At 66.3% G+C, this 230,214-nt stretch carries 185 protein-coding genes, 6 rRNA genes and 21 pseudogenes (2 of these 212 cut by a window edge); 122 read left to right on the top strand and 90 right to left on the bottom strand.

The genetic code is table 11. The annotated features are described in order from the left end of the window. A protein-coding gene (locus ACX5I6_RS04415) for a hypothetical protein (RefSeq protein WP_461839611.1) crosses the window boundary here: on the top strand, positions 1 to 351 show its 3' portion. Its footprint begins 3 nt before the window's first position; 351 of the gene's 354 nt are visible here — the last part of the coding sequence; its start codon lies off the left edge, out of view; it ends in the stop codon at positions 349 to 351. 19 nt (positions 352 to 370) lie between these two features. Here ACX5I6_RS04415 and ACX5I6_RS04410 read toward each other — a convergent pair whose 3' ends face one another. Beyond that, the gene (locus ACX5I6_RS04410; RefSeq protein WP_461839610.1) at positions 371 to 916 is read right to left on the bottom strand and encodes a CGNR zinc finger domain-containing protein; all 546 of its coding nucleotides are present in this window, start codon (positions 914 to 916) and stop codon (positions 371 to 373) included. Positions 917 to 987: 71 nt separating this feature from the next. Between ACX5I6_RS04410 and ACX5I6_RS04405 the strand changes: the two genes are divergently transcribed. Beyond that, a complete protein-coding gene (locus ACX5I6_RS04405) occupies positions 988 to 2,028 on the top strand; it encodes an EamA family transporter (protein ID WP_461839609.1) in 1,041 nt (346 codons plus the stop codon). 95 nt (positions 2,029 to 2,123) lie between these two features. Here the strand turns inward: ACX5I6_RS04405 and ACX5I6_RS04400 are convergent, their stop codons facing one another. Then, on the bottom strand, positions 2,124 to 2,390 hold the full coding sequence (locus tag ACX5I6_RS04400; RefSeq protein WP_285246465.1) for a WXG100 family type VII secretion target: 267 nt from the start codon (positions 2,388 to 2,390) through the stop codon (positions 2,124 to 2,126). A 212-nt stretch (positions 2,391 to 2,602) separates the two neighbouring features. Here ACX5I6_RS04400 and ACX5I6_RS04395 point away from each other — a divergent pair, with 212 nt between their 5' ends. Then, entirely contained in the window at positions 2,603 to 2,875 is a 273-nt protein-coding gene (locus tag ACX5I6_RS04395) for a DUF2277 domain-containing protein (protein WP_285246464.1), read from the top strand. A 12-nt stretch (positions 2,876 to 2,887) separates the two neighbouring features. Here ACX5I6_RS04395 and ACX5I6_RS04390 read toward each other — a convergent pair whose 3' ends face one another. The 6 genes from ACX5I6_RS04390 to ACX5I6_RS04365 form a co-directional block, all read right to left on the bottom strand. Next, positions 2,888 to 5,146: a heavy metal translocating P-type ATPase gene (locus ACX5I6_RS04390; RefSeq protein WP_461839608.1), complete on the bottom strand. Its 2,259-nt coding sequence runs from the start codon at positions 5,144 to 5,146 to the stop codon at positions 2,888 to 2,890. Positions 5,147 to 5,172: 26 nt separating this feature from the next. Next, a complete protein-coding gene (locus ACX5I6_RS04385; RefSeq protein ID WP_461839607.1) occupies positions 5,173 to 5,412 on the bottom strand; it encodes a heavy-metal-associated domain-containing protein in 240 nt (79 codons plus the stop codon). A 49-nt stretch (positions 5,413 to 5,461) separates the two neighbouring features. Continuing rightward, entirely contained in the window at positions 5,462 to 5,821 is a 360-nt protein-coding gene (locus tag ACX5I6_RS04380; protein ID WP_461839606.1) for a metal-sensitive transcriptional regulator, read from the bottom strand. A 299-nt stretch (positions 5,822 to 6,120) separates the two neighbouring features. Then, positions 6,121 to 6,633 carry a universal stress protein gene (locus tag ACX5I6_RS04375; RefSeq protein WP_461839605.1) on the bottom strand — a complete coding sequence of 171 codons (513 nt, stop codon included), beginning with the start codon at positions 6,631 to 6,633 and terminating at the stop codon, positions 6,121 to 6,123. A gap of 94 nt (positions 6,634 to 6,727) precedes the next feature. Beyond that, a complete protein-coding gene (locus ACX5I6_RS04370) occupies positions 6,728 to 7,492 on the bottom strand; it encodes a class F sortase (protein ID WP_461839604.1) in 765 nt (254 codons plus the stop codon). Positions 7,493 to 7,595: 103 nt separating this feature from the next. Beyond that, positions 7,596 to 8,333 carry a hypothetical protein gene (locus ACX5I6_RS04365; protein WP_461839603.1) on the bottom strand — a complete coding sequence of 246 codons (738 nt, stop codon included), beginning with the start codon at positions 8,331 to 8,333 and terminating at the stop codon, positions 7,596 to 7,598. 276 nt (positions 8,334 to 8,609) lie between these two features. Here ACX5I6_RS04365 and ACX5I6_RS04360 point away from each other — a divergent pair, with 276 nt between their 5' ends. From ACX5I6_RS04360 to ACX5I6_RS04350, 3 genes and pseudogenes are all read left to right on the top strand, one after another. Beyond that, positions 8,610 to 8,810, top strand: coding sequence for a hypothetical protein (locus tag ACX5I6_RS04360; protein ID WP_461839602.1), 201 nt, complete (start codon positions 8,610 to 8,612; stop codon positions 8,808 to 8,810). Positions 8,811 to 8,861: 51 nt separating this feature from the next. Further along, positions 8,862 to 9,967, top strand: a pseudogene (locus ACX5I6_RS04355) (WD40/YVTN/BNR-like repeat-containing protein). Then, complete coding sequence (locus ACX5I6_RS04350; RefSeq protein WP_461839601.1) at positions 9,927 to 10,247, top strand: MoaD/ThiS family protein; 321 nt, start codon at positions 9,927 to 9,929, stop codon at positions 10,245 to 10,247. Before ACX5I6_RS04355 ends, ACX5I6_RS04350 begins: the two are co-directional and overlap by 41 nt. 70 nt (positions 10,248 to 10,317) lie before the next feature. Here ACX5I6_RS04350 and ACX5I6_RS04345 read toward each other — a convergent pair whose 3' ends face one another. After that, on the bottom strand, positions 10,318 to 10,554 hold the full coding sequence (locus ACX5I6_RS04345; protein WP_018762891.1) for a hypothetical protein: 237 nt from the start codon (positions 10,552 to 10,554) through the stop codon (positions 10,318 to 10,320). A gap of 123 nt (positions 10,555 to 10,677) precedes the next feature. Next, a complete protein-coding gene (locus tag ACX5I6_RS04340; protein ID WP_461839600.1) occupies positions 10,678 to 11,904 on the bottom strand; it encodes a pyridoxal phosphate-dependent aminotransferase in 1,227 nt (408 codons plus the stop codon). Positions 11,905 to 12,059: 155 nt separating this feature from the next. Here ACX5I6_RS04340 and ACX5I6_RS04335 point away from each other — a divergent pair, with 155 nt between their 5' ends. From ACX5I6_RS04335 to ACX5I6_RS04305, 7 genes are all read left to right on the top strand, one after another. Then, entirely contained in the window at positions 12,060 to 12,983 is a 924-nt protein-coding gene (locus ACX5I6_RS04335; RefSeq protein WP_018762893.1) for an AEC family transporter, read from the top strand. A 50-nt stretch (positions 12,984 to 13,033) separates the two neighbouring features. Continuing rightward, positions 13,034 to 14,119: an ATP-dependent DNA ligase gene (locus ACX5I6_RS04330; RefSeq protein WP_461839599.1), complete on the top strand. Its 1,086-nt coding sequence runs from the start codon at positions 13,034 to 13,036 to the stop codon at positions 14,117 to 14,119. Between the two features lie 237 nt (positions 14,120 to 14,356). After that, positions 14,357 to 14,884, top strand: a complete 528-nt coding sequence (locus ACX5I6_RS04325) for a glycerol-3-phosphate responsive antiterminator (protein ID WP_461839598.1) — start codon at positions 14,357 to 14,359, stop codon at positions 14,882 to 14,884. 234 nt (positions 14,885 to 15,118) lie between these two features. Then, entirely contained in the window at positions 15,119 to 16,561 is a 1,443-nt protein-coding gene (locus ACX5I6_RS04320; protein ID WP_461839597.1) for an FAD-binding oxidoreductase, read from the top strand. Positions 16,562 to 16,597: 36 nt separating this feature from the next. Then, the gene (locus ACX5I6_RS04315) at positions 16,598 to 17,386 is read left to right on the top strand and encodes an SDR family oxidoreductase (protein WP_461839596.1); all 789 of its coding nucleotides are present in this window, start codon (positions 16,598 to 16,600) and stop codon (positions 17,384 to 17,386) included. 28 nt (positions 17,387 to 17,414) lie between these two features. After that, positions 17,415 to 18,851 (top strand): FGGY-family carbohydrate kinase, encoded by a 1,437-nt coding sequence (locus ACX5I6_RS04310; RefSeq protein WP_461839595.1) that lies wholly within the window; start codon positions 17,415 to 17,417, stop codon positions 18,849 to 18,851. An 11-nt stretch (positions 18,852 to 18,862) separates the two neighbouring features. Beyond that, the gene (locus ACX5I6_RS04305) at positions 18,863 to 20,170 is read left to right on the top strand and encodes an MFS transporter (RefSeq protein ID WP_461839594.1); all 1,308 of its coding nucleotides are present in this window, start codon (positions 18,863 to 18,865) and stop codon (positions 20,168 to 20,170) included. Positions 20,171 to 20,273: 103 nt separating this feature from the next. Here ACX5I6_RS04305 and ACX5I6_RS04300 read toward each other — a convergent pair whose 3' ends face one another. Next, entirely contained in the window at positions 20,274 to 21,593 is a 1,320-nt protein-coding gene (locus ACX5I6_RS04300; protein WP_461839593.1) for an MFS transporter, read from the bottom strand. A gap of 230 nt (positions 21,594 to 21,823) precedes the next feature. On the opposite strand from ACX5I6_RS04300, the pseudogene ACX5I6_RS04295 reads away from it, so the two are divergent. The 16 genes and pseudogenes from ACX5I6_RS04295 (at position 21,824) to ACX5I6_RS04220 (ending at position 37,321) form a co-directional block, all read left to right on the top strand. Next, positions 21,824 to 22,698, top strand: a pseudogene (locus ACX5I6_RS04295) (IclR family transcriptional regulator). A gap of 165 nt (positions 22,699 to 22,863) precedes the next feature. After that, entirely contained in the window at positions 22,864 to 23,745 is an 882-nt protein-coding gene (locus tag ACX5I6_RS04290) for a shikimate dehydrogenase (RefSeq protein WP_461839592.1), read from the top strand. Beyond that, positions 23,745 to 25,613: a bifunctional sugar phosphate isomerase/epimerase/4-hydroxyphenylpyruvate dioxygenase family protein gene (locus ACX5I6_RS04285; RefSeq protein ID WP_461839591.1), complete on the top strand. Its 1,869-nt coding sequence runs from the start codon at positions 23,745 to 23,747 to the stop codon at positions 25,611 to 25,613. Before ACX5I6_RS04290 ends, ACX5I6_RS04285 begins: the two co-directional genes overlap by 1 nt. Before the next feature lie 53 nt (positions 25,614 to 25,666). Continuing rightward, a complete protein-coding gene (pcaH, locus tag ACX5I6_RS04280) occupies positions 25,667 to 26,539 on the top strand; it encodes a protocatechuate 3,4-dioxygenase subunit beta (protein WP_461839590.1) in 873 nt (290 codons plus the stop codon). A 4-nt stretch (positions 26,540 to 26,543) separates the two neighbouring features. Next, positions 26,544 to 27,101, top strand: coding sequence for a protocatechuate 3,4-dioxygenase subunit alpha (gene pcaG / locus ACX5I6_RS04275; RefSeq protein WP_461839589.1), 558 nt, complete (start codon positions 26,544 to 26,546; stop codon positions 27,099 to 27,101). Next, positions 27,098 to 28,573 (top strand): lyase family protein, encoded by a 1,476-nt coding sequence (locus ACX5I6_RS04270; RefSeq protein ID WP_461839588.1) that lies wholly within the window; start codon positions 27,098 to 27,100, stop codon positions 28,571 to 28,573. Before pcaG ends, ACX5I6_RS04270 begins: the two co-directional genes overlap by 4 nt. Further along, positions 28,566 to 29,384, top strand: a complete 819-nt coding sequence (locus tag ACX5I6_RS04265; RefSeq protein ID WP_461839587.1) for an alpha/beta fold hydrolase — start codon at positions 28,566 to 28,568, stop codon at positions 29,382 to 29,384. Before ACX5I6_RS04270 ends, ACX5I6_RS04265 begins: the two co-directional genes overlap by 8 nt. Continuing rightward, positions 29,381 to 29,821, top strand: coding sequence for a 4-carboxymuconolactone decarboxylase (pcaC, locus tag ACX5I6_RS04260; RefSeq protein WP_461839586.1), 441 nt, complete (start codon positions 29,381 to 29,383; stop codon positions 29,819 to 29,821). Before ACX5I6_RS04265 ends, pcaC begins: the two co-directional genes overlap by 4 nt. Next, positions 29,818 to 31,032: a thiolase family protein gene (locus tag ACX5I6_RS04255; protein ID WP_461839585.1), complete on the top strand. Its 1,215-nt coding sequence runs from the start codon at positions 29,818 to 29,820 to the stop codon at positions 31,030 to 31,032. Before pcaC ends, ACX5I6_RS04255 begins: the two co-directional genes overlap by 4 nt. Positions 31,033 to 31,036: 4 nt before the next feature. Further along, positions 31,037 to 31,726: a 3-oxoacid CoA-transferase subunit A gene (locus ACX5I6_RS04250; RefSeq protein ID WP_461839584.1), complete on the top strand. Its 690-nt coding sequence runs from the start codon at positions 31,037 to 31,039 to the stop codon at positions 31,724 to 31,726. A 1-nt stretch (position 31,727) separates the two neighbouring features. After that, positions 31,728 to 32,408 carry a 3-oxoacid CoA-transferase subunit B gene (locus tag ACX5I6_RS04245; RefSeq protein WP_461839583.1) on the top strand — a complete coding sequence of 227 codons (681 nt, stop codon included), beginning with the start codon at positions 31,728 to 31,730 and terminating at the stop codon, positions 32,406 to 32,408. 71 nt (positions 32,409 to 32,479) lie between these two features. Next, positions 32,480 to 33,292, top strand: a complete 813-nt coding sequence (locus ACX5I6_RS04240; protein WP_461839582.1) for an IclR family transcriptional regulator domain-containing protein — start codon at positions 32,480 to 32,482, stop codon at positions 33,290 to 33,292. A gap of 109 nt (positions 33,293 to 33,401) precedes the next feature. Then, positions 33,402 to 34,934: an efflux RND transporter periplasmic adaptor subunit gene (locus tag ACX5I6_RS04235; protein WP_461839581.1), complete on the top strand. Its 1,533-nt coding sequence runs from the start codon at positions 33,402 to 33,404 to the stop codon at positions 34,932 to 34,934. Next, a complete protein-coding gene (locus ACX5I6_RS04230) occupies positions 34,931 to 35,656 on the top strand; it encodes an ABC transporter ATP-binding protein (RefSeq protein ID WP_461839580.1) in 726 nt (241 codons plus the stop codon). The genes ACX5I6_RS04235 and ACX5I6_RS04230 overlap by 4 nt, the downstream gene beginning before the upstream one ends. Further along, positions 35,653 to 36,894 (top strand): ABC transporter permease, encoded by a 1,242-nt coding sequence (locus ACX5I6_RS04225; protein ID WP_461839579.1) that lies wholly within the window; start codon positions 35,653 to 35,655, stop codon positions 36,892 to 36,894. Before ACX5I6_RS04230 ends, ACX5I6_RS04225 begins: the two co-directional genes overlap by 4 nt. Positions 36,895 to 36,901: 7 nt before the next feature. Next, positions 36,902 to 37,321 carry a hypothetical protein gene (locus ACX5I6_RS04220; protein ID WP_461839578.1) on the top strand — a complete coding sequence of 140 codons (420 nt, stop codon included), beginning with the start codon at positions 36,902 to 36,904 and terminating at the stop codon, positions 37,319 to 37,321. 90 nt (positions 37,322 to 37,411) lie between these two features. Here the strand turns inward: ACX5I6_RS04220 and ACX5I6_RS04215 are convergent, their stop codons facing one another. Beyond that, positions 37,412 to 38,749, bottom strand: coding sequence for an MFS transporter (locus ACX5I6_RS04215; RefSeq protein WP_461839577.1), 1,338 nt, complete (start codon positions 38,747 to 38,749; stop codon positions 37,412 to 37,414). A 136-nt stretch (positions 38,750 to 38,885) separates the two neighbouring features. Here ACX5I6_RS04215 and ACX5I6_RS04210 point away from each other — a divergent pair, with 136 nt between their 5' ends. The 6 genes from ACX5I6_RS04210 (at position 38,886) to ACX5I6_RS04185 (ending at position 44,569) form a co-directional block, all read left to right on the top strand. Beyond that, complete coding sequence (locus tag ACX5I6_RS04210) at positions 38,886 to 39,725, top strand: shikimate dehydrogenase family protein (RefSeq protein WP_461839576.1); 840 nt, start codon at positions 38,886 to 38,888, stop codon at positions 39,723 to 39,725. A 90-nt stretch (positions 39,726 to 39,815) separates the two neighbouring features. Next, positions 39,816 to 40,598 (top strand): IclR family transcriptional regulator domain-containing protein, encoded by a 783-nt coding sequence (locus ACX5I6_RS04205; RefSeq protein ID WP_461839575.1) that lies wholly within the window; start codon positions 39,816 to 39,818, stop codon positions 40,596 to 40,598. 116 nt (positions 40,599 to 40,714) lie between these two features. Then, positions 40,715 to 41,896, top strand: a complete 1,182-nt coding sequence (locus ACX5I6_RS04200) for a Re/Si-specific NAD(P)(+) transhydrogenase subunit alpha (RefSeq protein ID WP_461839574.1) — start codon at positions 40,715 to 40,717, stop codon at positions 41,894 to 41,896. Continuing rightward, on the top strand, positions 41,896 to 42,204 hold the full coding sequence (locus ACX5I6_RS04195; RefSeq protein ID WP_018762915.1) for an NAD(P) transhydrogenase subunit alpha part 2: 309 nt from the start codon (positions 41,896 to 41,898) through the stop codon (positions 42,202 to 42,204). Before ACX5I6_RS04200 ends, ACX5I6_RS04195 begins: the two co-directional genes overlap by 1 nt. Continuing rightward, complete coding sequence (locus tag ACX5I6_RS04190; RefSeq protein ID WP_461839573.1) at positions 42,201 to 43,574, top strand: NAD(P)(+) transhydrogenase (Re/Si-specific) subunit beta; 1,374 nt, start codon at positions 42,201 to 42,203, stop codon at positions 43,572 to 43,574. Before ACX5I6_RS04195 ends, ACX5I6_RS04190 begins: the two co-directional genes overlap by 4 nt. Before the next feature lie 74 nt (positions 43,575 to 43,648). Then, on the top strand, positions 43,649 to 44,569 hold the full coding sequence (locus ACX5I6_RS04185) for a diacylglycerol/lipid kinase family protein (RefSeq protein ID WP_461839572.1): 921 nt from the start codon (positions 43,649 to 43,651) through the stop codon (positions 44,567 to 44,569). A gap of 21 nt (positions 44,570 to 44,590) precedes the next feature. Here ACX5I6_RS04185 and ACX5I6_RS04180 read toward each other — a convergent pair whose 3' ends face one another. The 6 genes from ACX5I6_RS04180 to ACX5I6_RS04155 form a co-directional block, all read right to left on the bottom strand. Then, on the bottom strand, positions 44,591 to 45,316 hold the full coding sequence (locus ACX5I6_RS04180) for a maleate cis-trans isomerase family protein (RefSeq protein WP_461839571.1): 726 nt from the start codon (positions 45,314 to 45,316) through the stop codon (positions 44,591 to 44,593). A gap of 8 nt (positions 45,317 to 45,324) precedes the next feature. Further along, positions 45,325 to 46,749, bottom strand: a complete 1,425-nt coding sequence (locus ACX5I6_RS04175) for an amidohydrolase family protein (protein WP_461839570.1) — start codon at positions 46,747 to 46,749, stop codon at positions 45,325 to 45,327. Between the two features lie 42 nt (positions 46,750 to 46,791). Continuing rightward, a complete protein-coding gene (locus tag ACX5I6_RS04170) occupies positions 46,792 to 48,261 on the bottom strand; it encodes an aspartate/glutamate racemase family protein (protein ID WP_461839569.1) in 1,470 nt (489 codons plus the stop codon). 81 nt (positions 48,262 to 48,342) lie between these two features. Further along, positions 48,343 to 49,482 carry an MFS transporter gene (locus ACX5I6_RS04165; RefSeq protein WP_461839568.1) on the bottom strand — a complete coding sequence of 380 codons (1,140 nt, stop codon included), beginning with the start codon at positions 49,480 to 49,482 and terminating at the stop codon, positions 48,343 to 48,345. After that, positions 49,440 to 49,697: a hypothetical protein gene (locus ACX5I6_RS04160; RefSeq protein ID WP_461839567.1), complete on the bottom strand. Its 258-nt coding sequence runs from the start codon at positions 49,695 to 49,697 to the stop codon at positions 49,440 to 49,442. The genes ACX5I6_RS04165 and ACX5I6_RS04160 overlap by 43 nt, the downstream gene beginning before the upstream one ends. Positions 49,698 to 49,873: 176 nt before the next feature. After that, the gene (locus tag ACX5I6_RS04155; protein ID WP_461839566.1) at positions 49,874 to 50,707 is read right to left on the bottom strand and encodes an ACT domain-containing protein; all 834 of its coding nucleotides are present in this window, start codon (positions 50,705 to 50,707) and stop codon (positions 49,874 to 49,876) included. A gap of 157 nt (positions 50,708 to 50,864) precedes the next feature. Between ACX5I6_RS04155 and ACX5I6_RS04150 the strand changes: the two genes are divergently transcribed. From ACX5I6_RS04150 to ACX5I6_RS04140, 3 genes are all read left to right on the top strand, one after another. Then, positions 50,865 to 51,929 carry an FUSC family protein gene (locus ACX5I6_RS04150; RefSeq protein WP_285246424.1) on the top strand — a complete coding sequence of 355 codons (1,065 nt, stop codon included), beginning with the start codon at positions 50,865 to 50,867 and terminating at the stop codon, positions 51,927 to 51,929. Between the two features lie 68 nt (positions 51,930 to 51,997). Further along, on the top strand, positions 51,998 to 52,741 hold the full coding sequence (locus ACX5I6_RS04145) for an IclR family transcriptional regulator (protein ID WP_285246423.1): 744 nt from the start codon (positions 51,998 to 52,000) through the stop codon (positions 52,739 to 52,741). Positions 52,742 to 52,863: 122 nt separating this feature from the next. Continuing rightward, positions 52,864 to 54,051 carry a 4-hydroxybenzoate 3-monooxygenase gene (locus ACX5I6_RS04140; protein ID WP_461839565.1) on the top strand — a complete coding sequence of 396 codons (1,188 nt, stop codon included), beginning with the start codon at positions 52,864 to 52,866 and terminating at the stop codon, positions 54,049 to 54,051. Between the two features lie 37 nt (positions 54,052 to 54,088). Here ACX5I6_RS04140 and ACX5I6_RS04135 read toward each other — a convergent pair whose 3' ends face one another. Further along, the gene (locus ACX5I6_RS04135) at positions 54,089 to 54,628 is read right to left on the bottom strand and encodes a TetR/AcrR family transcriptional regulator (protein WP_461839564.1); all 540 of its coding nucleotides are present in this window, start codon (positions 54,626 to 54,628) and stop codon (positions 54,089 to 54,091) included. Positions 54,629 to 54,683: 55 nt separating this feature from the next. Between ACX5I6_RS04135 and ACX5I6_RS04130 the strand changes: the two genes are divergently transcribed. Beyond that, positions 54,684 to 55,739 (top strand): FAD-dependent monooxygenase, encoded by a 1,056-nt coding sequence (locus tag ACX5I6_RS04130; protein ID WP_461839563.1) that lies wholly within the window; start codon positions 54,684 to 54,686, stop codon positions 55,737 to 55,739. Here the strand turns inward: ACX5I6_RS04130 and ACX5I6_RS04125 are convergent. The 5 genes and pseudogenes from ACX5I6_RS04125 to ACX5I6_RS04105 all read right to left on the bottom strand — a co-directional run bounded on the left by ACX5I6_RS04125 (position 55,740) and on the right by ACX5I6_RS04105 (position 60,917). Beyond that, positions 55,740 to 57,558, bottom strand: a pseudogene (locus ACX5I6_RS04125) (ABC transporter permease). It abuts the gene before it with no gap. After that, positions 57,555 to 58,619 (bottom strand): ABC transporter ATP-binding protein, encoded by a 1,065-nt coding sequence (locus ACX5I6_RS04120; protein ID WP_461839562.1) that lies wholly within the window; start codon positions 58,617 to 58,619, stop codon positions 57,555 to 57,557. Before ACX5I6_RS04120 ends, ACX5I6_RS04125 begins: the two are co-directional and overlap by 4 nt. 49 nt (positions 58,620 to 58,668) lie before the next feature. Beyond that, positions 58,669 to 59,744, bottom strand: a pseudogene (locus ACX5I6_RS04115) (extracellular solute-binding protein). A 168-nt stretch (positions 59,745 to 59,912) separates the two neighbouring features. Beyond that, positions 59,913 to 60,347: an acyl-CoA thioesterase gene (locus tag ACX5I6_RS04110; RefSeq protein ID WP_461839561.1), complete on the bottom strand. Its 435-nt coding sequence runs from the start codon at positions 60,345 to 60,347 to the stop codon at positions 59,913 to 59,915. A gap of 66 nt (positions 60,348 to 60,413) precedes the next feature. Continuing rightward, entirely contained in the window at positions 60,414 to 60,917 is a 504-nt protein-coding gene (locus tag ACX5I6_RS04105; protein WP_461839560.1) for a GNAT family N-acetyltransferase, read from the bottom strand. A gap of 155 nt (positions 60,918 to 61,072) precedes the next feature. Here ACX5I6_RS04105 and ACX5I6_RS04100 point away from each other — a divergent pair, with 155 nt between their 5' ends. The 3 genes from ACX5I6_RS04100 to ACX5I6_RS04090 all read left to right on the top strand — a co-directional run bounded on the left by ACX5I6_RS04100 (position 61,073) and on the right by ACX5I6_RS04090 (position 62,936). Then, the gene (locus ACX5I6_RS04100) at positions 61,073 to 61,588 is read left to right on the top strand and encodes a MarR family winged helix-turn-helix transcriptional regulator (RefSeq protein WP_461839559.1); all 516 of its coding nucleotides are present in this window, start codon (positions 61,073 to 61,075) and stop codon (positions 61,586 to 61,588) included. A 71-nt stretch (positions 61,589 to 61,659) separates the two neighbouring features. Further along, positions 61,660 to 62,007, top strand: a complete 348-nt coding sequence (locus ACX5I6_RS04095) for a hypothetical protein (RefSeq protein WP_461839558.1) — start codon at positions 61,660 to 61,662, stop codon at positions 62,005 to 62,007. After that, entirely contained in the window at positions 62,004 to 62,936 is a 933-nt protein-coding gene (locus ACX5I6_RS04090; protein ID WP_461839557.1) for a serine/threonine-protein kinase, read from the top strand. Before ACX5I6_RS04095 ends, ACX5I6_RS04090 begins: the two co-directional genes overlap by 4 nt. Here the strand turns inward: ACX5I6_RS04090 and ACX5I6_RS04085 are convergent. Together ACX5I6_RS04085 and purB are read right to left on the bottom strand one after the other, a co-directional pair. Beyond that, positions 62,933 to 63,610, bottom strand: coding sequence for a histidine phosphatase family protein (locus tag ACX5I6_RS04085; RefSeq protein WP_461839556.1), 678 nt, complete (start codon positions 63,608 to 63,610; stop codon positions 62,933 to 62,935). The genes ACX5I6_RS04090 and ACX5I6_RS04085 overlap by 4 nt on opposite strands. Positions 63,611 to 63,752: 142 nt before the next feature. Further along, positions 63,753 to 65,195 (bottom strand): adenylosuccinate lyase, encoded by a 1,443-nt coding sequence (gene purB, locus ACX5I6_RS04080; protein WP_461839555.1) that lies wholly within the window; start codon positions 65,193 to 65,195, stop codon positions 63,753 to 63,755. A gap of 167 nt (positions 65,196 to 65,362) precedes the next feature. Here purB and ACX5I6_RS04075 point away from each other — a divergent pair, with 167 nt between their 5' ends. Then, positions 65,363 to 65,668 (top strand): hypothetical protein, encoded by a 306-nt coding sequence (locus ACX5I6_RS04075; protein ID WP_461839554.1) that lies wholly within the window; start codon positions 65,363 to 65,365, stop codon positions 65,666 to 65,668. Next, positions 65,665 to 67,038, top strand: a complete 1,374-nt coding sequence (locus tag ACX5I6_RS04070; protein ID WP_461839553.1) for a hypothetical protein — start codon at positions 65,665 to 65,667, stop codon at positions 67,036 to 67,038. The genes ACX5I6_RS04075 and ACX5I6_RS04070 overlap by 4 nt, the downstream gene beginning before the upstream one ends. A 1-nt stretch (position 67,039) precedes the next feature. On the opposite strand, the gene ACX5I6_RS04065 is transcribed toward ACX5I6_RS04070, so the two are convergent. Both ACX5I6_RS04065 and ACX5I6_RS04060 read right to left on the bottom strand, forming a co-directional pair. Next, on the bottom strand, positions 67,040 to 67,945 hold the full coding sequence (locus ACX5I6_RS04065; RefSeq protein WP_461839552.1) for a hypothetical protein: 906 nt from the start codon (positions 67,943 to 67,945) through the stop codon (positions 67,040 to 67,042). Positions 67,946 to 68,140: 195 nt separating this feature from the next. Continuing rightward, a complete protein-coding gene (locus ACX5I6_RS04060; protein WP_461839551.1) occupies positions 68,141 to 68,566 on the bottom strand; it encodes a phage holin family protein in 426 nt (141 codons plus the stop codon). Positions 68,567 to 68,670: 104 nt separating this feature from the next. Here ACX5I6_RS04060 and ACX5I6_RS04055 point away from each other — a divergent pair. From ACX5I6_RS04055 to ACX5I6_RS04035, 5 genes and pseudogenes are all read left to right on the top strand, one after another. Continuing rightward, a pseudogene (locus ACX5I6_RS04055) lies at positions 68,671 to 69,788 on the top strand (histidinol-phosphate transaminase). A gap of 150 nt (positions 69,789 to 69,938) precedes the next feature. Beyond that, a complete protein-coding gene (gene pdhA / locus ACX5I6_RS04050; protein WP_461839550.1) occupies positions 69,939 to 71,171 on the top strand; it encodes a pyruvate dehydrogenase (acetyl-transferring) E1 component subunit alpha in 1,233 nt (410 codons plus the stop codon). Continuing rightward, positions 71,171 to 72,151: an alpha-ketoacid dehydrogenase subunit beta gene (locus tag ACX5I6_RS04045; RefSeq protein ID WP_018763691.1), complete on the top strand. Its 981-nt coding sequence runs from the start codon at positions 71,171 to 71,173 to the stop codon at positions 72,149 to 72,151. The genes pdhA and ACX5I6_RS04045 overlap by 1 nt, the downstream gene beginning before the upstream one ends. Before the next feature lie 7 nt (positions 72,152 to 72,158). Then, positions 72,159 to 73,620: pseudogene (locus ACX5I6_RS04040) on the top strand (dihydrolipoamide acetyltransferase family protein). Positions 73,621 to 73,623: 3 nt separating this feature from the next. After that, positions 73,624 to 74,241, top strand: coding sequence for a phosphatase PAP2 family protein (locus ACX5I6_RS04035; protein WP_461839549.1), 618 nt, complete (start codon positions 73,624 to 73,626; stop codon positions 74,239 to 74,241). Positions 74,242 to 74,267: 26 nt separating this feature from the next. On the opposite strand, the gene ACX5I6_RS04030 is transcribed toward ACX5I6_RS04035, so the two are convergent. The 4 genes and pseudogenes from ACX5I6_RS04030 to ACX5I6_RS04015 form a co-directional block, all read right to left on the bottom strand. Then, entirely contained in the window at positions 74,268 to 74,600 is a 333-nt protein-coding gene (locus ACX5I6_RS04030; RefSeq protein ID WP_461839548.1) for a hypothetical protein, read from the bottom strand. 156 nt (positions 74,601 to 74,756) lie between these two features. Then, complete coding sequence (locus ACX5I6_RS04025) at positions 74,757 to 75,185, bottom strand: universal stress protein (RefSeq protein WP_461841671.1); 429 nt, start codon at positions 75,183 to 75,185, stop codon at positions 74,757 to 74,759. 44 nt (positions 75,186 to 75,229) lie between these two features. Beyond that, positions 75,230 to 76,519: pseudogene (locus ACX5I6_RS04020) on the bottom strand (aminotransferase-like domain-containing protein). Positions 76,520 to 76,661: 142 nt separating this feature from the next. Beyond that, positions 76,662 to 77,219: an NAD(P)H-dependent oxidoreductase gene (locus ACX5I6_RS04015; protein ID WP_461839547.1), complete on the bottom strand. Its 558-nt coding sequence runs from the start codon at positions 77,217 to 77,219 to the stop codon at positions 76,662 to 76,664. A gap of 120 nt (positions 77,220 to 77,339) precedes the next feature. On the opposite strand from ACX5I6_RS04015, the gene ACX5I6_RS04010 reads away from it, so the two are divergent. The 6 genes and pseudogenes from ACX5I6_RS04010 (at position 77,340) to ACX5I6_RS03985 (ending at position 85,437) form a co-directional block, all read left to right on the top strand. Then, the gene (locus ACX5I6_RS04010; RefSeq protein ID WP_461839546.1) at positions 77,340 to 77,951 is read left to right on the top strand and encodes a TetR/AcrR family transcriptional regulator; all 612 of its coding nucleotides are present in this window, start codon (positions 77,340 to 77,342) and stop codon (positions 77,949 to 77,951) included. A 356-nt stretch (positions 77,952 to 78,307) separates the two neighbouring features. Continuing rightward, positions 78,308 to 79,291, top strand: a complete 984-nt coding sequence (locus tag ACX5I6_RS04005) for an ABC transporter permease (protein ID WP_018763683.1) — start codon at positions 78,308 to 78,310, stop codon at positions 79,289 to 79,291. Positions 79,292 to 79,293: 2 nt separating this feature from the next. Next, entirely contained in the window at positions 79,294 to 80,283 is a 990-nt protein-coding gene (locus ACX5I6_RS04000; protein WP_018763682.1) for an ABC transporter permease, read from the top strand. Continuing rightward, a complete protein-coding gene (locus tag ACX5I6_RS03995) occupies positions 80,280 to 82,517 on the top strand; it encodes an ABC transporter ATP-binding protein (protein ID WP_461839545.1) in 2,238 nt (745 codons plus the stop codon). The genes ACX5I6_RS04000 and ACX5I6_RS03995 overlap by 4 nt, the downstream gene beginning before the upstream one ends. Positions 82,518 to 82,568: 51 nt before the next feature. Then, positions 82,569 to 84,283 (top strand): annotated as a pseudogene (locus ACX5I6_RS03990) (ABC transporter family substrate-binding protein). A 92-nt stretch (positions 84,284 to 84,375) separates the two neighbouring features. Next, positions 84,376 to 85,437, top strand: coding sequence for a Gfo/Idh/MocA family protein (locus ACX5I6_RS03985; RefSeq protein ID WP_461839544.1), 1,062 nt, complete (start codon positions 84,376 to 84,378; stop codon positions 85,435 to 85,437). A gap of 71 nt (positions 85,438 to 85,508) precedes the next feature. Here the strand turns inward: ACX5I6_RS03985 and ald are convergent, their stop codons facing one another. Then, positions 85,509 to 86,627: an alanine dehydrogenase gene (gene ald, locus ACX5I6_RS03980; protein WP_461841670.1), complete on the bottom strand. Its 1,119-nt coding sequence runs from the start codon at positions 86,625 to 86,627 to the stop codon at positions 85,509 to 85,511. Between the two features lie 234 nt (positions 86,628 to 86,861). Between ald and ACX5I6_RS03975 the strand changes: the two genes are divergently transcribed. Continuing rightward, complete coding sequence (locus tag ACX5I6_RS03975) at positions 86,862 to 88,082, top strand: PucR family transcriptional regulator (RefSeq protein ID WP_461839543.1); 1,221 nt, start codon at positions 86,862 to 86,864, stop codon at positions 88,080 to 88,082. Positions 88,083 to 88,097: 15 nt separating this feature from the next. Here ACX5I6_RS03975 and ACX5I6_RS03970 read toward each other — a convergent pair whose 3' ends face one another. From ACX5I6_RS03970 to ptsP, 3 genes are all read right to left on the bottom strand, one after another. Continuing rightward, complete coding sequence (locus tag ACX5I6_RS03970) at positions 88,098 to 88,832, bottom strand: alpha/beta fold hydrolase (RefSeq protein ID WP_461841669.1); 735 nt, start codon at positions 88,830 to 88,832, stop codon at positions 88,098 to 88,100. Positions 88,833 to 88,915: 83 nt separating this feature from the next. Further along, complete coding sequence (locus ACX5I6_RS03965; RefSeq protein ID WP_461839542.1) at positions 88,916 to 89,338, bottom strand: helix-turn-helix domain-containing protein; 423 nt, start codon at positions 89,336 to 89,338, stop codon at positions 88,916 to 88,918. Positions 89,339 to 89,392: 54 nt separating this feature from the next. Continuing rightward, positions 89,393 to 91,078, bottom strand: coding sequence for a phosphoenolpyruvate--protein phosphotransferase (ptsP, locus tag ACX5I6_RS03960; protein WP_133832350.1), 1,686 nt, complete (start codon positions 91,076 to 91,078; stop codon positions 89,393 to 89,395). Between the two features lie 244 nt (positions 91,079 to 91,322). On the opposite strand from ptsP, the gene ACX5I6_RS03955 reads away from it, so the two are divergent. From ACX5I6_RS03955 to ACX5I6_RS03930, 6 genes are all read left to right on the top strand, one after another. Next, entirely contained in the window at positions 91,323 to 91,967 is a 645-nt protein-coding gene (locus tag ACX5I6_RS03955; protein WP_461839541.1) for a TetR/AcrR family transcriptional regulator, read from the top strand. Between the two features lie 88 nt (positions 91,968 to 92,055). After that, positions 92,056 to 94,110 (top strand): PTS mannitol transporter subunit IICBA, encoded by a 2,055-nt coding sequence (locus ACX5I6_RS03950; RefSeq protein WP_461839540.1) that lies wholly within the window; start codon positions 92,056 to 92,058, stop codon positions 94,108 to 94,110. Further along, positions 94,110 to 95,273, top strand: coding sequence for a mannitol-1-phosphate 5-dehydrogenase (locus ACX5I6_RS03945; RefSeq protein ID WP_461839539.1), 1,164 nt, complete (start codon positions 94,110 to 94,112; stop codon positions 95,271 to 95,273). The genes ACX5I6_RS03950 and ACX5I6_RS03945 overlap by 1 nt, the downstream gene beginning before the upstream one ends. A 208-nt stretch (positions 95,274 to 95,481) precedes the next feature. Next, entirely contained in the window at positions 95,482 to 95,973 is a 492-nt protein-coding gene (locus tag ACX5I6_RS03940) for a GNAT family N-acetyltransferase (RefSeq protein ID WP_461841668.1), read from the top strand. Positions 95,974 to 96,014: 41 nt separating this feature from the next. Further along, a complete protein-coding gene (locus ACX5I6_RS03935; RefSeq protein ID WP_461839538.1) occupies positions 96,015 to 96,452 on the top strand; it encodes a MarR family winged helix-turn-helix transcriptional regulator in 438 nt (145 codons plus the stop codon). A 28-nt stretch (positions 96,453 to 96,480) separates the two neighbouring features. Then, on the top strand, positions 96,481 to 97,707 hold the full coding sequence (locus ACX5I6_RS03930; protein ID WP_461839537.1) for an MFS transporter: 1,227 nt from the start codon (positions 96,481 to 96,483) through the stop codon (positions 97,705 to 97,707). 77 nt (positions 97,708 to 97,784) lie between these two features. On the opposite strand, the gene ACX5I6_RS03925 is transcribed toward ACX5I6_RS03930, so the two are convergent. The 3 genes from ACX5I6_RS03925 to rraA all read right to left on the bottom strand — a co-directional run bounded on the left by ACX5I6_RS03925 (position 97,785) and on the right by rraA (position 101,724). Then, the gene (locus ACX5I6_RS03925) at positions 97,785 to 99,227 is read right to left on the bottom strand and encodes a sugar porter family MFS transporter (RefSeq protein WP_461839536.1); all 1,443 of its coding nucleotides are present in this window, start codon (positions 99,225 to 99,227) and stop codon (positions 97,785 to 97,787) included. Between the two features lie 211 nt (positions 99,228 to 99,438). After that, positions 99,439 to 101,103, bottom strand: a complete 1,665-nt coding sequence (locus ACX5I6_RS03920) for an MDR family MFS transporter (RefSeq protein ID WP_461839535.1) — start codon at positions 101,101 to 101,103, stop codon at positions 99,439 to 99,441. 126 nt (positions 101,104 to 101,229) lie between these two features. Next, positions 101,230 to 101,724 (bottom strand): ribonuclease E activity regulator RraA, encoded by a 495-nt coding sequence (gene rraA / locus ACX5I6_RS03915; RefSeq protein WP_461839534.1) that lies wholly within the window; start codon positions 101,722 to 101,724, stop codon positions 101,230 to 101,232. Positions 101,725 to 101,840: 116 nt separating this feature from the next. Between rraA and ACX5I6_RS03910 the strand changes: the two are divergent. From ACX5I6_RS03910 to ACX5I6_RS03890, 5 genes and pseudogenes are all read left to right on the top strand, one after another. After that, a pseudogene (locus ACX5I6_RS03910) lies at positions 101,841 to 103,123 on the top strand (MFS transporter). A 137-nt stretch (positions 103,124 to 103,260) separates the two neighbouring features. Then, positions 103,261 to 103,870: pseudogene (locus ACX5I6_RS03905) on the top strand (TetR/AcrR family transcriptional regulator). A gap of 287 nt (positions 103,871 to 104,157) precedes the next feature. After that, entirely contained in the window at positions 104,158 to 105,357 is a 1,200-nt protein-coding gene (locus ACX5I6_RS03900) for an NAD(P)-dependent malic enzyme (RefSeq protein WP_461839533.1), read from the top strand. 95 nt (positions 105,358 to 105,452) lie between these two features. Continuing rightward, positions 105,453 to 105,956, top strand: a complete 504-nt coding sequence (locus tag ACX5I6_RS03895) for a DUF456 domain-containing protein (protein WP_285246383.1) — start codon at positions 105,453 to 105,455, stop codon at positions 105,954 to 105,956. A 42-nt stretch (positions 105,957 to 105,998) separates the two neighbouring features. Continuing rightward, positions 105,999 to 106,976 carry a hypothetical protein gene (locus ACX5I6_RS03890; RefSeq protein WP_461839532.1) on the top strand — a complete coding sequence of 326 codons (978 nt, stop codon included), beginning with the start codon at positions 105,999 to 106,001 and terminating at the stop codon, positions 106,974 to 106,976. Here ACX5I6_RS03890 and ACX5I6_RS03885 read toward each other — a convergent pair. Further along, entirely contained in the window at positions 106,973 to 107,614 is a 642-nt protein-coding gene (locus tag ACX5I6_RS03885; RefSeq protein ID WP_461839531.1) for a LysE family translocator, read from the bottom strand. The two genes, ACX5I6_RS03890 and ACX5I6_RS03885, sit on opposite strands and share 4 nt — an antisense overlap. Before the next feature lie 106 nt (positions 107,615 to 107,720). On the opposite strand from ACX5I6_RS03885, the gene ACX5I6_RS03880 reads away from it, so the two are divergent. Further along, positions 107,721 to 108,176: an Lrp/AsnC family transcriptional regulator gene (locus ACX5I6_RS03880; protein WP_285245686.1), complete on the top strand. Its 456-nt coding sequence runs from the start codon at positions 107,721 to 107,723 to the stop codon at positions 108,174 to 108,176. Positions 108,177 to 108,183: 7 nt separating this feature from the next. On the opposite strand, the gene ACX5I6_RS03875 is transcribed toward ACX5I6_RS03880, so the two are convergent. From ACX5I6_RS03875 to ACX5I6_RS03865, 3 genes are all read right to left on the bottom strand, one after another. Beyond that, entirely contained in the window at positions 108,184 to 108,837 is a 654-nt protein-coding gene (locus ACX5I6_RS03875) for a hypothetical protein (protein WP_461839530.1), read from the bottom strand. Next, positions 108,834 to 110,327, bottom strand: a complete 1,494-nt coding sequence (locus ACX5I6_RS03870; protein WP_461839529.1) for a WXG100 family type VII secretion target — start codon at positions 110,325 to 110,327, stop codon at positions 108,834 to 108,836. Before ACX5I6_RS03870 ends, ACX5I6_RS03875 begins: the two co-directional genes overlap by 4 nt. Before the next feature lie 85 nt (positions 110,328 to 110,412). Then, positions 110,413 to 110,880 carry an Lrp/AsnC family transcriptional regulator gene (locus ACX5I6_RS03865; RefSeq protein ID WP_461841667.1) on the bottom strand — a complete coding sequence of 156 codons (468 nt, stop codon included), beginning with the start codon at positions 110,878 to 110,880 and terminating at the stop codon, positions 110,413 to 110,415. Between the two features lie 327 nt (positions 110,881 to 111,207). Here ACX5I6_RS03865 and gluQRS point away from each other — a divergent pair, with 327 nt between their 5' ends. Both gluQRS and ACX5I6_RS03855 read left to right on the top strand, forming a co-directional pair. After that, on the top strand, positions 111,208 to 112,104 hold the full coding sequence (gluQRS, locus tag ACX5I6_RS03860; RefSeq protein WP_461839528.1) for a tRNA glutamyl-Q(34) synthetase GluQRS: 897 nt from the start codon (positions 111,208 to 111,210) through the stop codon (positions 112,102 to 112,104). Between the two features lie 9 nt (positions 112,105 to 112,113). Continuing rightward, positions 112,114 to 112,731 (top strand): HD domain-containing protein, encoded by a 618-nt coding sequence (locus tag ACX5I6_RS03855; protein ID WP_461839527.1) that lies wholly within the window; start codon positions 112,114 to 112,116, stop codon positions 112,729 to 112,731. On the opposite strand, the gene ACX5I6_RS03850 is transcribed toward ACX5I6_RS03855, so the two are convergent. Beyond that, entirely contained in the window at positions 112,728 to 114,044 is a 1,317-nt protein-coding gene (locus ACX5I6_RS03850; protein WP_285246375.1) for an ATP-binding protein, read from the bottom strand. The two genes, ACX5I6_RS03855 and ACX5I6_RS03850, sit on opposite strands and share 4 nt — an antisense overlap. A gap of 125 nt (positions 114,045 to 114,169) precedes the next feature. After that, on the bottom strand, positions 114,170 to 115,120 hold the full coding sequence (locus ACX5I6_RS03845) for an L-lactate dehydrogenase (protein ID WP_461839526.1): 951 nt from the start codon (positions 115,118 to 115,120) through the stop codon (positions 114,170 to 114,172). Between the two features lie 87 nt (positions 115,121 to 115,207). Between ACX5I6_RS03845 and ggt the strand changes: the two genes are divergently transcribed. Then, positions 115,208 to 117,052, top strand: coding sequence for a gamma-glutamyltransferase (ggt, locus tag ACX5I6_RS03840; protein WP_461839525.1), 1,845 nt, complete (start codon positions 115,208 to 115,210; stop codon positions 117,050 to 117,052). Between the two features lie 90 nt (positions 117,053 to 117,142). On the opposite strand, the gene ACX5I6_RS03835 is transcribed toward ggt, so the two are convergent. The 5 genes from ACX5I6_RS03835 to ACX5I6_RS03815 form a co-directional block, all read right to left on the bottom strand. Continuing rightward, complete coding sequence (locus ACX5I6_RS03835) at positions 117,143 to 118,657, bottom strand: amino acid permease (protein WP_461839524.1); 1,515 nt, start codon at positions 118,655 to 118,657, stop codon at positions 117,143 to 117,145. 81 nt (positions 118,658 to 118,738) lie between these two features. Next, a complete protein-coding gene (locus tag ACX5I6_RS03830; RefSeq protein ID WP_461839523.1) occupies positions 118,739 to 120,154 on the bottom strand; it encodes an aspartate ammonia-lyase in 1,416 nt (471 codons plus the stop codon). 7 nt (positions 120,155 to 120,161) lie between these two features. Next, positions 120,162 to 121,238, bottom strand: coding sequence for an asparaginase (locus ACX5I6_RS03825; RefSeq protein ID WP_461839522.1), 1,077 nt, complete (start codon positions 121,236 to 121,238; stop codon positions 120,162 to 120,164). A 30-nt stretch (positions 121,239 to 121,268) separates the two neighbouring features. Then, positions 121,269 to 121,976 (bottom strand): FadR/GntR family transcriptional regulator, encoded by a 708-nt coding sequence (locus tag ACX5I6_RS03820; protein WP_461839521.1) that lies wholly within the window; start codon positions 121,974 to 121,976, stop codon positions 121,269 to 121,271. Positions 121,977 to 122,018: 42 nt separating this feature from the next. Beyond that, the gene (locus ACX5I6_RS03815) at positions 122,019 to 122,654 is read right to left on the bottom strand and encodes a DedA family protein (RefSeq protein ID WP_461839520.1); all 636 of its coding nucleotides are present in this window, start codon (positions 122,652 to 122,654) and stop codon (positions 122,019 to 122,021) included. Positions 122,655 to 122,962: 308 nt separating this feature from the next. On the opposite strand from ACX5I6_RS03815, the gene ACX5I6_RS03810 reads away from it, so the two are divergent. Together ACX5I6_RS03810 and ACX5I6_RS03805 are read left to right on the top strand one after the other, a co-directional pair. Beyond that, a complete protein-coding gene (locus ACX5I6_RS03810) occupies positions 122,963 to 123,232 on the top strand; it encodes a type II toxin-antitoxin system Y4mF family antitoxin (protein ID WP_461839519.1) in 270 nt (89 codons plus the stop codon). A gap of 8 nt (positions 123,233 to 123,240) precedes the next feature. Continuing rightward, complete coding sequence (locus tag ACX5I6_RS03805; RefSeq protein ID WP_461839518.1) at positions 123,241 to 124,476, top strand: type II toxin-antitoxin system HipA family toxin; 1,236 nt, start codon at positions 123,241 to 123,243, stop codon at positions 124,474 to 124,476. A gap of 21 nt (positions 124,477 to 124,497) precedes the next feature. Here the strand turns inward: ACX5I6_RS03805 and ACX5I6_RS03800 are convergent, their stop codons facing one another. Beyond that, on the bottom strand, positions 124,498 to 125,115 hold the full coding sequence (locus ACX5I6_RS03800; RefSeq protein ID WP_018763916.1) for a uracil-DNA glycosylase family protein: 618 nt from the start codon (positions 125,113 to 125,115) through the stop codon (positions 124,498 to 124,500). Between the two features lie 102 nt (positions 125,116 to 125,217). Continuing rightward, positions 125,218 to 126,099 (bottom strand): cytochrome c oxidase assembly protein, encoded by an 882-nt coding sequence (locus tag ACX5I6_RS03795; protein WP_461839517.1) that lies wholly within the window; start codon positions 126,097 to 126,099, stop codon positions 125,218 to 125,220. 88 nt (positions 126,100 to 126,187) lie between these two features. On the opposite strand from ACX5I6_RS03795, the gene ACX5I6_RS03790 reads away from it, so the two are divergent. Next, complete coding sequence (locus ACX5I6_RS03790; RefSeq protein WP_461839516.1) at positions 126,188 to 126,694, top strand: hypothetical protein; 507 nt, start codon at positions 126,188 to 126,190, stop codon at positions 126,692 to 126,694. Positions 126,695 to 126,710: 16 nt separating this feature from the next. On the opposite strand, the gene ACX5I6_RS03785 is transcribed toward ACX5I6_RS03790, so the two are convergent. From ACX5I6_RS03785 to ACX5I6_RS03765, 5 genes are all read right to left on the bottom strand, one after another. Then, positions 126,711 to 127,094, bottom strand: a complete 384-nt coding sequence (locus ACX5I6_RS03785; protein WP_285246363.1) for an RNA-binding S4 domain-containing protein — start codon at positions 127,092 to 127,094, stop codon at positions 126,711 to 126,713. A gap of 35 nt (positions 127,095 to 127,129) precedes the next feature. Continuing rightward, complete coding sequence (locus tag ACX5I6_RS03780; RefSeq protein WP_461839515.1) at positions 127,130 to 128,242, bottom strand: sulfite oxidase; 1,113 nt, start codon at positions 128,240 to 128,242, stop codon at positions 127,130 to 127,132. Positions 128,243 to 128,350: 108 nt separating this feature from the next. After that, positions 128,351 to 129,211 (bottom strand): SDR family oxidoreductase, encoded by an 861-nt coding sequence (locus ACX5I6_RS03775; RefSeq protein WP_461839514.1) that lies wholly within the window; start codon positions 129,209 to 129,211, stop codon positions 128,351 to 128,353. Further along, complete coding sequence (locus ACX5I6_RS03770) at positions 129,212 to 130,216, bottom strand: aldo/keto reductase family protein (protein WP_461839513.1); 1,005 nt, start codon at positions 130,214 to 130,216, stop codon at positions 129,212 to 129,214. A gap of 40 nt (positions 130,217 to 130,256) precedes the next feature. Next, positions 130,257 to 130,904, bottom strand: a complete 648-nt coding sequence (locus ACX5I6_RS03765; RefSeq protein WP_461839512.1) for a hypothetical protein — start codon at positions 130,902 to 130,904, stop codon at positions 130,257 to 130,259. Between the two features lie 162 nt (positions 130,905 to 131,066). On the opposite strand from ACX5I6_RS03765, the gene ACX5I6_RS03760 reads away from it, so the two are divergent. Continuing rightward, positions 131,067 to 131,468 (top strand): YchJ family protein, encoded by a 402-nt coding sequence (locus tag ACX5I6_RS03760; protein ID WP_461839511.1) that lies wholly within the window; start codon positions 131,067 to 131,069, stop codon positions 131,466 to 131,468. A 21-nt stretch (positions 131,469 to 131,489) separates the two neighbouring features. On the opposite strand, the gene ACX5I6_RS03755 is transcribed toward ACX5I6_RS03760, so the two are convergent. The 3 genes from ACX5I6_RS03755 to ACX5I6_RS03745 form a co-directional block, all read right to left on the bottom strand. Continuing rightward, the gene (locus tag ACX5I6_RS03755) at positions 131,490 to 132,338 is read right to left on the bottom strand and encodes a TIGR04086 family membrane protein (RefSeq protein WP_461839510.1); all 849 of its coding nucleotides are present in this window, start codon (positions 132,336 to 132,338) and stop codon (positions 131,490 to 131,492) included. A 64-nt stretch (positions 132,339 to 132,402) separates the two neighbouring features. Then, the gene (locus ACX5I6_RS03750) at positions 132,403 to 134,403 is read right to left on the bottom strand and encodes an acyl-CoA dehydrogenase family protein (RefSeq protein WP_461839509.1); all 2,001 of its coding nucleotides are present in this window, start codon (positions 134,401 to 134,403) and stop codon (positions 132,403 to 132,405) included. A gap of 62 nt (positions 134,404 to 134,465) precedes the next feature. Further along, on the bottom strand, positions 134,466 to 134,768 hold the full coding sequence (locus ACX5I6_RS03745) for a hypothetical protein (RefSeq protein WP_018763927.1): 303 nt from the start codon (positions 134,766 to 134,768) through the stop codon (positions 134,466 to 134,468). Between the two features lie 248 nt (positions 134,769 to 135,016). Here ACX5I6_RS03745 and ACX5I6_RS03740 point away from each other — a divergent pair, with 248 nt between their 5' ends. From ACX5I6_RS03740 to ACX5I6_RS03730, 3 genes and pseudogenes are all read left to right on the top strand, one after another. Continuing rightward, a complete protein-coding gene (locus tag ACX5I6_RS03740; RefSeq protein WP_461839508.1) occupies positions 135,017 to 136,474 on the top strand; it encodes a DUF3375 family protein in 1,458 nt (485 codons plus the stop codon). Then, positions 136,467 to 137,338 (top strand): annotated as a pseudogene (locus ACX5I6_RS03735) (DUF4194 domain-containing protein). The gene ACX5I6_RS03740 and the pseudogene ACX5I6_RS03735 overlap by 8 nt, the downstream one beginning before the upstream one ends. Then, positions 137,335 to 140,812: pseudogene (locus ACX5I6_RS03730) on the top strand (ATP-binding protein). Before ACX5I6_RS03735 ends, ACX5I6_RS03730 begins: the two co-directional pseudogenes overlap by 4 nt. A gap of 24 nt (positions 140,813 to 140,836) precedes the next feature. Here ACX5I6_RS03730 and ACX5I6_RS03725 read toward each other — a convergent pair. Continuing rightward, entirely contained in the window at positions 140,837 to 141,331 is a 495-nt protein-coding gene (locus ACX5I6_RS03725) for an FBP domain-containing protein (RefSeq protein ID WP_461839507.1), read from the bottom strand. 388 nt (positions 141,332 to 141,719) lie between these two features. On the opposite strand from ACX5I6_RS03725, the gene ACX5I6_RS03720 reads away from it, so the two are divergent. From ACX5I6_RS03720 to ACX5I6_RS03695, 6 genes and pseudogenes are all read left to right on the top strand, one after another. Beyond that, complete coding sequence (locus tag ACX5I6_RS03720) at positions 141,720 to 142,781, top strand: iron-siderophore ABC transporter substrate-binding protein (RefSeq protein ID WP_461841666.1); 1,062 nt, start codon at positions 141,720 to 141,722, stop codon at positions 142,779 to 142,781. Positions 142,782 to 142,791: 10 nt separating this feature from the next. Next, positions 142,792 to 143,874: a FecCD family ABC transporter permease gene (locus ACX5I6_RS03715; protein WP_461839506.1), complete on the top strand. Its 1,083-nt coding sequence runs from the start codon at positions 142,792 to 142,794 to the stop codon at positions 143,872 to 143,874. Between the two features lie 41 nt (positions 143,875 to 143,915). Further along, positions 143,916 to 144,890 (top strand): FecCD family ABC transporter permease, encoded by a 975-nt coding sequence (locus ACX5I6_RS03710; protein WP_461841665.1) that lies wholly within the window; start codon positions 143,916 to 143,918, stop codon positions 144,888 to 144,890. A 1-nt stretch (position 144,891) separates the two neighbouring features. Further along, the gene (locus ACX5I6_RS03705; protein ID WP_461839505.1) at positions 144,892 to 145,707 is read left to right on the top strand and encodes an ABC transporter ATP-binding protein; all 816 of its coding nucleotides are present in this window, start codon (positions 144,892 to 144,894) and stop codon (positions 145,705 to 145,707) included. Further along, a pseudogene (locus tag ACX5I6_RS03700) lies at positions 145,704 to 146,755 on the top strand (siderophore-interacting protein). Before ACX5I6_RS03705 ends, ACX5I6_RS03700 begins: the two are co-directional and overlap by 4 nt. Positions 146,756 to 146,960: 205 nt before the next feature. Beyond that, the gene (locus ACX5I6_RS03695; RefSeq protein WP_461839504.1) at positions 146,961 to 147,803 is read left to right on the top strand and encodes an SGNH/GDSL hydrolase family protein; all 843 of its coding nucleotides are present in this window, start codon (positions 146,961 to 146,963) and stop codon (positions 147,801 to 147,803) included. On the opposite strand, the gene ACX5I6_RS03690 is transcribed toward ACX5I6_RS03695, so the two are convergent. Continuing rightward, entirely contained in the window at positions 147,800 to 148,105 is a 306-nt protein-coding gene (locus ACX5I6_RS03690; RefSeq protein ID WP_461839503.1) for a YciI family protein, read from the bottom strand. The two genes, ACX5I6_RS03695 and ACX5I6_RS03690, sit on opposite strands and share 4 nt — an antisense overlap. A gap of 59 nt (positions 148,106 to 148,164) precedes the next feature. Between ACX5I6_RS03690 and ACX5I6_RS03685 the strand changes: the two genes are divergently transcribed. Both ACX5I6_RS03685 and ACX5I6_RS03680 read left to right on the top strand, forming a co-directional pair. After that, entirely contained in the window at positions 148,165 to 148,650 is a 486-nt protein-coding gene (locus ACX5I6_RS03685) for a MarR family winged helix-turn-helix transcriptional regulator (protein WP_285244374.1), read from the top strand. A 44-nt stretch (positions 148,651 to 148,694) separates the two neighbouring features. Further along, positions 148,695 to 149,456, top strand: coding sequence for an SGNH/GDSL hydrolase family protein (locus tag ACX5I6_RS03680; protein WP_461839502.1), 762 nt, complete (start codon positions 148,695 to 148,697; stop codon positions 149,454 to 149,456). Between the two features lie 25 nt (positions 149,457 to 149,481). Here the strand turns inward: ACX5I6_RS03680 and ACX5I6_RS03675 are convergent, their stop codons facing one another. From ACX5I6_RS03675 to ACX5I6_RS03665, 3 genes are read right to left on the bottom strand one after another with little or no spacing between them, the layout of a single operon-like run. Continuing rightward, on the bottom strand, positions 149,482 to 150,231 hold the full coding sequence (locus tag ACX5I6_RS03675) for an FAD:protein FMN transferase (protein ID WP_461841664.1): 750 nt from the start codon (positions 150,229 to 150,231) through the stop codon (positions 149,482 to 149,484). 55 nt (positions 150,232 to 150,286) lie between these two features. Beyond that, positions 150,287 to 150,829, bottom strand: coding sequence for an FMN-binding protein (locus ACX5I6_RS03670; protein WP_461839501.1), 543 nt, complete (start codon positions 150,827 to 150,829; stop codon positions 150,287 to 150,289). Further along, the gene (locus ACX5I6_RS03665; protein WP_461839500.1) at positions 150,826 to 152,178 is read right to left on the bottom strand and encodes a ferredoxin reductase family protein; all 1,353 of its coding nucleotides are present in this window, start codon (positions 152,176 to 152,178) and stop codon (positions 150,826 to 150,828) included. The genes ACX5I6_RS03670 and ACX5I6_RS03665 overlap by 4 nt, the downstream gene beginning before the upstream one ends. 436 nt (positions 152,179 to 152,614) lie before the next feature. Between ACX5I6_RS03665 and rpmB the strand changes: the two genes are divergently transcribed. From rpmB to rpsN, 3 genes are read left to right on the top strand one after another with little or no spacing between them, the layout of a single operon-like run. Beyond that, positions 152,615 to 152,851, top strand: coding sequence for a 50S ribosomal protein L28 (gene rpmB, locus ACX5I6_RS03660; RefSeq protein ID WP_018763944.1), 237 nt, complete (start codon positions 152,615 to 152,617; stop codon positions 152,849 to 152,851). Then, complete coding sequence (gene rpmG, locus ACX5I6_RS03655) at positions 152,851 to 153,018, top strand: 50S ribosomal protein L33 (RefSeq protein ID WP_013602737.1); 168 nt, start codon at positions 152,851 to 152,853, stop codon at positions 153,016 to 153,018. Before rpmB ends, rpmG begins: the two co-directional genes overlap by 1 nt. Positions 153,019 to 153,020: 2 nt before the next feature. Further along, on the top strand, positions 153,021 to 153,326 hold the full coding sequence (rpsN, locus tag ACX5I6_RS03650) for a 30S ribosomal protein S14 (RefSeq protein ID WP_015938870.1): 306 nt from the start codon (positions 153,021 to 153,023) through the stop codon (positions 153,324 to 153,326). A 282-nt stretch (positions 153,327 to 153,608) separates the two neighbouring features. On the opposite strand, the gene ACX5I6_RS03645 is transcribed toward rpsN, so the two are convergent. After that, positions 153,609 to 153,956, bottom strand: coding sequence for a hypothetical protein (locus tag ACX5I6_RS03645; protein ID WP_461839499.1), 348 nt, complete (start codon positions 153,954 to 153,956; stop codon positions 153,609 to 153,611). A gap of 24 nt (positions 153,957 to 153,980) precedes the next feature. Here ACX5I6_RS03645 and ACX5I6_RS03640 point away from each other — a divergent pair. The 12 genes and pseudogenes from ACX5I6_RS03640 to ACX5I6_RS03585 all read left to right on the top strand — a co-directional run bounded on the left by ACX5I6_RS03640 (position 153,981) and on the right by ACX5I6_RS03585 (position 175,597). After that, positions 153,981 to 155,505 (top strand): 16S ribosomal RNA (locus ACX5I6_RS03640). A gap of 534 nt (positions 155,506 to 156,039) precedes the next feature. Then, positions 156,040 to 159,166 (top strand): 23S ribosomal RNA (locus ACX5I6_RS03635). Between the two features lie 194 nt (positions 159,167 to 159,360). Beyond that, positions 159,361 to 159,477 (top strand): 5S ribosomal RNA (gene rrf / locus ACX5I6_RS03630). Together the 16S, 23S and 5S rRNA genes form the textbook arrangement of a ribosomal RNA operon. Before the next feature lie 73 nt (positions 159,478 to 159,550). After that, on the top strand, positions 159,551 to 160,558 hold the full coding sequence (locus ACX5I6_RS03625; protein ID WP_461839498.1) for a LacI family DNA-binding transcriptional regulator: 1,008 nt from the start codon (positions 159,551 to 159,553) through the stop codon (positions 160,556 to 160,558). Between the two features lie 95 nt (positions 160,559 to 160,653). Then, a complete protein-coding gene (locus tag ACX5I6_RS03620) occupies positions 160,654 to 163,686 on the top strand; it encodes a glycoside hydrolase family 2 TIM barrel-domain containing protein (protein WP_461839497.1) in 3,033 nt (1,010 codons plus the stop codon). A 564-nt stretch (positions 163,687 to 164,250) separates the two neighbouring features. Then, positions 164,251 to 165,775: ribosomal RNA gene (locus tag ACX5I6_RS03615) — 16S ribosomal RNA — on the top strand. 535 nt (positions 165,776 to 166,310) lie between these two features. Beyond that, positions 166,311 to 169,436: ribosomal RNA gene (locus ACX5I6_RS03610) — 23S ribosomal RNA — on the top strand. 192 nt (positions 169,437 to 169,628) lie between these two features. Next, positions 169,629 to 169,745, top strand: a 5S ribosomal RNA gene (gene rrf, locus ACX5I6_RS03605). 247 nt (positions 169,746 to 169,992) lie between these two features. Beyond that, positions 169,993 to 170,277: an HU family DNA-binding protein gene (locus ACX5I6_RS03600; RefSeq protein WP_011693739.1), complete on the top strand. Its 285-nt coding sequence runs from the start codon at positions 169,993 to 169,995 to the stop codon at positions 170,275 to 170,277. A 114-nt stretch (positions 170,278 to 170,391) separates the two neighbouring features. Then, positions 170,392 to 172,549: pseudogene (locus tag ACX5I6_RS03595) on the top strand (cytochrome c oxidase assembly protein). Then, positions 172,549 to 174,558 (top strand): NHL domain-containing thioredoxin family protein, encoded by a 2,010-nt coding sequence (locus tag ACX5I6_RS03590; protein ID WP_461839496.1) that lies wholly within the window; start codon positions 172,549 to 172,551, stop codon positions 174,556 to 174,558. The pseudogene ACX5I6_RS03595 and the gene ACX5I6_RS03590 overlap by 1 nt, the downstream one beginning before the upstream one ends. A 220-nt stretch (positions 174,559 to 174,778) precedes the next feature. After that, positions 174,779 to 175,597 (top strand): DUF559 domain-containing protein, encoded by an 819-nt coding sequence (locus ACX5I6_RS03585; protein WP_461839495.1) that lies wholly within the window; start codon positions 174,779 to 174,781, stop codon positions 175,595 to 175,597. 130 nt (positions 175,598 to 175,727) lie between these two features. Here ACX5I6_RS03585 and ACX5I6_RS03580 read toward each other — a convergent pair whose 3' ends face one another. The 4 genes from ACX5I6_RS03580 to ACX5I6_RS03565 form a co-directional block, all read right to left on the bottom strand. Continuing rightward, positions 175,728 to 176,720, bottom strand: coding sequence for a hypothetical protein (locus ACX5I6_RS03580; RefSeq protein ID WP_461839494.1), 993 nt, complete (start codon positions 176,718 to 176,720; stop codon positions 175,728 to 175,730). A gap of 193 nt (positions 176,721 to 176,913) precedes the next feature. Then, positions 176,914 to 178,623, bottom strand: coding sequence for a helicase HerA-like domain-containing protein (locus ACX5I6_RS03575; protein WP_461839493.1), 1,710 nt, complete (start codon positions 178,621 to 178,623; stop codon positions 176,914 to 176,916). Between the two features lie 49 nt (positions 178,624 to 178,672). Then, positions 178,673 to 179,212 (bottom strand): GNAT family N-acetyltransferase, encoded by a 540-nt coding sequence (locus ACX5I6_RS03570; RefSeq protein WP_461839492.1) that lies wholly within the window; start codon positions 179,210 to 179,212, stop codon positions 178,673 to 178,675. A 20-nt stretch (positions 179,213 to 179,232) separates the two neighbouring features. Next, complete coding sequence (locus tag ACX5I6_RS03565; protein ID WP_461839491.1) at positions 179,233 to 181,200, bottom strand: FAD/NAD(P)-binding protein; 1,968 nt, start codon at positions 181,198 to 181,200, stop codon at positions 179,233 to 179,235. A 283-nt stretch (positions 181,201 to 181,483) separates the two neighbouring features. On the opposite strand from ACX5I6_RS03565, the gene ACX5I6_RS03560 reads away from it, so the two are divergent. The 7 genes from ACX5I6_RS03560 to ACX5I6_RS03530 are packed head-to-tail and all read left to right on the top strand — an operon-like array spanning position 181,484 to position 187,836. Then, a complete protein-coding gene (locus ACX5I6_RS03560) occupies positions 181,484 to 182,527 on the top strand; it encodes an amino acid ABC transporter permease (protein ID WP_461839490.1) in 1,044 nt (347 codons plus the stop codon). Next, the gene (locus ACX5I6_RS03555; protein WP_018763852.1) at positions 182,527 to 183,336 is read left to right on the top strand and encodes an amino acid ABC transporter ATP-binding protein; all 810 of its coding nucleotides are present in this window, start codon (positions 182,527 to 182,529) and stop codon (positions 183,334 to 183,336) included. The genes ACX5I6_RS03560 and ACX5I6_RS03555 overlap by 1 nt, the downstream gene beginning before the upstream one ends. A 9-nt stretch (positions 183,337 to 183,345) precedes the next feature. After that, complete coding sequence (locus ACX5I6_RS03550) at positions 183,346 to 184,386, top strand: transporter substrate-binding domain-containing protein (protein ID WP_461839489.1); 1,041 nt, start codon at positions 183,346 to 183,348, stop codon at positions 184,384 to 184,386. Next, entirely contained in the window at positions 184,383 to 185,219 is an 837-nt protein-coding gene (locus ACX5I6_RS03545) for a DUF1684 domain-containing protein (protein WP_461839488.1), read from the top strand. Before ACX5I6_RS03550 ends, ACX5I6_RS03545 begins: the two co-directional genes overlap by 4 nt. Continuing rightward, positions 185,216 to 186,274, top strand: a complete 1,059-nt coding sequence (locus ACX5I6_RS03540; protein WP_461839487.1) for an LLM class flavin-dependent oxidoreductase — start codon at positions 185,216 to 185,218, stop codon at positions 186,272 to 186,274. The genes ACX5I6_RS03545 and ACX5I6_RS03540 overlap by 4 nt, the downstream gene beginning before the upstream one ends. Before the next feature lie 9 nt (positions 186,275 to 186,283). Then, on the top strand, positions 186,284 to 187,657 hold the full coding sequence (locus ACX5I6_RS03535) for an NtaA/DmoA family FMN-dependent monooxygenase (RefSeq protein ID WP_461839486.1): 1,374 nt from the start codon (positions 186,284 to 186,286) through the stop codon (positions 187,655 to 187,657). Beyond that, positions 187,657 to 187,836: a hypothetical protein gene (locus ACX5I6_RS03530; protein ID WP_461839485.1), complete on the top strand. Its 180-nt coding sequence runs from the start codon at positions 187,657 to 187,659 to the stop codon at positions 187,834 to 187,836. Before ACX5I6_RS03535 ends, ACX5I6_RS03530 begins: the two co-directional genes overlap by 1 nt. 226 nt (positions 187,837 to 188,062) lie before the next feature. Here ACX5I6_RS03530 and dctA read toward each other — a convergent pair whose 3' ends face one another. Together dctA and ACX5I6_RS03520 are read right to left on the bottom strand one after the other, a co-directional pair. Next, positions 188,063 to 189,373 (bottom strand): C4-dicarboxylate transporter DctA, encoded by a 1,311-nt coding sequence (gene dctA / locus ACX5I6_RS03525; protein WP_461839484.1) that lies wholly within the window; start codon positions 189,371 to 189,373, stop codon positions 188,063 to 188,065. A gap of 56 nt (positions 189,374 to 189,429) precedes the next feature. Next, entirely contained in the window at positions 189,430 to 190,572 is a 1,143-nt protein-coding gene (locus tag ACX5I6_RS03520; RefSeq protein ID WP_285248007.1) for a PrpF domain-containing protein, read from the bottom strand. Positions 190,573 to 190,700: 128 nt separating this feature from the next. On the opposite strand from ACX5I6_RS03520, the gene ACX5I6_RS03515 reads away from it, so the two are divergent. Next, complete coding sequence (locus tag ACX5I6_RS03515; protein WP_018772062.1) at positions 190,701 to 191,606, top strand: LysR family transcriptional regulator; 906 nt, start codon at positions 190,701 to 190,703, stop codon at positions 191,604 to 191,606. Positions 191,607 to 191,647: 41 nt separating this feature from the next. Here the strand turns inward: ACX5I6_RS03515 and ACX5I6_RS03510 are convergent, their stop codons facing one another. From ACX5I6_RS03510 to ACX5I6_RS03490, 5 genes are all read right to left on the bottom strand, one after another. Further along, positions 191,648 to 192,607, bottom strand: a complete 960-nt coding sequence (locus tag ACX5I6_RS03510) for a serine hydrolase domain-containing protein (RefSeq protein WP_461839483.1) — start codon at positions 192,605 to 192,607, stop codon at positions 191,648 to 191,650. A gap of 80 nt (positions 192,608 to 192,687) precedes the next feature. Next, positions 192,688 to 193,806, bottom strand: a complete 1,119-nt coding sequence (locus tag ACX5I6_RS03505; protein WP_461839482.1) for an ABC transporter substrate-binding protein — start codon at positions 193,804 to 193,806, stop codon at positions 192,688 to 192,690. 31 nt (positions 193,807 to 193,837) lie between these two features. After that, entirely contained in the window at positions 193,838 to 195,622 is a 1,785-nt protein-coding gene (locus tag ACX5I6_RS03500; protein WP_461839481.1) for an ABC transporter permease, read from the bottom strand. Next, entirely contained in the window at positions 195,619 to 196,716 is a 1,098-nt protein-coding gene (locus ACX5I6_RS03495; RefSeq protein WP_461839480.1) for an ABC transporter ATP-binding protein, read from the bottom strand. Before ACX5I6_RS03495 ends, ACX5I6_RS03500 begins: the two co-directional genes overlap by 4 nt. Positions 196,717 to 196,755: 39 nt before the next feature. After that, positions 196,756 to 197,847: a PrpF domain-containing protein gene (locus ACX5I6_RS03490; protein ID WP_461839479.1), complete on the bottom strand. Its 1,092-nt coding sequence runs from the start codon at positions 197,845 to 197,847 to the stop codon at positions 196,756 to 196,758. Positions 197,848 to 198,228: 381 nt separating this feature from the next. Between ACX5I6_RS03490 and ACX5I6_RS03485 the strand changes: the two are divergent. The 8 genes and pseudogenes from ACX5I6_RS03485 to ACX5I6_RS03450 form a co-directional block, all read left to right on the top strand. After that, a pseudogene (locus tag ACX5I6_RS03485) lies at positions 198,229 to 198,288 on the top strand (hypothetical protein); the annotation flags it as partial. 18 nt (positions 198,289 to 198,306) lie between these two features. Beyond that, on the top strand, positions 198,307 to 198,834 hold the full coding sequence (locus ACX5I6_RS03480; protein ID WP_461839478.1) for a GntR family transcriptional regulator: 528 nt from the start codon (positions 198,307 to 198,309) through the stop codon (positions 198,832 to 198,834). A 119-nt stretch (positions 198,835 to 198,953) separates the two neighbouring features. Next, positions 198,954 to 200,417, top strand: coding sequence for an FAD-dependent tricarballylate dehydrogenase TcuA (tcuA, locus tag ACX5I6_RS03475; protein ID WP_461839477.1), 1,464 nt, complete (start codon positions 198,954 to 198,956; stop codon positions 200,415 to 200,417). 41 nt (positions 200,418 to 200,458) lie between these two features. After that, positions 200,459 to 201,094 (top strand): GntR family transcriptional regulator, encoded by a 636-nt coding sequence (locus ACX5I6_RS03470; protein ID WP_461839476.1) that lies wholly within the window; start codon positions 200,459 to 200,461, stop codon positions 201,092 to 201,094. A 314-nt stretch (positions 201,095 to 201,408) separates the two neighbouring features. Further along, a pseudogene (locus ACX5I6_RS03465) lies at positions 201,409 to 202,352 on the top strand (intradiol ring-cleavage dioxygenase). A gap of 114 nt (positions 202,353 to 202,466) precedes the next feature. Next, complete coding sequence (locus ACX5I6_RS03460; RefSeq protein ID WP_461839475.1) at positions 202,467 to 203,933, top strand: polysaccharide deacetylase family protein; 1,467 nt, start codon at positions 202,467 to 202,469, stop codon at positions 203,931 to 203,933. A gap of 220 nt (positions 203,934 to 204,153) precedes the next feature. Continuing rightward, a pseudogene (locus ACX5I6_RS03455) lies at positions 204,154 to 205,608 on the top strand (alkaline phosphatase family protein); the annotation flags it as partial. 291 nt (positions 205,609 to 205,899) lie between these two features. Next, positions 205,900 to 206,475: an SRPBCC family protein gene (locus ACX5I6_RS03450; RefSeq protein ID WP_461841663.1), complete on the top strand. Its 576-nt coding sequence runs from the start codon at positions 205,900 to 205,902 to the stop codon at positions 206,473 to 206,475. Positions 206,476 to 206,477: 2 nt separating this feature from the next. Here ACX5I6_RS03450 and ACX5I6_RS03445 read toward each other — a convergent pair whose 3' ends face one another. Together ACX5I6_RS03445 and ACX5I6_RS03440 are read right to left on the bottom strand one after the other, a co-directional pair. After that, positions 206,478 to 206,744, bottom strand: coding sequence for a YciI family protein (locus tag ACX5I6_RS03445; protein WP_461839474.1), 267 nt, complete (start codon positions 206,742 to 206,744; stop codon positions 206,478 to 206,480). Between the two features lie 143 nt (positions 206,745 to 206,887). Next, entirely contained in the window at positions 206,888 to 207,853 is a 966-nt protein-coding gene (locus ACX5I6_RS03440) for an alpha/beta fold hydrolase (protein ID WP_461839473.1), read from the bottom strand. A 184-nt stretch (positions 207,854 to 208,037) separates the two neighbouring features. Here ACX5I6_RS03440 and ACX5I6_RS03435 point away from each other — a divergent pair, with 184 nt between their 5' ends. The 4 genes and pseudogenes from ACX5I6_RS03435 to metH all read left to right on the top strand — a co-directional run bounded on the left by ACX5I6_RS03435 (position 208,038) and on the right by metH (position 215,763). Next, positions 208,038 to 209,090 (top strand): LLM class flavin-dependent oxidoreductase, encoded by a 1,053-nt coding sequence (locus ACX5I6_RS03435; protein ID WP_461839472.1) that lies wholly within the window; start codon positions 208,038 to 208,040, stop codon positions 209,088 to 209,090. Between the two features lie 7 nt (positions 209,091 to 209,097). Further along, positions 209,098 to 210,059 (top strand): annotated as a pseudogene (locus ACX5I6_RS03430) (ABC transporter ATP-binding protein); the annotation flags it as partial. A gap of 279 nt (positions 210,060 to 210,338) precedes the next feature. After that, positions 210,339 to 211,895, top strand: a complete 1,557-nt coding sequence (locus ACX5I6_RS03425) for a P-loop ATPase, Sll1717 family (RefSeq protein WP_461839471.1) — start codon at positions 210,339 to 210,341, stop codon at positions 211,893 to 211,895. Positions 211,896 to 212,118: 223 nt separating this feature from the next. Further along, positions 212,119 to 215,763, top strand: coding sequence for a methionine synthase (metH, locus tag ACX5I6_RS03420; protein WP_461839470.1), 3,645 nt, complete (start codon positions 212,119 to 212,121; stop codon positions 215,761 to 215,763). A 45-nt stretch (positions 215,764 to 215,808) separates the two neighbouring features. On the opposite strand, the gene ACX5I6_RS03415 is transcribed toward metH, so the two are convergent. The 11 genes and pseudogenes from ACX5I6_RS03415 to ACX5I6_RS03365 all read right to left on the bottom strand — a co-directional run bounded on the left by ACX5I6_RS03415 (position 215,809) and on the right by ACX5I6_RS03365 (position 229,950). Further along, a complete protein-coding gene (locus tag ACX5I6_RS03415) occupies positions 215,809 to 216,519 on the bottom strand; it encodes an ATP-binding cassette domain-containing protein (RefSeq protein WP_461841662.1) in 711 nt (236 codons plus the stop codon). 399 nt (positions 216,520 to 216,918) lie between these two features. Further along, positions 216,919 to 217,428, bottom strand: a pseudogene (locus tag ACX5I6_RS03410) (ATP-binding cassette domain-containing protein); the annotation flags it as partial. 363 nt (positions 217,429 to 217,791) lie between these two features. Beyond that, a pseudogene (locus ACX5I6_RS03405) lies at positions 217,792 to 220,640 on the bottom strand (ATP-binding cassette domain-containing protein). Further along, positions 220,637 to 221,194 (bottom strand): hypothetical protein, encoded by a 558-nt coding sequence (locus ACX5I6_RS03400; RefSeq protein ID WP_285247989.1) that lies wholly within the window; start codon positions 221,192 to 221,194, stop codon positions 220,637 to 220,639. Before ACX5I6_RS03400 ends, ACX5I6_RS03405 begins: the two are co-directional and overlap by 4 nt. Positions 221,195 to 221,343: 149 nt before the next feature. Then, positions 221,344 to 222,918 carry an APC family permease gene (locus ACX5I6_RS03395; protein ID WP_285248036.1) on the bottom strand — a complete coding sequence of 525 codons (1,575 nt, stop codon included), beginning with the start codon at positions 222,916 to 222,918 and terminating at the stop codon, positions 221,344 to 221,346. A 145-nt stretch (positions 222,919 to 223,063) separates the two neighbouring features. Further along, positions 223,064 to 224,718, bottom strand: a pseudogene (locus tag ACX5I6_RS03390) (GMC family oxidoreductase). After that, positions 224,719 to 226,257 carry an aldehyde dehydrogenase family protein gene (locus ACX5I6_RS03385; protein WP_461839469.1) on the bottom strand — a complete coding sequence of 513 codons (1,539 nt, stop codon included), beginning with the start codon at positions 226,255 to 226,257 and terminating at the stop codon, positions 224,719 to 224,721. Positions 226,258 to 226,357: 100 nt separating this feature from the next. Then, positions 226,358 to 226,984, bottom strand: a complete 627-nt coding sequence (locus tag ACX5I6_RS03380) for a TetR/AcrR family transcriptional regulator (RefSeq protein ID WP_461839468.1) — start codon at positions 226,982 to 226,984, stop codon at positions 226,358 to 226,360. A 126-nt stretch (positions 226,985 to 227,110) separates the two neighbouring features. Next, positions 227,111 to 228,088, bottom strand: coding sequence for an ABC transporter substrate-binding protein (locus ACX5I6_RS03375; protein WP_461839467.1), 978 nt, complete (start codon positions 228,086 to 228,088; stop codon positions 227,111 to 227,113). A 266-nt stretch (positions 228,089 to 228,354) separates the two neighbouring features. Next, positions 228,355 to 229,053, bottom strand: a complete 699-nt coding sequence (locus ACX5I6_RS03370; protein ID WP_285247984.1) for a type 1 glutamine amidotransferase domain-containing protein — start codon at positions 229,051 to 229,053, stop codon at positions 228,355 to 228,357. 24 nt (positions 229,054 to 229,077) lie between these two features. Further along, positions 229,078 to 229,950: an aldo/keto reductase gene (locus tag ACX5I6_RS03365; RefSeq protein ID WP_285247983.1), complete on the bottom strand. Its 873-nt coding sequence runs from the start codon at positions 229,948 to 229,950 to the stop codon at positions 229,078 to 229,080. Between the two features lie 141 nt (positions 229,951 to 230,091). Here ACX5I6_RS03365 and ACX5I6_RS03360 point away from each other — a divergent pair, with 141 nt between their 5' ends. Further along, positions 230,092 to 230,214, top strand: the 5' end (the start) of a protein-coding gene (locus ACX5I6_RS03360) for an LLM class flavin-dependent oxidoreductase (protein WP_285247982.1). The gene runs 873 nt beyond the window's last position; 123 of the gene's 996 nt are visible here — the first part of the coding sequence; the start codon lies at positions 230,092 to 230,094; its stop codon lies beyond the right edge, outside the window.

Below are 230,214 nucleotides of genomic sequence, written 5' to 3'. Positions count from 1 at the left end.
GCTGACCAGCATCCAGGAAAACCGCGCAAGCTGCGGACCTCGGTGAAGGGGCCGCTGATGTTCTCGGCGTTCTGGGCCGTCGTCGCTTTCGTTGCCGTGCTGATCTTCGCCTCCGGCGGCAGCGCCCGCGCCCCCCGCTTCGATCTCGCCTTCACGGCAGCCGGGATCGCCTTCATCGTCACCCTGGTGGTGGCCGCCATGTTGTCCATGAGCTACAAGGAAAACGCCGAACACCTCGGCAAGGGATCCGGCGTGAACCTCAGCTCCGCGCCCAAGCCCGGCCATGGTTTCGGTGCTCCCACCACCCAGGACCCCGAGGGCGACACGGACGGCGCCCCGCGCCAGGGATAGTACTGCTGCGGCGGAACACCTAACCCGCCGCTGCCTGCCTGGCACGGTAGGCGGCAACGTGCGCCCGGTTGGCGCAGTTGCCGGTATCGCAGTACCGCTTGGAGCGGTTCCGGCTCAAGTCCAGTACGGCAGCATTGCAGTCTTCCGATTCACATGTCCGCAGGCGGTCCATCTCCTTGCTGCGGATCACATCTGCCAGGGCCATGGCCGCCTCGGTGCTCATCCTGTCCGCCAGCGGGGCCTCGGGAGCGGTGGCATGCAGGTGCCAGTCCCAGCCGTCATGCTTCATCAGCTGCGGGAGGGCGTTGGCGTCCCGCAAGAGCCGGTTGACCGTGTCCACGGCGGCGTCCTCGCCCGCTGTCCACACCCCTGCCAGTAAGCCCCGCAGCTGCAGGACGCTCTGCAATTCCGCGGCGTCCCGTGTCCTGGCCCCGGAAAAGCCCTCGGCCGCCAGGAAGCTGTCCAGGTCCCCGACCGAGGCCAAACCTTCCCTGCCGTTCGCGGCCGTATTGATGAGGTTCACCACCGTGCGGAGGGCCACCTCCGTGTCAGGGGCGAAAACCATGTTGACTCCTTACAGTGCAGAAGCGTACTGTCATGACCATTACCCCACTTTACTCCTGACAGGAGGCGACGGTGCCTGCCGCCACGAACCATACACACCCCCGAGCGCCCTTCAGGCGGCCCGGTTTCCTCGCCTCCGGGCTTGGCATCGCGCTTTTTTCCTCCGCGGTCTTCGGCCTGTCCGGGTCCTTTGCCAAAGCGCTCCTCGAAACCGGCTGGTCCCCCGGGGCGGCCGTCACCGCCCGCCTGACAGGCGCCGCACTGATCCTTGCCCTGCCGGCAGTCTCCGCGCTCAAGGGCCGCTGGCACCAGCTGCGGGACAACTGGCTCACCATCGGGCTGTTCGGGCTGATCGGCGTGGCGGCCTGCCAGCTGTTCTACTTCAACGCCGTGGCCCGGCTGTCCGTCGGGGTTGCACTGCTGCTCGAATACCTTGCTCCGGTGATCATCGTCCTGTGGCTCTGGGCCGCAAGCCGGCGGCGCCCCCGGGTGCTGACCGCCGGCGGGACGCTGCTGTCCCTGGCCGGGCTGGTGCTGGTCCTTGACCTCACCGGCGCCGTCAAGATCGACCTGGCAGGTGTCCTGTGGGGCATGGCCGCCGCCGTCTGCCTTGCCATCTACTTCTTCATTACCGCCAAGGAAAACGACACCCTGCCGCCCATCGTCCTGGCCTCGGGCGGACTCCTCGTGGGGGCGGCTGTGATGTGGCTGGCGGGTTCCGTGGGGGTCTTTCCCATGGTCTTCAGCACGGCGGACACCCGCCTGGGCCCCTGGACCATGCCATGGTGGGGGCCGCTGGCGGGGCTGGTGGTACTGGCCACCGTCCTGGCCTACACCTCAGGCATCATGGCGGCACGGGCCCTGGGCTCCAAGGTGGCATCCTTCGTGTCGCTGACCGAAGTGCTTTTCGCCGTCGTCTGGGCGTGGCTGCTGCTGGGCGAACTCCCGGGTGCCATCCAGCTGCTGGGCGGCGCTCTGATCGTCGGCGGCGTGATCCTGGTGCGGCTCGACGAGCTCCGCGCCGCGGCCGCGGTGCCGGTCGGGGCAGCGCCCGTAGCACCCGTGCCGGCGTCGCCCCTGGAGCACGCGAACGACGTCGAACCCGTGCCGTAGCCGCTGCCAGAGCGGAACCCGCGCCTTAACGAGAACGGCCCGGGCACCTTGCGGTGCCCGGGCCGTTTGGGCAGCACATCGTGCCGCCAAAGGCATTAGCCGTTCGAGGCCTGGCTCTGCTGCTCAGCGTTGCGCTTGGCCTGGCTGCCGGCGTCTTTCAGTGCCTCGGCAACCTTGGTCAGCATGGTGACGTGCTGGCCATCCCATTCGCCCTTGAACTTGTCCGCGTCCGGGCCCTTCCAGTCGGTCCCGTGCAGAAGTTTGGTAAGTGTGGATTTCTGCGTCTCGATCTCGGACGCCCCTGCCTGAAGCTTGCTGCCGAGCTGGCGAAGCTGCTCAACGTCTGCACCCCAAATAGCCATCAGTTTCTCCTTGTTAGAACGTGGATCCGAACCTGGTCGGCATCCCCAGCGGCCCCCCGGCTCATCCGGAAGATCCATTGCCTAAAACCTACCCCGGCCCCTAAAACGGTGTCGATGGGCAGCCCTGCCCATGCAGGCCTCCCCATGGCGCCGTGGCTGGATCCGGGAAAAAGGGGTCGATCCCAGGCGTTCGAAGAGCCTAGCATGGCGGTATGTGCCGGAATATCCGAACCCTTCACAACTTTGAACCGCATGCCACCTCTGAGGAAGTCCATGCTGCCGCGTTGCAGTATGTCCGCAAAATCAGTGGCAGCACCAAACCCTCGAAGGTCAACCAGGATGCCTTTGACGATGCGGTGCACGAGATTGCGCACATCACGCAGCACCTGCTCGACGCCCTGGTGACCCAGGCGCCGCCCAAGGACCGTGAGGCCGAAGCGGCCAAGGCCAGGGCGCGGGCGTCCGTGCGGTACGGCACCGCCTGAGGCTTACCGCCGCTATTTTCCGAAGCTGCGCAACCGCAGCGAGTTGGCAACCACCAGGACCGAGCTGGCAGCCATCGCGGCTCCGGCAATCATCGGGTTGAGCAGGCCGAAGGCCGCCACCGGGATGCCCACCGCGTTGTAGAAGAATGCCCAGAACAGGTTGGTCTTGATGGTGGCCAGGGTCTTCCGGGACAGCTCGATGGCCTGCGCCACCTGGCCCAGGTCGCTGCCCATGACGGTCAGGTCTGCGGCCTCGATGGCAACGTCGGTTCCGGACCCCATGGCAATCCCCAGATCCGCCTGGGCCAGTGCTGCGGCGTCATTCACGCCGTCGCCGGCCATGGCCACCGTGGCACCACCGGCCTGGAGCCTGCGCACCGCTTCGACCTTCCCTTCGGGCAGGACGCCGGCGTGGACATCGTCCGCGGCGATGCCGACGGCGGCGGCCACCCGGGCGGCGACCGCTGCATTGTCCCCGGTCAACAGGATGGGCCTCAGACCCAGCGCCTTCAACCGGGCGACGGCGGCCGCGGAACCTTCCTTGACGGTATCCCGGAGGCTGATGATTCCGGCCGGAGCGCCGTCCACCGCGACGCAAACAGCCGTGGCACCGCTTTCCTCGGCGGCCACCAGGTTGGCCTGGTGGGCGGCGTCCAGGATGACGCCGTTTTGCCCCAGCCAGCCGCTGCGTCCCGCCAACACAAACCTGCCCTGCACGGTTCCGGACACCCCGCCGCCCGGGGCGGAACTGAACCCTTGTACTGGCGGCAGGCCGCCGTCGTCGGTTGTGCCCGCAGGATCCGGGGCGGAAGCCGCGGCCGCAACGGCCCGGCCCACGGGGTGCTCGGAGGCGGCCTCGACGGCGCAGGCCAGCCGGAGGATCTCATGCCGGCTGAACCCGGGGAATGCCAGCACGGCGTCTACGGCCAAGGCGCCGGTGGTGACGGTGCCGGTCTTGTCCAGCAGGATGGTGTCCACGGTGCGGGTATCTTCCAGGACCTGCGGTCCCTTGATCAGCAGGCCCAGCTGCGCTCCGCGGCCGCTGCCCGTCAGCAGGCCGACCGGGGTGGCCAGGCCCAGGGCGCACGGGCAGGCAATCACCAGCACGGCGACAGCCGCCGTGAATGCCTGCCGAAGGTGGCCGCCGTCCGCGTCCGGACCGGCGAGCAGGAGCCACAACACGAACGTGAGTACGGCAACGGCCAGGACCACCGGAACGAACACCGCACTGATGCGGTCCGCGAGGCGGGCGATGGGTGCCTTGCCGGTCTGGGCCTGGGATACCAAGCGGGCCATCTGGGCCAGGGTGGTCTGTGCCCCCACCCTGGTTGCCCGGACCAGCAGGCGGCCGGAAGTGTTGATGGTGGCGCCGGTTACGCGGCTGCCCGGGGCCACTTCCACGGGAACGGATTCGCCCGTGACCAGCGAGGTGTCCACGGCGGAATCGCCGTCGATCACCACGCCGTCGGTGGCGATCTTCTCGCCCGGGCGGACCACCATGAGGTCGCCCAGCTGCAGGTGGTCCGCGGGGACCTGCTGTTCGCACCCGCCGCGCAGGACCGTGGCGTCCTTCGCGCCCAGGTTCAGCAGCGCCTGGAGTGCATCGCCGGCCTTATGTTTGGCATTGGCCTCCAGGTAGCGGCCAAGGAGCAGGAAGGTGGTGACCACGGAAGCCACCTCGAAGTACAGGCCGCCGGACATGGCTTCCATGCCCGGGTGCTCCGTCATGCCGGGGTCGGCCAACAGCTGCCAGGCCGAGAAAAGGTAGGCGGCGGCTACGCCGAGCGACACCAGGGTGTCCATGGTGGAGGCCAGGTGCCGGGCGTTGACTGCGGCCGCCCGGTGGAAGGGCCACGCCGCCCAGGTAACCACGGGAAGGGACAGCAGGGCCGCCACCCAGCCCCAGTTGGGGATCTGGAATGCGGGGACCATGCTCACCAGGAAGACCGGCACGGTCAGGACGGCGGCGAGGATCAGGCGCGGGCGAAGCTGTGCGGCGGCGTGTTCGGCGTCGGGTTCCGCCGTGCGCGGCACACGGACGCTCGCCGTGTACCCTGCGGCGTTGACCGTGTCCACCAGCTGCTCGTCAGTGATGCTGTCCGGGGCTGTCACATAGGCCTGTTCCAGGGGCAGGTTGACGGTGGCTGCCACGCCGTCGAGCTTGCCGAGTTTCTTCTCCACCCGGTTGACGCAGGAGGCGCAGGTCATCCCCTGGATGTCCAGTTCCACCACGCGGGTGCCCGGCGGGTGCAGCAGTTCTTGGTGGCTCATGTCCGCTTTCCGGTATGGGAGGGTGTTCAGGCCTCGTTGGCGACCATCAGGTAGCCGGCCTCAGCTACGGCCTCCCCGAGGTCCTGGGGCGAGAGGTCGCCGCTGGACGTGATGGTCACGGTGGAGATGCCGCCGGCGTTGAGGTCCACCTTCACGGCTTGGACCCCGTCCAGGGCTTCGATTTCTTCGCTGACCGCGGATACGCAGTGGCCGCAGGTCATGCCCGAGACACTGATGGTGGTGGTGGCGGGGGAGGTCGTGCTCATGGCGTGCTCCTTCTTTCTGGCCGGCGGTGGCCGGGATGGGGTTCTGTGGTCAGCGAAGCAGGCGGCCGATGGCGTCGGCGGCTTCCTTCACCTTGGCGTCGATCGCCTCGGCGCGTGCGGCGGGGTCCGGTTCGGAGGCTGCGCCCACCACGCAATGGCCGATGTGTTCCTCGACCAGGCCCAGGCTGACGGCATGCAGGGCCTTGGTGACGGCGGAAACCTGGGTCAGGATGTCGATGCAGTACTTGTCTTCATCCACCATGCGGGCGATGCCCCGGACCTGGCCTTCGATGCGCTTCAGGCGCCGAAGGTAGGCCTCCTTGTTCCCCGTGTACCCGTGTTGGGGTGCTGCACTGCCGGCCGGGCGGGCATGTTCCACCGCCGCGGCTGCTTCTTCGGTAGGGTTCATATACCCGAATCTATACCCCGTGGGGGTATAACGCAAGTACCCCATGGGGGTATCAGGCGCCGACGTGATTACTGCTTGGCCGGCTGCCAAAAAGAGCACAAAAAAGCTCCGGAGTGCGTTATTGGGGGATACGCACTCCGGAGCAGCATTTGGGCAGTTTGCCGTTTCCACTTCCGCGGAACCGTCCTGCTTGAACCAGCTTACTGGCTGGTAAGGCACCGCGCCAGCTACGCGAATAACTACTTTCGCTTTACTTTAGGCGGTCACCCGGCGGGCTGTTTTCCGGTGGAATCTGCGGGTCACGGAGCGTCTTCATGGGCCGGCATCCGGTAGGGGACCACCAGGACGGGGCGGCTCTGGTGGTGGCTGAGCCACGTGCCCGCCGAGCCGCTGAGGGCCTCCGAGAGGCGGTGTGAAAAGCCGCGTTCGGAGGTTCCGACGATGATCATCGGGGCGTCCAGTTCGGCGGCGAGCTGCCCCAGGGCGCGGGCCGGATCCCCGGCGAGCGTGCGGAGCGACCACTCCGGCGCGCCGCCACCGGAGGCCGCTTTGTCCACGGCAGCCTGGATCTGGGCCTTCAGTTCGGTTGCAAGGCCGCGGATGTCGGTGTAATCGTCCGGGTGCAGGGAAAGGCGGTGGGCGGATCGGGCAGGGTCCCACTCGACCAAGTAGCTGGCCTCATCCACGTAAGCGCACACCAGGGGCGCGGCCAGCCGGGCGGCAAGGTTTGCCGCGGTCTGGAGGACCTCGGGGTGCTGTTTGGGTGTAACCCCCACCAGCAGCGGTGCACCGTCAGCGTATTCCCACGTCATGCTGCCCATTGTCCGCCGACGGGGCGCGGCGTCAACAGGTACCTTCGGCCTGTCGCATGGAGTTGTTCGCCCTGTGCTGTTGCCGGTTTCGGAGCTAGGCCGCCGCCGGGTAGGCAGTGACCACAACATTCTTGCCCCACGGATCTTCCGTGTAGCAGCTGATCAGGACCAGCCGGTTGGGCACCATGTCCCAGACCGGGCTGTCCTTCAGGGTGGACTTCACGTAAGTGGTGACGCTGTCCACTTTGTAGGTGATGGTGCCGGCAGCGGTTTCCACCTCAAAGCGGTCGCCCGCGGCCGCCGCTGAACTGAGGTGGTTGAAAGGGGCGTCCGCACCCTCCCAGCTGTGGCCGATCACGTATGTGGTGTTGCCGGAGCCTTTGCCCGGGATCCCGAACGGTGTCAGCCAGTAGCCGTCCTTGGTGGCAGGCGGCTCGATGGTCCGGCTGGACTGGGCGGCGCCATCGAGGTCCAGGGGATGGATGGCCACATCGAAGCCAGCGGAGGGGTAGCGGATGTGGACGGGTTGCGCTGCAGCCGGAAGCTGGGGTCCTGCCGGGGCCGCCGAGGCCGGGATTGCGGCCGGGGACGCCTGGACGGGGGCGGGCGTGGCATCCGGCGTGCCTGTTACGGCCATCGGGGCGGCCGCACTTCCGGACGGCATGGCGCCTGGCGTCATGGGGGCGGTGACCGCGGAGCCGGTATGGGGCGCCGCGTGTCCCTGGGGGAACAGCGGACTGCCAAAGGTGAACGACAGGAAGGCCACCACGCCGCAGGAGAGGATGGCCAGGTCGCCCCGGTTCAAGCGCCGCCACGGCCGCCGGGTCCGGGCAGCGTGCCGGCTCCGTTGCTGTGCCATGGCACTCCTCCTGCGTTGGTTCGGGGTTGGAAGGAAGGCGTCCTGCCGGGCACTGGCAGGACGCCTTCCTTGTCGCGGGGCCGCTGCGAGCGGCCTGTACCGGCTAGCCTGCGGTGTTCACGGAGCGGGACCGGCGGCGTACTGCCACCGCAGCTCCTGCGGCAGCCAGCGCTCCCACGCCGGCAAGCCATGCCGGGCCGCCGTCCCTGGCGTCAACCGCCGTCTGGGCGTTGAAGCCCTGGTTGGTTCCCACACTGACGGGGGCTGCCACCGGAGCGGCCTGGGCTGCAGCTTGCGGGGCCGCGGCAACCTGCTGGGCGGGAGCGGGCTGGGCCGGCGCAGCCGCAGCCACGACGGGGGCCGGCGGGTTGGCCACCGGAGCCGCGGCCGGCGGTTGCACCACGGGCTGAGCGACGACGACGGGCGGATCCACGACGGTGGGCGGTGTGACCACCGGCGGGTCCACGACGACGGGCGGTGTCACGACCGGCGGGTCCACGACGACGGGCGGTGTCACGACCGGCGGGGTCACCACGGGGGGATCGACAACGACGGGCGGATCGATGACCTCGCCCGGGGGCAGCGGCGCGCAATTGGCGACATAGAGGATCTTTCCTGCGTTGGTCCAGTTCTTTCCCTGTGGAAGTTTGGGCGTCGGCGGGATGATGTCTTGTGCATGCTGGTCGTGGCCGCCAATCCCGTTGACGTTGAACGACAACGGCGTCAGGCCGCTGCCGTCCCAGTGGCAGACCACCACCTGGTCCGAGGCCGCCATGGCGGGGGCTGTGACGCTGAGCAGGCCCAGCCCCATCACCCCCAGTGTGGCTAAGGTGCGTTTCATGTTTTCTCCCCATATATATGTGTGAAACGGACCATGGTGAGGAAAGGCAGCGGTGGCGCCAATGGCCCCAGCAGCACGGTCAGCTTGCTTGAGTTTTCAGGCTAGGGTCGCCCCCGAAGGCAGTCGCGAGTAGCGGCTACTCGTCTTTTAGGCGGCCCGGACGGCCAGGTTACTTGCGGGTACCCTAAAAGCCGCACGGCCCACCTGCTTCCGCTGCCAAGCCTTGTCCGGCACCTGCCCCGCGCCTAACGTTTTAACTGACGCAGGGAGGTGAACATGGAAATCTTCATGTGGTGGCTGGATCTGGACCTTGCAAGCAAGGAGTGGCTCCGGGAAAACCTCTACGCGGAGGAGTTGCCGCTGCAGGTGCTCCAGGGCATTGCGGAGGCCGGCGGACCCCACCCCGGTAATCCGGCGGCCGTCCTTAACGCCGCCGACTGGGACTTCATCCAGACCCAATCGGAGTTTGTGGACTGAACGTCAGTGGGACCCTGGAAACCGTTGCGCGCTGATCCATCGGGTGGTTGCATGGTGCGCATGGCAACGGCGCAAACATACCTCCTGGCGATCGGCACCAAAAAGGGACTGTGGCTGGCCACAAGCGAGGACCGGCAGCAGTGGTCTTTCACCGGGCCCCATTTCCTGATGGCAGAAATCCCCAGCATCGGGATCGACACCAGGGCGGGCCGCACCAGGATCATGGTGGGAGTCAGCAGCCCGCACTGGGGTCCCACGGTGGCGCACTCCGATGATCTCGGCGCCACCTGGACCGAGCCGGAGCACGGGGCCATCAGGTTCCCGGAAGACACGGGCGCGGCCTTGGAGCGCGTCTGGCAGATCTATCCGGATGCGGAGTCACGCCCCGGTGTGGTGTGGGCAGGAGCCGAACCCATCTCGGTCTGGAAGTCCACGGACGGCGGCGAGCACTTCGAGCTGAACCGCGGTTTGTGGGACCACCCCCACCGCACCGAATGGGGAGCCGGCTACGGCGGGGCGGCGGCGCACTCGATCGTGGTCCACCCCGGAGGCGACACCGTCCACGTGGCCATGAGCACCGGCGGCGTTTACCGCTCGCTCGACGGCGGCACGTCCTGGGAAGCGCGCAACAAGGGAATCTCCGCGTACTTCATGCCGGATCCCAACCCCGAGTTTGGCCAGTGCGTGCACAAGATCGCGGCGGACGCAGTGGTGGACGGGCGCCTCTACGCCCAAAACCATCACGGGGTTTACCGGACGGACAACAATGCCGAGAGCTGGGACTCCATCGCCGAGGGCCTGCCGGCCGATTTCGGTTTCGTCATGCTGGCCCACCCGCGCAGGGAGGGGACGGCATGGGTGGTTCCGCTGAAGGCCGACGGCGAACGCATCCCGCCCGGGGCAAGCTCGCCGTGCACCGTACGGACGACGCCGGGAACACCTGGACCAGGCTGGATGCCGGCCTGCCGGACAAGGAATACAACAGCGTGCTCCGGGACGCAGCGTCGGTGGACACCGCCGAGCCGGCAGGGGTGTACTTCGGCACCCGGGGAGGGACCGTTTACGCGAGTGCGGATGAGGGCGCAACGTTCACGGAAGTGGCCACCCACCTGCCGGATGTCCTGTGCGTGCGGGCGGCAGTGGTGGCCGGTGCCTGACATCTCGTTGGTGCTGCCCGGCGTCCTGCAGCCCCTGGCCGGCGGGCAATCCGTCCTGACTGCACCCGCCGACGGGCCGGTGACGGTGGGAAAGCTCCTTGATGCGGTGGCGGCCGACTACGCCATCCTGGGCAGGCGGCTCCGCGACGAAACCGGCGCGCTGCGGCGGTTCGTCAACATCTACGTGGGTGGCGACGAGGTGCGGCGGCAGCAGGGCCTGGATACCGAAGTCGCGCCGGGCCAGGAGGTGCTGGTGATCCAGTCGGTGGCGGGCGGCTGAAAGGCAGTGTCCGTTCGGCCTGGCGGCGGGCAGTCCTGACTGACTGCGCCCGCCGCCAAACGTCCGGTGCCTAGGCCACGCGCCACACGCTGCATTCGTCCGTATTGATGGCTTTCCGGACCCCCGTGATCCGGTCCAGGATCCAGACCACGCCGATCCCGGGGGCGGTTTCCTGGACGCTGCCGCGGCGGATCACCACGTCGTCGTAGGAGGGCCCCACCGAGAGGCGGGCTTCGATTTCGTCACCGCGGTGGAGCTGGTCCAGTGCGCGGACTCTGGTTACATGCGTGGTCGCCTTCTTCAACATCGCGGGGCCTCCTGGCTGGAGCTGGTGCCGGCTCTTGCCTGCGTTAACCAGTGTGGGCGCGGATTGTTGCGTGCCGGTTTCCTCGCGGTTAGGGCGCGGTTAGTTCTTCGCGCCGCGGCGGTTTCATGCCGCTGTTCCGCCCCGGTAGGCGGCCAGGAAGCTGGAGATCCGCCGGACAGCTTCCTCGATGTCCAGCACCGAGGGGAGGATCACGAAGCGGAAGTGGTCCGGTGCGGGCCAGTTGAAGGCCGAGCCGTGGGAGACCAGGATTTTTTGGTCCCGGAGCAGGTCCAGGACGAACTGTTCGTCGCTCTTGATGGGGTAGAGCTCCGGATCCAGGCGGGGAAAGAGGTACATGGCGCCCGACGCCGGCACGCAGGTGACGCCGGGGATGGCCGTGAGCAGCTTGTGGGCGAGGTCGCGCTGTTCCCGCAGCCGGCCGCCGGGCTTCACCAGGGCCTCGATGCTCTGGTAGCCGCCCAGGCAGGTCTGGATGGCGTGCTGGGCGGGTACGTTGGCGCACAGGCGCAGCGACGCGAGCAGTTCGAGGGCTTCGCGGTAACCGGCGGTGGCGGCCAGCGGCCCGGTGACGGCCACCCAGCCGGCCCGGTAGCCGGGCATTCGGTAGGCCTTGGACAGCCCGCTGAACGTCAGGCAGCAGATGTCCTCGGCGACCGCCGCGGTATGGATGTGCTGGGCGTCCGCGTACAGCACTTTCTCGTAGATCTCGTCAGAGAACAGGACCAGGTTGTGCTTCCTGGCCAGTTCCGCGAACTGCTCCAGGATGTGGCGCGGGTAGACGGCACCGGTGGGGTTGTTCGGGTTGATGATCACGATGCCCTTGGTGCGGCGGGTGATCTTCGCTTCCACATCGGCCATGTCCGGCCACCAGTTCTCCGCTTCGTCGCAGAGGTAGTGAACCGGCTTGCCGCCGGTCAGGGTCACGGCGGCCGTCCAGAGGGGATAATCCGGTGCCGGGACCAGGATTTCGTCGCCGTTTTCCAGGAACGCCTGCAGGCACATGTTGATCAGTTCGCTGACGCCGTTGCCGATCACGATGTCCTCGACGCCGATATTCATCAGGCCCCGGGTCTGGTAGTACTGCGAGATGGCGGTCCGCGCCGTGAAGATGCCCTTGGAATCGCTGTAGCCCTGGGCACCGCGGAGGTGGTGGATCATGTCCACCACCACGGACTCCGGCGCTTCCAGCCCGAAAGGTGCGGTGTCCCCGAGGTTCATCTTGAGGATCCGGTGGCCCTCGGCCTCCATATTCTTGGCCGCCTGCAGGATCGGTCCCCGGAGTTCGTACCGGACGTTCTGGAGCTTGCTGGAATGTTGCATGGGGCGCATGGTTGATTTTTTCACACACGCCGGTCCGCGGCGTGTGGCAGCCCACGTCGTGGACGCCTGCCGACCGAAGGCCACTTGTTGGATAAGTTGGATACTTGTAGTCCCACTCGTCCCGAACCGGGCAGTTGGCGCGGGACCGGAAGGAAGTACATCCTATGGGCGGAGTGCTGATTGGCCTCGCCGTGATCGGCGTCGTCATCGCCGTGGGCTACCTTGCTGCACGCTGCGGTCTGGGCGACGAACCCACCATCATGGCACTGACCCGGACCGCCTTCTTCATCACCAACCCGGTGCTGCTCTTCACGGTGGTGCTGAAATCGGATCTGTCAGTGGTCTTCTCCGCCTACGTACCGCTGGCCGTGATCACGGCCGCCGCCACCGCGTTGCTGTATGTGGCAGCCAGCCGGATCTGGTTTCCGCGGCCGCTCGCGGAGACGGCCGTCGGCGCGATGGCGGGGTCCTATGTCAACGCCAACAACATAGGCATCCCCATTACGCTCTATGCGTTGGGGGACGCCACCCCCGTGGCCCCCGTGCTCCTGGTCCAGCTGCTCCTGTTCGCCCCGCTGGTCCTCACCCTGCTGGACCTGTCCGCCGCGGGGCGTTTCTCTCCGCGGCTGATGCTCACCCAGCCCTTCCGGAACCCCATGATCATCGCCTCCCTCCTGGGCGTGGTCCTGGCCGCGCTGCACGTGGAGCTTCCGGCCCCGGTGATGGCCCCGCTGACGCTCCTGGGCGGGGCGGCCGTCCCGGTGGTGCTGCTGGCGTTCGGGATGTCGCTGCGCGGAACCACCATGCTTCGAAGTGCCGGCCACACCCCTGAAATCCTTACTGCCACGGCACTGAAGTCCGCGGTGATGCCCGTGGTGGCGTTCGTCGTCGGACGCTTCCTGTTCAACCTCGACCATCACATGCTCCTGGGCGTGGTGCTCATGGCGGCGCTTCCCTCGGCGCAGAACGTGTTCCTGTTCGCCAGCAAGTACGGCCGCGGCGTAGCCGTGGCACGGGAAACCATACTGCTCTCCACTGCCGCCGCGGCACCGGTGCTGGTGCTGATCGTCTGGCTTTTGGCCGCCTGAAGCCGTGCCGCCCTACCGTCGAGGGGTGCGGCCGGGCAAGAATGGGCGCTATGGAACTTCCCGTGATGCCGCCCGTCCCGCCCATGCTCGCCAAGGCCGTCAGCGGCATCGATGGGATTCCAGGCGGCGGGGACCTCAGCTACGAGCCCAAATGGGACGGCTTCCGGTCCATCATCTTCAGGGACGGGGACGACCTGGAGATCGGCAGCCGCAATGAGAAACCCATGACCCGCTATTTCCCGGAACTGGTGGCCGCCTTGAAGGAGAACCTGCCGCCCCGCTGCGTGGTGGACGGCGAGATTATCCTGGTGGGCGCCTCCGGAGACCGGCTCGATTTCGATACCCTGCAGCAGCGCATCCACCCCGCCGCCAGCCGGGTGAAGCTTCTGGCCCAGCAGACACCCGCCTCCTTCGTGGCGTTCGACCTCCTGGCCCTGGGCGATGACGACTACACCGGCCGGCCGTTCTCGGAGCGGCGGGCAGCCCTGGAGAAGGCGCTCGCGGGCAGCAGCGCGCCCGTCCACCTGACGTCAGCCACCACGGACAAGGACACCGCCGCGCAGTGGTTTGAGCAGTTCGAGGGGGCGGGTCTGGACGGCATCGTGGCCAAGCGCCTGGCGGGCCGGTACGAAGCGGACAAGCGCGTGATGTTCAAGGTCAAGCACGAACGGACCGCTGACTGCGTGGTGGCCGGCTACCGGCTCCATAAGAGCGGGCCCGACGCCATCGGTTCCCTGCTGCTGGGCTTGTACAAGGACGACGGCGGCCTGGCCAGCGTGGGCGTGATCGGCGCTTTCCCGATGAAGCGGCGCAAGGAATTGTTCGACGAGCTCCAGCCGCTGGTGACAGACTTCGACCACCACCCATGGTCCTGGGCCAAGCAGGAGGAGGGCGAGCGGACGCCGCGGAACGCCGAGGGCAGCCGCTGGAGCGCCGGCAAGGACCTGTCCTTTATTCCCTTGCGGCCCGAGCTCGTGGTGGAAGTCCGCTACGACCACATGGAGGGCGAGAGATTCCGGCACACCGCGCAGTTCAACCGCTGGCGGCCGGACCGGGATCCGGAATCCTGCACCTACGCCCAGCTCGAGGAGCCGGTGAACTTCGACCTCGCTTCGGTGCTGGAGACCGGCAGGTAACCGCGGTGGGGCGGGTGGCCGCAAGGCGATCCGCCACGGTACGTATCCAACAGATACGGGGGCTGTGGGCCGGGGATACCATTGTTGAACCGTTCACGAAGATGGCGCCCGATTGGCTTCCGCGCAAGGGACGGATCATTACACCAGGAGATAAATGCTGTGGCAGAATCACCGGCCAAGAACCGCCCTGCGCGGAATGAATCTGCCAGGATAAACGCCCTGCTGTCGGACCACCCGGTGATCGCCAGCATCAAGGATGAGGATGGTTTGCGGGCGGTCCTGACGGCACCGTGCCCTGTTGTCTTTGTCCTCTTTGGATCCGTGATGTCGGTCAGGGGGATCGTGGAGACGCTCAAGTCTGCGGGCAAGACCGTCTTTGTCGATGTGGACCTCCTGGATGGCTTCGCCAGCAAGCCGGTGGTGATCGATTTTCTCAGAACGAACACCCGTGTGGACGGCATTCTCAGCGCAAAGGCTGCCATGGTCCGGGCGGCGAAGACGGCGGGATTCTTGTCGATCCACCGCCTCTTCCTGATCGATTCGTTCAGCTACAACAATCTGCCCAAACAGGTTTCCGTGTCAGGCGCAGACGCTATCGAGATCCTGCCGGGATGCATGCCCCGCGTGATCTCCTGGGTTTGCGAAGACATAGATCTTCCGCTGATTGCCGGCGGCCTGGTTTGTGACAAAGAGGACGTGATCGGGGCGCTGGGCGCGGGTGCCACAGCCGTGGCGTCGTCCAACCGGGACGTCTGGCTCATGTAGCAGGCATTCAAATTGCCCCCTAGGCAGACCTCCGGCCACATGCTAGAGTCCTTTTCAACTTAAAACTTCATACTTGTTCCGGGCTCTGCCCGTGACGGTGGCTAAAAACTAGAGAACAGCGACCCCCAATTCCAAGGGGATCGCTGTTCTCTTTTTTGTGCCTTTCCAGGACAAGGTGGAGGTTGAGTCAGCACGCAAAAGCGCGAATGCCTAACACGAACGGAAACAGACAAATTGACAACCCTCAAACGCGAAGAGATCGTAAGCGCCTACGTCGATATCCTCGGCAGCGACCGCGTCATCACGGATGAGCAGACGCTTCGGGAAAACAGCGTTGACCGCTATTACAAAGTCGAGAATGTCTTTGGTATTTATTCATTGCCCCTCCCGGCGGCAGTCGTCCGGCCCGGTACCCCGGAAGAAGTTTCGTCAGTACTAAAACTGGCGAACGAATACGGAATCAGCGTCGTACCCAAAACCGGAGGCTCAGCAACCGAGGGCGGCCTTGAAACAGTCGTCGAGAATTCTGTGGTTGTTGATGGTTCCCTAATGAACGAGATCATCAGCATCGACACCGAGAACATGCTGGCGACGGTCCAGTGCGGCGTCCGGCTGCAGGATCTTGAGGACGAGCTCCGAAAGATCGGCTACACCACCGGGCACTCCCCGCAGTCCAAGCCAATCGCGCAGTTCGGCGGCCTCGTTGCAACGCGGTCCATTGGACAGTTCTCGACTCTTTACGGTGGCATCGAGGACATGCTCGTCGGCGTGGAGACCGTGTTTGCCAATGGTGAGATTTGCCGGATCAAAAACGTCCCGCGCCGGGCGGCCGGCCCGGACATCCGCCACTTGGTGCTTGGAAACGAGGGCGCCCTCAACTTCATCACCGAGGTTAGTGTCAAGATCTTCCGCTACTTCCCGGAAAACAACCGGTTCTACGGTTACCTGCTGGACGACATGAAGACCGGCTTCGAAATCCTCCGGGAAGTAGTCACCCAGGGCTACAAGCCTTCTGTTGCCCGCCTTTACGACAAGGAGGACGGGCTGTACCACTTCGGGCATTTCTCCGAAGGCCGTTGCGTACTGATTTTCATGGCGGAGGGTCCAGAGCTCATCGCCGATGCCACCGGGAAAGCCATCGAGCAGATTGTCTCCTCCTTCACTACGGCAGAACGTGTCGCAGACTCGCTGATCGAGGACTGGTTCAACCACCTGAACTGGGACGTCTCCAAAATCGAAGAGGAAAGGGTGGAGATACGCGAGACGTTGAACAACGGCTTCACCACTGAAATCTCCGGAAACTGGAGTGTCATCAACGACATTTACAACAATGCCCTTGCACGAATCCGGAAGGAAGTGCCGGCACAATTCAGCCTCTTGGGCGGCCACTCCAGCCACAGCTATCTCAATGGAACGAATATGTATTTCGTCTATTACTACAAAATAGACGTGGACCCCACCGAGGAACGCACTGTCTACCACGACCCAATCCAGAACATCATTGTGGAGGAAACGCTCAAGCTCGGTGGTTCAATGTGCCATCACCACGGTGTGGGCAAGCACCGGACGCACTTTCTCGCAGAAGAATACGGTTCCTCGCTGTACATGCTGGAAGCTCTCAAGACTGCGTTCGACCCGAACGGAATCATGAACCCGGGGACAATCTTCCCTCTCTGATCCAGATCATTACCAATTAAGAACCAGGGAGTTTGTATGCCCGATTTTAACATTGCCGATTTTCAAATGAGCTTTTTCTCATTGAAAGGCAAGAATGCGATCGTCACCGGTGGAAATACCGGCCTCGGTCAAGCCTTCTCACTTGCGCTGGCCAAGGCGGGAGCCAACGTGTTGGCAGCCAGCATCATGCCTGACGATGGCAGCACGGCGACCATGGTTGAGGAAGCCGGCGCAAAATACGCCTACATCATGTCCGACATCACGGAAAAGGGAAACCCTAAAAAGGTTGTGGATGCCTGCATATCCGAGTTTGGAAGCGTTGACGTTCTCGTCAATTGTGCCGGACGCAGCATCAACGAACCCGACGTCCTCAACTACACCCGCGAACAGTGGGACCCCATGGTAGCTCTGAACCTAACGGCAGCCTTCGAAATGTCCCACGAGTGCGCCAAACACATGGTTCCGCAGGGCAGCGGCAAGATCATCAACATCTGCTCGGTCTTCACATTCCTCGGAGGACAATGGTCACCGGCGTATGCAGCCACCAAGCATGGCATTGCAGGATTCACCAAGGCCTACTGCGACGAGTTGGCCCAGTTCGGTGTGCAGGTCAACGGCATCGCGCCCGGTTACTACGCAACGGAACTAACCACTGCCACCAGATCTGACCCGGAGGCCAATCGCCGGGTCCTGGACCACATCCCGGCAAACCGCTGGGGGCAGACCCAGGACCTCATGGGCGCGACAGTATTCCTGGCCAGCCGGGCATCCGACTACGTCAATGGCCACATCCTGAGTGTCGACGGCGGCTATCTGGTGCGCTAGGCGCCGTCAAAGCAGATGAGGAAATGACATGACCACCAACTACATCATCGGACTTGATGGTGGATCCCAAAGCTCGAAGGTAGTCATCTTCGACACGAACGGCCACATCGTATGCGAGGCAAGTGAGCCGTTGGCTCCCATGCACACCCCCGGGGCGGGTATAGCGGAACACCCTGACGACGACCTTTACGACTCCATCGTTGCCGCAGCCTCCCGGGCGATGAAAGCCTTTCCCGGAGATCCCAAGGACATCATCGGCGTTGGATTGTGCACCATCCGGTGCTGTCGGGCCCTTGTTCGCGCGGACGGGACGCTCGCCGAGCCCGTCCAAAGCTGGATGGACCACCGTCTCTCCAGGGCGTATGAGCACAACAACGACGACGTCTCTTACGTCACCACCGCTTCGGGGTATCTAATGGGCAGGCTCACCGGTGAGCTCACGGACACCGCGGCCAACTACGTTGGCCCTTGGCCCATGGATGTCCGCACGTGGGACTGGTTTGACGACCAGGCAAAGTTCGAGTCGTTCAATGTACCGCGGGACATGTTGTACCGGTTGCAGATGCCGGGCGACGTGGGCGGTTTTGTGAGCGCCGGCTTTGCAGAGCACACCGGAATCCCCCAAGGGATACCTGTGGTCCACACCGCCAACGACAAGGCGGCTGAGGCACTGGGTTCCGGCCTCCGCGACGACGCAACCGGCCTTGTCTCGCTTGGCACGTACATTGCCGGCATGGTTGTTGGGAAGGAACTTGCGGCCGAACCGCAGACATACTTCTCGAACTTTGCGGCCGAGCCTTACCGCTACATATACGAATGCGGCGGTATTCGGCGGGGCATGTGGACTGTCTCCTGGCTGCGGGACCTGTTTGGTGCGGAGAACGCCCTTGCTGCGGCAGAAGACGGGATCAGTGCCGAGGAGCGCCTGAACAGGTTGGCTTCCGGCATTTCGGCCGGAAGCGATGGCCTGCTGTGCGTTCTCGACTGGCTCGCGCCGCCGGACAAGCCCTTTAAGAAGGGAATGTTCATCGGCTTTGACGAACGGCATGGTTACGCGCACATGTATCGCGCCGTCCTGGAAGGCATCGCCTTCACCATGAAGCGAAACATGGCTGCCATGACCGCCGAACGAGACGTGGATCTGCGGACGCTTGTTATCTCTGGTGGCGGCTCAAACAGCGATCTCATGATGCAGATCTTCGCCGACGTCTTCAACATTCCAGTGGTCCGGAATGTTGTCCGGAACGCCGCAGGACTCGGCGCCGCCATCTGCGTTGCCGTGGCCTGTGGAATCTACCCGGACTTCGACTCCGCATCTGCCCATATGGTGCGGCGCGAGGACCGCTTCGAACCCACACCACTGAACGCCGCCCTGTACGGGCATTTGTGCACGGTTGCGGCCGAAATACCGATGCACACTGATCCCATTCTGGAAAAAATCCACAAAATACTATCTGACAAATAAGGAGCCGTTTCATGCTCAAGCTCGGCAAATCAAAGAAGATTTTTCAGCTTGTTTTGCTCATTCTCGCGGCGGGCTCAATCTATCCGCTGGTGTACCTTCGACAGAACTTTGAATCCACGATCCTGACCGTGTTCCACCTCAGCAACTCAGAGTTGGCGGGCCTCTATTCCATGCTGGGGATCATCTTCGTGATCGGCTACATACCCAGCGGATGGTTGGCCGACAAGATCTCCGTGCGGTACCTCATTACGTTCTCGCTGGTGCTCACCGCTGTCACGGGCCTCTTCTACGCGCAGGTGCCGGATAAATCCACCTTGGTCTACGTGTACCTTGTTTGGGGATTTGCCACAGTCTTTACATTCTGGAGTGCAATTCTCAAAACTGTCAGCCTGCTGGCGGACAAGAATGAGGAAGGTACTTATTTTGGTGCGCTTGACGGTGGCCGGGGACTGGTGGAAGCAATTTTGGCAAGCTGCGCAGTCGGTCTTTTCGCCCTGTTTGCCGGGGACGGAACCTCCGACATCACGCAGACCCGGGCGGGTTTCCAAGCCGTGGTCTACATGTACTGTGCCGTACTCATCCTCATCGCCGTGCTGGTCTTCTTCGTACTTTCCGATACTCAGCAAAAGAGCCCAAGGTCCAACGGAGAACCGGTAGAGTCGACGTTCGCCGCGGTACGGAGGATCCTGAAGATCCGCGAGGTATGGGTAATGAGCCTGGTCCTCTTCTGTGGCTACACGCTGTTCTGGGGACATTACTACTTCTCCGGGTACCTCAACGTGAATCACGCCGTGACCCCGGTAAATGCGGGCGTAGTGACGGTGATCGTCCTGTGGATGCGTCCAATCGGCGGCTTTGGAGGAGGGTTCCTCGCAGACCGGCTCGGCAAGAGCCGGGTCTTGGCGGTCTCACTGGTTGTCGCAGCCCTGGGGTTCATCAGCCTGGGCTTCCTGCCAAGCGGTTCGACTGGCCTGGCCTACGTGCTAGTGGTGGTAGTTGGCCTCTTCCTGTACGCAATCCGTGGGATCTACTGGTCGCTGCTTGATGATTGCCGTGTCCCCGCCGCGGCGACCGGTATCGCCATCGGGATCATCTCATTCGTGGGTTACCTCCCCGACATCGTTATTCCGCAGATCAGCGGCGCGATTTACACTGCCTTCGGCGACGATGTGACGGGAGCAAACAACTTGTTCTTCCTTGTCACCGCGGGTTTCGGGCTGGTTGGGGCGGCTGCTGCCGCTTACTTCGCAGTCCTGATGAGGAAGCGCCGGAATTTTGAGACTGCCAGCGCCGTAGAGGCGTCGCCGAGCACGATCTAGCCGCTTTCCGGTGGTCCTTCCGCATGTCACGGCGAAGCCCGCCACCCCTGGCCATTCCTGGGGTGGCGGGCTTCGCCTGCTGTTAAGTCGGGTGAAACTGCTGTTACGTCATGCCCAGCAGCCTGGTGGGGGTCCGGAAAGACTCCTTGGCGGTCAGGGCCGAGACGGCGGCGATGGCGCAGATGATGCCGGTGAAGACGGAGATCTGTACCCAGCCGCCGGGCTGGATGCCGCCCATGGCCGCAACGATGGCGGGGGCGAAGCCTGCCATCAGGAAGCCGAGCTGCGTGCCGATGGCCAGGCCGGAGAAGCGGACCTTGGTGCTGAACATCTCGGCGTAGAAGGACGGCCAGACCGCGTTGGCTGCCGCGTAGCCGCCGGAGAAGTAGCCAATGGCGGCCAGGAACATCAAGGGGATGCTGCCGGACTCCAGGCTGAGCAGGAACACCGGGGTGAGGATTGCGCTGGCCACGGCGCCGTAGATGAAGACGGGCTTGCGGCCGATCTTGTCCGCCAGCATCCCGAAGAGTGGCTGCGTGCCCAGGGCCACCAGGTTTGCACCCACCACGAGCCACAGGGTGGTGGTGCCGTCCACGCCGGCCACGGTCTTCGCATAGCTGATGGCCAGGGTGCCGAACACGGTGGACACGGCGGCGATGAACGCGCAGCAGATGACGCGGAGGACGTCGCGCCAGTGGCCCTTGAGCAGATCCGCGACGGGCAGCTTGGCGATCTGGGCGGTCTTGCGGGCTTCTTCGAACGCGGGCGGTTCGTGCAGGGTGCGCCGGATCAGGAACGCCACCACCACCACAACGGCGCTGAGCCAGAATGGGATGCGCCAGCCGATGCCGAACTTGATCTCGTCCGGCAGGGCCAGGACGGGGATGAAGACGAGGGCGGCGAGGATCTGGCCGCCCTGGGTGCCGGTGAGGGTCCATGAGGTGAAGAAGGAGCGGCGGTTGTCCGGGGCGTGCTCGAGCGTCATGGAGGAGGCGCCGGCTTGCTCGCCTGCGGCCGAGAGGCCCTGGCAGAGGCGGGCCAGCACCAGCAGGACGGGAGCCCACCAGCCGACGGTCTTGAAGTCCGGCAGGCAGCCGATCACGAACGTGGAGGCGCCCATCAGCAACAACGTAAACATCAGCACCTTGCGGCGGCCCACCCGGTCACCGAAGTGGCCCAGGATGATGGCGCCCACCGGCCGGGCCACGTAGGCGAATCCGAACGTCGCAAAGGACATGATCGCGGCGTTGGTGTCGGCGTCGGGGAAGAAGACCTTGGGGAAGATCAGGGCGGCCGCGGAGCCGAAGATGAAGAAGTCGTAATACTCGACGGCGCTGCCGAGGAAGCTGGCAAGGGCTGCCTTCTTGGGCGTCCCGCCGGAGGTGAGGGCACCCGCCCCGGCGGACGGAAGTGTCTGGCTCATGGTGTTCCTTTGGTGTGACGACATTGTCGCGGATGGATCTGGTGGTCGCAGCCGCCGCTGCCTGGGTGCGGGCGGCGCGATGCGGCTGGAGTCCGGAAAGACCCGGCAATTTGTAGCCACATGGTGAGAGCTACTTTTGCGATACAGAAACTATGACTGTGAGGGCAGTCACTTGTCAAGAAAATACTCACGATCTAGAAATAGCTCTCACATTGTGGCAACATCGAGTTATGAGTGTGAACCAAACCACAGTGGCCGACGATGAATCCACTGGTCCCGGCCCGGCTGTCCCCGGCCAGACGCCCGTCAATGCCCTGCCTCCCGAACCCAAGGCCGCCACCAAGGCTGCCGAGCGCCCGGACATGGTGGGCAAGGCCCTCAGCCTGCTGGTCCTCCTGGGGGACGAACCCCGGGGGCAAGCGCCGCGGAAATCTCGCGGCGCGCGGAGCTGCCGTTCAGCACCACGTACAGGCTGCTGGGATCGCTGGCGCGCGACGGCTTCGTTGATTATGAGCCGGAGGGCCGCCGCTACCACCTGGGCCTGCGGATCTTCCAGCTCGGCCAGCGGGTCTCCAACCATCACGGCTTCGCCGGCACCTCCCTGCCCATCCTGCGGCGGGTGACCGAGCGGACGGGGGAGGCCACCATCCTCAGCGTCCGCGACGGCCTGCACCACCTCACGGTCAGCAAGGTGGACGGCCCGCAGATCTTCCGCGTCACCAGCGACCCCGGCCACCTGGGCTCACTTTCCACCACTGCCGTAGGCAAGGCCCTGGTGGCTTTCGCCGACGATGCGGAACGCGAGCGGCTGCTCTCGGAGCTTCCGCTGGAGGCCCTCACCGAACGGTCCATCACGGACCGCGACGCCTTCCGGCGGGAAATCGATGAAGTGCGCCGCCGCGGCTACGCGGTCATGGACGAGGAGAACGAGGCCGGTATGCGCGCCGTGGCCGTCCCGCTGCTCAACAGCCAAGGGCATGCCTTCGCCTCTTTGGCCACGGCAGTCCCCGTGTTTCGGCTCAGCCTTGAAGAGCTGGAGGCCCACGTTCCCGTCCTGCAGGAGGCGGCCGCAGAGCTGGCTGACCGCCTGCCGCAGCGCGGCTGACCGCCTCGAGTCGCGCCAACAAAGCCTGCGGTCCACCAACTATGTTCGTATCTCGAACTAGAGTGCGCACAGTGAACAAATGCTGTACTGTAATCCCTATCACCGGACAAGCCGCTCCCCGCGTGGACGCAGCTCTCCGGTGCCGTTACCAAAGGAGCTGCACGGATGAGTAATCGAACTGAGTCCTACCTCGTAGGACTGGTCGGAGACGGCGTCATGCCATCACTCACCCCTCCCATGCATGAACGCGAAGGGGATGTGCAGGGCCTGCGCTACCTCTACCGCCCCATTGACCTCCTTGACCTGGGACTGTCCGGCGAATCCGTCGGCACCATCCTGCAGAGTGCACGCACCCTGGGCTTCAACGGCCTGAACATCACCCACCCCTGCAAGCAGATCGTCCTGGAGCACCTGGATGAGATCTCCCCGGATGCCCGCCGCCTGGGTGCCGTCAACACCGTGGTCATCCGGGACGGCCGCTTCATCGGGCACAACACCGATTTCTCCGGCTTCGCCGCCGCCCTGGCATCCGGCCTCCCCGGAGCCCGCCTGGACCGCGTCGTGCAGCTGGGCGCCGGCGGCGCCGGATCCGCCGTCGCCTATGCCCTGCTCACGGCCGGCGTGCGGACCCTTGACCTCGTGGACATGGACCCGGCCCGGGCGGCTGCCCGGGCCGCCGAGCTGCAGGGCTTCTTCCCGGACAGCACCATCACGGCAGGCACGCCGGCGGACCTGCCGCGGCTGATGCCGCTGGCGGACGGGCTGGTGCACTGCACCCCCGTGGGGATGGCCGCCCACCCAGGCCTGCCGCTGGACCTGGACCTGCTGGAGCAACGCCACTGGGTCGCGGACATCGTCTACCGCCCCATCGAGACCGAACTGGTCCGCGGGGCCCGCGCCAAGGGCTGCGAGGTCCTGGACGGCGGCCGGATGGCCGTGGGCCAGGCAGCGGACGCCTTCCGGATCTTCACCGGCCAGGACGCAGACCCGGACCGGATGCGGGCACACTTCCTGGAGCTTGTGGCCGCCGAGGAGGTGGCAGCCTGATGCGTACGGGAATCGCCACCGTCTGCCTGTCCGGCACGCTGAAGGAAAAGATGCAGGCTTGCGCGATCGCCGGGTTCGACGGCATCGAGATTTTTGAGCAGGACCTGGTCACCTCGCCCCTCAGCCCCGAGGACGTGCGGAAAATGGCAGCCGACCTTGGCCTCGGCCTGGACCTCTACCAGCCGTTCCGGGACTTCGACGGCGTCACCCCGGACCTGCTCAAGGCCAACCTCCGGCGCGCAGAGGCGAAGTTCAAGCTCATGTCCCGCCTGGGCATGGACACCATCCTGGTGTGCTCCAACGTCGCCACGGCCACCATCGACGACGACGCCCTGCGCGCCGAACAGCTCGCCGGGCTGGCGCAGCTGGCCGGGGACCACGGCGTCAAGGTGGCGTACGAGGCACTCGCCTGGGGCAAGTACGTCAACGACTACGAACACGCCTACCGGCTGGTGGAGACCGTGGACCACCCCAACCTGGGGACCTGCCTGGACTCCTTCCACATCCTCTCCCGGGACTGGGACACGGCGCCGATCGAAACCATCAACCCGGACAAGATCTTCTTCGTCCAGGTTGCGGACGCCCCCAAACTCTCCATGGACGTGCTGTCCTGGAGCCGCCACTACCGGGTTTTCCCCGGCGAAGGCCAGTTCGAGCTGGCAAAGTTCATGGGCCACGTGGTCCGTGCCGGGTACACCGGCCCGGTTTCCCTGGAGGTCTTCAACGACGTCTTCCGGCAGTCCGACGTGGACCGCACGGCCGTCGATGCCATGCGGTCGCTCATCTGGCTGGAGGAACAGAGCGCCAACTGGCTCGCGGACGCCCCCGCCGCCGGCACCGTTCCCGGCGGCGTCGCGCCCCGCCGTCGTTATCCCATGGAACTGGCCACCCTGCCCAAGGTCAACGAACCGGCCGGGTTCAACTTCGCCGAGGTCAAGGCTGACGATACCGCGCAGCTGGAGAAGCTCCTGGGCCAGCTCGGCTTCGCGTTCGAGGGGCGGCACCGCACCAAGGACGTCCAGCTCTGGAGCATGGGCCAGGCCCGCGTGATCATCAACGAACAGGCGGCCTCGCACGCCGAACCCGCCATCGCCGCGCTGGGGTTCGACGTCGATTCCCCCGTGATTGCCTCGGCCCGGGCCCAGCAGCTCAAGGCCCCCGTGGTGGCCCGCAAGGTCCAGGCGGACGAGGAAGTCTTCCAGGGCATCGCCGCCCCGGACTCCACCGAAATCTTCCTCTGCCAGGGCAGCCCGGACGGCACCGCCGCCTGGACCCACGAGTTCGGCGAAGGCCTCGAACACCCCTCCGCGGGAGCCCGGGCCGTGATTGACCACGTCAACCTTGCCCAGCCGTGGCAGCACTTCGACGAAGCCGTCCTCTTCTACACCAGCGCCCTGGCCTTGGAGCCCCAGCCGTTCGCCGAGGTGCCCAGCCCCAGCGGCCTGGTGCGCTCGCAGGTCATGCAGACCTCCAACGGAGCTGTGCGGCTGGTGCTCAACCTCGCCCCGGTGCAGCAGGCGCACGGCCAGAAAACGTACCAGGAACACATCGCCTTCGCCGTGGACGACCTCGTGGCCACGGCCCGCGCCGCCCGCGACAAGGGCCTCGAGTTCCTGCAGATCCCCGCCAACTACTACGAAGACCTGGACGCACGGTTCGACCTCGAACCCGGATTCCTGGCCACGCTGCAGGAACTCAACCTGCTCTTCGACCGGGACGCGGACGGGGAATTCCTGCATTTCTACACCGCCACCGTTGGCAGCGTGTTCTTCGAAATGGTGGAACGCCGCGGCAGCTACGACGGTTACGGCGCACCCAACGCCCCGGTGCGCCACGCCGTGCAGTACGACTCACTGCACCGCAGCTGAGCCAACCCAAACCACAGACACTACAAACCCAACAGATGAGAAAGGAGCCAGCCATGCCGGAAGACATCACCGCGGAGCTGGAGTCGGAGGAACTCGTGCCCCCGGCCGAACCGAAGGCTGCCCACCAGCCACTGGACAAGGCCATCGAATCGCAGGCGGACCTCAGCGCAGAGATCAACGCCATTGGCGAGGCATACCAGCGGGCCCTCAAAGACGGCGGCCTGCCTGAGACCCAGCCGCGGCTGGACTACCCGCCCTACCGCAGCAGCATCCTGCGCCACCCCACCAAGAGCCTGCACCACGCCGACCCCGAAACCATTGAGCTCTACTCGCCGGCGTTCGGGCACCAGGACGTGCACGCCCTGGAGTCCGACCTGACCATCCAGCACAACGGCGAACCCCTGGGTGAGCGGATCATCGTCTCCGGCAAGGTCCTGGACGGCGAGGGCCGTCCGGTGGCGGGACAGCTGGTGGAGATCTGGCAGGCCAACTCCTCAGGCCGGTACATCCACAAGCGTGACCAGCACCCGGCCCCGATCGACCCCAACTTCACGGGCATCGGCCGCTGCATCACGGGCCCGGACGGCTCGTACCGGTTCGTCACCATCAAGCCCGGTGCCTACCCCTGGAAGAACCACCTGAACGCGTGGCGCCCGGCGCACATCCACTTCTCGCTGTTCGGCACCGAGTTCACCCAGCGCATCATCACCCAGATGTACTTCCCCGGCGACCAGCTCTTTCCGCTGGACCCGATCTACCAGACCATCGTGGACCAGGACGCCCGCGACCGGCTGGTGGCCACCTACGACCACAGCCTCACCGAGCCCGAATGGGCGCTGGGGTACAACTGGGACATCGTCCTGACCGGGCCCAAGCGGACCTGGACCGAAAACGAAGCGCTCGGCGCAGAAGGTGACGAGGAATAGGAAAATGAGCACCAAACTTGTTCCCACCCCGGGCCAGACCGTCGGCCCGTTCTATGGCTACGCGCTCCCGTTCGACAAGGACAACGAGCTCCTGGCACCCGGCTCGCCCGGCTCCATCCGCCTCCAGGGCACCGTTTACGACGGCGCCGGCCACACCATCCCGGACGCCATCCTTGAAATCTGGCAGCCCGACGCGCGCGGCAACGTCGTCCAGCGCACCGGTTCCCTGGTCCGTGACGGCTACACCTTCACCGGCTGGGGCCGCGGCGCCGTGGGCAACTCCGGCGTCTTTACGTTCACCACGGTGAACCCCGGTCCCACCAAGCCGGGCACGGCCCCGTTCATCTCCGTGGCGATCTTCGCCCGCGGCCTGACCAACCGCCTGTTCACCCGCATTTACCTGCCGGAAGACACCGAGGCGCTGGCCAACGACCCCCTGCTGAGCTCGCTGGATCCCGAACGCCGCAAGACGCTGATTGCCCGCCGCGATGAGGACGGCGGCCTCACCTGGGACATCCGCCTCCAGGGCGAGGGCGAGACGGTCTTCCTGGACTTCCAGTGACCAACGCCGCCCTGGGAGATCTGCGCGGCTTCGCGGAAGAGGCCGACGCCGGACTGCTCAGTCCCGTGTCAGCGTCACCACTGGTGGCAGCGCTGACGGGGGACCGGGCAGTGCTGGCGGCTATTCTCGCCGTCGAATCCGGCTGGGCCGCCGTGCTGGAAAGGGCCGGGCTGGCGCCTGCCGGTTCCGCCGCCGTCGTCGCCTCCGCTGCCGAGGCGGGCCGCTACGACCTCGCCGATATCGCGCTGCGCGCCCAGGGTGGCGGCAACCCGGTGATCCCGCTGCTGGCGGACCTCCGGAAGAACGTGGCGGCGCTCGATGCCGCCGGAGTCGGTGCCGCGAAGGCCGTGCACACCTCCCTGACCAGCCAGGACGTCCTGGACACGGCCCTGATGCTGCTGGCCCGCAATACCGTCCACGCGGTGCTGGCGGACCTGAAAGGCACCACGACGGCGCTGGCGCACCTTGCGGGGCAGCATGCGGACACGCTGTGCGTGGGCAGGAGCCTGACCCAGCACTCGCTTCCGTACACCTTCGGGCTCCGTGCTGGCCAGTGGTTCCAGGGAGTGGCGGCGGCGGGGCGGCAGCTGGCGGCCCTTGGGTTCCCGGTCCAGTTCGGCGGCGCGGCAGGAACGCTGGCCGCCGGAACCGTGCTGACCGGTGGCTCCGCTGCCACCCCGTTTACCCTGGCCGATGCCCTGGCAGCCCAGCTGGGACTGGCCCCCGCGCCGGCCCCCTGGCACACCAACCGGCTGGCCATCACGTCCCTGGGGCACGCCCTGGCTTCCGTCCTGGATGCCTTCGGCAAGATTGCCGCTGACGTCCTGTTCCTGAGCCGGCCCGAGGTGGCCGAGGTCGCAGAGCCGCGCGCCGCCGGCCGCGGCGTGTCCTCCGCCATGCCGCAAAAACAGAACCCCGTGCTGTCCGTTTTGGTTCGCAGCGCCGCACTCCAAGCCCCCGGCCTGGCTTCCCAGCTGCACCTGGCCGCCGCCACCTTCAACGACGAGCGCCCGGACGGGGCCTGGCACACCGAATGGCCCGCACTCCGCCAGCTCCTGTCCCTCACCCTCGGGGCCGCCGGCCACCTCCGCGAACTGGCGGAAGGACTGCAGGTGTTCCCGGACGCCATGCGCCGCAACCTGGACCTCGCCGGTCCGCTGCTGTTGGCGGAGGGCATCAGTGCCGCCATCGCGCCGCTGCTGGTGGAGAACGCCGGCCGCAGCGGCAAGCAACAGCTGCAGGACGTGGTGGACCGGACCCTGCAGGCACCGGCAGGGGAGCAGGCGGCAACCTACCGGAAACTGCTCCGGGAGGCAGTCCCCCCTGACGCCGTCCCGGACGCCCGGCTGGAGGAACTCCTGGATCCCGCCGGCTACCTGGGCCAATCGGCGGAGATTTCCCGCCGCATCCTGGCAGCCTTCCCCGAATTTGTCACCCGCACCCCCAACGCGAACGGAGCTTCCCGTGGCTAAACCGGCCGTCAAAGCAGCGCTGCTCTCACCCCAGCGACCCTTGGGCGACCACCCCCTGCTGGTGGTCGGTCCTTCCCTGGGCACATCGTCCATCCTTTGGAACCGGGCGGCGTCCCTGCTCGGCAACGACTACGACGTGGTGGCCTGGGACCTGCCCGGGCACGGCGTCTCACCCGCCGCAACGGAACCCTTCGATGTAGCGGCCCTGGCTGACGCCGTCGTGGACCTGGTGGATTCCATCGCCCCGGACGAAGCCTTCCACTACGCCGGCGTCTCCCTGGGCGGCGCCGTGGGGCTGCAGCTCGGGATCAAGCACGGTGGACGGCTCAAGAGCCTCTCCGTGCAGAACAGCGGCGCGAAGATCGGCACCCCCGAAGGCTGGCTGGAGCGCGCCGAAACGGTCCGCACCCAGGGCACGCCCGTGATGATCCAGGGCTCCGCCCAACGGTGGTTCGCCCCCGGCTTCATGGACCGCGAACCGGAGTTCAGCAGCCGGCTCCTGCATTCACTGCGCGATGCCGACCGCTTCAGCTACGCTTTCTGCTGCGAAGCGCTGGCAGCCTTCGACGTGCGCGGTGAACTCGGCGGCATTACCGTCCCCACCCAGGTCATTGCGGGCGCGCTGGACGCCGTGGCTACGCCGGACATGGCGGACGAAGTGGCCACCGGCATCACCGCCGGGGGCGGCACTGCCACCGCGGTGACGGTGGAAGGCATCTCGCACCTCGCTCCCGCCGAAGCCCCCGCCCACGTCGCGGACCTGATGCGCAGCCTTATCGGCTGGACCGAATCAAGGGAGGCCGCCAAATGAACGCCGCCGAGCACGCCGGCCCGGAGCGCCACGGCGTGGTCCAGCCCGGCGCCACCAGCCAGGAAATTTACGACGGCGGCATGGTGGTCCGGCGCGAAGTCCTCGGAGACGCGCACGTGGACCGGGCGAACGCCAACAAGGACGAATTCACCGAGGACTTCCAGGACATGATCACCCGCATTGCGTGGGGTGGCATCTGGACCCGGCCCGGACTCCCGCGCCGGATGCGCTCCGCGGTGACCATCACTGCCATGGTGGCCCACGGCCACTGGGAGGAGCTGCCCATGCACATCCGTGCGGCCATCACCAACGGCCTCAGCAGGGACGAGATCAAGGAGATCCTGCTGCAGACCGCCATCTACTGCGGCGTCCCGTCCGCCAATACCGCCTTCAAAACTGCCCAGCAGGTCTTCAAAGAAATGGATACCAACCCGTGAACCAGGCTTTTGTGTACGACGCTGTGCGCACCCCGTTTGGCAAGTTCGGTTCCGGTCTTGCCGGGGTGCGGCCGGATGACCTTGCCGCGCATGTGATCAGGGAGTCTGTGCAGCGGGCTCCCGGGCTTGATGTTGAGCGGATTGATGAGGTGGTGTTCGGGAACGCTAACGGTGCCGGTGAGGAGAACCGGAACATCGCCCGGATGGGGACCCTTTTGGCTGGTCTTCCGGTGTCGATCCCGGGGACTACGGTGAACCGGCTGTGCGGGTCGTCGCTGGACGCGGCGATCATCGCGTCCCGGCAGGTCAACGCCGGCGACGCCGATCTCATGCTCGTGGGCGGGGCGGAGTCGATGTCCCGTGCCCCGTGGGTGCTGCCGAAGACGGAGAAGCCCTACCCGGCCGGGGACATGACCCTGGCCTCCACCACCCTGGGGTGGCGGCTGGTGAACAAGGCCATGCCGAAGGAGTGGACCATCTCCCTGGGTGAGGCCACCGAGCGGCTGCGGGAGAAGTACAACGTGACGCGGGAGGCGCAGGACGAGTTTGCCGCCAACAGCCACAATCTGTCCGCCGCGGCCTGGGATGAGGGGTTTTATGACAACCTGGTCGCCCCGGTGCCCGGGACGGACCTGGTGCGGGATGAGGGCATCCGTGCGGGTTCGTCGGCGGAGAAGCTGGCCGGGTTGAAGACGGTGTTCCGGGCTGAGGACGGCACGGTCACTGCGGGGAACGCGTCGCCGTTGTCCGACGGCGCGTCCGCGGCGTGGATCGGGTCCGAGGCGGCCGCCGGGCTGCTGGGGCTGGATCCGCTGGCCCGGATCGCCGGGCGCGGCGCGCACGGGAATGATCCGCAGTATTTTGGCTACGCCCCGGTGGAGGCGGCGAACAAGGCCCTCGCGAAGGCGGGGATCGGCTGGGACGAGGTGGGCGCCGTCGAGCTTAACGAAGCCTTTGCTGCGCAGTCCCTGGCCTGCATCAATGCCTGGGGGATTGACCCCAAAATCGTGAACCGGCACGGTGGGGCGATCGCCATGGGCCACCCGCTGGGTGCTTCCGGCACCCGGATCCTGGGCACCCTGGCCCGGTCGCTGCAGGCCTCCGGGCAGCGCTGGGGCGTCGCCGCGATCTGTATTGGCGTGGGCCAGGGCCTGGCTGTGGTGCTCGAGAACGTCACCGCCGCCCTGCCGGCAAAACCAGTGAAGGGCTAGGAAAATGCTGACTTTTGTTGATTCGGTCCGGGAGGCCGTGGCCGGGATCAAGGACGGTTCCACGGTGATGATCGGCGGGTTCGGCAATGCCGGGCAGCCGTTCGAATTGATCGATGCGCTGCTGGAGTGCGGGGCCACGGACCTGACCGTGGTGAACAACAACGCCGGGCAGGGCGATCAGGGCCTGGCCCTGCTGATCAAGGAAGGCCGGGTGCGGAAGATGATTTGTTCGTTCCCGCGGCAGTCCGATTCGTGGCACTTCGATGCCAAGTACAAGGCCGGGGAGATTGAGCTGGAGCTGGTGCCGCAGGGCAACCTTGCCGAACGCATCCGCGCCGCCGGGGCCGGGATCGGCGGGTTCTTCACGCCCACCGGATACGGAACCATGCTGGCCGAGGGCAAGGAAACCCGCATCATCGACGGGCGCGGGCAGGTCTTCGAGACCCCCATCCACGCCGACGTCGCCCTCATCAAGGCCCTGAAAGCGGACGGCAAGGGCAACCTGGTGTACCGGAAGACGGCCCGGAACTTCGGCCCCATCATGGCCGCGGCGGCGAAGCACACCGTCGTCCAGGTCTCCGAGATCGTCCCGACCGGCGGGCTGGACCCGGAGAACGTGGTCACTCCCGGCATCTACGTCAACACCGTGGTTAAAGTTGCCCGCAGCGGCAGCGCAGCAGAAAAGGTGGCCTGAGATGAGCCTCACCGGAACCAGCATCAAGACCTCCGAGACGCCCCTGGGCCGGGACGACCTCGCCCGGCTCGTGGCACGGGACATCGCCCCGGGCTCGTTCGTGAACCTCGGGATCGGCCAGCCCACCCTGGTGTCCAACTACCTCACCGAGGAACAGAACATCACCCTCCACACCGAGAACGGGATGCTCGGCATGGGCCCGGAAGCCACGGGCGGGGAGATTGATGAGGACCTCATCAACGCCGGCAAGATCCCCGTCACCGAGCTGCCCGGCGCGTCCTACTTCCACCACGCCGATTCCTTCGCGATCATGCGCGGCGGGCACCTGGACATCTGCGTCCTGGGCGCCTTCCAGGTCTCGGCCACCGGTGACCTCGCGAACTGGCACACCGGGGCGCCCGGGGCGATTCCCGCCGTCGGCGGTGCCATGGACCTGGCCACCGGCGCCAAGGACGTCTTCGTCATGATGACCCTCCTGACCCGCGACGGCGCCTCCAAAATCGTCGAGGCCTGCACCTACCCCGTCACCGGCGTCGGCTGCGTCACCCGCGTCTACACCGACAAAGCCGTCTTCCTCACCGGCCCCCACGGCATCACCGTCCGCGAAACCTTCGGCACCACCCTCGAAGAACTCCAGGAACTCCTCCCCGTCCCCCTCAAAGCCGCAGCCGCCGCTGGTTGAGCCGGCGCCCACCACCGGCTCCGGCCGGTGGTGGGCCTGTCGAAATCCCAGCACCCCTAAAATTGGTGACCATGACCGACGCCGTCCGCACAGACACCCAGGCCGCACCGCAGGCCAGCGACCAGTACGTCCAGTCGCTGGCACGCGGCCTGGCGGTGATCCGCGCCTTCGATGCCGACCGGCCGGTGATGACCCTCACCGAGGTGGCGGGCCGGACCGGCCTGACGCGGGCCACCGCGCGCAGGTTCCTGCACACCCTGGTGGAGCTGGGCTACGTGCGGACCGACGGGAAGACGTTCGCGCTGACGGCCAAGGTGCTCCAGCTGGGATACGCATACCTTTCCGGACTGTCACTGCCGCAGCTGGCCCAGCCACACCTCGAGGAGCTCTCCCTGAAGCTGGGCGAGTCCACCTCCGCCGCCGTACTGGACGGTACGGACATTGCCTACATCGCCCGGGTCACCACCCGCCGCATCATGACCATCGGGATCACGGTGGGCACCCGCTTCCCGGCGTACGCCACGTCGATGGGCCGCGTCCTGCTGGCCCACCTGCCGGCGCCGGAGCTCAAGGCCTATTTGGCGGCGGCCGACGTCAAGCCGCTCACCCCCCGCGCCCTGGGCAGCGTCCCGGAGCTGCTGGCCGTGCTGGAGACCGTCCGGGCACAAGGCTGGTGCCTGCTGGACCAGGAGCTTGAGCTGGGCCTCATGTCCGTGGCTGCCCCCGTCTATGACGGTTCCAAGGTGGTCGCAGCGGTCAACGTGTCCCTGCAGGCCCAGTCGGTGGAAGCCAAACCGGACCGGGACGCCTACCTGGCTTCCGTGGCACGCGAAATCGTGGCGACCGCGAAATTCATTTCCGCCGACCTTACCGCCCGCGGTTAGGTCGATTCGCCGACGGGATGAACCGGGGGCGACGACACAAAAGGTCCCCTGCGCCCCGCTCCCATCATTTTCACGGCATTTCTTCAGGTGCCCCTTTTAAGGTCCAGCCATGACCTCAAAATCCCTTGTTATCAACCTGGGCCTGGGCGCCGTCATTCTTGCCCTCGGCGCAGGCACCTACCTCACGGCCACGGCGGCTGGCTCCACCACCCCGTCGGCGTCCGCGCGCACGGTAACGGTGGGCAAGGCGGCCATTTCTTCGGTGGCCACGGCCTCGGGCAATGTCGCCCCGCAAACCACTACGGTGGTCAGCGCCCAGAACTGCAGCGGCGTGATCCAATCGGTGGCAGCGACATTGGGCCAGCAGGTGACCGCCGGACAGTTGCTGGTGTCCATTGATCCCACCAACGCCCAGAACGCCCTGAACGCGGCCCAGGCCCAGCTGGATTCGGTGGCGGCACAGGCCAACCAGCAGCAGGTATCCGCCGCCGGGCAGGTGGCAACGGCGAACCAGACCCTGGTGAACGCACAGCAGTCCGCCGGCCTGGACTCCTCCCAGCAGTCCGCTGCGGTGGCCGCGGCCCAGAAAGCGGTTGATGCCGACAACGCTGCCGTGACCGCCGCCCAGGCCGTGGCCGCCCCCACCCCGAAGCCTGCCAACTGGACCGACCCGGTGGCGGCGGCCCAGAACCAGCTGGCCAAGGACCAGGCCGCGCTGACCCAGGCGCAGAACCAAGCCGCCTCCACACAGCTCAAGGACAAGCAGCAGGTTGCCTCCGCCACCACTGCCCTGGGCAATGCCCAAAACGCGGCGGCCTCGGCAGGGGGGACGAATGTCACCAGTGCCCAGCTCGCCGTCGAGACGGACAAAGCGAACCTCGCCGCGTGCAACCTGACCTCGCCGGTGACCGGAACCGTCACGTCGGTCACCGCAACGGCCGGTGCGCTGACGGGATCCTCCTCAGGGTCCCCGGCAGCGTCGTCAGGGTCCGCCGCCAGCGGGGGCACCGGAGCGGCCACGTCCGCGTCCTCCGGGGCAGCGTCCTCCGCCGGGTCAAGCTCCGGCAGCGGCCTGGTCACCATCAGCGACACCGGCCACCTGCAGGTGGTGGCCGGGTTCTCCGAGTCCGATGTCACCAGCATGAAGCCGGACCAGACGGCCCAGTTCACCTTCCCCGCCCTGGCCCAGGATCCTGCCGCCCCACCCGTCACCGGCAAGGTGGTTTCCATAGCCCAGACCTCAAGCACCACCAACGGCGTGGTCACCTATCCGGTGACGGTCTCCATCGCCAACCCGCCTGCCGGACTGCGCCTGGGCCAGAGCGCCAACATTTCGGTCACCACCGCCACGGCCGACGACGCCCTGGTGGTGCCCAGCCTCGCCATCACCACCACGGGGAACCGGCAAACGGTCAACGTCCTCAAGAACGGCACCCCGACGCCGGTGACGGTCACCACCGGGATCAGCGCCAACGGGCGCACCCAGGTCCTGACCGGGCTGGCTGACGGGGACCAGGTGGAGCTTCCGGCCATTTCCAGCACGCTTGACACCGGCAGCACGTCCACCGGCGGCGGATTCGGCGCCGGCGGACTGGGCGGCGCGGGCACCCGCGGCGGCGGCACCCGGAACGGCGGCCAGTGACCGTGGCAGCCGTCATCGACCTGTCCGGCGTCAGCAAGGTCTACGGCAAGGGTGAGGCAGAGGTGCGCGCGCTGGACGCCGTGGACATCGCGATCGAGCAGGGCGACTTTGTGGCCATTATCGGAGCCTCGGGGTCCGGGAAGTCCACGATGATGAACATCATCGGCTGCCTCGACGCGCCCAGCACCGGAAGCTACCACCTGGACGGCATCAATACCCGGGAACTGGACGAGTACCAGCAAGCGCAGATCCGCAACCGCAAGATCGGCTTCGTGTTCCAGAACTTCAACCTGATCTCCAGGACCCGGGCGGTGGACAATGTGGCCATGCCGCTCGCCTACGCCAAGGTGGGACGCCACGAGCGGCGCAGCCGCGCACTGGCCATGCTCGATACCGTGGGGTTGTCCAGCCGCGCCGGCCACAAGCCGTCACAGCTCTCCGGCGGCCAGCAGCAACGAGTGGCCATTGCGAGGGCCCTGGTGACCAACCCCGTCCTCCTGCTGGCCGATGAGCCCACGGGGGCGCTGGACTCGCGGTCCTCGGCCGAGATCCTGGACCTTTTCGGGAACCTGCACGCCAGCGGGCGGACCATCGTGATGATCACGCACGAAATGGATGTCGCCGAGCGGGCCGGCAGGGTGGTGCGTATGCAGGACGGCCGGATCGTCTCCGATGTCAGGCAGCAGCCGGTGCCCGCGGGAACCTTCGCGGTGGCGCCGTGAACCTCCTCGAATCGGCGCGTTTCGCCCTCTCCGGGGTGGCCGCCAACAAGTTGCGCTCCGTCCTCACCACGCTGGGGATCCTGATCGGCATCGCCGCCGTCATCATCCTGCTCGCGGTCGGTGCGGGGACAAGCAACAACATCAAAGCCCAGATCGGCAAGCTGGGCACCAACGTCCTCACCGTCAGCCGCTCCACCAGCGTGGGCGGCCGCAGCACCGGCGGCCAGGCCGGGGCAAGCCGTACCCGCAGCACCAACCTCACCCTTGAGGACGAGCACGCCCTCACGGATGCCGTCCTGGCCCCCGATGTGGCCCGCACGGCGCCGATCGTCCAGGCGCAGGGTGTCACGGCAACGTACACCAGCGCCACCCACTCCGTTGCCAGCTTCCTCGGGACCACGTCCTCGTACTTCGATATCACCAACAGCGCCATGGCGTCCGGGGCGTCCTTCACCGAAGCCGACCAGCAGGCAGGGAACCCGGTGGCCATCATCGGAAACACGGTGGCCAGTGATCTCTTCGGCGCCACCACAGGTTCCGCGGTCGGCCAGACCATCCAGCTGAACGGCCAGAACTTCACGGTGTCCGGCGTGCTCGCGGTCAAGGGCTCCACCGGCTTGAACGATCCCGACGACATCGTGGTGGTGCCGTTCTCCGCCGCGCAGAACAAGTTCACCGGCTATGCGCCCACACTCGCGTCCATTACGGTGCAGGCAGCCTCCGCGGACGTCATGAACCAGGCCCAAAACGAGATCCAGATGATCCTGGACGCCCGCCACCACGTCGACTCCACCAACCGGGATTACCAGGTCCGCAACCAGGCGCAGATCCTCACCACCGCCACCAACACCACCCAAACACTGACCATCCTGCTGGGCGCGGTGGCTGCCATCAGCCTCCTGGTCGGCGGCATCGGCGTCATGAACATCATGCTGGTCACTGTGACTGAACGGACCCGGGAGATCGGCATCAGGAAGGCCATCGGCGCGTCCCGGGGCAGCATCGTGACGCAGTTCCTGATCGAATCCCTGGTGATTTCGGTCATCGGCGGGGTGGCCGGGATTGCCGTCGGCTTCGCGGGCAGTGCGTTCCCCGTGCTCGGCGTCCAGCCCGAGGTGCAGGCCTGGACAGCCTGGCTGTCCCTGGCGGTTTCAGCCGTCATTGGACTGGTTTTTGGGGTCTACCCCGCCAACAAGGCCGCGAAGCTGCGGCCCATCGATGCCCTCCGCTATGAATAGGAAACCCGTGAACAGCTCCAGCCCATACACCCCGGACACCGACGCAGCCACCGAAGCGCTGCCCGTTCCCCTGACCGCCCCCGGCGAGGACCACGGGCCGTTCCGGGACCAGCCGGCCGAAGTCCAGGCCGACGACGAACCCTTCATTCCCAGGAAGCGGTACACGCCCGGCCGCACCACGAAAGTCCTGGTCTGCGTACTGCTGGTGGTGGCCGGATTCTTCGGCGGCTCGATGGTGCAGAAGCAGCTTGACCTCGGTGCCCGGGCCGGCCGGACAAACGTGGGCAACTTCCAGGGAACCAACGGCCGTGCCGGGGCCGGTGCCGGCGACGCCTCCGGCACCCAAACGCCCGGCCAGGGCCGCCGCAACGGCAACAACGGTGCTGCCGCGCCAACCGCCGCGCCCACCGGTGCTGCCGGCCAGTAGGGCGTCCGGCCCGCAAAGGTGAGGCCGACGGCGGGAGTTGCGTCCCGTCGTCGGCCTCGCTTTTTGCTGCGGGTCCGGGCAGTCCGGGGTCTACCTGACCGGGTTGCCGAGTTCACGCAGCGGGGTCTTGGCGGTTTCCCGGGCCCACAAGGCTCCGGTCACGGCCAGGATGGACGACGCCGCGACAATCCAGGCCGCAGGGCCCCAGTTGGCCTTCTCGGCACCCACGAGGGCGGTTCCCAGCAGCGGGGTGAAGCCGGCGCAGAGGATGCCGATCTGGAGGCCGATCGCCATGCCGGAGTAGCGGACCTTGACGTTGAAGAGCTCGGAGAACCACGCCGGGTAGATCGCGTTGGACATGGCGTACGTTCCGGCGGTAATCAGGGTGCTGGTCAGGAAGATCATCGGGATGTTGCCCGTGGAGATCACCGAGAAGTACACGAAGATCATGGCGCCGGAGCCGAGGACCCCGGCGATGAAGATGGGCCGGCGGCCATAGGTGTCGGACAGCCGGGCCATCAGCGGCTGGCTGGCCATGGCCAGGACGTTTCCGAGGATGCTCACCCACAGCATGGTGGACGCGGGCACGCCCACGGACACGGCGTAGGCCAGGCCGAACGATTGCATGAAGGTGTTGGTGACCGTCTCGAAGGACATCAGCGCCACCTGGAAGAACTGCGCGGGATGGGTCTGGAACATCTTGGCGAACGGCAGCTTCACCAGTTCGCCGTGGTCCTGCTTTTCCTCGAAGACCTCAGGTTCTTCCAGTGAGCGGCGGACCAGGTAGGCGACGATGAGCACCACGATGGACAGCCAGAAGGGGATTCGCCAGCCCCATGCGAGCCGGTCTGCCTCGCTCATGGCGGCCACGGGCAGGAACGCCAGGGAGGCGAGGACGATGCCGGCAGAGATGCCGCTCATCGAGAAGCTGGCGAAGAAGCCGCGGCGGCCCTCGGGGGCTTCCTCGGTGGACAGGGCCGAGGCGCCGGCGGTCTCCGCGCCGGCAGAGAGGCCCTGCATCAGGCGCAGCAGCACCAGCAGGGCGGGCGCCCAGTAGCCGGCGGCGTTGAAGTCGGGCAGGGCGCCGATCAGGAATGTGGCGCTGCCCATGAGCACCAGGGTGAGCACCAGCGTGTTCTTGCGTCCGATCTTGTCACCCAGGTGGCCGAAGACGACGGCGCCGAACGGCCTGGCGACGTAGGCCACCCCGAACGTTGCGAACGAGGCCAGCAGGGCGATGGTCGGATCGCCCGCCGGGAAGAAGATCTTCGAGAACACCAGGGAGGCGGCGGTGGCGTAGATGAAGAAGTCGTAGTACTCCAGGGCGCCGCCCAGGAAGGCAGCCAGCGCAGCCTTCCTGGCGCGCTTGAGGCGGCGTTGGGCGTCCGGCGTGTACTGGGCCTGGGAGCCTGCTGCGATGTCGGTCATGGGGGTGTCCTTCCGCGCTGAAGGTAAGCGTGAATTCCTATTTTGTGCGCATAACGAACAAGTGTGCGATATGCGTTTGAGTAGAGGATACTAGCCAGTGAGGCCAATCACAATGGCACTGCGCGAAAGGTGCGTCATGACGAATCCTTCTGTGGAGGCATCCCGCCTGGTCCTGATCGGGTCCGCTGCGTCCGCGGCCATGTCTCCCGATCTGTGGAACCCCGTCCTGCAGGAACTCGGCAACGGCTGGACTTATGAACCCTGGGACGTCCCTGCCGGCGGTGACCTGGCCCGGACCCGGCGCAGGCTCCTGGAACCGGACATCCTGGCGGCCAATGTCACCATGCCGCACAAGCACTGGGCCGCCGAGGCCGCGGACCGCGCCACCGGCCCGGTCCGGCTGAGCGGCGCCTGCAACCTCCTGGTCAGGGAGGGCGTGGAGCTGGTGGGGCACAACACCGACATCACGGCAGTGGAGGTGCTGCTGGGCGGAGTAACCCACCGGCATGCACTGCTCCTTGGGGCCGGCGGAGCGGCCAGGGCCGCGCTGATCGCCCTGCGCGGAAACGTGGATGCCGTGTCCATCACCGACCAGGACCCCCGCGCCGCCAATGAGTTGACGGACCTCGGCCTGGAACTTGGCATCGAATCCCGGCCCGTCTCATGGCGTGCGGCGCAGGATCTCGCCGCGGACGTATCACTGGTGGTTAACGCCACCCCCATCGGCAAGGGCAGTTCGGACGGTCCCGCGTGGGGCAGCGCGCCGCTCGCGCCGGACGCCGTCCTCTACGACTTCGTGTACGCCCGCCACGCCACCCCAAGCGTGGCCCGGGGCCGCCGCCTGGGGGTCCGCTGCATCGACGGATGGGACCACCTCCGCGAGCAGGCAGTGGCCATGGTCCCGCTGCTGGCCCTGGACGGCCGGGTCCGCGGGCTGCTGCAGGAAACGCTGGCGGATCTCCGGGCGAGGTCCTGACAGCCGCCACCGATATGATCGGACAGGCGCTGAAGCCCGGCAAACCTGAGCGGTGCGCCACCGACGTCCGGAGAGGAAACCGCAACGCCCATGGAGGAGCAGGCAGGCTACTTTGTGAAGTCCGTGGAGAAGGCCTTCGACGTCCTGCTCGCCTTCACCCCGGACCAGCCAAGGCTCACCGTTTCCCAAGTGGCGGCCGCAACGGACATGACGCGCGCCTCCGCACGCCGGTTCCTGCTGACGCTGGCCGATCTTGGCTATGTCCGGGCCGAAGGGTCCGCTTTCGAACTGACCGCCCGGTCCCTCGACGTCGGCCGCTCCTACCTGGCCGGCCTGACCCTGCCCAGGGTGGCGGAGCCGCACCTGAAGGAACTCGCGGAGCACCTGAACGAAACCACGGCCCTGTGCATCCTCGACGGCGGCGACGTGGTCTACGTGGCCTGCGTGCCCTCACCACGCCTGCTGAGCGTTTCCATCACCGTTGGCACCCGCTTCCCGGCCTGGGCCACCTCCATGGGCCGGGTCCTGCTCGCCGGCCTGCCCGCCGCGCGGCTGGAGGACTATCTCCAGTCGGTCCAGCTCCACCGCTTCACCGACCGCTCCCTCGGCAGCGTCGAGGACCTGAGGGCCGAGGTGGAGGCCACGCGCCGGAAAGGCTGGTCCATGGTCTCGCAGGAACTCGAAGAAGGCCTCCGCGGCGTCGCTGTCCCCGTGATGCGCGGACACGAGGTTGTAGCGGCGGCCAACGTTTCCTTGCAGACGCACCGAGCCGCAGCCCAGGACATCGAGGCGACAGTCCTCCCCGAGCTCCTGGAAGCCGCGCGGCGGATCGCCCTGGATTACGGCGGGTCGGCGCGCGCTGCCGCGAGGTAACTGTTTGCCATCCAAGCCGGCCACCCTACTCCCGCCGCGGCGTGCAGGGCTCTAGACTCAAGCCAACTGCGTGCAGCAGAGCCGCTGCCACGCCCTTCAGGAAGAGGAGGCAGCGGGTGAAACTGGGCATTCCGCGGGAACGCCGGGAGGGCGAGCGGCGCGTGGCCGCCACCCCCGACACCGTCAGGCAGTTGACCGGAATGGGCTTGGACGTCCTGCTCGAAACCGGGGCCGGGACGGCCGCGGGCCACTCCGACCATGACTACCGGCAGGCGGGCGCGGAGATCGTCCCGGAACTGGACCACGGCGCCCTCGACATCCTGGCCCACGTCCGCCCGCTGGACCCGGACACGGCTGCAGCGTTGAAACGGGAAGCGGTGGCTGTGGGGCTCGGGTCGCCGTCGTCCGAACTGCCCACGGTGCAGGCGCTCGCCGACAACGGCGTCACCTCCTTCGCCCTGGAGCTGGTGCCCCGCATTTCCCGGGCCCAGTCCATGGATGCGCTGACCTCGCAGGCGCTGGTGGCCGGCTACCGCTGCGTGCTCGAAGCGGCCATCCGGCTGCCACGGTTCTTCCCGCTGTACATGACCGCCGCCGGGACCATCCCGCCGGCCCGCGTCCTGGTCCTTGGGGCGGGCGTGGCGGGACTGCAGGCCATCGGGACGGCAAAGCGGCTGGGGGCGCGGGTGTTCGCCAACGATATCCGGCCCGCCTCCGCTGACGAGGTGGCCTCCATGGGCGGCACCTTCATCCGGCTGGACCTTGAAACCGCGGAAGCGGCGGGCGGCTACGCGCGGCAGCTGAGCTCCGATGCCGGCACCAGGCAGCGCCAGCTGCTGGCCCCGCACGTCGCCCAATCGGACGTTTTGATCACGACGGCGGCCGTCCCGGGCCGTCCCGCGCCCCTCCTGGTGACCCGTGAAATGGTGCAGGGCATGCGCCCCGGATCGGTCGTCGTTGACCTCGCCGCGGAGTCCGGCGGGAACGTGGAGGGATCCGTGCCCGGCCAGGACATCCCCATCCCCACCGCGGACGGGTCCGGGCAGATTACCCTGGTGGGCCTGAAGGACCCAGCCTCTGCGATGGCCTCCGACGCCTCCCGCCTGTACGCCAAGAACGTGGCCAACCTGCTGGCGCTGATGGTCCGGGACGGCGCGCTGGCCCTGGATTTCGATGACGAAGTGGTGGCCGGAGCCTGCCTGACCCACGACGGCGTGGTGCGGCACCAGCCCACGGCCGCACTGCTGGCCGCACGGACCGGCGCAGCCGCCACGGCACGGCAGGACGGAGCACTCTGATGGACGGGACAGCCCTGCTGACCATTACCGTACTGGCAGTGTTCGTCGGCTTCGAGGTGGTGTCCAAGGTCTCCAGCACCCTGCACACCCCGCTGATGTCCGGCGCGAATGCCATCCACGGGATCATCCTGGTGGGTGCCATCATCGTGGCCGGCCAGGCGGCAGACCCGTGGGTCCTGGCGGTGGCACTGCTCGCGGTGGTCCTCGCCACCGCCAACCTGGTGGGCGGGTTCGTGGTGACGGACCGGATGCTGCACATGTTCCATGCGAAAAAGGATGCCGGGCAAGCCAAGGGCGGCAGCAAATGAGCATCCTCGATCCCGTCTGGACCGCCCTGCTCTACCTGGCCGCAGCGATCTTCTTCATCCTGGCGCTGCGCGGACTCAGTTCGCCCCGCACCGCCCGCCGCGGAAACCTGGTGGGCGCCCTGGGTGCCGTGATCGCCGTCGTGACCGTCTTCCTGTCCGCCCGGCTCGAGAACGTCCCGTGGATCCTGGGCGCGATCGTGGTGGGCTCCGCCGTCGCCGCCCCCGTGGCGCGGCGGGTCAGGATGACGCAGATGCCGCAACTGGTGGCCCTGTTCAACGGGGTGGGAGGCGGCGCTGCTGCGCTGGTGGCCCTCCTCGAGCTGGGCCATGCGGGGGAACCGTGGGTCCGCGTGGCCATCGTTTTCACGCTCCTGGTGGGGGCCGTTTCGTTCGCCGGCTCGGGCATCACGTTCGCCAAGCTGCAGGAGCTGATGACCACCCGGCCCGTGGTGTTCCCGGGGCTGCCCGTGGTGATGTCGGTGGTACTGCTCGCGGCGGTGGCCTCCGGCGTCGCCGTCGTCGTTTCCGGGTCGCTGCCCCTTGCGGTCCTGCTGCTGGTCCTGGGCCTCGCCGCGGGCGTCCTGCTGGTCCTGCCCGTGGGCGGCGCCGACGTGCCCATCGTCATCTCGCTGCTCAACGCCTTCACCGGCCTGGCCGTCGCGGCGTCCGGCGTGGTGCTCGGCAACGTCCTGCTGGTGGTGGCCGGCACGCTGGTGGGCGCCTCGGGCACCATCCTCACCCGCGCCATGGCTGCGGCCATGGGCCGGAGCGTCGCGGGCATCCTGTTTGGCGCCTTCCGCGGAGGGTCGACGGCGGGGTCCACGGCAGTGAGCGAGCGTCCGGTCCGGTCCTCCTCGCCGGAGGACGTGGCGGTCCTGCTGGGCTACGCCCAGCGCGTGATTATTGTTCCCGGCTACGGCCTGGCCGTGGCGCAGGGGCAGCACACCGCCGCCGAACTGGCGCTGGCTTTGGAAGCCCGGGGCATCCAGGTGGACTTCGCCATCCACCCGGTGGCCGGCCGCATGCCCGGCCACATGAACGTGCTGCTGGCGGAAGCCAACGTGCCCTACGAATCGCTCAAGGAAATGGGCGAGATCAACCCGGAGTTCAAGACCGCCGATGTCGCCTTGGTGGTGGGTGCCAATGACGTCGTCAACCCGGCGGCCAAGACATCCTCAGGGTCGCCGATCTACGGGATGCCCATCTTGGAGGTGGCGGAAGCGCGGCAGGTGGTGTTCTTTAAGCGTTCCATGCGCCCTGGGTTTGCCGGCATCGAAAACGAACTCCTGTTCGAGCCGCAGACGTCCCTGCTGTTCGGCGACGCCAAGGAGTCCCTGGCCCAGGTGCTGGGTGCCGTCAAGGCGCTGTAGGCGCGGAACTGCAGCCGCTTCGGGTTACTCTTCTCTCAACAGCCTGCTTGCTTTCCACCCCACCAGAGGACGCCATGACTGACACCAGCTCCACTTCGCCCAAACGTGCCGCCATCATTGTCAATCCTGCCAAGCCGGTGGACTTCGACGTACGCGGCCTGGTGGCCAAGCACTGCGTCGAGAACGGCTGGGGCGAGCCCATCTGGCTGGAGACCACCAAGGAGGATCCCGGCGTCGGGCAGGCAAAGGAAGCCCTGGCTCAGGGGGCGGACCTCGTCATCGCGGCCGGCGGCGACGGTACCGTCCGGTGCGTCGCCGAGGTCCTGGCCGGCGGTGATACGCCCATGGGCCTGCTCCCCCTGGGCACCGGGAACCTGCTGGCACGCAACCTGGGCATGGACGTGACCGATTACGACGGCGCCATGGCCGGCGCCCTGACCGGCGCCGAACGGAAGATCGACGTGGTCCGCGCCAAGCGGAGCGATCCGGACCAGGACCAGCTCTTCCTGGTCATGGCGGGCCTGGGCTACGACGCCACCATCATGGGCGACACCAACGAGGACCTCAAGGACAAGGTTGGGTGGCTGGCCTACGTGGATGCCGGCATCCGGAACCTGCCCGGGAAGCCCGTGAAGGCCACCCTCGCAATTGACGGCAAGACCGTGATGCACCGCGGCGTGCGCAGCGTGATGGTGGGCAACTGCGGCAAGGTCCAGGGCGGCGTGGAGATCTTCCCTGACGCCAAGATCGACGACGGCCTGCTGGACATCGCGGTCCTGGCACCCCACCACGGCAAGCTCGGCTGGCTGTCCGTGCTGGCCGGCATCATCGGCAAGGGCCGGAACGGGGATACGGCGGTGGAGTATTTCCAGGGCAAGACGGTTGAGATCACCCTGGAGCACAAGGACGACTACCAACTGGACGGGGACCACGAGGGTGAGGGCAAGCACGTGCTGATGAGCATCGAGCCCGGAGCCCTGACCCTGCGGATGTAAGCGCCCGGCGGGGCACGCCGGCTAGGCCAGGAGCCTGCCCCAGCGCGGCTCCAACAGCGGAGCCCCCGCCAGTTTCAGGGCGTGCCAGAGGGTGACCGCCACGGAGTCAAGGACCGGAACGCCGGTGCTCTCCTCGATCTCGGCGGTGATGTTGGCGCCGTAGAGGTTGGTGCACAGGTACACCAGGGCGTCGGGCGCGGCGGCGGCGAGTTCCCGCGATCCCGGCAGCATCTCCGCGTCCGTGACCCTGGCGAACGACTCGTTGTCGCTGAGCCCGAGCGCCCGGTGGTCCACGGTTTTAATGCCTTCGCGCTCGTAGGAGGCGATGACCTGGTGGTTCACATCGCCTGTGTACGGCGTGAACAGGCCGATCCGTTCGGTGCCGAAGGCCCGGAACGCCTCAAGGTAGGCCAGCGTGGAGGTAGTGGCCGGGATGCCCGTGGCCTCAGTAATTTCCGCCGCCAGCTCCCGGTCGTGCGCCGAACCCAGCCACGACCCCGAGGTGCCGTTCCAGGCGATGACGTCCACGTCCGCCGTCGCCAGCAGCCGTGCGGCCTCCCGCATGACGGCGGGGTCGAACTGGCGGTTGGCGGAGTCGTCCAGGGCGATCCGGGTGACGGGAATGCGGGTGAAGTGGACCGTGACGTCGCTGCGGCCACCGAGGATCCGGTAGGTCTGCGGCTCCAGGCAGGTGTTGGAGGACGGCACGATCATGCCGATCCGGCGGGGGCGTGTGGTTGCAGGCATGGGAACTCCTAGAGGGCGGCGGCAGGCGCCGCGGCGGCGGAAAGGGACTGGTGCTCGCGGAAGCCGTTGCGGTTGATGAACCGGCCTGCGGGGCCGGGATCGTGGAAGCCGTCCGCGTCCAGCACCACCCGGCCGTTGGAAACCACGACGGCGGGCCAGCCGGTGAGTGCCTTCCCATGGAAGGGCGAGAAATCGGTCCCCATGTGCAGGGCGGCGCCATCCACGGTCCGTTCCTCGGTGGGGTCGAAAACCACCAGGTCGGCGTCGAACCCCTCGGCGATGCGGCCTTTGTCGGGGACCGCGTTGATGCGGGCGGGGCCGGCCGCGAAGGCCTCGACGAACTGCTCCACGGAGGCGCCGGCGGAAGTCATCGCGGTGAACGTCACCGGCATCCGGGTCTCCACGCCGGGCAGCCCGTGCGGCATGGCGCGCACGTCATCGGTGCGCTCGCGCTTCTGGGACAGGTCGTAGCAGGAGTGGTCCGAGGACATGGTGTGGATGGCCCCGGACGCCAGCCGCTCCTTGAGCGCGGCCACGGTTTCCGGGCTGCGCATGGGCGGGCAGCAGGCGAACCATTCGGGAAAGGCGGACGCGTAGACAGTGTCGTCCAAGGTGACGTAGTGCGGGCAGGTCTCGGAGTAGGCCTGGAGCCCGCGCCCGCGTGCCTCCGAGACGAGGTCCACGGCCCCTGGCGTGGACTGGTGGACGAAGTAGACCGGCGCCCCGGTGTATTCGGCCATGGCCAGGGTTTCCTTCACCGAGATCTCCTCGGCCAGCTCGGGGCGCGTCCGGTGCAGGTGTTCGATCCCAATCCGGCCGTCCTGGGCGTGCTGTTCGGTGCAGTCGGCGATGATGGGATCGTGTTCGGCATGGATGTACGCCAGGCCGTCCAGCCGGACCAGTTCCCGCATGACCTTCAGGATGGTGTCCCCGTCAGCCATGGTGGTGCCGCGGTTGGTGGTGTACATCTTTACGGAGCGGACGCCTTCGGCGGCAAGCTGCTCGAGCTGCCAGGGGATGGTTTCGTCCCAGGCGACCACCGCACCGTGGAGGGCGACGTCGCACCGGGATTCGGTGGCGAGTTCCTTCTTGTGCAGGGCGGCGGCGAGCGGGGTTTCCTGGGCGTCCCGGGGGATGCCGAAGTCGATGATGGTGGTGGTACCGCCCCAGAGTGCCGCGGTGGACGTGGTCCGGAAGTCGTCAAGGGTGCGGAAGCGTCCGGTGACCTGGGCGACGTGGCAGTGTCCGTCAACGCCGCCGGGGATGACGAGTTTGCCGGCGGCGTCGATGGTGCGGCCGGCGGCAGGGACCGGCTGGTCAACGTCGATGAGGGCGGCGATACAGCCGTCCTGCACCACGATGTGGGCGGCCTGGCGGCCATGGCTGTTGACGATTGTGGCGTTGGCAATGACGAGTTCTGGCTGGTGGGACATCGGTGTCCTCCTTGTGGGTGTGGTGGCGTCTGGCGTCTGGCTTTAGGCGGCAGGCTGGGGCGCGCCGGCGTGCTCCTGGCGGGCCGCAAGGGCTGCGTCCAGGCTGCCGGAGAGGCCTTTTCGGTCCTTCGCCGGGGGAGGGGCGAACGCGCCGGCGCGGTGCGGTCCGGACTGCAGTCCGGCCACCGCTTCGGCCATGCGGATGCCGGCGGAGATGCCGTCAACCACCGGCACGGGGATCTGTCCCTTGAGGTCGCGGGCGAGTCCTGCCAGCGGGGCGCCGGCGAGGATGACGACGTCGGCGCCGTCCTCCGCCACGGCCTGCCGGCTGAGTGCCAGCAGGGTTTCCCTGAAGTCCTGCTGGACCGAGCCGATGCTGGTGAGGGAGTCGTTGATGGAGCGGATGGAGGCCAGCCGGCCGGCAAGCCCGAAGTGTTCCACGCACTCGCGGTACCAGGGCTTGATCCGGTCCGAGATGGCGATGATGGAGAAGCGGTGGCCCTGCAGGGCCGCCGCGCAGAGTGCGGCCTCGGTGATGCCGATGACCGGGACGTCGGCCAATTCCTTCAAGGCGGGCATGCCGGGGTCGCCGAAGGCCGCCACCACGATGGCGTCAACCGGGTCCGCGCCGGGGCGGGTGTGCTCGGCGACGATTTCGGCGACGGCCCCGGCGGCGATGAGGGCTTCGAACCGGGTTTCGATGTATTCGACGCCGTGACCGGCGGTCCGCACCAGCAGGTCGGTGCCGGGGGCGGCGGAGCGGAGCGCCTCGGATTCGATCAGGGCCGTGACGTCGGCGCTGATGTTGGGGTTGATGACCAGGAGTTTCATTTTCTCTTCCGGTGGAATTCTGGTTCGGTTTTCTGGAAGTCCTCGGGGAACTGTTCCCGGTACTTTCCGATGTGGGAGGCGGATTGGGCGGCCGCCCGGTCGGGGTCGCCGCTGGCAATGGCGGCGTAGAGCTTCCCGGTGTTCGCGGATCAGTTCGGGCAGGTCGCTGACGTGCCGGAACAGCCAGTGCATCCGGCCCTGCAGGGGTTCCAGGGCCGATTTGAGGAAGTTGTTGTCCGCGATCCCGGTGATGGCGTCGTGGAACTCGCTGTTGGAGCGGTGCGCTTCCATCACCGCTCCCTTGGCAAGGAAAGCCTCTGCGTTGTCCAGCAGCCCCTTGAGGTAGGCCAGGTCCTCAGCGGTGGCGCGGCGGGCGGCGAGCCGGCAGGCCAGCACCTCGAGGGACTGGCGGACGTCGAAGAGGTCCTCCACATCCTTGGGGCTGAGGCTGCTTACTTCCGCCCCGCGGGCCCCGCGGTCGCTGATGAGGCCTTCCTGCCGGAGCATGCGGAGGGCTTCGCGGACCGGCAGGCGGGAGACGGAGAATTCGGCGGCGAGGTCGCGTTCCACCAGCCGCGTGCCGGGAGCGTAGTGCCCTTCGAAAATGCGGGTGCGGAGGGTGTCCCGGACGGTCTCGCGGAGGGGGCGGTCCTTGTCCTGGGTCTCTTCTGCGGTCAGCATGGTGCTCCATTTTCGATTTCTTGTATGGCACTGCTCCCGGCTGCGGGGGCGTGGTTTGCAAGTTTCCCTGCGAGGGCCAGCTTAGACAGGAAGCCGCTTGTTGTAGTTCAGGGTGAGGACCGATGCGCCCATGATCACCGCGGAACCGACAAAGTACAGCAGCGCCCAGGTGTAGGAGCCGGTGGCCCCGACGATCAGGCCGACGACGATGGGGGTCACGAAGCCGGAGATGTTGCCGCTGAGGTTCATGGCGCCGCCCAGGACCCCGGCGTTGGTGCGTCCGCCCAGGATGGACGGGATGCTCCAGAACAGGCCCACCCAGCGCAGGAAGAACAGGACAACGGAGAGCAGGACGACGGCGGTGGTGGCGTCGGGGACCACGGTGACGCCTACCAGGCCCGCTACGACGATGGCGCTGGAGACGCCCAGGAGGGTGCGCATCACGAGGTTGGCGGAGGCGCCGGAGGCCCGCCACTTGTCGGCGATGGTGCCGCCGATGATTTCTCCGACGAACCCGGCCCCGAAGATCACCAGGGTGGACCAGCCGATGGTCTTCAGGTCGAAGCCCTTGGCTTGGGCCAGGTAGAGCGGCCCCCAGGTCAGCAGGCCGTAGAACACTCCGTTGAATCCGAGCCAGCCCAGGCACATGGCCCAGAAGGAGCGGAACTTCAGGTAGGGAAGGAGGCCTCGTTTGCCTGTGCTGCCGTCCATGGTGGCTTCGGCGTCCTCGGCGGCGTGCGAGGCTTCGATGTAGGACGCTTCGGCTTCGTTGACGGCACGGTGTTCCCGGGGGTTGTCCCGGACGTACCACCAGACGGCGAGTCCCATGAGGACGGTGGCGGCGCCGGCGATCACGAAGGACCAGCGCCAGCTGCCGGTGGTGGCAATGAGGCCGGCGATGATGATGCCGCCAAGGCCGGCACCCAGGGGTGCGCCGGCGTCCAGGATGGTGGCGCCGCGGCCGCGTTCGGACCGGTGCATCCAGATGGCGTTGAGCTTGCCCCCGGCGGGCATCACCCCTGCTTCGGTCACGCCGATTCCAAGCCGGGCGATGAACATGCTCAGGAATCCGCCGGCCATGCCGGAGGCTGCCGTGGCGGCGCCCCAGCCCAGGCAGGACGCGGTCATTACCTTGCGGGGGCCGAACTTGTCGATCAGCCAGCCCACGGGAACCTGCATCAGGGCGTAGGTCCAGAAGAAGGCGGACAGCAGCAGGCCCACCAGCTGGGGGCGAGGTTGAATTCCTTTTGGATGATGGGCAACGCCACGGAGATGGAGCCGCGGTCGATGTAGTTGACGGACACGAGGACCAGGAGCAGCAGGAAGAGCCGCCACCGGACGGAACTGCGCCGTTGCAGTCCATCCTTGCGGGGCTGGGTGGTGTGGGATGCGGACTCGGCGGACGGTGCCGTTGTTTCAGTGTTTGGGACGGACACAGCTTCTCCTTCACGGGGAAGTTCACGAATGGGGAGGATTCGATTTTGGGATCCCAAGTTGGGATCCCAAAAACAAAGTTAGAAGTGACTCCCGCCACTGTCAAGGGTTTTTTGCCCGGCAGCGTTCCGCGGCTCCTCCGGACGGATTGTGACTGGCGCCAGCACGGCCTCGACCGCTAGGCGGACGAGCCGGTCCGGCGGTGGGACAGGGTTTCGGCCAGCTCGGCGAGGCGGTGGGCCCGTGCGGATTCGGCCGGAGTAAACGGCTCGCCCGGTCGGGAAAAGGTGATGGGTCCCTGCCAGGCCGTGGGGATCTTCAGCCGCGTCCCGTCGTCGGCCGGTGACCCGGCATCGTGTGGCGGCACGATCTGCGCATGCAGCAGCTCCGCCACCGCCAGGGGCAGTTCGTCCGGCGCGGCGGCGATCCGCGCCGCGAGGCTGAGCGCCTTCGTCTGCCCGTCCGCCATGGCCAGGGACGTGGTGGGCCATACGTGCGAACGGCTGCCGCCGCCGTCGTGCAGGGCCGCCAGCAGCTCGCGCTCGCCCACCTCGCCCGGGACCGCGAGGACGAATTCGTCCAGGACCCCGTCCGGGGCGGGGTGCACGTGCAGGCCCAGGATGTTGGCGTCGAGCCGGGCCAGTGTCCGGGTCATCCTCTGCAGCGAACCGGGCTGGTCCGCCAGCAGTGTCCGTGCCCGCCACAACGACGGGGCTGCCGCCAGCTGGCGGCGGTGCCGCAGTGCCGGCGCGTGGAGCCAGCTGCGCAGGATCCTTGCCGCCGACGGTTCGGCCACCCAAATCACCAGGACTGTGGCGGTGAACGTCAGGACCAGCACCTTGGCCACGTAGGGAAGGTGGGTCTCCACCACCAGGGCATGGACAAGGAGTTCGATGGGCAGCATGACGGCCACGTTGGCAACGGTGAGCCGCGCCTTGGGCGGCTCGGGCATCCGGCCGCAGACCTCGCAGCTCAGGTCGGCAGTGGGCGTGTTGTGCGGAGGACGCTTCATGACTCAAGCATCACCGGGTGCTGTTTCCGCCCCGTTGCTTCCTGATTCCATTCATGGGAACGTACCGGGCGTCCCCGGTGCCTCCCGCCGTAGGATCTAGCAGGAACGTCAGCGCGGCCGCCCGACATAACCCACCCCCAAGGAAGGCGCTGCCCACGTGAAGATGTTTGCCGAGATGTTCAGCATTGGTCCCGGCAACAAGGACCACCATCCGGCGCTGAGGTGCGCCGTCGGTGTGTTCGTGCCGCTGATCACCCTGGTGCTCCTGGGCCGGCTGGACCTGGCAATCTTCGCGTCCTTCGGGGCGTTCACGGGCATCTACGGCCGCGGCGAGCCGCACGCGGTCCGGTTCATGCTGCAGTTGCGGGCCGGACTGCTGATGCTGCTGGTGATCTTCCTGGCGGCGCTCGCGGCACGAATGGAATCCGCCTTCGGCCTTGACCGCTCCACCACCACCTGGCTCCTGGTCCTGGCCACCACCCTGGTTGCCGGGGCCTGCTCGGTGGCCATCTCCTGGTTGCGGCTTCGCCCAGCCGGGTCCCTCTTCCACATCTTCGCCTTTGCCGCCATCGCTTCCATTCCCAACCAGCCGCCGCTGTGGCAGGGGATGCTGGTGGCCGTCCTCACCACCGTGTTCGCCCTGCTCATCGGGTTCTCATCCCGGATCCTTCCCAGCCACCGGACACCCTGGATCCGGCCGGTCCCGATCCGCCGCACCCCCGCAGAGAAGCGCGCAGCCCGGCTTGAAGGCTTCGGCTACCTGGTGGCTGCCGGACTTGCCGGGTCACTGGCCACCTGGGCCGGCAGCCGCCTGGGATTCGGCCACAACTATTGGGCCATGGTGGCGGCGGTGGTGCCCCTGGTGGGCCACTCCACGCGGCACCGGGTGCGCCGGGGTATCCAAAGGATCATCGGCACCGTCCTGGGCCTCTTGGTGCTGGCCGCCGTCCTGCTGCTCGGCCTGCAACCCTGGCAGACCGTGCTCGTCATGGCGCTGTGCCAGTTCGGCGCCGAAATGTTCATCCTCCGCCAGTACTTGCTGGCCCAGGTGTTCGTTACGCCCCTGGCGCTGGTGTCAACGCTGCTGGTGGTCCCGGCGTCGCCAACCCTTTTGCTGCGCGACCGCATCATCGAAACCGTCATCGGTGCCGCCGTCGGCATTGCCGTGGTGCTGGCTCCCGGCGCGTGGCGCCGCCTCAGGCAGGGTTCGACGACGGCCTGACCGCCTTCCCGCGCGGGTTCCGCCCGGGCGCGGTACGCTGGACTTCCCGTTGAACGGAAGGACTGGCGGTGGCAAACTCGAGCTCGGGCGACTCCGTGGTGGACCGGATCGTGCGCCTGATCTCCGCGTTCCCCCAGGACGTGGGCGCCCTGCGGTTGTCTGAGCTCGCGGAGCGGGCAGGCCTTCCGCTGACCACCACGCACCGGCTGGTGGGGCAGCTGGCAGGGCACGGGCTGCTGGAAACCGCTCCGGGTGGAATGGTCCGGCCCGGGCTCCGGCTCTGGGAACTGGTCAACCGCGCCTCACCCGCGCTGGCGCTCCGGCAGGCCGCCATGCCGTTCATGGAGGACATCCAACAGGTGCTGAACCAGAACGTCAACCTGGCCGTGCTCGATGGCTGGGAGGCCCTCTTCGTGGAACGCCTGTCCCGCCGGGGCTCGGTGGCCAACCGGGCGCAGGTGGCGGGCAGGATGCCCATCCATATCTCGTCCGCCGGACTGGCACTGATGGCCCACCAGGACAAGGCCATGCAGGCCAGGTACCTCGCGGGGTTCGCCGACCCGGACGGCAAACTTACCGCGGATGGGGTCCGGGCGCTGCTGGCCGAAACCTCCCACCAGGGCTTCGCGCAGTTGAAGGGTGTGGTGGACCCGGACACCTGGGGAATCGCGGTTCCGGTCCTGGACCGCCGGAAGCGGGCGGTGGCATCGCTGGGCGTGGTGGTACCGCTGCAGGAGATGCGTCTCCAGGCCTTGGTTCCCGCGCTGCAGACGGCCGCCCGGGGCATCGCGCGAGGCCTGGCCGGAGCCTGACTCCCACCGCCTTTCTGTTGAACGGAATTGTTGTAACGCCAGTCACCCCTGCGGGGCCACACTGAATGCCAGGCAACCACTCCGGCCCCCACCCGGGCCCCGCAACGAAGCGAGACGCAGTCATGGCACGTAAGATCATCACCACGCAGGTGGCCATCATGGGCGGCGGCCCGGCCGGCCTCATGCTCTCCCACCTGCTGGCCACGGCCGGAATCGAGTCCACGGTGGTCGAGGTCCGCAGCCACGAGGAAATCTCCCACACCGTCCGGGCCGGCATCCTGGAGCACGGCACGGTAAACCTCCTCGTGGACAGTGGGGTCTCGGACCGGGTGCTGCGGGACGGGGACCGGCACGACGGCATCGAGCTGCGGTTCAACGGCGAGAGCCACCGCATCGATTTCAAGGACCTGGTGGGCGAGTCGGTGTGGCTCTACCCGCAGACGGACGTGTTCCTGGACCTGGCAGCGCGCAGGAAGGACGACGGCGGCGATGTCCGCTACAGCGTCAGCGACACATCGGTCCATGACCTGGAGGGCAAGCCGAAGGTCTGGTTCACCGATTCCGAGGGGGTTGAGTTCGAGATCCAGGCCGATTTCGTGGTGGGGGCGGACGGCTCGCGCAGCCACTGCCGCTTCCAGATCCCGGAGGCGCACCGCAAGTGGTACTTCCACGAATACCCCTTCGCCTGGTTCGGCATCCTGGCCGAAGCCCCGCGCAGTTCCGGCGAGCTGATCTATGCCAACTCCGCCAACGGTTTCGCCCTGATCAGCCAGCGCACCGAGACCGTCCAGCGGATGTACTTCCAGTGCGATCCCAAGGAAAACGTGGCGGAGTGGGATGACGAACGGATCTGGGCCGAATTCCGCGGCCGGGTCAACGGCAACGGGTTCGAGCTCAAGGAGGGCCCGGTCCTGGAGAAGATGGTGCTGCCGTTCCGCAGCTTCGTCCACACCCCCATGCGCCACGGCAACCTGTTCCTCGCCGGCGACGCCGCACACACGGTGCCGCCCACCGGCGCCAAGGGACTGAACCTGGCCATCAACGACGTCAAGGTCCTTTTCGAGGGGCTGGACAGCCACTACAACTCCGGATCGGGACATCTGCTGGACACCTACAGCGACCGCGCCCTGGACCGGGTGTGGAAGGCGCAGCAGTTCTCGTACTGGATGACCACCATGCTGCACACCCCCGCGGACGCAGACGACTTTTCCCGGGCCCGCCAGCTTGGCGAACTGAATTCCGTGGTTTCATCGCGGCACGGCATGGCCTACCTTGCCGAGGCGTACACAGGCTGGCCCGCCGCGTCCTAGCGGCCCGGGAGGACGACGACGGACTGCCGGGTCCGCTTTACGGGGCCAGCAGGCGGCGGATCGCCGCTGCGGTTGCGGCCGGGTCGGGCTGCTGGTCCCGGCGGACGGTGAGCAGATGCAGCAAGAGACCGTCGGCGTAGTCGGCGACGTCCCGCGCCCGCCCTGCCGCGCCCGCCACTCCCAAACCATCCAGGGCCTGCTCCAGCCCGCCCACCAGCAGGTAGTGGCCGGCGGTCACCGCCTCGGGCCGGTCCAGCGACAGGGCCAACCGCGCCCGCGTGAGGCCGGCGTGCTGCCGGGCCAGGGCGAGCACCATGGCGGCCAGCTGGTCGGCCAGTTCCGGAATGCCCGGCGGCGGTCCGGCGGGACCGGCCTCGCGCAGCAGTCCGGCATCAAGCTGCAGGAGGCGGTCCAGCGCGGCCTCCACGAGGGCTGCCCGGCTCCGGAAGTAATTGGACGTGGTGCCTTCCGGGAGGCCGGTGGCGGCGTCGACGGCGCGGTGGGTCAAGCCCTTCATTCCCTTGTCCGCCACCACCCTCAGGGCGGCGTCCATCAGTTCCGTGCGGCGGTTGGGCATGCGCCCAGTGTAAGTGCCTCTTCCATGCCACTACAAAAGTAGTAGAATCGCCTGCATGGAAGCGATCTCGATCGTGGGCGGCGGCATCGCGGGCTTGGCCCTGGCGGCCAGCCTGGACCCTTCACGCTACGACGTGTCCATCTTCGAGAAGCGCCCCGAACTGCCCACGGTGGGCACCGTGCTGGCCATGTGGCCCAATGCGCAGCGTGCGCTGGCGCGGGTGGGGGTCCTCGCCGGGGCGCGTGCGGCCAGCCCGGTGCTGGGAAACGGATCCATCCGCAATGCCGCAGGCTTGCCCTGGGTCACTGTCCGCGGCGGGGAGTTGTTCGGCATTTCCCGCGTGGACCTGTTGCGGCTGCTGGACGGAGCCGTGCCCGGAAGCGTCCGCAGGGTGGCTTCCCATGTGCGGCAATTGCCTCCGGTTGACGGGCTGCTGGTGGGTGCCGACGGGGTGCACAGCGTTGTCCGCCACGAGGTGTGGGGTGCTGCAACGGATGCCAGGCTGGCTTCCGCCCTTGCTGTCCGCGGCACCATTCCTTCCCCGGTAGAAGCCGGCGAGGTGGGGGAGTATTGGGGGCGGGGCGACCTGTTCGGCATTGCCGCCGCCCCGGGTGGAACCAACTGGTACGGGAGCTGGCGGTCAACGCTCGGCCCCACGGGAATCGACGTGGAAGAGGCGCTCACGCAGGCGAGGCGGCGCTTTGCGGACCACGCACCCGCCATCCGGCAGGTGCTGGCCGCCGCGAGTCCGGAGCTTTCGTTGGCCCAAAGGATCTGGACTGTGCCCCCATTGCGGTCCTATGTCAGCGGTGCGGCGGTGCTGGTGGGGGACGCGGCCCACGCCATGACGCCAAACCTCGGCCGGGGCGCCTGTGAATCGCTGGTGGATGCCGTGGTCCTGGCGGATCTGCTGAACAGCCTGCCGCGGGAAAAGGCGCTCGCCGCCTACGACCGGCAGCGCCGGCTGCGGACTCGCGCCCTCAGCCTCGGGTCCGCGGCGATGATGAAGGTGGCCTTGGCGGACGGTGCCCAACCCTTCCGGGACCGCCTGCTCAACCTCGCCCGACGGCGGAACGAACGGGCCGCCGTCGGCAGCGGTTCGGGGACGTAGTCAACGGATGGCAGCGGCCGGGCTGGTGGCGTCGTCCCTGCCCGGGGTCTGGTCGCCGGGAAGCCCCGCGCCCGGGACCTGTGGGCCGGCAGGGACCGCGGGTATCCGCCTCCGGGCCCGGCGCCGTCCGGACCTGCCGTAGACGAGGTACATCGTCACGCCCGTGATGATCATCAGGAGCACGGTGTAAACGAACGTATTCGCGATCCCCTCACTGCCCTCCGCCCCATCCGTGTTGGCCTTGATCACCAGGCCCAGCGGCTGCACCAGCGGGTGGGCCAGGAAGATGGCGGTGTCATAGTCGTCCAGCAGGCTGTTGAAGTTCAGGGCCGTGATCGCTGCCGCCGCCGGGAGTACCAGCGGCAGCAGGATGCGTCGGAAGACATACAGGGTCCTGGCGCCCATGATGGCAGCAGCTTCCTCCAGTGTCGAATTTACCGAGGCAAACGACGCTTTGAGCATTCGCAGGGTAAACGGGATCTTTACCGTCACAAAGGCGATGAGCAGGATCACCGTTGTTCCGGTGAGGACGGCCCCGCCCACCAGCGGGCTCGGGTGGTCGTAGCTGACGATCAGTCCCAATGCCAGCAGTGCCGAGGGCAGGATCCACGGGATGTGGAGCAGGTACTCGAATGCCGAGCTCACCCAGTTCCTGTATTTCTGCAGCAGGCGGGCAACAAAGAGGAGTCCGCCGACGGCGATGACGGCGGCCAAGGCGCTGTACACAACGCTCACGATGAACGGCCTGAGCCCGGACTCCTGGGTCAGCACGCGGACGTAGTTGTCCAGCGTCAGGTTGGCGAGCGAGCTGCCCCGTCTGGATGGCTGCGCCGTCGGCAAACGAATAGAGCAGGATCAGCAGCACTGGAAGCGTGTAGATGGCAAACAGGAGATAGGCGGCGGCGTGCACGGCCAGGTTGGCGGCGGGATTGGTGATGTCCTGCTTCTGCAGCGCGGAGGACACTTTGGAGACCGAAAAGTACGTACCGCCCTTCTCCAGGCGGGACATGATGGCCAGCATCAGCATGGTGGCCAGGCCCAGGATCACGGCCAGGAGGGCCGCAAGGTCCCGGGAGGTGGGGCTGTTGGTGAAGGTCAGGATCATCGGGGTGATGGTCTGGAAATCACGGCCGCCCAGCACCTGCGGGGCACTCAAAGCCCCCAGCCCGGTGAGGAAGGACAGGATGGTGACGGCGAACAAGGTGGGTTTGAGCATGGGCAGCACGATGCGCCGCAGGATGGTCCATGTGGAGGCGCCAAGATTCCGTGCGGCCTCGATGGTCTGGTAGTCGATGCCTTTGAGCGCGTTGGCGACAAAAAGCATGTGGTTGGTGGTGGTGGCGAAGGTCATGACCAGCAGGACGGCAAAAAACCCGGAAAACCACCCCGGATCCATTCCGGGAATCAGCCTGACCAGCAGGGCGGTGACGATCCCCTTCTCCCCATAAATGAACTTGTACCCCGCGGCCAGCACAATGCCGCCGTAGATGAACGTGGAGGCATATCCGAGGAACAGGACTTTCGAGCCGCGGATCCGGAAGTACTGCGTGACGAGGACGATGAAGACGCCCACCAGGTTGACTGTGACGGACAGGGCTACGGCCAGGAGGAAGCTGTTGCCCAACGCCTTCATGGCCCGCTGTGAAGAGAACAGCTTCTCGGCGGCGCGGCCGGAAAAGCTCCCGTCGGGAAAGAAGGTTGCCATCAGGATGTTGACGTTGGGCCACACCAGGAACGCGGCAATGAACCAAGTGAGGACGACTCCCACTACCACGACGAAGGGTGAACGGGCCATGGTGCGCACGGCGGTGGTGCTCATGGCAGCGCAACCGCTTGCTCCTGGGCCAGCGAGACGCCGGTTTTCGGATGGTACTGGAGGACGTGCTCCGGCTGGAGGTAGACGGTTGTGGTCGTGCCGGTCTCCGGATGAGCGCAGCCGTCTTCCCTGACCAGGAGACGGATGTCCGAGCCGTGGCTGCGGACCACGTAGCGGCTGTGCAGGCCATGATAGGTGCGTGAGACCACGGTGGCGGGGAGCCCGGCGGCGGTGCCTCCGTCCGCGGGCCTGTCCAGCGACGCTTTTTCCACCCGCAGGTAGGATCTGGCGTCAGTGCTGAGGCCGGCCGCCGAGAGCCGGTTCACCTCGGAGACGAATTCAGGGGAAAGCTCGGAACTGTCACCGATGAAGTTGCAAACGAACTCCGTAGCGGCATGATCGTAGATCTCCTGTGGCGTCCCAACCTGTTCGATCACGCCCTTGTTGAACACCGCTACGCGGTCGCTCATGGCAAGGGCCTCGTCCTGGTCGTGGGTGACGTACACGGTGGTGATGCCAAATTCGCTTTGCAGGTCTTTGAGCTGCTGGCGCAGCTGGTGCCGGAGCTTGGCATCGAGGTTGGACAGCGGCTCATCCAGCAGCAGGATCTTGGGCCGCAGCACCAGTGCCCGTGCCACCGCTACCCGTTGCTGCTGGCCACCGGACAGCTCGGCCACGTTCTTGGTCAGCTGCTCGTCGCTGAGCTCCACCCGCCGGGCTATGTCGCGCACCAGGCGGTCGCTGTCTGCGGCCTTCTCCTTCCGGACCCGGAGCCCGAAAGCGATGTTCTCCCACACGCTCATACTGGGGAACAGCGCATAGTTCTGGAACACCATGCCAACCTGCCGTTTATCGCTTGGAAGGCGGGTGACATCCTTCCCGTCCACCCGGACCGTACCCCCGGCCGGCTGGATGAAGCCAGCCAGGGTGCGCAGCGCCGTCGTCTTTCCGCAACCGGATGGCCCCAGCAGGGTGAAGAACTCGCCGGGGCGGACATGCAGGTCCAGATGCGGAATGGCGGTGAAATCGCCAAAGGTAACTTCGATGTTTTCCAAGCGGATCATGTCAAACCTGTCTGAGGGAACGCGCGGGAACGGTGGCTGGCACTGCGGGTTACGTCATGTATTCGAGTTCGATCTTTTCCACCCATGCGCCCATGCTCTTCTGGACGAAGTCCCAGTCGATGTCCTGCTGCTTAAGGCCGGCGAAGAAGTTCACGACCTCGGGATTGGCCTTTGCCTGGGCGCTCTTGTTGACCGGCATGGAGTTGAACTTCTGGGCGAACTCGCCCTGGACCTCGGCACTGCCGAACCAGTCGATGAGTTTCTGCGCCTGCTCCTTCTTCTTGGTTCCCTTCACCAGCGCTATCTGCTCCACGGCCAGCGGGACCCCCACGGAAGGCATGACCGTTTCCACGTTCACCTTGAAGGACTTTTCACGGTCGGCGATGATCGAGGACGGCATCTGGCCCATATCCACCTCGCCGGACGCGATGCGGGCAAACAGGTCGGTCTTGGCAACGGCGGGGCTGCCGTTCTTGAAGTACTGCTCAACCTGCTTCCATCCCTCATCGGAAATTCCCAGATCGCCGGAGTCGTCCCGGTAACGGGATAGGATCCCGGCGAAGACCAGCTGGGCCGTGGCGGTCCCCATCCCGGTGACCCGTTCGTAGCGGCGCTTGAAATCATCCTTGGTCCACAGGTCGGTCCAGTCCTTCGGCGCAGCGTCCTTGGCGATTTTGTCCGAGTTGTAGCCAAGGAGAATGGCCTGCTTCACCAGCGGCCAGTAGGTCTCTCCGTCGCCAAGGCCCTTGTCCACTTCGCCTGCCCACGAGGGTTGGTACGCTTCCAGCGCCCCTTCTTCTTGATCTGGGAAAAGTACATGTTGTTGAGGCCGAACGCGACGTCTGCGATGGGGTTGTTCTTCTCTGCAATCAGCTTGTTGGTGGCATCGGCGCCACCGGCCCCCACGATCTGAATCTTGAACCCGGCCTCCGCCGCCTTGGCGGCCAGCCATTCTCCCCTGCCTTCACCGTTCGAGTTCGTGTAAACAACCAGGGTGTCCCCGGACGCCCCTGCCGGAGTGCCGGAGGCGTCCCCTGACGACGTTGGTGGGGTTGAACCTCCACCGCATCCGGCGAGGAGGGTGGCGGCGACGGCGGCGGCAACCAAAGTCTGCAATTTACGCACGATCAGGACTCATTTCTGGACTGGAATCGGAGCATGTCCGCACAGCCTATAGCCGGGCATGACAAAAACCGGGCTGTTATAGCTATCGATTCGATAAACAGCCCGGCTGGTTACTTTGTCCCAGTCGGTGAAACGGTCAGGGCCCCTGGCGTGAACCGGAGGCGAACACTAATCCTGCTGCCGTGTCTCCGTGAGGTGGTGGGTGGGGATCCGGTCGCGGTCGTAGGTGATCTCCGTGTAACCGTGCGGTTCGGGTTTGCCGGCGGCGTTCAGGTTGACGAAGACGATCTCCTCGATGGTGAGGATGCTTTGCCTGGTGATCATGTTGCGGACTTCGGCCCGCATGGTCAGCGAGGTCCGGCCAAACCGGGTGGCCGTGAGGCCCATTTCGATGAGGTCTCCCTGCACCGCGGAGCTGACAAAGTTGATCTCGGAGATGTACTTGGTGACGGCGCGGCCGTTTCCCAGCTGCAGGATCGCGTAGATCGCGGCTTCTTCGTCGATCCACTTCAGCAGGCTCCCGCCAAACAGCGTCCCGTTGGCGTTGAGGTCCTCGGGCCTGACCCACTTGCGGGTGCGGAACGTGATGTCTGCTGTTTCCATAGGCTGAGGTTAGCGGAACGCACCGCGGGCGCTCCCACTGTGACGGGCCCGCGGTGCCGTCCGTTCCTAGGCCATGGCCGTGTGGGCGGCGCTGCGGGCGTTGATGCTTTTGGCGTAGCAGTAAGAGTGCTGCACCCCGATATAAGGACCAAAATTCGGGATCCCCTCAAAGCCGGAATTTTCGTAGAAGTTCCTGCCGTCGGGCTGGGCAGATCCGGCCTCCGCCTTGATGCGCGTAATGCCCTGTTTGAAGGCCTCTGCCTCAAGGGCTGCCAGGATGGAGCTGGCGACGCCCGAACCGCGCGTGTATGGCAGGACGTAGAGCCTTTTGATCTCCGCCGTCGAACCGTCCAGGAGCCGCAGCCCGCCGCAGCCCACGGGCTGACCCGAGCCCTTGTCATAGGCCACCAGGAAGACGGCGCAGTCGGCGCCCGACGGCGGTGGGCCGGGTTCGTGATCCGGCCGGCCAAAGCGGGCGTCGAGTTCGGCCTGCTGGGCGCGGCGAAGATCGGCGCCCACGGGGTTGGACCAGGGGACCTGCCTGATGTTCAGCCTGGGGTTTGTCTGCATATCTGCCTCGATTCGCCGGAGGGGTATGCCTGACAAGGCTAGGTGCCGGGGATTACGCGGGTGTTTCCTGGCGGTAAGCACCTGGATAACGCCGTTGCGCTGCGTATCGGTAAGTTGCTTGGCAGGCTAGTTATCAGGTGGTCTAAAATGATTTCATGGTTTCTACGGGCAATGAGGGCTCCGGCTACTGGTATGGACCTGACGGGCAGCTGGACTACAGCGCAGCAGTATTGAAGTCGCTCCGCGACTACCGGTCGGCGGAGACGGAAATCCGCCGTACCACCAGGGACTCCATGGGGATGGGCGAAACGGACATTCTCGCCCTGCGGTACCTGCTGCGGGTGCAGGCGTCCGGGAAGCAGGCAGTGCCCAAGGATCTGAGTCAGTTCCTCAATATTACGAGCGCTTCCACGACGTCGTTGATCGACCGGCTGGTCGCCAGCGGCCATGTCCGGCGTGAACCGCACCCCACCGACCGGCGCTCCGTGGTGGTCATCGCCACCGGGGAATCGGATAAGGAAGTCCGCGAAACGCTGGGGGCCATGCATCGCCGGATGATGTCCGTGGCGGAAAGTCTCTCGGCCGAGGAGGCGCGCATCGTGGTTGATTTCCTGCAGCGGATGACGGATGCCCTCGCTGCCCACGACGGAGAACAGAAAAAGATTAGCTAGGCGGACTAGCTAGATCAACTAGTTATATGTAAGCTTACGATTGTTCCCCGAAGCTGCTTCCCAACGGAGTCGTGAGTGAGTTGGTAACTTTCACCGAAATTTCACCGCCTGATCCCCGCGACGATGCGGCCGTGCTGACCAATACCCTCTTGTTGCGACCCTCCCTGGACGGCAATTCCGCGCCGCAGGGAAAGTCCGCGGTCCACTGCGGGACGGCAATGCAGCTGGTCACTCCCGCTGTGGGGGCCGAGGGCGCCAGCTACACGTTCGCGCCGGCCGGCGGCGACGGCATTGAACTTCCGCCCGTGTGGCGCTGCGGCTGTGGGTTCCAGCTCGATGCGTGGGCTGCGAGCGGTGACCGCAAACGATCTGCGGGTGCTTCCCGCCAGGGATCCTCCTCAGCTGTCCTTCCGGCATGACCGCCGTCGGGACGGTGATGCCCGCGGCAGTGCAGCAGCCCCCCAATCCCACCGCGGGCGTGGTGTTGGCCGGCCGGTACCGTCTTGGCGAGAGGCTGGGCCGCGGCTCCGCTGCCGAGGTCTTCCGGGCCGTTGACCTGGAAGGAGGCCCCGATGCCGCCGTAAAGATTGCCACAGCAGGTCACCGGAAGCACCAGCAGCGGATCCACAACGAGGCGGCAGTCTTGGCCGGGCTGGACCACCCGTCGATCGTGAGGTTCATTGCCGGAGGCGTCATTCCTGCCGGTGGCCCCTCCGCCGGGCATGCCTTCCTGATAGAAGAACTGGCCCTCGGGACAAGCCTCGCGGAGGCCATCCGAATGCAGAGCATGCGCCAGGCAGACATTGCCGTGTGGGCGCGTGGTCTCTTCGGTGCGCTCGCGCACCTTCATTCCAAGGGCCTGGTGCACCGCGACATCAAACCGGCCAACCTGATGCTGAGTGGCCTGCGGAGGAGTCCGGTCCGGATCATCGACTTCGGAATTGCCGCGCCTGCCGGGTCCGCCCCCGAACCGGGCATCTCCTCCGGGACTGTGCATTACATGAGTCCGGAGCAGGCTTCCGGCCACGTAGCGGACCCATCGTGGGATGTTTATGCCATGGGCCTGGTCCTCCTGGAACTCCTCACCGGGACCAAGGCGTTCCCCGGCACGGCGATAGAGTCCCTCGTGGCCCGGACCTTGAGGTCCCCGAAGGTCCCGGACCACCTGGGCGACTGGGGCGTCCTGTTGCGCGCCCTGACGGCGATGGACGCCACGCAGAGGCCGGCGGCTGCGGATGCAGCGGCCATGGCGGCCCAGCTTGTCCCCGCGGTTCCGCGGGGCAGCCAGGGCAATCCGTGCCGGACACGGCGGATCTTCCCCGGCCGGCGGCACCGGCAGCAGCTCTAGGGAGCCGTGGCGGCCCGGCCGGTCGGATCCCCTGCGGCCGGGTCGGCCAAGGCCAGGCCGCCTACGGGGCTGCCATCCCAGTGGATCAGGTCCCACCCGCCATCCAGGCTGCCTTCGACCGCCACGATTCCGGTGTTCGCCAGGATATGCCGGGCCGCAAACTCGTGGCCTGCACCGCGCGCCCGCAGGCCCGCCCACGTACGGATGGCGGCACCGTGGCTGACCACAGCCGCCGTGCCATGCCGGTCCCGCATCGCCCGCTCCACCACGTTCGCGATCGCAGCGTCGAAACGGTCGAAGAAGGCATGGCCGTCGGGCCCCGCCGGCATGCGCTGGTCCAGGTCCCCTGCGGCCCAGGAGATGACGGTCCCCATGTAGCGCTTGTGCGATTCGTGGTCCGTGAGCTTCTCCAGGGAGCCTGCCTCGATTTCATGCAGGCCGTCCAGGACCTCGATGTCCAGGGAGTGCCGCCGGGCCAGCGGCGCCGCGGTGATCTGCGTCCGGACCAGCGTGGAGGCGTAGAGCGCCCCGATCCGCTCGTTGGCCAGGGCCCGTGCCATGGCCTCGGCCTGGCGTTCACCCAGTTCGGTCAACCCGGGACCGGGGTGGTCGGTGTCCAGTTGGCCCAGGACGTTGCCGGGAGTCTCGCCGTGTCGGATCAGGAGCAGCCTCATGGTTCCAGTTTCCCACCCGATCGGACTCCGGCTCTCACCTGCGCTGCAGCGGCAGCCCGGCACGCGGGCCGGGATACACGGACGGCGCCGGACCCTCCGGGGCCCGGCGCCGTCGTCGTGCGTTGCTGCCCTGCTGCGGGCTTTACTTCAGGTGGTCCACCAGCTGGGCCGCAATGCCGGTGTACCTGCCGGGCGTGAGGGCCAGGAGCCGGGCCTCGGCCTCGGGGGACAGGCCCAGGCCCTGCACGAATTCCTGCATGCGGGCGGCGTCCACGCGGTGGCCGCGGGTGAGGTCCTTCAGCCGTTCGTACGGGTTCTCCATACCTTCGACGCCGGCGATCGCTTCGGCGCGCATGACCATCTGGATGGCCTCGCCCAGGACTTCCCAGTTGGTGTCCAGGTCCACTGCCAGCACGTCCTCGGCAACGTCCAGGCGCTCCAGGCCCTTGGCAACGTTCGAGATGGCGAGCAGGGAGTGGCCGAAAGCGACGCCGATGTTGCGCTGGCTGGAGGAGTCGGTGAGGTCGCGCTGCCAGCGGGAGGTGACCAGGGTGGAACCCAGGACGTCCAGCAGACCGGAGGAGATCTCCAGGTTGGCTTCGGCGTTTTCGAACCGGATGGGGTTGACCTTGTGCGGCATGGTGGACGAGCCAGTGGCACCGGCGACGGGGATCTGCGCGAAGTAGCCGATGGAGATGTAGCTCCAGATGTCGGTGCAGACGTTGTGCAGGATCCGGTTGAAGCGGGCCACGTCGGCGTACAGCTCGGCCTGCCAGTCGTGGCTTTCGATCTGGGTGGTCAAGGGGTTCCAGGTGAGGCCGAGCCCTTCGACGAAGGACTTGGACACCTGCTGCCAGTCAGCACCCGGGACGGAGGCCACGTGGGCGGCGTAGGTACCGGTGGCGCCGTTGATCTTGCCCAGGTATTCGGTCTTGGCGATCCGGTCCAGCTGGCGGGTCAGGCGGTGCGCGATGACGGCCAGTTCCTTGCCCAGGGTGGTGGGGGTGGCGGGCTGGCCGTGCGTGCGGGACAGCATGGGAACCGCACGGTTCTCCTCCGCCATCGTGCTGATTTGCGCCACGAGCTTGCGGGCAGCGGGGAGCCACACGTCCTCCACGGCCCCCTTCACGCCGAGGGCGTAGGACAGGTTGTTGATGTCCTCGGAGGTGCAGCCGAAGTGGACCATGGCGGTCAGGTTTTCGATGCCGATGGCGGGCAGGCGGCGCCCGATGTAGTACTCCACGGCCTTCACGTCGTGGACCGTGACGGCCTCGATTTCTGCGAGTTCGGCCACGGAGGCGGCGTCGAACTCCGTGACGACGGCGCGGAGCTGCTCCTGCTGTTCGGTGCTCAGCGGGCCGGCGCCTGGGAGGACGTTGTTGCTGGTCAGGTGGATGAGCCATTCCACTTCAACGGCCACGCGGTCCCGGTTGAGCGCTGCCTCGGACAAGTAATCGACCAGGGGCGCGACGGCGGGCTGGTAGCGGCCGTCGAGGGGTCCGAGCGCGATTTTTTCCGGCGACGCGGCGAGTGCCAGGCGTCCTGAGGGCGTACGGGTGTCAGCTGTGGCGGCAGTTTCAGGCATGTGTTGATTCTTTCACGAAGTCGGGCGGCGCCTTAAGCGCGCAGCGCACGTTACTTGTCCACATAGCCGACGGCGGCCCTTATGCGTCGCGGCCGGTGTTCCTAGCGTTGGGGTTGGCAGGTGGCGGGGCGGGGAGCGATGAGTCCGGAAGGCAGGCAGGAAAGGGCATGGGGAACGATTTGACGGAGGGGATCTGGGGCAGTGCGCAGCGCACCGGCGGCGAGCTCGAGCAACTGACGGGCCGGATCTCTGGCTGTGAGGGCCTGGTTGAACAGGTCCTGGCAGGCATCCGCGATACCCAGTTGCTCAACTGGGAGTCGCCGGCTGGCCGCGCCTACCGGGATGCGCTCTCAGTCCAGGCTGCCGCGTTGCACTCCGCAATCAGGTGGCTCGAGGATGCCAGGCATGCGGTGGGCCGCCGTGCGGGCGAGCAGGTTGCCCTCCTCCCCACCGGCTCGGGGTGGCCGGAATGACCACAGACTTCCCGCCCGGCGCCGAGGGCATCAGGCTGTCCCCCTCCTCGAGGGACGGGGACCTGACGGTGCGCGGCGGGGTCGGCGGTATCAACGTCCAGCTCGAGGAACTGACAATGGGCGCCCGGAAGATTGACGACCTTGCCGGAGATCTCCTCAGGGCGGAGGCGGAGATGGGTCGTGTCCTGGATAACCTCTGCCTGCTCGACCATCAGCCCCCGTGGTCAGATGCGCCGCACGTGGGGGCTGTCCGGGAAAGCCACTCCCGGCTTCGCACGGTGCGCAGCGGGATGCAGGAGATTGCCGCCCACGTTCGGGCCTGTGTACGTGGCTACGCTGACGCCGAGCATTGGGCCGCAGAGGGCCGGCGGATTGGCATCAACTGGTCCAGTGACGCCGGACCTTCCCTCGGACTCATGACCCAGGCCCGCGCCGTGGACCGTTCCGCGATGGAATCGATCATCGTGGGCCTGGGACTTGGGGCACCGGAAGTGCAGAGGCGAATCGAGGATGCACCCTATTCCAGGGACCTGGCCATGAAGCTCTTTGCCGGGAACGCGGTTCCACGGGCCATCTCTGTTCGGCAGGAGGAATCGGTGCAGGTGGACCTTGATACGTCACCTGCCGGTCTCCTGGAACAGATCCGCCTCATCGATGCACGCGGGGCCGGTTTTATCGAGGTCATCCAGGTCGAAAACGGCGGTCAAAAGACGTTCGTCGTCGTGATTCCGGGAACCCAGGCCGCCGGAAAGTACGCCGGCGGTTCAAACCCCTTCGATGAGGCCGGCATCGCCGAGGGAATGCTCTACGACTCCGAGCAGATCAACGCTGCCGTGCTCCAGGCACTGGCTGCCGCCGGGGCCGAACCCGGCGCACCCGTGGTGGCCGTGGGATACAGCCAGGGTGGCATCCACGCCATGAACTTTGCCTCCGACCCGCGGGCTGGGCAGGAATTCGACGTGAAGTATGTGCTGACGGCAGGGTCGCCGGTGGCAGGAATCAGCGTTGACGAAAAGGTCTCGGCCCTGCACCTGGAGCACCAGGCCGATTGGGTCCCGGGCGCGGACGGTGCGGCGAACCCCGAAACCCGCAATCGCGTTACCGTCTCTGTCGACACTCCGCTCCGTGAGGTGGAGGGCGAGGGCGCCCTCGGGCTGGGCCACGGGTTGACCGGCTACCAGGACGGGGCTCGGCTCGTCTCGGCAAGCAGTGATCCCTCACTCGTCCAGTCCACCGCTGCTTTGGGCAGTGTGTTGGGAGCGGGCGGGGTTGCCACCGCCACACGGTTTTCCTTGACCCGGGCAAAAGCGCCGTCATCCCTGGTTCCCCCTGATGCCCGCGCCAGGGAGCGCCACCTCGGCGGCCGCTAGGTCACGAGATCTGGGCGGCGTGCATCGCGGCGTAGGCATCCAGCGGGGCCGGGGCGGGGTCCTGCGGCTGGACCGGCGGCGGAGCCGCGGGGGCCGGGGCCGTGCCGGGGCACCGGTAGTTGTAGTCGAGGTCCCCGTCAGTGAATTGGGTGAGGGCGACCGTGCCGCCGGGCGTGAGGGGAGCGGCCCCGCACAGTTCCTGCGCCGTGGAAGTGGATTCCGCACCCGCCAGCCAGCTCTTGAGCCCGGAGAGGTTGCTTCCCGGTTTGATGGCGCCGACGATTTCACCGAATTGATACGCCGTGGAGTAGATCCCCACCTCCGCACCCGTGCTTTGCAGGTACGCCGTCATGCCTTCCAGTTCGGCCGCGTTGGCGGCCTCGTCCCAGAGCCAGCTGTTTCCGGTCTCGACATCCAGCCACCACATACGCCGCTCGCCGGCGCCCGCTTCCTTCAGGATCACCACATCATTGACGGCCATGGCATAGCCGTGGACGTAGGCGCAGGCCGGGGATGCTGAGCCGTCGCACATTCCGTAGGGGTTTCCCACATCCTTGCCCTGGTAGGTGTTGCCCGCCGGCCACCACAAGGGTTCCACCGGCCCGGTGGCGGCGGTGTTCACGTAAACGGCCGCCGGAGTTCCTCCGATGGCATCGGAGGTGCCCTCCGCCCAGGCCAGTTGGGCGGACAGGCAGGGATTGACAGTGTCCGGGCGCCCGCCGTTGACCCCCACGACCGCGAAGGCGGGCGGTCCGGGAAGGCCGCCGCCGCATTGGGGCCAGGAGATGTCGTTGCCGAGCGCGGCCCCGTCGGCAGGGGCGGGCCCTGCCGTGACTGCCCCTTGTGCCGGGCCCCCCTGCCAGGCGAACAGCAGGCAGGCGGCAACCAGGATCCTTATGGCCTTCACAGATGGCCCCCGTTCCAGTTACTGATAGCAACGGGCCGCACGGCGGCCCAACTGGCAGCAGCCTAGGAGGCCGGGTCCTGCGGGTCATGGGTGGCCGGTACTGCATTTCCACCGGGGTTCAGCGGAAGCGCACCTGCGGTGTACTTGGTTCGGGGTGTATTCCTACTTGGGCGGGAGGGCCCGGACGGCCGGGGATCAGCGCCGTCCGCCCGGCAGGATGCCCGCCACCATGGAGACCAGGGAGATGATGATGGCGGCAAGCACCGCTGTCCAGAAGAAGGAATCAATGGTGAGGTGAACGGGGGTGTAACTGCTGATCCAGGCGGTCAGGTAGAGCATGGCGGCGTTGATGACGATGGCGAACAGGCCAAGCGTCAGGATGGTGATGGGCAGGGCCAGGAGCCTTACCAATGGCCGCACGAAGGCGTTGACCACCCCGAAGATGAGGCCGATAAAGAGATAGGCCAGGACAATCCCGATGGTGCCGGTATCCTGCGATATCCCGGACCGTGCCACCGCATCGGACGTCGCGGTGCTTGAGATGTCCATTCCCGGCAGTATCCAACTGGCCACCCAGAGGGCTGCTGCGTTGACGCCGACGCGAAGGATGAAGGAACCCATGCCACCATGCTTCCACATGGCCGGGGCGGCGGCTTGAAGCAGGGGCGTGGATTTTCGGGTTTGCCTCCCGGGTTCCCCCGGCAGCCGCGAAGTAGGCTGGAACCATGACCTCATCTGAGACCAGGGAAGGCGGAATAGCGCCGCGCCCGGTGCTGGACCGGCTGCCCCGTTACGCCGCAGGAAAACCGCCCGCCGCCGTCAGTGGACTGACCAGTTACAAGCTGTCATCAAACGAGAACCCGCTGCCGCCGATCCCTGCGGTGCTGGAGGCCATCGCGCGGCAGGATGACTTCAACCGGTACCCGGATCCCCTGAGCAGCAAGCTGCGGGCAGTCTTGCCGGATTCCTAGGCGTACCGGCCGAGGACATCGTGACCGGCGCGGGAAGCCTGGGGGCCCTGGGCCAGATCCTTGCCGCCTTCGCCGGTCAGAATGAGGACGGGAAAGCCGACGAGGTCATCTATGCCTGGCGGTCCTTTGAGGCCTACCCCATCAGCGTCGGCCTTGCAGGTGCGGAAAGTGTACGCATCCCTGTGCTTCCGGACGGCCGGCACGACCTGGACGCCATGGCCGCTGCAGTCACCGCCCGCACCAGGGTCATCCTCCTCTGCACGCCCAACAATCCCACCGGGCCCGCCCTCACGGCAGCCGAGACTGAGGCCTTCATCCGGTCCGTTCCCGCGGACGTGGTGGTGGTGATCGACGAGGCCTACCAGGAGTTCGTCAGGGCGGCAGGTGCCGTGGACGGGATCGACTTCTACCGCAAATACCCCAATGTCGTCGTACTCCGCACGTTCTCCAAGGCCCACGGCCTGGCAGGACTCCGGGTCGGCTACAGCGTGTCCCATCCCCAACTGACCCAGTACCTTCGCATCGCAGCAACACCGTTTGCGGTGTCCCAAATCGCCGAGCGCGCGGCACTTGTTTCGCTCGAGAACAACGGCGAGGTTGTGGAAAGGGTACAAAAGCTCGTCGATGAGAGGGACCGTGTCACCGCCGGCCTGCGGGAGCTGGGCTGGGATATTCCCGATGCGCAGGGCAACTTCGTATGGCTGGCCCTCGGCGCCGAAAGTGCTGCGTTTGCGGAGCTGGCCGGCGCACGCGCCCTCTCCGTGCGGGCGTTTCCCGGCGAGGGTGTGCGGGTAAGTATCGGGGAGGTCGAAGCCAACACGCGTTTCCTCCAGTTGTGTGCCGACTATACAAAGGCGCCGGCCAGTTCCTAGCACTTAACAAGTAGCCCTTCCGCTACCTACCGAAGATAAAGTTAGGATCAGTAAGCCAATGTATATGCCGCAAGCGGAATGTATTCCTTCTGCGGCATATATCCCAGCGACATTTGCATTGCATCCGGATGCGGCAAGCAAGGAGACGGTATGGGCACTCATCTGCCTTCCACCGAGTTCGACGGAACAGCGGTAGACGACCAGCGCGAAGCTGATGCTGAGGCTGTCTTGGGCGAGCCCGCGGCCCCGATGGTTCAGCTGCTCGGCCCCGATGGAAAGCTGGGCGCCGATCCGGTGTTCAGCAGCTATGCGGACAAGCTCACCCCGGACGCGCTGCGCGGCCTGTACGCCGACATGGCCGCGATCCGCCGGTTCGACGTCGAAGCCACCGCCCTCCAGCGCCAGGGCCAGCTGGCATTGTGGGTGCCCCTCACGGGCCAGGAAGCTGCCCAGATCGGCTCGGGCCGCGCCAGCCAGCCGCAGGACTACATCTTCCCCACGTACCGTGAGCACGGCGTCGCCCTGACCCGAAACGTGGACCTTGCCGAGCTCCTGCGCCAGTTCCGCGGAGTCTCCAACGGCGGCTGGAACCCCAAGGACACCAACTTCCACCTGTACACGCTGGTCCTGGCCGCACAGACGCTCCATGCCGTTGGCTATGCGATGGGAATTCAGCGCGACCAGAAGCTCGCCGCCGCAACCGGCGGCTCAGGCAAGGAGCCGGACGCCGCCGTGATCGCCTACTTCGGCGACGGCGCCAGCTCCGAGGGCGACGTCCACGAATCAATGGTGTTCGCCTCCTCCTACAACGCCCCCGTGGTGTTCTTCTGCCAGAACAACCACTGGGCCATCTCCGTGCCCACCAACGTCCAGACCCGGGTCCCGCTCTCCAACCGGGCCAAGGGGTATGGCTTCCCGGGCATCCGGGTGGACGGCAACGACGTGATCGCCGTGCACGCGGTCACCGAATGGGCGCTGGAGCACGCCCGCCACGGCAACGGGCCGGTCCTGATCGAAGCCTTCACGTACCGGGTGGGAGCGCACACTACCGCCGACGATCCCACCAAGTACCGCCAGTCCGCCGAAGAGGACGCGTGGCGGGCCAAGGATCCGCTGATGCGGCTGGAGAAGTACCTGCGTGCCGAAGGCCTGGCGGATGACGACTTCTTCGCCAAGGTCAAGGCCGACGGCGACGAGCTCGCCTCCTACGTCCGGCGCACCGCCCACGACCTCCAGGACCCGGACATCCGGCAGGCTTTCGCCAACGTCTATGCCGAGGCCCACCCGCTGGTGGCCGAGGAACTGGCGTGGTTCGAGGAATACAGCGCAGGATTCGCCGGCGAGGACGAGTCCGCCGGGCAGGCAGCAAAGGCAGGCCACTGATGACCACCATGACCATCGCGAAGGCCATCAACGAAGGCCTCCGCGCCACGCTGGCGGCCAACCCCAAGTCGCTCCTGATGGGCGAGGACATCGGCCCCCTCGGCGGTGTCTACCGGGTAACGGACGGGCTGATCGGCGAATTCGGCCCCGACCGGGTCGTGGACACGCCGCTGGCCGAGTCCGGGATCATCGGCACCGCGATAGGCCTGGCCCTGCGCGGGTACAGCCCGGTGTGCGAGATCCAGTTCGACGGCTTCGTCTTCCCCGGCTTCAACCAGATCACCACCCAGCTGGCCAAGATCCATTCGCGCAGCAGCGGCAACCTCAGCGTGCCCGTCGTCATCCGGATCCCCTACGGCGGCGGCATTGGCTCCATCGAGCACCACTCCGAGTCTCCCGAGGCGCTGTTCGCGCACACGGCCGGCCTGCGCATCATCACCCCGTCCAACCCGCATGACGCCTACTGGATGATCCAGCAGGCCGTGGAGTGCAAGGACCCGGTGATCATCTTCGAACCCAAGCGGCGCTACTGGCTCAAGGGCGACGTTGACGTCCAGGCGCCCGGCCCCTCCGCAGACCCCTTCAAGGCCCACGTCCTCCGCGAGGGGACCGACGCCACCGTGGTGGCGTACGGCCCCTTGGTGCCCGTTGCCCTGGCGGCCGCGAATGCCGCGGAGGAGGACGGCAGGAGCCTCGAGGTCATCGACCTCCGGTCCATCTCCCCGATCGACTTCGATACCGTCACAGCGTCCGTCCTGAAGACCGGCCGGCTGATCGTCGCGCACGAGGCTCCCACGTTCGGCGGAGTGGGCGGCGAGATCGCCGCCAGGATCAGCGAGCGGGCGTTCCACTCCCTGGAGGCGCCGGTCATCCGCGTCGGCGGTTTCCACATGCCGTACCCCGTTGCCAAGGTGGAGGAAGACTACCTTCCGGACATCGACCGCATCCTGGAGGCGCTGGACCGCGCCCTCTCCTACTGAGGACACCATGACCCTTAACAAGTTCAACCTGCCGGACGTCGGCGAGGGCCTTACCGAGGCTGAAATCGTTTCCTGGAAGGTCAAGCCGGGCGACGCCGTCGCCATCAATGACGTGATCTGCGAGATCGAAACCGCAAAGTCGATCGTGGAACTGCCCTCCCCCTTTGCCGGGACCGTCAGTGAGCTGCTGGTGGCGGAGGGCGTGACCGTTGACGTCGGCACGGCCATCATCAGCGTCAGCGACGAAGTCTCCGGCGATCCCACTCCTGCCGATGTCCGCGCGCCGGAGGCCCCGGCGCAGCCGCTGTACGGCAAGCTCCCGGTGGACGCGGCGGAAGAGCCGACGGCGGCCGGCAGCGGGAAGCTCGCCCGCCAATGCTCCCTTGGTGGGTTCCGGACCCAAGGCCGACGCCGTCAAGCGGCGCCCCCGCAAGAACGCGCCCGCCGCCTCGGTGACGCATAACGCTCCTGAGGTGGAGCCGGTGCAGCCGCGGACGCCAGCGGAGGTGACCGGCAGCGAGACTGCCGCCGTGGACAACCGTCCCACCCTGGGCGGCACCATTACGGGCCTGGTCAACCGGGTCCTGGCCAAGCCTCCGGTCCGCAAGATTGCCCGCGACCTCGGCATCGACCTCGCGGATGTGGTGGCCACCGGTTCCCGCGGCGAGGTCACGCGCGAGGACCTGGTCAGCTACCAGGCGCAGCGCGATGCGGAACTGGACAAGGCTGACGGCTTCTGGGGCAAGGCCGGCAAGCCACAGGACCAGCGCATCGAGCGCATCCCGGTCAAGGGTGTCCGCAAGGCCACGGCCAAGGCGATGGTGGAGTCCGCTTTCGCGGCCCCGCACGTCAGCATCTTCGTGGACGTCGACGCCAGCCGCACCATGGAATTCGTCAAGCGGCTCAAGGCCTCCCGCGATTTTGAGGGCATCAGGGTATCCCCGCTCCTCATCCTGGCCAAGGCCGTTATCTGGGCCGCCGCCCGTAACCCCAGCGTGAACGCATCGTGGGTGGACAACGGCGACGGCAGCGCCGAGATCCAGGTCAAGCACTTCATGAACCTGGGCATTGCCGCCGCCACCCCGCGCGGTTTGATGGTGCCGAACATCAAGAACGCCCAGGACCTGTCGTTGAAGGAACTGGCCCTGGCGCTGAACAACCTGGCCACCACCGCCCGGGCAGGGAAGACCCAGCCCGCGGAAATGCAGGGCGGCACGCTCACGGTCACCAACATCGGCGCACTGGGCATCGACACGGGAACGCCCATCATCAACCCGGGCGAGGTGGCTATCGTCGCGTTCGGCACCATCAAGCAGAAGCCGTGGGTCCTGGACGGCGAGGTGATTCCGCGCTGGATCACCACGCTGGGCGGGTCCTTTGACCACCGCGTGGTGGACGGTGATTTGTCAGCCCGCTTCATGGCCGACGTCGCGGCCATCCTGGAAGAGCCCGCGCTCCTCCTGGACTAGGCCGTGCCTGTCAACACTGTGCCCTTGCGGGCGAAGAACCGCGCGGCCACGTGGATCACTGAGGTGTTCCAGCCGCCGGTGGTGGTGAGCATCCAGCTGCTGATCAGCCCGCTGGCCGAGCCGGGGTTTCCGGGAACCATCGGCTACGGCGCACTCGCGGCGTTGTTTGTCTGCGTGCTGCCGCTGGTCGTGCTGCTGGTCCTGGTCCGGCGGGGTAAGGTCACGGACCACCACGTGAGCGACCGCAAGCAGCGCGCACCCGTGCTCCTGATGGCGCTGGCATCCATCGCCGTCGGACTGCTGGTCCTCGCGGCCGCAGGTGCGCCGAACAGCGTGATTGCCATGGTACTGGCGGTGGTGGGCGGCGTGGCGGTGTTGGCCGCTGTCAGCCCGTTCTGGAAAATGAGCGGCCATGCCGCTGCCATGTCCTGCGCCGCGGTCGTATCGGTGTTGATGCTCGGTGCCGCCTGGGCTCCGTTGCTGGTGCTGGTTCCGGCGGTCTGCTGGTCACGCGTTGTGCTCCGGGCGCACACGCCGGCCCAAGTGGTGGCAGGTGCGCTCTTTGGCGGAGTGGTGATGGCCGGGATCTGGTGGCTGCTGCGCGGCTGGCTGGTGGGCTGAAAGCCCGTCCCGGGGGGGCGTGCGGCCTAGTAGGCGTAGGCCGTGAAGGCTTCGAGGACTGCCGGGTCGGCGCTGGTGCCGAGGAAGACGGCGGCGGCCGTCATCAGGCCTCCCAGCAGGGCGGCTGCACCTGCCCAGGCGCTGAGGAGTTTCCAGTCTTCGCGCAGGACGCTCCGCACGGTCTGCGGCAGCTGCAGTCCGGGGGCGATCAGGTTTGGCGCGCTGTCCAGGCTGCCGTCGTCGAGCAGTGCCACCACCCTGCCGTTGCTGCGGTCCACCCGCATGGAGGAGATGTGGTTCCCGTGGCGGGCCAGGAGGATGTCGTGGCCGACGAGCTGACGGCGCTGCAGAGTAATCAAGGGAGGCCTTTGCTGGAGGTGAATGGACGTGTCCACGCCTTTGGGGGCCTCTCCAATTTTATCGTTGCAGACCGTGCCTGGCCGCCGTTTCAGCGGTGAGAACGGACACCCCCCGCAGCGATGTCCGCCACCACGGGGAGTGTCCGCCGTTACGCCTCAGTCGGCGTCGTAGGTGTTGGCGATGTAGACGTCGCAGGGCGCGTTGTGCGCCACGCTGTTGGCCACGCTGCCCAGGACCCGACCGATTCCGTGCATCCGCCGGTTTCCCACCACGATCATGCGTGCGTCCACGCGCAGGGCTTCCTTGATGAGGGCGTCCGCCGGCCGCCCGCGCGCGGCCGAGTACGTCACCGTGATGTCCCGGCCCAGGGATTCCGCCACGGTGCGGGCGACCTGTTCGGCGGCATCGGCGTCGGACACGATCCAGCGGTCGCTGCCGCTGCCGAACACCTCAGTCTTGTCGCTGTCGAACGCGGACACCACGTGCAGCGAGCTGCCCAGCGCCGCAGCCAGGTCCTTTGCCGACTCGGCCGCTTTCTTTGCCGTTGCGCTGCCGTCGACCCCTACAACGATGATTCCACCCATATGCATGCTCCCTTGCTCGGTTTTCGGCACTCGTGAGCCTTACGCTACAGCGCCGCAATCGCTTCCTGAAGCACCGGCGCCAATCGGCGGACGCCCTCCGCGATGGCGTCCGGGGACGGCGCTGAAGGCGAGCCGCAGCTTGTTGGACGGCTCGTCCGACGGCGTGAAGGCGGCTCCGGGGATGAACACCACGCCGGCGTCGATCGCTTTGTGCAGCAGCGGGTAGGTGTCCACGCCCTGGGGCAGCGTCACCCAGACGAAGAAGCCGCCCTGCGGGCTGGTCCAGGTGGTTCCGGCCGGCATGTATTCCTCGAGGGCGGCCAGCATGGCCCGGCACCGTTCGGCGTAGAGGACCCGGTAGGTTTCGATCTGGCCCTTCCAGTCGTACTCGCGCAGGTACGCGGACACCAACATCTGGTTCAAGGCCGGCGGGCAGAGGGTGACGGACTCGGCGGCCAGGTAGTAGCGCCGCTGCAGGTGTTCCGGGACCAGTGCCCAGCCGATCCGCAGGCCCGGGGCGAAGATCTTGGAAAACGAGCCCAGGTAGATCACGTCGTCGGGATTGGCGGCGCGCAGGGGTGCCAGCGGTTCGCCCTCGAAGCGGAGGAGTCCGTAGGGATTGTCCTCGAGCACCAGGATATTCGCCCTGCGGCATATATCCACCACCTGCTGCCGGCGCTCCTTGGCCAGCGTGATGCCGGAGGGGTTGTTGAAGTTGGGAATTGTGTACAGGAACTTGATGCTTTTTCCGGCGAGCTGGAGGGCTGCAATCCGCGCCTCCAGCAAGCTCCGGGACCAGGCCGTACTGGTCCATCTCCACCGTTTCCACCTGGACCTGGTAGGCCTCGAACGTGTTGAGCGCCCCGACGTAGGTGGGGTCCTCCACCAGGACGACGTCGCCGGGATTGCAGAACAGCTTGGTGGCCACGTCCTGTGCCGACTGCGAGCCTGCCGTGATCACCACATTCCGCGGGTTTGCATCCAGGATGCCTTCCGCGGCCATGACCTCGCAGATCTGTTCCCGGAGCTCCTCGGTGCCCTGGCCCGCCCCGTACTGGAGCGCCGTCAACCCGTCGTTGGCGATGATTGCGGCCGCCGTTTCCGCCAGCCGGTCCAGCGGCAGAGACTGCAGGTAGGGACTGCCACCGGCCAGCGAGACCAGGCCCGGGCGCAGCGAGATGTCGAAGACATCCCGGACGGCTGACTGGCGGATGTTCGCCGCCCGTTCCGAGAAGCTCTTCGTGGCGGTGTGCCGAGGTGGCGGCACGCTCGATCGCATCGATGGCCTCCGCGGGCAGCGTGCCGGCGGACGCGTCAAGTGTTTCGTGGGTCACAGAGCCAGAATACAACCAGCTGTTGCTTGAAAGGCAACAGCTGTTGATTCCTTATTTACGATGACCGGGATGTGGAACGCCCCGGAGACGCCGGAGCCCGGCACGCGTGATGCGTACCGGGCACCGAAAGGGGCCGGGCGGCCTAGGCTGCCGGGGTGGGGGCGGCCAGCGAGTCGAAGATGCCCTTGATCTGTTCCACGATCTCTGCGTCGTCCTTGGGGTGGACTTCGGCGAAGCGGACCATGGAGCCCGGAACGGCAAGCTTGACGTCTTCCAGGACGCGGGCGCCGGCGATGCCGGCAGCCTTGCGTGCTTCGTCCTGGGCCCAGACGCCACCGTACTGGCCAAAGGCGGTTCCGACGACGGCGGTCGGCTTGCCTGCCAGCGCGCCGGCGCCGAAGGGGCGGGACAGCCAGTCGATGGCGTTCTTCAGTGTTGCGGGAACCGTGCCGTTGTATTCCGGCGTGACCAGCAGGACGGTGTCGGCCTCGGCGGCTGCGGCGCGCAGGGCTGCGGCCGCGGCCGGCACCTCGCCTTCGACGTCGATGTCCTCGTTGTAGAAGGGGATGTTGCCCAGGCTCTCGTGGATCACGACGTCCACCTGCTCCGGCGCGTTGAGCTGGATTGCTTCCGCCAGCTTCTGGTTGGTGGACTCGGCGCGGAGGCTGCCGACGAGGGTCAGTACGGTGCTCTTGGTCATGGGAACTCCTGGCTAGGGGCGCGGCGGGGGCCGCGATCGGTCAGAGGTCAGGCTCAGGGAGCCTTCACCAGACTAAACGGACCGCGGTCCGTTTATATTCCCCATGGCTACACTGTCTTTGTGAGTTCCATCCCAGTGCGGCCGGGAATGACACCGGTGACGGCCGCGGAACGCAGCGATGCTGCCCGCAACCGGGAGCGCCTCCTGCTCGCTGCCCGCGACCTGATCGAACAGGGAGGCGCCGCGGCGCTCACCATGGACCGCCTGGCCGAACACGCCGGAGTGGGCAAGGGGACGGTCTTCCGGCGTTTTGGGAGCCGCGCGGGACTCATGCTGACGCTGTTGAACGACTCCGAGGCCGCCTTCCAGGCCCGCTTCCTGTTTGGGCCGCCGCCCCTGGGGCCGGGCGCTGCGCCCATGGACCGGCTGATTGCTTTCGGTACCGAAAGGATCGCCTACGTCGTCGAGTACGGGGACTTGGTCCTGGCGGCTGGAAACGCCTCCCGGGGCAGGTTTGAAGTTCCGGCGGTGGCGCTCTGGAACCAGCATGTGGAAATGCTGCTGCGCGCTGGTGGTGTTGAGTCCCGGGAGCCGGGGCTGCTGGCCGGCTCCCTGACGGCGACCCTCGACCCGGAGCGGCTCCTGCACCTCATCCGCGAGCACGGCGTCACGAGCGGGCGACTGGCTGCATCGTGGTCCGAGCTTGTCACACGGGTGGCGGCGTCGGCGTAGATTACGCGGATGAGAGCGCTTTCGTCCAGTCAAGCCAACTTCACAGAACTATTCATAACGATCTGATACGGCCCGCGGTATTTCGGGGGATTACTGCGCTTTCCGGCTAATGGCTTGTGATAGTTTCCTCTGGAATGTGACCCGCAACATAGTCCACCAGGACGTGCCCTTGAGGCGGCGGGAGGCCAGCTATCCGCTGGCCGCAGGTCCCGGGGAGGCCGGCACAACCCGTGCTCGCCCGGGGAAGACGGAAGGATCCAGCAGTGATGGTTGATGTGGGCGGCATGGCATACCAGCGGACACCGGAGTGTTTTTCCATTCACCGCACGGCGGCGCCGCGGAAGAAATAGCGCCCCATGCTCAAATACCTCGCCAAGCGCGGCATTACCTACGTGGTGATGATCTTCCTCACCACGTCCGCCGGCTACTTCCTGGCTGTCAGCTCACTCAAGCCGGCACTCCTCGAGCAGGAACGCATCCCCCGGCCCACCCCCGAGCAGGTCGCCAACTCCATGCGGCTCAAGGGGCTGGATCCGGACCTCAGCCCGTGGGAGCGTTACGTCGACTGGCTCACCGGCATCATCACCCGCTGGGACTGGGGCCGGAGCCCCAACGGCGCCTACATCAACGCAGAGTTCGGGGACCGCGTCTGGATCTCCACCCGCCTCTTCCTGGCCTCGATCATCCTGACCCTGGTCATCGGCGTCGCCCTGGGCGTGTACTCGGCGGCGCGGCAGTACAAGTTCCAGGACCGGGTCATCACGTCCTACAGCTACCTCGCGTACATCGTGCCCGCACCCATCGCCTACTTCCTGGTGCAGCTGGGTGCCATCAACATCAACGAATCCGTCGGTGACCGGATCTTCTTCGTCACGGGCATCTCAACCCCGGGTGTTGCACCCGGCTGGCCCCAGTTCGCCGACCTGATGGCGCACTACGTGGTGCCCACCGTGGCCATCACCCTCGTGGGCTGGGGCGCCTACCAGATCGCCCAGCGGCAGTACCTGCTGGACAACGTCAACGCCGATTTCGTCCGCACCGCCCGGGCCAAGGGCCTGAGCCGGAACCAGGCCATCGCCCGGCACGCGCTCCGGGTTTCCTTCATCCCGGTGGCCCAGAGCATCGCCTTCACCATCCCGGCCATCTTCGCCGGCGGTTTCTTCGCCGAGAAGATCTTCGCGTGGCCCGGCGTGGGGTCCTGGAGCATCGACGCCATCTCGCTGCAGGACGTCAACGCCGCCACCGCCACGCTCGCTTACGGCTCAGTGATCTTCGCCCTGGGCGCCATCCTGGCGGACTTCGCCACCACGCTTGTCGACCCGAGAGTGCGGGTGCAGTAGCCATGACCAACCTGAACGCCGTTGACCCGGCAGCCGTGGCGCAGGACGCGCACCTGGAAAGCGCGGACGTCGTCATTGGCAAATCCACCATCATCATCCGCCGGTTCCTGCGCAACAAGACCGCCGTGACGGGCCTGGCCATCTTTGTTGCCCTGACCGTCTTCTCGTTCATCGGGGGATTCTTCACCCAGTGGGACAAGGAAACCATCGACCCCTTCAACATCGGGATGCCGCCCTCCGGCGAGCACTACCTGGGCACCTCGCAGGCGGGGATCGATCTGTATGCCATGACAGTCGAAGGAACCAGGATCTCCATCCTGATCGGCCTGGTGGTGGGCCTGGTGTCGGTGTTGATCGCCGCCGTCTACGGCTGCAGCATGGCCTACTTCGGCGGCAAGGTGGACAAGGTCATGCTGTTCATCCTGGAAGCATTGATCATGATGCCGGCGCTCCTGGTGGTGGCCGTTGCCACCAGCGGAGGCGGGGCGGGACTGAAGCGCGACCTGCCGTCCTGGCTGCTGCTGATCATCGTCCTGCTCGTGTTCAGCTGGATGGGAACCGCCAGGTTGATCCGGTCCATGTCCATGTCCCTCATGCAGCGCGACTTCGTCAAGGCGGCCCAGTACATGGGCGTCCCCCCGCGCCGGATCGTATGGCGGCACCTGGTGCCCAACATCGGCTCGCTGCTGATCCTGGACATCACCCGCGGCGTCACCGCAGCCATCCTGGCCGAGGTCGCCTTCTCCTTCATCGGCATCGGCATCAAAGTCCCCGACGTGAGCCTGGGCGTGCTGATCGGCCAGGCCACCTCCCAGGTCTCAACCTTCCCGTGGATGTTCTGGGTTCCGTTGACCGTGATGTTCCTGCTGACCGGTTCCCTCGCCATGATGAACGACGGCCTGCGCGACGCCTTTGACCCCAGCTCCACTTCCAGCGGCAAAGCCAAAAAAGCCAAAGCCCGGACTATCCGTGCGGAGAAGAAGACGCCATGAGCAGCGAAACCACCACCGGAGCCACGGACCCGTCCGAGTCGACCGTGGAGCGCCTGCACGTGGCAGGGCTGCACGCCCCCGGCGACGCCGTCCTGTCCGTCCGGGACCTGAACGTTCGCTTCAATACCGAAAACGGTGTTGTGCACGCCGTCCGGGGCATCGATTTCGACCTGCTGCCCGGCCGCACCCTGGGAATCGTGGGGGAATCGGGCTCCGGCAAATCGGTCACGTCCCTGGCCATCATGGGCTTGCTCGCGCCGACGGCGGAGGTCACCGGGTCTGTCCGGCTCAAGGGCCGCGAGTTGCTCGGGCTGAGCGATAAGGCCATGTGCGAATACCGCGGCAACGAGCTCGCGATGGTCTTCCAGGACCCGTTGTCTTCCCTCACCCCGGTGTTCACCGTGGGCACCCAGATCATCGAAGCGCTCACCATCCACAACCCCGCGATGAGCAAGAAGGCCAAGGAGGCCCGCGCCGTCGAACTCCTGGCCATGGTGGGTATACCCAGCCCCAAGGACCGGCTGAAGGCCTTCCCGCACGAATTCTCCGGCGGCATGCGCCAGCGAGTCATGATCGCGATCGCGATCGCCAACAACCCGCGCGTCCTGATCGCGGATGAGCCGACGACGGCACTGGACGTCACCATCCAGGCGCAGGTCCTCGAGGTGCTGCACAAGGCGCAGGAGGAGACCGGCGCCGCCGTCGTCATGATCACCCACGACCTGGGCGTGGTGGCCGGAATGGCCGACGACATCATGGTCATGTACGCGGGCAAGCCGGTGGAAACCGGGGCCGTGGACCACATCTACTACAACCCGCGGATGCCCTACACCATGGGCCTGCTCGGCGCCGTCCCGCGCGTGGACGTGGCCGAGAAATCCTCGCTCGTGCCCATCGAGGGGATGCCGCCGAACCTCCTGCACGCCCCCACCGGATGCTCGTTCGCGCCCCGCTGCCCGCTGGCGTCGGACGCCTGCCTGGACGGCGAACCCGCCTTGGCACCCGTGGCCGACGAGGGACTCCACCGCGCCGCCTGCATCAAGTCCGACTCCCTCGGCGGGACGGTGGACGTGCACGATGTCTTCGCCGCCCCGCCGGTACCCGTCTCCCGCTTTGACGCCATCCCGCGGGCGGACCGGGCCACCGTCCTGCAGCTCACGGACGTCCGCAAGCACTTCCCGCTGACCAGGGGCGCCCTGATCAAGCGCAGGATCGGCACCGTCAAGGCGGTGGACGGCCTGAGCTTCGACATCCGCGAGGGCGAATGCTTCTCCATCGTGGGCGAGTCCGGCTCGGGAAAGACCACCACCCTCCTGGAAATCATGGAATTCCACCCGGACCAGGATGGCGAGGTGGTGATCGGCGGCCTGAGCAACAAGCAGGCGGCCGATGCCAAGACCAAGGGCAAGATGCGCCGCGAACTCCAGATGGTCTTCCAGGACCCCACAGGTGCCCTGGACCCGCGTTTCACGGTCTATGAGGTCCTGGCCGAACCTTTGCAGAACGCGGGCATGGACCGGACGGCCATCAAGAAGCGGATCATGGAGCTGATGAAGCTCGTGGGCCTGCAGCCGGACCACGTCAACCGCTTCCCCAACCAGTTCTCCGGCGGCCAGCGGCAGCGGATCGGGATCGCACGGGCCCTGGCCGTGAACCCCAAACTGGTGGTCCTGGATGAACCCGTCTCCGCCCTGGACGTATCGGTCCAGGCCGGCGTCATCAACCTCCTGGACCAGCTCCGCGCGGAACTGGGCCTGAGCTACCTGCTGGTGGCCCACGACCTGTCGGTGGTGCGCCACATCTCCAACCGCGTGGCCGTGATGTACCTCGGAAAGATCGTGGAAATCGGGGCTGTGGACCGGGTGTTCGACAACCCCCGCCACCCCTACACCCGCGCCCTGCTGTCCGCCATCCCGGTCCCCGATCCGCAGCTGGAACGGACCCGCGAACGCATCATCCTCCAAGGCGACCTGCCGTCCCCGCTGCAGGCCCCTAAAGGCTGCAACTTCGCCACACGCTGCCCGGTCTTCGCCGCGTTGCCGCCGGCGAAGCAGGAAAAATGCCTCACCCTCGAACCGCTCCTGGAAGCCGCAGCACCCTCGGCGGCCGTGCAGGTCCTCCAGCAGGCTCCCGTGCCCGCGCCGGACCAGCAGTTCGCCTGCTTCTACCCGGACGGGGAAATTGATGAGGACATGCTGGTGGTCCACGAACCGGCGGACCACCTTGCACCCTAGGATTTTTTCGACCCACCCGCACCACCACTCGCACCAATCGAAGGGAAAACCATGAGGAAACTGAACAGGATCGGCGGGGCAGCAGCCATTGCTGCCGCCCTGACGCTGACGGCCTGCGGCGGTGGCGGTGCCAGCGGCCCCGAAACAGCCAAGGGGCAGGAGGCAGGCAGCGACCTGTCCAAGCTGATCAGCATCAACGAGAAGCCGGCAGCCGACCTCCAGCAGGGCGGCAAGGTCACCCTGCCGCTGGGCAACATCGGCCCGGACTTCAACGGCTTCTCCAACAACGGAAACAGCGCAGACAACTCTGCCCTGCAGATTCCCATGAACCCGGTGGCCATGAACAGCGGCGGCATTGGTGGCTGCTGGAAGGTGGACTTCAAGGGCAAGGTCACCCCGAACACCGACTTCTGCGAGTCGGTGAAGAGCGAGGTGAAGGACGGCAAGCAGACCATCACCATCGAGGTCAACCCCAAGGCCACCTACAACGACGGCACCCCGATTGACGTCAAGGCCTTCAAGAACACCTGGAACATCCTCAAGAGCCCGGACGCCGGCTACGACATCGTCAGCTCCGGAGCCTACGAATTCGTCGATTCCGTTGAGGCCGGCAGCAGCGACAAGGAAGTCATCGTCAAGACGTCCCGCCCGGTCTTCCCGGTCGATTCGCTGTTCTTCGGCCTGATCCACCCCGCCGTGAACACCCCGGAGATCTTCAACGAAGGCTTCAATGGCAACATGCACCCGGAGTGGATGGCGGGCCCGTTCAAGCTGGACCAGTACGACACCGCGGCCAAGACCGTGACCCTGGTTCCGAACGACAAGTGGTGGGGCCAGAAGCCGGTCTTGGCCAACGTGACCTTCCGCCAGTTGGAGACCAGCGCACAGATCGCCGCGTTCAAGAACGGTGAGATCGATGCCATGTCCGCCAACACCATCTCGCTGTACAAGCAGCTGGACGGCACCAAGGATTCAGACATCCGCCGCGGCCAGCGCCTCTTTGCCGGTGGCCTGAACCTCAACGCCCAGCGCATCACCGACGTCAACGTCCGCAAGGCCATCTTCGCCGCCGTGGACCGCGAAGCACTCCGCAAGGTCCGCTTCAACGGCCTGAACTGGAAGAGCCCAGCTCCGGTTCCATGATGCTGCTGCCGTTCTCCGAGTACTACCAGGACAACTACCCGGTCAAGGAAACCGGCCCCGACGCCGCCAAGAAGGTCCTCACGGACGCCGGCTACACCGCCAACGCCAGCGGCGTCATGGAGAAGGACGGCAAGCCCGCCTCCTTCAAGATCAGCAACTTCGGTGACGATCCCACCACCCTGGCCGTGGCGCAGACCCTGCAGAAGCAGCTCCAGGCCGGCGGCATGGATGTGGGCATCGACCAGCGCGCCTCCGCCGACTTCGGCAAGGTCCTGGGCAGCCGCGAGTTCGACCTGAGCATCTCCGGCTACACCGTGGGCCCGGATGCCACCGACGCCGTCAAGCAGTACTACGACTCCAAGGTCAACGAGAACAAGCTGGGCGACGCCGATCTGGACAAGAAGATCGCCGACCTCGCCTCCATCGAGGACAACGCAGCGCGCAACAAGGCTGCCATGGACGTGGAGAAGGAGCACATGGCGAAGTACTACTCCATGGGCGTGGTCTTCAACGGCCCGCAGATCTCCTTCGTCCGCACCGGCCTGGCCAACTACGGCCCGTCGCTCTTCCAGAGCACCTCGCAGGTCCCGGACTGGACCACCATCGGCTGGGTAAAGAAGTAACCCACCGCGGTCCAACCAAAAAGCCGGCACTCCTGGTTCACCAGGGGTGCCGGCCCGTTTAACGCTGCCCACCCCGCGATAGCGTAGTTTCCATGACTGGAGCTGAAGGCCACCCCCGCACCATCCGCACCGCCGTCGTCGGCTACGGGCTGGCAGGGAGCGTGTTCCACGCGCCGTTGCTGGCAGCCAACGGCCACTATTCGCTGGACGTCATTGCCACGTCCGACGCCGGGCGGCAGGCGGCTGCCGCATCCCGGCTGCCGGAGGCGGACGTGGTGCGCGACGGCGCCGCTGTCCTGGGGCGGGCAGCTGACCTTGACCTGGTGGTATTTGCCACGCCGCCGGACACGCACTATCCGCTGGCCCGGGCGGCCCTGGAGGCCGGACTGGACGTGGTGGTGGATAAACCGTTCACGGTGACCAGTGCACAGGGGCAGGAGCTGGTCGAGGCGGCCCGGCAGCTGGGCAGGGTATTGACGGTGTTCCACAACCGGAGGTGGGATGGTGATTTCCTGACCCTGCGGAAACTGCTGGCTGCCCGGTCCCTGGGCCAGGTGACACGCTTCGAGTCCCGGTTCGAACGCTGGCAGCCCACTATCGCCAAGCCATGGAAAGCACGGGCCACCGCCGCGGACGGGGGAGGGGCACTGTTCGACCTTGGCAGCCACCTGGTGGACCAGGCGCTGCAGCTGTTCGGTCCCGCCACGGTGGCCCACGCCGAGCTGGCGGCGCGCCGGTCCGATGAGCGGGCGGACGATGATGTCTTCCTGGTCCTGCGGCACGAATCGGGCGTCATAAGCCACCTGACCATGAACATGCTGTGCGCGCAGCAGGAGCCGCGCTTCCGGGTGCTCGGTTCGGTGGGCGGGTACACGAAAAACGGCGTGGACCCGCAGGAGCCCTACCTTGCCGCCGGCGGCAGCCCCCTGGACGCCGCGTACGGGCAGGAAGCGCCTGGATGGGCGGGGCTGCTGGGCCGCGACGGCCACCTGGACGCCCTGCCCACCGAACGGGGAGCCTACCCGGAGTTCTACCGGATCCTGGCGGAGAAGATCCTCCACGGCGGCGCAGCCTCGTCCCTGCCCCTCCCGGTAAATCCGGAGGATGCCGTGGAGGTCCTAAGAATCATTGAAAAGGCACGCGAACTGGCTTAAAACCGTCGATTGCTCCGTAGATGCCGTTTTGAGGGCTCAAAAGGACAAGTACGGAGCAATCGATGAAGGGCTTAGGCGGAGACCAGGTCGTGCCAGTCGGCGACGAGCGGCAGGTTGTGCGCCTCGGACACCGAGTGGTGTGCCACGTGGCCGGCGGCGATGTTGAGGCCGGCGGCCAGGGCGGGGTCGCGGTCGAACGCGGCCTTGACGCCCAGGTTGGCCAGGGACACGGCGTAGCGCAGGGTGACGTTGGTCAGTGCGTACGTGGAGGTGTTGGGCACGGCGCCGGGCATGTTGGCCACGCAGTAGAAGATGGTGTTGTGCACCTTGTAGGTGGGTTCCTGGTGCGTGGTGGGGTGCGTGTCCTCGAAGCAGCCGCCCTGGTCCACGGCGATGTCCACCAGGACTGAGCCGGGCTTCATCCGGGCCACGAGGTCGTTGGTGACCAGCTTGGGGGCCTTGGCGCCGGGGATCAGCACCGAGCCGATCACGAGGTCGGCGTCCACCACTGACTTTTCGATCTCGTACTTGTTGGAGGCAACCGTCTTCAGCCGGCCCTGGTACTGGGCGTCGAGTTCGCGGAGCCGGTTGATGTTGATGTCCAGGATGGTCACGTCGGCACCCAGGCCCAGGGCCATGGCGGCGGCGTTGGTTCCCGCCACGCCGGCGCCCAGGACAACCACCTTGGCGGGACGGACGCCCGGGACGCCGCCCAGCAGCACGCCCTTGCCGCCGGCCGGAGCCATCAGCGAGGTGGCGCCCACCTGGACGGACAGGCGGCCGGCCACCTCGGACATCGGGGCCAGCAGCGGCAGCGTCCGGCCTTCCTGCACGGTCTCGTAGGCGATTGCCGTGACGCCGGAGTTGATGAGCGCCTGGGTCAGTTCAGGCTCGGCGGCGAGGTGCAGGTAGGTGAAGAGGATCAGGCCCTTGCGGAAGCGGTGGTACTCGGACTTGATGGGCTCCTTGACCTTCATGACCATGTCGGCGCGGGACCAGACGTCGTCCGCCTCGTGCACGATCTCGGCGCCCGCGATCGCGTACTCCTCGTCGGTGATGCCCGAGCCCAGGCCGGCCCCGCGCTCCACCAGGACGGTGTGGCCGTGGGTGCGGAACTCATGGACGCCGGCAGCGGTGATGGCTACGCGGAATTCGTTGTTCTTGATCTCTTTGGGGACGCCGATGATCATCGTCTGCTCCAAGGTGTGGTCCCGGCAAGCCGGGAAAAGTGGAAGGATTTTCGTGTTTCAACGATAAATCCGGCTGTGAGCCAGGCGACAGGAAGCGGCTGGAAGCTGGAAAGCGGAGCCGCGTGATTCCGGGGTTTTTGCCGTGCCGTGCTCGACAACTGTCGGCTCCTGAAGCGTCAGGTGTCGCCTCGTGTTGGTTCGTGGGACCGGCTTCGCAGGCAGTAGTGTGAGCCCATGCAGCAGCAGGGTGTGGAACAACTCGTCGAACAGGTGGCACAGAAGCTTGGCCGCGGCCTATCCCTGGAGGACCTGGACGGCATCCTGCTTGCCTACAGCTCCAACCAGTCCCACGCAGACCGCGTCCGGGTGAACTTCCTGCTGAGCAAGAAGGTCCCGGCGGATGTCAGCGCCTGGCAGCTCTCCCACGGGATCGCCACCGCCGTCCGGCCGGTGGTGATTCCGGGGAACCCGGACCTGGGCATGCTGGGCCGGGTCTGCGTTCCGCTGATGGTCCGGGGCTTCCGCGTGGGCTATCTGTGGGTGCAGCAGGACTCGGCAGAGGAAAGCCCGACGGCGATCCTCACCCAATTGCCGGGCGTCAACCACGAGCTTGAGCTGCTTTCGGGGCTCCTGCTCGACTCGAACACGGCGGAATCTGAGTTCCGGCGGGGCCGTGAGCGTGAGTTCCTGGCAGCCTGTGCGGGGGAACCCAACGCGGTGGCGGCGGTGGCCGGCTGGAAGGAAGTTCAGGGCCGCGGCCCCTGGCAGATGGTCACCATCCTCGACGCGGACGGCTGGGCCAGCGGGCCGGACCCCATCGCTTCGGCCCTGATCCACCGCTCAACAGCGCTGCAGGCCACGGTGGGTGTGGACGCCGCCCTCTTCAGTGCCGGCACCGATACCCATTCGGTGGTGCTGTTCCGCGAATCGACGGGCCGGGCCAACCACGCCCAGGTGCTGGTGCACTACCAGCTGGAGCTGGCCAAGCGCTCCGGCCGGCCGGTCCACCGGATCATCCTGGGGATCAGCGAGGGGTTCGCCAGGACGCGCCAGCTCGCGGAGGCCTACCGGCAGTCCCGGCTGGCAGCCCAGGCGGCCGCCGTCGACCCGCAGCTGGGCGAGCTGGTGGACTGCCGCGCCACCGGCGTCTACCAGCTGCTCGCGTCGGCCGGCGGGGGAGTGGGTGCGTGGGCTGATTCCGGGTCCGTGTACTTCCGGATGCTCGAGGACCACGACCGCAACGGCGAGCTCATTCCCGTGCTGGAGCTGCTGTATGACAATGACGGCTCCGTCCAGGACGTGGCCACCCGGCTCCACCTGCACCGCAGCAGCATCTACAACCGGCTGGGGCGGATCCGTCAACTGCTGGGGGTGGACCCACTGAAGGGATTGCCGCGGCTGGAACTGCATGCCGCGCTCAAGATGCGGCGCTGGGCGGCAAGGCCCAGGATCTGACGCCGGGAATCCGGGTTAGCGGGAGGGTGCCCCGACGAAGGACCGGATGGCATCCGCAACCTGCCGCGGGCGCACATGCTGGACCACGTGGCCTGCCTGCGGTATTTCCACGAAACTTCCCTGCGGCACGGCCTGGGCGAGCCGGATGCACCACTGCGGCCCGGCCACCTGGTCATGGTTGCCGCGCAGGACCAGGACGGGCACATTGATGCCGGCCAGCCGCTGCTCCGTGGGGTAGCCCATCATCACCGGCACCTCGGTGAAGTACCAGCGCGGGCCGCAGCGGAAGTAGTCCGTGAGGACAATCCAGTTGGATGAGGGAGTTTCCCGGAGCAGCGCGTCCAGGGAGAGCGCCACGCCCTGCCGCAGGACGCTCCGGTGCCGGGAGTCCACCACGGGTCCCATCAGGACCAGCCGGCGCGCCCGTTCGGGGGCGTAGAGCGCGGCCTCGATGGTGAACTGCACGCCCATCGAGTGTCCAACCAGGATGTAGGAGTCGATGCCGCTTGCCTTCAATGCCTGGGCGATGAACGCGCCGTAGTCCGCCGCGGAGAGCTGCCTGCCGGGCCGGGGGGTGCCGGCGAACCCCGGCAGGTCAAGGGAGTAGGTAGGGGCGCCGGCCAGTTCCCCGTGCAGCCGTCGAAGGTAGCGGTGGGAGACGCCGATGCCGTGGATGAGCACAAAGGCCGGTCCGGCGGGGCTGCCTGCGGCGCCCTGTCCGGGTGCGGGCGTACCGTCAGCCCAGAACAACCTCCCCGTCAAACCATTGGCGGCCACCTCCGCAGAGCGCAGCCCGGCGTCCTTCCGGCGCAGCAGGCCACGGGGAAACCGCACTACTCCGCCTCGCCGGCGTGGCCGACGTCGGCCTTGTCCTGCTTGCGCTTCCGGTCCTCAAGCTTCTGTTGCTCCAGCCACGCAAGGATGTCGGCCTGCCGGATCCTGCGGTGCGAGCCGCGGTACTCCACCGGAATCTCGCCGCGGTCGGTCATGTTGCGCAGGTACGTGTGCGAGATCCCCGCCAGTTCCGCGGCCTGGGAAGTGGTCAGCATTTCTTCCACGCTGCTCACAGTCACCGTTTCGCCGCGGCCCAGCCGTGCCAGGAGATCCACGACGGCGTCCCGTGCCTGCGCGGGCAGGCGGTGGACGGTGCCGTCAACGAAGACGGTGATGTCGTTGCTGTCCTTCAGGGCGCGCGCAAGGCTGCCGGCCTCGCCTGCGGGCAGGCCGGCCGTAACGCGGGGGGCTATCAATGCCATGGACGTAGCCTATCCCGCGTCCGGGTGCCGGCAGGCGAGGCCGATTCCTCCGGATCAGAGCCCCAGTTCCTCCAGGACCGGCAGTTTCTCCCGTACCCATGCCCGGGCTTCCGTGGCGCTAGGCGCGGAGAGGGCAAGTTTTGCCAGTTCCTGGGCCTCGGAGAGGGTGACCGTCTTCAGCACGGCGGCCACCGCGGCGAGCGAGCGGGCCGTCATGGACAGGGTGGTCACGCCAAGCCCGGTGAGGACGACGGCGAGGGCGGGGTCCGCGGCAGCCTCACCGCAGACACCCACGGGCTTGTTGTGGCCTTCGGCCCTGGAACCTTCAACCGTGAGCCCGACGAGGCGCAGGACCGCGGGCTGCCACGGGGTGTTCAGGTTGGCCAGGGGGCCGAGCTGGCGGTCGGCGGCCATGGCGTACTGGGTGAGGTCGTTGGTGCCCAGGCTGGCGAAGCCCACTTCGCGGAGGATCGCTTCGGCGGTGAGGGCGGCGGAGGGGACCTCCACCATGACGCCGGGGGTCTTGATGCCGGCGTCCGCGCACATGGAGGCGAAGCGCGCGGCTTCCTCGGCGGTGGAGATCATGGGGGCCATGACCCAGACGTCGGCCTCGGACTGCTGCTGGGCCAGTGCGATGGCTTCCAGCTGCCGGTCCAGGACGCCGGGAGTGGTGAAGTCGGTGCGGTAGCCGCGGACACCCAGCGCCGGGTTGGGTTCCGTGGAGTCGGTCAGGAAGGGCAGGGGCTTGTCGGCGCCGGCGTCCAGCGTGCGCAGGACCACTTTCTTGCCGGGGAATGCGTCGAAGACGCTCTTGTAGGCAGCTGCCTGCTCTTCGACGCTGGGTTCGGTGTCGCGTTCCAGGAAGCAGAACTCGGTGCGGAACAGGCCCACGCCCTGGGCTCCGAGCTTCGCAGCGGCCTCGGCGTCCTTGCCGCCGCCCACGTTGGCGAGCAGCGGCACCTCGTGGCCGTCCGCCGTCGTGCCCGTGCCGTTGAATTCTGCCAGCAGCGACGCCGTGGCAGCCCAGGCCTCGGCTGTTGCCCGGAGGGTCTCGTCCGGTTCGGAAGTGATGTTGCCGGCAGCGCCGTCAACGTACACCTCGGTGCCGTCCGCGAGTTCGTCAACGCCGACGGCGGCAACGACTGCCGGGAGACCCAGGGACCGGGCGATGATGGCCGTGTGGGACTGCGGGCCACCCCCGGCAGTGACCAGCGCCAGGACCTTGTTGGGGTCCAGCGTGGCGGTGTCTGCCGGCGCCAGGTCCTCGGCCACCAGGACGAACGGGGTGTTGGAGGCGGGGATGCCGGGGGCGGGAACCCCGCGAAGCTCCGCGACGATCCGGGCCCGGACGTCCAGGACGTCGGTGGCGCGTTCGGCCATGTAGCCGCCCAGGTTGTGCAGCATCTCGGAAACCGAGGAACCGGATTCCCAGATGGCGCGTTCGGCGGAGGTCCCGCGGGCCACAAGCTTGGCCGCGCCCTTGATCAGCATGGTGTCCTTGGCCATCAGCGCGGTGGCTTCCAGGACTGCCTTGCCGTCACCCACGGCATGGGTTGCCCGGTCCTTCAGTTCGTCGTGCACGGCCTGGGCCGCGGCCTTCAATGCTGCAGTCGCTTCTTCGGCAGTGGTGCCGGCCGCCAGCTGCTCGCCGGCAGGCGGCTCGCTGATTGGTTTGGGCATCTGGCGGATGGTGCCGATGACGCGGCCTGGACTGACGCCTACTCCTGGGAAGTTCTGCACTGAAGGTCCTCATTCTCTGCCGGTAGACAGGCCCGCCAAGGTCTCCGGCGCCGTGCCGGGGCTGCCGGTGGACTGCTACGTCCAGGGCAGGAAACGCGCCTGAAAAAATTGTATGTGATTCAGTTCATATAGCAACGCTATAGGTGCTAGGGTAGCGGTTATGAGTTTGGATGGCCAGCTTCCCCCAAAATGCGGCTGCTCCGCGCAGCCGCGGAGCTTGCTGGCAAATTCCGCGGGAGCGCCGGTGTCCACCCGCCAGATCACCCAGCTGGCGGGCGTTTCGGCGCCCACGCTGTACCACCACTTCGGTGACAAGGAAGGACTGTTCGACGCCGTCGTCGCCGCAGGGTTTGAGGAATATGTCGCGGGCGAAAGGGATTTCGCCCCTTCCGGACAGCCGCTTGAGGACATCCGGAGAATGTGGGACAACCACGTCCAGTTCGGCCTGAACCAGCCCGAGCTGTACCTGGTGATGTTCGGCAACATCCGCCCGGAAAGCCGGCCTGCCATCGTGGCGGACGCCGAGTCGCTGATGGAGGAGATGCTGAACAAGGCAGCGGCGGCGGGCCAGCTGAACGTCCAGCCGAGGGAAGCGGCCAGGTCCATCCTGGCGGCCAACGTGGGCGTGACGTTGATGCTGATTGCGGAGTCCGTCGCCGAGAGGAACCTCGAATTGTCCACCATGACCCGGGACGCCATGATCTTCGCGGTGTCCGCCGAGCCCGCCAGCGGCCCGGCCGCGGGCAGCACCGGAAAGTCCTCGGTGGTGGTGGCAGCGATCGCCCTGAACGCCGCACTTCAGGCCTCGCACTCTGACCAGCTTTCCAGCTCGGAACTCAAGCTCTTTCTCGAATGGCTGCACCGGATCTCCACCAGCACCGCCGGTTAAGCCCCAATCAGCGCATCACCCAGCACTACGTCGTCGTAATCATTCGGACCATCCTGCGGAGCAGCAGGAATGACGGTTAGGAAATCACATGGCAACAGAGACAGTTGCAAAACCCCGCACCAGCGCGCGCGTGCACGTCCAAAAGTTCGGGACATTCCTGTCCGGCATGATCATGCCCAACATCGGTGCGTTCATCGCCTGGGGCATCATCACCGCCCTCTTCATTGAGAAGGGCTGGCTGCCGGTGCCTCAGCTGGGTGGTTTCGGCGAGACCGACGGGAAGCCCAACATCGGCCTCGTTGGCCCCATGATCACCTACCTGCTGCCCCTGCTGATCGGCTACACGGGCGGCAAGATGGTCTACGACGTCCGCGGCGGCGTGGTGGGTGCCATCGGCACCATGGGTGTGATCGTCGGTGCCGGCATCCCCATGTTCATCGGCGCCATGATCATGGGCCCGCTGGGCGGCTGGACCATGAAGAAGATCGACTCCATCTGGGACGGCAAGATCCGCCCCGGCTTCGAGATGCTGGTCAACAACTTCTCCGCCGGCATTTGGGGTGCCTTGCTGGCCCTGCTGGGCTTCTATGGCATATCGCCGCTGGTTACTGCGTTCAGTACGGCTGCAGGCAACTTCGTGCAGTTCCTGGTCCACAACGGACTCCTGCCGCTGACCAGCATCTTTATCGAGCCCGCCAAGGTCCTGTTCCTGAACAACGCCATCAACCACGGCGTGCTCACCCCGCTGGGCGTGCAACAGTCGCTGGAGCAGGGCAAATCCATCCTGTTCCTGCTGGAAGCCAATCCCGGCCCCGGCCTGGGCCTGCTCCTCGCGTATGCGTTCTTCGGCCGTGGTGCCGCCAAGGCTTCAGCCCCCGGCGCAGCCATCATCCAGTTCCTGGGCGGCATCCACGAGATCTACTTCCCGTATGTCCTGATGCGCCCGCTGCTGATCCTGGGCACCATCGCCGGCGGCATGACCGGCATCGCCACCCTCGCCGTCACCAACTCCGGCCTCGTGGCGCCGGCCGCCCCGGGCTCCATCTTCGCCGTGCTGGCGCAGACCTCCCGCGACAGCTACTTCGGCGTGATCCTGTCCGTGGTCCTCGCGGCGGCAGTTTCCTTCCTGGTGTCCTCGGTCATCCTGCGGACCACCAAGCACAGCGATGAGGCCGACCTCGGCGACGCCACCGCCCGGATGGAGGAGATGAAGGGCAAGAAGAGCTCGGTTGCCTCAACCCTCACCGGAGCCGGCATGGGAACTGCCGCCGGTGCGGCCGCCGGCCGCGGCGGGGTGGGCGTCCTGGCCGGCCCGGTCCGCAACGTGGTGTTCGCTTGCGACGCCGGCATGGGCTCCAGTGCCATGGGAGCCTCGGTGCTGCGGAACAAGATCAAGGCCGCCGGTTTCCCCGACGTCAAGGTCACCAACGCCTCGATTGCCAACCTCACCGACAGCTACGACGTCGTGGTGACCCACCAGGACCTCACCGAGCGTGCCAAGCCGGCGACGTCCAGCGCCGTGCACTACTCCGTGGACAACTTCATGAGCAGCCCGCGGTATGACGAGATTGTCGAGCTGGTCCGCGAAAGCAACACCGAGCGCGATGGCTCGGCCGACGCCGGCGCCACCCACGGTGCGCACGCCGCCGAGGCTCCGGTGGACGCTGCGCCTGCTGCCGCGGCAGGGACCGCAGCCCCCGCCGCCGGGACCTCCGAGATCCTGGCACGGGAGAGCGTGGTCCTGACGGGCTCGGCCACCACCCGCGACGCCGCCATCGACGAAGCCGGCAGGCTCCTGCTGGCCCGGGGCGCAGTGGATGAGGGCTACATCGCCGCCATGCACGAGCGCGAGGAATCGGTGTCCACCTACATGGGCAGCTTCCTGGCCATCCCGCACGGCACCAACGCCGCCAAGGACCACATCCGCAAGTCCGCGGTGTCCGTGATCCGCTACCCGGAAGGCATCGACTGGAATGGCAAGGAAGTGAAGTTCGTGGTGGGTGTCGCAGGCATCAACAACGAACACCTGCACATCCTGTCCTCCATCGCCAAGGTCTTCACGAACAAGGAGCAAGTGGCCCGGCTCGAGGCTGCCACGTCTGAGGATGAAGTCCTGGAGCTCTTCGGAAAGGTCAACGCATAGTGAAGGCTGTACATTTTGGCGCCGGCAACATCGGGCGCGGCTTCGTGGGCCTGCTCCTGCATGATGCCGGCTACGAGGTGGTGTTCGCGGACGTGGCCGAGGAACTGATCACCCGGCTGGCGGCTGCGGACAGCTACGCGGTCCACGAGGTGGGTGAGAACCCCGCCGTGCGGACGGTGGACAACTTCCGGGCGCTGAACTCCAACGCCCAGGAGGCTGAGCTGGTCGCGGAGATCGCGACCGCGGACATTGTCACCACGGCGGTAGGCCCGCACATCCTGAAGTTCGTGGCGCCCGTGATCGCCAAGGGCATCGCCGCCAGGGAGCCCGGCCGGGCTCCCCTGCAGGTGATGGCCTGCGAGAACGCCATCAACGCCACGGACATCCTGGCCAAGGAGGTGGCCGCCCAGCCGGGGGCCGCCGCCGGGGCCCTTGACGGGAAGGTGGTCTTCGCGAACACCGCCGTGGACAGGATCGTGCCCAACCAGGAGCCCGGCCAGGGCCTGGACGTCACCGTGGAAACCTTCTACGAATGGGTGATCGACAGGACAGCCTTCGGCGACTCCGCCCCCGTGATCCCCGGTGCCAGCTTCGTGGACGACCTCTCGCCGTACATCGAACGGAAGCTGTTCACCGTGAACACCGGGCACGCCTCCGCGGCCTACCTGGGGTTTGAGGCGGGGCTGGAAAAGATCTCCGACGCCATGGCGGACCAGGATGTGGCGGAGGATGTCCGGGCGGTGCTGGAGGAGACCAAGCAGCTCCTGGTGGCCAAGCACGGCTTCAGCAACGACGAGCAGGAGGCGTATGTCCAGAAAATCCTGGTCCGGTTCTCCAACCCGTACCTGCCGGATACCGTCAACCGGGTGGGCCGAGCCCCGCTGCGGAAGCTGAGCCGCCACGAGAGGTTCATGGGCCCGGCGGCGGAGCTGGCAGAACGCGGCGTGGTGCCGGAGGCCCTGCTGGGCGCCATCGCTGCCGCACTCCGCTTCAACGATCCCGCAGACGCGGAGGCCACCGAACTCGCGGGCATTCTCGGCTCCGCCAGCCCGGCTGACGCCACGGCCAGGATCACCGGACTCGAAGCCGACCACCCGCTGTTCAGTGCCGTCGCCACCCTTGTAGAGGAACGGCAGGCTGAACTGGCAGGCGCCCCCGCCTGACGCGCGCCATCCCGACGACGCCGGCACCCACTTCATCGCAGGAGTGGGTGCCGGCGTCGTCAGTCGTGCAGCGCCCCGGAAACCCCCGCTCACCTTTTGCGTGTTTTACCGCAACCCCCGCTCACCTTTTGCCGGGTTTCCCCAAACCCCCGCTCAGATCCTGTGCCAAGCTGGGCAGGTGACCGATATCCAAAGCGCCGTGACTCCTTTGCTGACCGCCGACGTCGACGGCGGCACGTTCCGCCTCCGCCACGCCACCCCTGCCGACCTCCCGGCCATGGTGCAGCTGCTCGCTGACGACGCCCTGGGCGCCGGCCGCGAGACCGCACAGGACATGGAGCCGTACCAGCGGGCCTTTGACGCGATCGACGCCGACCCCGCCCACCTCTTGATCGTCGGCGAGACCGTGCCGGCGGGGGACCAGGCCGGCCCCGTGGTGGCCACCTTCCAGCTCAGTTTCCTTCCCGGCATCTCCCGGCAGGGTGCGTGGCGTTCGCAGCTCGAGGGCGTCCGTGTTGCCGCGTCCCTTCGCGGGCAGGGCCTGGGGAAGCTCATGGTGGGCTGGGCCATCGCGGAGTCCCGGCGCCGGGGCTGCACCCTGATGCAGCTGACCACGCACCACAGCCGCTCCGCCGCGCACCGGTTCTACGGGCAGCTGGGCTTCGAGGCCAGCCACGTCGGGATGAAGTTGACTCTCTAAATCTTGACTGTTAGGTGCCCTAAATGTTAGGCTACCTAACGATGAACGACGATAACTCACTCCAGGAACTTGCCAGCGGATTCCGCGAGGCCCTCCGCCACAGCGTTTACCTGGTCCGGCGCCTCGACGCCGACGGTGAACTCAGCGCCGCCCAGCTCAGCACCCTCAAGATGCTGCTGGACGAGGGCCAGCGCGTCGGCGAGATCGCCCGCAATCTCGGGGTCCGCGTCCCCAGCGCCACCGAGCAGATCATCAAGCTCGAACGCGCCGGGCTGGCCCGCCGCGAACCGGATCCGAAAGACTCCCGCGCTGTCAGGGTGATCCTCACCCCCGAAGGCCGGGACGCCGTCGATTCGGCAAACCGGCGCCGCAACCAAGTGATGGCAGGCATCCTGAGCACCCTCAGCGACCAGGACCGCAAAGCCCTTTCGGACGCGCTGCCGGTCATCGACAAAATCAACGCTTACCTCCAGAACTGAACCAGTGACGAATTTAGGAGTACCCTCCATGGACGGCCAGCTCGCAGAAACCCTGCCGGCACCAGAAAACACCTTGCAGGCTGAAAAGGCCTCATTCCTCAAGCAGCCGAAGGCGGTGTGGGCCACCGCGCTCGCTGCAGTGTTCGCCTTCATGGGCATCGGCCTGGTGGACCCCATCCTCCCCGCCATTGCCACCAACCTGCAGGCGAGCCCCAGCCAGGTCTCGCTGCTGTTCACCAGCTACTTCCTGGTCACTGCCCTCGCCATGCTGATCACCGGGTTTGTCTCGTCCCGGATCGGCGGCAAACGGACCCTGCTGATCGGCCTGGCCGTCATCGTCGTCTTCTCCTCGCTCTCCGGCCTGTCCGCCAGCGTCAGTGAGCTGGTGGGCTTCCGGGCCGGCTGGGGCCTGGGCAATGCCCTGTTCGTGGCCACGGCCCTGGCCGTCATCGTCGGCGTCGCCAGCGGCGGCGCCGGGACCGCGATCATCCTCTACGAAGCTGCCCTGGGCCTGGGCATCTCGCTCGGCCCGCTTCTGGGCGCCCTCCTGGGCGGCTGGCAGTGGCGCGCACCGTTCTTCGGCACCGCCGTCCTCATGGCGGCCGCCTTCATCGCCTTGATTGCCCTGCTGCCCAAGACGCCGCTGCCCGAGCGCAAGGTCCGCCTGCGGGACCCCTTGCTGGCACTGGGCCACAAGGGACTGCGGACGACGGCGGCGAGTGGCCTGTTCTACAACTACGGCTTCTTCACCATCCTGGCTTTCACGCCGTTCATCCTGGGCATGAACGCCTACGGAATCGGCGGCGTCTTCTTCGGCTGGGGCGTGGCCGTGGCCGTCTTCTCCGTCTTCGTGGCACCGCCGCTGCAGGCCCGCTTCGGTGCCGTCAAGGTACTGACCGGCACGCTGTTCCTGCTCATGCTGGACCTGGCCGGGCTGGGCCTGGCGGCGGGGCACTCGGTGCCGGCCGTCGTCGTCCTCGTGATCGTTGCCGGCGCCCTGCTGGGCGTCAACAACACCATCTACACGGAACTGGCCATGGGTGTTTCCGATTCGCCCCGCCCGGTGGCGTCCTCCGGCTACAACTTCGTCCGCTGGATGGGCGGCGCCCTGGCCCCCTTCGCGGCGGCACAGCTCGGTGAGCACTTTGGCCCGCAGGTTCCGTTCTTTGCCGGTGCGGCGGCCATGGTGGTGGCCATCCTGATCGCCCTCGGCGGCCGGGCGTACCTTTCCTCACACGAACCACACGTGGTGTAAGCGGCCGGACAACAACAAACCCTCCATCACGCCAGGTGATGGAGGGTTTGTTGTTTCCAGCGAAAGCCGGGGCGCCGTTACGAGGCCTTCTTGGAACCCTTGGGAACGAACAGCGTCTCTGCCTGCTCCAGGGACATTCCGTTGGTCTCCGGCACCTTGAACATCACGAAGAAGAAGGACGCCGCCGCGAACAGCGCGTACATGGCGTACGTCAGGGGTAGCGAGCCGGCGGCCATCACCGGGAAGCTGAGCGTAATGGCGAAGTTGGCCACCCACTGCGCGGCAGCTGCCAGGCCCAAGGCCCGGGCACGGATCTTGGACGGGAAGATCTCGCCCAGGAGCACCCACACCAGCGGCCCCCAGGACGCGCCGAAGCTGATCACGAACACGTTGGCTGCCACCAGTGCCACCGGCCCCCAGGCGCCCGGCAGGGTGATGTCCTCGCCGCTGCCCGTTGCCGAGGAGAATGCGAGGGCCATGGCGGCCAGGGACACCGCCATCCCCACGGACCCGGTGAGGAGGATGGGGCGCCGGCCAATACGGTCCACCAGGGCGATGGCCACCAGGGTGACCAGGATGTTGGTCACGGCCGTCGCCACCGAAATGGCCAGCGAGTCCTTTTCCTGGAACCCGACGGCCTTCCACAGCGTGGTGGAGTAGTAGAAGATCACGTTGATGCCCACGAACTGCTGCAGCACGGACAGGATGATGCCCACCCACACCACCGCCTGCAGGCCAAACGCCTTGCCGCGCAGGGAACCCTTTTGGCCGGCCAGCTTGTCTTCCTCGATGGCTTCCCGGATGTCGCGGATGTGCCGGTCGGTGTCCTCGGCGGGCGCAATCGAATCGAAGACCTTCCGTGCCTGGTCTTCCTTGCCCTGGAACACCAGGAAGCGCGGGGATTCAGGCAGCGTGAAGGCCACCCAGCCGTACACGACGGCGGGAACGGCGGCGGCAAGGAACATCCACCGCCAGGCTTCGATACCGAGCCAGAACGACTGGTCTGCGCCACCGGCCGTCGTGGCCAGGAGCGCATCGGAGAGCAGGGCTGCGAAGATACCGGTGGTGATGGCCAGTTGCTGCAGGGAGGCCAGTCGTCCCCGGACCTTTCGCGGTGAAATCTCGGAAATGTAGGCGGGGGCGATCACGGACGCCAGGCCGATGCCCAGGCCGCCCACCAGGCGCCAGAAGATCAGGTCCCAGACGCCGAAGCAGAAGCCCGTGCCCACAGCGCTCACCAGGAAGAGCAACGCGCCCAGTTTCATGGCGGGAATGCGGCCGTAGCGGTCCGCCACCTTGCCGGCCAGGAAGGCCCCGGCGGCGCAGCCAAGCAGGGCGATGGCGACGGCGAAGCCGGTCACGGCCTCGGACAGGGCGAATTCTTCCTTCATGGCGTCCACGGCACCGTTGACCACGGACGAATCGAAGCCGAAGAGGAATCCGCCCACCGCCCCCGCGAGCGCCAGCCAGATCACCCGCCGCGGAATCCGGGTGGTTGTCTGCTCCTGTGCAGTGGGCATGGTTCTCCCTGGTGTTGGGGGTTTATGGATGCGGTGCGGACGTCGTCGGCTGCGGTACCGGCCCAACGGGCCGGCGCACACGCGCTAAACAGTGTGGCACGTCACCGCCGCAGGTTCCACTTGGCGCCCCTTGCCCCACATCTTGCCCCACAACGAAAAACGACGACGGCGGGCCGTGCCGCCGTCGTCGTTTGTCCGTGCTTTTCCGGGCCTAGTGGGCCGGAATCTGCATGTCGTCCTTGTCCTGCGGCGAGGCTTTTTGGTCCGTCAGCTTTTTCCGCGGCAACGCAAAGCTGATGAGGAACGCCAGGCCCGTCAGGGCGGCAGCGGTCAGCATCACGGTGTCGATCGAGGTGGCGAAGCCTTCGGTGATGGGCCTGGTCAGGGTGGAGTTGGCGCTGTGCAGCCAGCTGGTGTCGTTCAGCGAATCGTTGGAGGCGCCGTTCTTGAAGAAGTCATACAGCTTGGCGTTGGCAGGATCGGACGCGACCGCCGGGTCCTTCAGGACGGCGAGGTAGGCGGGGTCCGTGGTGGCGCTCTTCATGCCGTCGGCGATCCGGCTGGCGGCCAGGCTGAAGAGCATGGAGATGAACACGGCGGTCCCCACGGCGCCGCCCATGGAGCGGAAGAAGGCCGCGGAGGAGGTGCCTACACCCATGTCGCGCGGCGGAACGGAGGTCTGCATGGCAAGGGTGAGGGGCTGCATGCAGAAGCCCAGGCCGATGCCGAAGAACACGGCGATGAGGCCGGGAACCCACAGCCCTGTGTCCACGCCCAGGGAGAAGCCCATCACCAGCGCGGCAGCGGTCAGGATGCCGGTGCCCATGATGGGGAAGATGCGGAACGTTCCGGACGCGGAAATGGTGCGGCCGGCGGTGATGGAACCGAACAGGATGCCCACCGTGAAGGTGATCATCATCAGGCCCGCCTGCGTGGGGGTGAGGCCCTTCACCAGCTGCAGGTACATGGGAAGCATGGCGATGGCGCCGAACATGCCGATGCCGATGATGAAGTTCAGCAGCGAGGACAGCCCGAACGTGACGTTGTGGAAGAGCCGCAGCGGGATCAGGGCGTAGTCGCCGGCGCGCTTTTCGGCGAGCAGGAACCAGGCAATGCCCACGACGCCCAGGCCGTAGCAGAGGAAGGAGTTGACCGAGGCCCAGCCCCAGGAACGGCCTTGCTCGGCCACCAGCAGGAGCGGAACGATGGCCACCGTGATGGCCGCGGCGCCCCAGTAGTCGATCTTCTGCTTCAGGTGCTTCGCAGGCAGGTGCAGGAACAGGAACACCACCGTCAGGGCGGCAAAGCCGATGGGGATGTTGATGAAGAAGACCCAGCGCCAGCCGTCAAAGCCCAGGATGTTCGCTGATCCGGCGAATGCGCCGCCCACCACGGGACCGAGAACCGAGGAAATGCCGAACACGGACATGAAGTAGCCCTGGAACTTGGCACGGTCCTTGAGGGAGACGATGTCGCCGATGATGGTCAGCGCCAGGGCCAGCAGCCCGCCCGCGCCGAGGCCCTGTATGCCGCGGGCAATGGCCAGCTCGGTCATCGAGTGCACAGAGCCCGCGTAGAGCGAACCCACCAGGAAGATGGCGATGGCCGTCAGGTACAGCGGCCGGCGGCCGAAGATGTCGCTCAACTTGCCGTACAGCGGGGTGCTGACGGTGGACGTGATCAGGTACGCGGTGGTGGCCCACGCCTGCAGCGAGAGCCCGTCGAGATCGTTGGCGATGGTGTAAATGGACGTCGAAACGATGGTCTGGTCCAGGGATGCGAGGAACATACCCAGCATCAGGCCAACCATTACCGTGACGATCTGGCGTTGCGTCAGTGTTTCTCCGGCGCGCGGCGCGGCAGAGGCTTTAGACATGGGGGCTCCAGGGGAAGAAAAGGATATAAGCAGCGATAGTTGCTTTCAGTAACTATCTTACTCGCACTTTTTATTCCCTGCCCTGCCAACTTTTCTGCGGCGGCCGGTGCCGGGTGCGCTCCCTGCCTAGGCCTCCACGAGGATGCCGTCGGGGTCGCACCAGATGCCGGCCCCGGTACGGATGGTGACGCCGTCGATCACCACGTCCACGTCGACCTCCCCGGCGCCGGCCTTCAGGCTCTTCTTCGGGTTGCTGCCGAGCGCCTTGACCCCAAGGTCCAGCCGGGCAAGGGCCTCCCGGTCCCGGATGGCGCCATTGATCACGACGCCGGCCCAGCCGTTCGCCACGGCGCTTTCGGCGATCATGTCCCCCATCAGGGCCGTCCCCAGCGATCCGCCGCCGTCCACCACCAGGACGGCGCCGTTCCCCGGGGATGCCAGCGTCGACTTCACCAGGGCGTTGTCCTGGAAGCACCGGATGGTCCGGGCCGGGCCGCTGAAATGCGTCCGGCCGCCCAGGGACTGGAACTGCAGGGAGATCGATGCCAGTTCGGAGCCGCGCTCGTCATAGAGGTCTGCAGTGTTCACGGGTGCGTTTCCTGCGGGAGTGGGTGCGCTCATCTGTTGCTCCTTGGTCTTCAGTGACGGGGCGGCCGGGGCGGGGCCCAGCGGCCAGGTACGGCCCACGATAGTCTGATTCCCACCGCCAACCGGCCGCACCAGGGGGAGCCAAGCCAATGAGTCTGTCCAAGAAGCCTCTGCCGCCGGGCGGCTCTCCACCGGAAAGTGCGGCGGCGGCGCTCGCCGAGCCGGTGCAGAAGGTCACCGCGCGGTGGGTGACCGGCCTGGTATTGGTGAACGTCGGCATCAACGCGGCCTTCTTCGGCCCGATCAACGTGTTCATCGGCCAACAGGCCATCAGCATCGACGCGCCCAGCAAGGAAGCCATCCTTTCCCTGGTGACGGCCTGCGGCGCCGCCGTGTCCTTGGTGGCCAACCCGCTTTTCGGCGCCCTCTCGGACCGGACCACCTCAAGCTTTGGCCGCCGCGCCCCGTGGGTTTTGGCAGGGGCGGTCCTGGCGACGGCGGCCCTCCTGGCCATGTCGTTTTCAGGGGCCGTGGCGCTCATGGTGCTTTTCTGGTGCCTGGTGCAGCTGGGCGCGAACGCCGCCTACGCCGCCATCACCGCCGCTGTCCCGGACCGGGTGCCCGTCGCCCAGCGCGGCGGAGTGGGCGGACTCGCGGCGATGGGCCAGACCCTGGGCATCCTCACCGGCGCCGTCTTCGGGGCGGTGGTTGCAGGCAACTTCATGGTGGGCTACTGGCTGTGCGCCGCGGCCCTCCTGCTGTCCGTCCTGCCGTACCTCTTCCACCGGAACGATCCCGCCCTGCCGGCGTCGGAACTGGAAGCTTTCCGCCCCGCGCCTTTCTCAAGGGATTCTGGATCAGCCCGGTGCGGTATCCGGACTTCGCCTGGGCGTGGCTGGCGCGGTTCCTGGTGAACGTGGGCAACCAGCTGACCATCGTGTACCTGCTGTTCTTCCTGCGGGACGTGATCGGCTACCCGGACCCGGCCGCGGGGGTACTGGTCCTGACCGGCATCTATGCGGTGATGGTGATGATCACCGCCGTGCTGGCCGGTCCCTGGAGCGACAGGGTGGGCCGGCGGAAGCCGTTCGTCATCGGTTCGTCCGCCACGATCGCCATGGCCGGGGCCATCATGGCGTTCTTCCCGGTGTGGCCGGGCGCCCTCGCCGGGGCGGCGGTCCTGGGCATCGGCTTCGGAGCCTACCTTGCGGTGGACTTCGCCCTGCTGACCCAGGTCCTCCCGTTCGCCGTCAGCCGCGGCAAGGACATGGGCGTCATCAACGTGGCCAACTCCCTGCCCCAGGTGGTTGCCCCGGCCCTGGCGCTGGTGGCCGTGACGTATGCGGGCGGCTACCGGACCTTGTTCCTGACCGCCGCCGTCATTGGGCTTTTGGGCGCTGTTTTCGTCGTCAAGATCAAGGGCGTGGACTGACCCGAAGACGGCGGAAGGTAAGCCCGCTGACCAACCTGCTCGGTGCGGTTGCCGTATAGTTGAACCGGGCTGCAGGGTGGTACGGAAGTGGGGGCACTCCTGGCCGCAGTCCCCTAAAACACAACCCCGGAATGCTGATGCCCGAGACTTTTTCAGACCATCCGCCCATGGCCGCCCGGCCTTCCGCTCCCCGCCAGCGCCTCCGTTACGCGCGGATCCTCGATACCGCCGCAGGGTTTGCCCGCAAGGGGCTGGACGCCGTGGAGCTGTCCGAAGTCGCAGAAAAAGCCGACGTCCCGCTGGGGACGCTCTACCGGTATTTCCCGTCTCCCACCCACCTGATGCTCGCACTCTTCCGGCACCAGCTGGACGAGCTGCAGGCCGGTGCCCGTGGATCGTCGCCGCGTTTCCGCGGCCGTGCACTCTCCGGCCTGGTGATGGAGATCTTCCACATGCGCGTCATGCAGCCTGCCGTGGAGCAGTGCCTGAGCCGGAGTGTCTACCTGCCGGAGCGGGATACCACGGAGCTTCCTGCGCGAGATCGACGCGCTCAGTGAGAAGCTCGTTGCCGGCGCGTGCGGCGATGCGGTGGGCGCGCGGGTCCTCCTGCTGACTGTCACTGGTCTGGTCCAGTCCGTGCGGAACCGCCGGCTTTCCCTCTTCGAGGCCGAGGAAGACCTCAAAAAGGCCTGCGGGCGCTTGTCTCCGGACGCTGAATCCGGATTAACAGTGACCAAAACCGCGTAACTGGTCTAGACCAATAGGCAATTAAATCCGCCATAATGTCGTGATCTGGGTCACTAAATTGCGCGCTTAAACCTTTTGGCACTGCATGAGTGGCTCTTTGAGGTCCAGGCCGGCCGTTCGGGGGTGCCTACCATGGTCGCACCGGAGCGGCAGGGCGGAAACACCCCCGGCGTTCCCCCTGGACCCGCCACCCCTGGGTTTCCGGTCGCACTACTTTCCCCGCTGGGCCCGGCCGGGTTCCAGCTCCATGTGCCGTGCGCCCACGGCGAGCACCAGGAGACAACGACGTGTCCATTGACGCAGTTACCGCCACCGACAACTCAGCAGCGACGGCCCTGACCGAAGACGAGATCTTCGGCGCGCACCGGGGCGGCAAGCTGTCCGTGACCAGCACCGTTCCGCTCTCCAACAAGCGGGACCTGTCCATCGCCTACACCCCCGGTGTTGCCGAAGTCAGCCGCGCCATCCACGCCAGGCCGGAACTGGCCCGCACCCTCACCTGGGCCGAGCGCCTGGTGGTCGTGGTCAGCGACGGCACGGCCGTCCTGGGCCTGGGAAACATCGGCGCCAGCGCCTCCCTGCCCGTCATGGAAGGCAAATCGGCGCTCTTCAAGACCTTCGGCGACCTCGACTCCATCCCGCTGGTCCTGAACACCACCGACGTGGACGAGATCGTGGAGACCCTGGTCCGGCTGCGCCCCAGCTTCGGCGCCGTCAACCTCGAGGACATCTCCGCACCCCGCTGCTTCGAGCTCGAGGAAAAGCTGATCGAAGCGCTGGACTGCCCCGTCATGCACGACGACCAGCACGGGACCGCCGTCGTGGCCCTCGCAGCCCTCACCAACGCCGCCAAGGTGACAGGCCGGGGCCTTGAGGGCCTCAAGGTGGTGGTATCCGGTGCCGGCGCCGCCGGCATCGCCGTCGCCGAGATCCTCCTGGCCGCCGGCATCACCGACGTCGTCCTTCTGGACTCGCGCGGCATCATCAACAGCAGCCGCGCCGACCTTGCAGCCGACACCGCCGGCAAGAAGGCGGACATCGCAGCCCGCAGCAACCCCCGCGGCATCACCGGCGGCCCCGCCGAAGCACTGGCCGGCGCGGACGTGTTCATCGGCGTCTCCTCCTCCAAGCTGGCCGAGGAACACCTGGCATTGATGAACCAGGACGCCATTGTGTTCGCCCTGTCCAACCCGGACCCCGAAGTCCTGCCCGAGGTAGCCGTGAAGTACGCCGCGGTGGTGGCTACCGGCCGCAGCGACTTCCCGAACCAGATCAACAACGTCCTGGCCTTCCCGGGTATTTTCCGCGGCGCGCTGGACGCCGGCGCACGCCGAATCACGCCGGCCATGAAACTGGCCGCCGCCCGCGCCATCGCGGAGCTCGCCGCCGAGGACCTGTCGGCCGACTACATCGTGCCCAGCCCGCTGGACCCCCGCGTCGCCCCCGCGGTCACCGCCGCCGTCGCCGCGGCGGTGGACGCGGAGTAGGCCCGCGCCTGGGGACAGGCAACGACGGCGGTGCCTCCTTCGCGGAAGGAAGCACCGCCGTCGGGCGCTTCAGGAGCGCCCCTAGACTGGGGACCATGACCTCCGAAACCGTGGTGACCATCCTGTGCGGCCTGGGAATCCTGGTGGGCGTGGCCGGCACCATCATCCCCGTCCTTCCCGGCAGCGTCCTGGTAGGCATCAGCCTGCTGGCCTGGGCCATCTGGGGCGGCGCAGGCACCGTGGGATGGGTGGTATTCGCGGTGGCCATGATCTTTGTTGCCGCGGGCATGACCGCCGGCGCCGTGCTCACCGGCAGGAAGCTCAAGCAGCACGCCATCCCCAGTCGGAGCGTCGTGGTGGCGCTCGTGGCGGCCGTTGTGGGGATGTTCATCATCCCGGTGCTGGGACTCTTCATTGGTTTTGCCGCCGGCCTGCTGGTCAGCGAGTTCCTCCGCACCAGGGATTTTCCGACGGCGGCCAGGTCCAGTTGGGCTGCCCTGAAGGCCACCGGCCTGGGAATGCTCGCCGAGTTCGGGCTGGCCTGCCTGGCCGCCAGCACCTGGGTGGTCGGGGTATGGATTACGGCCGCCGGTCGCTGACCGCCCGGCGGGGCCCCACCCCTTCCCGGCTAGCATGGAACGATGAGCGCCGGGGACACCGCACCGATCTACTGGGACAGCCGTGACCTCACTCCGTTCGGGCACGCCCAGCTGCGGACGCCGGTCCACGACCTTGCCGGCGGCGTGGGCGGCCTGCTTACCGGCGTGCTGGGCGGACGGAACCCGGCGCTGCTGTCCATCGACGGCGAGGTTCCGAGGCTTAAACGGTTGCCGTCAAAGCCCGCCAGGGCAGTTCACGAGGCGGTCTTCTCCAGCCGCGAACCCGAGCGGCTGATCTACCTGGCGCGGACCTACCCCGGCTGGGCCGGGCTGTGCTACCTCATGGCAGGCCTCCTTGAGTACAAACATGGCGGCTACCTCCGTGCCTCCGAACTCCTGCAGCGCGGGCTCACCACCCGGAACGATGAGGAGGCCAACCGGTACTCCTCCACCTACCTCACCAGGATCGTCACCCGGGTCGAACTGGCTGAACGGGTGGAAATCCCGGTGCTGTTCAGCGAGGAGTCGGTGTTCCTGGCCCTGGCCCATGCGTTGCGCGAGACAGGCCGCACGGAAGCTGCCCTGGACGCCCTGGCGGGGTTGCCGCCGTCACTTCCCATGGCCTTGGCCCGCTGCTCGCTGGCCCTGGACCTGGGCCGGAGCCGAACCGTCATCGACTGGACGGAGGGCTTGCTGAATGCCGACGACCTCTCCGCGGCCCTGCTCCTGGTCCGTGCCCGGGCGCTGCGCCGGGAAGGGCGGCTGGATGCGGCGCACCAGGCCATCGCCGAGGTCCTGCGCCGCCGCAAGACCCATCTGGCACTCCGCAACGACGCCCTGACAGACCGTGCGCTGCTGGTGTTGGAGTCAAGCCGGCGGTCCCTGAACCCGCGCGACTGGGGACGCCGGCGCGCGGACCCGGAGCCGCAGCGCGAAATCGGGGCGCCCGTGCCCATCCGCAAGGATGAGGAAATGCGGCGGATGTGGGAGCAGGACTGGAAGGAACTCAGCGGGGACTAGGCGCGGCCGGCCAGCAAGGGCACCAGCTGCTCCCCGAGCAGGACGGTCCCCAAGGCAACCATGATGATGCCGCTGGCAAGGGTCACCACGCGCGCAGCACCGGGCCGGCTCTGCAAGAGCGTTCTCGAGAGCAGTGCCACCGCCGTGTAGACGAGCCCCGCCAGGGCCACGAACGTCATACCCAGCAGCCCCGACTGCACCGGCACCGGCAGGGAGGCGTCCGCGCTGACGAACTGCGGAATCAGCGCCACATAGAACAGCAGCCCCTTGGGGTTGATCCCGCTGGTTCCCATGCCCTGCAGGAAGGTACGCAGCTGCGTTCGGGAGCCGCCTGCCGCCGCGGCACCAAAGCTTGCACCCCGCCAGGACCGGAGGGTCCCAATGCCGAGCCAGAGAAGATAGGCCGCACCGGCCAGGGTGATCCAGCCCAGGAGGCCGGGCATTCCGGCCAACAGCGCCGCCAGGCCCGCCACCAGCAGGACCGTGTGGAGGACGTAGCCGCCGCAAAGCCCCGCCACCGCCGGCAAGAAACTGCGCTGCCGGAGGCCGGCGGCAATGGTGTAGGCCCAATCCACTCCCGGCGTGCAGGCCAAAGCGGCGGCCACCACGATGAAGGCCAGGAACAGCTGGGGATTCACGAGGTTCTCCTGTCGACGGTCTCTCAAGAGCAACCATAGGGAGAATCACGCCAAAAGTGCTGTCCGGTTTTCGCCCGCCCCGCGGTGCCGGCAGTATGTTTATTGCGTGATAGATCGCATTGACAGGAATATTTTGCGATACCTCCAGGAAGATGGCCGGATGACTGCCACGGCACTCGCTGCAAAGGTGGGCCTGACGGTGGCACCCTGCCACCGCCGGCTGCGTGACCTGGAGCAGTCAGGCGTGATCCGCGGCTACAAGGCGGACATCGACCCGGCGGCGGTCGGCCTGGGTTTCGAGGCGATCGTGTTCGTTACCCTGCGCCAGGTTGACCGTCCCACGATGGAGATCTTCGAGAACCGGGTGGCGGACAATCCCAATATCGTGGAGGCGCAGCGGTTGTTCGGTTCCCCCGACTACCTGCTGAAGATCATCGCCGCGGATCTGCCCGCCTACCAGCGCTTTTACGACACCGAACTGACATCGCTTCCCGGAGTCGAGCGGCTGACGTCGACCCTGGTGATGAAGAACCTGAAGTCCAACGCCGGCCCGCCGGTATAGCGGCTGCCTAGGGTTTGCCCGTGGCGGCGATACCGGCCTCGGCCTCCGGGGTGTAATACTTCCCGGCGAGCTGCACGGAGTAAATGAACGTGATCCGGCCGGTGTCGTGGTTGGAGAGGATCTCGGCTGAAAAGACGGTCCCGGTCTTGTTGCCCATTCCGGGATTCCACTGTTCCTTGCCGGAACCGTCCTTGAAGCCCGCCCCAATGGGTTCGGCGTCCTGCAGAATGACGAACCCCAGTTCATCCGCCGCCCGCCTGATTTCGGCATTGGCGTCCCGGGCATCAGGGTAGTTGATGAAGATGTCGATGTGGTCGACGATATTGTCCGCTCCGGGACGGATCCGGATGGTGTCCGTGCGCATCTCAACCACACCCTTCGGCGTGGTCATGCTGACGTCGATCAGCCTGCCGGAGTCAGCTGCCACCAGGGCTCCGTCTGATCCTGCCGGGAATCCGAGGGCGGACATGTCCATAGGCAGGCTGGTGAAGTCGAAGACCGCTTTCCCGCCGCTCTTGATGGCATCGATGCCTTCCGGGGTGAACTGGGAATTGCCGTTGGCCACGATCTCGTCCTTTTCGTTTGAATGTGCGTCGGGGAACGTGCCGCAGCCGCTCAACAGCGCCGCGAGCAAGGCGGTGAGGACAAATCGCAGCTTCACGGGGCACCCACAGCCTTGCGAACGTCCTTCGGCACCATCCGGTACTCCTCCACTCGGCCAGGCATGGGTTTCACCATCTCACCGTAAGGGTCCTTCTCTCTGTGCAGCCAGTTCTCGTAGGCGCCGAGGGTGTCCTGGTCGATGAGGCGCCACCGATCCTCCCGGACAGAGATGTTGCCGTGATGGACATCGATGCCGACCGGCGGGAACCTGCTGATGTCAACGTACGGGGTCGCCGCAGGGAACTGCTCGTAGTAGGACTTCGCCCCTTCGATACTCGGTTCACCCAGCACCGTCATGGCCTCGGTAAAGATCGTTCCGGTGGTGCGCCCGCGGATGTTGTCGTAGTCATCGGCGATGACGTAGTTCTGCTCCTGGTCCGCCATGTTGAGCGACGCCTGGTGCAGGACCGTCTTCTCGGCAGGCGAGAGGTGGTGGAAGCCCTCCGGGCCCGGATACGCCGGGACAGAGTCAATGCCGGCCCACGCGTCATTCATTCGACTGCTCACCAGGCCGGCCGCCTCCATGCGCCGGATCTCGGCCAGACCGCCTTGCTGGTAGGCAAAGTGCTGGGATCCGATGTCCGTGAAGATCTCCTTCTGCATGTCCAGGAAGGTGGTTTCGTAGTACTGCAGCTCAGAGGTGCTGAACTCCGCCAGCGCGGCCAGCGCTGCGCGCTTCACCGGATCTCCGCCTGACAACAGTGGAGTGATGTCCCGGCCGGCCTCCGCCATGTGGTGGAGGAAGGCGATGTCTTCAAAGCCGGCGATAAAGGTTGGCCCCACCTGGTTGGCCATGCCGATCCACTCCATACGGGGATCGCCCTTGTACAGCTCGGCGTAAAAGGCGTACACCTTGTAGATATCGGCGCGGTTGTAGTCAACACCCTTGGATGGGTCCCAGTGGGTGGGGTCGATCCCGGCCTGCCGCATGGCGGATTCCGCCCAATACTGCTGGAGGAACTGGCCGTAGGCGTTGACCCTTCCGCCCGGGCCGGTGGCCGGCAGGGCGCCGGAGGCAACCAGGCCGTCCAGGACGCCTTTCGCGGCATCGGCATTGGCCTGGTTCTGACGGACCCATTGCGCGAATTCCCCGGACTTCAGGTAGGCATCGCGTTCCGCAGGAGCCATTCCGTTGAGTTTGTCCGTCAGCTCCCGGGCGGCGTCGTCATGCGACGATGTGCCGCCACCGCCCGGCCTTCCGGATCCGCCGCCCGCCGGGCCGTTGCTGGCCCGGTCCTGCTCGTCGGCGTTCTGCAGCAGCGCTTTTGATGCGCTGCGGACGCCGGCTGCCGCCGCCTTCAGCGTCCGTGCGTGGGAGCCGTTCCAGTCGCCGCGGAAGCGCTCGCCGTCATTGCCCTTCCAGCCCGTGGAGGCAATGGAGCCGCCCAGTTGCTGCCCCAACTGCTCCAGCCGGCCGGCGCCGCTGGCCAGTTCCTGTGCCAGCCGGCGCAGCTGTGCGACGTCGGCGCCATAGAAGTTTCCCGCCATTTTTCCCCCAAGTAAATCTCTCGCTGCCAGCCTAGCCGCAGCAGCTGACCGGCGGCGATGGGGAAGCTGCCCCGTGGGCGCCAGGCTACTCCTGCCCGTCCTGCAGGAGCCCGGTGGTCCGGTACGGGATGACCTCGCGCAGGAACATGCTCGTTGAGGTGCGGACAATGCCAGGGCAGAGGCGGATCTCCTCGGATACCCGGTAGAGATCGTCGGGGCTCTTGGCCACCACGCGGATCAGCAGGTCGGTGTCTCCAGCAGGGGCATGGCACTCCAGGACTTCGGGGATCTTGCGCAGCGCGGCGATCGCCTCGTTAAGGTGGCTTTGGTCCAGTTCTGCGCTGACGGCGGCGGCCACGCCGCGGCCGAGCGCGGAGGGCAGGACCCGGCTGCTGTTGGGGCGGAGGGCGCCTGAGGCAGCCATCCGCTCCAGGCGCGACTGGACGGTGCCGCGGGCAAGGCCCAGTTTCTGCGCAAGCACCATGATGGGCACCCGTGGATCGTCATCAAGCGCGGCCAGGATGCGCCGGTCGGTCGAATCGAGTTCCTGCAATCTGACCACTTCCTGCTTTGTAATGCATCAACAATTAGTCAATCTGACTACTTTTGATCTCTCCGATTGCGCCTACTGTAGGTCATCTGCTGAAATCATGGCAATAGGGAAGCAGGCTACCGCCGCAGTCCCGCAGGCTACAGGATCCCCGGCACACCACCCGGTCCCTGGACCAGGCTTCCCGCAAGGACGCTGCCGCAGATTGACTCTTGTTCACACCAATGTCATTCCGCATCACACGGCAAGAGCCCCTGAGCTACCGACGTCGGCATTCCCGAAGTCATCGGTAGCTGAGGGGCTCTTGTGCTGTCCGCTTAGGGTGGATCCATGACCTCCGCCGGACGCTTCGCCCCCAGTCCCTCCGGTGACCTGCACGTCGGAAACCTGCGGACCGCCATCCTCGCCTGGCTCTTTGCCCGATCCACGGGGCGGGCCTTCCTCCTGCGGGTGGAGGACCTGGACCGCGCCCGCGCCGGATCAGAGGCGGGACAGCTGCGGGACCTCCAGGCCGTCGGCGTGAGCTGGGACGGCGACGTGGTGCGGCAGACGACGCGCGGCCACCTCTACGCCCGGGCCATTGCAGGGCTGGAGCAGGCGGGGCTGACCTACGAGTGCTTCTGCACCCGCCGGGAAATCCAGGAAGCCGCCTCCGCGCCGCACGCCCCCCAAGGCGCCTACCCGGGGACCTGCCGGAACCTGGACCGGGCAGAGCTGGAGTTCAAGCGCTCCACCCGGCCCGCGGCCCTCCGGCTGCGGGCGGACGTCACCGAATTCACGGTCCATGACACCCTGCACGGCGAGTTCACCGGGGTGGTGGACGACCTTGTCCTGCGCCGCAATGACGGTGTAACCGCCTACAACCTCGCGGTGATGGTGGACGATGCCGCGCAAGGCATAGACCAGGTGGTCCGGGGTGACGATCTCCTGCCGTCCACGCCACGCCAGGCCTACCTCGCGTCCCTGCTGAATATTCCTGTGCCGGAATATGCCCACGTGCCCCTCGTGGTCAACCGCGACGGCGCCCGGCTGGCGAAGCGCGACGGCGCGGTGACCCTGGCGGACCTGGCCACCGCCGGCGTGGACCCCGCCCGGGTCCGGGACACGCTCCTCGAGTCGCTGGGCCTCCCGCCCGGACCACTGGCCGGTGCCCTCGGGTCCTTTGACCCCCGCTCGCTCCCCATGGAGCCATGGACGTGGCCGGGTGTGCCCGGGGCGGGCGCGTAGGCTGGACCCATGCCAGAAACAGGAACCGCGGACGCGAGCCTCCAGGGCCCGCGATTCACGGTGGAGACTGCCAAGGTCCTCGCCGAAGTTGCCCACAACCGCCAAAAGGACAAACTCAAGCGGCCGTACCGCGAGCATGTCCTGGCCGTCGGCGACGCCCTGGCGGACTTCGACGACGACATCCGGATCGCCGGCTACCTCCATGACATCGCGGAAGACACCCCGATCACCCGCCAGGCGCTGCTGGACATGGGCGTCTCCGAGCGCGCCGTGCGGATCATCGAGCGCGTCACCAAACGGCTGCACGACAACCCGGACGACTACCAGGCCGGAATCCGCTTCATTGCCGAGGACCACGACGCGACCCTGGTCAAAATTGCCGACAACGCCCATAATTCGCTGCCCGAACGGGTGAAGGCCCTCGCGGAAAAGTGGCCGGACAAACCGCCCGTCACCCGCTACGACGACGCCCGCCCGGTGCTCTACGCCGCGGTTCCCGTGGAGGAAACCCGCAAGATCCTGGCCCGGATCAACCCCTGGCTGCTGGAGGAATTCGACGCCATGCTGGACGAGGACGACGACACCGACTACGAGAACCTCTCCTACGACGACGTTTCCGGGGATTAGACCCGGCCCAGCGAGCCGATGTCCTCCAGGAAATCCGCCTGCACTTCAGCGCTGACTGTGGTGCGCGTTTCACCGATCGCATCCAGGTAGTCCTGGGTGGACGGGCCTTTCCGCACCGCCTCGCGCACCGAAACGTCACCGCCGGAAGCCAGCCCGCCGTCGTCGTACACTGCCTTTTCCAAAGCCCGCTGCGAAGCGCTGCGGGCAGCGTATTCGATGTCCGCCGGCGAAAACCCTTCGGTGCGTTCCACCAGCAGCTCCACGTCCACCGCGTCCACCACGGCCGCGGGGATGAACCGCTGCCACATCGCCTCGCGTGCCTGCCGGTCCGGCAATCCGATGGGAATGACGTAGTCGAACCTGCCGTGGCGCAGGAAGGCGGAGTCCAGCGCCCGGATGAAATTGGTGGCGCACACCAGCAGCCGGCCGGGCTGCTCGCGGAATGCCGGAATGATCTTCAGCAGCTCATTGGTCACCCCCTGCAGCGGCGACGGCGGATCACCGGCCCGCTGGGATGCGATCTCCTCCACCTCGTCGATGAATACCACGGCGTGCTCCAGCTCCGCGATCTCCAGGAAGGTCTCCCGCAGCGCACCGGCCAGGCCCTGCGGGTCGCCGGCCAGCCGGGACGGGAACACCTCCACGAACGGCCACTCCAGCCGGGAGGCGATGGCCTTCGCGAAAGTGGTCTTGCCGGTGCCCGGCGGGCCGAAGAGGACGACGGCGCGCGGCGGCACCACGCCGAATTCATCCGCAAGGTCCGCCTCGGCCAGCGGGAGCACCAGGCGGCGTTCCAGCAGCTCCTTTTCCTTGCGCATGCCGGCCACGTTCTCCCACAGGTCCCGGGCGAGGACGCGGCCGCCCAGCTGGCCCAGGGCCCCCAGCTCCTGGCGCTGCACCGGAATGGTGCGCTCGAAGTACCGCAGGTTCTTCTTCAGCGCAAAGCCCCTGCCCAGGAAGGCCTCCACCCGGGTTTCGGACTCCGGCATCAGCGCTGAGAGTTTGTTCAGTCCGTGCGGGGCCATGCGGTTCTCGACGGCGGCCAGCAGCGAGGTGCCGATGCCGCGGCCCCGGTATTCGGGGAGCGTGGCCAGGAACACGATCCACCCTTGGTCGTGCGCGGCGCGTCCGACGGCGGCGCCCACCACCTGGTCGCCCTGCACCGCCACCACCGCGTGGTCCTTCTCGCAGGACGCGAGGACTTCGGAGAGCGCATACACAGGTTCGACGTTGTTCGCCTTCAGGGTCTCCCAAAGGTGCAGGATCCCGTCGAGGTCAGCTGAGTGGAAATCCCTGATCCGCCAGTTGGTCATGGGTTGCTCCTGTTGGTTCGTCGTTGAGCCAGTGTGGACATCTCAGGTGAGCATATGCGAACCGCGCGGCGGGCGGGGTTGCGGCGGCGTTGCATGACGCCGGCCGCCCGCGCCCCTGGCTTCGTTCAGATCCCCAGCCTGTCCATCGTGTTCCGCAAGGTGTCGGCGGAAAGCTGCAGGGCTGCCAGTTCGCCGCTGTCCATGGGTGTGTCCAGGACCCGGTGCACCCCGCCGCGGCCCACCACGCTGGGAAGTGACAGGGCCACTCCCGAGATTCCGTACTGCCCGGACAAAACCGTGGAGACGGGGAGGACGGCATTGTCATCCCGCAGCAGCGCCTCGACGATGCGGGCGCCGGAGAGGCCGATGGCGTAGTTGGTGGCCCCCTTGCCGGCGATGACCTTGTACGCGGCCTGCACCACGTCCCGGGCAGTGGCGGCCAGGTTGTCGGAGGTGAAGACCCGCCCGCCACCGTCCGTCCAGTCGCGGATCGGGACAGGCCCGATCGTGGCCCCGGACCACAGCGGAAATTCGGTGTCGCCGTGTTCGCCCACCATGCTGGCATGCACGCTGGTGACGGAGACACCTGCACGCCGGGCCAGCAGCCAGCGCAGCCGGGAGGTGTCCAGGACGGTGCCGGAAGAGAAGACCCGTTCCGGTGGCAGCCCGGAGATGCGCTGGGCCGCCACCGTCAGGACGTCGCACGGGTTGGTGACCAGGACATAGACCGCCTCCGGCGCCCGCTCCAGGAGCGGCGGCATCAGCTGTTCAAGGATCCGGACGTTGGTGCCGGCCAGGTCCAGGCGGCTCTGGCCCGGGTTCTGTTTGGCGCCCGCGGTAATCACCACGACGTCGGCGCCCTCCGTGACGGCGATGTCCCCGCCGCCGGCCACCGTGGCCGACGCCGCGGCGAACTGGCTGCCATGGGCAAGGTCCAGGGCCTCCGCCTCGGCCTTGGGCGCATTGACGTCGAACAGGGCGATGCTGCTTGCCGAGCCGCGGATCAGCGCGGCGTAGGCCAGCGACGTGCCTACGCTCCCGGCCCCCACTACGGCGAGTTTGGATCCACCAGGCATGGTGCCCTTCCTTTCGGAATCGTTGAGTGTGTCCTACCCGAAGAGTAGCGTGGCCACCATCACACGAACCCCCACTAAGGAGCCACCATGCCACATTTCGGACGCCGGCTCGCTGCTGTGACGGCGGCGCTGGCCATCGGCGTGACCACCGGGGCCATCAGTCCCGCTGCAGCGGACCCCCGGCAGACCGACAAGAATCCCACGGCCACCGGGTACGGCGGTGCGGTCAGTACGGTGGACCCGGAAGCGTCGGCAGCGGCCATCGAAGTCCTCCGGAAGGGCGGGAACGCCGTGGACGCCGCGGTTGCCGCCGCAGCCACGCTGGGCGTCACCGAACCCTACAGTGCCGGCATCGGCGGGGGCGGCTATTTTGTCTACTACGACGCCAAGTCCGGGAAGGTCAGCACCATTGACGGCCGCGAGACTGCGCCGGCCGGAATCAAGCCGGATGCCTTCATCAATCCCGCTACCGGCAAGCCCTACCCGTTCACCCCGGAACTGGTCACCAGCGGCGTCTCCGTGGGTGTGCCCGGCACCCCGGCCACCTGGGAACGTGCGCTGGAACGCTGGGGCAGCATCAGCCTGGGGGAGGCCCTGAAACCGGCCATCAAGGTAGCGGACCGAGGTTTCGTGGTGGACGAGACATTCCGCAACCAGACCCAGGACAACCAGAGACGGTTCGCGGCGTTCACCTCCACCAAGGACCTGTACCTCCAGGGCGGCAAGCTGCCGGAGGTGGGCTCGGTCTTCAAGAACCACGACCTCGCGGACACCTACCGGCTGCTGGCCCGCAACGGCATGGACGCGTTCTACAACGGCCCGCTCGCCGAAGAGATCGCCAACACCGTCCAAAACCCTCCGGTGGATCTGACCATTGACAGGAAGGACCGGCTCCCCGTTCCCGTTGGCTCCATGACGGCGGAGGACCTGGAACACTACAAGGCCGTGGACCAAGACCCCACCCACGTGAACTACCGCGGCTATGACGTCTACGGCATGGCCCCCTCCAGCAGCGGCGGCACCACCGTCGGGGAGTCCCTGAACATCCTGGACGTCTTCGACCTGCCGGCCTTGAAGGCAGACCAGCCGGCCGTCCTGCACCACTACCTCGAAGCCAGTGCCCTGGCGTTCGCCGACCGCGGGAAATACGTTGGCGATCCCGCCTTCGTGAAAGTCCCCACGAAAGCCCTGACGGACCCCGTCTTCGGCAAGGAACGCGCCTGCGAGCTGGACCCAACCCATGCCGCAACCAAGCCGGTCCTGCCCGGCGACGTGACCTCCTACGACGGCACCTGCCCGGCCGGCCCGGCTGCTGCCGCCGAGGAGAAGGACACCGAAAACATTTCCACCACCAACATGACCGTCTCGGACAAGTGGGGGAACGTGGTGGAGTACACGCTGACCATCGAGCAGACCGGCGGGTCCGGCATGGTGGTTCCCGGCCGCGGCTTCCTGTTGAACAACGAGCTCACGGACTTCTCCACGGTGTACAGCGCCACCGATCCCAACCGGATTGAGCCGGGCAAGCGGCCGCGGTCCTCGATGTCGCCCACCATCCTGCTGGAGGACGGCAAGCCGTTCCTGGCCCTGGGCTCCCCTGGTGGCTCCACCATCATCACCACGGTGCTGCAGACCCTGGTTAACAGGATCGACCTGGGTATGAGCATCCCGGACGCCATCGCCGCGCCGCGTGCGTCGCAACGGAACACGGCCAGCGTCACGGCCGAGCCCGCCTTCATCGACAAGTACGGGGCAGCACTGACGTCGCGCTTCGGCCACACCTTGACCCCATCGGGCGACTCGTTCTCCTCCGCCTCGGAGATCGGGGCGGCCACCGCCATCGAGTTCCTGGGGGACGGCCGGACACTAGCGGCAGCCGAGCCGGTCAGGCGCGGCGGCGGCTCAGCCATGGTGGTCAAACCGTCGCAGTAGGAGAACCACCGCATTAACGCCGACGGCGGCACCCGGGTTCGGGGATTCCAGAACCCAGGTGCCGCCGTCGGCGGTTAAGCCCGAAGGCTGTTACTTCTTGAAGGTATTCGCCGGCGCGTTGGCGATGACGGGGGAGGTGCCGGTGTAGCCGTCGCGGGTTTCGGCGATGTGGCGGATGCGGGTGCGGCAGGCGTACCAGCCGGCGATCATGAGGATGGAGGCGATGGCGGTGACGAGCATGGTCAGGGGTGAGTCGATGAAGACCATGATGAGGACGCCGATGAGGAAGAGGAGGGAGAGGTAGCCGGTGTAGGGGGCGCCGAACATGCGGAAGGTGGGGCGTTGGACCCAGCCTTTGTCGGCCCAGCGTTTGAGTTGGATTTGGCACAGGACGATGGTGGCCCAGGTCATGATGATGCCGACGGAGGCGATGTTGAGGACGATTTCGAAGGCGTCGGCGGGGACGAGGTAGTTCAGGGGGACGCCGAGGAGGGAGACGGTGGCGGTGATGGCGATGCCGCCGTAGGGGACGCCTGCTTTGTTCATGCGGGAGGCGAAGCGGGGGGCGGAGCCGTTGACGGACATGGAGCGCAGGATCCGGCCGGTGGAGTAGAGCCCGGCGTTCAGGGAGGACAGGGCGGCGGTGAGGACGACGAGGTTCATGATGACGTCTACGCCTTGGACGCCGATGGAGCCGAAGAACGTCACGAAGGGGCTGACGCCTTTTTGGTAGGTGGTGTAAGGCAGGAGGAGGGCGAGGAGGATCACGGAGCCGACGTAGAACACGGCGATGCGGAAGACCACGGAGTTGATGGCTTTGGGCATGATTTTTTCGGGGTTTTCGGTTTCGCCGGCGGCGGTGCCGACGAGTTCGATGGAGGCGTAGGCGAACAGGACCCCTTGCATGAGGATGATCATGGGGAGCAGGCCGGTGGGGAAGATCCCGCCGTGGTCGGAGAGGAGGCTGATGCCGACTTGTTGGCCGGTCACGGGGGTGCCGAAGATGACGAAGTAGGCGCCGATGATCAGGAACGCGACGAGGGCGGCGACTTTGATCAGGGCGAACCAGAATTCCATTTCGCCGAAGACTTTCACGGAGACGAGGTTCAGGGCGAGGACGACGACGAGGGCGGTCAGGGCCCAGGCCCACTGCGGGACATCGGCCATCCAGGGGATGTAGTTGCCGAAGAAGTGCATGTAGAGGGCGGCGGCGGTGATGTCCACGATGGTGGTGGTGGCCCAGTTGATCCAGTAGAACCAGCCGGAGACGAACGCGGCTTTTTCGCCGAAGAATTCGCGGGCGTAGGAGACGAAGGAGCCTGAGGAGGGCCGGTGCAGGACCAGTTCGCCCAGGGCGCGCAGGATCAGGAACGCGAAGAACCCGCAGACCGCGTAGGCGATGACCAGGGACGGGCCCGCGGCGTTGAGCCGGCCGCCGGCGCCCAGGAACAGGCCGGTACCGATCGCACCGCCGATCGCGATCATCTGGATCTGCCGCGGCTTGAGGTTCTTGTGGTAACCCTTGTCCTCCGCGTGCAGGGAAGTCTCGGACGCATGCGCGTGACCACCATCAATTACATGGTCTGGAAGGGGGGAATTTGTCATTGGAGTGTCCTTTGGGGGGTGGTGGGCCCACGCCTGCCGGGTGCCCTGGCCGAGCGTGCGAGGCGAGGGAGCAGGTGGGGACTACTTGCTGAGGTTTGCCAGGCGTTCGGGGCTGAGGAGGTCCTGGAGCTGGGCATCGGTGAGGAGCCCGTGTTCGAGGACCAGTTCAGCCACGCCCTTGCCGGTGGCAAGAGCTTCCTGCGCGATGGCGGTGGCGGTGGCGTAGCCGAGGTGGGGATTCAAAGCGGTGACCAGGCCGATGGACTGCTCCACGGTACGGCGCAGGTGTTCGGTGTTGGCGGTGATCCCATTGATGCAGCGGGCCGTGAGGGTGCGGCAGGCGGCTTCCAGGTGGGAGATGCTCTTGTGGAGGCTGTGGACGATGATCGGTTCGAAGGCGTTGAGCTGGAGCTGCCCGGCTTCGGCGGCCATGGTGATGGTGACGTCGTTGCCGATGACCTCATAGGCCACCTGCGAGACCACCTCGGGGATTACCGGGTTGATCTTGCCGGGCATGATCGAGGAGCCGGACTGGACGGCGGGAAGGTTGATCTCCCCGAATCCGGCCCGGGGTCCTGACGAGAGCAGGCGCAGGTCGTTGCAGATCTTGGACAGTTTGACCGCAACACGCTTGAGCACGCCGGAGAGGTGCACGAAGGCCCCCACGTCCTGGGTGGCTTCAATCAGGTCGACGGCGGTGACCAGCGGCAGGCCGGTGATCTCCGCCAGGTGCCGGCAGGCCGCTTCGGCGTAACCCGCCGGGGCGTTCAGGCCGGTGCCGATGGCGGTGGCGCCGAGGTTGATCTCGTGGATCAGCAATTCGGCCTCCGCCAGGCGGAGCCGGTCCTCGCCGATGGTGACGGCGTAGCTGCCGAACTCCTGGCCCAAGGTCATGGGGACTGCGTCCTGCAACTGGGTGCGGCCCATCTTGACCACGGTGCGGAACTCCATGGCCTTGGCGGCGCAGGCGTCCTCGAGTTCTTCGAGTGCGGCCAGCAGCTCGCGGGCGGCAAAGATGGTGCCCAGCTTCACGGCCGTGGGGTACACGTCGTTGGTGGACTGGCTGAGGTTGACGTGGTCGTTCGGGTGCAGCCTGGCGTAGTCGCCCTTGGGGTAGCCAAGGATTTCCAGGGCACGGTTGGCTATGACCTCGTTGGCGTTCATGTTCGACGACGTCCCGGCGCCGCCCTGGACCACGTCCACCACGAACTGGTCGGCCAGCCGGCCGGCCAGGACGTCCTGGCACGCCTGCTCGATGGCATCGGCGCGGTCGGCGTCCAGCAGGCCCAGCTCACGGTTGGTCCGGGCGGACGCGAGCTTGACGGCGGCCAGCCCGCGGACCAGGTGCATGTTGGAGGACAGTTTTTGGCCGGTGATGGGGAAATTTTCCACGGCCCGGAGCGTGTGCACGCCCCAGTAGGCGTTCGCCGGTACGTCGCGGTCGCCGAGCAGGTCGTGCTCGGAACGGACGTCGGCGGCAGTGTCAATGATGGTCATGGGGTCCTCACAGGGCTTCGTTGTCGGGCGTGGACGGGGTGGTATCCAGGAAATCGGTGGCCAGCAGTTGCCCCACTTGGTGGCCGCCGCCCAGGACGGGGGCGGTGGCGATACCGGCGAGCGGTTCGATGTCCACGCCCAGCGCCTCCAGCAGGCGGACGGTGGCGGGCATCCGGGCGCGGTCGCCGCCGTCGGAAATCTTGACGGCTGCGGCACTGCCGTCGGCCAGGCCCACCAGCTGGACGCCCTCGAAGCCGTCCTTGGCCACGGCGCCCGGGAGCAGCCGCATCAGGTCGGTGACGTCCCGGCCTTCACCGGCAACCATGCCAGGGTGCTGCTGCATGGCCAGCCCGACGGCGGCTTCTGCGCTTCCGGAACCGGGCCCGCCGTCGTCGTGCGTGGCTGCAAGGGAAGCCGCCCGGGCGATCCGGCCGAACGCGCGGGCCATGCCGCCCAGGGTGAGGGCGAACAGCGGGGTGCCGCAGCCGTCGGTGCTCAGTGCGGCAGGTGTCTCTCCGGTCAGCTCGGTGACGGTCCGCGCCACGAGCTGCTGCAGCGGGTGGGAGGGATCCAGGTAGCCCCGGACGGGCCAGCCGTTGATCACACAGGTCGCGGCCATGGCGGCGTGCTTTCCGGAGCAGTTCTGGGTGGTCTGCGTGGGCCCGCCGCCGGTGCGCAGCCAGTCCTCACGTTCGGCGGTGCCGTAGGGCAGGTCGGAGCTGTTCTCCAGGTCGGTGGCGGCCAGCCCGTGCAAATCGAGGATGCGCCGGGTGCCGTCGCGGTGCGCCGAGGAGCCCGAGTGGCTTGCGGCGGCGAGGGCCAGGAGGTCGGCTGGAAGGTCCAGGCCGGCCCGGACCATGGCGACGGCCTGGAGCGGCTTGAGCGCGGACCGCGGGTAGAAGGGGGCCTGGGGATCACCGGCGGCTGCCGCCAAGGACCCGTCAGCCGCGAGGGCGATTGCCGAGCCGTAGTGCACGCTCTCCACGAGGCCGTCACGGACGGCGGCCACCAGCGGGGTGTGGTGCGGCAGGGCCGCCCCATCCAGGGCAGCGGTGTGGGCAGCGGAAAACACGGGGGATGGCATGGCGTCCTTGGAAGGGTTGGTTGGATATGTCTAGTTGTTGAGGATGGAGTCCAGGGCGGCGCCCACAGCTTCCAGGTGGTGGGCCATGGCGGCGCGGGCGTTGTCCGCGGAGCCTGCCTCGATGGCGGCCAGGATCTGCTGGTGTTCCACGTCGGAGGCGTGCTGGCGGTCGGCCACCATGTTCAGCGTCTCGGACTGGTGTGCCAGTGCATCCCGGATGTCCGTCACCACGCTGGCGAAGACTTTGTTGCCGCTGGCGCGGGCGATGGCGGCATGGAAGGAGGAGTCCAGGGCCACCCAGGACTCGGGGTCGGTTTCCGTGGCCATGGCCGCCACGATGTCACGGAGGGTATCCAGTTCTTCAGCGGTACGCCGCTGTGCGGCCAGTCCGGCGGCCGGGACCTCGATGTGCGGGCGGGCCTCGGTCAGGTCACGCGCCGAGTACTGCCCCAGGGTGAGGTCGTTGGCTACCTTGCCGGCAATGACGAACGTGCCTTTGCCGGTCCGGGTAACCGTCAGGCCCAAGGCGGTGCAGGAGCGGAGCGCTTCCCGGATGACCGAGCGGCTGACCCCGTATTGCTGGGACAGGGTGGCCTCCGAGCTGAGCTTGCTGCCCACCGGCAGGGTGCCGGACTCGATGTCCGCGCGAAGGGTGTTGAACACTGCCTCGGCAGCACTCAGCCGGGCAAGGGGATGGTAAGCAGGCTGTCCTGCTGTCCGGCTGTCTGACAGGTTCACGCCTTAAATATGGCACCCGTCACAGTCGCTGTCAAGCCCTCCCTAGTCCCGCTGCCGCCCTGCGGCGCGGCGGTCCTGCCGCCGTCGCCGTGAGCGGAAGTGCCAGGCAACCAGCGCGACCACCGCCACCGCGGCGATGACGACGGCGATGTCCCGGCCGGCTGCCTGGGCCACGGCTTCATAGGAGTTGCCCGCCAAAAAGCCCAGGAGGACGAAGCCAATGCCCCACACCACGCCGCCCGCAGCGTTGTAGGCAAGGAAGCGGCCGTACGGCATCCGGGAGGTTCCGGCCAGGGCGGGCATGACCGCCCGGAAGAACGCGGTGAAACGCCCGAGGAAGACGGCAGAGCCGCCCCGCCGGCGCAACAGGTCCTGGGCGTTCTGCAGCTTTTCGGAGTGCCGGGCCAGCGCCCTGGTCTTCAGGATGCGGCTGCCCAGGTGCTTGCCTACCTCGTACCCCACGCTGTCGCCCACGATCGCGGCGGCGACCACCAGGGCCATCATCGCTCCCAGCTGGACTTCGCCCCGGCTGGCCACCACTCCGCCCAGGACGGCCGCGGTTTCTCCCGGGATGACGAAGCCGATGAACAATGCGTCCTCGGCAAAGACGAGGCAGAACACCGCGATGTACGCCACCAGGGGGCTGACGTTCATGAGGCCGTCGATGAACCCGGTCATGGCAGCAACCCCGGGCCCGCAACGCCGGGCTGAACACCACGCCGGCGAACGGGGGCCGCGGCAGGTGCCGCGGGCGCAGCGCCGATCGGGCGGGTGGGGGCGGACGTCACGGTGGAGCCTTCTTTGGCCGGCGGTCAGGTACGTACGAGTATGCGCCTTCGCGCCTGGAAATTCCCTGACAGTTTGGTCTCGCTTGGTTATTACGCTAGTCGGCACGAACGTACCGCCTGCCGGGCCCTGGGCCTTATCTTTTCACTCCCAGGGTGCTAACTTGGCCATAATCGGCACGATCGTGCCTGGGAGGTGTAGTGACTGATTCCCTGATGGGGCAGGTGGCCCTGGAGGTACGCGCGCGGCGCAAGGCCCTGCGGCTCAACCAGCGCGACCTGGCGGACATTGCCGGCGTCTCCGAGCGCTTCGTCCGGTTCGTGGAACAGGGCAAGCCCAGTGTCCAGGTGGACTCGCTGCTTGCCCTCTTGGATGCTTTGGGGCTCCAACTCGAGGTCGTGCCACGGGCCAGCCACGCCCCCCGGACGCTCGCACGGTCGGCGGCCGGGGACGGTGGAACCGGCGAATGAGGCACCGCGTGGCAGACGTGTACAAGGCCGGGGTCCTGGCCGCCCGGCTTGAGCGGCACCACGGCGGCACCCGCTTCAGCTACCTGCCCTCGTACCTGGCATCCGGCAGGCCCGCCGTCGCCAGTTCGCTCCCCCTTACGGACCAACCCGTGCTGTCCGCCGCCGGCGCCGCTCCGCCCTACTTCACGGGGCTGCTGCCCGAAGGACGCCGCCTCAACGCGCTCCGGCGGTCCATCAAGGCCAGCGCCGACGACGACCTCACCCTGCTCATCGCGGCCGGCGGAAATCCGGTGGGCGACGTCCAGGTGGTTGGCCATGGGGAGCCGCTGGACCCGGACGAACACGCCGTGCGCCTGGATCCAGGGCAGCCGGTGGATTTCGACCAGCTCATCGGAGACCCCGACCTGATCGATCCCGTAGCGCTCGCCGGGGTGCAGGACAAGCTGTCCGCAGGAATGATCTCGCTGCCGGTGGCTACTGCGGGGAAACGGTACATCCTTAAACTCAATGCACCCGAGTTCCCGCATGTGGTGGAGAACGAGTTCATCATGTTCCGCTACGCCGCGAAGCTCCGGATTCCGCTTAGCCGGGTCCGGATGATCCACGATGTCGCCGGACGCCCCGGGCTGTTGGTGGAACGCTTCGACCGGGTTCCGCTCGCTGGCGGCGGTCCGGACGACGTCCAGCGCCTTGCCGTTGAAGACGGGGCGCAGGTGCTCAAGCTCTACCCCGCGGACAAGTACAACGTGGGGTACGGGCAGGTCTGCCGCGCGCTGGCGGATCACTGCGCGGCGCCGCTGCCTGCCCTTCGGAACCTCGCCCTGCAGGCCGCCTTTGCATGGCTCACGGGCAACGGCGACTTGCACGCCAAGAACGTATCCATGGTCCAGGACCCGGGCGGGGAATGGGGAATTGCCCCGGTGTACGACATCCCCTCCACCGTGGTTTACGGGGACAAGACCCTGGCGCTCACCCTGGGCGGCAAGCGGATCGGCATCTCCCACCGGCATTTCCTGGCCTGGGCAACGGCATTGGGTTTGCCGGCGCGTGCGGCCGCCGCGGTGGTGGAGTTGGCGCTGAAGGCTGCCGGGCCGCTCCTGGCCGACCTTGAGGCAGGGACGGCCTTCGCCGTCGGGAACGCCTCCACGGCGGGCGGCGACGGCGGATCACCCTTTCCGGCGATGGTCACCCGGGCGTGGATCAAGGAGTTGAAGCACCGGCGTCGCCTGTTTGAGGCTTCGTAGCCCGACTTCGATGATCCAGCCCTAGAGGTGCTGGATGCCCGCCCGCTGCATGGCATCACGGTAGGTTTCCACGCTCTTGGCGAGCAGCTCTTCCTGCTTGGCCTCTGAAACAGCAAAGGCCCTGCCGCCGAGGGCGGAGGCCTTGTAGATTTTGATGCCGCTGTTCTTCAGCGACGAGTGGTAGGTCTTCTCAAAGAGAGTCAGGAACGTCGAGGCGTCCGTACCGTGCGCGATGACGGCTGAGACGCGGGAATTGATCTTGAGGAACTGGCGGAAGGGGCGCAGGCCGTCGGTTTTCTCCTGGACGCTCAGCGCCGACGGGCTGCCGCTGTCGCGGATCCAGGGGTAGGCGTTCCACGGCATGACGTACTGCGGATCCAGTTCGGCGAGTTCGTAGATCTGGGTGGCGCGGCGGGCTGCCTCGTCGTCGTTGTAGAGCGAGACGAACCCGGATTCGGTGCCCTTGCCGGGGCTGGCCTGGAGGCTGATGATTCTGCACTCGTCTTCGTCATGGACGGGGTCGATGTAGGGGACGGTGGAACCGGGCTTCTTTTCCATCAGTTCTTCGCAAAGTTGGGTTACCTTCGCGATGTTCGGTTCCTGTAGCAGGGCCTTTTTTTCGTCCCAATCAATTGTCACGATTTCTCCCTTTGCAGCGAGGCGTCCAGAATCAGGCGTCCTATGTCACTCTACGCTTCCGCGGCGAGCGGTGGGCACACTTGATTTTTGGCCCGGGCCAGCCTAGTGGCGGCCCCGCAGGTGCTGGTTGTGGAGCTCATCGAGCTGCTCGTCGGTCAGTTCGTCGAAAGCCACCGCTTCGCGCTTGTCGCTGCGCGAGAAGCGGATGAACATGAGGATGATCAGCGGCAGGTCCACCACCTCGCAGATGAACCAGAGCAGATTCCCTGCGAACTGCTGGTCCTGGAGGGCGTCCCGGAACCACCACTGGGGATCCGGGACGGTCAGTGCATGGTCGAGGACCTGGCCGTTGAGGCTGAGGAGGATGCCGGGGACGGCATCGATGAGCAGCTCAATGAACACGAACATGAATTCCAGGGTCAGGTAGGCGCTGGACCGTTGGAAGTTGGATTCTTCGATGATGGGCAGTGCCATGAGCATGCCCAGCAGGGGGACGCCGAGCGTGAGCAGAGCGTCGGCCGCAGGGTTGGTCCGCAGCGTGTAGAAGGCGGGGGTCAGGAAGGTGGAAAAGAGCGCCAGCCCCAGCAGGGGTGCGCCGAATGAATTGCTGACGAACCGCACCGGACGGCTGGAGAGCACGGCGTCAAAGACTCTAATGCCGTGGTCCGGCAACGCCGCACGCGCCAGCGTCAGCGGCTTGCCCAGGCCGATGAGCAGCGGGACCACAAAGAGCAGCAGGGAAATCTTGAGGGTGAAGGCCCACCGTTGCTGCGGGCCGTACACGCCGGTGAAACCGCAGGTCAGGATGACGAAAGTACCGAGGCCCAGGACGTAGAACGCCACCGCGCGCCAGGCCGGCCACCGGTGGCCTTTCCGTCCGGCTGAACGCATCCCCCACCCGTAGAGGGCTCCGGCGGCAACGACGAAAGCCGTGGCGGCCCAGTCCAGGCGCCAGGAGGAAACAAGGATCTCAAGGGGTGGCACGGGGCTATGGTAGCCAGTCTTCCTGAGAGGAGGATGGGCGTTTACCGGAAACCGGGGCTGCACTGCCGGGATGCTGTTCAATGTGAGGATGCAGTTCACCGGGAAGGGCCTGAAAGACGACGGCTTCTTGGGCTTCCGGCCCCTGAAGGACCTTGACGCCATGCGGGTCCCGCGGGGAACGGGTCTTTTCGCCGTAATGGCGCCGGACACGTTCCAGCCGGAATTCCTGACAAAGAGCACCGCCGGTGTCTTCAAAAAGAAAGATCCCTCCCTGCCGGTGCAGGACCTTCGAGCTTCCTGGCTGGACACCGCAGCCGTCCTGTACCTCGGCAAAGCCGGCCCGGGCAGCAAGGGCAACCGCGGGCTGAGACGGCAGGTCCAGGAGTTCCTGGACTTCGGACACGGAAAGCCGCCGGGCCACTGGGACGGCCGGCTCATCTGGCAACTCAGGGATGCGGGCACGCTGCTGGTTGCGTGGAAGGAAATAGCCGCCGAATCCCTCAACCAGGCCGAGGCGGATTACCACTCGGGCTTTGTCGAGGAATACGGGAAACTGCCGTATGCGAACCTCGTGCGGGCCCGGACCAAAAGCTGACCCAAGGGTGAACGGGTCAGGCCGGTCCCTTAAGGCGCTCCATCTCCCGGCGGTCCTTCTTGGTGGGCCGCCCGGCACCCCGGTCGCGCTGCGGGAGCCCCAGCGCCGGCAGGACGGGCCGCGGGGGAGTGTGGTCCGTAAAGCAGTGGGAGGCGGCCTCGGCTCCCACCCGCTTGGCGATCAGCCGCCGGACCTCAAGGATGCGCTCGTACCCGGACATGCGCACCGTCACCGTGTCTCCCGTGACCAGCGTCGCGGAAGCCTTGGCGGGACTGCCGTTGAGGCGGACGTGCCCGGCGCGGCAGGCTGCGGTGGCGGCCGACCGTGTCTTGTAGGCGCGGATGGCCCACAACCACGCATCGATTCGGACGCTGGCGGGAGAGGAAGGGAGGCTGGTCATGATTGGCACCGAGTATAGCCCCGGCCCCGCCGGCTTCACTCCACCGTGACCGTGACCCGCTGCACCACGTTGTTGCCCATCCCCTGGTAGTTCCAGTTCTGCTCCAGCGGCTGGGTGGCACCGGTGGTGTCGGTGGCGCGGCAGGCCAGGACATGCTCACCGGGTGCGGCCTCCCACGTCATGCTCCACCCCCGCCACGCATAGCCGCCCGCGGGCTTGTCCAAACGGGCGGGCAGCCACGTGCCATCGACGGCCACCTCGACGCCGGCCACGGCACCTTCCCCAGACCACGCCCGGCCCTGCAGGCTGACCGGGCCTGGGCGGACAAACCGCCGGCGGGTGAAGAAGTCAGGGATACCCGGCGGAACCATCAGCGAACGCACCCTGATCCTCGAGACCGGCCTGCCGGCGTCGTCCGCGGTGGCCTGGTACCTGTAGGCCGACTGCTGCTGGAACCCGGTGAACGGCTCCCTCGCCACTTCGATCGACTCCAGCCACTTGACGCTGGCCATCCCGTACCAGCCCGGAACCACCAGCCGCAGCGGGTAACCATGCTGCGGCGGCAGTTCGGTGCCGCTCATGGCGTAGGCAAGGACCACGTCGGGACGCAGGGCTTCGCGGACCGGAAGGCTGCGTGCGTAGTGGTGCGGGACGCCGCCTTGAACCCCCGCGTCCGCGCCGGTGAAGACCACTTCCAGGGCGCCGGGCTGTATTCCCGCCTTATCCAGGAGATAGGCCAGCGGAACACCGGTCCATTGCGCCGTGCCCACCGCTTCCAGCACCCACGGCTGGCTGAGGGGCCGCGGCTCCAGCAGCGACCTGCCGTTGCCCGCGCATTCAAGGGTGACCGGGACGGTGATGGCCGGGGCCCTGCGGAGGGCCGCCAGGTTCAGCTCCAGGGCCCGTTCCACCGCACCCCGGATCCGCAGGTGCCAGGAGGTGGCCTGGATGTCCGGGATATCGAAATGCGTGAGTACGTAGTGCAGCCCGGGAGGCGTGAGGTCGCGGCGGAGCGCTTCGAGCGGCATTGAATGGTTGCGGGCGGAGAGCTGCAGTTCCTCGGGAGTAAGGGAACCCTCCGACGGGCCCGCGGATACCGGAGGGGCTTCCGCGGCCGCTGGCTGGCTGTGTTCTCTGGTCTGTGTCATGGCGCCGGGATTCTGTGGGCCGTGCTCCGCCGGGATGGCGGCGCCTAGCCACTGGTCTACGCCGGGTTCCCCGGTCCGTCAACAGCCCACGGACCGGGGAACGGAACGCTACAGGACTGGCCGCGTCAGGAACTCGGCCAGGCTGATGGGGTCCTGGCCGGTCAAGCCGTGCACGTCAGGTGAAAGCCCTGCCATTTCGCCGGCCGCCATTGCCGTGTACGTGCTCACCCATGCGTCCAGCTGCCATTGCGGAGCGCCGTAGGACGCCCGGGAGGCGTAGGCTTCCTCCACGGTCTCCGGGTGGTAGCTGACCGTCCGTCCGGTTCCGTCGCTCAGCACCCGGGCGGCCTGCGCCATGGTCAGTTCTTCCGGTCCGGTCAGGTTGTAGGTCATTCCCTTGTGGATCGCCGGGTCCCGGAGCACTGCGTGGGCGGAGCGGGCCACATCCTCCCGTGCCACACCGGAAAACAGGCCGTCTCCGGCGGGGCCGCGGATCACGCCGTCCTCTCCGGTCATGAGCGGCAGGAAGTCCAGGTAGAAGTTGTCCCGCAGGAAGGTGAAGTCCATGCCGGAGGCCTTGATCCGCTCCTCCGTGGCGTAATGGTCCCGCGCCAGGGTGAACGTGGCATCCGGCGCGGCGCCGTAGAAGGACGTGTACACCACATGCTGGACTCCTGCGTCAGCGGCTGCGTCAACGAACGCGTAATGCTGCTGCAGCCGGTCTTCGGCCTCGGCAGCGGACACCATGAACAGGAGCTTCACGCCATCCAGGGCCTGCCGGGACGCCGCGCCGTCGCCGTAGGAACACACCATGGCGGAGGCGCCCGCCAGTTCCGGCGCCCGGGCGGGGTCGCGCACCAGTAGCCGCTGCGCGAATCCGGACCCGGCAAGTTGCCGCGCCAGCATGCCGCCCAGGCCTCCGGTGGATCCGGTGACCGCCAGCTCGGGGAGATCGGCCGGGGTGGCCATTCAGGCTTCCCGGGTGGCCGGCGACTTGGTCTGGGCCGGGTCGCGTTCGGCCAGGCCGCCGATGGCGTCGTCAATCTTCTTGAGGACCTCGGCATCCAGCCGCACCCCTGCCGCCGCAACGGTGTCCGCGATCTGTTCCGGTCGGGACGCACCCACGATGGCGGACGCCACGTTCGGGTTCTGGAGGACCCACGCAACGGCGAGCTGCGGCATGGTCAGGCCGGCTTCGGCGGCAATCGGCTTCAGGTCCTGCACGCCGGCCAGGACGTCGTCGCGCATCCACCGCTCGATCATCTTGGCGCCACCCTTTTCATCGGTGGCGCGGCTGCCTTCCGGGGCCGGCTGGCCGGGAAGGTACTTGCCGCTAAGGACGCCCTGGGCCATGGGCGACCAGACGATCTGGGACACCCCCAGCTCCTCCGACGCCGGGACCACTTCCGCTTCGATGACCCGCCACAGCATGGAGTACTGGGGCTGGTTGGAGATGAGCTGGAAGCCGAGTTCCCTGGACAACCGGTGGCCTTCGCGGAGCTGGTCGGCGGTCCACTCACTGACGCCGATGTAGAGCGCCTTGCCTTGCCGGACAATGTCCGCGAACGCCTGCATGGTCTCTTCCAGCGGCGTCTCGAAGTCGTAGCGGTGGGCCTGGTAGAGGTCCACGTAGTCCGTCTGCAGCCGGCGCAGGGACCCGTTGATGGATTCCATGATGTGCTTGCGGGAGAGCCCAAGATCGTTCTTGCCCTTGGGGCCGGTGGGGCCGAAGACCTTGGTGAAGATTTCCAGGGACTCGCGCCGTTCGTCCTTCAAGGCCTCGCCCAGGACGGTTTCCGCTGCGGTGTTCGCGTAGACATCCGCGGTGTCGAAGGTGCTGATGCCGGCGTCGAGGGCTGCCCGCACGCATTGGCCGGCAACGTCGTTTTCCACCTGCGAGCCGTGGGTCAGCCAGTTGCCGAACGTGATTTCCGAGACTTTGAAGCCACTGTTTCCGAGGTATCTGAATTCCATGGGTTTCACGCTAACCCAGTTGGTTGCTCAGGGTAAGGGCTTAGCCGTTCTCCGGCGCTTTGTCCTTGAGGACCTGCTTCGGGCCGGCGAGCGAAACGAGGGACCCGGTATCCAGCGGCGGTACCGGATGTGGCGGCACGGGCTTATTGAAGGACCTCGGCATTTCATGCGGCGGCCGGTGGTTGTGCAGGGCGGATTCCACCAGCGGGGCTACCTGGGCAACTTTGTCGGCGGGCGCCGCCGGGTCCGGAAGGTCCCGCACCGAGAGCTTGATTTCCGGCGCGGCGGCCCGCGCCCTGGCTTCGGCGCGTTTGTCGGCCTCGGCCACGGCTGAGGCCCAGTCTTCGGCCAGGACAGGCGGCTCGGGCCGGGCTGCGGCAAATTTGGGGTGGCGTACGACGACGGTGCGCAGCGACTCCCTGAGCCGCGCCGGCTTCAAGGCGGCGGCACGTTCCCGCCAGGATGGGCGGCCCCCCGGGCGGTCGCTCCGTGCCGCCATCAACAGCGCACGGCCCTTCCGGGGGCCCTTTCCGAACAGGGCCATCACCACGAGGCCCGTCAGCCGGCCCAGGCCGGCCAGCACCAGCGTAAGCACCCCAAGGAGGAAGAGGACCAGGAACATCAGGAGGGCCACGCCCATGGTGCCGAAGAAGGTCAGGTTGAGGACCAGAGTGTCCGGCTGCTCCACGTCATCACTCCTTTCCACCAACATCCCGGGCCCGCTGCCAGCGCACAGCGACGGGGCAAGCTCCTTCTCAACCATACGGATTTTTGGCGTGCCATGCCGCCGGGCGCGGTGGCGTGGACAGGGTTGTAGCGAAGCTGTTACCCGATGTGACACCATCACCGGATGACCGAATCGAATGAGTCCGCAAACTGCGTGTGCCTGTCCGGCGAACCGTACGTCGAGTGCTGCGGCAGGTTCCTTTCCGGCAAGGCCGAAGCTTCAACCGCGGAACAGCTGATGCGGTCCCGCTACAGTGCATTTGCCCGGCTGGATGAGGGCTACCTGTTGCGGACCCAGCACCCGTCAACGGTCCCGGCCGGCCTCGACCTGGATCCGGCCATGCAGTGGCGGCGCCTGGACATCGTCGCCACCAGCCAGGGCGGTCCCTTCGACACCGAGGGGACCGTCGAGTTCAAGGCCTATTACCGGCACGGCGCGGACCGCGGGGTTCTGCATGAAGCCAGCAGGTTTGTCCGCGAAGGCGGCCGGTGGCTCTATGTGGATGGCGACATCCTGTCCCCCTAGCAGCGGCGCGCCGCCTGCGGGCTACTCGCCGTCGTCGTAATACTCGCTGTCCGGGGTGAAGCCGGCACGGTCAACCCTGCGGTGGAACCGCATCCCCGCAAGGCCGCCGAGGACGGCGCCCACCAGGGCCACGGCCGCCACTACCACGGCTGCGATGATGCTGGTGGTGGTCAGTTGTCCCTCGTTGACGGGGATCCGGGGGAAGCTGTTGAGGTTGGCCAGGACGTTGAACTGCTGCCCCAGCACGAGGCCCAGGATGGCGACCACGACGGCCGCGATCAGGGCCCAGATCCACACCATGAGACCCTGCCTTGCGCCGTTGAAGCGCGCCATCCGCCCGGCGACGTAACCGCCGCAATAGTAGGAGAGGAACAGGATCACCAGCAGGACGATGATGCCCACCAGCCCCACGGTGCCGCTGTTCTGCGCGGCCTGGTTCACGGCCGCGTTGACGTCCGTGTTGTTGGCCAGCCCCACGGCGGTCCCGGCGGCAGCCACCAGTGCGGTCAGCAGCACGGCCATCCCGGTGGCGGTGAGCCAGCCGAAGAACGCTGAGCCGGCCTTGATGCCGCCGAACCGTTCCTTTTGGCGGGCGACCGCGGTCTCCCTGTCCGTGAGCGCCGGGTCCACCACGGGTGCCGCTGCAGTAGCGGGGGCGGCCCGGTACTCCCGCTCCGCGGACGGGGCGGCGACGTAGTCCCGGTCGCGTTCCCGGTCGCGTTCCCGCTCGCGCGGACGGGCCGGTGCCTGATCGATCGACCGCGTGGCGGGATCCTCCGCTGCGTCCGCGCGGGAGTTGCCGCGGCGGGAGGTCTCATCCTCCCGGGCATGGCGGGGAGGCAGGTTCTCTGGGTCCGTTGAGCTGCTCATGAACTAACTCAACCACCCGCCAGCACCGATAGCAAGCGTGCTTATTAGTTCGTGACCTGCGGTTTTACCGGTATTTGCGGTGCAGGTCTTCCTTCCGGGACGGCCCGGCAGAGGCGTCGGCGATCCACGGGCCGGTTCCCTCGGACTGGTCAAGCACGCCGGCTTCCAGCCAGGTGTAGTCACCGGCGAGGACTTTGCGGGTCAATGCGTGGTCGGCGTCGTCCGTGTTCCGCCACAGCTGGTCGAAGTACTCGTCCACCCGCACTTTTGCCTGCTCGCAGTAGGCATCCGCGAGTTCGTAGGCGCCCGCGGCCGTACCGGGGGACGTGCGAAGCAGCATCTCAGTGCGGGAACAGCAGGCCGTCATGGCGAAGAGTTCGGCGCCGATGTCCACGATGCGGCCAAGGAAGGCCTGCTTCTGCTCCAGCTTCGCCTGCCACCGGCCCATGCCGTAGAAGGTTTGCCGTGCCAGCCGGCGCGAGGAGCGTTCCACGAAGCGCAGGTGCTTCGCCAGCCTGCCGAAGTCGCTGTAGGAGCGCGGGTCCATGCCGGCGCCCGCCACCAGCTTGGGCAGCCATTTTGCGTAGAAACCGGAGGCGCCGACGGCGGCCTTGGCCTTATCCGCAAGGCTCGCATCGAGGGACGCGAGATCGCCCGCGGCCGCGAGATGCGCGTCCACGGCCTCCCGGGCAATCAGCAGCCGCATGATCTCGGAAGACCCCTCGAAGATCCGGTTGATCCGCATGTCGCGCAACTGCTGCTCGGCCGGTACCGCGCGTTCACCCCGGGCCGCCAGCGATTCGGCCGTTTCAAATCCGCGGCCGCCGCGGATCTGCACCACCTCGTCCGCGATCCGGCAGCTGATCTCCGTGGCCCAGAGTTTGGCGAGTGCGGCTTCGATGCGGACGTCCTTCTGCCCGGCGTCGGCCAGTTCGGCGGCAAGTTCAAAGACCGCGTCCAAGGCGAAGGCGGACGCCGCGATGAACGCGATCTTCTTGCCCACGGCCTCGTGTTCGCCCACGGGACGGCCCCACTGGGTGCGGGCGTTGGACCATTCGCGGGCAATCTTCAGGCTCCATCGCCCCGAGGCCACGCACAGCGCCGGCAGCGCCAGGCGGCCGGTGTTCAGGGTGGTCAAGGCGATCTTCAGGCCCTGGCCCTCGCGGCCCAGCCGGTTCGCGGCGGGAACCCGCACCTGGTGGAAACGGGTCACGCCGTTTTCGATGCCGCGCAGGCCCATGAACGCGTTCCGGTTTTCCACTGTGATGCCGGGCGAGTCCATCTCCACCACGAACGCGCTGATGCCGCCTTTGTGGGTGGTGCCTGCGGCGTCGGTGTGGGCGGGAACCAGGGCCATCACCACCACCAGTTCGGCGATCACGCCGTTGGTGGTCCACAGCTTCACGCCGTCCAGGAGGTAAGCCTCGCCGTCGGCCGTTGGCGTTGCCGTGCTGCCCATCCGGGCAGGATCGCTGCCGACGTCCGGTTCCGTGAGGAGGAACGCGGTGACGGCGCCGGCGGCGCAGCGGGGAAGGTATTCGCGTTTCTGCGCGGGCGTGCCGAAGACCTTGACCGGTTCCGGAACGCCAATGGACTGGTGGGCGGAGATGAGCGCTCCCAGACTGGGGTGGACGCTGCCGAGAAGGGCAAGTGCCCGGCCGTAGTACACCAGTGAGAGGCCCAGGCCGCCGTATTCCTCCGGGATCTTCATGCCGAAGACGCCCAGGCCGGCCAGATCCCTGATGTACTCGTCAGGAATCTTTGCGTCCCGTTCAATGACGCGCCCGGACATGGTCTTGGCGTATTCGGTCAGGCGGGCCATGAAGGCTTCGCCCTTTTCCACGGACGCAGGATCGGCAGCCGGCCAGGGGTGGACCAGGCCGAGGTCGAAGCTGCCCAGGTAGAGGCCTTTGGCGAAGCTGGGGCGGTCCCAGCCGGTTTCCCGGGCGGCCTCTGCGACGGCCCGGGCGTCCTCGGCGGTGGCACCGGCTCCGATGTTGCCGGCCGGAACGGAGATTTCCTCAGCCGGGGCGTCTTTGGCCTGGCTGTCAGTTGCGGAGCTCATGGGTTATCTCCTCGGGCCGGAATGGCCGGTGTAGCCATGGATCCGCCGGGTTGGAGAACCCTTCAGCTGTCACTCAAGATTACCCGCGGGTAGGTTCCCGTGCCAGGGGCCGTTTGCCCCTGGAAATCGCCGGACAGATCGACGGCGGCCGCGCGATGGACCAGCCTGTCCCACCCGGCGTTGATTCCGTGGACCACTGCCAGGAGCGTGGTGGACAGCACCGTCCACGTGAGCTTTCCGGCGCCCAGCACCACCAGGGCAACCAGCCCGGCGGCCAGGACGAATCCGGCCAGGACCGCGCCGAACACCAGCGTCCCGATGAAAACCAAGGTGGCTGTTTCCACTGTGCTCAGATCGAACTGCATGAATCCCCCTGCTGCGGCGTTGCGGTGGCGAAAGACTGCTGTGGTGAAGACCAGTAGCTGAAGCCTAGGGGGACAGCCTCGCCGCCAGCCAGAGGCGCGTGGGGCTGGAGGGGCTGTTGATACGGGATCGAAACACTACCCGGAGGTAGGTCACGGAGTGGTCGCGGCGGCCTGCGTTAACCTTGTAGTTGGCAGTTTTCCGGTCCGACCCGCTGCCGCCCCCCGCCACCCGAGCCCAAGGAGAGTGCGTGCCCCGCTCCGCCAGGTCATCCGCTGATGCCATCAGCGCCCGGCTTCGGGACCTCGAACTCCTCACCAAAGGACCCGCCTGGGCCTTGACGCGTTCGGCGCCGTGGGTGATCGCTGTGCTGCAGGCTTCCTTCACCCGCACCCGGCCACAGCTGCCGCTGGAAGAATTCCATGCCGACGTCGACTCCTTCCTTGAGGAGCTGCGGCGCCAGGAACCCGGGCTGGGCGGAGGGGCCAACGGAAAATCCTTCGGCGACGAGTGGACCCGGCGGCAGTTCCTGACCCGCCGCAACCAGTCGGGCCAGATCGTGTACGAGGTCACCGAACCGGCAGCGCGCGTGCTGGCCTTCCTGGACAGCCTCTCCAGCGAACGGTCCACTTTGAACGGTTCCCGGCTGGGCACCCTGCTGGGGGACGTGGAGAAGCTCGCCAACGAAACCAACCCGGACCAGAGTGCGCGCCTGGAGGCCCTGGAAGAGGAAATCGAGGAGCGGCAGCAGCTCATCGAGGACATCAGCACCGGCGAGTTCGATGGCCTCCTGGACGATGACGAGGCAGTGGAGGCCGCCGGGAACATCCTGGACCTGGCTGCCAGCCTGCCCGCGGATTACAAGAAGATGCGCGACAGGATCGAGGAACTGGTTGGCGGCCTGCGCAACCAGATCATTGAGGAGTCGCTGACCAAGGGCGCCACCATGGCGCAGGTGCTGGAGGCGGACAAACGGCTCCGCCAAAGCCCGGAGGGCCGGACGTTCCGGTCCTTCACCGCCTTCCTGGAGGACCCGCAGCAGCAGCTCCGGTTCCGGTCCGCCATCGGCGAAGTCCTGAGCCGCCAGTTCGCAGACGACCTCTCGCCCGAGGACCGGGAGACCCTGAAGAACCTGGTGGCGAAGCTCCGGCAGCAGCACAGCCAGATCCAGCGCATCTACGGCAAACTCAGCGAGAGCCTCAACACGTACGTCCAGAGTGACGATTTCCGCCAGTCGGTGCGGCTCCGGCAGGTGCTGCGGGAGGCGGAGCAGGCCATCCGGTCACTGCCGTACGAGCGTGAACGCCCGGGCCTGGTGCCTGGCCCGGTCCTGTACAACGCGGGCTTCGAGTCGCTGTCCATGGTGAAGCTGTTCGATCCCGACGAATTCGCGGCTCCGCCCCGTCTGGCCGATCCCATCGCCTTCACCGACTCGGACCGGGTGCGCTCGCCGAGGACCGGAAAAGCCAAGCCCGCCGTGGTCCGCGCGGCCATGGCGGGGGCCTCGACGCTGGCCGACGCCTGGCAGCAGCTGCCGCCCGAAGAGCAGCACATCAACACCATCCGCGCCCTCCTCTCCGAAGCCCTGCACCGGGGTGCCGACTTCAACCGCGGGGCCTGGGACGGCCTGGACTTCGAACAGATAGACGGTTCCACCCGCAGGGCCTACCTGCCCGTGGTCACGCTCGCAAAGGATTCAGATGACTGAGGAAATCACGACCCCCCTGGACGAGCCGGTGGTTGAGCCTGTCGAAACCCCGACGCCGCCGAGCCCCCTCACCGGAGTGGTCTCCCCCGTGACACCTTCGTGGACGGCGCAGCCCTGTTCCCCGGCGATACCGGCGTGCTGCCGATGAAGGTGCGGCAGGCGTTGGTCAAGCTCCTGAAGGGCCCGTACATCGATGGCGGCCGTGACGAGAAGCTGTGGACGGTCCTGCTGGACAACCAGTTGATCCTGCGGAGCCGCCTGTCCGAGCTGTTCCTCACCCTGCAGCTGGACCATGAGCGGAAGATCGCGGTCCTCCGTCCCGTTGACCCGGAGGTCATCGGCGGCAGCACCCGGTCCAGCATCCTGCGGCAACAGCGCGCGCTGAGCAGGGTTGAAACCATCGTGCTGCTCCGGCTCCGGCTGCTCCTGGACCGGCACGTCACCGCCCAGACGGACCCCACCATCACCCGGGAGGAAATCACGGACCTGGTGGCGCACTACCAGCCGGCGGGCCAGCAGGACGCCCTCCGCGATTCGGATGTGGTGACCCGTGCCATCACCAAGCTCCTGGCCCGCCAGCTCCTGCTCCCCACCGGGCTGGACGATGTCTACACCATCTCCAACGCCCTGCCCCTGGCGCTGCCGTTCGAAAACATCGGCGACATCCCGGCCCACATCGAAGCGCTGGTGGCGGCCTCGGCGGACCAGTCAGGAACTGAACCGCTCCTGGATCTTGACGGCGACGCTGAGGCAGGTGCCGAGGACGGCGCAGAAGACGACGATGCCGACGGTGACGAGGCCGCAAAGGCCGGAGCGGCGTCCGCCGACGAGGCGTCCGAACCCACGAATGAGGTGACCAAGTGACCATCGCAAGCATGCTCCCGCTGGGGGACGTGGCCAACCCGGGCCAGATGCGGCTTGCCTTGGTGCAGGTGGTCAACTGGGGGACGTTCCACGGCGCGCACACCATGCACGTGGACCGGAACGGCACCTTGCTGACGGGTAACTCCGGCGTGGGAAAGTCGACGCTGTTCGATGCCATGCTGCGGGTGTTCGATGCGCGGCCACGGTCCAACGAGGCGGCTGCGCAGCGTTCCGGCGGTGCGGTGGAGGACAAGCGCACCACGTTCACCTATATGCGCGGCAAGGTGGGGGACAAGGCCGTGGGGGACGGCTCGGCGAGCGCGTTCCAGCGCCCGGGCGCCACCTGGTCCGCCGTCGCGCTGACGTTCGACAACGCAGCCGGCACCCGGGTGACGGTCTCTGCGCTGTTCGACCTGCCCAAGAACGGGACCGAGTCCAGCGTGGGCCGGTTCTACCTGATTGATAACGTGCCGCTGGACCTGGAAGCCGTGGAAGGCATCGCGGACAAGCGCTTCACCAAGGGCGCCCTGGAAACGATCTTCCCGCACGCACAGGTGTTCGATGTCCACAAGGCATTCGCTGAACGTTTCCGCCGGCTGCTGGGGATCAGCTCGGACCAGGCGCTGCCCTTGCTGCGCGTGATCCAGGCCGGGAAGGGGCTGGGCGGCAGCGTCAACACGTTCTTCCGCGACCAGGTGCTCGATGCCCCTGCGACTTTGGCCGCCGCAGATGACGTGGTGGAGGAGTTCAGCAACCTGATGTCCATCCGCCAGCGGCTGGAGGACGTCCGGCAGCAGCGCGACCAGCTGGCCCCGGTGCCGGGACTGAACCGTGAATACGCGCAGTCCCTGCTGGACGCGAACCGGCTCAGGGAGCTTGTGGGGGAGGAATTCGAGGCCTACAAGCAGAAGCTGGCGGTCGAGGTCCACCAGAAAACCCTGGTCCGGTTCCGCGAGCTGGCACAGGCGAAGGCCAAGGAGCTCGGCGCCGAACGTGCGGTCCGTGACGGGCTGGCCAAGGACCTGCGGCAGCTCGAAACCGACTACAACAACCAGGGCGGCAACGCCATCTCGGCGATCGAGCAGTCCCTGGAGAACACCCGGGTGGGGCTGAAGCTTCGCCGCCAGGTGGAAGAGGCGGCCCAGCAGGCATTGTCCGACGCCGGGCTGCAGCTTGAGTGGAGCGCGGCTGGCTGGGAGCAGGCCCACGAACAGGCGGCGGCGAGGTCGGCCGAGCTGAAGGATGATTCACAGGCCCTGCAGGAGCTGCGCTTTGAGGCGTTCGACGCCCATGCCACCCGCAAACGGGAGCTTGCGGCCGCCGAGCAGGAACTGGTGTCACTGAAAACGCGCAAATCCCTGCTGCCGCCGTCGAGCATTGAAAACCGCGCCGCGATCGCCGCAGCCACGGGCATTCCCGAGGACCGGATGCCGTTCGCAGGCGAGCTCATGGACCTCGCCGACGGGGAGGAGCGGTGGCGCCCGGCGGCGGAGCGCGCGCTCCGGAGCCTGGCCACCACCCTGCTGGTGCCGGGGGAGCACTTCGGTGCCGTGACCCGCTACCTTAACGACCACAACGTCCGCGGGGCGTTGCGGGCGGTGGACGTCTCCAAGCCGCTGGCCGGCGGCGCGCTCGCCGTGGAGGACGTGCGCGACGGCGACCTGCTGGCCAAGCTGGACATCCTCGCCGCCGGTGCGGTGGCCGAGGCCGGCGAATGGGTCCGCGAGCGGATCGCACTGGACTTTGCCTACCCCTGCGTCGAGGATCCGGACGAACTCGCAGCCCTGGAGAAGGGCCTGAGCCTGGGCGGCGTGGTCAAGCGGAACCGGCACACGGTGGAGAAGGACGACCGCTTCACCAGCCGCCAGGACTACGTGCTCGGTTTCGACAACGCCGCCAAGCTCGAACTGGTTGCCGCCCAGGTGGAGGACCTCCGGCAGGAAGTGGCCAAGGCCGCAGAACTGGCCCAGAGCCGCGAGGACTCGCACCAGGGCATGAGCCGCCAACTCGATGCCCTGCGCCGCATCGCCGAGGACGACCGTCCGTGGGAACAAGTGTCCGCGGCTGTCGCGGCGGATGAGCTCGCCCGGATCGAGCAGCGGCTCAAGGATGCCCTAGCCGCCCAGGCGGACCTGGAGCCGCTCCGCGCCACCATCGAGGAGGTCCGGCAGAAACACCAGTCCAGCACCGAGTCGGCAGCCGTCCTACAAAGCGAATACAAGGCCCTGGACCGCCAGCTGACGGGCGCGGACGCGCTGCTGGAAGCCGCGCGCGTCCGTCTGGCCCAGGCACCGCCGTCGGACGCCACGGCCGCAGCGCTCGAACCGCACTTCGCGGAATTCGGCGACGTCATTGAAATGCATGAACTGGACAACCTTGCCAACCGGGTACGGACGGCCCTGCTGGGCGAACTGCACGCGGCCGAGTCGCGGGGACAGGCCACAGCCGAGCGACTCACCCGCATCTTCGAAGGTTTCGTCCGGGAGTGGGGCAGCGCCATCTCCGCCGACCACGGGACCAGCATTGGCGCCGCCAGTGAATTCGAGGCCCGCTACCACGCGATCGTGAACGACGGCCTGCCCGCGCAGGAGGCCGAATTCCGGCAGTTCTTCAACCAGCGCACGCACGAGTCCTTCAGCACCCTGCTTCACCTGCTGGACGAGGAACGGCGCTCCATCACCAGCCGCATCCTCCCGCTGAACGGCATCCTGTCCCAGGTGAACTTCCATGAGGGCAGCTACCTGGAACTGGACATCAAGCAGACACTGCCGCCCACTGCCAAGCAGTTCAAGGACGCCATCCAGAACGCACTGAAGGCGCGGCACACCCGGCCCGCGAAGGCGGAGTCAGGCCGCGCAGACGGTCACGGCCCGGACAGGGACGACGACGGCGAGCTCACCGCCCGCTACAAGTCCCTGGAGACGCTGGTCAAACGGCTGGGTTCGCAGGCGCCGGAGGACCGGCGCTGGCGCGCCGAGGTCCTGGACGTCCGCGGCCACTTGTTCATCCAGTGCAAGGAACACCGCGAAGTCGCCGCCCCCACCTCAGGGAAGAAGGGCGGCAGCAGGAAGACAGAGGTGTTCATGCATGCCGACACCGGGTCGATGTCCGGTGGCGAGCGGCAGCGGTTCACGGCGTTCATCATGGCCGCCGCCCTGAGCTACCAGCTGGGAATCGCCGAGCAGGGTTTCACCACCTACGGCACGGTGATGATGGACGAGGCCTTCGTGCTCGCATCCGAGGAGTTCGCAGGTGCCGGGATCAAGGCGCTGCACGAATTCGGGTTCCAGCTGCTGCTGGCTGCGCCCGAAAACGTGATCGACCTGTCCCGGCACCTGGGCTCCGTCACCGAAATCCTGCGTGACAAACGCACCAACCGTTCCGGTGTCCTGACTGCACCCGTCATCCGCCCCCGCCCGGGAAGAAGGCGCCTGGCGGTCCGAGGCGAACCCGGTGGATATCGTCCTGCGGTAACCGGCAGCACGTTGACTGCGCCGGCTACTTCGACTGCACCCTGGCCAGGAACTGCGCCGTGCGGTCCTGCAGCCCCTGGATTTGGCGCTGCACGACGACGGCGGGGTCCGGGTTGATCTCGTTGGCCGGCGGTTCCCTCCGGACGTTGCCGCAGCAGACGAAGTCGGCGCAGATCAGGGTGCCGACCGTGTTGCCGTCGCGCCCCGACTGGCCCGAGCGCTTGGCGACCCAGAGCAGGACGTCCTCCTTGGAGAAGACGTCCCGGCAGAGTTCGCACAACACGGAACGGTTCTTCCGGACGCCTCCCTCGGGGGCCCGGAGCATGATTCCGGTGAGGCCTTTCGGACCGGGGACCACCAGGTAACCGCGCAGCGGCATCTTTCCGTCCCGCCAGCCCAGGAACTCCAGGCTGTCCCAGTCGAGGGAATCGAAGTTTTTGGGCAGCGTCAGTTTCGCCGCTTCCGAGCGGCTGGCGTTGACGAAGGATGAGCGGATTTGCTGGGGCGTGACTGATTGCATGGCTGAACTTTCGTAGCAGTGGGCGGCCCGGACCCGGGCCAAGGTAACAGGGGAGTCAGTCAGTCTCCGCGGAGCAGGCCAAAGCGGCCACCCCGCTCTCCATGGCAGCGGCGGCCGTGTCAGCCCTCTGCATGCGCATTTCCTGTTGTCCTGTCCGATGTTCAGCGTTTGTTCAGCGTTCCGGGCGGCTTCGGCCGGCCCGGCAAGGCCATCCTGCCAAATTGGGCGCCAACTGTCCAAGGATTGGCATCTGGATGTGGCGTTGGTCACCGAATTCGGATTAGGTGACAAAAATGTTGCGTAATGATGATTTACATAGGTTAGCCTTACTTAAGTTTTCATCCGCCCCCTTGAAGGAGCCCCGTGACGTCCCCCTTTCCCTGGTCCCCTGCCCACCCGCCGGAGCCTCTTCTCGTCCGCCGGCAAAGCGGGAGCCGTCCTCGCCGCAGCTGCGCTCACGCTCTCTGGCTGCTCAACCGGCCCCGCCTCCTCCGTAGCCGACGCCACCAGCGCCGGCGGCAGCACGGCGTTCCCGGTCACCATCGAGCACGTGTTCGGCAGTACCACCATCGAGAAGCAGCCCACCCGGGTGGCGACCGTTTCCTGGGTGAACGACGACGTCGCCATCGCGCTGGGCGTGGTGCCTGTCGGCGTCCCCAAAAACGAATGGGGCGGCAACAGTAAGGGCTCCACCCCGTGGAAGGATGCCGCCCTGGAACAACTGGGCGCCGGATTCGGTTCGGCCAAGGCACCGGTCCAGTACTCCGAAGCCGACGGCATCAACTTCACCGAGATCGCCAAGCTCAGCCCTGACGTCATCCTCGCCGCCTACTCGGGCCTCACCGAGGAGGACTACAAGAAGCTCAGCGAGATCGCCCCCGTGGTGGCCCACCCCCAGGTGGCGTACGGGACCTCCTGGCAGGACTCAACCACCATCATCGGCAAAGCCCTCGGCAAGGAAGCGCAGGCAGCACAACTGGTGGCGGACACCGAAGCCACCGTCAAGGACAAGGTCGCCAAGTACCCGCAGATCTCCGGCAAGAGCTTCATCTACGGCAACCTCGAGCCCGCCAAGGGTGACGGCGTGAACGTCTACACGGCCAACGACAACCGCCCCCGGTTCCTCACCGAAATCGGCATGACCCTGGCACCGGTGGTGGCAGAGAACTCCAAGGGCTCCAAGGAGTTCTACATCCCGTGGTCCGCGGAAAAGGCCAACGAGCTGGCCTCTGACATCTTCGTCACCTGGGTCCCCGACGCGTCCACCAAGGACGCCATCAAGGCCGACCCCCTGCTGGGCCAGATCCCCGCCATCAAGAACGGCGCCCTGGTGGCCGATTCGGACAACACCCTGACCCTTTCCATCTCGGCATCCTCGCCGCTGAGCCTGCCGTGGTCGCTGGACACCTTCCTGCCGCAGCTCGCCGGCGCAGCGGATGCAGTGAAGTAGGTCCAGCGCCATGAGTACGACGACGGCACGTCCCGCAGCGGACACCGGCGCCCGGGTGCCGGCCCGGGCGGCGGCCGCTCCCCTCCGCGGCAACGCCCCGGAAAGGAAGCGGGCCGCCTGGCTGGCTGCCGTCGTCGTCGTGCTGGTGCTCATGGCCGGGGCGTCGCTGGCGGTGGGTGCCCGGGATGTTCCGCTCGAGACGGTGTGGCAGGCGCTCGCAGCGTTCGATCCCGCGAACGGGGACCATGCCGTGGTCCAGGCGCGGATTCCGCGGACTGTCCTTGGCCTGCTGGCCGGGGGCGCCCTGGGGCTGGCCGGCGCGGCCATGCAGGGAGTTGCCCGCAACCCGCTGGCCGATCCCGGCATCATCGGTGTCAACGCCGGTGCAGCCCTGGCGGTGGTGACCGGCATCTACGTCTTCGGCGTAACCGGCCTTTCCGGCTACATCTGGTTCGCCTTCATCGGTGCCGCAACCGCCGCCGTCGTGGTGTATCTCATCGCCTCGCTGGGCCGGGAAGGCGCCACGCCGGTCAAGCTCGCGCTTGCGGGGGCTGCCCTGAGCGCCGGGCTCTCCTCCCTCATGAACGTCATCCTGGTCTCCAGCCAGGACACCCTGGACAGGTTCCGGTTCTGGCAGGTCGGCGGCATCGCCGGCAGGGACTGGTCCGTGCTGCTTCCCGGCCTGCCTTTCTTGGCTGCGGGCGCACTTATTGTGCTGCTGAGCGGCAGGATCCTCAACAGCCTGGCCCTGGGCGACGACACCGCCCGCGGGCTTGGGCAGCGTGTTGGCGCCGCCCGTGCCGTGACCGCACTGGGAATTGTCCTGCTGTGCGGCACGGCCACGGCTTTGGCGGGACCCATCGGCTTCGTGGGCCTGGTGGTGCCGCACGCCGTCCGTTTCCTCACCGGTCCGGACTACCGCTGGATCCTTCCCTTCTCCCTGGTGGCCGCTCCGGCGCTGCTGCTCGCGGCGGACATCATCGGGCGCGTGGTGCTGCTCCCGGGTGAGGTCCCGGCCGGCATCATGACCGCCCTCGTCGGCGCGCCGGTCTTCGTCTGGCTGATCCGCCGCGGGAAGGGAGCCGGGCTGTGAGGGTCCACCGGACTGCCGTGCTGGCCTCCGCCGTAGTGGTGATGTTCTTCGTGTCCGTCCTGCTGGGCAGCTACACGGTCACCGTCCCCGACTTCTTCACCATCGTCGCCAACCATCTCACCGGCGGCCCGAAGATTCCGGGCGCCAGCTTCATCGTGATGGAGAACAAGCTTCCGCACGCCGTCATCGGAACCATGATCGGAGTTGCGTTCGGACTGGCCGGCGCCCTCTTCCAGACGATGCTCCGGAACCCGCTGGCCAGCCCCGATGTCATAGGCATCAGCTCCGGGGCCAGTGCGGCGGCCGTTGTTGCCATCGTCGTTTTCGGCGCGTCCGGTGCCACGGTGTCCGGGGCGGCGTTGGCCGGTGCGCTCGCCGTGGCCGTCCTGATCCATGCGATCTCCGGCGGCAGGAACCGCGGGCCCGGCCGGGGAAACGCAGCCGGGAACCGCCTGGTCCTGGCCGGGGTAGGCATCGCCGCCGCCCTGCAGGCAGTGGTGAGTTTCCTGATGACCCGCGCCGATATCCGGACCGCCGCTGACGCCCTGGTCTGGCTGAACGGCTCGCTGAACTCCGCCAACTGGGACCGGGCCGGCGTCCTGTTCCTGGGGCTCGCGGTGCTGGTCCCCGCCGTCGTGGTCCTTGCCGGGCCGCTGCGCATCCTGGAACTGGGCGACGACGCCGCCGGCGGACTGGGACTCCGCGTCGCCGGCACCCGCCTGGCCCTCGTGGTCGTTGCGGTATCGCTCGCGGCGGTGGCGACGGCGGCGGCCGGGCCGGTCGCGTTTGTCGCCTTCCTGGCCGGGCCCATCGCCCGCCGCTTCACCGGCAAACCCGGCCTGCCGGCGTCGGCCCTGGTGGGTGCCCTGATTGTCCTCGCGGCGGACTACTTCGCCGCCAACCTCGCCCCGCTGCTGCTGGACGGCACCGTCCTGCCTGTGGGAGTGGTCACCGGCGCGCTCGGCGCCCCGTTCCTGCTGTGGCTCCTGGTCACAGCCAACAGAAAGGACGCCTGACGTGCCCGTCCTGGAAGCACACGGCCTGACACTGCAATACGACCAACGCTGCGTGGTGGACCGGCTCAGCATCCGGATCCCCGAAGGCAGGGTCACCATGATCGTTGGTGCGAACGCCTGCGGAAAGTCCACCCTGCTGCGCGGCCTGTCCCGGCTCCTCAAACCAGCAGCCGGAGCCGTGACCCTGGATGGCAAGGACATCCACGCCCGCCCGGCCCGCGAACTGGCCCGCACCCTTGGCCTGCTTCCCCAGCATCCCGCCGCCCCGGACGGAATCACCGTCCGCGACCTGGTGGGCCGCGGCCGCTACCCGCACCAAGGCCTGTTCCGCAGCTGGAGTGGCAACGATGAGGCCGCCGTGCAGCGCGCACTGGAAGCCACCGGGACGCTGGACCTGGCCGGGCGCCAAGTGGACGAACTCTCCGGTGGCCAGCGCCAGCGCGCCTGGATTGCCATGGCGCTGGCGCAGGAAACGGAGGTGCTGCTGCTGGACGAACCCACCACGTACCTCGACCTGGCGCACCAGGTGGAAGTCCTTGACCTGGTCACGGACCTGAACCGTACAAGGGGCACCACCGTGGCCATTGTCCTGCACGACCTCAACCTCGCCGCACGCTACGCGGACCACATCATCGCCATGAAGGAGGGCGGCGTAACGGCCGCAGGCACCCCCGCCGGCGTGGTGACCGAACACCTGGTCCGCGAGGTCTTCGGCCTCGAAAGCCGCGTCATCCCCGACCCCGTCTCCGGGACCCCGCTCATCATCCCCATCGGCCGCCACCACGCCACCGCCAACGAACTGGAGCCCGTCGCATGAAGACCCGCGAAACCGCCGCCACCCAGCCGATGAGCCTTGCCTTCGAGGTCAGCGTCACCGCGGTCCGCGACCTCAGCCCCAACTTCCGCAGGATCACCTTCGGCGGGTACTCGCTGCGCGGCTTCGGCGTCCACGGCGACACCCTTGACCTCCGGATCAAACTGCTGATCCCCTCGCTCGCCGCCGACGGTACCCACCTGCCGCTCCCGGCCTTCAACACCAGCCGGCCGGGCTGGTACCGGGACTGGCTTGCCATGGACCCGGCCGTCCGCGGCGCCATGCGGACCTACACCGTCCGGGAGGCCAGGCTGGACGCGGTGTACCCGGAGATCGACGTTGATTTCGCCCTGCACGGCAGTCACCGCGGGCTGCCCATGGACACCTCCGGTCCGGCCGCGAACTGGGCCGTGAACGCCAAACCGGGCGATTCCCTGACCATCATCGGCCCCAACAACCGCGCAGCGCACTGCGTCACCGCGGAAACCTACTCCGGTATCGAATGGCGTCCCGGGCTGGCCCAGCGCATCCTGCTCGCCGGCGACGAGACCGCCGTTCCCGCGATCTCCGCGATCCTGGAAACCCTTCCCCCTACATGAGCGGGCACGCGTTCGTCGAGGTCCAGCAGCCCGCGGACTTCCTGGAACTCAGCTCCCCGGCGGACATCGAGATCACCTGGCTGGCCCGCGGTGCCGCCATCGGCAGGTCCAGGCCGCACGGCCAGTTGCTGCAGGAGGCAGTGCGCCAGGCCGTCCCCGTGCCGGGCTGGGTGGGTATCACCGCGGACGACGGCGGCGCGGGGCCGGAGCCCGAAGACGTCAACGTCGACGTGGACATCCTTTGGGAAACGCCTGCCCGGATGGAAGCCGCCGCCATCACCGCCTCCAGGAATCCGCAGCTGCCCGCCGGCGCCATGCCCTTCTACGCCTGGATCGCCGGCGAAGCGGCCGCCATCCGCGACCTGCGCCGGTACCTGGTCCGCGAGGTAGGCATCGACCGGAAGCAGGTGGCGTTCATGGGCTACTGGCGGCAGGGCAAAGCCGAGGGCTGAGTCTTCCTGCGCCTGGGTGCGCCGGCGACACTATTTCGCCGTCGCTTAGACACCTTCCTTCGCTCCATTCGGCCGCGGGCGGCCTCTCTCCGCTCCGGTCGGCGATGCGCTCCTACGCGAAACAGCGTCGCCGGCTTAGAGCCTCTCCGTCACCCAAGCTTTACCTTGGCTTTCCCTGCGCTTTCTTTGTTGCGGCTAGGTTGGCGTGGTGCCCGAATCCTTGCTTCCTGACTCGGGGCGGCGGGTGTTTGTTGCCTTGGGGGACTCTTTCACCGAAGGGGTGGGGGACCGGGATGAGCGGCTGCCCAACGGGGTGCGGGGCTGGGCCGACCGTGTGGCCGAGAAACTGGCCAAGGCGCAGCCCGGCTGGAAGTACGCCAACCTGGCCATCAGGAGCAAGCGGCTCCGGCACATTATTGACGAACAATTGGAACCCGCGCTGCGGATGCGGCCCACGCTGATCACGCTCTACGCCGGCGGCAACGACATCCTGGACCTGAAGACGGACATGGCGGCGCTGATGGCGGACTACGAGCAATTCGTCGCCGCACTCGCAGGGACCGGGGCTACCGTGGTGCTCTTCACCGGATTCGACGTCAAGGTATCGGCGCTGCTGGAGCCGCTGAAGAAGCGCAACGCCTACTACAACCAGCGGGTCCGGGAGATCGCCGCGAAGCACGGGGCCCTGCTGGTGGATTACTGGTGCCTGGACGCCTTCCATGACCCGAGGATGTGGGACTCGGACCGGCTCCACATGTCCAAGGCCGGGCACAAATACCTTGCCGGCCAGGTGCTGGACCAGTTGGGCGTACCGCACAAGATCAAACGCAAGGACTGGGAACCGGCCGCACGGCTCAGCGTGCGCGAATGGGAGCAGCAGCAGCGGCGCTGGGTCCACGACTGGGTCCTGCCGCTGTTCGGCCGCAAGCTCCGCGGCGTCACGCTGGGGGACACGCTCACCCCGCGCTGGCCGGAGCCGGTGAAAGTCCCGCGCAAAGGGTTGAAGAAGCTTGCGGCGGAAACGTCCGACGACGGCCCGGCGCCTTAGCCGGCTTGGGCGGGCGGGCTGTCCAGCAGGTTTTCATACCCCGGTGCCACCCGGCCGGCATGGAACTCCAGCACCTCGAAATCGGCCACGCCATTGGAGTAGAACGGGTCCTGCGCCAGGCTGGCGTCGAGGGTGGCGCGGTCCGCCTGCGACAGCAACAATCCTCCGGTCCGCGGAATCTTGCGGCCCGCGGCGATGAACACGCCGTCGTCGAAGGCCTTTTGGAGCCAGGCGATGTGGGCGTCGTTATGGAAGTCGACGATCTCCTGGGGCACACGGTAGGTGAGGGAGACAACATACATGCGCCAAGCCTACCGGCGCCGCAACAGGCTACTTGAAAGATCAATCGTAGAATGGGGTCATGACCGAACCCCGATGGCTCAACGCAGACGAACGCCGTGCCTGGCTGGCGCTGGTGAGCATCAACACGCTGCTGCCTGCGGCACTTGACACCAGGCTGCACAGCGCGGGGAAGTTGTCCCTTTTCGACTACACCGTCCTGGCCATGCTCTCCGAAGCCGAGGACCGGTTCCTGCCCATGAGTGAGCTGGCCGCCCGCAGCAGCGCTTCCCTGTCCCGCCTCTCCCATGTGGTGACGAAGCTCCAAAAACGGGGCTGGGTGGAGCGCCGGCCGCACCCCCACGATGCGCGGGTCACCACGGCGCACCTCACCGAGGAAGGCATGGCGACCATTGTGGGGCTGGCGCCCCGCCACGTGGAGGATGTCCGGGACCTGTTCCTCGATGCCCTGACCGAACAGGACGTCCTGGACCTGGCGCGGATCGGCGAAAAAGTTGTCGGGCGGCTGGACACCGACCACTGGATCCTGCGCGAAACCAAGGGCTGAGCCGCCGATTGGTTGCTTCCGGCAACGGATGGCAAACTTACCGCATGGATTTCACTTCCCGGTTCGTGGCCCTGGGCGATTCTTTTACCGAGGGCGTCGGCGACGACGACCCCGCCCGCCCCAACGGTGTCCGCGGCTGGGCCGACCGCCTGGCCGAGCAACTGTGCGCTGCCGATCCCGGCTTCGGCTACGCCAACCTGGCCATCCGCGGCAGGAAGCTCCGCCAGATCCTGGCCGAGCAGGTGGACGCCGCCGTCGAACTCAAGCCCACACTGGTGAGCATCTACGCAGGTGCCAATGACATCCTCCGCCCGCGCGTGGACATCGACGAACTGCTGGTGGAGTACAACGACGCCGTCGGCAGGCTGGCTGCAACCGGCGCCACCGTGGTGATGTTCACCGGCTTCGATGCCCGGGGGTCAAAGGTCTTCGGCACCATGCGCGGCCGGACGGCTATCTATAACGAGCTGGTCCGCGGCATCGCGGGGGACCACGGTGCGCTGTTGGTGGATTACTGGCGCTTCAGCGAGTACTACGACTGGGGCATGTGGGCCCACGACCGGATGCACATGTCCGCTGCGGGCCACGCCAACATGGCCAAGCGTGTGCTCGAAGTCCTCAAATATGACCACTCCATCGACATCCCGCCCATGACGCCGGTCCCCGAACTCAGCGGCAGGGAGGCGCTCCGCGCCAACGCCCAATGGTTCCGGGAATATGCGGCCCCGTGGGTGGTCCGCCGGGTCACCGGCAAGTCGTCCGGGGACGACCTCCGGCCCAAGTACGCCCAGCTCACGCGTCTCTGACCCCCGCAGTGTCCGGCCGCCGTCCTCAGGCGTGCCGGAACGCCGGAGTGGCCAGCATCGAGCCGTCGGCGCGGATCGCCAATACGGCAACATCCCAGGTGTCAGCGGCCAGGTTCAGCATGGGCGTACCGCCGGAAACGATTGCGGTGGCCAGCACATCGGCGGTGACGATGTCCGCCGCGGCCACGGTGACCTGGACGAATTCCGTCCCGCCGCCCAGCCGCCAGATGTGCTCGCCCCGCTCGGCGGAACCTGAGGTTGCAAGGGCTGCGTGCTGGCCGCCCGCCCCAAGCGCATACCCGGTGACCAGCGTGCGGCGGTCCGCCGGATCCACAATCCCGGCCTTCCAGGGCTCCGTGCTGCCGGGCCGGGGCGAGCCGCCCACCAGGACGTCGCCGCCGGCGTTGAGGCACCAGTCGCGCCGGCCCAGGGCCAGGAGCGAGGGCCCGGCCTCGCGGATTGCGTGGCCTTTGACGAGGCCGGACAGATCAAGGACGCCGTCGGGCCTCTCGGGGGTAAAAGCGCCTTCCGTGCGCAGCCGCCATTCGTGCGCTTCCGCGTACCGTTCCCGCATCTGCGCAGAGGCCGTCCGCAGCGTCAGTTCCCCGCGGGCCAGCCGGCTGGCTTCGGAGTCCGGGCGGTACAGGCTGAAGGTTTCGTCGAGTTCCCGGAAAAGGCGTTCGACGACGGCGGTGGCGGCGGCGAGCTCGTCAAGCCGAGGCTGCCCTTCCGCGGCCATTCCGACGGGCATGGTCAGGCTGATGACCGTACCCATGCACTCGAAGGTGCGGGCTTTCAGGGCCGGGGTGCCGGTTTGCGCCGGCAACGGGCTAGAGGTGCGCTGCATCGATCGCTGCCTGGAGTGAGGTGAGGTAGGCGTTGCTGGTGACGGTGGCGCCGCTGATGGTCTTGATGCCGGCCGACTGGGCAGCCAGCGCCTCGCTGCGGAGCAGGGGGGCTGCACGGTTGCTGATCTGGATTGACTTGCCGTCGGTGTTGGTCAGTTGGAGGGCCGTGACATCCGTGATCTTGCCGTTCGCCACCGTGATCTGGACCTGCACGGGGCCGAACCTGGTCTGCACAGTGGTGCCCTTGTAGGTGCCGGAGGCGGTAGAACCCGACGAACCGGACGAGCTTGAGGAGCCGGTCGTCCCCGACGTGCTGGACGAGCCTGTTGTGCCGGAGGAACCCGAAGCGGTGGAGGAACCCGTCCCGGATGCGCCGGTGCTGGTGCCGGTGGCACCCGTGGTGCCTGTCGCCGTCGTGCCTGTAGCGACTGTGCTGATGCCTGATACCTGCGTGCCGGCCTGCCAGCCCGCCAGGAGAATCCCTGCGGAGGCAAAGGCGGCAGCGGCGAGTCCGCGTATTTTCACCAGTCAAACCTTTCGTGATGGATCTGGTCCTCGCGGACGCCGGCCTTCGCGGCGTCCGCTATGACGTTGGCCGCCCAGGTGGCCGGTCCGCAGACGTAGACGTCTGCGTCCTTGATGTCCGGGACGTAGGAGGTGAGGCTGTAGCCGTTGCGCACGGCGTCCTCGGGGAGCCAGGTGGAGCGGCCGTGGGACCGCGGCCCGGTGAGGTGGAAGAGCCTGACCCCGCGTTCCTGGCAGAGCTCCAGGATTTCGCCGCTGAGGTAGAGCTCCTGCTCCGTGTGGCCGCGGAGTAGGACGCTCGCCTCCCCGGGGCCGAACGGCGTGGTTTCCAGCAGCGCGCGCAGCGGCGTGATGCCGATGCCGGCACCGATCATGACCACTTTGTTCTTGGTGCGGGCAGCGGTGCTGAGCAGGCCGTACGGTCCCTCCAGCGCTACTTTGGTTCCTTTCCGGAGCCGGAGGAGCCCGGCCGATCCGTCGCCGAGGTTGCGGACGGTGATCCGCATGGTTCCCTGGCCGTCGGGGCCAGTGAAGACGGGCTCGGCAGAGAGGCTGAACGGGTGCGGATGCCACCACATTCCCGGGGCCAGGAACCGCCAGATGAAGAAGCGTCCGCCGGTCCCCGCCAGCTGGTCCAGCTGCCGGCCGCGCATGACGATGTTCACGACGCCGGGCGCCACGGACTCGACCTTGGCCACAGTGAGCTGGTGCCGGAAGGTGGCCAGGACCGGTTCCAGGATGCGGAAGTACACCAGGGCCGTTCCGGTGGAGATGCAGATAGCCAGCCAATACCAGCGCTGCCAGGTCCCCGCGGCGAACAACCCGCCAACGCTGAACTGGTGAGGGATTGAGGTGGCGACGGCGGCATACGTCAGCAGGTGCGCCACGTACCAGAACTCGTACGGGAAGCGGCGCCGGACGGCTACCAGGGACGTCACCACCACGGCGATAAACAGGGCCATGGAAACGAACGCCAGCCACATATCGGGCACCTGCACCCAGAGGTTGATGGACTCGGTGACAGGGTCGAGTCCCTCCGCCATGCCGTACCCGATGGCGATCAGGATGCCGTGGGCCAGGAGCAGGTAGAGGGAGGGCTTGCCCAGCTTGCCGTGGAATTCCAGGGCGCGGTCGTGGCCGATGGTCCGGTCAATGAAGGGGATCCTTGCGGCCAGGAGCAGCATGAGCAGGACCAGGTCCATACCCGCCAGTCCGGCCACGATCCCGCCCGCGGTGAACAGCCCCGCGGGCGAGGTGATGTTCGAAGCCCCGCCGTCCGCCAGCCAGAGGGCAATTGCCGCGGCAACGGAGGCCCAGGCAATCACGGTCAGGAGGTCGGTGCGCAGCATGCGCTGCCTATGCTGGCGGGCGAACCGGCCGCGGCCGGGCCTTGGTGTGGACAGGGAAGGACGCTCCGGACGGCCGGAGCTTGCTTGCGGCCGGTGTTGTCGGCAGGACTGCGTGTTCATGCATCCAAGATTGCTTTGGGAAGCTATGTCCCTGCTGTGAAAACGGGGAACAAGCTGCTGTGACCTTTCGTCCCGCTGCCGCCCTTATACACCCGATTGGTCTTTAATTGCGTCAACTCGTAGACTTGGTAGGCGCTAAGTGCGCGGAGCGTGCGCAATTGCTCCGGTTGCCCGGTAATTTTCTCCAGGGCGGCCGGTAGTTAGGGGCTCAAGTTGCGTGACTAACCGTTGCCCTTCTTCACTTTTGGGTCGCCCTTAGCAGCATGGTCCAGCAGCAGATATGCGGATCATTACTTTCAATTCTTGAGGAGAAGTCATGGCAGCACACTGCCAAGTGACCGGAGCCGAGCCGGGCTTTGGGCACAGCATTTCGCACTCGCACCGCCGCAACAAGCGTCGGTTCGATCCGAACATTCAGAAGAAGCGCTACTGGGTTCCGTCCCTGCGCCGTAACGTCACGCTGCAGGTTTCTGCGCGTGGCATCAAGACCATCGACGTGCGCGGCATCGACGCAGTCGTCGCCGACATTCTGGCTCGTGGGGTGAAGCTCTAGTGGCTAAGGACAAGGACGTACGTCCGATCATCAAGCTCAAGTCGACTGCGGGCACGGGTTACACCTACGTAACCCGCAAGAACCGTCGTAACGATCCTGACCGCATGGTCCTGAAGAAGTACGACCCCAAGATCCGCCAGCACGTCGAATTCCGAGAGGAGCGCTAAACATGGCTAAGAAGTCCAAGATTGCTCGCAACGAGCAGCGCAAGGTCATCGTTGAGCGTTACGCTGCAAAGCGCCTCGAGCTGAAGAAGACCCTGGTTGACGAAAACGCAACCGACGAAGCACGCGAAGCAGCCCGCCTGGGCCTGCAGAAGCTGCCCCGCAACGCGTCCCCGATCCGTCTGCGTAACCGCGACATCATCGACGGCCGTCCCCGCGGTACCTTCCAGAAGTTCGGTATCTCCCGTGTCCGCTTCCGCGACATGGCACACCGCGGTGAGCTCCCGGGCATCACCAAGTCTTCCTGGTAATCCAGCACTGCTGACACCAGCTGCTTGAGAAGGGCCGGCAACCTCAGGGTTGCCGGCCCTTCTGGTTTAACCCGCTCGGCGGATGGTGGTTGGGCATGTCTCCGCCCTGTGCGGCAGCACACACAGCGGAAGTTACGACGGCGGGAGGCGGCCTGGGTGCCTGTTGGCCCGTTTCGCCGCGGAATCCCGGGGATGTTCTCCGCTGGGAAGGCCGGTTTGCGGTGGCGCCGCAGGGCGTGTATTGTTTTCTAAGTCGCCGCGGGGGAGACAGTGAAGAACTGATCACCGGGCGGCCAAAAACCCCAAATCAAAGCCAAAATCTGGTTGCCCTTCAGGGCGCTGGAAATCGGTGGGGGCGGTCTTCATTTCGATTCGGATCCTGGAAGTTGGATTTGTGTTGGGGTGGGGGATCGGGTAAGTTTGGAAAGTTGCTCCGGAGCGATCTGCGACTGTTTGTTTGGTTGTGGTGGTGCCGGGTGTGTCTGTTGTTTGAGAACTCAATAGTGTGCCAAGTTTGTTGATACCAATTGTTTTTTGATTGGTTGTTTTGGCTGTGCTGCCACCCCGTGGTGGCATGGTTTTTACAGCTGGTTTCAAATTTTGTGCAGCCGGGTGTGGTGTTATTTCCACCTGCTTGGTTGTGTCTGTTTGTTTTCAACGGAGAGTTTGATCCTGGCTCAGGATGAACGCTGGCGGCGTGCTTAACACATGCAAGTCGAACGATGATCCCTAGCTTGCTGGGGGGATTAGTGGCGAACGGGTGAGTAACACGTGAGTAACCTGCCCTTGACTCTGGGATAAGCCTGGGAAACTGGGTCTAATACCGGATATGACCTTCCATCGCATGGTGGTTGGTGGAAAGCTTTTGTGGTTTTGGATGGACTCGCGGCCTATCAGCTTGTTGGTGGGGTAATGGCCTACCAAGGCGACGACGGGTAGCCGGCCTGAGAGGGTGACCGGCCACACTGGGACTGAGACACGGCCCAGACTCCTACGGGAGGCAGCAGTGGGGAATATTGCACAATGGGCGGAAGCCTGATGCAGCGACGCCGCGTGAGGGATGACGGCCTTCGGGTTGTAAACCTCTTTCAGTAGGGAAGAAGCGAAAGTGACGGTACCTGCAGAAGAAGCGCCGGCTAACTACGTGCCAGCAGCCGCGGTAATACGTAGGGCGCAAGCGTTATCCGGAATTATTGGGCGTAAAGAGCTCGTAGGCGGTTTGTCGCGTCTGCCGTGAAAGTCCGGGGCTCAACTCCGGATCTGCGGTGGGTACGGGCAGACTAGAGTGATGTAGGGGAGACTGGAATTCCTGGTGTAGCGGTGAAATGCGCAGATATCAGGAGGAACACCGATGGCGAAGGCAGGTCTCTGGGCATTAACTGACGCTGAGGAGCGAAAGCATGGGGAGCGAACAGGATTAGATACCCTGGTAGTCCATGCCGTAAACGTTGGGCACTAGGTGTGGGGGACATTCCACGTTTTCCGCGCCGTAGCTAACGCATTAAGTGCCCCGCCTGGGGAGTACGGCCGCAAGGCTAAAACTCAAAGGAATTGACGGGGGCCCGCACAAGCGGCGGAGCATGCGGATTAATTCGATGCAACGCGAAGAACCTTACCAAGGCTTGACATGAACCGGATCGCCGCAGAAATGTGGTTTCCCCTTTGGGGCTGGTTTACAGGTGGTGCATGGTTGTCGTCAGCTCGTGTCGTGAGATGTTGGGTTAAGTCCCGCAACGAGCGCAACCCTCGTTCTATGTTGCCAGCACGTGATGGTGGGGACTCATAGGAGACTGCCGGGGTCAACTCGGAGGAAGGTGGGGACGACGTCAAATCATCATGCCCCTTATGTCTTGGGCTTCACGCATGCTACAATGGCCGGTACAAAGGGTTGCGATACTGTGAGGTGGAGCTAATCCCAAAAAGCCGGTCTCAGTTCGGATTGGGGTCTGCAACTCGACCCCATGAAGTCGGAGTCGCTAGTAATCGCAGATCAGCAACGCTGCGGTGAATACGTTCCCGGGCCTTGTACACACCGCCCGTCAAGTCACGAAAGTTGGTAACACCCGAAGCCGGTGGCCTAACCCCTTGTGGGAGGGAGCTGTCGAAGGTGGGACTGGCGATTGGGACTAAGTCGTAACAAGGTAGCCGTACCGGAAGGTGCGGCTGGATCACCTCCTTTCTAAGGAGCACCTACAGCAGTTGCTGTCCCGTGTATGCGGGGTGGTGGTGTTGTCAGGAGTAAAGGCCCGTTTCACGGACGAGTGTTTCGTGGCGGGTGCTCAAGGGTGGAATATCAGCAAATAGCGGTCGTGGTGTTTTTTGCTTGTCTTAGTACGAGCCAGTGATGGTTCTGGAACGGTGGGTGGGTGATGGCGCGGTTTAGTGTTTGGCACACTGTTGGGTCCTGAGGCAACAGGGCCATGGTCTGTTGGTTGTCCCTTTCGGGGGAGGGCTGGCGGGGTGTGGGTTTGTTTGTTTCTGGTTTCCTGGCTGCATCGATCATGCATGGGTGCGTCTGCTGTTGTGGGCGTGGTGTGTGGGGTGTGTGGTTTGGGGTTGTTGTTTGAGAACTACATAGTGGACGCGAGCATCTTGTATAAGAAGCAATTTCCAAGAATATGAACCTGGATCTGGCTGCGCTGTTGATGCCCTTCGTGGGTGTTGGGGTGTGGTTGGTTTCTGTGGTTCTCTCGAGAAATTTTTTTGATCTTTGTGGTCAAGTTTTAAGAGCACACGGTGGATGCCTTGGCATTAGGAGCCGAAGAAGGACGTAGGAATCTGCGATAAGCCTGGGGGAGTCGATAACCGGACTGTGATCCCAGGGTGTCCGAATGGGGAAACCCCGCCGAGCGCGCGAGTGACTTGGTGACCCGTACCTGAACACATAGGGTGCGTGGGGGAACGCGGGGAAGTGAAACATCTCAGTACCCGCAGGAAGAGAAAACAATAGTGATTCCGTTAGTAGTGGCGAGCGAACGCGGATCAGGCTAAACCGTTCCATGTGTGATAGCCGGCGGGCGTTGCATGGTCGGGGTTGTGGGACTTTCCATACCAGTTCTGCCGGGCTGGTGGGGTGTGATGTGCGCGCATAGGTGAACGGTTTTGAAAGGCCGGCCAGAGAGGGTGTTAGTCCCGTAACCGTAATGTGTTTGTGCCGCCTGTGAGAGTATCCCAAGTAGTACGGGGCCCGAGAAATCCCGTGCGAATCTGTCAGGACCACCTGATAAGCCTAAATACTCCCTAATGACCGATAGCGGACCAGTACCGTGAGGGAAAGGTGAAAAGTACCCCGGGAGGGGAGTGAAACAGTACCTGAAACCGTGTGCTTACAATCCGTCGGAGCAGCCTTGTAGTTGTGACGGCGTGCCTTTTGAAGAATGAGCCTGCGAGTTAGTGTTACGTCGCGAGGTTAACCCGTGTGGGGCAGCCGTAGCGAAAGCGAGTCTGAATAGGGCGTTGCAGTGGCGTGATCTAGACCCGAAGCGAAGTGATCTACCCATGGCCAGGTTGAAGCGACGGTAAGACGTCGTGGAGGACCGAACCCACTTCAGTTGAAAATGGAGGGGATGAGCTGTGGGTAGGGGTGAAAGGCCAATCAAACTTCGTGATAGCTGGTTCTCCCCGAAATGCATTTAGGTGCAGCGTTGCGTGTTTCTTGCTGGAGGTAGAGCTACTGGATGGCTAATGGGCCCTACAAGGTTACTGACGTCAGCCAAACTCCGAATGCCGGTAAGTGAGAGCGCAGCAGTGAGACTGTGGGGGATAAGCTTCATAGTCGAGAGGGAAACAGCCCAGACCACCAACTAAGGCCCCTAAGCGTGTGCTAAGTGGGAAAGGATGTGGAGTTGCCCAGACAACCAGGAGGTTGGCTTAGAAGCAGCCACCCTTAAAGAGTGCGTAATAGCTCACTGGTCAAGTGATTCCGCGCCGACAATGTAGCGGGGCTCAAGTACACCGCCGAAGTTGTGGCATTCAAGCATTGGCTAAGCCTTCGTGGTTCAGGTGTTTGGATGGGTAGGGGAGCGTCGTGTGGGCGGTGAAGTCGCGGTGTAAACCAGCGGTGGAGCCTACACGAGTGAGAATGCAGGCATGAGTAGCGAAAGACGGGTGAGAAACCCGTCCGCCGAATGATCAAGGGTTCCAGGGTCAAGCTAATCTGCCCTGGGTAAGTCGGGACCTAAGGCGAGGCCGACAGGCGTAGTCGATGGACAACGGGTTGATATTCCCGTACCGGCGAAAAACCGTCCATGTTGAACAGGGGATACTAACCGCCCGAGACCTGCCTGACACCCCTTGTGGGTGAAGGGTTTTGGTGGAGCGCGGGACCTGATCCTGGGAGGCAAGCGTATTAACAGGTGTGACGCAGGAAGGTAGCCGAGCCGGGCGATGGTTGTCCCGGTCTAAGGATGTAGGGCGAGTGGTAGGCAAATCCGCCACTCATGGTGCCTGAGATCTGATGGGACCCCCGTTTGGGGGGATTTGGTGATCCTATGCTGCCGAGAAAAGCATCGACGCGAGGTTTTAGCCGCCCGTACCCCAAACCGACACAGGTGATCAGGTAGAGAATACTAAGGCGATCGAGAGAATTATGGTTAAGGAACTCGGCAAAATGCCCCCGTAACTTCGGGAGAAGGGGGGCCCCAACCTTGATACACCTTCGCGGTGTGGAGGGGATCGGGGCCGCAGAGACCAGGGGGAAGCGACTGTTTACTAAAAACACAGGTCCGTGCGAAGTCGCAAGACGATGTATACGGACTGACTCCTGCCCGGTGCTGGAAGGTTAAGAGGACCGGTTAGCCTCACGGCGAAGCTGAGAATTTAAGCCCCAGTAAACGGCGGTGGTAACTATAACCATCCTAAGGTAGCGAAATTCCTTGTCGGGTAAGTTCCGACCTGCACGAATGGAGTAACGACTTCCCCGCTGTCTCAACCATAAACTCGGCGAAATTGCAGTACGAGTAAAGATGCTCGTTACGCGCAGCAGGACGGAAAGACCCCGAGACCTTTACTATAGTTTGGTATTGGTGTTCGGAGTGGCTTGTGTAGGATAGGTGGGAGACGTTGAAGCCCGGACGCCAGTTCGGGTGGAGTCATCGTTGAAATACCACTCTGGTCACTTTGGACATCTAACTTCGGCCCGTAATCCGGGTCAGGGACAGTGCCTGATGGGTAGTTTAACTGGGGCGGTTGCCTCCTAAAAAGTAACGGAGGCGCCCAAAGGTTCCCTCAGCCTGGTTGGCAATCAGGTGTCGAGTGTAAGTGCACAAGGGAGCTTGACTGTGAGAGAGACATCTCGAGCAGGGACGAAAGTCGGGACTAGTGATCCGGCGGTACATTGTGGAATGGCCGTCGCTCAACGGATAAAAGGTACCTCGGGGATAACAGGCTGATCTTGCCCAAGAGTCCATATCGACGGCATGGTTTGGCACCTCGATGTCGGCTCGTCGCATCCTGGGGCTGGAGTAGGTCCCAAGGGTTGGGCTGTTCGCCCATTAAAGCGGTACGCGAGCTGGGTTTAGAACGTCGTGAGACAGTTCGGTCCCTATCCGCTGCGCGCGCAGGAAATTTGAGAAGGGCTGTCCTTAGTACGAGAGGACCGGGACGGACGAACCTCTGGTGTGTCAGTTGTACTGCCAAGTGCACCGCTGATTAGCTACGTTCGGATGGGATAACCGCTGAAAGCATCTAAGCGGGAAGCTCGCTTCAAGATGAGATTTCCATACACATTTATGTGTGAGAGGCCCCCAGCCAGACCACTGGGTTGATAGGCCGGATGTGGAAGCGAGGACTAACGACTCGTGAAGCTGACCGGTACTAATAGGCCAACAACTTACACCACACAGATACATACAAATTCTGCTTGCGTCCACTATGTGGTTCCCAACCAACAACCCCCAACACCCGGGGTTTGATACGGCACGGAACCAACAACTGAATACAGCAACACCACAACCACCCCAACAAAAAGGGATGGTAGATGTTGTAACCACAAACTTCCCACCAACCCCCACAGGGTTGGGACGGGTAACAAGGTTACGGCGGTCATAGCGTGGGGGAAACGCCCGGTCCCATTCCGAACCCGGAAGCTAAGACCCACAGCGCCGATGGTACTGCACCCGGGAGGGTGTGGGAGAGTAGGACACCGCCGGACACACACCACTGGTCGAGGCCCCAACCACATGGTTGGGGCCTCCCACACTTAACACCACCTAGACTTACCGTCTATGACCCCCCGAAGCACAAGCCCCAAGGGCAAACGGGCCACCATCCTCGACGTTGCCGCTGCCTCCGGTGTCTCCCGGCAAACCGTCACCCGTGCCATGAACGACATGCCCGGTATCAGCCCCGAGACCCGTGAACGCGTCCAGAGGATCGCTTCGGAGCTGGGCTACAGCCCCAGCCGCTTCGCCAAGGGGTTGGTCCAGGGAGCGAAGGTATCGATTGGCCTCGCCATCCCGGACCTGACCAACCCATACTTCCCCGCGTTTGCGTCGAGCGTGGTGGAGGCAGCCACCGGGCGCGGCTGGAACGTCGTGGTTGATGACTACGGGCACGGAACCGGCAGTGCCGTCGACGCCGCGGCCAGGCTCGCGCCCCAGGTGGACGCCCTTATCGGCTACCTCGCGCCGCACGCGGACGAGGCGCAGGCGCTTATGGGCCGCCGGCCCGTCGTCGCCCTGGACTCACCGGACGCGGGAACCGCCGGCCGCATCTCGTTCGACTACCGCCACGCTGCGAGGTTGGCACTTGCCCGCCTTGCCGCCAGGGGTTGCACGAACGTCGCCTTCCTGGACTCGGACCAAGGCGGGCCTGCCGGCAGTCGGAGCGCGGCAGCCGCAGCCGTCGCCGAAGAAGCTGGAATGCAGCTCAGCCGCTTCCAGGCCGAGCCCTCCGCGGCCGCCGCCAAGGCAGCCGTGGCCCTCCTGGCTGACCGAGCAGACCCCGTTGACGGGATCCTTGCCTTCAACGACCTCATGGCCGCCGGTGCACTCAAAGCTTTGCAGGCCTCCGGCAAGGCCGTACCAGGCGACTGCGCAGTCATCGGAATGGACGGGATACCGCTCGGAGAACTGCTCACCCCTGAGCTGACCACCCTCGCACTGGACCTGCGAGCCGTAGGACGTGCCGCCGTCGGCCTCCTCGAAGGTCTCCTCTCGGGCTCGCTCGCGGAAGGCGGGACCGAGGCCCATCTGATCCTTCGGCACGAGCTGGTCCTCCGCCAGTCCGCCTAGACCCCTACTCAAAGGTGCACGCAGCGGATAGGCTTTAACCGCATCTGCGTGAACGTTCACGCTGCGCCCCAACAACACCTGCAGCAAGGAAGACCATGGCACTCCACACCCCCGCCGCTACTGATGGCGGCCAGGACGCCCGCGGCGCCACACACTCCAACCCCAACCTGGAGCTTGGCCAGGAAGGGGTCCGGGAGCTGGCCTCGCTGGAGCCGGGACGGGGAAGCCTGCCCGCACGCTCCTACCTGGCAACTGACGCGCCCAGGCTGTCCCTCAACGGGGACTGGCAGTTCAGGCTGAGCCCCGGAATCCGAACCGCGCCCAACGACGGGTGGCAGCACGGCACGGACCTGGCCGGCTTCGTCCCGCTGCCTGTCCCTTCCAACTGGAGCATGCACGGCCACGGAGCCCCGGCCTACACCAATGTCCAATTCCCCTTCGCGGTGGAACCGCCGTTCGTCCAGGAAGCCAACCCCATCGGTGACCACGTGGTGACCTTCCAGGCAGGCCCGGAGTTCTTCCCGCACGCGCTGGTGCGGTTCGACGGCATCGACAACGCCGGGACCGTATGGCTGAACGGTGTTGAACTCGGAACCACCCGCGGCAGCAGGCTGGCCCACGAATTCGACGTGTCCGGCATCCTGGTGGAAGGTGCCAACACCTTGGCGGTGCGGGTGGCCCAGTTCTCCGCCGCCAGCTACGTGGAGGACCAGGACATGTGGTGGCTGCCGGGGATCTTCCGGGATGTGTCCCTCCAGGCGCGGCCCGCTGACGGCCTCGACGATCTTTTCGTCCATGCGGACTACGACCACGCGACGGGTCATGGCAGGCTGAAGGTCGAGGTGACCCGGGCCGGCAAGGCGATTGACGCCGTCGTCCGCATCCCTGAACTTGGCCTGGAACTCCCCGCCGGGGCCCAGCACACCGTCCCGGACGTGGAGCCGTGGTCGGCGGAAAAGCCGCGCCTGTATGACGCCACCGTCAGCACCCCCGGTGAGACAGCATCCGTGCAAGTGGGATTCCGCAGCATCACCATCGAGGATGCCCAGTTCAAGGTCAACGGCCGGCGCATCCTGCTCCGCGGTGTAAACCGCCATGAACACCACCCCAAGTTGGGCCGCGTGGTGCCGCGGGACGTGGTGGAAGCCGAACTGCGGTTGATGAAGCAACACAACATCAACGCGATCCGCACCTCGCACTACCCGCCGCATCCGGAATTCCTCGCCCTGGCAGACCAGCTCGGGTTCTATGTCGTCCTCGAGTGCGACCTCGAGACGCATGGATTCGTGGGGGCCGGATGGGCGCAGAACCCCAGCGACGATCCGCAGTGGGAGGAAGCCCTGGTGGACCGGATGGAGCGGACCGTGGAACGCGACAAAAACCATCCGTCAGTGATCATGTGGTCGCTCGGCAACGAGGCTGGCACGGGCCGGAACCTTGCCGCCATGTCCCGTTGGGCCAAGGACCGCGATCCGTCGCGCCCCATCCACTACGAAGGCGACTGGTCTTCGCCCGACGTTGACGTCTACTCCCGGATGTATGCCAGCCAGGCCGAGACGGCGCTGATCGGCCAAGGAATCGAACCGCCCCTCGAGAACGCCGAACTGGACGCCAGGCGCCGTGCCATGCCGTTCGTGCTCTGCGAATACGTCCATGCCATGGGCAACGGACCCGGTGGCATGAGCGAATACCAGGAATTGTTCGACAAATACCCGCGGCTCATGGGCGGCTTCGTGTGGGAGTGGCTGGAGCACGGCATCACCGTGACGGACGCGGATGGCAGCGAACACTTCGCCTACGGCGGGGATTTTGGCGAAGAGATCCACGATGGAAACTTCGTCACTGACGGCTTGGTTGACGCCAACCGCAAGCCCCGGCCCGGGCTGCTGGACTTCAAGAAGGTCATCGAGCCGCTGCGCATAGAGGTCGGGCAGGATTGGGCCCGCTTCACCGTGCGGAACGGCCAGGACTTTGCGGACACGTCCGCCTTCAGCTTCCGGTACACAGTTGTGGCCGACGGCGGCACCCAGGTGGAGGGGTCCGTGGCCGTTGCGCCGATAGCGCCCCAGTCCGAGGCCGTCGTCGAGCTGCCGACGGAGATTGCCCGGTATGCTGCCGCGCCGGCATCCAGCCAGTCTGCCGTGCTGACGGTGAGCGCGGTGCTTGCTTCCGATACGGCCTGGGCAGGGGCCGGCCACGAGGTCGCCTGGGGCCAGGCGGCCCGTTTTGGGACACAGGATCCCCGGCTGCCCGCCGTGGACGGTGTCGAGGTCATGGACGACGAGCTGAAACTTGGCAACGCCCGGTTCAGCCGGGCCACCGGCATGCCCACGTCCATCGGCGGCCTTCCCGTCGACAAACTGGGGCTGGTCCTGTGGTGGGCACCCACTGACAACGACCTGGGCCGGGAATGGGGGAGCACCGACGAGCGGCCGCTTGCCACCCAGTGGAAGGACGCAGGCCTTGACCGCCTCCACACACGCCTGCTGGGCATCACGGCAGAACCCGCGGCAGGGGGCGGGGAACAACTTCGTGTCAGCACCCGCGTTGGCATTGCGGACAAGCAGTACGGAGTGCTGGTTGACTACCTGTGGACCAGCAACTCCGGAGCACTGGCACTGAACACCCGCGTCAGGCCGGCAGGAGACTGGGTCAACGCCGGCTTCGACATCGAATGGGCGCGAATCGGGCTGGAGCTCATCCTGGCAGCCGAGACAACCACGGTGAACTGGTTCGGGCAGGGACCGTACCAGAGTTACCCGGACACCGGCCAGGGGGCGCGGATGGGGTGGTTCGAGTTGCCGCTCGCCGGCTGGGAGGTTGACTATGTCCGGCCGCAGGAGTCCGGGGCGCGCGGCTCCGTACGGCACGCGGTCCTGGAAACCGGCGGCAAGCAGCTGCAACTCTCAGGAGAGCCCTTTGCGCTGACCGTCAGGCCCTACGGCATGGACGTCCTCGCGGCAGCGGCGCATCGTCCCGACCTCATTGCGGACGGACGCAGCTACGTCTACGTTGATCACGCCCGGCGGGGTGTGGGCACCGCGGCCTGTGGTCCCGGCGTCCTGGAGCCTTACCGGCTGAAGCCCCGCGAAGCTGAGTTTGAGGTCCGCCTCCAAGTCCACGGCTGAGGCCGCTCCGGAATGTGAGCCACCCGACATAGGCTCCAAACCCCCGAGAATACTGAGCGGGCACGGTGAGCGCTGCCGGAAACCGCGGAAATTCGCGGTTTCCGGCAGCGTGCGGAGCCCTTGGTCCCGGATTTGCGGTGGGGTTGGTGGGCGTGTATTGTTTTCTGAGTCGCCGCCGCTGATGCGGAAAGATAGCGGCGAAAACCCCCTTCTGAACGGCCTGGAAAATGGTTCGCTTTGTGGCGAGCCTGGCGGGTGGGGGCGGTCTTCATTTCGATTCGGATCCTGGAAGTTGGATTTGTGTTGGGGTGGGGGATCGGGTAAGTTTGGAAAGTTGCTCCGGAGCGATCTGCGACTGTTTGTTTGGTTGTGGTGGTGCCGGGTGTGTCTGTTGTTTGAGAACTCAATAGTGTGCCAAGTTTGTTGATACCAATTGTTTTATGGATTGGTTGAATTGACTGGATCCGCCACCCCGTGGTGTGGTCTGGTTTTTACAGCTGGTTTCAAATTTTGTGCAGCCGGGTGTGGTGTTATTTCCACCTGCTTGGTTGTGTCTGTTTTTCTTCAACGGAGAGTTTGATCCTGGCTCAGGATGAACGCTGGCGGCGTGCTTAACACATGCAAGTCGAACGATGATCCCTAGCTTGCTGGGGGGATTAGTGGCGAACGGGTGAGTAACACGTGAGTAACCTGCCCTTGACTCTGGGATAAGCCTGGGAAACTGGGTCTAATACCGGATATGACCTTCCATCGCATGGTGGTTGGTGGAAAGCTTTTGTGGTTTTGGATGGACTCGCGGCCTATCAGCTTGTTGGTGGGGTAATGGCCTACCAAGGCGACGACGGGTAGCCGGCCTGAGAGGGTGACCGGCCACACTGGGACTGAGACACGGCCCAGACTCCTACGGGAGGCAGCAGTGGGGAATATTGCACAATGGGCGGAAGCCTGATGCAGCGACGCCGCGTGAGGGATGACGGCCTTCGGGTTGTAAACCTCTTTCAGTAGGGAAGAAGCGAAAGTGACGGTACCTGCAGAAGAAGCGCCGGCTAACTACGTGCCAGCAGCCGCGGTAATACGTAGGGCGCAAGCGTTATCCGGAATTATTGGGCGTAAAGAGCTCGTAGGCGGTTTGTCGCGTCTGCCGTGAAAGTCCGGGGCTCAACTCCGGATCTGCGGTGGGTACGGGCAGACTAGAGTGATGTAGGGGAGACTGGAATTCCTGGTGTAGCGGTGAAATGCGCAGATATCAGGAGGAACACCGATGGCGAAGGCAGGTCTCTGGGCGTTAACTGACGCTGAGGAGCGAAAGCATGGGGAGCGAACAGGATTAGATACCCTGGTAGTCCATGCCGTAAACGTTGGGCACTAGGTGTGGGGGACATTCCACGTTTTCCGCGCCGTAGCTAACGCATTAAGTGCCCCGCCTGGGGAGTACGGCCGCAAGGCTAAAACTCAAAGGAATTGACGGGGGCCCGCACAAGCGGCGGAGCATGCGGATTAATTCGATGCAACGCGAAGAACCTTACCAAGGCTTGACATGAACCGGATCGCCGCAGAAATGTGGTTTCCCCTTTGGGGCTGGTTTACAGGTGGTGCATGGTTGTCGTCAGCTCGTGTCGTGAGATGTTGGGTTAAGTCCCGCAACGAGCGCAACCCTCGTTCTATGTTGCCAGCACGTGATGGTGGGGACTCATAGGAGACTGCCGGGGTCAACTCGGAGGAAGGTGGGGACGACGTCAAATCATCATGCCCCTTATGTCTTGGGCTTCACGCATGCTACAATGGCCGGTACAAAGGGTTGCGATACTGTGAGGTGGAGCTAATCCCAAAAAGCCGGTCTCAGTTCGGATTGGGGTCTGCAACTCGACCCCATGAAGTCGGAGTCGCTAGTAATCGCAGATCAGCAACGCTGCGGTGAATACGTTCCCGGGCCTTGTACACACCGCCCGTCAAGTCACGAAAGTTGGTAACACCCGAAGCCGGTGGCCTAACCCCTTGTGGGAGGGAGCTGTCGAAGGTGGGACTGGCGATTGGGACTAAGTCGTAACAAGGTAGCCGTACCGGAAGGTGCGGCTGGATCACCTCCTTTCTAAGGAGCACCTACAGCAGTTGCTGTCCCGTGTATGCGGGGTGGTGGTGTTGTCAGGAGTAAAGGCCCGTTTCACGGACGAGTGTTTCGTGGCGGGTGCTCAAGGGTGGAATATCAGCAAATAGCGGTCGTGGTGTTTTTTGCTTGTCTTAGTACGAGCCAGTGATGGTTCTGGAACGGTGGGTGGGTGATGGCGCGGTTTAGTGTTTGGCACACTGTTGGGTCCTGAGGCAACAGGGCCATGGTCTGTTGGTTGTCCCTTTCGGGGGAGGGCTGGCGGGGTGTGGGTTTGTTTGTTTCTGGTTTCCTGGCTGCATCGATCATGCATGGGTGCGTCTGCTGTTGTGGGCGTGGTGTGTGGGGTGTGTGGTTTGGGGTTGTTGTTTGAGAACTACATAGTGGACGCGAGCATCTTGTATAAGAAGCAATTTCCAAGAATATGAACCTGGATCTGGCTGCGCTGTTGATGCCCTTCGTGGGTGTTGGGGTGTGGTTGGTTTCTGTGGTTCTCTCGAGAAATTTTTTTGATCTTTGTGGTCAAGTTTTTAAGAGCACACGGTGGATGCCTTGGCATTAGGAGCCGAAGAAGGACGTAGGAATCTGCGATAAGCCTGGGGGAGTCGATAACCGGACTGTGATCCCAGGGTGTCCGAATGGGGAAACCCCGCCGAGCGCGCGAGTGACTTGGTGACCCGTACCTGAACACATAGGGTGCGTGGGGGGAACGCGGGGAAGTGAAACATCTCAGTACCCGCAGGAAGAGAAAACAATAGTGATTCCGTTAGTAGTGGCGAGCGAACGCGGATCAGGCTAAACCGTTCCATGTGTGATAGCCGGCGGGCGTTGCATGGTCGGGGTTGTGGGACTTTCCATACCAGTTCTGCCGGGCTGGTGGGGTGTGATGTGCGCGCATAGGTGAACGGTTTTGAAAGGCCGGCCAGAGAGGGTGTTAGTCCCGTAACCGTAATGTGTTTGTGCCGCCTGTGAGAGTATCCCAAGTAGTACGGGGCCCGAGAAATCCCGTGCGAATCTGTCAGGACCACCTGATAAGCCTAAATACTCCCTAATGACCGATAGCGGACCAGTACCGTGAGGGAAAGGTGAAAAGTACCCCGGGAGGGGAGTGAAACAGTACCTGAAACCGTGTGCTTACAATCCGTCGGAGCAGCCTTGTAGTTGTGACGGCGTGCCTTTTGAAGAATGAGCCTGCGAGTTAGTGTTACGTCGCGAGGTTAACCCGTGTGGGGCAGCCGTAGCGAAAGCGAGTCTGAATAGGGCGTTGCAGTGGCGTGATCTAGACCCGAAGCGAAGTGATCTACCCATGGCCAGGTTGAAGCGACGGTAAGACGTCGTGGAGGACCGAACCCACTTCAGTTGAAAATGGAGGGGATGAGCTGTGGGTAGGGGTGAAAGGCCAATCAAACTTCGTGATAGCTGGTTCTCCCCGAAATGCATTTAGGTGCAGCGTTGCGTGTTTCTTGCTGGAGGTAGAGCTACTGGATGGCTAATGGGCCCTACAAGGTTACTGACGTCAGCCAAACTCCGAATGCCGGTAAGTGAGAGCGCAGCAGTGAGACTGTGGGGGATAAGCTTCATAGTCGAGAGGGAAACAGCCCAGACCACCAACTAAGGCCCCTAAGCGTGTGCTAAGTGGGAAAGGATGTGGAGTTGCCCAGACAACCAGGAGGTTGGCTTAGAAGCAGCCACCCTTAAAGAGTGCGTAATAGCTCACTGGTCAAGTGATTCCGCGCCGACAATGTAGCGGGGCTCAAGTACACCGCCGAAGTTGTGGCATTCAAGCATTGGCTAAGCCTTCGTGGTTCAGGTGTTTGGATGGGTAGGGGAGCGTCGTGTGGGCGGTGAAGTCGCGGTGTAAACCAGCGGTGGAGCCTACACGAGTGAGAATGCAGGCATGAGTAGCGAAAGACGGGTGAGAAACCCGTCCGCCGAATGATCAAGGGTTCCAGGGTCAAGCTAATCTGCCCTGGGTAAGTCGGGACCTAAGGCGAGGCCGACAGGCGTAGTCGATGGACAACGGGTTGATATTCCCGTACCGGCGAAAAACCGTCCATGTTGAACAGGGGATACTAACCGCCCGAGACCTGCCTGACACCCCTTGTGGGTGAAGGGTTTTGGTGGAGCGCGGGACCTGATCCTGGGAGGCAAGCGTATTAACAGGTGTGACGCAGGAAGGTAGCCGAGCCGGGCGATGGTTGTCCCGGTCTAAGGATGTAGGGCGAGTGGTAGGCAAATCCGCCACTCATGGTGCCTGAGATCTGATGGGACCCCCGTTTGGGGGGATTTGGTGATCCTATGCTGCCGAGAAAAGCATCGACGCGAGGTTTTAGCCGCCCGTACCCCAAACCGACACAGGTGATCAGGTAGAGAATACTAAGGCGATCGAGAGAATTATGGTTAAGGAACTCGGCAAAATGCCCCCGTAACTTCGGGAGAAGGGGGGCCCCAACCTTGATACACCTTCGCGGTGTGGAGGGGATCGGGGCCGCAGAGACCAGGGGGAAGCGACTGTTTACTAAAAACACAGGTCCGTGCGAAGTCGCAAGACGATGTATACGGACTGACTCCTGCCCGGTGCTGGAAGGTTAAGAGGACCGGTTAGCCTCACGGCGAAGCTGAGAATTTAAGCCCCAGTAAACGGCGGTGGTAACTATAACCATCCTAAGGTAGCGAAATTCCTTGTCGGGTAAGTTCCGACCTGCACGAATGGAGTAACGACTTCCCCGCTGTCTCAACCATAAACTCGGCGAAATTGCAGTACGAGTAAAGATGCTCGTTACGCGCAGCAGGACGGAAAGACCCCGAGACCTTTACTATAGTTTGGTATTGGTGTTCGGAGTGGCTTGTGTAGGATAGGTGGGAGACGTTGAAGCCCGGACGCCAGTTCGGGTGGAGTCATCGTTGAAATACCACTCTGGTCACTTTGGACATCTAACTTCGGCCCGTAATCCGGGTCAGGGACAGTGCCTGATGGGTAGTTTAACTGGGGCGGTTGCCTCCTAAAAAGTAACGGAGGCGCCCAAAGGTTCCCTCAGCCTGGTTGGCAATCAGGTGTCGAGTGTAAGTGCACAAGGGAGCTTGACTGTGAGAGAGACATCTCGAGCAGGGACGAAAGTCGGGACTAGTGATCCGGCGGTACATTGTGGAATGGCCGTCGCTCAACGGATAAAAGGTACCTCGGGGATAACAGGCTGATCTTGCCCAAGAGTCCATATCGACGGCATGGTTTGGCACCTCGATGTCGGCTCGTCGCATCCTGGGGCTGGAGTAGGTCCCAAGGGTTGGGCTGTTCGCCCATTAAAGCGGTACGCGAGCTGGGTTTAGAACGTCGTGAGACAGTTCGGTCCCTATCCGCTGCGCGCGCAGGAAATTTGAGAAGGGCTGTCCTTAGTACGAGAGGACCGGGACGGACGAACCTCTGGTGTGTCAGTTGTACTGCCAAGTGCACCGCTGATTAGCTACGTTCGGATGGGATAACCGCTGAAAGCATCTAAGCGGGAAGCTCGCTTCAAGATGAGATTTCCATACACTTTATGTGTGAGAGGCCCCCAGCCAGACCACTGGGTTGATAGGCCGGATGTGGAAGCGAGGACTAACGACTCGTGAAGCTGACCGGTACTAATAGGCCAACAACTTACACCACACAGATACATACAAATTCTGCTTGCGTCCACTATGTGGTTCCCAACCAACAACCCCCAACACCCGGGGTTTGATACGGCACGGAACCAACAACTGAATACAGCAACACCACAACCACCCCAACAAAAAGGGATGGTAGATGTTGTAACCACAGACTTCCCACCCCGCAAAACGGAGGAACGGGTAACAAGGTTACGGCGGTCATAGCGTGGGGGAAACGCCCGGTCCCATTCCGAACCCGGAAGCTAAGACCCACAGCGCCGATGGTACTGCACCCGGGAGGGTGTGGGAGAGTAGGACACCGCCGGACACACACCACTGGTCGAGGCCCCAACCACCATGGTTGGGGCCTCCCACACTTAACACCACCACCACAACCCCACCACGCCCGGTGAGGGGTGGATATAGCCTCCGAATTCGGTGATTAACCTCAAAAAGTCGCGGAAACACGCGGAATTTGCGGATCGGAACGTCCCAAGCTGGTAAGTTTTCGAACAGTGGCTTGCGCGCATGCCGCGTGCAGGCTTCAGAATCAAGAACCGTCCAGGAGGACATAAATGGCTAAGAACCGTAGTGAACTTGTTGCAGAGGTAGCTGGCAAGGCCGGCACCAGCCAGGCTGCCGTCAACTCCGTCCTCGACGCTCTGTTCGAGGTTTTCGAGACTTCTGTTGCCGCCGGCGAGAAGATCACCATCCCGGGCTGGCTCGCCGTAGAGCGCACCGACCGTGCCGCTCGCACCGGCCGCAACCCGCAGACCGGCGAAACCATCCAGATCGCAGCAGGCCACAGCGTCAAGCTGACCGCCGGCTCCAAGCTGAAGGCTGCTGTCTCCAAGAAGTAGAGCATTCTCCCTGTCCGGCACGCAGCCGGCTGGAAAGGAGCGGCAACCCCATGGGTTGCCGCTCCTTGGCTTTAAGCCGGATTCGCCGCCCGGGCAGGCGTAGCGGACAATGGGATGGTGTCTTCTGCCGCAAAACCCCGTTCCACCGCGCCCCAGTCCGAACCTGGCAAGGGAGCTCCGGTCCGGGACACCGGGCTCCGTGGCATTCCGTTGCCCTGGCAACTGGCGGGACTGGCAGCCCTCATCCTGGGCCTCACGGTAGCACTGCTCTTCTCCGGCGCGGCAGCAGCCCGCAGCGTCGCGGATCCCGGCGCCTTGGTCCGGTGGGGCCTTCCCATCAGCAAGGCCATCCACAACGTGTCCCTGGCCACCGTCGTCGGCGGCCTGATTTTCGCCGTCGGCATCCTGCCCAAGAACCTCAACGCCCGCGGCCGCGACCGAGAAACATCCCGGGATGCAGGCCCCGAGCACCCAGCCTTCACCCGTGTCCTGGCCGTGGCAGCCGCAGCGGGCGCAGTGTGGACGCTGTCCGCCATTGCTGTCCTTGTCCTCACCTACGCCGATGTTGCGGGGCAGGGGCTCTCCGGGGACCCCGCGTTCACCCAAGCCTTGGTGTACTTCATGACGGACATCGAAACGGGCCGGGCGTGGCTCGCCGTCACCATCATCGCCGCCGTAGTGACAACCGCGCTCTTTGGCGTCAGGTCCACCGGCGGCCTGTTCCTCACCCTCATCCTGGCCCTCATCGGCCTGGTCCCGGCAGCCCTGATCGGGCACTCGTCAAGTTCCTCAGACCACGAAGGTGCCATCAACTCGCTGGGCCTGCACTTGGTGGGCGTGAGCGCCTGGGTGGGCGGCATCATTATCCTGGCAATGCTGTCCGGCATCCTCACCGGACCCAAGGCCGGCACGGCAGCCGATATCACCGAACCGACGCTCCGCCGCTTCTCCACGCTGGCAGGCTTCGCCTTCGTGCTGGTTTTCGCCTCCGGCATCATCAACGCCAGCATCCGCGTGACCAGCTGGGCGGACCTCTTAGGATCGGCGTACGGCCAGCTGATCCTGGCGAAGACGGCTGGGGCCGTGGTGCTGGGCGGCATTGGCTTCATGCACCGCCAGTGGGTTATCCCGCAGCTCGGCCGCAAGGGCGCCGCCATGTCCTCCCGGCGGGTGCTGTGGCAGCTGATCCTGGCCGAGCTGCTGGTTATGGGCGCCACCTCCGGCATCGCCGTGGCGTTGGGCCGGTCCGCCCCGCCGCAGCCCACCACGCTGGCGCCGGACGCTTCCCCGGCCTTCATCCTCAGCGGCTATGAGCTCCCCGGAACTTACGCCGGAACGCTGGCTGACCGAGTGGCGCCTGGACTGGCTCTGGGTTGCCGTGGCCCTCTTCGGCCTGGTGTCCTACTTCCTAGGCGTGGCAAAGGTCCGCCGCCGGGGCGACAGCTGGCAGTGGTTCCGTTCCGTGAACTGGGTCATCGGCCTGGTTGTGCTGACGTACATAACGTCCGGGCCGCCGTCGGTCTATGGCCGAGTCCTCTTTTCCGCACACATGGTGGACCATATGGCCCTGACCATGGTGGCACCGATCTTCCTGGTGCTCGGCGCGCCGGTGACACTTGCCTTGCGGGCCCTGCCCGCCCGCAGTGACGGCTCCCGGGGTGCGCGCGAGTGGCTGATGGTCTTCGTGCATTCGAAGTTCTCCCAATTGGTGACGCATCCGTTGTTCGCCGCCGCCAACTTTGCCGGCTCGATCGTGGTGTTCTACTACTCGGACCTGTTCGGGTACGCGATGCGCGAGCATGTGGGCCACGAACTGATGAACCTGCACTTCCTGCTCACCGGCTACATTTTCGTGCTGACCATGATCGGCACCGACCCCCTGCCGCGCAGGGCGCCCTACCCCATGCGCCTCCTCCTGCTCCTGGCGACCATGGGGTTCCATGCCTTCTTCGGCGTCTCCATCATGGGTGGCACCGGTCTGCTGGCGGCGGATTACTTTGGCAACCTCGGGCGCGCCTGGGGGCCCTCCGCCCTCGGTGACCAGCAAGCAGGCGGGGCTGTGGCCTGGGGCATCGGCGAGGTGCCCACACTCCTGGTGGCAATCGGCGTCGCCATCATGTGGTCAAGGTCGGACCAGCGCGAGACAAAACGCGTGGACCGGGCGGCGGACAGGAATAACGACGCCGATCTGGCTGCTTACAACGATATGTTTGCCAAATTGGCTGAACGCGACGCCAAGCTGGCTGACCGCAACAAGCTGGAAGGACGCTGATGAGCGAAACCGTACGCACGCACGCCCGGGTCCGGGCCTCCGAACTGGTGGGCCGCAACTGGTTGAACACCGGCGGCAAGAGCCTGGACCTCGAAGCCCTGCGCGGAAAGATCGTGCTGCTGGACTTCTGGACCTTCTGCTGCATCAACTGCCTGCACGTCCTGGATGAGCTGCGGCCGCTGGAAGAGCAGTACTCGGATGTCCTGGTCACCGTGGGGGTCCACTCGCCCAAGTTCGAGCATGAAGCGGATCCGGTGGCGCTGGCCGCCGCCGTTGAGCGGTACGAGATCCACCACCCCGTCCTGGACGATCCCGAGCTGGACACCTGGAAGGCCTACACCGCCCGTGCCTGGCCCACCCTGGTGGTCATCGACCCCGAGGGCTACATCGTGGCGCACCTGTCCGGCGAGGGCCATGCGGACGGGCTGGCGGTCCTGATCCCCGAGCTCATCGCCGAACACGAGGCCAAGGGCACCCTCCACCGGGGTTCCGGCCCGTACGTGGCGCCCGAGGCGACCTCCGGCACGCTGCGCTTCCCGGGCAAGGCGTTGTTCCTGCCGCCGGGCCGCGGCTCCGCGGCCGTGGCGGGAACACCCGACGGCGGCAGCTCCCCGGATGCCGCCGCCAAGGGTTCCTGGCTGGTCACCGACACCGGGCATCACCGCCTGGTGGAGCTCGGTACGGACTTCACGACTGTCCTGGCCACCTTCGGCTCCGGCACCAAGGGCCACGCCGACGGTCCGGCCGCCGGTGACGATGCCACCGCCCGGTTCAACGAGCCGCAGGGCCTGGTGCTCCTCCCGGAAGACGTGGCAGCCAAGGCCGGGTACGACGTCGTTATTGCAGACTCCGTGAACCACCGCCTCCGCGGACTGTCCCTCAGCTCCGGCAAAGCTTCCACGCTGGCCGGCAACGGCATCCAGCGCCTGCTGGAGACCGGGCCCGCGCGGGTGGACAAGGAGGCAGCCGGTTTCACCGGACGCCTGGGCGGGCACCCCCTTGAGGTCTCGCTGAGCTCACCGTGGGACGTTGTCTGGTCGCGCAAACTGAACGCGGTGGTGGTGGCGATGGCCGGAACACACCAGATCTTCAGCTTCGATCCCGTGACCGGTGCCGTGTCCATCGTGGCGGGCAATGGGCTGGAAGGACTGCTGGATGGTCCGGCCCACGAAGCCTGGTTCGCCCAGTCCTCCGGCCTGGCCGAGGACGCCGACGGCAACATCTGGGTTGCGGACTCCGAAACGTCCGCGATCCGCAAGCTGGTCGTTGGCGAGGAGGGTTCGGTGACGGTTGAATCCGCCGTCGGCAAGGGCCTGTTCGACTTCGGTTTCCGCGACGGTCCCGCCGCCGAGGCCCGGCTGCAGCACCCGCTGGGCGTGACCGTCCTGCCCGACGGTTCCGTGGCCATTGCGGATACCTACAACGGGGCCGTGCGCCGGTACGACCCCGCGTCCGGCACGGTGTCCACGCTGGCACGTGGCCTCGCTGAGCCCTCCGACGTGATCGTGGACCACACGCAGTCCGCCGGCTCGGAGCCGCTGCTGGTGGTGGTGGAGGCCAACAAGCACCAGCTGGTGTACGTTCCCATTCCCAAGGAAGCGCAGCAGGTGGATGAAGGCGCATCCCAGACCCAGCGGCCCAAGAGCCCCGTGGCCTCGGGCCCGCTGGAACTGACGGTCCGCTTCACGGCTCCCACCGGGCAGAAGCTCGATGACAGGTGGGGAGACCCCACCCAGCTGAAGATCTCCTCCACCCCGCCCGAGCTGTTGGTCTCCGGCGGCGGGACGTCCGTGGGGCTGCTGCGCACCCTTGAGTTGTCGCCCGACGTCCCGGAAGGCGTGCTGCACATTACCGCCCGTGCCGCGGCCTGCGACGGACCCGAGACCGAGGACGGCGAGATCCCCGACCACGCAGCCTGCCACCTCTACCAGCAGGACTGGGGTATCCCGGTGGTCCTGCAGGCCGACGGCGACACCGAGCTGGTCCTGGACCTCCGCGGAATGGACTGATACTGCCTCTGGTTTGCTGAAAGGCTGCTTCCTTGTGACTCCGCGTCACGGGAGGCAGCCTTTCGCGTTCCCGGCATGGTGGCCGTCCCGGAATTCCGGGCTTTTCGCAGACCGCCGGCCCTGAAAGCGTGCTCTGCGTGACGCTGGCCGGGTCCTCCGCTGTCCACATAGGGCGGCGCCGGGGTATGGGCGGCCCTCAGAAGCCGGGCACCATGGCCGGGTGGATGCCCTCAGAGCCTTGGAAGTCTGCGGCGGAGCCGCGCGAAGGCCCGCCCTGGCCAGACTGGGAGTGGATGACGCCGCCCTTCGGAGGGCAGTACGGGCGGGGGTCCTGCAACCGGACCGGGGTCTGTATGCGCTTCCGACGGCGCCTCCGGACTTGGTTGCCGTGCTGCGAAACCGGGAGTTGTTGACCTGTTCCAGTGCTGCGACGGCATATAGCCTGTGGTCACTGCCCTCGGACGGAAAACGCCACGTCTACCACCGCCGGCAGGAGGTGGTCAGTGGCGATGCAATCCATCATTCAGGGCTCCTCCTGCCACCCTCCCGGGTCCAGCCTGTGGCCGCCCTGGCTGATGTTCTGATCCACGCGCTTCGATGCCTGTCTTTCGCGGGATCGCTGGTCATGGTGGAGTGCGCCGTAACCCGCGGCGACATGACCGTTGATTTCCTGCGCCAGCGCTTGCCGGGAAAACGCAACGGAAAGGCCAGGGCGGTCCTGGACTGGGTGGATCGCGGGGCGGATTCCCTCCTCGAGACGCTGGCACGCACATACTTCCGGCAGGCGGGAATCCAGGTGCAGCCGCAGGTGTACCTGGAGCGGGTGGGGTATGTGGACCTGCTGCTGGACGGATGGCTGGTCGTTGAACTGGACGGGAGGCAGCACGCGGAGTGGAAACAGGTTCAAAGGGATCATCGCCGAAACAATGAGTCGGTCCTCCAGGGATATACAGCCCTTCGCTACTACTACGCCGACGTGGTGTACGGGCCGCAGGCGATGGTGGAGCAGGTGCTGACTGTGCTGCGGCGGCGGCGCTAACTTGCCGGTGGTGTCACGCGGAGCAGGTTTTTGCGTTCCCTGAGCGGACGCAGCCCCGCAAACCCAGGGGCTGCGTCATGTGCCACTGTTGAAAGCGTGCCTGGCGTGACGCGGCGGGTAGGGGAGGGGCCTAGAAGCTCAGCATCGGGATGACCTTGACGGTGTCACCGGCTACGTCCAGACGGGTGGTGAAGCTGAAGTCCACCTCCGCATCCAGGGGATACCAGGCCCCGGTAAAGGCATTCTGCTGGAGCGCCTCCACCTTGGCCTTGCCGTCCAGCGGTGCCACCACCCAGCGGCCGTCGAACGGTTCCACCGATACGCCCGGGTACTCGGTCACGGTCCACTTGATGCTGCCGTCCTGGACCCTGTTGTTGCTGGCGTAGTAGAAGGGGCAATCCGGCTGGAGCTTCTGTTCCTTGACCGCCTCTGCCGCGCAGCCGTCAAGGAATTCACGGACCTTGGCCGCAACATCGTTCTTCAGCTTGTCCGTGGCCTGGGTCAACAGGTTCAGCGGAGCCACCGGGGAGTCCTTGGAGGTGACGGTGGCGCGGGTGGCGGGCGCCGAGAAGTACTGCCCGTTCAGGGATGCCTCGTACTCGCCGGGATAGAAGACGGCAAAGGAGTTGCGGCCGCCCGGCATGTTCACCGGAACGCCGTTGACGGTGGCCTCGTTGCCGTTAACCACGGTCATGTCCACGGTTGGCAGCCGGGACGGGACAAAAGCCCAGGTGTTGAAGAAAAGCCACTCGGTGCCGGTCTTCTGCAGCAGGAACTCGGTGCGGAGCCGGCTGCCGTCGATCGTGTACTCCAGGGGCACCATCACCTGGTTGCCGGGGCGTTCCTCGGGATCGCCGACGTCGACGTTGGACAGCCGGGACGCGGCCGTCTGCAGCCCGCTGCCGTCAAGCATCGCGGCGTTGCCGGGCGGGACAGTGGCGCGCAGGATGCCCAGCGCCCGTCCGCCGTCACCGCTCCTGAGTGCGTCCAGGTACTCCCTGACCGGCTGCTGCGGACTGGCCACGGTGTTGTTGACGATATTGATGGCCACGACGGCTCCGGCGATGGCAAGCATGAGGCCCAGCAGCCATCCGGCCGCGATCCTCACCAACGCTTGACTCATCTGCACGTTTCTTACAGTAACGGCAGTGCGGACGCACTCTAAAGTTGGTGTCCCCCCTAATCCGGCGGGCGGGACACCGATAAGGCCCGACGGCGGGGGCCGGCAGGGTCAGCGGGTGGGGCCTGACGTCGGCGCGCAGCGCGTACCGGCGGCCAGGCGGCAGCAGAGCACCGGACTGAGCGGCGCAGCGGAGTCAGCGGCGGCGGCGCCGGGTGGAAGAGGTGCCGAACACGCCGCGGAGCAGTTCGCGTCCCAACTGGGTGCCCATGGACCGCGCCATGCTCTTCAGGCCGCCACCCAGGGCGCCGCCGAGCACACCGCCCAGGTCCCCCATCATGCCGCCGGGCTCGGGTTGAGGCTGGGGCTCGGCGGGCGGCCGGGGAGCGCGGGTTGCTGGGGCCGGGGTTGGCGCGGGCCGGCTGCTGGGCCGGCCCAGGATCTCCTCCTCGATCCGGCGGGCCTCGGCGTCAACGTCGTAGGCCGCCGGCGCGGACTGGCCCCCCGGCATCCCGGCGGACGGTTCCGGCGCGGCCGGGCCGGTGGGTGCCGCCCCTTTGCCGGTGAGCTTTTCGTAGGCGGACGGGTTGTCCACGGCCGTCCCGTACTTGCCCAGCAGCGCCGAGCCGGCCACCGTGCTCCGCACCAGCGCGTCCTCGGCAGGACCCATCACGGATTCCGGCGCGCGGAGCCGGGTGAGGGCAACGGGCGTGGGCGCCCCCTTCTCATTCATGACGGTGATAACGGCCTCGCCGATTCCGGCCGAGGTCAGGATTTCCTCAAGGTCGTAGTCGCTGACCGGGAAGGTGGACACCGTGGCCTTGAGCGCCTTGGCGTCCTCGGGGGTGAAGGCGCGCAGGGCATGCTGGACCCGGTTGGCCAGCTGGCCCAGGACGTCGGCGGGCACGTCCTTGGGGGTCTGGGTGACGAAGAAGATCCCCACGCCTTTGGACCGGATCAGCCGGACCGTGGTGGTGATGGCGTCCAGGAAAGCTTTGGAAGCGCCGTTGAAGAGCAGGTGGGCCTCGTCGAGGAAGAACACGAGCTTGGGTTTGTCCAGGTCGCCGGCCTCGGGCAGGTCCTCGAACAGGTCCGCCAGCAGCCACATGAGGAAGGTGGAGAACAGCATGGGCTTGGTCTGCAGGGTGGGCAGTTCCAGGCAGGTGACCACACCGCGACCGTCCGGAGCAGTGCGGAGGAGCTCGGCGGTATTGAATTCCGGCTCACCGAAGAACTTCTCCAGCCCCTGCGCCTCCAGGTTCACGAGTTCGCGCAGGATCACCCCGGCAGTGGCCTTGGACAGGCCACCGAGTTCCTCCAGCTTGTCCTTGCCCTCGTCCGAGGTGAGGAACTGGATGACGGCACGCAGGTCCTTCAGGTCGATGAGCTCCAGGCCGTTCTTGTCCGCGAAATAGAAGACCAGCTGCAGGCTGGATTCCTGGGTGTCGTTCAGCTCCATGATCCGGGCGAGCAGGACCGGACCGAAGGAGGTGACCGTGGCGCGGACCGGGACACCGTTGCCGTCCCCGCCGAGCGCCAGGAATTCCACCGGAAACGCCTTCCCCGCCCAGGGCTGGCCGATGCTTTGGGTGCGGGCGGTCAGTTTGTCGCTCCCGACGGCGGCTGTCGCCAACCCGGAGAGGTCGCCTTTGATGTCGGCCAGGAAGACGGGGACGCCGGCGGTGGACAGCTGTTCGGCCATCATGTGCAGCGTGACGGTCTTGCCCGTACCGGTGGCGCCGGCCACCAGTCCGTGCCTGTTCATCATGGCCAGCGGCAGCCGCACCGGCGCGTCCTTGTGGAGTTCGCCGTCGATGATGGCGGCCCCCAGCTCGATGGTGGCACCTTCCAGCGTGTAGCCCTGCTGGATGGTGGCAAGCTTCTCTGCTGTGGTTTTCGTGGCCATGGCGTTAGCTTAGCGGCGGGCTGCCCCGGATGGGACGGTACCCGCCCGGTCAGTTCAGCGGCCCTGCGGGCAGGTCCTTGGTGAACGCCAGGGGCCCGATGGTTTCCGGGTCCGCCGCAAGGTCGAACTGCGCCTGGTAACCGGTGTTCAGGTAGAGGTGCTTGGCCTCCGGCTGCCGTGGCCCGGTGGTGAGGTACAGCCTGGTGTAGCCTCGGGCGGCCGCCAGGGCCTCGAGTTCGGCGAGCACCACGCGGGCCAGCCCGCGACGGCGGTGGGCCGAGTGGGTCCAGATCCGTTTCAGTTCCGCCGTGGCGGGGTCGTACCGGCGGAACGCGCCGCCGGCGATCGACTCGCCATTTTCCTGGATCACCAGGAGGGCGCCATGGGGGCCCTCGAATTCGGCCGCCGGGTAGCGGTTCAGTTCCTCGGCCGCGGCGCCGCGGCCAAACAGGTCCCCGTAGCGGGTGTCATATTCGACGGCGAGCTCGTCCAGGAGCGGGCGGACACGGAGATCGTGCATGGGCAGGCTGAGGACAGTCAGGGCGTTGGGGTCCAGGGGCCTGGGACGGAGGCCGGGTTCTGCGGTCACTGGTCATTCCTTGTCACGGATCAGGTCTTTCCGACGGCGGCTGGCTGGGGAGTTGCTGGTACTGAAACTACCGGTTCTTCGGGAGCCGGGGCGGACGCGCCGGCCAGGTCCCGGGCAGCTGCGAGGACGGTCCGGGCCAAGGCGTCATTTTCCCGGAACGGTGCGGCGTTGGTGTGCGGGCGGGCGAAGGCGCCGGCGCCCCACCCGGAGGTTCCCGGGCCCACTGCGAAGAGGGTGGGCTGGGGTGCGCCGCCGGAATCCACCAGCTGGTGCCGGGCCGAGACCAGCAGTTTTCCGGTGGAGTGGATGCCGTCCGAGGTCAGCAGCTGCTGTTCGCTGCCCAAACCGGTTCGGTGCAGCGAGGTGAGCACCGGGTTGAGCGAGCGGGCCACGGATGTGGCCGGGAGCCGTGCCTCGATCAGTGCCGTGGCTGGCACCGTGACCCCGGACTGCCGCGATGTGGCGACGAAGGTCCCTGTGGTCTCGTCGGCGGTCACGTCCAGGCCCGGGCCCAGGAACTGCAGCAGGCCGGCCCGGTGCAGTGCGAGCATCTGGCGCAACCGGTGCGGCGGGGGTCCGGAATCGACGAAGCTGAAGAAGCCGTGCCACCAGCCGTGGACCACGTGCTGGGAGCGCGCGTTCAACCGCTCCGGCGGAACCACCCGGCCCACTTCCATATATACGTGCAGCAGGGCCAGGAACAGCGCGTGCGTCTCCGGATGGTCCGGGCTGTCACGCAGGGCCAGGTCGTGTTCGATGTAGCCGGCCACGGCGTCCTGCACGTCCTGGTGGCCCGTGAAGGCCCGGCCGTCGAAGGGCCGGTCCAGCCGCTCCAGGTCCAGATGCAGTTCTGGGTCGGGGACCGCGGCGGCAACCAGCGATTCGCGCCCGCCGCTGTACCAGTCCAGCTCCGCGTACCGGGCGGCGAACTCGCTCCACCCCATGGCGGCACGTTCGGGGCTGCCCGTCAGGAGCTCGCGGTAATAGCAGTAGCCGGCTTCCTTGGCGATGAGCGGCCACAGGTCCCGGCGGAAGTCCAGTTCCCCCTGGCGCACCAGCAAGGAGTCCACCGCGGCTTTCGTGAAGAAGTGCAGCGGCCCCGGCGCCTGTCCGCGAAGGGCTGCGGAAATCTTGGAGTGGTAGGGCACGCCCCGGCGGGAGCCGGCCCACAGCCGTGGTTCGCGCCCGGACGGAAGGTAGCGGAGCCCGCCGTCGGGCGTTTCCTGGAACCTGCCGCCGCGGCCCTCCATGAGCAGGACCAGCAGGTCCACGAAGGCCAGGCCCATCCCGGACACGATCACGTCCTGTCCAGGGGCGATGGGGGAGTAGTCGACGTCGGTGGTGTAGCTGGGTGCCGCGTGGTAGCCGCCGTGCCGGGCGGCGAAGTCCGAGAACTCCGCGGACACGGCGTCCGGGCGGGAATCCGTGTGGCCCAGCGCCGTCACCACGATATCCGCGTGCAGGGTGCGGCCGTTGCCCAGCTCGACGTCGTGCCCGCCGCCGGGCCGGGGCGTGATGCCAACGGCCGTGGTGCGGTGCACGGTGACGCTGCGGCCCAGCGATTTGGCGGCGCGGCGGAAGAACCATTCGAGGTACTGGCTCTGCAGCCGGCGGGTGGGAAACGTGGTGCCGGTGAGGGCCCGGAGCTGGTCCCACAGGGGCTGCGGAAAGTCCGGGACGTCGATGATGGAGGCATCCAGCACGCCCGCGGCCCATTCGGCCAGGCCAGGACCGGGTGCCGAGGGACCGGCGCAGTCCACGGAATCGTCGGTGAACATGGTGATGTCCGCGGCCATGGAGTTAAGCAGGAGGCCCGGGTCCTGGTCGTACCGCCAGATGCGGCCGGAACCCGGGATGTGCGGTTCCACCACATGGAGCTGCAGCGGGCCGGCGAAGACGTCCGGCCGGTTGGCCGCGATCCGTTCGAGCACGCCCGCCGTGCGCGGTCCGCCGCCAATGAAGACGATGGCCGGGATGGTGTCTGGCATGGGTACTCCTGACGGCCGGGGCTGGGTTGATTGCCCATGCTAGGCAGCCGTGACGACGCCGGTCGAGCGCCTGGTCACGGCCGTTAACGCCGCGTCACAGCGCGTTAAGGGACGCAAAAAACCGACGCATGACGCCGTGCGAAGTCCCGTGAAGTATTGCAACCTGCCGCCTTGCTGGCCCGTTCCGGCCGGTCCTAGATTTGCAGCCAGCACCGGCCGCCACGCCCCGTATCGACGGGCAGCGGCCCACAAGGAAAACCCAGCACGAGAAGCGAGGTGGCGCATGAGTTCAGCAACAGGGGTGGCGCAGTCCCAACAGTCGCAGCCGGTACCGGCGGCGGAAGCGCCGCCGGCAGGAACAGGCACATCCGGCGCCGGCGGCTCCGCCACGGAGGCGGCGCCCCGGGTGGCAAAGGACTACTCGTCCTATCGCGTGGTGGCCGCCAAGCATCCGTGGCGCTGGGTGGGGACTGCCGTCGTCGCGCTCGGTGTCCTGGCCGTGGCATGGTCGCTGGCCACCAACCCGCGCTGGGAATGGGGGGTTGTGGCCCAGTGGTTCACCGCCCAGTCCGTGGTCAACGGCCTGGTGGAAACACTAAAGCTGACGGCGATCTCAGGTGTCCTCGGGTTCGTGCTGGGCTTCATCCTGGCGCTGATGCGGCTCTCGGCCTCGCCCCTGCTGGTCTCGGTGTCCTGGACGTTCTCCTGGATCTTCCGGTCCACGCCGCTGCTGGTCCAGATGCTCCTCTGGTACAACCTGGGCTACCTGTACGAAAAGATCAGCTTAGGTGTCCCGTTCACCGATGTCCGGTTCTTCGAAGTGCAGACCACCACGCTGATCAGCCAGTTCGCCGCAGCCGTCCTGGGCCTGACCCTGAACCAGGCCGCCTACTCCGCGGAGATTATCCGCGGCGGCATCCTGTCCGTGGACCAGGGCCAGCTGGAGGCGGCGGCCGCACTGGGCATCCCCGCCTGGCGCCGCTCCACCCGGATCGTGCTGCCGCAGGCCATGCGCGCCATCCTGCCCACCGCCTTCAACGAGATCATCGGCCTGGTCAAGGGCACCTCGATCGTCTACGTCCTGGCCTACTCGGAGCTGTTCTACACGGTCCAGGTCATCTACAACCGCACCCAGCAGGTCCTGCCGCTGCTGCTGGTGGCCACGCTCTGGTACATCGTGATCACCTCCGTGCTGAGCGTCTTCCAGTACTACATCGAACGCCACTACTCCAAGGGCGCGGTGCGGAACCTGCCGCTGACGCCCCTGCAGAAGGCCCGCAAATTCTTCGCCACCCACGCGGCAGTGCCCAACCGGAGGAACCCCTGATGACTGACACCCTCACCGCCCCCACAGCCACCCGCGGCCTGGTGGAAATCACCGGCGTGCGCAAATCCTTCGGCCCCACGGAAGTCCTCAAAGGCGTCAGCCTCACCGTGGAACCGGGCGGGGTGGCCGTGATCGTGGGCCCCTCCGGCTCCGGCAAATCCACCCTGCTGCGCACCATCAACCACCTGGAAAAGGTGGACGGCGGCCACATCACCATCGACGGACAGCTGGTGGGCTACAAACTCCGTGGCGACCGGCTGCACGAGCTGCGCGAAAAGGAGATCCTGAAGCAGCGCACCGACATCGGCATGGTGTTCCAGAACTTCAACCTGTTCCCGCACCTCACTGCCCTGGAGAACGTGGCGGAAGCCCCGGTCGTGGCCCAGGGGCGGTCCAAGGAGGACGCCCGCCGCCGCGGCCTGGAACTCCTGGACCGGGTGGGGCTCAAGGACCGGGCCGGTGCCTATCCCCGCCAGCTCTCCGGTGGCCAGCAGCAGCGAGTCGCCATTGCCCGTGCCCTGGCCCTGGATCCCAAGATTCTGCTGTTCGACGAGCCCACCTCCGCACTGGACCCCGAGCTGGTCAACGAAGTGCTGGACGTCATCCGCGAACTCGCCACGTCCGGCACCACGCTGATCATCGTCACCCATGAGATGGGCTTCGCCCGCGACGTGGCGGACACCGTGGTGTTCATGGACCAGGGCCAGATCGTGGAACAGGGCACCCCCAAGGAAATTTTCAGCAACCCCCAGGAACCGCGCACCCGGAGCTTCTTCTCCAAGGTGCTGGAACCGGCCTTCAACATCTAAGGACCTCCCATGGCTTTCTCCACCCGCGGCCTCCGCCGCAGCCGCGCGCTCGCGGTGCTTCCCGCCGTCGTCCTCCTTGGCACCGCCGCGCTGGCAGGGTGCGCCGATCCCGGCGCCTCGGCCGCCGGCAACCCCAGCGGCGGCGCGCAGACGACGGCGGCCCGCAACGGCGTGGTCTACAACACGTCCCCGGACCAGCAACGGATCCGCGCGGAGAAGGACCCGGCGCTCGCCGCCAAGGTTCCCGCCCTGATCAGCAAGGACGGCAAGCTGACGGTGGCCACCACGGCCGGTTCCATCCCGCTGTCCTTCCACGCCACGAACGACAAGACGCCGATCGGCTCCGAGCTGGACATTGCCCAGCTGGTGGCGGACAAACTGGGCCTGGAGCTGGACGTGCAGGTCACGTCCTGGGAGAACTGGCCGCTGAAGACCCAGTCCGGCGACTTTGAGGCCGTCTTCTCCAACGTGGGCGTGAACAAGGACCGGGTGAAACTGTTCGACTTCGCCAGCTACCGCGCCGCGTACATGGGCTTCGAGGCCAAGAAGTCGGCCACCTATGACATCAAGGGCGCGGACGATATCTCCGGCCTGAAGGTCTCCGTGGGGTCCGGCACCAACCAGGAGAAGATCCTGCTGGCCTGGAACAAGGAACTGGAGGCCAAGGGCAAGGCCCCGGCCACGCTGCAGTACTACTCGTCCGACGCCGACACCATCCTGGCGCTCTCCTCCGGCCGGACGGACCTTAACATCGCCCCCTACCCGTCCACCGTGTACCGGGAAAACACCCGGGACGACCTGAAGGTGGTGGGCAAAGTGAACGCAGGCTGGCCGTCCGAAACCCTGGTGGCAGCCACCACCCTGCGCGGTAACGGCCTGGCGCCGGTCATCTCCGAGGCCCTCAACTCGGCCATCAAGGACGGCTCCTACGGCAAAGTGCTGGAGCGCTGGGGCCTGTCCGAGGAAGCCCTGCCCGAATCCAAGACCATCACCGATGAGAATTTCGCGGCCACCCAATCCGCTGCAACTCCTTCCGGGAAGGCCTCATGAACGCCGTACACACTGAAACCGCCCTCGAGTCCTTCGACACCGACTGGCAGGAATGGCACGCCGCCCACGAACAGCACCGCGCCCACCCGCACGGCTTCCTGGCGGTGACCCACCTGCACTGGCTGGGCAGCGAACCCGCCCGGCTGGAAGGCGCCCCGGGCACCTGGAGCGTGGCGGCCGACGTCGTCCGCGTCCTTTTGGAGCCGGGTGACAGCCTGCAGCAGGACGGCACGGAGCTGAACACCGAATCCGGCGCATCGCTGGAGTTCGGGCCTGTCGAAGAGCGCGGCGGCATCAACCTGGTCTCCGGCGAGACCGTCATTGAACTGGCCAAGCGGGGCGGCGAGTACATCGTGCGGCCGCGTCATCCCGAAAACCCGCTCTTGCAGGCCTACCAGGGCACACCCGCCTACTCCCCGGATGCCGCGTATGCCGTCCGCGGGACGTTCGTGCCGTTCGAGGCGCCGCGGCCCACCACCGTGGGTGCGGCCGTGGAAGGCATCCAGCATGTCTACGAGGCGCCCGGCGAGATCCGCTTCAAGCTGGCCGGCCAGGAGCTGGCGCTGACCGCGTTCAACGGCCACGCGCCCGGCTCCCTGTCCGTGCTGTTCACCGACCAGACCTCCGGCAAGACCACCTACGCGGCCAACCGCTCCCTCTCGGTGGTGCCCGCCGTGGACGGATCCGTGGTGCTGGACTTCAACCGGGCCGTGAACCTGCCGTGCGCCTACACGGACCTGGCCACCTGCCCGCTGCCGCCAGCCGAAAACCGCCTGCCCGTGGCCATCGAAGCCGGCGAAAAGATTCCCTACGAACGTCAGGATCAGCAGTGACTACCTTTGAAAAGCCGGGCTTCCTGGCGATTGAGCTCGACGGCGCCGGCTGGGACGGTGCGGACCTTGCCCGCGCCGTGCTGTCGGCAGAGTCGGCCGGCTTCCACGCTGCCACCTTCACCGACGCGCCGGTTCCCGGCCGGGCCAACGCCCTGCAGCGGGCAGCCTTCGCGGGGCCGGTGACGCACGCCATTGCGCTGGTCCCGGAGGTGGACACCGTCTACACCGAGCCCTTCCACGTCTCCACCCAGCTGGCCAGCCTGGACTACGTGTCCGGCGGCCGGGCCGGGTGGATCGCCACCGCCGCCGACGCACCTGGGGCGGCTGCCGCCGTCGGCCGTTCCGCCGTCACCGGCGAGGCGCTGGGGCAGGAAGCGGCCGCCTCCATCGAGGTGTCCCGCCGGCTGTGGGATTCATGGGAAGACGACGCCGTGATCCGCGATGTCGCCACCGGCCGGTACATCGATGTGGACAAGCTGCACTACGTCGATTTCCAGACGCCTGCCGATTTTGCCGGCGCCAACTATTCGGTCAAGGGGCCATCCATCATTCCGCGGCCGCTCCAGGGGCAGTTGCCGGTGCTGGTTCCCGCGTCCCTGCTCGGCGAAGTCCGGGCGGACGCGGTGGATGCCGTGCTGGTGTCCGCGCCCGCAGCGGAACTGCTGGCCGCCGAGGTCCGCGACGTCCGGGCCCGGGTGGGTGCCGGCGTTGCCGTGGTCGCCGAGCTCGACGTCGTCCTGGACGCCCGCGGCCAGGACGCGGCTGCGCGGGACGAATCGTTCGACGGCGGCCGGGCGGCTTTCGCAGGTTCTGCGGCCGGCCTCACCGACTTCCTCGCCGACCTTCTAAAGGAGGCCGACGGCGTGCGGCTGCACCCGGCGTCGCTCTTTGTTGACGTGGAGGAACTGGGCCGGCTGGTCCTTCCGGAACTGCGGCGCCGCGGAGCACTCCGCCCGGTGGCGCAGGGCGGAACCTTCCGCGACCTGCTCGGCCTGGAGCGCCCGGCCAGCCGCTATGCAACCGCCGCCGCTGCGCCTGCCGGCGCCGGAAAGTAAGGTAAAACCATGACACAGCACACCCGTGCTACATCCGACATCTTCACTCCGAGCGGCCAGATCCAGTTCGGGGTCTTCTTCCAGGGCGTCAACTCGGGCACCATCTGGAAGGCACCTGAATCGGGTTCGCAGACGGACTTCGAATCGTTCCGCCGCATCGCCCAGACCGCGGAGCGGGGCCTGTTCTCCGCATTCTTCCTGGGCGAGGGGCTGCGCCTGCGGGAGCACCTGGGCCGCCCGCACGCGCTGGACGTGGTGGGCAGGCCGGATGCGCAGACCATGCTCGCCTCCTTGGCGTCGGTGACCACGAACATCGGCCTGGTGGCCACCCAGAACACTACCTACAACGATCCCGCCGACCTGGCGCACCGGCTCGCCTCCCTGGACCTGATCTCGGGTGGCCGTGCGGCGTGGAACATCGTGACCACTGACAATGCCTGGACCGGAGCGAACTTCCGCCGCGGCGGCTACCTGGACCACGCCGACCGGTACAAGCACGCCGAAGCATTCGTGGAGACGGCCAAACGGATCTGGGACTCGTGGGAGACGCCGGACGGCCCATCCCGCCGGGTGCTGCATCAGGGGCAGCACTACACGGTGGACGTCACACCCCGGCTGCCGCGCAGCGCCCAGTACCGGCCGGTGCTGTTCCAGGCCGGCGATTCGCCGGAGGGCCGCAACTTCGCAGCCCGGCAGGCGGACGTGATCTTCTCCGCCCACCCCAAGTTCGACGACGCCGTGGAGTTCCGGAAGGACCTGGTGGAGCGGTCCGTGGCCGCCGGCCGTGGCGCCAACGCCGTGCAGATCATGCCGGCCAGCGAGTTCATCCTGGCGCCCACTGCCGCCGAAGCCGCGGAGAAGAAGGAATGGGTGCGCAGCCTACAGATCGGCCCGCAACAGGCCATTGCCTACCTGGAGCAGTTCTGGGGCCGCGAGCTGTCCTCCTACGATCCGGACGGCCCCCTGCCGGAGATCGATCCGGTGGTGGAGGAAACGTCTGAAACCCGGGGCAGCGGTTTCCATGGCGCCAAGGCCCGGCAGCTGGCGGACCAGTGGCGGGCGGAGGCCAAGGACAAGGGGCTGTCCATCCGGCAGTTCGTCACCTCGAAGACCGCGCGGATCGATTCCACGTTCACCGGCTCCTACACGGCCGTGGCCGATCACCTGGCCGAGTACGCGCGGGTGGGGGCCGTGGACGGGTTCAACATTTCCCCGTGGCTGATTCCCACCGGCCTGGACGACATCGTGAACCACCTGGTCCCCGAACTCCAGGAACGCGGCGTGTACCCCACCGAGTACCGGGGCAGCACGCTCCGCGAGCACCTGGGGCTGGAAACGCCCGTGCGTACCGCCGATGAGGCGGCCGCGGCGGTCCGCGCCTGATGCGCTGGGCCGGTTTTGCCCGCTGGGCTGGCTTTAATTGGAAGGCTGGTTTTGCCGGACGGGACGACGACGGCGGCAGGGCGGGTGCCGTCGTCGAACCTTCCGCGGGGGCTGGTGCCGTGGTGGCTGGTTCGTCCGTCACCGCCCTCAAGCTGACGGTATGGGAGCAGTGGGTGTAGGGCCTGCCACCTCCCTGCCTGTCCTTGGGTGCTAGTCGGTTTCCGGGCTTTGGCAGTAGAAGCAGGTGCCTTCATCGCAGTCTTCTGCAGTGTCCTGCTCCGTTTGTCGCTGGCTCATTTGCGGATCCTTTCCGTGGGGGTTTGTGCAGTAGTACCCCGCTCAGGGATTTGCCCGGGACCCCTTCCGGGTCCCGGGCAAACACTGGGGTGGTGGCTTGGCGGCCGGTTAGTGGGCCAGGGCCGGTTCGGCCAGCTGGACCTTTTCCGCCTCGGTGGGCACGAAGCCCGCCTGGAGTTCGGAGCGGAGCTTGCCCATGTCCAGTTCGCCCTGCCATTTGGCGATTGCCACGCAGGAGACGATGTTGCAGACCGTGCTGGTGAGGGCGCGGGCCTCGCTCATGAACCGGTCGATGCCAACGATGAGGGCCACGCCGGCCACCGGCAGGGTGGGCATGACCGTCAGGGTGGCCACCAGGGCCACGAAGCCACTGCCTGTGACGCCGGCCGCGCCCTTGGAGGTCAGCAGCATCATGCCGAGCATCAGCAGGATCTGGCCCCAGCTGAGGTGGATGTCGCAGGCCTGGGCGATGAACATGGAGGCGAGGGTGAGGTAGATGGCCGTTCCGGTGAGGTTGAAGGAGTAACCGGTGGGGACCACGAGTCCTACGACGCTGCGGTCGCAGCCGATCCGTTCGAGCTTGGACAGCAGGCGCGGCAGGACCGGTTCGCTGGAGGACGTGGCAAGGACGATCAGGAATTCGTCCTTGAAGTAGCGCAGGATCTGCCAGAGGCTGAAGCCGGTCACCCTGGCCAGGATGCCCAGGCCCACCACCACGAAGACGATGCAGGCGGCGTAGAAGGCAAGGATCAGCATGCCGAGGTTGCCGATGGAGTGGGCGCCGTACTTGCCAACGGTGAAGGCCATCGCCCCGAAGGCGCCCAGCGGAGCCACCTTCATGATGTAGCCGAACATGATGAAGAGCAGCTTGTTGAAGCTGTTGACCACGTTCAGTGCCAGCTGGCCCGGTGCTCCGAGCTTGCTGAAGGCGAAGCCGCACAGCAGTGCAATGACCAGCACGGGCAGGACTTCACCGTCGGCGAAGGCGCCAACGAAGGTGGTGGGGATGATGCTGAGGATGAAGTCCACGGGGTTGCTGCTGGGCAGCTGCGTGGTGTACTTCTGCGCCACCGAGGAGTCCAGGTGCGTGGGATCGATGTGCATGCCGGCGCCGGGCTGGAACAGCATCACGGAGGCCAGGCCCAAAGCGAGGGCGAGTGCCGTCAGTGCGTAGAAGAGGCCAAGCGAGCGGACCAGGGTGGGGCCGACCTTCCTGGTGTCCCGCAGTGAAGTGATGCCTCCGACGATGGTGCAGAACACGATGGGCGCGATCATGAACTTCACGAGTTTCACGAAGCCGTCGCCGATGGGCTTGAGCGATGCACCGAGGTCCGGCCACAGTGCGCCCACGACGACGCCGAGGGCGACTCCGATAAGTACCTGGACATACAGGTGTCCGAGGATGGATTTGATCTTCATTGAACAACTTCCTGGTTGGTGCGGCCCCTTAATGATGGGGCAAAGAAATAGGGGTTTTAGGCGGACAGCTCGGCGGCCGGGGCCACGTCGATATCTGCGGTGGCGATGTGGCGGGCTGCCCGGTGGAGGGCCACTTCGCTGACGGTGCCGGAGTCATCGGTGATGATGTCGGCGGTGATCACGCCGGCGGGTGTCCCGATCCGCAGCAAGCGGGGGGCTCCGGTGCCGGCGGAGGATGATTGGGCTGCTGCGTTGGCTACCACCGACGACGGCTGCGAGGCTGCGAGGGCCACTGCCACGGCTGAGGTGAGGCCGATGGCCGGGTGGGGCGCGAGCATGGACAGCATCCGCACCCGCACGTCGTGGCTTCCGGCGGTGATGGTGGTTCCGTCCGCGGCGATGTAGTCCCCGGCAGGCGCCACAACCCCGACTTTCGGGACAGCGTTCTGCGGCGGATCCTCAGGCTTGCGCAGCCCCATGATCAGGCCTGCTGATGCACGTGCCGCAATGAGGGTGGGCAGCTGCGCGGAGAGGTTCTCCGTCATCGAGGAAAGGTCGACGCCGGACTGGTCGGCTGCGAGGAGTACGGCAGGGGCGCCGGCGTCCACCATCGTTGCATCCAGGATCCTGCCGTTGACCTCAAGCTGGTCCACCGGGTTGCCGGTGGGCAGGAGTGCGCCGGTGTTCTGGCCCCAGGGGCCGTGGAACGAGAGGCTGACGGGAACACCGGCGGCGCTGCTGCCCGGAACCCGCGCCAGCCCCGATTTGGGAATGTGGCCGCCGGGAGTTGGAACCGCTCCGCTGAGCACGGCGCCGGAGGTGACGTGGCGCATGCGGACCTTGGTCATGCCGTCCCTGGCCGGAACGATGCCCGTCTGGACTGCGAACAGGGCAATGGCGGTGGCGCAGTTGCCGCAGTTGGACCCCAGCTCCACGGTGGGGTCACCGATCCCCACCTGGGCGAAAAGGTAGTCGAGGTCTGCCTCGGCGCCAGGGGTGGCCCAGATGACCGCGGCCTTCGACGTGGTGGACGTTCCGCCGCCGACGCCGTCCAGCTGCCGCGCATCCGCTGCACCGAAAGCGGCGGACAGCAGCGCGGGGATTTCCTCGCGGGTGGGGGCGTGGAGGGCCACGTCCCTGGCATCGAAGAGCCAGCACTTGCTGGTGCCGCCCCGGTACCAATGTCCTTTGAGTCCCACTGTATTTCTCCCTCGTAACTTGCAGGTGCTCTACTTCACAGCACCTTGTCCTTCTACGATCCGGGATGGCAGCCTTCAGCACAATCGCAAATAAATGGACGACTATCTACTTTTGCTAAACTCAATGCATGGCAATCCTCGACCTCCACCGGCTCCACGTGCTCCGCGAGGTGGGCCGTTCCGGCTCCCTGACCTCCGCTGCCGCCGCCCTCTCCTTCACCACGTCAGCGGTGTCGCAGCAGATCGCGAAACTCGAGCAGGAGATGGGCGTGGTCCTCATCGAGCGCCACCCGCGCGGCGTGGTCCTGACCGAGGCGGGGCACGCCCTGCTGCACTACGCCGACGACATCGACAGGACCGTGGAAGCTGCCCGTGCCGAAATGGGGGAGTTCGCGGGCCTTCGGCGCGGCCAACTCCGGCTCGGGACCTTTCCCACCGGCGGGGCCTCCCTGATGCCGGACGTGGTGCTGGCGTTCCGGGCCCGCCATCCGGAAGTGGCGGTGACGGTGGTCAGCGCCCGCCGGGACGGTTTGCTGGAACGGTTGCGGCGGCGGGAAATCGAACTGACGCTCCTGTGGGACTATCCCTGGCAGCAAATAGAGGATCCTGACCTGGCCCTGGTCCGGCTGACGAACGATCCGACGGTGCTGCTGGTCCCGCGGGAGCATCCCATTGCGAAACTGGGCTCGGTCCGCATCGGCGCATTGAGCGACCAGGAATGGGTGGTACGCGACGAGCACCCCGTGGCCGACGTCCTCAGCCGGGTATGCCGCGACGCCGGGTTCGAGCCGCGGATCGCTTTCGCCGCCAACGATTACCAGGAGACACAGGGCATGGTGGCGGCCGGCATCGGCATCGCCTTGGCACCCAGGCTTGCGCTGACGGCCCTGCGCCCCGACGTCGTGGCGGTTCCGCTCGCAGGGTCCCCAAAGCGCCGCATCCTCCTTGCCCACCTGGCAAACCGGCGGCTCAGCCCCGCGGCGCAGCAGGCAACCAAGGTTTTCCGTTCCATCGCCAAGGGCGCGGCTTCCTGACAATGGATGGTGCCGCCGTCGTACCGTGCCTTTCCTGATGCCTACCGGGCCAGGGGCCCGGCAACCAGCGCCCTGGCAAGGTCCATGAATTCGGCGTGGGTCACCGGAGCAGGGCCTGCCGTCGAGGCTGTTGACGTGCAGGTGTTCCGTGCGATGGCGAAGCTGTCGCTGACGACGCGCCGGTGCACAATGACGCTCCCGATCGCCGGCAGGACCAGCAGGAACTGGCCGTAGTTGCCCGCAGCCAGGAACGCCCCCTCCCACTGCGGGCCGGATTCCCGGGGGAGCCACCACAGGTAGCCGTAGTCGCAGGTGCCAAAACCGGTGGCCGGCGCCATGTCTGCGCGCCTCACATGGGTGGCCACGCTCTCCCTGACCCATTCCCGGGGGACATGCTGCCGGCCCTCCCACTGGCCGCCGGCAGCCATCAGCAGCCCTATCTTCGCCAGGTCCCGGGCGGAGAGGAAGAAGTGGTAGGCCGGGAAGGCGGACTTTCGGTCGTCCCCGAGCATCTGCTGGCGTGAGGGGACGTAGTCGTCGAACCCCAGCGGACCGGCCAGGTGCTTCTCGAACGCTTCGAAGACGGCCAGGCCGCTGGCCTTCTCGAAGATGGCGCCGGCGGCGTTGAAATCCCAGTTGTTGTAGACGAAATATTGCCCGGGCGCCTTTGTGCCACGTGCAGGGAAAGCATCCTCGTCACTGCCCGGGCTGGACGGCGGATGGTAGACCCCCGATCGCGAGGTCAGGAGGTCACGGAGCCGCGACGTCCTCTCGATGGGCAGCAGGCCGCCAACATCATCAACACCGAGCTCATCGAGGGTGGTGTCGAGGCTGACCGTGCCGGCGTCCACCTGGATGCCGAAAAGGATGGAGAGCAGGCTCTTGCGCATAGAGGCGACGTAGCTGGCGTGGGTAGTGTCGCCGAGTTCGACGACGGTCCTGCCGTCCTGGAGGACCAGCAGGGACGAGGTGTTCCTGGGTACCGGAAGTGCGGCGGTCACGGGGCCTCCTGGTGGGTGGTGTGGAACGAAAAGCCTGGGGACCCGGCGGAGGCCGGGTCCCCAGGCGCGGGATTTCGGGGTTACTTGGTGTAGCCGAACACCTGGTTCCACTTGGTCAGGTCGTCCTTGCCGTAAGTGGTGGCGTCGCTGTTCTGCATGCGATAGACCTTGCCGGAATCGACGGCGGGGAGGGTTACGCCCATGATGGTGGGCGGTGCCACGTCGGTGCGGACCGGGTATTCACCGATCTGCGCGAAGACCTGCTGGCCCTGCTTGGAAAGGTTGTAGTTCATGAAGACCTTCGCGGCTTCCACGTTCGTGGCGGTGCCCGTCATGCCCAGGTAGTAGTCGTACGAGACGAGTCCTTCCTCGGGGACGATGAACTTGACCGGGGCCTTGTCCTGGACTGCCGAGATGTTGGTCCCGCTGATGGTGACCGTGCCTACGGCCACTTCACCACGGGCCAGCGCCGTGGCTTCAGCACCCAGGGAGTCATAGATTTTGGGCTTCTGCGCAGCGTACTTGGCGAAGTAGTCGCCGCCCATCTTGGTTTCCATGAACCTGTTCAGCGCAGCTGTGCTCCCGCCCGAGCCGCCCTGGACGATGCCCAGCTTGCCCTGCCACTTCCCGCTGACGGCATCCGCCCATGACTTGGGGGCATCGGCTTCCTTCACCAGCTGAGTGTTGTAGCCCAGGGTGTAGACGGAGTTGAACATGCGGGTGAACTGGCCGCCGTCCACGGAAACGTCCTTGAGGGCGGAGGCGCCGGGGACGTCATAGGCCTTCCAGACCTTGGCGTCCTCCATGGACTTGGCAATCCGGTAGTCCGACGTGCGGATGACGTCGGCGCTGAGCTTGCCGGCACCCTGCTCGGACAGTACGCGCTCGGAGAGCTTGTTCGGGGTGAGCCGGACGACGTTGACCTTGATGCCGGTGTCCTTGGTGAAGGCGTCCACCAGTGCGCTTTCGGAGGAATCGGTGTAGCCGGAGTACAGGGACAGTGTTTGCGATTTCGCCTTCTCGTACGTGGCCTCGTCAGCGATGGACTCGCCGTTGATCACCAGTCCGTCATCGGTGCTTACGGTGGCTGTGGCCGTGACCACGCCGGCACTCTGGGCAGGGCTTCCGCAGCCGGCAAGGCTGAGGGCGAGCAGCACTCCGGCTGCGGTGAAAGCGGGCAGTTTGGACGCTAACTTCATTGTGGTGTCCCTTTCAAAGGTGGGTGGGAGGTCAGTTCTTGGTCTTGCGTTCGCCGCCGACTTTTTGGGCGATGACGGCGAGGATTCCGATGACGAGGCAGTACAGGACGCTGACGGCGGCAGCAGCCTGGCTCTGGCCGTTGTCGAAGTTGTCGAACACGAGGATGGACAGGATCCGGGTGTTCGAGGTGAAGAGGAAGATGGAGGCGCTGAGCTCACGCATGGAGAGCATGAGGAACAGCAGGAACGACGACATGATGCCCACGCGCATCAGGGGCAGGGTGACATCCAGGACGGACCGGGTCCGCCCGGCGCCGAGCATCACGGCGCTGTCTTCGAGGTCCTGGTCCATCTGGAGCATTGACGCGGAGACACCGCGGTATCCCTGCGGCATGAACACGGCCACGCAGGCGACGGCGAGGATCGCCAGGGTGCCGTAGATGGGCAGGGGCAGCAGCAGCCAGGTCCAGAGCAGTCCGATGCCCATGACGATGGCGGGGACGGCGAGAGGGGTCATGGCCACCAGCTCGATCAGGCGTCCCACCTTGGACTTGGTGCGGTACCGGATGTAGGAGGCGATGAAGCTGAGGGTGGTTCCGGCGAAGGCTGCGATCAGGGCCACCAGGACACTGTTCTTCAGGGCGAGCTGGAAGTCGTTGGATCCCAGGACCTCGATCAGCTTCGCGAAGCTAAGGGAGTTGGCTTCGAGCAGCTGCGACATCGAGGACACGAACGGGGTGGCCTGCATCGAAGCGGCCAGCAGGGCCAGCATCGGCAGGACCACCGAAACGGCGAAGTAGGCCAGGGCCAGGATGGTGAACGGCCAGCGCATCTTGCGAAGCGGCACCTGGCGGGGACGGTTGCCCTTGCCGGTCATGGTGGTGAATTTGCGCTTGTTGATGATGCGCTGCTGGATGAGGGTCACGGCCATCAGCGCAACGGTCAGGATCACGGCGACACTCGCCGCCTGGTTGCTCTTGGCGGGCGTGGCGCTCATAAGGCGGTAGATGTAGGTGGGCAGGGTGTCCACGCCGGCGGGGTTGCCGATGACCTGGGCCACGGGGAAGTTCTCCATGGTCAAGGCGAAGACCAGGACGGCGGAGCCCAGGATGGCCGGCAGGGCCAGGGGCAGGGTGACGGTCCGCAGCATGGTGCGCAGCGGAGCCCCGTGGACGGTGGCGGCCTCTTCGAGGTCGGCGTTCATCATCGACAGCGAGCTGTGCAGCAGCAGGAAAGCGTACGGGGCGTAGAAGATGCCCAGCACGAACACCAGGCCCGGGAGGCTGTAGATGTTGATGGCGGCATCAACGCCCAGGTCGCGGAGGAAGATGTTGATGTACCCGGCGCTGGGCGAGCACAGGAGGGACCAGGCCAATGCGCCCACCAAGGCGGGGATGAACATCGGCGCCATCCCGATGAAGAAAATGAACTTCCGCCACGGCGCATCGGAGCGGGCACACACGAAGGCCAGGAATGCCCCGATCAGCAGGGCGATGATTGCTGAGCCGGCACCGACCATGAGCGAATTGACCAACGCGCCGAGTGCTTCCGGGGTGGCCAGCAGAGCCAGGTTGGTTAGCGTCAGGCCGCCCAGGGAGATGCTGCCCGGCCGGGGAACGCTGTCCGAGAACGCGGCGAGCAGGACCAGGGCCAGCGGAAGGACGATGAGGACGCCGAGGATGACCAGGACGATCAGGCCCGGCGTGTTCTTCCGGAGGCCCGAAAGGGTCCGGGCTGCACGGTAGTCCCGGGGCGCAGGCATGGGTGCGAGGCGGGCGTCGGCGCCGGTGGCCGCCTCGGTGGTCTTGAGGCTCATGCGAGGACCTCCGCCGGCAGGATCTGGACTTCGCGGGGGTTGACGGTCACCCACACGCGGTCCCCCACTTTGTGCTGTTCGCCGCGGCGAAGTCCGCCCAGGGCATCAAGCTCGGGCCCGGATTCCAGTTGGATAGCGTACCGGATGTCATTGCCCTGGAACCCCGCTACCCGGACCGTTCCCGGCCAGGAGTTGGGGTGTTCGGTCGGCATGGCGGTGATCTGCAGGTCCTCGGCCCGAATGCACACCTTGGGGGAGGTCCCGGCGTCACTGGCCAGCTGGGCCGACTGGACGGTGAGCTCGCTGTTGGCGATGCGCGCGGTGGTGGCGCCGCCGGCCGTCCCCTCCGGGGTGCAGTCCATGATGTTGGAGACGCCGAGGAAGTGGGCAATCGAGGCGCTGGCGGGGGCCTCGTACATGTGCTGCGGGGCGCCCATCTGCACAATCCGCCCGCCCTGGAGCAGGGCGATGCGATCGGCCAAGGCGAAGGCTTCGTGCTGGTCGTGGGTGACGTACACGCAGGTGAGGCCCAGCTGGAGCTGGATTTCTCGCAGTTCAACACGGAGCCGGTCACGCAGGCGGGCGTCAAGGTTGGAGAGCGGTTCGTCGAGCATGAGCACGCTGGGCCGCATGACCAGGCTGCGCGCCAGGGCGACACGCTGCATCTGGCCGCCGCTGAGCAGGCTGGCGCCGCGGTCCGCGTAGGGCTCCAGGCCGACCAGCGTGAGGGCCTCCATGACGCGTTCATCGATCTCGCTCTTGGAGAGTTTCTTCTGCTTGAGCGAGTAGGCAACGTTCTGGGCCACCGTCATGTGCGGCCACACCGCGTAGGACTGGAAGACCATGCCGACGTTGCGCTTGTTCGGGGGCAGGTTGATGCCTTTTTCGGAATCGAAGACCACCACGTCGTCGATGATGATCCGCCCCGAGGTGGGCTCCTCCAGGCCGGCGATGCAGCGCATGGTGCTGGTCTTGCCGCAACCGGACTGGCCCAGGAGAACCAGTGCCTCGCCGTCTTCGATGTCGAGGTTGAGGTTTTCGATGGCAGTGAAGCTTCCGTACTTCAGCTGCAGGTTTTGAATGCTGATTTTCATGGCTGATTCCTTGGCTGGGTTTTTCCGGTAGGGGTTTCTTCAGTCACTGGGCACCAGGATGGTGCTTTCGCTGATGACGCGGGCCGAGCGTTGAAAGGAGACTTCGGCGGGATCGGCTGCATCCAATGCCAGCGCCGTCTTGCCTCTCAACAGGTGGATAAAGAGTTCGGCCTCCGCAGCCGGAACCAGGCTGCGCTGCACCACGCTGCCTGCTGTTCCTGAGGCGGCACCGACGGCGACAGCGCTGGTGAGGCCGATGGCGGGGTGGAGTGCGGTCATCGAGATCATCCGGGCGGAAACGCCGGTTGTTCCTTCCGGCGGAGGCCCCACGATGCCCACCTTCGGAATGAAGCTGAGGTCCTGCGGCAGGCCCATCCTTCGGGCGGCCGCAGCGCGCAGCCGCGGAGCGATCCGGACCAGCGCCTCCAAAGCTTCCTCGCTGCCGGTTGCGTCCAGCCCCAGGCCCTGTGCGGCAAAGAGTGCGGCCGGGGCGCCTGCGTCGATCAGTGTCGCCTGGTACCGCTGCCCGTCGACCTCGATGTCATCGATGGCGTTGCCCGTAGGGAACTGTGCTCCGTAGGTGGACCATGAGTTTTTCTGGAAGATGACATCGATGGGGACGCCGGGGTAATGCTGGCCGTCAAGCCGCCGCCCGCCGTAGGCCGGCACCTGGGCCCCCGGGGTGGGGATCTCGCAAACGAGACGCAGCCCGGTCACGGTGTTCAGGATGGGTACCCGGGTGACTTCCCCTGTGGGAGCGACCAGCCCGGCGTGGAGCGCGTACAGACCCAGCGCTGTTGCGCAGTTGCCGCAGTTGCTGGCCCACTCGACTGCCGGTTTGTCGATGGCCACCTGGGCGAACCGGTAGCGGACCGTGCCGTCCGGGTCGGTGCCGCCCACGGTGATGGCTTTGCTGGTGGTTGACGAGGCGCCGCCGACTCCGTCGATTTGGCGGAGGTCCGGCGAACCGAAAGTGCGGATAAGGAGGCGGTCCGTCTCCAGGGCGTCAGACGGAAGGTCCTCATCCCGGAATATCCAGCATTTGCTGGTGCCGCCACGGACGAGGGTGGCCGGTACCGGCGTGACCGGAAGGGGGCCGGCTTGCGGTTCTTCCCTGAATAGAAGCGTCATTGGTTCTCCTGAAATACCCCTCGCTGCCGTGTGCAGCCGACGGGTAAATGTTCAAAGCTGAGCAAACCAGAATCCGATAATTGCCCTGCTGTATGGCGTTGGTCACAAACGGTATACCGTTAATATGGCTTAAGCAACAGTGAGAATAATCTGAATACAGATAGGAATGTTTGGGCTCCGTGCGACCGTGGCGTATGTGCTGGAACTCCACACGGTGTTCACAGCGCGCCGAAACGGTATGCAGTGCGATAGAATTGCGGCTAAAGGTATGGCGCTGGCGCGTCCTGCCGCTTGTTTGCATGAAGACCGGAGGCCGCCCGTGGCGTCGCAACCAGAGACAAGCCCCTACCTGATGATCAGGAACGCCATCATCTCGCAGGCCTGCCTCCCCGTGCCCAGCTCGTTGAAAGCGCCCTGGCCAAGAAGTACAACGTCTCCCGGACGCCCATCAGGGAAGCCTTGCGGCGCCTCGAAACCGAGGGGCTCGTGGAGCGCTACGGTTCGCGAATGCAGGTGCGGGAGTACCGCCCGGAGGAGATGCTGGACCTCTACGAGGTGCGCACCTTCCTGGAGGAGGCGGCCGCAAAAACCGCGGCTCTCCGGCACACCGACATGGACCTGATGCTGATCGACCGCGCCCACCAGGCCATGGTCACCCTTGATTTCGATGCTGCCACTCCGGCTGAACTGGCCGCCGCCAACCGCACCTTCCATGAGCGCATCTGGGCCGCCAGCCACAGCGCCGCCCTCCTTGACCTGCTGGACCGGATCCTGGTCCACTTCATCCGCTACCCCGGCACCACGCTCTCCACCAAGGAGCGCTGGGACCGCGTGCTGAAGGAGCATGAGGAGCTGTTGGTGGCCATCCGCGCACGGAACGCGGAGGAGGCCGGCCGCATCGCCAGCGCCCACATGGACGAGGCAAAAAACATCCGCATCCAGATGTACATCGACGCCCAGGAAATCAGCCACCCGCGCCTGGGGTAGCCACAAATCCCGGCATCAAACCGCTCCGCCGAGCCCGTTAAGCCTGCGCCAAGACGCTATTGCATGCGACGGCATACCTATGTATACAATCGTGTACAGCGATGGAGCTGAGGAGATTGATGATGATCAAGAGCGACGTTTTGGTGGTTGGCGGCGGCAACGCCGGATTTGCGGCAGCCCTTGCAGCCGCCGAGCATGGACGCAAAGTGGTCCTGCTCGAAAAGGCGCGGGAAGCCGCATCGGGCGGCAACAGCTTCTACACCGCCGGCGCCACCCGCATCTCCCATAACGGGCTCCAGGAGCTGACCGAATTCGTGGAGCCTGACGAGCGGCACGCCGTCAGTGAAGTCCCCGCCTATACCGCTGCCGAGTACCTTGCCGATCTGTCCAAGGTCTCTGAAGGGCGCAACGACCCCGAACTGTCCGCGGTCCTGGTCAGCGAAAGCAACCCGACATTGCGTTGGCTTCACGGCATGGGACTCAAATACCGGCTGATGTATGAGCGCCAGGCGTACCGGACCCAGGACGGTGGGTATCTGTTCTGGGGCGGGCTGCACGTGGGCAACGTGGGAGGCGGAAAGGGGCTCATGACCGACCATCGGGCGGCCGCGGAGCGCATGGGCGTTGAGGTCATCTATGACTGCGCAGCCACCGGACTGATCCAGAAGGACGGCCGCGTCCGCGGGGTCCGGTACCGCACCCCGTCCGGAGAAGCTGAGCTCCGGGCCGAGTCGGTCATCCTCGCCTCGGGAGGTTTTGAAGCATCACCTGAACTGCGCCGCCGGCACCTGGGGGAGGGCTGGCAGAACGCGAAGGTCCGCGGCACACCGGGCAACACGGGTGAGATGATCGTCGCCGCATTGGACGCCGGCGCTGCCAGGGGCGGCGACTGGTCAACCTGCCACAGCGTCGCCTGGGACGCCTGGCACCCGGAGAACGAGGGCAACCTGGAACTCACCAACCAGCTCACCCGCGGTGGGTACCCGCTGGGCATCGTGGTGAACAACGACGGGAAGCGGTTCGTGGACGAGGGCGCCGACTACCGCAACTACACCTATGCGAAGTACGGCCGGGACATCCTTGCCCAGCCGGGCTCGGCCGCCTTCCAGATCTTTGACGCTTCTTCCCGCCCCATGCTGCGCGCCGAGGAGTACGACATGCCGGGGGTTTCGGTGGTCACTGCGCCGAGTCTTGCCGAGCTGGCACAGAAGGCCGGCATCAGCCCTGAGGGACTGGAGGAGACGGTGAAGAGCTTTAATGATTCGATCACCGAGGGCGCCCCGTTTGACCCCAACGTCAAGGACGGGCGCCGGGCGGACACCCAGCCGCCGAAGAGCAACTGGGCCCGAAGCATCGCCACCGGCCCGTACTACGCGTTCCCGGTGACCTGCGGCATCACCTTCACATTCGGCGGCCTCAAGACAGACACCTGGGGACGCGTGCTGACCGAAGATGCAGTGCCGCTTGATGGGCTCTATGCCTGTGGTGAAGCCCTGGGTGGTTTGTTCAGCGGCAACTACCCCGGCGGCTCCGGGCTTGCGGCGGGCGCCGTCTTCGGCCGCCGCGCAGGCTCCATCGCCTAGGCAACCCAGCAGCCCCCACCAGCAACGGAAAAGAGGAAAAAGTGGCCATTCCCATCCACCAGCGGCTTCGCGAGGATGTTCTCGCGAGCGTCTTTGCGCCTGACGAGCCGCTCACGGAGGCCAAGCTCACCGAGCGGTACGGGGCCTCCCGGACACCGGTGCGGGAGGCGCTGCAGCGGCTGGAACAGGACGGACTGGTGGAACGGCGCGGCAAGGCGGTGGTGGTCCGAACGCATTCGGCCGAGGAAATCATTGATATCTACGAGTCAAGGATCATCCTGGAGCAGGCCGCCGCAGCCAAGGCTGCCGTCAAGGCAACAGCCCTGGACCGGCAGCTGCTCACGGGGCTGCTGACGCAGATGCAGCAGCTGGACCCCAGCGACGGCCGGGCGCTCGCGGAAACCAACCGCGCCTTCCACACCCAGCTGTGGCGCGCCACCCACAGCCCGTCGCTGATCGGACTGCTGGAACGCCTGGACCAGCAGGTCCGCCGGTACACGCTCACCACCCTGACCTACCCGGGGCGCTGGCCGGTGGTGCTGGCGGATTACGCCGACCTGCTGGCCGCCATAGGGGACGGCGATTCCGCCCTCGCCGGGGAGATCGCGGCCCGCCACATGTCGGACGCCTTGAATATCAGGTTGAAGATGTACGCCGAAGATCCCAGGACGCTCTAGGCCGCACCGACGGCCGCGGGCGTTCCGCACAAAGACCCGCCGGCAGATGTTCCTGCATACTCCATCGCAACAGGAAACCCGAAAGTCGGGCGCAGGTCATCAGCCGGTGCAAAGAGGCGGGGCAGGCTCCCAAGGGCCTGCCCTGCCTCGCTTTTTCCGGCACCTCGTGCGCCGGGCTGCTTTTGCTGGAACGGACGACGACGGCGGCGGGGTGGGTGCCGTCGTCGAGCCTTCCGTGGGGCAGGCTCCGGCAGCATGAAGCCTCCAGGACGCACAGCAAGGGCACAGATACCACCGGTCCGCCGCATAGCCGCATGCGGTTTCCTTGGACCATGACCCCTTCACGCACCCCCGGCCAGCCCGACGTCGACCAGCCCCATCCCAACCATGACCGCGGGCTGGAGTTCGATCTGGCCACCCTGATGAGCCGCCGGTCCCTGGGCTGTTCCTTGGTGCAGGCGGGGCGGCCGCCGCGCTCGCCGCCTGCACCCCTGCCGGAACCACGGGGTCCACGTCGTCGGCTACGTCGTCAGCCACTTCTTCGGCGGCGTCCTCAGGTTCCGCCGCAGCATCCACGGGCTCCGCTGCCGCCTCGGCCACGCCAACGCTGACGCGGGCAATCGCCGAATGCGGGGTGGAGATTCCGGAGGAAACCGCGGGCCCCTATCCGGGTGATGGCTCCAACGGGCCGAATGTCCTGGAAGCCTCCGGCGTGGTGCGCCGGGACATCACCTCGAGCTTCGGCGCCGCGTCAGCGACGGCGGAGGGTGTGCCTCTGACGTTCACGCTCACCCTGCTGGACAACGCCAACGGCTGCACCCCGATGGCCGGCGCCGCGGTGTACGCCTGGCACTGTGACCGGGACGGGAAGTACTCGATGTACGACTCCAGCCTGAAGAACGAGAACTACCTCCGCGGCGTGCAGGAGGCGGACGCCAACGGTCAGGTCACCTTTACGTCCATCTTCCCGGCCGCCTACTCCGGCCGCTATCCGCACATCCACTTTGAGGTCTTCGAGTCCATGAACAATGCCACCGCTGCCGGGCAGGTGCTGGCCGTCTCCCAGATCGCCCTGCCCAAGGCTGCCTGCGACGACGTCTATGCCACCCCCGGATACGAAAAGAGCGTCACCAACATGACCCGCACCACCCTGCAGTCGGACAACGTGTTCGGGGACGACGGCGGCATCTACCAGCTGGCCACCATGACCGGCTCGGCCGCGGCCGGCTACGCGGCGGGGCTCAACGTGACCATCTAGTGCGCCGGCGCTCCCCGTTCCAGGCAACGGCCCCCCGTTTCACCATCCCGGCCTGATATAAGGGACAATCGAAGGGTCAACACCTGAGGAGCGTGCGGATCGATGGGGCTGGGGATGGGGCGCACCCGCGGGAGCGCGGCTGCCGCCTGCCTGCATGTCCTCCTGGCGGCGATTTGCGTAGCGGCGCTCGTCAGCGGTGGTGACAGCATGGCCGGCGCGCCGTACCCGGCGTTGAACTCCCACGAACGGGTTTCCAGCCAACCGGAGACCGTGGCGTTGCCCCAGCCGCTCTCGGATGCGCTGAACGGACCGGTGCAGGTGCCGGGCGGGTACGGGATGGCCTTGACGGCCCACGTGGGGGAGCGCCGTGTGCATGCGTCCTGGACCTACGTTGACGGGGTGCCCGGGTTGAACACGCATGTCGACTCGTGGCTGCTGGGACTCCTCGATGCGGCTGCGCCGGTGGGTGGCCGGTACCGGCCCGCGATGGCCCTGAACGCACAGCAGCCCGAGGGCCAGGAGATGACAGTGTCCGCGGGGCCCATTCAGGCTGCGGGAACAGTGATTGTTGTCCGCCAAAAAGTGAAGACTTCCGGGACGGGCGGGACCGTCTCTGAGCGATCGGAAACCGTGTACGTTGACACGGTTTCCGGGGCTGTCCGCGGCGGCGCGGAGCTGGTGCGGCCGGAGGCGGTTCCGGGCATCCAATCGCGCATGGTGGGTATCCCCGCGCAGATCGCCGCGCCAGTCCGGCAGGACGTCCCGGTAGGCGACCTGCTCCTGAAACCGTCCGGGGAGCTGGCGGTGTCCGCGGAGGTTCCCGGGAACCCCGGGGACAACGTGACCTTGACCATGAACGCCGCCGAGGCCGGGGCGGTCCTTAGTGACTATGGCCGGCAGGTCCTGGAGCAGCTGAACGCCGCCGCCGTCCCGCATCCTGCGACAGCACCGGCAGCCAGGCACGTGAACTGCGACATCGTCCCGTGCGCTGCCTTGACGTACGACGACGGGCCGGACGCCCGCACCACGCCGCAGCTTTTGGCCATCCTGGCAGAGCGGAAAGCCCAGGCCACGTTCTTCATGACCGGGTCCAATACGGCCGCCAACCCGGCAACCGCGAAGCAGGTGGCCGACGCCGGCTACGCGATCGGCAACCACACGTTCAGCCACCCGTACCTGACCAAGCTGCCCATCCCCGCAGTCAAGAAGGAGATGGAGCGCACGGACGCCGCCATCCTTGCCGCGACCGGCTCCACCCCGGCCATGATGCGGCCGCCCTACGGCGCGGCCGATGCCGCCGTGCAAGGCGCGGTGGGCAAGCCGCTCATTCTCTGGGCCGTGGACTCACTGGACTGGCAGAGCAAGAACCCGGCGGTGTTCGTGCCCAAAGTGCTCAAGGAGATCACGCCAGGCGCGGTGGTGCTCATGCATGACGTGCAGCCGACGACGATCGCCGGGCAACAGGAGCTGATGTCCACCCTGCAGGCCCAGGGCTACCAGCTGGTGTCCGTCCCGCAGCTCTTCGAAGGCACGCCCTTGGTTCCGGGCCATGTGTACAGGTCCCGGCCCGTGCGGCAGTAGGCAGCACGTGAGCTGCTGAGCTGCTGAGCACCTGAGCACTTCAGCGCCCGGGTGCCCGCGTTCCGGCAGGCCCGGTCGATGGATTGTGGGCAAGTTCCCAGAAAATTCCCGTCAGGTGCGCAGGGACCGTGTGGGAGGGTAACCCCAGTGGCCGGACCCCCGCGTGAGTTTTGTTGATGCGGTGACGGCCGGTTCGCAGGAGCAGCGTCAGGAGGACGCGATGTTCAGCACCAGGAGGCGCATCCGGCAGGGAAAAGTCCTGCGCCGCCTTGGGCTGGCTCGCTCCCCGTTCCACACGCTGCTGGCGGGCTGGATCGCCCTGGCCCTCGGGGCGCTGCTGGCATTCGCCGGAAGCGGCGCCGCCGGGGGGCCGGTCAGCGCCGAGGCCGGGATTTCCAAGATCAAGCACGTGGTGATCATTACCCAGGAGAACCGCTCCTTTGACACCTACTTCGGGACGTACCCGGGCGCCGACGGGATTCCGATGGCCAACAACGAGCCGGCCGTGTGTCTGCCGGACCCTGCCAACGGCGGGTGCGTCAAACCTTTCTACAACCCGGCCGATGCCAATGTCGGTGCCCCGCACAGCCACAATGACGAAGTGGCCGACGTGGACAACGGGGCGATGGACGGGTTTGTGGCCCAGGCGGAAAAGGGCCTGGCCGGCTGCACCGCCTTCCAGGTGAAATGCCGCTACCGGACCACCGCCACGGATGTGATGGGGTACCACGATGGCCGGGACCTCCCCACGTACTGGGACTATGCCCGCAACTTCACGCTGCAGGACCACATGTTCGCGGCCGCCTCCGCCTGGAGCCTTCCGGCCCACCTCTACCTGGTCTCGGAATGGTCCGCCAAATGCACCACCGCCGGGGACCCGGCGTCGTGCACCAATGCGCTCCAGAACCCGGACTCCGGACCCGACCCGGAAATCATCGGCAACACCCTGATCGGGAAATGCCAGTCCGCCGCGGACCTTGCCCCTTGCAAGCAGGCCCTCACCGCCGCCGGCATCAGCCCGGACCTGGCCGCCGGCGTGGACCGGCTCATCAGCGCCAGCTGCAAGCCCACTGACACCTACCCGGCCTGCCAGGCCGCCGTCGACGCCGCTAACGTTCCTGCCGCACTGAAGCAGGAACTCTCCGACGCCGCCAAACACCTTCAGGTGCCCGACTATGCGTGGACCGACCTAACGTACCTGCTCCACCAACAGCACGTCCCGTGGAACTATTACGTCTTCAAGGGCACCGAACCCGACTGCCGGGATGACGCTGCCACCTGCGCCCCGATCAAGCAGGATGCCACGACGCCGGGCCTGTGGAACCCCCTGCTGTACTTCGACACCGTCAAACAGGACGGGGAACTGGGAAACATCCAGCCGCTGACCAACTTCTACGACGCCGCACGAAGGGGAGCCCTGGCCGCCGTGACGTGGATCGCCCCGACCGACAAGGTCAGCGAACATGCGCCGGCCAAGATCAGCACGGGACAGCAATACGTTGCCGGGCTCATCAACGCCATCATGAGCGGACCCGACTGGAACAGCACCGCCATCTTCCTGAACTGGGACGACTGGGGCGGGTTCTACGACCACGTCCAGCCACCCAACGCGGACAGCAACGGGTACGGGTTCCGCGTCCCCAGCCTGATCATCAGCCCCTTCGCGAAGCAGGGGTACATCGACCATCAAACCCTGAGCCAGGACGCCTACATCAAGTTCATCGAGGACGACTTCCTGCACGGCCACCGATGGCCGGCCCGATCCCCGCCCGGACGTCAGGGAAAACAGCCCGATCCTGGGCGACCTCACCCAGGCGTTCGACTTCACCCAGCAGCCGCTGCCGCCGCACCTGATCGCCAACGCCAGCACATACTGACACGCTCGGGATTTGACGCTTGCCCGTTGACCGCAAACAACGGCGTGAGTACTGTGGGCCGCCTATTCACCCTCGCCGTGGAGGCACCAATGGCCGGCACTTCGACCAGCAGCACTGACTACGAATTCCTGACTGTCTGGCGCGTGGCGGGAACCCCGCGGGAGGTCACGGACATCCTGGGCGATGCCGGGACGCTTCCCCGCTGGTGGCCCTCGGTGTATTTGACCGTTGAGCAGTTGGATCCGGGCAACCCGGACGGGACCGGGAAGGCGTTCTTCCTCCACACCAAAGGCTGGCTGCCGTACACGCTCAAGTGGCAGCTCACCGTCACCGAACCCGTAACGGAACACGGCTTCGCCATCTCGGCCCGGGGCGACCTCAACGGCGCCGGCCGCTGGACCTTTGAGCAGGACGGGCCCGAAACGGTGGTCACCTATGAGTGGCGGGTCAGCGCCGCCAAACCGCTGCTGCGGCGGCTGAGTTGGCTGCTCAAGCCGGCCTTTGCTGCGAACCACAGGTGGGCGATGGCGCGTGGCCAGGAGGCGCTGGCGTTGGAGCTGCGACGACGGCGGCCTGGCACCGACCCTGCCAAGATTCCGGCGCCCGCGGGGCCCACCTTTTCACGGCTGCCCCGCTGGCCGGGGAAGGCAACTAACCGGCGGTAGCCCTACGCGAAGCGCACGGCATTCCAGTCCAGGAGCCTCGGTTCGGCGAGCCCTTCGGTAACGAACGGGTCGCCGGCAACGAAACGTTCGGCTTCCTGCCGGGACGTGAAAATGCCCATGGAGCTGGCAGCCGGATCGGGGTCCTGGAACGCGCCCAGGGCCACGAGGCCACCACCGTCTGCGTGAAACGCCTCGTAAAAGGCCTTGTGGCGGGGGTAGGTCTCCATGATCCGGGAGCGGTCCACGCCCTCCCGCACGGTGTACAGCACCACACATTCCATGCGGCGAACCTACCACGCGGGGCAGCCGCCTCCGGCTGCCTTTGCTAGGAGGTACGACGACGGCGGCGGGGTAAGTGCCGTCGTCGTACCTTCCGCCGGGGTGCTACCTTCCGGGACGGCCAGCCTGCTGCCTACTGTGTGGGGGAGTCCTGGGGTTGGTGCGTAACCCGCTGGATGAATTCGACCGTCTCGCGCTCGGTTTCGGCGCGGGTGGTGGGTTCGTTGTGCACCTCGTGCCGGACGCCGGGGAAGACGCGGGTGCGGACGTCCGCGTGGCCCGAATCGGTGAGGCGGTTTGCCACGTGGTAGGCGCCTTCGCCGTAGTTGGTCACGGGGTCTTGGTCGCCGGCGAGGATGAGGACGGGGAGGTCCGTGGGGAGCTGTTTGTACCAGTCGTCGGAATTGACGTGGTCGTAGAGGTCCACGAAGCCTTGCAGGAACCGGGCGCTCAGGGGTGCGCCGAAGTTGTTGAAGGGGTCCTTGGCGTGGTCGGCCACCACGTCGGCGTCCAGCGCCACCCAGGCCGTGGGGCCGGGATTGTCTCCGAAGCGGCCCAGGAAACCGTCGAACAGCTGGCCCACGAGGTCCTGCGGTGCGGGGTCCGCCGCGCCGGCGCCGGAGGCAAGCCGTGCCAGTTCCGGCCGGTTGATTGTTGTTTCGATGCCCAGCATTTGGGCGGCGATGCCGCAGAGGATCAAGCCGGACAGCTGAGCCTGTGGGTCCACTGCCATGCCGCGCGCGATCATGGAGCCCCAGCTGTGGCCGAACACCACGTAGGGAAGCTGGGGGAGGGCCGCCCTGGCTTTGGCCTGGAGCGTGAGCTCGTCCGCGACCACCACCTTGGCGGCGTCCTCGCCGGCGTCGCCCCAGGTGCCCTGCTGCATGGCGGTGCGGCCGTGCCCGGCGTGGTCACCTGCCACCACGATGAATCCGGCATCCACCAGGGTGGAGATGAGGTGGAGGTAGCGGCGGGAGTGCTCGCCGAGCCCGTGGACCAGCTGCACGATTGCCTTTGGCTGGCCGATGGGTTCGTAGACCCAGGCCTGGATGGTGTCGCGGCCGTTGGCGGACGTGAACTCGAGTTCCTGCAGTGACATGTATTCCTCCTGTGGCGGCGCCGTCGCCTGCCCGTGGTGAGCCTAACCCGTGTGCGGACACGTCCGTCAAGGGTGTGGGTGCTTCTTGTAGAGGCTCAAGGCCGGCGGGACATGTTGGTTCATCCGGTGGCCCACGGCCTAGTCTGAAAAACAGCCACGTTCCCTGATCACTTGGAGGAAGCCGATGCCGCAGCCCACCCGTCCTTTGCGCAAGCTGGGCTTCCTCACAATTGGCCTGTTCGACCCCGTTGATCCCGCCGCTGGCCATGAATCCACGTTGCAGATCATCGAGCTGGGCGAGCAGCTGGGATTCGACAGTGCCTGGCTGCGCCACCGGCACCTGCAGTTCGGGATTTCTTCCCCTGTAGCGGTGATGGCTGCGGCGAGCCAGCGCACCTCGCGAATTGAGCTGGGAACCGCCGTGACGCCGCTGGGCTGGGAGAACCCGCTGCGCCTTGCCGAGGACCTTGCCACGGTGGACCTGCTCGCCGGAGGACGCATCAACCCGGGCGTGAGCGTGGGGGAGCCGATGCAGTACGACACGGTGAAGCACGAGCTGTATCCGGACACGGCTGACGTGGAGGACTTCAGTTACGCGCGGGTGGAGCGGCTTGCGCGGCTAATGGCGGGGGAGCCGGTGCGGGAATTCTCCGGCAAGCAAGGGGTGGTGGAGGAGTTCTCCAACCGGGTGGAGCCGCACTCGCCCGGCCTGCGGGACCGGCTTTGGTACGGGGCCGGCAGCACGAAGTCAGCGGTGTGGGCCGGTTCGAGTGGGTTCAACCTGCTGTCCAGCAGCGTGATCTTCCCCGACAAGGACCAGGAGCCTGACTTCGCTTTGGTCCAGCAGTCACAGATCCGGGCGTTCCGTGAAGCCGCTGCGGCCGCCGGACATGCTGGGGCGCGGGTGTCACAGGGCCTGGTGGTGATTCCGACTGACTCGGCGACTCCGGCCCAGCGGGCGAAGTACCAGCGGTACGTGGACGAACGCACTCCGCGCACTGCTGCTCCGCAGGGGCCGAGGGGCATGATGTTCGCCGCTGATCTCATTGGAACCAGCGAGGAGATTGCCGAGCAGCTGTACGCGCACGCTGGTTTCCAGGAAGTGGATGAGGTGGCCTTCGCCCTGCCCTTCAGCTTCGATCACGAGGACTACGTCCAGATCCTGACTGATATCGCGGGCAAACTTGGCCCGGCATTGGGGTGGGCCCGGGCAGGAGGCGAGCAGCAGGCGTCTTAGTGCATGGGTCGCCGTAGCGGGCGGGCTGCAGGTGGCGTCCGGGGCGATGCAGTTGGGCGATGTGCAGGCGTTCATCCAGTGCTCTGGGCAGTTCACCCAGCCGCTGGCGCAGCTGGGGACCATGGCAAACGTTCTGCAGTCCGGGGTTGCTTCGGCGGAGCGGTTGTTCGAGCTGCTGGATGAGGACGAGGAGTCTGTGGAGCCTGTGCCTTCTACGGGCCCCGTGTTTGGGCGGGGGCGGCTGGTGTTCGAGGATGTGTCGTTCTCCTACTCGCCAGACAAGCCGCTGATCTCAGGGCTGTCCCTGGAGGCGGAGCCGGGGCAAACGGCGGCGATTGTGGGGCACACGGGGGGGAAGACAACGCTGGTGAATCTGATGATGCAGTTCTACGAGCTGGATACCGGGCGGATAACGCTCGACGGCGTGGACGTCACCTTGGTGCCGCGGCGGGGCTGCGCTCGCGGCTAGGGATGGGGCTTCAGGATACGTGGCTGTTCGGCGGGACCACCCGGGACAACATTGCGTACGGGCGGCCCTCCGCCACCGATTCCGAAATCCTCGAGGCGGCGCGGGCAACGTATGTGGACCGGTTCGTGCGGTCGCTGCCGGACGGGTACGACACCGTGCTGGAGGACGAGGGTGCAAACGTGTCCGCCAGGGAGAAGCAGTTGCTGACGATTGCCCGGGCCTTCCTGTCCCGGCCATCGGTGCTGATTCTGGATGAGGCGACGTCATCCGTGGACACTCGGACCGAGGTGCTGCTGCAGAAGGCGATGAGTGCCCTGCGATCCGACCGTACTTCGTTCGTCATCGCCCACCGTCTGTCCACAATCCGCGACGCCGACCTCATTGTGGTGATGAAGGCCGACCAGATCGTGGAGCAGGGCACGCACGCTTCTTTGTTGGCTGCGGGCGGGGCTTATGCGCGGCTGTACGAGGCGCAGTTCGCGGCTCCGGTTGCGGAGGTTTGGGGCATCGCCAATGTGCGAAGTGCTGAAATGGGCCGTTCCATTCTTCAGCAGAAAGGGGGCTATTTTCTGCTCTCTAATGTCGGCAGATGACTCTAGACAGCTGTGGCATCAGCTGTCCACGCCCACTATGGAACTGGATCTTGCCGCGTAAATACTCGTCTACGGCGAGGAAGAGTTGTGTATCGTCGATAGTTCTGAATATCGTGCTTCTGTCGAGGGCCTCTAGATGGCTCCCCTAGAATTGGGTGAACGTGAAGGTTATTGAGGGGAAGCCGGATGGCATTTGAAAGTTTTGTGACGCGGCGCGGCTTTACAGGCGACCCGTTCAGTTCCACCAACTCGGAGACAGAGGAACGGTTATCCGACTACTTCGTCCCACCTCCGTATTTCGCCAGTGTGATTGGGACACCGTCGACGCCGAAATCGAATGTGATCCTGGCGCCCCGGGGCAGTGGGAAGACGGCTCAGCGGCGGATGATCGAACAGGAGTCTGCAAAGGAAGACTCCACATTCCTTTGTCTAACGTACGACAACTTCGACCATCTGGCGGGCGGCGAAGCGACACTCCTAAAGCACCAGTTGGGGATCTGTCGGCTTCTTACAGTGGCGCTGCTCTCTTGGTTGGAACAGGACACTTCTGAGCGCTTCTGGCTTTCCGAACATCAAAAGCAAGTCCTAAAAGTTGCGGGCCAGACGTTCCTTAGTGGCCTGAACCAGGACGAATATCGGCAAGCGTTTGGTGCTGTTAAAACATTTGGTGATAAGACCAACGATCTGTGGCATAAGTATGGGGGCGTAGTTGCGGTAGGTGTCGCCGCCCTGATGGTCAAGGCTGGAATTGATGGCGTCAACATACCAAAAGAGTTGACAGCTCAGACATCAAATCCAGAGTCTTCCGCACGTTATTTCTACACCGAACTCGTCTCGATTGTTCAGACTATAGGTTGGGAATCAGTTTATTTTCTAGTCGACAAAGTCGATGAGACTCCGACGACTACAGATGACCCTGAGGCTGCTTGGGCTCTAATCGCCAATCTTGTCACGGATTTGCCCACTATCGAACAGGCAGGGGTAGGCTTCAAGTTTTTCCTCTGGGATCAGACCTCGGACTTTTTTAGTAAGTTTGGGCGACCCGACCGCATAAACACCCTTCCTCTCAAGTGGACCATCGAAGAGCTTTCGGACATGCTAAGTCGTCGTCTTCAAGCGTTTTCCAATGGCAAGGTAGTGAACTTCAATGATCTCTTAGAGCCGACGTTCGGAATTGACGTCCATCGGCTTCTGGCCCATCTTTGTAACGGATCCCCTCGAGATATGATTCGCATGGCTGCCGAAATCGTCTCAGAACAAACCCGCAAATCCGCGGCTGTTGATCATTTGACGGAATACGCCGTTTACAGTGGGATTCTCGCGTTTTCAAAGAAAAGGTCACGCGAACTTTTCCCGCAGTATGATAGTGACTTTTCCAAGATTTCGGAGGCAAGTTTCACTATCAATAAGTTAGCTAGTGACGTTTATAGAATCAGCGAGAATGCGGCCCGAGGTAAAGTTCAGAAGTGGACCACGGCTGGCGCTGTAGAGAAAGTTGATGAGCTGCCCAACGGGAAGAATCGGCCAATTCATCTTTACGCTTTTCGCGACTTTCGTATCGTTCTTGCTCGGGGTACAGTAAGTGACCTTCCGCTGTACCTCGATAGTTGGGCTCTTGAATGCAATAACTGCCAGACGGTAGCCATAACTTCCCGCAACGAGGCGCCCTGTCTCGAGTGCGGATCTCCGGTGCGTGTGGGATCCGCTCGCGGCTTACTTAGTGTTTGTTCAAGGACCGTCTGACTTACGGCTGCCATTGCCGGGGGACGAAGTGGGAGGCAGGTGCCCAATCGCTGGCGACGCCTCAGCCGCGGTGGAGTTCTGCTTCCGCGGCTCTGGGCTGACGGAGCAGTTTGCTCTGTCAGCCCAGGACCTTCGATATGAACTTAAGGGGGCAGTCCCGATCACCGCCGTAGCATCCGGACACACAGCGCAACGTTGGCGCCCCCACACGTAACCTGATTAAATGCCTCGTTTCGCACTGGACATCGAGTCCGTCCCCCGCCCCGCCCGTGCCCAGGAACTCCTGGACGCCGTGAACCACCGGGTGGTCATTGCCGACGGCGCCATGGGCACCATGCTGCAAGGCCGGGACCTGCAGCTCGAAACGGACTTCCAAAACCTCGAGGGCTGCAACGAGATCCTCAACGACACGCGCCCGGACGTCATCGCGGACATCCACGACGCCTACTTCGCCACCGGCATCGACGCCGTGGAAACCAACACCTTCGGCGCCAACTGGTCCAACCTCTCCGACTACGGCATCGATGACCGGATCGAGGAACTCGCGCGCAAAGGCGCCAGCATCGCCCGCGAACGCGCCGAAGCCGGGGAAGCAACAGACGGCCGCATGCGCTGGGTCCTCGGCTCCATGGGCCCGGGCACCAAGCTCCCGAGCTTGGGCCACACCAGCTACGACTACCTCAAGCAGACCTTCGCCCTCCAGGCCGAGGGCCTGATCGACGGCGGCGCGGACGCGTTCCTCATCGAAACCAGCCAGGACCTCCTGCAGACCAAGGCCGCCGTCAACGGCTGCAAGCAAGCCATCGTGGACCGCGGCATCCGGCTTCCCATCTTTGTTGAGGTGACGGTCGAAACTACCGGAACCATGCTCATGGGCTCCGAAATCGGCGCCGCCCTCACCGCCCTCGAACCGCTCGGCGTCGACGCCATTGGCCTGAACTGCGCCACCGGCCCCGACGAGATGAGCGAGCACCTCCGCCACCTCTCCAAGCAGTCCTCCGTCGCCATCGCCTGCATGCCCAACGCCGGCCTGCCCATCCTTGGCGCCAACGGCGCGCACTACCCGCTGACCCCCACCGAACTCGCCACCGCGCACGAACAATTCGTGCGCGAATTCGGCCTGGGCCTGGTGGGCGGCTGCTGCGGTACGACGCCGGAGCACATGGCCGCCGTCGTCGAACGCCTTGCCCCCTTCCGCACCAAAGCCGTGGACACCAAGGCAAGCAACGCACCGGCGCGAATCCCCACCGAGCGCGAGGCCGGCGTCGCCTCCCTCTACCAGCACGTCAACTTCGACCAGGAGTCCGCCTACCTGGCCATCGGCGAACGCACCAATGCCAACGGCTCCAAGGCTTTCCGCCAGGCCATGCTCGAGGAACGCTGGGACGACTGTGTGGACATCGCCCGCGAGCAGATCCGCGTCGGCGCCCACCTGCTGGACGTCTGCGTGGACTACGTGGGCCGCGACGGCGTCGCCGATATCAAAGAGGTTGTCAGCCGCTTCGCCTCCGCCTCCACCCTCCCGCTGGTCATCGACTCCACCGAACCCCCGGTGCTGCAGGCAGGCCTGGAACTCATCGGCGGCCGCCCCGTGGTCAACTCCGTCAACTACGAGGACGGTGACGGCCCCAACAGCCGCTTCGCCCGCATCATGCCGCTGGTCAAGGAACACGGCACGGCCGTGATCGCCCTGACCATCAACGAAGAGGGCCAGGCCCGCACCACCGAGGGCAAGGTGGCCATCGCCTCCCGCCTGGTGGACGCCCTGGTGGGCGAATGGGGCATGCGGGTTGAGGACATCATCGTCGACTGCCTTACCTTCCCGGTCGCCACCGGCCAGGAGGAAACCCGCCGCGATGGCATCGAAACCATCGAGGCCATCCGCCAGATCACTGCCAAATACCCCGGCATCAACACCACGCTCGGCGTCTCCAACGTCTCCTTCGGCCTCAACCCGGCCGCCCGCATGGTCCTGAACTCCGTGTTCCTGCACGAAGCCGTCCAGGCCGGCCTGACCAGCGGCATCATCGACGCCGCCAAGATCGTCCCGCTCGCCTCCCTCCCGGAAGAGCAGCGCAAGGTGGCACTGGACCTCGTCTACGACCGCCGCGAATACGACGCCGACGGCAACACCACCTACGACCCCCTCGCCAGCATGCTTGACATCTTCGCCGGCGTCGACACCGCAGCGCTGAAGGACCAGCGCGCCGCCGAACTCGCCGCCCTGCCCACGGGCGCGCGCCTGGAACGGCGCATCATCGACGGCGAAGGCAAGGGCCTGGAAGAGGACCTGGACCTGGCCCGCAGCGAAGGCATGACCCCGCTCGGCATCATCAACGACCACCTGCTTGAGGGCATGAAAGTGGTGGGCGAACGCTTCGGTGCCGGCGAAATGCAGCTGCCGTTCGTGCTGCAGTCCGCCGAGGTCATGAAGAACGCCGTGGCGCTCCTTGAGCCGCATATGGAAAAGGCCGACTCCTCCGGCAAGGGCACCATGGTGATCGCGACCGTCCGCGGGGACGTGCACGACATTGGCAAGAACCTGGTGGACATCATTCTCACCAACAACGGCTACAAGGTAGTCAACATCGGCATCAAGCAGGGCATTGCCGAGATCATCGCCGCCGCGGAGGAACACGACGCGGACGTGATCGGCATGTCCGGGCTGCTGGTGAAATCCACCGTGGTGATGAAGGAAAATCTCGCCGAACTGCAGACCCGCGGCCTGGCCAAGAAGTGGCCGGTGATCCTGGGCGGCGCCGCTTTGACCCGCGCCTATGTGGAGCAGGACCTGGCCGAGCAGTTCGAGGGCACCGTCAGGTACGCCAAGGATGCCTTCGAGGGGCTTGCCCTTATGGAACCACTGGTCCGCGTGGCCCGCGGCGAGGACCCGGACTCCGTGGGCCTGCCGCCGCTGAAGAAGCGCATCCACAAGGGCGGCCCGAAGTTCACCATCACCGAGCCCGAGGCCATGCCCGGCCGGTCCGACGTCGCCACCGACAACCCCGTTCCCGCGCCGCCGTTCTGGGGCACCCGGATTGTCCGCGGCGTCTCGCTGCACGACTACTCCGCCTTCCTCGACGAGCGTGCCACCTTCATGGGGCAGTGGGGCCTCAAGCCCGGCCGCGGCGAGGATGGTGCCTCTTACGAGGAACTGGTGGAACGCGAGGGCCGGCCGCGCCTGCGGTACTGGCTGGACCGCATCCTGGGCGAGGGCATGCTGGACGCCTCCGTAGCCTATGGCTACTTTCCCGTGGTCTCCGAAGGCGAACAGGTGGTGGTGCTGCACCACGGCGAGGATCCCGACGGCGTCCTGGGCCAGGCGGGCCTGCTCGCCCCCGACGGTGGTTCAGGCGGTCCGATCGGCAGCGACCGGCTGCGGTTCGATTTCCCGCGCCAGCGCCGCGACCGGCACCTGTGCCTGGCCGACTTCGTGAAGTCCCGCGAATCGGGACAGATCGACGTGCTGCCCGTGCAGCTGGTCACCGCCGGCTCCAAGATCGAAGAGTTCACGTCCAAGATGTTCGCGGCCAACCAGTACCGCGACTACTACGAGCTCAACGGACTGGTCATGCAGCTAACCGAGGCGTTGGCCGAGTTCTGGCACGCCCGGATCCGCAAGGAGCTCGGCTTCGCGGCCGAGGAGCCCAAGGACACGGCAGGGTATTTCAAGCTCGACTACCGCGGCGCCCGGTTCTCCCTGGGCTACCCCGCCTGCCCGGACATGGAGGACCGCCGCAAGGTCACCGAGCTGCTGAAGCCGGAGCGCATGGGCGTGGTCCTCAGCGACGAGCTCATGCTGCACCCGGAACAGTCCACCGACGCGTTCGTGTTCCACCACCCGGAGGCCAAGTACTTCAAGGTGTGAGCCGGCGCCGGCACTGGGGACCGCGCTGCCGGCGCCGGGCTCTTGTCATTCCGCGCCAGGCAGCGAGGCCAGCTCCGTCAACGACCCGTCGCGTCCCATGCCGAGGATGAGGTCCAGGTCCAACCGGTCCAGGAAGGCGTCATCGTGGCTGACCACGATGACGGCGCCGCCGTAGGCCCCGAGGGACTCCACCAGCTGCTCAACGCTCCGGATGTCCAGGTTGTTGGTTGGCTCATCCAGGATCAGGACTTGAGGCGGCGGGTCGGCGAAAAGCAGCCGGGCCAGGGAAACCCTGAACCGCTCACCGCCCGAGAGCGTGTGCACTGGCCGGTTCACGCTGTCGCCGCGGAGGAGGAACCGGGCCAGCTGGTTGCGGATATCGCCCGCAGGCACGTCCGGCGCGGCGTCCTGCACGTTTTCGAGGGTCGTTGCCTGTTCCCGCAGCCCGTCGAGGCGTTGACGCAGGTAGCCCGCGCGGTCCGTCAGCAGGCTTCCACCGGCTTCGCCCTCGATGCACGGGACACCGCCCATCAAGCGTTCCAGCAGTGTGGTCTTGCCGGCACCGTTGGGTCCGGTGATGGCCACCTTCTCCGGGCCCTGCACCACGAAGGAGCGGTTGGTGCCCCACAGTTCCGCGATCCGCCGGCCGCGCGGAACGTCCGGGTCGGGAAGGTTCAGGGATATCCGCTCCTGGTCCCGCACCCTCGCTGCTGCGGCGTCCAGGGCCGCTTGCGCGGCCTGCACTTTGGCGTCCATGCCGGAACGCATTCGTCCGGCTGAGGCCTGGGCATCAGAGGCCCGCTGGTTCATCAGGATCTTGGATCCCTTCTTATTGTCGTAGCTGGCCTGGCCCGTCCGGGCCCGTTGGGCGAGCTTCGATTCGGCCTCCTGCTTTTGCCGCTTTTCCTTCTTCACCAGTTGCTCAGCGGCACGGGTTGCCTGCGCGGCTGCGGCTTGCTGGCTGCCCAAGTACGCCTGCCACTCGCTGTAGGGGCCGCCGAACACCGTGAGCCCTCCCTCGTACAGTTCGGCCGTGCTGTCCATGAGTTCCAGCAGTGCCAGGTCGTGGCTGACCACCACCAGGCTGCCCGGCCAGTCAGCCAGCATCCCTCCGAGCGCCGAGCGTGCCCGACGGTCCAGGTTGTTCGTCGGTTCGTCCAGCAAGGTGATGGGGGTGCGCCGGATCCGGAGCCCGGAGATGGCGGCCAGCATGGCTTCCCCGCCGGACAGTTCGCCCACGCGCCGGTCCAGCCCCACGCCGGTAAGGCCGATCCCCTCCAGCGCCTCCTCCGCGCGGGCCTCGATGTCCCAGTCGTCGCCCAGCACATCGAAGTGCTCCACCGCTGCGTCGCCGGATTCGATAGCCCGCAGGGCACTGACTTTGTCCTTGATCCCGAGCAGCTCCATCAGGGTGGCATCGTCGTGCAGCGTCAGGGTCTGTGGAAGGTAGCCGACGGCGGCTCCCGTGGTGATACTGCCGGCCGTCGGTGTGAGGGTCCCCGCCACGAGTCGCAGCAGCGTGGACTTTCCGGAGCCATTCGTTCCGACGAGCCCGGTTTTCCCGGGCCCGAAGCTGCCGGAGATCCCGGACAAAGCCGGCGAGCCGTCCGGCCACCGGAAATGCACGTCCGTGAGGACAATGGATGGATTTTTTGTTGCAGGCATGGTGCTCCCAAAACAGGGTGTTGGGCGGCTGGGCCGCGGTTCGCCAAGGTCAGGTCCGAAAAGGAGCGGGTCCTAAGGCGGACGGGACGTGGCGGTGGGCGGCCACGGCGGCCCGGGGAATGGGCAGGCGTATGGTGCGGGGCAGGAAATCAGTGCAGGGGAAAGTAAGCCGTGGATCGGCATCGGGCTCCGGGTGGTTTCAGCGGGTGAAGCGCTGAACTTGCCGGCCCTTGGGGCGTCAGGGAAGTGTCAGCGCGCGGACTGCGTCGCGAAACCTGAAATGCCCGTCAAAACACTGCCTAACACTGGGGAACAGAGGACAACAGTGTCACAAATTCGTTGGCTGGAGGCAACCTTCCTGCGTCACGGTGTGAGCTGGCGCCGGTCCCGGGCGTGTGGTGACGGCACACTGGCGGCCCGGCCGTCCGCGCCGGAAGCGGCGCCGGCCACCGGCTTCACCCGGCGGAGCGAGGCCAGAACAGCCCGCCCCACCACGGCGATGCCGATGACCGTGGTGACGGCGCGCAGGGTGTCCCAGCCCGCCGTCGACGTCAGCAGTGAGTAAATCAGGAAGCTGCTGAGGTTGGTGCCCAGCGGTGCGCCCGCAACATAGGAAATCCCGGTGCCGCTGCCCACCGCGAAGGGCCAGAACCACAGGTTGAGCAGCAGGCCGAACACATAGGACGCCACCACGCCGTACCCGGCAAGCATCCACAGCTCTGCCCTGCCGCGCACCCGGCGGGGAGCAGCCCGGCTCCCGCACCCACCCAGGCGCAGGCGAACATCTGGAACGGTGTCCACGGCCCGATTCCGCCCCACAGCACGCTGGAGACGGCGATGGTGGCGGCGCCGAGGAGCAGGCCAAACCGCGGACCGAACGCGCGGCCCGCCAGGACCAGAAGGATGAACACGGCCTCCACGCCGCCGACGCCGGTACTCGCCACCCGGACCGCGGAACCTACCGCGGCGAGGACGCCGAGCAGCGCCACGGTGTGTGCCGAGCGGACCGAGCCGTCCAAGGACACCACGACGGCGGCCGCCGCCAGGGGTGCGATGGCCAGGGCCGCGTACGGGGTGGCCGCAGCGGCATCCTGCGGCAGCGCCGCGGTCAGCAGCGGCCAACAGAACGCCGCCAAGGCCACCAGGTTTGCTGCCGCCAGGACGGCCAGCTCGGCGCCCCGCGGCATCCGGGGGCGGCGGGCCGGCTTCGCGGCAGGCACGTCAGGCCGGCGCCCGGCGGCCCGGGCCGAGGCCACGGGTAGTGCCGCGGGAACGGCAGCAGCGACATCTACTGACTCGGCCGGCACGGCTGTCACGGCGGCCGGCGCCACCCCGTCCCGCATCGGCAGGATCCGGGCGCCAAGCCGGTGCGCAAACTCCAGATCGTGGGTGGCGAACAGGACCGCGGCGCCGTCATCCGCGGCCGCCCGCAACGCCGCAGCCACCGCCGTCCGCGCCGCGGGATCCAGCCCGCGGGTGGGCTCGTCAATCAGGAGCACCTGCGGCCGGTCAATGGTCTGCAACGTCATGGCAAGGATCCTGCGCTCGCCGGCGGACAGGTCCCGGGGATGCTCGTGCCCGATGGGCATGCTGGCGGTGCCCCGCAGCACGGACAACCGGGACGCCGCAAAGCCGGGCTCCGCAGCCTGACCCTGCTTTCCGCGCGCCAGGCGCCGCTCCGCCGCCCTCAACTCGGCGGCGACGGTGTCCCTGGTGAAGAGGTCGTCGGAGGCGTCCGGCACCAATGCCACCCGGCCGCCGTCGTCCGTCCTTGCATCGCTGGTCCCCTCCCCGAGGGCCAGCGCCACCAGGAGGGAGGACTTGCCGGCACCGTTCGGGCCCACCAGCGCCACAATCTCGCCGGGGTGCAGCGCCACGGATGCCTCCCGCACCAAGGGCGTGCCGCCGCGGTGCACGGCCAGGTTTACGGCCGCCAGCACGGGTGCGGAGGCCGGCGGCTCCGTGGCTGGACCAACAAGGGGACGCGGGGGCGCGGGCGTTGGGGCTGTGCCCGGCACCAGCGCGCCGTTCTCAAAGGACCACCAGGAATCGGCGACGGAGACCAGCGCTTCCGCCCGGTGCTCCGCCACGATTACACACACGCCGGAGTGGTGCGCAAGGCTGCCGAGCACGGCGGTGACGCGGGCCCGGGCGCTGGAATCCAGGTCCGCCAGCGGCTCGTCCACCAGGAGCAGGACGGGATGGTCCACGACGGCGGCGGCGATGGCCACCAGCGTTGCCTCGCCTGCTGAGAGGGTGCTGAGGTCCCGGTCCAGCAACGGCGAAACCCCGATCCGCTCCGCCACCTCCAGCACCCGGGCCTTGGCGGCCGGCCGGCCCACGCCACGCAGTTCCAGGGCAAGGCCAATCTCGTCCCGGACCCGCGTGCTGGCAAAGGCGGCGCGGGGATTCTGCAGGACCACGCCGATGAGGCGGGCGGTGTCCCGCGGCGGTACACCAGTGCGGTCTACGCCGGCCACTTGCACTGTGCCGGTGATGCCACCGCCGTCGACGTGGGAGAGCAACCCGGCGATGCCGCGCAGGACGGTGGACTTGCCGGACCCCGTGGGCCCGGTGATCACGGTGAGGGATCCGCCGGCGGGCGCGAACCCGGCCGCGTGCACCTGCGCCCCGCCCACCCGGAACAGCGCGTCCCGGACCACCAGCGGCGCGTCGCTTCCGGAGGCCGGTGGCGGTACGGGCCGGCCCGCGAAGCCGCGCAGCTCCAGGGCCGCCGCAACCCGGCCCGCATGTTCGAGGGTACGCTCCAGGACGGGCACCAAGGCCCGCGGCCCAAAGCGTTCGCCCCGCAGCCGGAAGGCCAGTCGCACGGACCCCACGGCGTCGGCAAGTGCCGGGAGCGCCGCCCACGCCACCACCAGCATCCTGGCCACGCCCTGCAGCGGGCCGCCCCGGGCCAGCCGGACGAAGCCGCGGGACACATCCACCCACGCATTGAGCAGGCCGAAGCCCAGGATGGTGAGTGCGATGGGCAGCGCGGACAGGACTGCCTGCCAGAGACCGGGCGCCGTGACCGGACCCAGGAACACCACGTGGGCGTACGGAGCCGGAAGCCGCAGCGGCGGCAGGGCCAGCAGGAGCGGCGCCCCGATGCCCGCCCCGTTAAAGAGGACCCGGTAGAGGACCCGCGCCGCAATGAACACAGCAGCGAGAACCGCTGCTGCGCGCAACGGCGCGGGCCGGAAGGTCATGACGCGGGTGCAGCCGGTTCGTTGTCCACGGTGTAGAGCAGTTCAAGGCTCTCGCCGGGGCTGAGCTTGAGGGTGTCCAGGCCTTCCTGCGCGTAGGCCCATGTGCCGGCGGCGGGCTTCACCCAGAGGGCCCAATAAGAGACCGTGTTTTTGTCATCGCACGCTTCGCGGGTGGTGCCGCCCTTGTGCTTGATGTCGAAGTCCGCAGCGGGCACGCCGTTGACGCGGCACGCGAAGCTCGTGGGGTACTTGGCGGTGCCCTCGATCTTCACATTGGCCTTGCCCAGCACGTCCGATGCCAGGGTGGGTCCGTCCGCGGGCACGCAGGCGGAGGTGTCGGCGGCGGACTGCTTCAGGGAGGCGGAATCCACCACTACCTTCACCCCGGTGCAGGGCCCGGCGGAGGCAGAGGCGCTCGCCGATGCCGAGGTGGAAGCGGATGCGGAGGGAGCGGACTGGGTGGCGGCCGGCGTGGAGCAGGCGGCAAGGGTCAGCAGGAGGCCGGCGGCGGCGAGGGAGCTCGCGGCGGCGGTGCGGGTCTTAGTCAATGTCACCTGTCAAGGGTAGGGCGTGCCGGGCCGGGAACCGGAGGCTGTCGCCTTGTGTGACGCAACGTCTCGGCCCGGCGCGCACCCGGCCCCGCGCAAAGGCCGACGACGGCACCCGGGTGGGCGCCGTCGTCGGCCGTTCTGTCTTGATGCTGCTAGCTTTCCGTTGCCATGGCCGCGTTGGCCGGCACCGCTTCCTCGGGAGCGTCGTAGCGGGGGTCGTTGGACGACGGGTGGGCGGAGACCGCCGCGGCGTGTTCGGCCAGCACGCCGGTCTGGTGGCGGATCTTCAGCCGGTAGAGCAGGGTCCCGCCAACCACCACCGCGGCCACGAAGATCACGCCGCCCCACTGCAGGTACCACTCGAACGGCGGCACCGAGTTGTAGATCTCCGGGCGGGGCCACACCAGGTTCAGCGTCATGGCGCCGCCCCACAGGACCGCCAGGATGTTCACGGGAAGGCCCCACTTGCCCATGGAGAACCCGGGCTCGGACCCATCCCCGGCCAGCGGCCACTTCTTCAGGAACCGTTTGCGGAGCAGGGGAACCGTCACCAGGAGGTAGGAAAGGTAGATCAGGACGATGCTGATGCTGGACAGGATGGTGAAGATGGCCGGCTGCGTGACGTTGACCAGGAGGGGCACGACGGCCAGGACGCCAATGACGATCGCCGCGACCGTGGGGGTCCTGCGGACCGGATCCACCTTGCTGAGCTGCCGGCTGAACGGCAGGTTGTTGTCCCGGGCCATGGCGAACATCATCCGGATGGCGGCGGCATGCACTGCCAGGGTGCACACCACCACGGCCACCACGATGCAGGCCAGGAAGGCCTTGCCGAACGGGCCGCCCAGGACGGAGAGCACGATGTGCTGCAGGCCGCCGTCGGGAGAGCCGATTTGCGGGTCCGTGAGGTCCGGCGCGGCCAGGATGCCGAACAGCAGGATTCCCCCGCCCAGCAGGAACGATGCCGTGACGGCGCGCAGGATGGCCTTGGGAGCGGTCTTCTTGGGGTCCTTGGTTTCCTCGCCAAGGGAGCTGGCGGTGTCGAAGCCGTACATGACGTAGCCGGAGGCCATGGCGCCGATCAGGAACACGCCGAAGAAACCCAGGTCCTTGCCCTCGCCGAAGCCGTTGGTCTGGAAGAAAACCTCAGGGCCGCGCACCACATGCCAGCCCAGGGCAAGGATCAGCAGCACGGCCGCGATGAGCTCCACGAACACGCCGATGCTGTTGATCCGGGTCATCAGCTTCACGCCGAACGCGTTGATGAGGGTGGAGATGGTGATCATGATGGTGGCCAGCACCACGCCGTTCATGGCGAAGTCGTAGGGGCCCGTGCCGTCACCGACGAACTGGAAGCCGGACCAGAGCTGCGGCAGGGTGATCTGCAGGGCCAGGGCCACCGAGCCCAAGGCCATGATGGAAGAGAGCAGCAGCAGCCACCCGGCCAGCCAGGACGAGGTCCCCGACGCGAGCCGCTTGGCCCAGTTGTACACGGAACCGGCCACCGGGTAGCGGCCCGCCAGTTCTGCAAAGCACAGGGCCACCATCAGCTGGCCGACGAACACGATGGGCCAGGACCAGGCGTACGCCGGGCCGGCCATGGAAAAACCGAAATAGAACAGTTGGAAAACACCGGTAAGGATGGAGATGTAGCTGACACCTGCGGCGAAGCTGGCAAATTTGCCGATGCTCCGGTCAAGGGTCTGGGTGTAGCCGAATTCGTCCATGCCGCTTGAATCAATACTCTTGCTGGGTTCCACTATGGACTCCTGGATCAGAAAGCACGATGGGACCGGCCGCCCTGGGGTGCGGCGGAATGACGTTGGCGGGGGCCGCCGCCGTTGGGAAGGCGGCCCCCTCAGGTCCTGCCGCTCAGGCGAGGGACGTGGTGAGCTCCTTCTCTTCCTTGGCATCTCCGACCGTGCGGTCCGCGACCCTTTGGTCGGCCCGGATCAGATCGGCGCAGCGCTCGCCGATCATCATCACGGTGATGTTGGGGTTGACGGTGACGTGTTCGGGCATGACGGACGCATCGGCGACGCGGAGGCCGGTGACGCCCTTGACCCGCAGCTGGGGTCCAGCGGGGACATGTCGTCGTCGGCTGCGCCCATGCGGACGGTGCCCACCGGGTGGTACACGGTGTTGTGGGTCTTGCGGATGTAGTCCCGCAGCTCCTCATCGGTCTGCGCCTCGATACCGGGGGAGAGTTCGCGGCCCGTCCACTCCGCCATGGCAGGCTGGGCGGCGATTTCGCGGGCCTTGCGGATGCCGGCCACCATGACGCGCATGTCGTGGCCCTCCGGATCGGTGAAGTAGCGCGGGTCCACCATGGGCTTGTCGCGGAAGTCGCGGCTGCGCAGCCGGACGGTGCCCCGGGAGCGTGCGTGGGTGACGTTGGGGGTCAGGCTGAAGCCGTTCTCCGTGGTGGGGTAGCCGTGCCGCAGCGTGTTCATGTCGAACGGGACCGAGCCGTAGTGCATCATCAGGTCCGGGCGGTCCAGGCCGTCCTCGGTGGGGGTGAAGATGCCGATCTCCCACCACTGGGTGGAGGCCTGCACCATGGGCTGCCTGGCCTCGAACTGCACCACGCCTTCCGGGTGGTCTTGCAGGTGCTCGCCCACGCCGGGGGAGTCCACCAGCACCTCGATGCCGTGCTGGGCCAGGTGTGCTGCAGGGCCGATGCCGGAGAGCATGAGCAGCTTGGGGGAGTCGATCGCGCCGGTGGACACGACGACTTCCTGGTGCGCGGTAAGCCGGTGCGTGCGGCCGAATGCTCCGTCCACCACGTCCACGCCGACGCAGCGCTTGTCCGCATCGAACACGAGCTGGCGGGCGCGCAGGCCGGTCAGCAGGGTGAAGTTGGGCCGGTCGATGATGGGGTGGATGTAGGAAACCGAGCTTGAGGCGCGGGTGCCGTCCGCCTGCCGGTTGATCTGGAAAAAGTTGGCACCGTTGACCACGGTGGTGCCCGTGTTGAACTTCGCGCGGGGGATGCCCGCCTGCTCACAGGCGTCCAAGAGCGCGACGCCGGCAGGATCCGCCGGGGGCACGTTCATCAGGTGCACGGGTCCGGAGTCCCCATGGTGGGGTGCGTCCGGGCCGGCGTCTTCATTGGTTTCCAGCCGCTGGTACAGCGGCCATGCGTTGGCGGCGTTCCAGCCGGTGGCGCCGTACTTGGACTCCCATTCGTCCAGGTCCTCGCGCGGTGCCCAGAAGGCGATGCAGGAGTTGTGGCTGGAGCAGCCGCCCATGACCTTGGCGCGGGCGTGGCGCATGAAGGAGTTGCCGTTTTCCTGCGGTTCGATGGGGTAGTCCCAGTCGTAGCCGGATTCCAGCAGCTCCATCCAGCGGTCCAGCTGCAGGATCTCCGGGATATTGCGGTCATCCGGGCCGGCCTCCACGAGGGCCACGGTCACGTCCGGATCTTCGCTCAGCCGGGCGGCGACGGCGGCGCCGGCAGATCCGCCGCCGATGACGACGTAGTCGAACCCGCGGTCCGTGAGGTCCTCAATGTTGTCGTAGTGCATCTAGTTCTCCTTGCCGTGGTCAGCGAACCAGCCGGTGACCTGGGGGCTGGTGTTCTGGTAGATGTGCTTGGCTTCCTGGTACTCGGCCAGGCCGGTGGGGCCCAGCTCGCGGCCCACGCCGGACTGGCCGAAGCCGCCCCACTCGGCCTGCGGGAGGTAGGGGTGGTAGTCGTTGATCCAGATGGTGCCGTGCCGCAGCCGGGCGGCGACGCGCTGCGCCTTTCCGGCGTCCTGGGTCCACACCGCGCCGGCCAGCCCGTAGATGGTGTCGTTGGCGGTGGCCACGGCCTCGTCCTCGGTGCGGAACGTCTCGACCGTGACCACGGGGCCGAATGCCTCGTCGGTGACCACGGACATGCCGCGCTGCACCTGGTCCAGGATGGTGGGCTGGTAGTAGAACCCGGCGTCGTACTTCCCTCCGGAAGGTGCCGCGCCGCCGGTCCGGAGCCGTGCGCCTTCCTGGAGGCCGCGCTGGACGTAGGCGCTGACTTTGTCGCGGTGGGCGGCGGAAATCAGGGGGCCGGTCTCGGCGTCGTCGTCGAACGGGCCGCCGAGCCGGATCTCCCGGGCACGGCGGACCAGCTCGTCCACGAAGCGTTCGGCGATGGATTCCTCCACCACCAGCCGCGCCCCGGCGGAGCAGACCTGCCCGGAGTGGACGAAGGCGCCGTTCAGGGCATTGTCCACGGCGGCGTCAAAGTCCGCGTCCGCGAAAATGACGTTGGGGTTCTTGCCGCCCAGCTCCAGGGCCACTTTCTTGACGGTGCCCGCGGCCGCCGCCGCGATCCGCTTGCCCGTTTCCAGGCCGCCGGTGAAGGAGACGAGGTCGACGTCGGGATGTTCCGAGAGCGGCGCGCCCGCCTCAGCGCCGGCCCCGGTGACGAGGTTGGCGACGCCATCCGGCAGGCCGAGGTCCTGCAGCAGCTGCATGGCCAGGATGGCAGTGGACGGGGTCAGCTCGGAGGGTTTGAGGACGAAGGTGCACCCGGCGGCCAGCGCGGGCGCGATCTTCCACGCCGCCTGGAGCAGGGGGTAGTTCCACGGGGTGATGAGGCCGCAGACGCCCACGGGTTCGTAGGCGATCCTGCTGACCACGGCGGCGTTCCCGGCGTCGACGATGCGGCCCGCCTGCTGCCCGGCCAGCCTGCCGAAGTACTCGAAGCAGGCGGCGACGTCGTCCATGTCGATCCGGCTTTCGACCATCCGCTTGCCGGTGTCCAGGGACTCGGCGCGGGCGAATTTTTCCCGGCGTTCGCGGAGTCCGGCGGCCACCTTCAACAGGAAGGTTCCGCGCTCCGGGGCGGGAACCGAGGACCAAACGCCGGCATCGAAGGCGGCGCGTGCCGCCGCAATGGCCCGTCCGGCGTCTTCCCGGCCGGCTTCGGTGACCGTGGCGACCAGTTCGCCGTCGGCCGGGTTGCGGATTTCGCGGACAGCGCCGGATGCGGCCGGTTCCCACGCGCCGTTGATGAACAGGGTGGCTGCTGCCTCGGGTGCAGTGCTTTGGGCGGCTTCCCGCGCTGGTGTGGCGTAAGTCATAGGAAGGACAGTAGTGCACCTTGAACGAGTGTTCAATACTTTTCTTGAACACTCGTTCAATGTGACTGAAGGAGCTGCCGGCGTGCCCGCGGCCAGCCTTTCAGTGCGGGCGGAGTTCCGCGCTCCCCGTGCTGTCGTCATGGACGGGAGCGAACGCGATCTGCTCCGTCCGCTCGATGCTCCGCTGGATGGCGGCTGCGTCGACGCCGAGCAGCGCCGTCAGCCACATGCCGTTCTGGATCACCACGATGTCCGCGGCCCGGTCCCGGCAGGCCGCCCAGGACAGTGCGGGCTGGGCGGCGGACACCAGCGCGGCGACGCCGTCGATGTAGCGGTCAAAGGCCTTCGCGTTGATCTGGGCGTAATCCTCGTCGGCCTGGGCCAGGGCCCACAGGTGCAGGCGGAGGGACAGGTAGCGGGTGGTCAGCAAATCCTTGGCCGCAACCCGCCGCAGCGCCTTGCGGAGTTGCTCGTCCGGGGGCAGCGACGGGTCCGGCGCGACCAGCAGGAGGTCGTGCTCGTCCACGCGCCGAAGGGCGGCCCGGATCAGCGTGGTTTTGTCATCGTAGTAATAGTTCACCAGGCCCAGCGCCACGCCCGCTTCGCGCGCCACGGACCGCATGCTCACCCCGGCGATGCCATGCCGGGACAGCAGGTCCATCGCCGCCTCGAGGATGCGCGATTGCCTGTCCACCTGTTCGCCGGAGTTCACGGCATTCGTCCCCATCTGGCCAGACTATTGCCTCGTGGCGCGGAGCGCACTTTCCCGGATACCCGCCAGCACAGGAGGATCCCCGCCGGGCGCAAGCGGCATGCTCACAACCCGGCGGGGATCCATTCGTCGGCGGGCCGCCTACTTCTTGGGCAGGCCCGCCGGGTTCAGTTCGGACTTCTGGATGGCCTCGGTGGAAAGGCCCCAGCGGTCCAGGATCTTGGCGTAGGTGCCGTCGTCAATCAGGTGGTTCAGCGCGGCCTGCGCGGCAATCGCCAGGCCGTTGCCCTTCTTGGTGGTGAAGGCGATCTGCGCCGTCAGCGGCCAGCCGCCGTTCAGCGTGCCCACCTGCTTGGTCTTCCCGTCCTGAGCCGACTTGTACGCCGCGGCGGCGTTGGGTCCGAAGGTCAGGTCCGCACGTCCGGACTGGAGGGCCAGGCTTGAGGCGGAATCGTCGTCGTAATACTGGAACTGGACCGGCGCCAGGCCGTTCTTCTTGTTTTCTTCGTCCCAGCGCACCAGGATCGCTTCCTGGTTGGTGCCCGAGCCCACGATGATCCGCTTGCCCGCCACGTCCTTGGCTTCCTTGACCTCCCCGATGTCGGAGTCGCTCTTGGCGTAGAAGCCCAGGAGGTCGTTGCGGTAGGTGGCGAAGTCGAATTTCTCCTTGCGCGCCTCGGTGACGGTCACGTTGGACAGCACGGCCTCGTACTTGGACGATTCGATGCCCAGCGGCCAGTCCGCCCAGGCGACGGGCAGGACCTCGACGTCCAGTCCCAAGGCGCCGCCAACGGCGTAGGCGATGTCCACCTCGCTGCCGATCAGGGTCTTGTTGTCCGTGGCGAACAGGCTCAACGGCGCCGCGCCGCCCGTGGTCACCACGGTGAGTTTGCCATCGGCCTTGATGGCCTCGGGGACCAGGGCCGCCGCGGCGGCGTCCTTGGTCACCGGAAAGCGGTCCTGATCCGGGGACAGGTTGAAGGTCCTGCCCCCGGCGCTGGCGGTGGACGACGACGGTGCTGTCGCCGCCGAAGCGCCCGGATCGGAGCAGGCAGTCAGTCCCAGCAGGGCCGAGACGGCAAGGGCCGCGACGGCGGACGGCGTGGTTTTGATGGGCATGGTTCCTCCTGGAAGGGGCCGAAAGATGCGGCGGGAGTGCGCGTTGCAGCAACTATCCGGCAGCCCCGGTGGGGGAATCAAAGCCCGCGAAACCGGGAGATACAGGGAGTAACGGCGGTTAACCGGAGGACCGCGGCGGTCACATTTCCGGCACGCTCCCGGCACCCGCGGCATGCACCTTCCAGGCGCTCGCGGCACACAAAAAGGGGACCAGTTCACTGCGAACTGGTCCCCTCGTTTGTTGCCTCAGGGTTGGCGCCGGGTCCTTAGGACAGCGCGGCCAGGACTTCCTTGGCTACCGCCTCGCTGGACTGCGGGTTCTGCCCGGTGATGAGGTTGCCGTCGCGCACCACGTTGGAGGACCAGGCGGCCCCGTTCTCCACCACGGCGCCCTTGTCCCTGAGCGCGTCCTCCACCAGCCACGGGGTGTTCTCGCCGGTGCCGCCGCCGAGTTCTTCCTCGTTGGTGAAGACCGTCAGGCGCCGGCCCTTGAAAGCGAACCCGCCGTCGTCGTCCGTTGCACTCAGCAGCCCGGCCGGGCCGTGGCAGAACGGCGCGATGACTTTCCCGTCCCTGTTGGCTGCCACCAGCAGGCGGCCCAGGTCGGCGTCCTTGAACAGGTCGGCCATGGGGCCGTGGCCGCCGGGCATCACCACGGCGTCATATCCGTTGATGTCGACGTCGGCGAGGACCAGCGGGTGCGCCAGCTCGCCGTCGATCTTGGCCAGGTAGTCGCGGAAGCCCTGTGCGCGGTCCTCGCCGCCGGCCGATTCAGGGGCCAGGCTCACCTGGTCCACCGTGGGCTTCCTGCCGCCGGGGGTGGCGATGTGGACTGTGTTGCCGGCCTCGGTGAGGGTCTGGTGGGAGACCACCAGCTCCTCCGCCCAGTAGCCGGTGGGGTGTTCGCTGCCGTCCTTCATGGTGAGGGAATCGGCGGCCGAGACGACCATCAGGATGTTTGCCATGGTGTTTCTCCTGTCGTTGGGTTTCTACTTGCCGGCGGCTTCGAGCTCGGCGTACGTCTCGTCGTCGAGCGTGAGGCCGGCGGCGGCCAGGTTTTCTTCGAGGTGGGCCACGGAACCGGTGCCGGGGATGGGCATCATCACCGGGGAGCGGCGCAGCAGCCAGGCGAGGGCCACCTGGGAGGTGGTGGCGCCGAGGCGCTTGGCGGCTTCATCCAGCGGTCCGCCCGGCTTGGCGAGCTCGCCCGCGGAAATGGGCGCCCACGGGATGAATCCGATGCCGTTCTCCTCCGAGTACCGCAGCACGTCCTCCGAGGACCGGTCGGTCAGGTTGTAGCGGTTCTGGACCGTGGAGACGGTGAAGTGCTTTCCGGCTGCCTCCAGCTCCGCCACGCTCACCTGCGACAAGCCCAAGGCGCGGACCTTGCCCTCGTCCTGGAGTTCGCGCAGCACACCGAACTGCTCCTCGGCGTCCACCTTGGGGTCGATTCTGTGCAACTGCAGCAGGTCCAGGGTGTCTACCTTCAGCTTCCGCAGGCTCAGTTCCGTCTGCTGGCGCAGGTATTCAGGACGCCCCACCGGGATCCACTTGTTGGGCCCGGTGCGGGTGAAGCCCACCTTGGTGGCGACCTTCAAGCCCTCCTTGTACGGGTGCAGGGCCTCCGCGATGATTTCCTCGCTGACGTTGGGGCCGTAGGAGTCGGCGGTGTCGATGAAATCCACACCGAGCTCGACGGCGCGGCGCACCACGGCCACGGCGGCGGCGCGGTCTGCGGGCTCACCCCACACCCCGTCGCCGACGATGCGCATGGCACCAAACCCAAGCCGGTGCACGGTTCCCAGGTCCTTGAGGTCGATCGTTGCGGACAGTTCCAGCTGCTTCGTTGAATCTTGGCTCATAGGGGCGGCAACATCATCAGCGTGCTGAGTATTCCGCAACTCACAGAAATAAGCCGGGGCCCGCCGTCGTTATGCATCAAGTGCCCGCCGCCATCCGGGGGCACGCCCTACGAAACTTTTTTTGAAAGGCCGGCACCTGACGTGACTCTCCCCCTCTCCATCCTTGACCTGGCAACCATCGGCAAAGGCCAGACGGCGGCGGAGAGCTTCGCGGGCAGCGTGGCCATGGCGCAGAGCGCGGAGAAACTCGGATACCGGCGGGTC

The organism is Arthrobacter sp. MMS24-T111 (assembly GCF_054888995.1).
This window is presented reverse-complemented; position numbering and strand designations above follow the sequence as displayed.

Excerpts from the sequence above, each read along its gene's own strand:
- ACX5I6_RS04410 (WP_461839610.1), bottom strand. The coding sequence starts at position 916 with ATGGTTTTCGCCCCTGACACGGAGGTGGCCCTCCGCACGGTGGTGAAC.
- ACX5I6_RS04400 (WP_285246465.1), bottom strand. The coding sequence starts at position 2,390 with ATGGCTATTTGGGGTGCAGACGTTGAGCAGCTTCGCCAGCTCGGCAGC.
- ACX5I6_RS04395 (WP_285246464.1), top strand. The coding sequence starts at position 2,603 with ATGTGCCGGAATATCCGAACCCTTCACAACTTTGAACCGCATGCCACC.
- ACX5I6_RS04390 (WP_461839608.1), bottom strand. The coding sequence starts at position 5,146 with ATGAGCCACCAAGAACTGCTGCACCCGCCGGGCACCCGCGTGGTGGAA.
- ACX5I6_RS04385 (WP_461839607.1), bottom strand. The coding sequence starts at position 5,412 with ATGAGCACGACCTCCCCCGCCACCACCACCATCAGTGTCTCGGGCATG.
- ACX5I6_RS04380 (WP_461839606.1), bottom strand. The coding sequence starts at position 5,821 with ATGAACCCTACCGAAGAAGCAGCCGCGGCGGTGGAACATGCCCGCCCG.
- ACX5I6_RS04375 (WP_461839605.1), bottom strand. The coding sequence starts at position 6,633 with ATGACGTGGGAATACGCTGACGGTGCACCGCTGCTGGTGGGGGTTACA.
- ACX5I6_RS04370 (WP_461839604.1), bottom strand. The coding sequence starts at position 7,492 with ATGGCACAGCAACGGAGCCGGCACGCTGCCCGGACCCGGCGGCCGTGG.
- ACX5I6_RS04365 (WP_461839603.1), bottom strand. The coding sequence starts at position 8,333 with ATGAAACGCACCTTAGCCACACTGGGGGTGATGGGGCTGGGCCTGCTC.
- ACX5I6_RS04360 (WP_461839602.1), top strand. The coding sequence starts at position 8,610 with ATGGAAATCTTCATGTGGTGGCTGGATCTGGACCTTGCAAGCAAGGAG.
- ACX5I6_RS04350 (WP_461839601.1), top strand. The coding sequence starts at position 9,927 with ATGTCCTGTGCGTGCGGGCGGCAGTGGTGGCCGGTGCCTGACATCTCG.
- ACX5I6_RS04345 (WP_018762891.1), bottom strand. The coding sequence starts at position 10,554 with ATGTTGAAGAAGGCGACCACGCATGTAACCAGAGTCCGCGCACTGGAC.
- ACX5I6_RS04340 (WP_461839600.1), bottom strand. The coding sequence starts at position 11,904 with ATGCGCCCCATGCAACATTCCAGCAAGCTCCAGAACGTCCGGTACGAA.
- ACX5I6_RS04335 (WP_018762893.1), top strand. The coding sequence starts at position 12,060 with ATGGGCGGAGTGCTGATTGGCCTCGCCGTGATCGGCGTCGTCATCGCC.
- ACX5I6_RS04330 (WP_461839599.1), top strand. The coding sequence starts at position 13,034 with ATGGAACTTCCCGTGATGCCGCCCGTCCCGCCCATGCTCGCCAAGGCC.
- ACX5I6_RS04315 (WP_461839596.1), top strand. The coding sequence starts at position 16,598 with ATGCCCGATTTTAACATTGCCGATTTTCAAATGAGCTTTTTCTCATTG.
- ACX5I6_RS04310 (WP_461839595.1), top strand. The coding sequence starts at position 17,415 with ATGACCACCAACTACATCATCGGACTTGATGGTGGATCCCAAAGCTCG.
- ACX5I6_RS04305 (WP_461839594.1), top strand. The coding sequence starts at position 18,863 with ATGCTCAAGCTCGGCAAATCAAAGAAGATTTTTCAGCTTGTTTTGCTC.
- ACX5I6_RS04300 (WP_461839593.1), bottom strand. The coding sequence starts at position 21,593 with ATGAGCCAGACACTTCCGTCCGCCGGGGCGGGTGCCCTCACCTCCGGC.
- ACX5I6_RS04290 (WP_461839592.1), top strand. The coding sequence starts at position 22,864 with ATGAGTAATCGAACTGAGTCCTACCTCGTAGGACTGGTCGGAGACGGC.
- ACX5I6_RS04285 (WP_461839591.1), top strand. The coding sequence starts at position 23,745 with ATGCGTACGGGAATCGCCACCGTCTGCCTGTCCGGCACGCTGAAGGAA.
- pcaH (WP_461839590.1), top strand. The coding sequence starts at position 25,667 with ATGCCGGAAGACATCACCGCGGAGCTGGAGTCGGAGGAACTCGTGCCC.
- pcaG (WP_461839589.1), top strand. The coding sequence starts at position 26,544 with ATGAGCACCAAACTTGTTCCCACCCCGGGCCAGACCGTCGGCCCGTTC.
- pcaC (WP_461839586.1), top strand. The coding sequence starts at position 29,381 with ATGAACGCCGCCGAGCACGCCGGCCCGGAGCGCCACGGCGTGGTCCAG.
- ACX5I6_RS04250 (WP_461839584.1), top strand. The coding sequence starts at position 31,037 with ATGCTGACTTTTGTTGATTCGGTCCGGGAGGCCGTGGCCGGGATCAAG.
- ACX5I6_RS04245 (WP_461839583.1), top strand. The coding sequence starts at position 31,728 with ATGAGCCTCACCGGAACCAGCATCAAGACCTCCGAGACGCCCCTGGGC.
- ACX5I6_RS04240 (WP_461839582.1), top strand. The coding sequence starts at position 32,480 with ATGACCGACGCCGTCCGCACAGACACCCAGGCCGCACCGCAGGCCAGC.
- ACX5I6_RS04235 (WP_461839581.1), top strand. The coding sequence starts at position 33,402 with ATGACCTCAAAATCCCTTGTTATCAACCTGGGCCTGGGCGCCGTCATT.
- ACX5I6_RS04215 (WP_461839577.1), bottom strand. The coding sequence starts at position 38,749 with ATGACCGACATCGCAGCAGGCTCCCAGGCCCAGTACACGCCGGACGCC.
- ACX5I6_RS04210 (WP_461839576.1), top strand. The coding sequence starts at position 38,886 with ATGACGAATCCTTCTGTGGAGGCATCCCGCCTGGTCCTGATCGGGTCC.
- ACX5I6_RS04205 (WP_461839575.1), top strand. The coding sequence starts at position 39,816 with ATGGAGGAGCAGGCAGGCTACTTTGTGAAGTCCGTGGAGAAGGCCTTC.
- ACX5I6_RS04195 (WP_018762915.1), top strand. The coding sequence starts at position 41,896 with ATGGACGGGACAGCCCTGCTGACCATTACCGTACTGGCAGTGTTCGTC.
- ACX5I6_RS04190 (WP_461839573.1), top strand. The coding sequence starts at position 42,201 with ATGAGCATCCTCGATCCCGTCTGGACCGCCCTGCTCTACCTGGCCGCA.
- ACX5I6_RS04185 (WP_461839572.1), top strand. The coding sequence starts at position 43,649 with ATGACTGACACCAGCTCCACTTCGCCCAAACGTGCCGCCATCATTGTC.
- ACX5I6_RS04180 (WP_461839571.1), bottom strand. The coding sequence starts at position 45,316 with ATGCCTGCAACCACACGCCCCCGCCGGATCGGCATGATCGTGCCGTCC.
- ACX5I6_RS04175 (WP_461839570.1), bottom strand. The coding sequence starts at position 46,749 with ATGTCCCACCAGCCAGAACTCGTCATTGCCAACGCCACAATCGTCAAC.
- ACX5I6_RS04170 (WP_461839569.1), bottom strand. The coding sequence starts at position 48,261 with ATGCTGACCGCAGAAGAGACCCAGGACAAGGACCGCCCCCTCCGCGAG.
- ACX5I6_RS04155 (WP_461839566.1), bottom strand. The coding sequence starts at position 50,707 with ATGAAGCGTCCTCCGCACAACACGCCCACTGCCGACCTGAGCTGCGAG.
- ACX5I6_RS04140 (WP_461839565.1), top strand. The coding sequence starts at position 52,864 with ATGGCACGTAAGATCATCACCACGCAGGTGGCCATCATGGGCGGCGGC.
- ACX5I6_RS04135 (WP_461839564.1), bottom strand. The coding sequence starts at position 54,628 with ATGCCCAACCGCCGCACGGAACTGATGGACGCCGCCCTGAGGGTGGTG.
- ACX5I6_RS04130 (WP_461839563.1), top strand. The coding sequence starts at position 54,684 with ATGGAAGCGATCTCGATCGTGGGCGGCGGCATCGCGGGCTTGGCCCTG.
- ACX5I6_RS04120 (WP_461839562.1), bottom strand. The coding sequence starts at position 58,619 with ATGATCCGCTTGGAAAACATCGAAGTTACCTTTGGCGATTTCACCGCC.
- ACX5I6_RS04110 (WP_461839561.1), bottom strand. The coding sequence starts at position 60,347 with ATGGAAACAGCAGACATCACGTTCCGCACCCGCAAGTGGGTCAGGCCC.
- ACX5I6_RS04105 (WP_461839560.1), bottom strand. The coding sequence starts at position 60,917 with ATGCAGACAAACCCCAGGCTGAACATCAGGCAGGTCCCCTGGTCCAAC.
- ACX5I6_RS04100 (WP_461839559.1), top strand. The coding sequence starts at position 61,073 with ATGGTTTCTACGGGCAATGAGGGCTCCGGCTACTGGTATGGACCTGAC.
- ACX5I6_RS04090 (WP_461839557.1), top strand. The coding sequence starts at position 62,004 with ATGACCGCCGTCGGGACGGTGATGCCCGCGGCAGTGCAGCAGCCCCCC.
- ACX5I6_RS04085 (WP_461839556.1), bottom strand. The coding sequence starts at position 63,610 with ATGAGGCTGCTCCTGATCCGACACGGCGAGACTCCCGGCAACGTCCTG.
- purB (WP_461839555.1), bottom strand. The coding sequence starts at position 65,195 with ATGCCTGAAACTGCCGCCACAGCTGACACCCGTACGCCCTCAGGACGC.
- ACX5I6_RS04075 (WP_461839554.1), top strand. The coding sequence starts at position 65,363 with ATGGGGAACGATTTGACGGAGGGGATCTGGGGCAGTGCGCAGCGCACC.
- ACX5I6_RS04070 (WP_461839553.1), top strand. The coding sequence starts at position 65,665 with ATGACCACAGACTTCCCGCCCGGCGCCGAGGGCATCAGGCTGTCCCCC.
- ACX5I6_RS04060 (WP_461839551.1), bottom strand. The coding sequence starts at position 68,566 with ATGGGTTCCTTCATCCTTCGCGTCGGCGTCAACGCAGCAGCCCTCTGG.
- pdhA (WP_461839550.1), top strand. The coding sequence starts at position 69,939 with ATGGGCACTCATCTGCCTTCCACCGAGTTCGACGGAACAGCGGTAGAC.
- ACX5I6_RS04045 (WP_018763691.1), top strand. The coding sequence starts at position 71,171 with ATGACCACCATGACCATCGCGAAGGCCATCAACGAAGGCCTCCGCGCC.
- ACX5I6_RS04025 (WP_461841671.1), bottom strand. The coding sequence starts at position 75,185 with ATGGGTGGAATCATCGTTGTAGGGGTCGACGGCAGCGCAACGGCAAAG.
- ACX5I6_RS04015 (WP_461839547.1), bottom strand. The coding sequence starts at position 77,219 with ATGACCAAGAGCACCGTACTGACCCTCGTCGGCAGCCTCCGCGCCGAG.
- ACX5I6_RS04005 (WP_018763683.1), top strand. The coding sequence starts at position 78,308 with ATGCTCAAATACCTCGCCAAGCGCGGCATTACCTACGTGGTGATGATC.
- ACX5I6_RS04000 (WP_018763682.1), top strand. The coding sequence starts at position 79,294 with ATGACCAACCTGAACGCCGTTGACCCGGCAGCCGTGGCGCAGGACGCG.
- ACX5I6_RS03995 (WP_461839545.1), top strand. The coding sequence starts at position 80,280 with ATGAGCAGCGAAACCACCACCGGAGCCACGGACCCGTCCGAGTCGACC.
- ACX5I6_RS03985 (WP_461839544.1), top strand. The coding sequence starts at position 84,376 with ATGACTGGAGCTGAAGGCCACCCCCGCACCATCCGCACCGCCGTCGTC.
- ald (WP_461841670.1), bottom strand. The coding sequence starts at position 86,627 with ATGATCATCGGCGTCCCCAAAGAGATCAAGAACAACGAATTCCGCGTA.
- ACX5I6_RS03975 (WP_461839543.1), top strand. The coding sequence starts at position 86,862 with ATGCAGCAGCAGGGTGTGGAACAACTCGTCGAACAGGTGGCACAGAAG.
- ACX5I6_RS03965 (WP_461839542.1), bottom strand. The coding sequence starts at position 89,338 with ATGGCATTGATAGCCCCCCGCGTTACGGCCGGCCTGCCCGCAGGCGAG.
- ACX5I6_RS03950 (WP_461839540.1), top strand. The coding sequence starts at position 92,056 with ATGGCAACAGAGACAGTTGCAAAACCCCGCACCAGCGCGCGCGTGCAC.
- ACX5I6_RS03935 (WP_461839538.1), top strand. The coding sequence starts at position 96,015 with ATGAACGACGATAACTCACTCCAGGAACTTGCCAGCGGATTCCGCGAG.
- ACX5I6_RS03930 (WP_461839537.1), top strand. The coding sequence starts at position 96,481 with ATGGACGGCCAGCTCGCAGAAACCCTGCCGGCACCAGAAAACACCTTG.
- ACX5I6_RS03925 (WP_461839536.1), bottom strand. The coding sequence starts at position 99,227 with ATGCCCACTGCACAGGAGCAGACAACCACCCGGATTCCGCGGCGGGTG.
- ACX5I6_RS03920 (WP_461839535.1), bottom strand. The coding sequence starts at position 101,103 with ATGTCTAAAGCCTCTGCCGCGCCGCGCGCCGGAGAAACACTGACGCAA.
- rraA (WP_461839534.1), bottom strand. The coding sequence starts at position 101,724 with ATGAGCGCACCCACTCCCGCAGGAAACGCACCCGTGAACACTGCAGAC.
- ACX5I6_RS03895 (WP_285246383.1), top strand. The coding sequence starts at position 105,453 with ATGACCTCCGAAACCGTGGTGACCATCCTGTGCGGCCTGGGAATCCTG.
- ACX5I6_RS03890 (WP_461839532.1), top strand. The coding sequence starts at position 105,999 with ATGAGCGCCGGGGACACCGCACCGATCTACTGGGACAGCCGTGACCTC.
- ACX5I6_RS03870 (WP_461839529.1), bottom strand. The coding sequence starts at position 110,327 with ATGGCGGGAAACTTCTATGGCGCCGACGTCGCACAGCTGCGCCGGCTG.
- gluQRS (WP_461839528.1), top strand. The coding sequence starts at position 111,208 with ATGACCTCCGCCGGACGCTTCGCCCCCAGTCCCTCCGGTGACCTGCAC.
- ACX5I6_RS03855 (WP_461839527.1), top strand. The coding sequence starts at position 112,114 with ATGCCAGAAACAGGAACCGCGGACGCGAGCCTCCAGGGCCCGCGATTC.
- ACX5I6_RS03850 (WP_285246375.1), bottom strand. The coding sequence starts at position 114,044 with ATGACCAACTGGCGGATCAGGGATTTCCACTCAGCTGACCTCGACGGG.
- ACX5I6_RS03845 (WP_461839526.1), bottom strand. The coding sequence starts at position 115,120 with ATGCCTGGTGGATCCAAACTCGCCGTAGTGGGGGCCGGGAGCGTAGGC.
- ggt (WP_461839525.1), top strand. The coding sequence starts at position 115,208 with ATGCCACATTTCGGACGCCGGCTCGCTGCTGTGACGGCGGCGCTGGCC.
- ACX5I6_RS03835 (WP_461839524.1), bottom strand. The coding sequence starts at position 118,657 with ATGACAAATTCCCCCCTTCCAGACCATGTAATTGATGGTGGTCACGCG.
- ACX5I6_RS03830 (WP_461839523.1), bottom strand. The coding sequence starts at position 120,154 with ATGACCATCATTGACACTGCCGCCGACGTCCGTTCCGAGCACGACCTG.
- ACX5I6_RS03825 (WP_461839522.1), bottom strand. The coding sequence starts at position 121,238 with ATGCCATCCCCCGTGTTTTCCGCTGCCCACACCGCTGCCCTGGATGGG.
- ACX5I6_RS03815 (WP_461839520.1), bottom strand. The coding sequence starts at position 122,654 with ATGACCGGGTTCATCGACGGCCTCATGAACGTCAGCCCCCTGGTGGCG.
- ACX5I6_RS03790 (WP_461839516.1), top strand. The coding sequence starts at position 126,188 with ATGCAGTTCACCGGGAAGGGCCTGAAAGACGACGGCTTCTTGGGCTTC.
- ACX5I6_RS03785 (WP_285246363.1), bottom strand. The coding sequence starts at position 127,094 with ATGACCAGCCTCCCTTCCTCTCCCGCCAGCGTCCGAATCGATGCGTGG.
- ACX5I6_RS03780 (WP_461839515.1), bottom strand. The coding sequence starts at position 128,242 with ATGACACAGACCAGAGAACACAGCCAGCCAGCGGCCGCGGAAGCCCCT.
- ACX5I6_RS03775 (WP_461839514.1), bottom strand. The coding sequence starts at position 129,211 with ATGGCCACCCCGGCCGATCTCCCCGAGCTGGCGGTCACCGGATCCACC.
- ACX5I6_RS03770 (WP_461839513.1), bottom strand. The coding sequence starts at position 130,216 with ATGGAATTCAGATACCTCGGAAACAGTGGCTTCAAAGTCTCGGAAATC.
- ACX5I6_RS03760 (WP_461839511.1), top strand. The coding sequence starts at position 131,067 with ATGACCGAATCGAATGAGTCCGCAAACTGCGTGTGCCTGTCCGGCGAA.
- ACX5I6_RS03755 (WP_461839510.1), bottom strand. The coding sequence starts at position 132,338 with ATGAGCAGCTCAACGGACCCAGAGAACCTGCCTCCCCGCCATGCCCGG.
- ACX5I6_RS03750 (WP_461839509.1), bottom strand. The coding sequence starts at position 134,403 with ATGAGCTCCGCAACTGACAGCCAGGCCAAAGACGCCCCGGCTGAGGAA.
- ACX5I6_RS03745 (WP_018763927.1), bottom strand. The coding sequence starts at position 134,768 with ATGCAGTTCGATCTGAGCACAGTGGAAACAGCCACCTTGGTTTTCATC.
- ACX5I6_RS03725 (WP_461839507.1), bottom strand. The coding sequence starts at position 141,331 with ATGCAATCAGTCACGCCCCAGCAAATCCGCTCATCCTTCGTCAACGCC.
- ACX5I6_RS03715 (WP_461839506.1), top strand. The coding sequence starts at position 142,792 with ATGAGTACGACGACGGCACGTCCCGCAGCGGACACCGGCGCCCGGGTG.
- ACX5I6_RS03710 (WP_461841665.1), top strand. The coding sequence starts at position 143,916 with ATGTTCTTCGTGTCCGTCCTGCTGGGCAGCTACACGGTCACCGTCCCC.
- ACX5I6_RS03690 (WP_461839503.1), bottom strand. The coding sequence starts at position 148,105 with ATGTATGTTGTCTCCCTCACCTACCGTGTGCCCCAGGAGATCGTCGAC.
- ACX5I6_RS03685 (WP_285244374.1), top strand. The coding sequence starts at position 148,165 with ATGACCGAACCCCGATGGCTCAACGCAGACGAACGCCGTGCCTGGCTG.
- ACX5I6_RS03680 (WP_461839502.1), top strand. The coding sequence starts at position 148,695 with ATGGATTTCACTTCCCGGTTCGTGGCCCTGGGCGATTCTTTTACCGAG.
- ACX5I6_RS03675 (WP_461841664.1), bottom strand. The coding sequence starts at position 150,231 with ATGGGTACGGTCATCAGCCTGACCATGCCCGTCGGAATGGCCGCGGAA.
- ACX5I6_RS03665 (WP_461839500.1), bottom strand. The coding sequence starts at position 152,178 with ATGCTGCGCACCGACCTCCTGACCGTGATTGCCTGGGCCTCCGTTGCC.
- rpmB (WP_018763944.1), top strand. The coding sequence starts at position 152,615 with ATGGCAGCACACTGCCAAGTGACCGGAGCCGAGCCGGGCTTTGGGCAC.
- rpsN (WP_015938870.1), top strand. The coding sequence starts at position 153,021 with ATGGCTAAGAAGTCCAAGATTGCTCGCAACGAGCAGCGCAAGGTCATC.
- ACX5I6_RS03625 (WP_461839498.1), top strand. The coding sequence starts at position 159,551 with ATGACCCCCCGAAGCACAAGCCCCAAGGGCAAACGGGCCACCATCCTC.
- ACX5I6_RS03620 (WP_461839497.1), top strand. The coding sequence starts at position 160,654 with ATGGCACTCCACACCCCCGCCGCTACTGATGGCGGCCAGGACGCCCGC.
- ACX5I6_RS03600 (WP_011693739.1), top strand. The coding sequence starts at position 169,993 with ATGGCTAAGAACCGTAGTGAACTTGTTGCAGAGGTAGCTGGCAAGGCC.
- ACX5I6_RS03590 (WP_461839496.1), top strand. The coding sequence starts at position 172,549 with ATGAGCGAAACCGTACGCACGCACGCCCGGGTCCGGGCCTCCGAACTG.
- ACX5I6_RS03580 (WP_461839494.1), bottom strand. The coding sequence starts at position 176,720 with ATGAGTCAAGCGTTGGTGAGGATCGCGGCCGGATGGCTGCTGGGCCTC.
- ACX5I6_RS03575 (WP_461839493.1), bottom strand. The coding sequence starts at position 178,623 with ATGGCCACGAAAACCACAGCAGAGAAGCTTGCCACCATCCAGCAGGGC.
- ACX5I6_RS03565 (WP_461839491.1), bottom strand. The coding sequence starts at position 181,200 with ATGCCAGACACCATCCCGGCCATCGTCTTCATTGGCGGCGGACCGCGC.
- ACX5I6_RS03560 (WP_461839490.1), top strand. The coding sequence starts at position 181,484 with ATGAGTTCAGCAACAGGGGTGGCGCAGTCCCAACAGTCGCAGCCGGTA.
- ACX5I6_RS03555 (WP_018763852.1), top strand. The coding sequence starts at position 182,527 with ATGACTGACACCCTCACCGCCCCCACAGCCACCCGCGGCCTGGTGGAA.
- ACX5I6_RS03550 (WP_461839489.1), top strand. The coding sequence starts at position 183,346 with ATGGCTTTCTCCACCCGCGGCCTCCGCCGCAGCCGCGCGCTCGCGGTG.
- ACX5I6_RS03545 (WP_461839488.1), top strand. The coding sequence starts at position 184,383 with ATGAACGCCGTACACACTGAAACCGCCCTCGAGTCCTTCGACACCGAC.
- ACX5I6_RS03535 (WP_461839486.1), top strand. The coding sequence starts at position 186,284 with ATGACACAGCACACCCGTGCTACATCCGACATCTTCACTCCGAGCGGC.
- ACX5I6_RS03530 (WP_461839485.1), top strand. The coding sequence starts at position 187,657 with ATGCGCTGGGCCGGTTTTGCCCGCTGGGCTGGCTTTAATTGGAAGGCT.
- dctA (WP_461839484.1), bottom strand. The coding sequence starts at position 189,373 with ATGAAGATCAAATCCATCCTCGGACACCTGTATGTCCAGGTACTTATC.
- ACX5I6_RS03515 (WP_018772062.1), top strand. The coding sequence starts at position 190,701 with ATGGCAATCCTCGACCTCCACCGGCTCCACGTGCTCCGCGAGGTGGGC.
- ACX5I6_RS03505 (WP_461839482.1), bottom strand. The coding sequence starts at position 193,806 with ATGAAGTTAGCGTCCAAACTGCCCGCTTTCACCGCAGCCGGAGTGCTG.
- ACX5I6_RS03500 (WP_461839481.1), bottom strand. The coding sequence starts at position 195,622 with ATGAGCCTCAAGACCACCGAGGCGGCCACCGGCGCCGACGCCCGCCTC.
- ACX5I6_RS03495 (WP_461839480.1), bottom strand. The coding sequence starts at position 196,716 with ATGAAAATCAGCATTCAAAACCTGCAGCTGAAGTACGGAAGCTTCACT.
- ACX5I6_RS03490 (WP_461839479.1), bottom strand. The coding sequence starts at position 197,847 with ATGACGCTTCTATTCAGGGAAGAACCGCAAGCCGGCCCCCTTCCGGTC.
- tcuA (WP_461839477.1), top strand. The coding sequence starts at position 198,954 with ATGATGATCAAGAGCGACGTTTTGGTGGTTGGCGGCGGCAACGCCGGA.
- ACX5I6_RS03460 (WP_461839475.1), top strand. The coding sequence starts at position 202,467 with ATGGGGCGCACCCGCGGGAGCGCGGCTGCCGCCTGCCTGCATGTCCTC.
- ACX5I6_RS03450 (WP_461841663.1), top strand. The coding sequence starts at position 205,900 with ATGGCCGGCACTTCGACCAGCAGCACTGACTACGAATTCCTGACTGTC.
- ACX5I6_RS03440 (WP_461839473.1), bottom strand. The coding sequence starts at position 207,853 with ATGTCACTGCAGGAACTCGAGTTCACGTCCGCCAACGGCCGCGACACC.
- ACX5I6_RS03435 (WP_461839472.1), top strand. The coding sequence starts at position 208,038 with ATGCCGCAGCCCACCCGTCCTTTGCGCAAGCTGGGCTTCCTCACAATT.
- ACX5I6_RS03425 (WP_461839471.1), top strand. The coding sequence starts at position 210,339 with ATGGCATTTGAAAGTTTTGTGACGCGGCGCGGCTTTACAGGCGACCCG.
- metH (WP_461839470.1), top strand. The coding sequence starts at position 212,119 with ATGCCTCGTTTCGCACTGGACATCGAGTCCGTCCCCCGCCCCGCCCGT.
- ACX5I6_RS03415 (WP_461841662.1), bottom strand. The coding sequence starts at position 216,519 with ATGGACGCCAAAGTGCAGGCCGCGCAAGCGGCCCTGGACGCCGCAGCA.
- ACX5I6_RS03395 (WP_285248036.1), bottom strand. The coding sequence starts at position 222,918 with ATGGACGAATTCGGCTACACCCAGACCCTTGACCGGAGCATCGGCAAA.
- ACX5I6_RS03385 (WP_461839469.1), bottom strand. The coding sequence starts at position 226,257 with ATGACTTACGCCACACCAGCGCGGGAAGCCGCCCAAAGCACTGCACCC.
- ACX5I6_RS03380 (WP_461839468.1), bottom strand. The coding sequence starts at position 226,984 with ATGGGGACGAATGCCGTGAACTCCGGCGAACAGGTGGACAGGCAATCG.
- ACX5I6_RS03375 (WP_461839467.1), bottom strand. The coding sequence starts at position 228,088 with ATGCCCATCAAAACCACGCCGTCCGCCGTCGCGGCCCTTGCCGTCTCG.
- ACX5I6_RS03370 (WP_285247984.1), bottom strand. The coding sequence starts at position 229,053 with ATGGCAAACATCCTGATGGTCGTCTCGGCCGCCGATTCCCTCACCATG.
- ACX5I6_RS03365 (WP_285247983.1), bottom strand. The coding sequence starts at position 229,950 with ATGAGCCAAGATTCAACGAAGCAGCTGGAACTGTCCGCAACGATCGAC.